Origin of the sequence: Vibrio splendidus (assembly GCF_001557875.1) — a bacterium.
GTDB classification, from domain to species: domain Bacteria; phylum Pseudomonadota; class Gammaproteobacteria; order Enterobacterales; family Vibrionaceae; genus Vibrio; species Vibrio splendidus_F.
The window spans coordinates 114,887-345,572 of the sequence record NZ_LNRF01000004.1 but is presented as its reverse complement, the minus strand read 5'-3'; the positions used below and the strand labels follow the sequence as shown (position 1 = coordinate 345,572).

The 230,686-nt window shown below is 44.8% G+C and carries 187 protein-coding genes and 12 tRNA genes (2 of these 199 cut by a window edge); 136 read left to right on the top strand and 63 right to left on the bottom strand.

The window, feature by feature from the left end; all coding sequences use genetic code 11:
• Window positions 1-2,474, bottom strand: the 5' portion of a protein-coding gene (gene barA / locus ATB74_RS12890; protein WP_060982691.1) for a two-component sensor histidine kinase BarA. Its footprint begins 340 nt before the window's first position; 2,474 of the gene's 2,814 nt are visible here — the first part of the coding sequence; the start codon lies at window positions 2,472-2,474; its stop codon lies beyond the left edge, outside the window.
• A 165-nt stretch (window positions 2,475-2,639) separates the two neighbouring features.
• Between barA and rlmD the strand changes: the two genes are divergently transcribed.
• From rlmD to rpoS, 13 genes are all read left to right on the top strand, one after another.
• On the top strand, window positions 2,640-3,959 hold the full coding sequence (gene rlmD / locus ATB74_RS12885; RefSeq protein ID WP_061018797.1) for a 23S rRNA (uracil(1939)-C(5))-methyltransferase RlmD: 1,320 nt from the start codon (window positions 2,640-2,642) through the stop codon (window positions 3,957-3,959).
• A 135-nt stretch (window positions 3,960-4,094) separates the two neighbouring features.
• Window positions 4,095-6,317: a GTP diphosphokinase gene (gene relA / locus ATB74_RS12880; RefSeq protein ID WP_060982689.1), complete on the top strand. Its 2,223-nt coding sequence runs from the start codon at window positions 4,095-4,097 to the stop codon at window positions 6,315-6,317.
• 208 nt (window positions 6,318-6,525) lie between these two features.
• Window positions 6,526-7,323, top strand: a complete 798-nt coding sequence (gene mazG / locus ATB74_RS12875) for a nucleoside triphosphate pyrophosphohydrolase (protein ID WP_060982688.1) — start codon at window positions 6,526-6,528, stop codon at window positions 7,321-7,323.
• Window positions 7,324-7,473: 150 nt separating this feature from the next.
• Window positions 7,474-9,114 carry a CTP synthase gene (locus tag ATB74_RS12870; RefSeq protein WP_017629586.1) on the top strand — a complete coding sequence of 547 codons (1,641 nt, stop codon included), beginning with the start codon at window positions 7,474-7,476 and terminating at the stop codon, window positions 9,112-9,114.
• 81 nt (window positions 9,115-9,195) lie between these two features.
• Window positions 9,196-10,494 carry a phosphopyruvate hydratase gene (eno, locus tag ATB74_RS12865; RefSeq protein WP_060982687.1) on the top strand — a complete coding sequence of 433 codons (1,299 nt, stop codon included), beginning with the start codon at window positions 9,196-9,198 and terminating at the stop codon, window positions 10,492-10,494.
• A gap of 372 nt (window positions 10,495-10,866) precedes the next feature.
• Window positions 10,867-11,148, top strand: coding sequence for a cell division protein FtsB (ftsB, locus tag ATB74_RS12860; RefSeq protein WP_010435786.1), 282 nt, complete (start codon window positions 10,867-10,869; stop codon window positions 11,146-11,148).
• A complete protein-coding gene (gene ispD / locus ATB74_RS12855) occupies window positions 11,148-11,849 on the top strand; it encodes a 2-C-methyl-D-erythritol 4-phosphate cytidylyltransferase (RefSeq protein WP_060982686.1) in 702 nt (233 codons plus the stop codon). Before ftsB ends, ispD begins: the two co-directional genes overlap by 1 nt.
• A gap of 2 nt (window positions 11,850-11,851) precedes the next feature.
• Window positions 11,852-12,331: a 2-C-methyl-D-erythritol 2,4-cyclodiphosphate synthase gene (ispF, locus tag ATB74_RS12850; RefSeq protein WP_061018794.1), complete on the top strand. Its 480-nt coding sequence runs from the start codon at window positions 11,852-11,854 to the stop codon at window positions 12,329-12,331.
• 22 nt (window positions 12,332-12,353) lie between these two features.
• Window positions 12,354-13,400: a tRNA pseudouridine(13) synthase TruD gene (truD, locus tag ATB74_RS12845; protein ID WP_060982685.1), complete on the top strand. Its 1,047-nt coding sequence runs from the start codon at window positions 12,354-12,356 to the stop codon at window positions 13,398-13,400.
• Between the two features lie 80 nt (window positions 13,401-13,480).
• Entirely contained in the window at window positions 13,481-14,224 is a 744-nt protein-coding gene (gene surE, locus ATB74_RS12840) for a 5'/3'-nucleotidase SurE (RefSeq protein WP_061018792.1), read from the top strand.
• The gene (locus tag ATB74_RS12835; RefSeq protein WP_017059029.1) at window positions 14,225-14,851 is read left to right on the top strand and encodes a protein-L-isoaspartate(D-aspartate) O-methyltransferase; all 627 of its coding nucleotides are present in this window, start codon (window positions 14,225-14,227) and stop codon (window positions 14,849-14,851) included. It abuts the gene before it with no gap.
• A 34-nt stretch (window positions 14,852-14,885) separates the two neighbouring features.
• Complete coding sequence (nlpD, locus tag ATB74_RS12830; protein WP_061018790.1) at window positions 14,886-15,800, top strand: murein hydrolase activator NlpD; 915 nt, start codon at window positions 14,886-14,888, stop codon at window positions 15,798-15,800.
• A 98-nt stretch (window positions 15,801-15,898) separates the two neighbouring features.
• Window positions 15,899-16,879 (top strand): RNA polymerase sigma factor RpoS, encoded by a 981-nt coding sequence (rpoS, locus tag ATB74_RS12825; RefSeq protein ID WP_060982682.1) that lies wholly within the window; start codon window positions 15,899-15,901, stop codon window positions 16,877-16,879.
• 140 nt (window positions 16,880-17,019) lie between these two features.
• Here rpoS and mutS read toward each other — a convergent pair whose 3' ends face one another.
• Window positions 17,020-19,581: a DNA mismatch repair protein MutS gene (gene mutS, locus ATB74_RS12820; RefSeq protein ID WP_061018788.1), complete on the bottom strand. Its 2,562-nt coding sequence runs from the start codon at window positions 19,579-19,581 to the stop codon at window positions 17,020-17,022.
• A gap of 124 nt (window positions 19,582-19,705) precedes the next feature.
• On the opposite strand from mutS, the gene pncC reads away from it, so the two are divergent.
• From pncC to luxS, 24 genes are all read left to right on the top strand, one after another.
• On the top strand, window positions 19,706-20,200 hold the full coding sequence (gene pncC / locus ATB74_RS12815) for a nicotinamide-nucleotide amidase (RefSeq protein ID WP_061018846.1): 495 nt from the start codon (window positions 19,706-19,708) through the stop codon (window positions 20,198-20,200).
• A gap of 139 nt (window positions 20,201-20,339) precedes the next feature.
• Window positions 20,340-21,380, top strand: coding sequence for a recombinase RecA (gene recA, locus ATB74_RS12810; RefSeq protein WP_017056586.1), 1,041 nt, complete (start codon window positions 20,340-20,342; stop codon window positions 21,378-21,380).
• A 332-nt stretch (window positions 21,381-21,712) separates the two neighbouring features.
• Window positions 21,713-24,295, top strand: coding sequence for an alanine--tRNA ligase (gene alaS, locus ATB74_RS12805; protein WP_061018786.1), 2,583 nt, complete (start codon window positions 21,713-21,715; stop codon window positions 24,293-24,295).
• 221 nt (window positions 24,296-24,516) lie between these two features.
• The gene (locus ATB74_RS12800; protein WP_081090111.1) at window positions 24,517-25,698 is read left to right on the top strand and encodes an aspartate kinase; all 1,182 of its coding nucleotides are present in this window, start codon (window positions 24,517-24,519) and stop codon (window positions 25,696-25,698) included.
• Between the two features lie 92 nt (window positions 25,699-25,790).
• Window positions 25,791-25,988, top strand: a complete 198-nt coding sequence (gene csrA / locus ATB74_RS12795) for a carbon storage regulator CsrA (protein WP_004415691.1) — start codon at window positions 25,791-25,793, stop codon at window positions 25,986-25,988.
• 474 nt (window positions 25,989-26,462) lie between these two features.
• Window positions 26,463-26,555, top strand: a tRNA-Ser gene (locus ATB74_RS12790).
• Window positions 26,556-26,598: 43 nt separating this feature from the next.
• Window positions 26,599-26,675 (top strand) — tRNA-Arg (locus ATB74_RS12785).
• A gap of 44 nt (window positions 26,676-26,719) precedes the next feature.
• A tRNA-Ser gene (locus ATB74_RS12780) sits at window positions 26,720-26,812 on the top strand.
• An 89-nt stretch (window positions 26,813-26,901) separates the two neighbouring features.
• Window positions 26,902-26,978, top strand: a tRNA-Arg gene (locus tag ATB74_RS12775).
• A gap of 57 nt (window positions 26,979-27,035) precedes the next feature.
• Window positions 27,036-27,112 (top strand) — tRNA-Arg (locus ATB74_RS12770).
• An 80-nt stretch (window positions 27,113-27,192) separates the two neighbouring features.
• Window positions 27,193-27,269: transfer RNA gene (locus tag ATB74_RS12765), tRNA-Arg, on the top strand.
• A gap of 77 nt (window positions 27,270-27,346) precedes the next feature.
• Window positions 27,347-27,423, top strand: a tRNA-Arg gene (locus ATB74_RS12760).
• 58 nt (window positions 27,424-27,481) lie between these two features.
• Window positions 27,482-27,558, top strand: a tRNA-Arg gene (locus tag ATB74_RS12755).
• A gap of 57 nt (window positions 27,559-27,615) precedes the next feature.
• Window positions 27,616-27,692: transfer RNA gene (locus ATB74_RS12750), tRNA-Arg, on the top strand.
• Between the two features lie 81 nt (window positions 27,693-27,773).
• Window positions 27,774-27,850 (top strand) — tRNA-Arg (locus tag ATB74_RS12745).
• 375 nt (window positions 27,851-28,225) lie between these two features.
• Window positions 28,226-28,483 (top strand): oxaloacetate decarboxylase subunit gamma, encoded by a 258-nt coding sequence (locus ATB74_RS12740; RefSeq protein WP_004741884.1) that lies wholly within the window; start codon window positions 28,226-28,228, stop codon window positions 28,481-28,483.
• Window positions 28,484-28,514: 31 nt separating this feature from the next.
• Entirely contained in the window at window positions 28,515-30,299 is a 1,785-nt protein-coding gene (oadA, locus tag ATB74_RS12735) for a sodium-extruding oxaloacetate decarboxylase subunit alpha (RefSeq protein ID WP_048612342.1), read from the top strand.
• A gap of 9 nt (window positions 30,300-30,308) precedes the next feature.
• Window positions 30,309-31,439 (top strand): sodium ion-translocating decarboxylase subunit beta, encoded by a 1,131-nt coding sequence (locus ATB74_RS12730; protein ID WP_019825842.1) that lies wholly within the window; start codon window positions 30,309-30,311, stop codon window positions 31,437-31,439.
• A gap of 172 nt (window positions 31,440-31,611) precedes the next feature.
• Window positions 31,612-32,565, top strand: coding sequence for an NADP-dependent oxidoreductase (locus tag ATB74_RS12725; protein ID WP_060982677.1), 954 nt, complete (start codon window positions 31,612-31,614; stop codon window positions 32,563-32,565).
• Between the two features lie 6 nt (window positions 32,566-32,571).
• On the top strand, window positions 32,572-33,033 hold the full coding sequence (locus tag ATB74_RS12720) for a YqaA family protein (protein ID WP_060982676.1): 462 nt from the start codon (window positions 32,572-32,574) through the stop codon (window positions 33,031-33,033).
• 9 nt (window positions 33,034-33,042) lie between these two features.
• Window positions 33,043-35,901, top strand: coding sequence for a M16 family metallopeptidase (locus ATB74_RS12715; protein WP_061018783.1), 2,859 nt, complete (start codon window positions 33,043-33,045; stop codon window positions 35,899-35,901).
• 100 nt (window positions 35,902-36,001) lie between these two features.
• Complete coding sequence (gene gshA / locus ATB74_RS12710) at window positions 36,002-37,570, top strand: glutamate--cysteine ligase (RefSeq protein WP_060982674.1); 1,569 nt, start codon at window positions 36,002-36,004, stop codon at window positions 37,568-37,570.
• 49 nt (window positions 37,571-37,619) lie between these two features.
• Window positions 37,620-38,231, top strand: coding sequence for a hypothetical protein (locus tag ATB74_RS12705; RefSeq protein ID WP_017063230.1), 612 nt, complete (start codon window positions 37,620-37,622; stop codon window positions 38,229-38,231).
• Between the two features lie 24 nt (window positions 38,232-38,255).
• Complete coding sequence (luxS, locus tag ATB74_RS12700; protein ID WP_061018781.1) at window positions 38,256-38,774, top strand: S-ribosylhomocysteine lyase; 519 nt, start codon at window positions 38,256-38,258, stop codon at window positions 38,772-38,774.
• A 103-nt stretch (window positions 38,775-38,877) separates the two neighbouring features.
• On the opposite strand, the gene ATB74_RS12695 is transcribed toward luxS, so the two are convergent.
• Together ATB74_RS12695 and ATB74_RS12690 are read right to left on the bottom strand one after the other, a co-directional pair.
• Complete coding sequence (locus ATB74_RS12695; protein WP_019825852.1) at window positions 38,878-40,149, bottom strand: HlyC/CorC family transporter; 1,272 nt, start codon at window positions 40,147-40,149, stop codon at window positions 38,878-38,880.
• Window positions 40,150-40,276: 127 nt separating this feature from the next.
• Window positions 40,277-41,071 carry a cytochrome C assembly family protein gene (locus ATB74_RS12690; RefSeq protein WP_029223243.1) on the bottom strand — a complete coding sequence of 265 codons (795 nt, stop codon included), beginning with the start codon at window positions 41,069-41,071 and terminating at the stop codon, window positions 40,277-40,279.
• Between the two features lie 200 nt (window positions 41,072-41,271).
• Between ATB74_RS12690 and ffh the strand changes: the two genes are divergently transcribed.
• From ffh to ATB74_RS24115, 6 genes are all read left to right on the top strand, one after another.
• Window positions 41,272-42,666 (top strand): signal recognition particle protein, encoded by a 1,395-nt coding sequence (gene ffh / locus ATB74_RS12685; protein WP_010435884.1) that lies wholly within the window; start codon window positions 41,272-41,274, stop codon window positions 42,664-42,666.
• A gap of 212 nt (window positions 42,667-42,878) precedes the next feature.
• A complete protein-coding gene (rpsP, locus tag ATB74_RS12680) occupies window positions 42,879-43,127 on the top strand; it encodes a 30S ribosomal protein S16 (RefSeq protein ID WP_004410028.1) in 249 nt (82 codons plus the stop codon).
• Between the two features lie 24 nt (window positions 43,128-43,151).
• The gene (gene rimM, locus ATB74_RS12675; RefSeq protein ID WP_017063236.1) at window positions 43,152-43,706 is read left to right on the top strand and encodes a ribosome maturation factor RimM; all 555 of its coding nucleotides are present in this window, start codon (window positions 43,152-43,154) and stop codon (window positions 43,704-43,706) included.
• Window positions 43,707-43,732: 26 nt separating this feature from the next.
• Entirely contained in the window at window positions 43,733-44,473 is a 741-nt protein-coding gene (trmD, locus tag ATB74_RS12670) for a tRNA (guanosine(37)-N1)-methyltransferase TrmD (protein ID WP_019826347.1), read from the top strand.
• Window positions 44,474-44,532: 59 nt separating this feature from the next.
• On the top strand, window positions 44,533-44,886 hold the full coding sequence (rplS, locus tag ATB74_RS12665) for a 50S ribosomal protein L19 (protein WP_004735514.1): 354 nt from the start codon (window positions 44,533-44,535) through the stop codon (window positions 44,884-44,886).
• Between the two features lie 220 nt (window positions 44,887-45,106).
• Window positions 45,107-45,286 (top strand): hypothetical protein, encoded by a 180-nt coding sequence (locus ATB74_RS24115; protein WP_155645147.1) that lies wholly within the window; start codon window positions 45,107-45,109, stop codon window positions 45,284-45,286.
• On the opposite strand, the gene yacG is transcribed toward ATB74_RS24115, so the two are convergent.
• From yacG to nadC, 8 genes are all read right to left on the bottom strand, one after another.
• Window positions 45,283-45,480, bottom strand: coding sequence for a DNA gyrase inhibitor YacG (gene yacG, locus ATB74_RS12660; RefSeq protein WP_010435916.1), 198 nt, complete (start codon window positions 45,478-45,480; stop codon window positions 45,283-45,285). The genes ATB74_RS24115 and yacG overlap by 4 nt on opposite strands.
• An 81-nt stretch (window positions 45,481-45,561) precedes the next feature.
• A complete protein-coding gene (zapD, locus tag ATB74_RS12655) occupies window positions 45,562-46,302 on the bottom strand; it encodes a cell division protein ZapD (protein WP_017063237.1) in 741 nt (246 codons plus the stop codon).
• A gap of 26 nt (window positions 46,303-46,328) precedes the next feature.
• Window positions 46,329-46,943: a dephospho-CoA kinase gene (coaE, locus tag ATB74_RS12650; RefSeq protein ID WP_060982670.1), complete on the bottom strand. Its 615-nt coding sequence runs from the start codon at window positions 46,941-46,943 to the stop codon at window positions 46,329-46,331.
• A gap of 2 nt (window positions 46,944-46,945) precedes the next feature.
• On the bottom strand, window positions 46,946-47,815 hold the full coding sequence (locus ATB74_RS12645; protein WP_061018779.1) for a prepilin peptidase: 870 nt from the start codon (window positions 47,813-47,815) through the stop codon (window positions 46,946-46,948).
• Between the two features lie 65 nt (window positions 47,816-47,880).
• A complete protein-coding gene (locus ATB74_RS12640; protein ID WP_061018777.1) occupies window positions 47,881-49,110 on the bottom strand; it encodes a type II secretion system F family protein in 1,230 nt (409 codons plus the stop codon).
• A 15-nt stretch (window positions 49,111-49,125) separates the two neighbouring features.
• Window positions 49,126-50,811: a type IV-A pilus assembly ATPase PilB gene (gene pilB, locus ATB74_RS12635; protein WP_061018775.1), complete on the bottom strand. Its 1,686-nt coding sequence runs from the start codon at window positions 50,809-50,811 to the stop codon at window positions 49,126-49,128.
• Complete coding sequence (locus tag ATB74_RS12630; protein ID WP_017106885.1) at window positions 50,812-51,240, bottom strand: pilin; 429 nt, start codon at window positions 51,238-51,240, stop codon at window positions 50,812-50,814. It lies immediately after the preceding gene.
• A gap of 252 nt (window positions 51,241-51,492) precedes the next feature.
• Complete coding sequence (gene nadC, locus ATB74_RS12625) at window positions 51,493-52,383, bottom strand: carboxylating nicotinate-nucleotide diphosphorylase (protein WP_061018772.1); 891 nt, start codon at window positions 52,381-52,383, stop codon at window positions 51,493-51,495.
• A gap of 83 nt (window positions 52,384-52,466) precedes the next feature.
• Here nadC and ampD point away from each other — a divergent pair, with 83 nt between their 5' ends.
• From ampD to lpdA, 5 genes are all read left to right on the top strand, one after another.
• Entirely contained in the window at window positions 52,467-53,066 is a 600-nt protein-coding gene (ampD, locus tag ATB74_RS12620) for a 1,6-anhydro-N-acetylmuramyl-L-alanine amidase AmpD (RefSeq protein WP_061018771.1), read from the top strand.
• 483 nt (window positions 53,067-53,549) lie between these two features.
• Complete coding sequence (pdhR, locus tag ATB74_RS12610; RefSeq protein ID WP_029225519.1) at window positions 53,550-54,311, top strand: pyruvate dehydrogenase complex transcriptional repressor PdhR; 762 nt, start codon at window positions 53,550-53,552, stop codon at window positions 54,309-54,311.
• Between the two features lie 62 nt (window positions 54,312-54,373).
• Window positions 54,374-57,037, top strand: a complete 2,664-nt coding sequence (gene aceE / locus ATB74_RS12605; protein ID WP_060982663.1) for a pyruvate dehydrogenase (acetyl-transferring), homodimeric type — start codon at window positions 54,374-54,376, stop codon at window positions 57,035-57,037.
• 26 nt (window positions 57,038-57,063) lie between these two features.
• Window positions 57,064-58,968 carry a pyruvate dehydrogenase complex dihydrolipoyllysine-residue acetyltransferase gene (aceF, locus tag ATB74_RS12600; protein WP_061018769.1) on the top strand — a complete coding sequence of 635 codons (1,905 nt, stop codon included), beginning with the start codon at window positions 57,064-57,066 and terminating at the stop codon, window positions 58,966-58,968.
• 242 nt (window positions 58,969-59,210) lie between these two features.
• Window positions 59,211-60,641, top strand: a complete 1,431-nt coding sequence (lpdA, locus tag ATB74_RS12595) for a dihydrolipoyl dehydrogenase (protein WP_048659365.1) — start codon at window positions 59,211-59,213, stop codon at window positions 60,639-60,641.
• A gap of 317 nt (window positions 60,642-60,958) precedes the next feature.
• Here the strand turns inward: lpdA and ATB74_RS12590 are convergent, their stop codons facing one another.
• Window positions 60,959-61,564: a LuxR/HapR/OpaR family quorum-sensing transcriptional regulator gene (locus ATB74_RS12590; RefSeq protein WP_019824386.1), complete on the bottom strand. Its 606-nt coding sequence runs from the start codon at window positions 61,562-61,564 to the stop codon at window positions 60,959-60,961.
• Between the two features lie 337 nt (window positions 61,565-61,901).
• Between ATB74_RS12590 and hpt the strand changes: the two genes are divergently transcribed.
• On the top strand, window positions 61,902-62,432 hold the full coding sequence (gene hpt, locus ATB74_RS12585) for a hypoxanthine phosphoribosyltransferase (protein WP_060982661.1): 531 nt from the start codon (window positions 61,902-61,904) through the stop codon (window positions 62,430-62,432).
• Between the two features lie 73 nt (window positions 62,433-62,505).
• Here the strand turns inward: hpt and can are convergent, their stop codons facing one another.
• Entirely contained in the window at window positions 62,506-63,174 is a 669-nt protein-coding gene (gene can / locus ATB74_RS12580; RefSeq protein ID WP_060982660.1) for a carbonate dehydratase, read from the bottom strand.
• A 286-nt stretch (window positions 63,175-63,460) separates the two neighbouring features.
• Between can and ATB74_RS12575 the strand changes: the two genes are divergently transcribed.
• From ATB74_RS12575 to ATB74_RS12565, 3 genes are all read left to right on the top strand, one after another.
• A complete protein-coding gene (locus ATB74_RS12575) occupies window positions 63,461-65,092 on the top strand; it encodes a SulP family inorganic anion transporter (RefSeq protein WP_179946918.1) in 1,632 nt (543 codons plus the stop codon).
• Window positions 65,093-65,401: 309 nt separating this feature from the next.
• Window positions 65,402-66,319 carry an ABC transporter ATP-binding protein gene (locus tag ATB74_RS12570; RefSeq protein ID WP_060982658.1) on the top strand — a complete coding sequence of 306 codons (918 nt, stop codon included), beginning with the start codon at window positions 65,402-65,404 and terminating at the stop codon, window positions 66,317-66,319.
• A gap of 1 nt (window position 66,320) precedes the next feature.
• Window positions 66,321-67,091, top strand: coding sequence for an ABC transporter permease (locus ATB74_RS12565; RefSeq protein WP_010435987.1), 771 nt, complete (start codon window positions 66,321-66,323; stop codon window positions 67,089-67,091).
• A 128-nt stretch (window positions 67,092-67,219) separates the two neighbouring features.
• Here ATB74_RS12565 and panC read toward each other — a convergent pair whose 3' ends face one another.
• The 7 genes from panC to sfsA all read right to left on the bottom strand — a co-directional run bounded on the left by panC (window position 67,220) and on the right by sfsA (window position 73,359).
• Window positions 67,220-68,110 carry a pantoate--beta-alanine ligase gene (panC, locus tag ATB74_RS12560; protein ID WP_061018764.1) on the bottom strand — a complete coding sequence of 297 codons (891 nt, stop codon included), beginning with the start codon at window positions 68,108-68,110 and terminating at the stop codon, window positions 67,220-67,222.
• A gap of 8 nt (window positions 68,111-68,118) precedes the next feature.
• On the bottom strand, window positions 68,119-68,913 hold the full coding sequence (gene panB, locus ATB74_RS12555; protein ID WP_061018762.1) for a 3-methyl-2-oxobutanoate hydroxymethyltransferase: 795 nt from the start codon (window positions 68,911-68,913) through the stop codon (window positions 68,119-68,121).
• Between the two features lie 22 nt (window positions 68,914-68,935).
• The gene (folK, locus tag ATB74_RS12550; protein ID WP_048615610.1) at window positions 68,936-69,421 is read right to left on the bottom strand and encodes a 2-amino-4-hydroxy-6-hydroxymethyldihydropteridine diphosphokinase; all 486 of its coding nucleotides are present in this window, start codon (window positions 69,419-69,421) and stop codon (window positions 68,936-68,938) included.
• Window positions 69,418-70,773: a polynucleotide adenylyltransferase PcnB gene (pcnB, locus tag ATB74_RS12545; RefSeq protein WP_057622288.1), complete on the bottom strand. Its 1,356-nt coding sequence runs from the start codon at window positions 70,771-70,773 to the stop codon at window positions 69,418-69,420. The genes folK and pcnB overlap by 4 nt, the downstream gene beginning before the upstream one ends.
• A gap of 183 nt (window positions 70,774-70,956) precedes the next feature.
• The gene (gene gluQRS / locus ATB74_RS12540) at window positions 70,957-71,832 is read right to left on the bottom strand and encodes a tRNA glutamyl-Q(34) synthetase GluQRS (protein ID WP_060982655.1); all 876 of its coding nucleotides are present in this window, start codon (window positions 71,830-71,832) and stop codon (window positions 70,957-70,959) included.
• A gap of 219 nt (window positions 71,833-72,051) precedes the next feature.
• The gene (dksA, locus tag ATB74_RS12535; protein WP_004738189.1) at window positions 72,052-72,498 is read right to left on the bottom strand and encodes an RNA polymerase-binding protein DksA; all 447 of its coding nucleotides are present in this window, start codon (window positions 72,496-72,498) and stop codon (window positions 72,052-72,054) included.
• Between the two features lie 135 nt (window positions 72,499-72,633).
• Complete coding sequence (sfsA, locus tag ATB74_RS12530; protein ID WP_017066814.1) at window positions 72,634-73,359, bottom strand: DNA/RNA nuclease SfsA; 726 nt, start codon at window positions 73,357-73,359, stop codon at window positions 72,634-72,636.
• Between the two features lie 34 nt (window positions 73,360-73,393).
• On the opposite strand from sfsA, the gene hrpB reads away from it, so the two are divergent.
• The 10 genes from hrpB to ATB74_RS12480 all read left to right on the top strand — a co-directional run bounded on the left by hrpB (window position 73,394) and on the right by ATB74_RS12480 (window position 90,212).
• Complete coding sequence (gene hrpB / locus ATB74_RS12525; protein ID WP_081090110.1) at window positions 73,394-75,892, top strand: ATP-dependent helicase HrpB; 2,499 nt, start codon at window positions 73,394-73,396, stop codon at window positions 75,890-75,892.
• Window positions 75,889-78,288 carry a penicillin-binding protein 1B gene (gene mrcB, locus ATB74_RS12520; RefSeq protein ID WP_061018758.1) on the top strand — a complete coding sequence of 800 codons (2,400 nt, stop codon included), beginning with the start codon at window positions 75,889-75,891 and terminating at the stop codon, window positions 78,286-78,288. The genes hrpB and mrcB overlap by 4 nt, the downstream gene beginning before the upstream one ends.
• 38 nt (window positions 78,289-78,326) lie before the next feature.
• On the top strand, window positions 78,327-80,666 hold the full coding sequence (locus ATB74_RS12515) for a patatin-like phospholipase family protein (protein WP_061018755.1): 2,340 nt from the start codon (window positions 78,327-78,329) through the stop codon (window positions 80,664-80,666).
• Window positions 80,667-80,938: 272 nt separating this feature from the next.
• Entirely contained in the window at window positions 80,939-83,527 is a 2,589-nt protein-coding gene (acnB, locus tag ATB74_RS12510; RefSeq protein ID WP_061018753.1) for a bifunctional aconitate hydratase 2/2-methylisocitrate dehydratase, read from the top strand.
• A gap of 267 nt (window positions 83,528-83,794) precedes the next feature.
• Window positions 83,795-84,163 (top strand): YacL family protein, encoded by a 369-nt coding sequence (locus ATB74_RS12505; RefSeq protein WP_060982649.1) that lies wholly within the window; start codon window positions 83,795-83,797, stop codon window positions 84,161-84,163.
• Window positions 84,164-84,409: 246 nt separating this feature from the next.
• Complete coding sequence (gene glnK, locus ATB74_RS12500; RefSeq protein WP_004738200.1) at window positions 84,410-84,748, top strand: P-II family nitrogen regulator; 339 nt, start codon at window positions 84,410-84,412, stop codon at window positions 84,746-84,748.
• Between the two features lie 27 nt (window positions 84,749-84,775).
• Window positions 84,776-86,005, top strand: coding sequence for an ammonium transporter (locus ATB74_RS12495; RefSeq protein ID WP_048658181.1), 1,230 nt, complete (start codon window positions 84,776-84,778; stop codon window positions 86,003-86,005).
• Between the two features lie 295 nt (window positions 86,006-86,300).
• Window positions 86,301-87,314, top strand: a complete 1,014-nt coding sequence (locus ATB74_RS12490) for a Fe(3+) ABC transporter substrate-binding protein (protein WP_048658180.1) — start codon at window positions 86,301-86,303, stop codon at window positions 87,312-87,314.
• 244 nt (window positions 87,315-87,558) lie between these two features.
• Window positions 87,559-89,184, top strand: coding sequence for an ABC transporter permease (locus ATB74_RS12485; protein WP_048658179.1), 1,626 nt, complete (start codon window positions 87,559-87,561; stop codon window positions 89,182-89,184).
• A complete protein-coding gene (locus tag ATB74_RS12480; protein WP_061018751.1) occupies window positions 89,184-90,212 on the top strand; it encodes an ABC transporter ATP-binding protein in 1,029 nt (342 codons plus the stop codon). Before ATB74_RS12485 ends, ATB74_RS12480 begins: the two co-directional genes overlap by 1 nt.
• Before the next feature lie 151 nt (window positions 90,213-90,363).
• Here the strand turns inward: ATB74_RS12480 and ATB74_RS12475 are convergent, their stop codons facing one another.
• From ATB74_RS12475 to hemL, 14 genes are all read right to left on the bottom strand, one after another.
• Complete coding sequence (locus ATB74_RS12475) at window positions 90,364-91,776, bottom strand: phosphoglucomutase/phosphomannomutase family protein (RefSeq protein WP_048612323.1); 1,413 nt, start codon at window positions 91,774-91,776, stop codon at window positions 90,364-90,366.
• 74 nt (window positions 91,777-91,850) lie between these two features.
• A complete protein-coding gene (locus ATB74_RS12470; RefSeq protein WP_061018749.1) occupies window positions 91,851-94,256 on the bottom strand; it encodes a GH36-type glycosyl hydrolase domain-containing protein in 2,406 nt (801 codons plus the stop codon).
• Between the two features lie 127 nt (window positions 94,257-94,383).
• The gene (locus ATB74_RS12465) at window positions 94,384-96,330 is read right to left on the bottom strand and encodes a beta-N-acetylhexosaminidase (protein ID WP_061018747.1); all 1,947 of its coding nucleotides are present in this window, start codon (window positions 96,328-96,330) and stop codon (window positions 94,384-94,386) included.
• Between the two features lie 12 nt (window positions 96,331-96,342).
• Window positions 96,343-97,227, bottom strand: coding sequence for an N-acetylglucosamine kinase (locus ATB74_RS12460; RefSeq protein WP_060982644.1), 885 nt, complete (start codon window positions 97,225-97,227; stop codon window positions 96,343-96,345).
• A 3-nt stretch (window positions 97,228-97,230) separates the two neighbouring features.
• Window positions 97,231-98,952 (bottom strand): glycoside hydrolase family 9 protein, encoded by a 1,722-nt coding sequence (locus ATB74_RS12455; RefSeq protein ID WP_061018745.1) that lies wholly within the window; start codon window positions 98,950-98,952, stop codon window positions 97,231-97,233.
• Window positions 98,953-99,049: 97 nt separating this feature from the next.
• Window positions 99,050-100,045 carry an ABC transporter ATP-binding protein gene (locus ATB74_RS12450; protein ID WP_060982642.1) on the bottom strand — a complete coding sequence of 332 codons (996 nt, stop codon included), beginning with the start codon at window positions 100,043-100,045 and terminating at the stop codon, window positions 99,050-99,052.
• 87 nt (window positions 100,046-100,132) lie between these two features.
• Entirely contained in the window at window positions 100,133-101,116 is a 984-nt protein-coding gene (locus ATB74_RS12445; protein ID WP_048605693.1) for an ABC transporter ATP-binding protein, read from the bottom strand.
• 2 nt (window positions 101,117-101,118) lie between these two features.
• Window positions 101,119-102,144, bottom strand: coding sequence for an ABC transporter permease (locus tag ATB74_RS12440; protein WP_017056648.1), 1,026 nt, complete (start codon window positions 102,142-102,144; stop codon window positions 101,119-101,121).
• A gap of 2 nt (window positions 102,145-102,146) precedes the next feature.
• Window positions 102,147-103,133, bottom strand: a complete 987-nt coding sequence (locus ATB74_RS12435) for an ABC transporter permease (RefSeq protein ID WP_017633262.1) — start codon at window positions 103,131-103,133, stop codon at window positions 102,147-102,149.
• A gap of 169 nt (window positions 103,134-103,302) precedes the next feature.
• Window positions 103,303-104,985: an ABC transporter substrate-binding protein gene (locus ATB74_RS12430; RefSeq protein ID WP_017056650.1), complete on the bottom strand. Its 1,683-nt coding sequence runs from the start codon at window positions 104,983-104,985 to the stop codon at window positions 103,303-103,305.
• 701 nt (window positions 104,986-105,686) lie between these two features.
• Window positions 105,687-109,076 (bottom strand): response regulator, encoded by a 3,390-nt coding sequence (locus ATB74_RS12425; protein WP_060982639.1) that lies wholly within the window; start codon window positions 109,074-109,076, stop codon window positions 105,687-105,689.
• A 216-nt stretch (window positions 109,077-109,292) separates the two neighbouring features.
• A complete protein-coding gene (rsmC, locus tag ATB74_RS12420; RefSeq protein ID WP_061018743.1) occupies window positions 109,293-110,315 on the bottom strand; it encodes a 16S rRNA (guanine(1207)-N(2))-methyltransferase RsmC in 1,023 nt (340 codons plus the stop codon).
• A 110-nt stretch (window positions 110,316-110,425) separates the two neighbouring features.
• The gene (locus ATB74_RS12415) at window positions 110,426-111,511 is read right to left on the bottom strand and encodes an AI-2E family transporter (protein WP_060982637.1); all 1,086 of its coding nucleotides are present in this window, start codon (window positions 111,509-111,511) and stop codon (window positions 110,426-110,428) included.
• Window positions 111,512-111,853: 342 nt separating this feature from the next.
• Window positions 111,854-113,149, bottom strand: a complete 1,296-nt coding sequence (hemL, locus tag ATB74_RS12410; protein WP_060982636.1) for a glutamate-1-semialdehyde 2,1-aminomutase — start codon at window positions 113,147-113,149, stop codon at window positions 111,854-111,856.
• 296 nt (window positions 113,150-113,445) lie between these two features.
• Between hemL and erpA the strand changes: the two genes are divergently transcribed.
• The 3 genes from erpA to ATB74_RS12395 all read left to right on the top strand — a co-directional run bounded on the left by erpA (window position 113,446) and on the right by ATB74_RS12395 (window position 118,550).
• Window positions 113,446-113,787 carry an iron-sulfur cluster insertion protein ErpA gene (gene erpA / locus ATB74_RS12405; RefSeq protein WP_060982635.1) on the top strand — a complete coding sequence of 114 codons (342 nt, stop codon included), beginning with the start codon at window positions 113,446-113,448 and terminating at the stop codon, window positions 113,785-113,787.
• Between the two features lie 538 nt (window positions 113,788-114,325).
• Window positions 114,326-115,450, top strand: coding sequence for an efflux RND transporter periplasmic adaptor subunit (locus tag ATB74_RS12400; protein WP_061018741.1), 1,125 nt, complete (start codon window positions 114,326-114,328; stop codon window positions 115,448-115,450).
• A gap of 10 nt (window positions 115,451-115,460) precedes the next feature.
• The gene (locus ATB74_RS12395) at window positions 115,461-118,550 is read left to right on the top strand and encodes an efflux RND transporter permease subunit (RefSeq protein ID WP_061018739.1); all 3,090 of its coding nucleotides are present in this window, start codon (window positions 115,461-115,463) and stop codon (window positions 118,548-118,550) included.
• A gap of 96 nt (window positions 118,551-118,646) precedes the next feature.
• Here ATB74_RS12395 and ATB74_RS12390 read toward each other — a convergent pair whose 3' ends face one another.
• The gene (locus ATB74_RS12390) at window positions 118,647-119,936 is read right to left on the bottom strand and encodes a peptidoglycan DD-metalloendopeptidase family protein (RefSeq protein ID WP_061018737.1); all 1,290 of its coding nucleotides are present in this window, start codon (window positions 119,934-119,936) and stop codon (window positions 118,647-118,649) included.
• A 129-nt stretch (window positions 119,937-120,065) separates the two neighbouring features.
• Here ATB74_RS12390 and tyrS point away from each other — a divergent pair, with 129 nt between their 5' ends.
• Together tyrS and ATB74_RS12380 are read left to right on the top strand one after the other, a co-directional pair.
• On the top strand, window positions 120,066-121,253 hold the full coding sequence (tyrS, locus tag ATB74_RS12385) for a tyrosine--tRNA ligase (RefSeq protein ID WP_017059402.1): 1,188 nt from the start codon (window positions 120,066-120,068) through the stop codon (window positions 121,251-121,253).
• Between the two features lie 360 nt (window positions 121,254-121,613).
• Complete coding sequence (locus tag ATB74_RS12380) at window positions 121,614-122,459, top strand: magnesium transporter (protein ID WP_017068902.1); 846 nt, start codon at window positions 121,614-121,616, stop codon at window positions 122,457-122,459.
• 104 nt (window positions 122,460-122,563) lie between these two features.
• On the opposite strand, the gene dacB is transcribed toward ATB74_RS12380, so the two are convergent.
• Together dacB and ATB74_RS12370 are read right to left on the bottom strand one after the other, a co-directional pair.
• A complete protein-coding gene (dacB, locus tag ATB74_RS12375; protein ID WP_061018735.1) occupies window positions 122,564-123,982 on the bottom strand; it encodes a serine-type D-Ala-D-Ala carboxypeptidase in 1,419 nt (472 codons plus the stop codon).
• Window positions 123,983-124,093: 111 nt separating this feature from the next.
• Window positions 124,094-125,110 carry a porin gene (locus ATB74_RS12370; protein WP_061018734.1) on the bottom strand — a complete coding sequence of 339 codons (1,017 nt, stop codon included), beginning with the start codon at window positions 125,108-125,110 and terminating at the stop codon, window positions 124,094-124,096.
• A 515-nt stretch (window positions 125,111-125,625) separates the two neighbouring features.
• Between ATB74_RS12370 and greA the strand changes: the two genes are divergently transcribed.
• On the top strand, window positions 125,626-126,099 hold the full coding sequence (gene greA / locus ATB74_RS12365) for a transcription elongation factor GreA (protein WP_061018733.1): 474 nt from the start codon (window positions 125,626-125,628) through the stop codon (window positions 126,097-126,099).
• 125 nt (window positions 126,100-126,224) lie between these two features.
• Here greA and yhbY read toward each other — a convergent pair whose 3' ends face one another.
• Window positions 126,225-126,521: a ribosome assembly RNA-binding protein YhbY gene (yhbY, locus tag ATB74_RS12360; RefSeq protein WP_004738252.1), complete on the bottom strand. Its 297-nt coding sequence runs from the start codon at window positions 126,519-126,521 to the stop codon at window positions 126,225-126,227.
• A gap of 114 nt (window positions 126,522-126,635) precedes the next feature.
• Here yhbY and rlmE point away from each other — a divergent pair, with 114 nt between their 5' ends.
• The 17 genes from rlmE (at window position 126,636) to ATB74_RS12275 (ending at window position 144,954) form a co-directional block, all read left to right on the top strand.
• Window positions 126,636-127,265, top strand: a complete 630-nt coding sequence (gene rlmE / locus ATB74_RS12355) for a 23S rRNA (uridine(2552)-2'-O)-methyltransferase RlmE (protein WP_017059396.1) — start codon at window positions 126,636-126,638, stop codon at window positions 127,263-127,265.
• A gap of 107 nt (window positions 127,266-127,372) precedes the next feature.
• Entirely contained in the window at window positions 127,373-129,343 is a 1,971-nt protein-coding gene (gene ftsH / locus ATB74_RS12350; RefSeq protein WP_060982628.1) for an ATP-dependent zinc metalloprotease FtsH, read from the top strand.
• Window positions 129,344-129,431: 88 nt separating this feature from the next.
• A complete protein-coding gene (gene folP, locus ATB74_RS12345; protein WP_061018732.1) occupies window positions 129,432-130,262 on the top strand; it encodes a dihydropteroate synthase in 831 nt (276 codons plus the stop codon).
• 21 nt (window positions 130,263-130,283) lie between these two features.
• The gene (glmM, locus tag ATB74_RS12340) at window positions 130,284-131,624 is read left to right on the top strand and encodes a phosphoglucosamine mutase (protein WP_060982626.1); all 1,341 of its coding nucleotides are present in this window, start codon (window positions 130,284-130,286) and stop codon (window positions 131,622-131,624) included.
• 294 nt (window positions 131,625-131,918) lie between these two features.
• Window positions 131,919-132,251 (top strand): preprotein translocase subunit SecG, encoded by a 333-nt coding sequence (secG, locus tag ATB74_RS12335; RefSeq protein ID WP_017059392.1) that lies wholly within the window; start codon window positions 131,919-131,921, stop codon window positions 132,249-132,251.
• Window positions 132,252-132,267: 16 nt separating this feature from the next.
• A tRNA-Leu gene (locus tag ATB74_RS12330) sits at window positions 132,268-132,352 on the top strand.
• Window positions 132,353-132,405: 53 nt separating this feature from the next.
• A tRNA-Met gene (locus ATB74_RS12325) sits at window positions 132,406-132,482 on the top strand.
• A gap of 234 nt (window positions 132,483-132,716) precedes the next feature.
• Entirely contained in the window at window positions 132,717-133,172 is a 456-nt protein-coding gene (gene rimP, locus ATB74_RS12320) for a ribosome maturation factor RimP (RefSeq protein WP_004738265.1), read from the top strand.
• Window positions 133,173-133,207: 35 nt separating this feature from the next.
• On the top strand, window positions 133,208-134,695 hold the full coding sequence (nusA, locus tag ATB74_RS12315) for a transcription termination factor NusA (protein WP_017059230.1): 1,488 nt from the start codon (window positions 133,208-133,210) through the stop codon (window positions 134,693-134,695).
• Window positions 134,696-134,717: 22 nt separating this feature from the next.
• Window positions 134,718-137,408, top strand: a complete 2,691-nt coding sequence (gene infB, locus ATB74_RS12310) for a translation initiation factor IF-2 (protein ID WP_060982625.1) — start codon at window positions 134,718-134,720, stop codon at window positions 137,406-137,408.
• A gap of 134 nt (window positions 137,409-137,542) precedes the next feature.
• Window positions 137,543-137,956, top strand: coding sequence for a 30S ribosome-binding factor RbfA (gene rbfA, locus ATB74_RS12305; protein WP_017065964.1), 414 nt, complete (start codon window positions 137,543-137,545; stop codon window positions 137,954-137,956).
• Window positions 137,956-138,909, top strand: a complete 954-nt coding sequence (gene truB / locus ATB74_RS12300) for a tRNA pseudouridine(55) synthase TruB (protein ID WP_017059233.1) — start codon at window positions 137,956-137,958, stop codon at window positions 138,907-138,909. Before rbfA ends, truB begins: the two co-directional genes overlap by 1 nt.
• A gap of 217 nt (window positions 138,910-139,126) precedes the next feature.
• The gene (rpsO, locus tag ATB74_RS12295; protein ID WP_010436144.1) at window positions 139,127-139,396 is read left to right on the top strand and encodes a 30S ribosomal protein S15; all 270 of its coding nucleotides are present in this window, start codon (window positions 139,127-139,129) and stop codon (window positions 139,394-139,396) included.
• A 378-nt stretch (window positions 139,397-139,774) separates the two neighbouring features.
• A complete protein-coding gene (pnp, locus tag ATB74_RS12290) occupies window positions 139,775-141,895 on the top strand; it encodes a polyribonucleotide nucleotidyltransferase (RefSeq protein WP_060982624.1) in 2,121 nt (706 codons plus the stop codon).
• A gap of 124 nt (window positions 141,896-142,019) precedes the next feature.
• The gene (gene nlpI / locus ATB74_RS12285; RefSeq protein ID WP_061018730.1) at window positions 142,020-142,943 is read left to right on the top strand and encodes a lipoprotein NlpI; all 924 of its coding nucleotides are present in this window, start codon (window positions 142,020-142,022) and stop codon (window positions 142,941-142,943) included.
• 176 nt (window positions 142,944-143,119) lie between these two features.
• Window positions 143,120-143,527 carry a MarR family winged helix-turn-helix transcriptional regulator gene (locus tag ATB74_RS12280; protein ID WP_061018728.1) on the top strand — a complete coding sequence of 136 codons (408 nt, stop codon included), beginning with the start codon at window positions 143,120-143,122 and terminating at the stop codon, window positions 143,525-143,527.
• An 89-nt stretch (window positions 143,528-143,616) separates the two neighbouring features.
• Window positions 143,617-144,954, top strand: a complete 1,338-nt coding sequence (locus ATB74_RS12275; RefSeq protein ID WP_061018727.1) for an MATE family efflux transporter — start codon at window positions 143,617-143,619, stop codon at window positions 144,952-144,954.
• 85 nt (window positions 144,955-145,039) lie between these two features.
• On the opposite strand, the gene ATB74_RS12270 is transcribed toward ATB74_RS12275, so the two are convergent.
• The 3 genes from ATB74_RS12270 to ATB74_RS12260 all read right to left on the bottom strand — a co-directional run bounded on the left by ATB74_RS12270 (window position 145,040) and on the right by ATB74_RS12260 (window position 149,167).
• Window positions 145,040-145,918 (bottom strand): U32 family peptidase, encoded by an 879-nt coding sequence (locus ATB74_RS12270; RefSeq protein ID WP_017059237.1) that lies wholly within the window; start codon window positions 145,916-145,918, stop codon window positions 145,040-145,042.
• Window positions 145,919-145,936: 18 nt separating this feature from the next.
• On the bottom strand, window positions 145,937-146,950 hold the full coding sequence (gene ubiU, locus ATB74_RS12265; protein ID WP_061018725.1) for a ubiquinone anaerobic biosynthesis protein UbiU: 1,014 nt from the start codon (window positions 146,948-146,950) through the stop codon (window positions 145,937-145,939).
• A gap of 177 nt (window positions 146,951-147,127) precedes the next feature.
• Window positions 147,128-149,167: a sensor domain-containing protein gene (locus tag ATB74_RS12260; RefSeq protein WP_060982619.1), complete on the bottom strand. Its 2,040-nt coding sequence runs from the start codon at window positions 149,165-149,167 to the stop codon at window positions 147,128-147,130.
• Window positions 149,168-149,425: 258 nt separating this feature from the next.
• Between ATB74_RS12260 and ubiT the strand changes: the two genes are divergently transcribed.
• The 12 genes from ubiT to deoD all read left to right on the top strand — a co-directional run bounded on the left by ubiT (window position 149,426) and on the right by deoD (window position 160,637).
• Window positions 149,426-149,953 carry a ubiquinone anaerobic biosynthesis accessory factor UbiT gene (ubiT, locus tag ATB74_RS12255; RefSeq protein ID WP_061018723.1) on the top strand — a complete coding sequence of 176 codons (528 nt, stop codon included), beginning with the start codon at window positions 149,426-149,428 and terminating at the stop codon, window positions 149,951-149,953.
• Window positions 149,937-150,440 (top strand): GNAT family N-acetyltransferase, encoded by a 504-nt coding sequence (locus ATB74_RS12250; protein ID WP_017059241.1) that lies wholly within the window; start codon window positions 149,937-149,939, stop codon window positions 150,438-150,440. The genes ubiT and ATB74_RS12250 overlap by 17 nt, the downstream gene beginning before the upstream one ends.
• A 159-nt stretch (window positions 150,441-150,599) precedes the next feature.
• Window positions 150,600-150,998 (top strand): DNA polymerase III subunit psi, encoded by a 399-nt coding sequence (locus ATB74_RS12245; protein WP_061018721.1) that lies wholly within the window; start codon window positions 150,600-150,602, stop codon window positions 150,996-150,998.
• Entirely contained in the window at window positions 150,991-151,446 is a 456-nt protein-coding gene (gene rimI, locus ATB74_RS12240) for a ribosomal protein S18-alanine N-acetyltransferase (protein WP_061018719.1), read from the top strand. The genes ATB74_RS12245 and rimI overlap by 8 nt, the downstream gene beginning before the upstream one ends.
• A 126-nt stretch (window positions 151,447-151,572) precedes the next feature.
• On the top strand, window positions 151,573-153,153 hold the full coding sequence (prfC, locus tag ATB74_RS12235; RefSeq protein WP_061018717.1) for a peptide chain release factor 3: 1,581 nt from the start codon (window positions 151,573-151,575) through the stop codon (window positions 153,151-153,153).
• Between the two features lie 105 nt (window positions 153,154-153,258).
• The gene (locus tag ATB74_RS24275; protein ID WP_179946915.1) at window positions 153,259-153,414 is read left to right on the top strand and encodes a DUF5363 family protein; all 156 of its coding nucleotides are present in this window, start codon (window positions 153,259-153,261) and stop codon (window positions 153,412-153,414) included.
• Window positions 153,395-154,225 (top strand): TatD family hydrolase, encoded by an 831-nt coding sequence (locus tag ATB74_RS12230; RefSeq protein WP_061018714.1) that lies wholly within the window; start codon window positions 153,395-153,397, stop codon window positions 154,223-154,225. Before ATB74_RS24275 ends, ATB74_RS12230 begins: the two co-directional genes overlap by 20 nt.
• A gap of 204 nt (window positions 154,226-154,429) precedes the next feature.
• Window positions 154,430-155,692, top strand: a complete 1,263-nt coding sequence (locus ATB74_RS12225) for a NupC/NupG family nucleoside CNT transporter (protein ID WP_060982613.1) — start codon at window positions 154,430-154,432, stop codon at window positions 155,690-155,692.
• 520 nt (window positions 155,693-156,212) lie between these two features.
• On the top strand, window positions 156,213-156,989 hold the full coding sequence (gene deoC / locus ATB74_RS12220; RefSeq protein WP_048605645.1) for a deoxyribose-phosphate aldolase: 777 nt from the start codon (window positions 156,213-156,215) through the stop codon (window positions 156,987-156,989).
• Between the two features lie 237 nt (window positions 156,990-157,226).
• The gene (gene deoA, locus ATB74_RS12215) at window positions 157,227-158,555 is read left to right on the top strand and encodes a thymidine phosphorylase (protein ID WP_050619997.1); all 1,329 of its coding nucleotides are present in this window, start codon (window positions 157,227-157,229) and stop codon (window positions 158,553-158,555) included.
• 76 nt (window positions 158,556-158,631) lie between these two features.
• Window positions 158,632-159,852 carry a phosphopentomutase gene (locus ATB74_RS12210; protein ID WP_061018712.1) on the top strand — a complete coding sequence of 407 codons (1,221 nt, stop codon included), beginning with the start codon at window positions 158,632-158,634 and terminating at the stop codon, window positions 159,850-159,852.
• Window positions 159,853-159,917: 65 nt separating this feature from the next.
• Entirely contained in the window at window positions 159,918-160,637 is a 720-nt protein-coding gene (gene deoD / locus ATB74_RS12205) for a purine-nucleoside phosphorylase (RefSeq protein WP_060982611.1), read from the top strand.
• 190 nt (window positions 160,638-160,827) lie between these two features.
• Here the strand turns inward: deoD and ATB74_RS12200 are convergent, their stop codons facing one another.
• On the bottom strand, window positions 160,828-161,439 hold the full coding sequence (locus tag ATB74_RS12200) for a YtjB family periplasmic protein (protein ID WP_081090108.1): 612 nt from the start codon (window positions 161,437-161,439) through the stop codon (window positions 160,828-160,830).
• Window positions 161,440-161,548: 109 nt separating this feature from the next.
• On the opposite strand from ATB74_RS12200, the gene serB reads away from it, so the two are divergent.
• Window positions 161,549-162,529: a phosphoserine phosphatase gene (serB, locus tag ATB74_RS12195; protein WP_017058828.1), complete on the top strand. Its 981-nt coding sequence runs from the start codon at window positions 161,549-161,551 to the stop codon at window positions 162,527-162,529.
• 111 nt (window positions 162,530-162,640) lie between these two features.
• Here serB and ATB74_RS12190 read toward each other — a convergent pair whose 3' ends face one another.
• On the bottom strand, window positions 162,641-164,986 hold the full coding sequence (locus ATB74_RS12190) for a PilZ domain-containing protein (protein ID WP_061018710.1): 2,346 nt from the start codon (window positions 164,984-164,986) through the stop codon (window positions 162,641-162,643).
• A 161-nt stretch (window positions 164,987-165,147) separates the two neighbouring features.
• Here ATB74_RS12190 and radA point away from each other — a divergent pair, with 161 nt between their 5' ends.
• Together radA and fusA are read left to right on the top strand one after the other, a co-directional pair.
• Window positions 165,148-166,527 carry a DNA repair protein RadA gene (gene radA, locus ATB74_RS12185; RefSeq protein WP_017063288.1) on the top strand — a complete coding sequence of 460 codons (1,380 nt, stop codon included), beginning with the start codon at window positions 165,148-165,150 and terminating at the stop codon, window positions 166,525-166,527.
• A 234-nt stretch (window positions 166,528-166,761) separates the two neighbouring features.
• A complete protein-coding gene (gene fusA, locus ATB74_RS12180; protein ID WP_019819832.1) occupies window positions 166,762-168,849 on the top strand; it encodes an elongation factor G in 2,088 nt (695 codons plus the stop codon).
• A gap of 250 nt (window positions 168,850-169,099) precedes the next feature.
• On the opposite strand, the gene ATB74_RS12175 is transcribed toward fusA, so the two are convergent.
• Both ATB74_RS12175 and ATB74_RS12170 read right to left on the bottom strand, forming a co-directional pair.
• On the bottom strand, window positions 169,100-169,312 hold the full coding sequence (locus tag ATB74_RS12175) for a VF530 family DNA-binding protein (protein ID WP_012604684.1): 213 nt from the start codon (window positions 169,310-169,312) through the stop codon (window positions 169,100-169,102).
• A gap of 45 nt (window positions 169,313-169,357) precedes the next feature.
• A complete protein-coding gene (locus ATB74_RS12170; RefSeq protein WP_061018844.1) occupies window positions 169,358-170,308 on the bottom strand; it encodes a LysR substrate-binding domain-containing protein in 951 nt (316 codons plus the stop codon).
• 104 nt (window positions 170,309-170,412) lie between these two features.
• Here ATB74_RS12170 and ATB74_RS23795 point away from each other — a divergent pair, with 104 nt between their 5' ends.
• Window positions 170,413-170,619 carry a DUF1127 domain-containing protein gene (locus ATB74_RS23795; RefSeq protein WP_081090106.1) on the top strand — a complete coding sequence of 69 codons (207 nt, stop codon included), beginning with the start codon at window positions 170,413-170,415 and terminating at the stop codon, window positions 170,617-170,619.
• Between the two features lie 49 nt (window positions 170,620-170,668).
• On the opposite strand, the gene ATB74_RS12165 is transcribed toward ATB74_RS23795, so the two are convergent.
• The gene (locus ATB74_RS12165) at window positions 170,669-172,357 is read right to left on the bottom strand and encodes an AMP-binding protein (RefSeq protein WP_061018708.1); all 1,689 of its coding nucleotides are present in this window, start codon (window positions 172,355-172,357) and stop codon (window positions 170,669-170,671) included.
• An 83-nt stretch (window positions 172,358-172,440) separates the two neighbouring features.
• A complete protein-coding gene (locus ATB74_RS12160; protein WP_060982605.1) occupies window positions 172,441-173,184 on the bottom strand; it encodes a helix-turn-helix domain-containing protein in 744 nt (247 codons plus the stop codon).
• A 194-nt stretch (window positions 173,185-173,378) separates the two neighbouring features.
• On the opposite strand from ATB74_RS12160, the gene ATB74_RS12155 reads away from it, so the two are divergent.
• The 16 genes from ATB74_RS12155 (at window position 173,379) to ATB74_RS12080 (ending at window position 188,690) form a co-directional block, all read left to right on the top strand.
• Window positions 173,379-173,549, top strand: a complete 171-nt coding sequence (locus ATB74_RS12155; protein WP_060982604.1) for a Flp family type IVb pilin — start codon at window positions 173,379-173,381, stop codon at window positions 173,547-173,549.
• A 157-nt stretch (window positions 173,550-173,706) separates the two neighbouring features.
• Window positions 173,707-174,237: an A24 family peptidase gene (locus tag ATB74_RS12150; protein WP_060982603.1), complete on the top strand. Its 531-nt coding sequence runs from the start codon at window positions 173,707-173,709 to the stop codon at window positions 174,235-174,237.
• Window positions 174,238-174,274: 37 nt separating this feature from the next.
• Complete coding sequence (locus ATB74_RS12145; RefSeq protein WP_060982602.1) at window positions 174,275-175,624, top strand: hypothetical protein; 1,350 nt, start codon at window positions 174,275-174,277, stop codon at window positions 175,622-175,624.
• Complete coding sequence (cpaB, locus tag ATB74_RS12140; RefSeq protein WP_048605624.1) at window positions 175,617-176,366, top strand: Flp pilus assembly protein CpaB; 750 nt, start codon at window positions 175,617-175,619, stop codon at window positions 176,364-176,366. Before ATB74_RS12145 ends, cpaB begins: the two co-directional genes overlap by 8 nt.
• Before the next feature lie 8 nt (window positions 176,367-176,374).
• Window positions 176,375-177,829, top strand: coding sequence for a type II and III secretion system protein family protein (locus tag ATB74_RS12135; protein ID WP_061018706.1), 1,455 nt, complete (start codon window positions 176,375-176,377; stop codon window positions 177,827-177,829).
• Window positions 177,819-178,088: a hypothetical protein gene (locus ATB74_RS12130; protein WP_060982600.1), complete on the top strand. Its 270-nt coding sequence runs from the start codon at window positions 177,819-177,821 to the stop codon at window positions 178,086-178,088. The genes ATB74_RS12135 and ATB74_RS12130 overlap by 11 nt, the downstream gene beginning before the upstream one ends.
• A 16-nt stretch (window positions 178,089-178,104) precedes the next feature.
• Entirely contained in the window at window positions 178,105-179,373 is a 1,269-nt protein-coding gene (locus tag ATB74_RS12125) for a TadE/TadG family type IV pilus assembly protein (protein WP_061018703.1), read from the top strand.
• Window positions 179,374-179,375: 2 nt separating this feature from the next.
• The gene (locus ATB74_RS12120) at window positions 179,376-179,804 is read left to right on the top strand and encodes a TadE/TadG family type IV pilus assembly protein (RefSeq protein ID WP_060982598.1); all 429 of its coding nucleotides are present in this window, start codon (window positions 179,376-179,378) and stop codon (window positions 179,802-179,804) included.
• On the top strand, window positions 179,804-180,295 hold the full coding sequence (locus ATB74_RS12115) for a TadE/TadG family type IV pilus assembly protein (protein ID WP_060982597.1): 492 nt from the start codon (window positions 179,804-179,806) through the stop codon (window positions 180,293-180,295). Before ATB74_RS12120 ends, ATB74_RS12115 begins: the two co-directional genes overlap by 1 nt.
• A gap of 26 nt (window positions 180,296-180,321) precedes the next feature.
• Complete coding sequence (locus ATB74_RS12110; protein WP_061018701.1) at window positions 180,322-181,542, top strand: AAA family ATPase; 1,221 nt, start codon at window positions 180,322-180,324, stop codon at window positions 181,540-181,542.
• A gap of 32 nt (window positions 181,543-181,574) precedes the next feature.
• Window positions 181,575-183,026: a CpaF family protein gene (locus ATB74_RS12105; RefSeq protein WP_060982595.1), complete on the top strand. Its 1,452-nt coding sequence runs from the start codon at window positions 181,575-181,577 to the stop codon at window positions 183,024-183,026.
• Window positions 183,027-183,035: 9 nt separating this feature from the next.
• On the top strand, window positions 183,036-184,001 hold the full coding sequence (locus ATB74_RS12100) for a type II secretion system F family protein (RefSeq protein ID WP_060982594.1): 966 nt from the start codon (window positions 183,036-183,038) through the stop codon (window positions 183,999-184,001).
• A 3-nt stretch (window positions 184,002-184,004) separates the two neighbouring features.
• Window positions 184,005-184,976 (top strand): type II secretion system F family protein, encoded by a 972-nt coding sequence (locus ATB74_RS12095; protein ID WP_061018699.1) that lies wholly within the window; start codon window positions 184,005-184,007, stop codon window positions 184,974-184,976.
• Window positions 184,973-185,977 carry a tetratricopeptide repeat protein gene (locus ATB74_RS12090; protein ID WP_061018697.1) on the top strand — a complete coding sequence of 335 codons (1,005 nt, stop codon included), beginning with the start codon at window positions 184,973-184,975 and terminating at the stop codon, window positions 185,975-185,977. Before ATB74_RS12095 ends, ATB74_RS12090 begins: the two co-directional genes overlap by 4 nt.
• An 18-nt stretch (window positions 185,978-185,995) precedes the next feature.
• Complete coding sequence (locus tag ATB74_RS12085; protein WP_061018695.1) at window positions 185,996-187,777, top strand: hypothetical protein; 1,782 nt, start codon at window positions 185,996-185,998, stop codon at window positions 187,775-187,777.
• Window positions 187,770-188,690, top strand: coding sequence for a glycosyltransferase family 2 protein (locus ATB74_RS12080; RefSeq protein WP_061018693.1), 921 nt, complete (start codon window positions 187,770-187,772; stop codon window positions 188,688-188,690). The genes ATB74_RS12085 and ATB74_RS12080 overlap by 8 nt, the downstream gene beginning before the upstream one ends.
• Before the next feature lie 150 nt (window positions 188,691-188,840).
• Here ATB74_RS12080 and chrA read toward each other — a convergent pair whose 3' ends face one another.
• Window positions 188,841-189,989 carry a chromate efflux transporter gene (chrA, locus tag ATB74_RS12075; RefSeq protein ID WP_060982590.1) on the bottom strand — a complete coding sequence of 383 codons (1,149 nt, stop codon included), beginning with the start codon at window positions 189,987-189,989 and terminating at the stop codon, window positions 188,841-188,843.
• Between the two features lie 101 nt (window positions 189,990-190,090).
• Between chrA and ATB74_RS12070 the strand changes: the two genes are divergently transcribed.
• Window positions 190,091-191,017, top strand: coding sequence for a LysR family transcriptional regulator (locus ATB74_RS12070; RefSeq protein WP_060982589.1), 927 nt, complete (start codon window positions 190,091-190,093; stop codon window positions 191,015-191,017).
• A gap of 269 nt (window positions 191,018-191,286) precedes the next feature.
• Here the strand turns inward: ATB74_RS12070 and ATB74_RS12065 are convergent, their stop codons facing one another.
• The 9 genes from ATB74_RS12065 to ebgR all read right to left on the bottom strand — a co-directional run bounded on the left by ATB74_RS12065 (window position 191,287) and on the right by ebgR (window position 205,888).
• Window positions 191,287-191,589: a DUF1330 domain-containing protein gene (locus ATB74_RS12065; RefSeq protein ID WP_061018691.1), complete on the bottom strand. Its 303-nt coding sequence runs from the start codon at window positions 191,587-191,589 to the stop codon at window positions 191,287-191,289.
• 243 nt (window positions 191,590-191,832) lie between these two features.
• Window positions 191,833-193,173, bottom strand: a complete 1,341-nt coding sequence (locus tag ATB74_RS12060) for an MATE family efflux transporter (RefSeq protein WP_060982587.1) — start codon at window positions 193,171-193,173, stop codon at window positions 191,833-191,835.
• Between the two features lie 381 nt (window positions 193,174-193,554).
• Complete coding sequence (gene ygjK, locus ATB74_RS12055) at window positions 193,555-195,930, bottom strand: alpha-glucosidase (RefSeq protein WP_060982586.1); 2,376 nt, start codon at window positions 195,928-195,930, stop codon at window positions 193,555-193,557.
• 15 nt (window positions 195,931-195,945) lie between these two features.
• Window positions 195,946-197,010 carry a protein YgjJ gene (gene ygjJ, locus ATB74_RS12050; protein ID WP_060982585.1) on the bottom strand — a complete coding sequence of 355 codons (1,065 nt, stop codon included), beginning with the start codon at window positions 197,008-197,010 and terminating at the stop codon, window positions 195,946-195,948.
• 399 nt (window positions 197,011-197,409) lie between these two features.
• Window positions 197,410-198,843: an amino acid permease gene (locus ATB74_RS12045; RefSeq protein ID WP_060982584.1), complete on the bottom strand. Its 1,434-nt coding sequence runs from the start codon at window positions 198,841-198,843 to the stop codon at window positions 197,410-197,412.
• A 574-nt stretch (window positions 198,844-199,417) separates the two neighbouring features.
• On the bottom strand, window positions 199,418-200,842 hold the full coding sequence (locus ATB74_RS12040) for an amino acid permease (RefSeq protein WP_061018690.1): 1,425 nt from the start codon (window positions 200,840-200,842) through the stop codon (window positions 199,418-199,420).
• Window positions 200,843-201,022: 180 nt separating this feature from the next.
• Complete coding sequence (locus ATB74_RS12035; protein WP_061018687.1) at window positions 201,023-201,475, bottom strand: beta-galactosidase subunit beta; 453 nt, start codon at window positions 201,473-201,475, stop codon at window positions 201,023-201,025.
• 3 nt (window positions 201,476-201,478) lie between these two features.
• The gene (gene ebgA, locus ATB74_RS12030; RefSeq protein ID WP_061018686.1) at window positions 201,479-204,580 is read right to left on the bottom strand and encodes a beta-galactosidase subunit alpha; all 3,102 of its coding nucleotides are present in this window, start codon (window positions 204,578-204,580) and stop codon (window positions 201,479-201,481) included.
• A gap of 324 nt (window positions 204,581-204,904) precedes the next feature.
• Entirely contained in the window at window positions 204,905-205,888 is a 984-nt protein-coding gene (gene ebgR / locus ATB74_RS12025; protein ID WP_048658119.1) for a transcriptional regulator EbgR, read from the bottom strand.
• Window positions 205,889-206,281: 393 nt separating this feature from the next.
• Here ebgR and galE point away from each other — a divergent pair, with 393 nt between their 5' ends.
• From galE to galM, 4 genes are all read left to right on the top strand, one after another.
• The gene (galE, locus tag ATB74_RS12020) at window positions 206,282-207,292 is read left to right on the top strand and encodes a UDP-glucose 4-epimerase GalE (protein WP_061018685.1); all 1,011 of its coding nucleotides are present in this window, start codon (window positions 206,282-206,284) and stop codon (window positions 207,290-207,292) included.
• A gap of 253 nt (window positions 207,293-207,545) precedes the next feature.
• Window positions 207,546-208,598 carry a UDP-glucose--hexose-1-phosphate uridylyltransferase gene (locus ATB74_RS12015; protein ID WP_017069513.1) on the top strand — a complete coding sequence of 351 codons (1,053 nt, stop codon included), beginning with the start codon at window positions 207,546-207,548 and terminating at the stop codon, window positions 208,596-208,598.
• Between the two features lie 235 nt (window positions 208,599-208,833).
• On the top strand, window positions 208,834-209,994 hold the full coding sequence (gene galK / locus ATB74_RS12010) for a galactokinase (RefSeq protein WP_061018683.1): 1,161 nt from the start codon (window positions 208,834-208,836) through the stop codon (window positions 209,992-209,994).
• A gap of 112 nt (window positions 209,995-210,106) precedes the next feature.
• Window positions 210,107-211,186, top strand: a complete 1,080-nt coding sequence (gene galM, locus ATB74_RS12005) for a galactose-1-epimerase (protein WP_060982576.1) — start codon at window positions 210,107-210,109, stop codon at window positions 211,184-211,186.
• A 219-nt stretch (window positions 211,187-211,405) separates the two neighbouring features.
• On the opposite strand, the gene ATB74_RS12000 is transcribed toward galM, so the two are convergent.
• Window positions 211,406-212,404: a substrate-binding domain-containing protein gene (locus ATB74_RS12000; RefSeq protein WP_061018682.1), complete on the bottom strand. Its 999-nt coding sequence runs from the start codon at window positions 212,402-212,404 to the stop codon at window positions 211,406-211,408.
• Between the two features lie 197 nt (window positions 212,405-212,601).
• Here ATB74_RS12000 and ATB74_RS11995 point away from each other — a divergent pair, with 197 nt between their 5' ends.
• Window positions 212,602-212,934 carry a tRNA-binding protein gene (locus tag ATB74_RS11995; RefSeq protein WP_017060796.1) on the top strand — a complete coding sequence of 111 codons (333 nt, stop codon included), beginning with the start codon at window positions 212,602-212,604 and terminating at the stop codon, window positions 212,932-212,934.
• Window positions 212,935-212,980: 46 nt separating this feature from the next.
• Here ATB74_RS11995 and ATB74_RS11990 read toward each other — a convergent pair whose 3' ends face one another.
• Entirely contained in the window at window positions 212,981-213,535 is a 555-nt protein-coding gene (locus tag ATB74_RS11990; RefSeq protein ID WP_061018680.1) for a gamma-glutamylcyclotransferase family protein, read from the bottom strand.
• Between the two features lie 288 nt (window positions 213,536-213,823).
• On the opposite strand from ATB74_RS11990, the gene ATB74_RS11985 reads away from it, so the two are divergent.
• Complete coding sequence (locus ATB74_RS11985) at window positions 213,824-215,008, top strand: NnrS family protein (RefSeq protein ID WP_061018678.1); 1,185 nt, start codon at window positions 213,824-213,826, stop codon at window positions 215,006-215,008.
• 75 nt (window positions 215,009-215,083) lie between these two features.
• Here ATB74_RS11985 and ATB74_RS11980 read toward each other — a convergent pair whose 3' ends face one another.
• Window positions 215,084-216,094 carry an adenosine deaminase gene (locus tag ATB74_RS11980; RefSeq protein WP_061018677.1) on the bottom strand — a complete coding sequence of 337 codons (1,011 nt, stop codon included), beginning with the start codon at window positions 216,092-216,094 and terminating at the stop codon, window positions 215,084-215,086.
• Window positions 216,095-216,447: 353 nt separating this feature from the next.
• Here ATB74_RS11980 and ATB74_RS11975 point away from each other — a divergent pair, with 353 nt between their 5' ends.
• Window positions 216,448-216,765, top strand: a complete 318-nt coding sequence (locus tag ATB74_RS11975) for a DUF3622 domain-containing protein (protein WP_017056240.1) — start codon at window positions 216,448-216,450, stop codon at window positions 216,763-216,765.
• Between the two features lie 203 nt (window positions 216,766-216,968).
• Here the strand turns inward: ATB74_RS11975 and ATB74_RS11970 are convergent, their stop codons facing one another.
• Window positions 216,969-218,015 carry a succinylglutamate desuccinylase/aspartoacylase family protein gene (locus tag ATB74_RS11970; RefSeq protein ID WP_017060792.1) on the bottom strand — a complete coding sequence of 349 codons (1,047 nt, stop codon included), beginning with the start codon at window positions 218,013-218,015 and terminating at the stop codon, window positions 216,969-216,971.
• 271 nt (window positions 218,016-218,286) lie between these two features.
• Between ATB74_RS11970 and ATB74_RS11965 the strand changes: the two genes are divergently transcribed.
• On the top strand, window positions 218,287-218,826 hold the full coding sequence (locus tag ATB74_RS11965) for a DUF3332 family protein (RefSeq protein ID WP_048605541.1): 540 nt from the start codon (window positions 218,287-218,289) through the stop codon (window positions 218,824-218,826).
• A 136-nt stretch (window positions 218,827-218,962) separates the two neighbouring features.
• On the opposite strand, the gene ATB74_RS11960 is transcribed toward ATB74_RS11965, so the two are convergent.
• Window positions 218,963-220,435: an aminoacyl-histidine dipeptidase gene (locus ATB74_RS11960; protein WP_061018675.1), complete on the bottom strand. Its 1,473-nt coding sequence runs from the start codon at window positions 220,433-220,435 to the stop codon at window positions 218,963-218,965.
• A 1,064-nt stretch (window positions 220,436-221,499) separates the two neighbouring features.
• Between ATB74_RS11960 and ATB74_RS11955 the strand changes: the two genes are divergently transcribed.
• From ATB74_RS11955 to ribBA, 10 genes are all read left to right on the top strand, one after another.
• On the top strand, window positions 221,500-222,789 hold the full coding sequence (locus ATB74_RS11955) for an NCS2 family permease (protein WP_060982571.1): 1,290 nt from the start codon (window positions 221,500-221,502) through the stop codon (window positions 222,787-222,789).
• An 84-nt stretch (window positions 222,790-222,873) separates the two neighbouring features.
• Entirely contained in the window at window positions 222,874-223,338 is a 465-nt protein-coding gene (tet(34), locus tag ATB74_RS11950; protein ID WP_009847475.1) for an oxytetracycline resistance phosphoribosyltransferase domain-containing protein Tet(34), read from the top strand.
• Between the two features lie 89 nt (window positions 223,339-223,427).
• Complete coding sequence (frsA, locus tag ATB74_RS11945; RefSeq protein WP_050052699.1) at window positions 223,428-224,681, top strand: esterase FrsA; 1,254 nt, start codon at window positions 223,428-223,430, stop codon at window positions 224,679-224,681.
• 144 nt (window positions 224,682-224,825) lie between these two features.
• Window positions 224,826-225,215 (top strand): sigma factor-binding protein Crl, encoded by a 390-nt coding sequence (gene crl / locus ATB74_RS11940; protein WP_060982569.1) that lies wholly within the window; start codon window positions 224,826-224,828, stop codon window positions 225,213-225,215.
• Window positions 225,216-225,291: 76 nt separating this feature from the next.
• On the top strand, window positions 225,292-226,476 hold the full coding sequence (gene proB, locus ATB74_RS11935; protein ID WP_179946914.1) for a glutamate 5-kinase: 1,185 nt from the start codon (window positions 225,292-225,294) through the stop codon (window positions 226,474-226,476).
• Window positions 226,477-226,609: 133 nt separating this feature from the next.
• On the top strand, window positions 226,610-227,860 hold the full coding sequence (locus tag ATB74_RS11930) for a glutamate-5-semialdehyde dehydrogenase (protein WP_061018674.1): 1,251 nt from the start codon (window positions 226,610-226,612) through the stop codon (window positions 227,858-227,860).
• A 156-nt stretch (window positions 227,861-228,016) separates the two neighbouring features.
• On the top strand, window positions 228,017-228,466 hold the full coding sequence (gene nrdR, locus ATB74_RS11925; protein ID WP_004734394.1) for a transcriptional regulator NrdR: 450 nt from the start codon (window positions 228,017-228,019) through the stop codon (window positions 228,464-228,466).
• Window positions 228,467-228,476: 10 nt separating this feature from the next.
• Window positions 228,477-229,610 (top strand): bifunctional diaminohydroxyphosphoribosylaminopyrimidine deaminase/5-amino-6-(5-phosphoribosylamino)uracil reductase RibD, encoded by a 1,134-nt coding sequence (ribD, locus tag ATB74_RS11920; RefSeq protein ID WP_081090104.1) that lies wholly within the window; start codon window positions 228,477-228,479, stop codon window positions 229,608-229,610.
• Between the two features lie 46 nt (window positions 229,611-229,656).
• Window positions 229,657-230,313 (top strand): riboflavin synthase, encoded by a 657-nt coding sequence (locus ATB74_RS11915; protein WP_048612249.1) that lies wholly within the window; start codon window positions 229,657-229,659, stop codon window positions 230,311-230,313.
• Between the two features lie 107 nt (window positions 230,314-230,420).
• Window positions 230,421-230,686 carry the beginning of a bifunctional 3,4-dihydroxy-2-butanone-4-phosphate synthase/GTP cyclohydrolase II gene (gene ribBA / locus ATB74_RS11910; protein ID WP_017096788.1) on the top strand. 844 nt of this gene lie beyond the right edge of the window, so the window shows 266 of its 1,110 coding nt (coding positions 1-266); it begins with the start codon at window positions 230,421-230,423; its stop codon lies off the right edge, out of view.

The window sequence follows — 230,686 nt, the reverse complement described above, 5'->3', positions numbered from 1 at the left end:
CAATCAATGATGATATTTTTGTGCACGCTGGCTTCAGTTTCTGATACTGAGCCGTTATCGATCTCAGCAGAGACTGCGGGATGGTCTGGATCTATTTTTTCGATGTGCTCAACCTCAGAGGTTGGGCTCCAATGAATCAGAACCTGTTGTAATACATGCTCTTCAATAGGCTTGGTTAGGTAGTCATCCATACCTGCGTCAAGCAGTCGGTCACGCTCCCCCATCATGGCGTGAGCGGTAACGGCAATTACAGGCGTGTTTGCATTGTTTGTCAGCTTTTTGATGTTCTGACAAGCGGTCACACCGTCCATCTGTGGCATTTGAATATCCATGAAGATGATATCAAATTGAGTCTCTGTCGCCTTGTCTATTGCCTGCTGACCACTGGTACAACTGATGACGGTTTCTACGCGTTCTTTTAGTAGCGCAGTGATCAGCTTAAGGTTGGCAGGGTTGTCGTCGACCGCCAATACCGTAAGCGGAAGTTTCTCTTCTGAATGTGTTTCAATAGCCGGTGCAATCAAGGTTGGTGCTTGATTCGATACCAGAGTTTGCAGCAACTTCTTACGAGAAAGAGGCTTAGTAATGCACTGAACATCGACCTCTTTCATTAGCTGTTCACCCAGCGCTAGCTCGGTACTTGGTGTACCAATTATCACGTTTTGAGCAATCTTCTTCGCGCCTATCGCCCAACCACTCACAGTATCAAATTGATATTCTTGGTTGGCGGCTAGGTTCAGCAGTACGTAGTCATACGAGGTGCTCTCGTCTGGCATAACCGAACGATACGTGACCACTAAGCCCTCCTGGGTTAGGATTTGCTGAGTAATTGAGGCCGCTTGCATATTTGGTTCTATAAGCAACAGTTGTTTGTCTTGTAGACACTGAGTCTCTATGAGCTCAGTCATTGGCATATCAGTCGTTGATAGTCTTAAGGTGAACCAGAAGGTTGAACCTTGGTGCAGACGACTGGTTAGGCTGATCTCTCCGCCCATTTGGCTGACCAGTTTTTGGGTGATAACCAGACCTAAGCCTGTACCACCATAGCGACGAGAGATACTTGCATCGGCTTGGCTAAAGGCTTGGAACAGCTGAGCTTGTTGACGCTCAGAAATACCAATGCCGGTATCACGAACCATGAATTGCAGCTCGATACTGTCTTCGCTTTGCGAACGAAGCTCAACGCTGATATCAATGTTGCCGCGTTCGGTAAATTTGATTGAGTTACCAACTAGGTTGGTCAGGATCTGTTGAATACGCAGTGGATCGCCCACCACGCCCGGTGGTACTTTAGGGTCGATCTTAAGTGTCAGCTCTAGGCCTTTCTCATGAGCATTGGTTGCTTGAAGGTTTACTACCTCTTCAAGGCTAGCTTGGAATTCAAATGGGATGTTTTCTAGAGCCAGTTTGCCGGCTTCAAGTTTCGAGAAGTCCAAGATATCGTTGATGATGCTAAGCAGGTTGTTTGCCGAGCGTTCAATGGTTTGCAGGTAATCGGTTTGACTGTTCGATAGGTGAGTCTTGAGCATCTGACGAGTAAAGCCAATCACCCCATTCAGCGGCGTTCTCAGTTCGTGAGACATATTAGCCAAGAATTCAGATTTAACACGAGCTGCTTCTTGAGCGCGTTTCTTTGCAATGTCTAACTCAACGTTTTGGATCTCTAGCTGCTCAAGGGTTTCACGTAAGTCTGAAGTAGCTTGGTCGATACTGTGCTGCATCTCGACGTGATACTCTGACAGCGATACCGCCATCGCGTTGATACCGTTTTTCAGTGAGTCTAGCTCACCATGCATTTTGCCTTCGATACGCACATCTAGGTGACCTCGACGAATTCGGTCGACCATGTTTTTCATGTGTGTGATCGGTTGGGTTACGTCGTGCATCAAACGGAAGGCAAATACCCCAGAAAGCCCAAGACCCAGAATCAACACCAAGAACGCAGAGAACACTTCTTGATATTGCTGCAATCGAAGAGAAGATAGGTCTAATTCAATCGCAATATAACCGATCGCTTGGTTGGCTTGAGACTGACCGTTGGCTGAATTGATGTATTGGCCTTCGGCTATGATCGGCGTCCGTAGAATCAGCGTGTTATCGAGCAGGTTCGATGAGCTTAAATGCGGGATCGGTTTATCTTTCGGATAGGTTAGGCTTTCAAAATCGGGGTGGAAGTTTGAGGTTACAAACAACTCATGACGTTCATCAAACACCGCGATACTGCGCACCAGCTTAGAATTCTTTCGATGCGCATAGCTAATAAGCTGACGAACAGACTCTCGACTTTCGAGCTTCATGCCTGATTCACTCGCAATCGCAAGTGGCTCAATGATACTAGTACCAGTGTTAACCACTTGACCCTCAAGGTCTTGATAGCGGTTAAATGAGAAAAATGCACTCAATAGCAACCCAATAATCAGGGTTGGAGCTAGAGTTAAGGTAATTACACGGGCTCTTAAGCCATATCTGGTCATGTTCTTTAATTACATCGAGGTCTGGATATGGGAAAATAACGCACACAATGGCGGTTAAGTGAACGGTAAGCTTAATCAAAGCCGTGACGTTCGACAATGATTCCAAGACATAATAGTGAGTCCTGGATACCAATTACTTATTAAAAGATACATTAGGCACAAGCAATGGCACGTTTTTTCCAACCAAAAAAGAAAACTCAACTCGAGACCAAGCATCAATCGGTTTTGGTTGAACGAATGGATCACAATGGCGCTGGCATCGCTTATCAAAAGAATAAACCGGTTTTCATTGATGGCGCATTGCCCGGTGAGCAGGTGGTTATTCAACTTACTGAGAGCAAAAGTAAGTTTTCGCGAGCTAAGCTTATCAAATTATTGAAGCCGAGCGAGTTGCGTTTAAAGCCATTTTGTAAGCACTTTAATCAGTGTGGTGGCTGTCACCTTCAGCACCTCGGTTACTCTTCTCAGGTTGAGCATAAATCGCAATCTCTGACCCACCTGATGAGCCAATACCAAACGGCTAATACTGAAGTTGTACAACCTATTATAGGTAATGAAACCGGTTATCGACGTCGCGCACGTATCAGCCTATTTGTTGATAAGAAGACACAGCAGCTTCAGTTCGGTTTCCGTAAGAAGCAGAGTAAGCAGATTGAAAACATCACCGACTGTGCCGTGCTTGATCCTCGCCTCAATGTATTGCTGCCAAAACTGAAAAATTTACTCAACACTTTCAACAACCTTACGTCTTTAGGACACGTTGAATTGGTGTTGGGCGATACTGGCCCTGTTATGGTGCTACGCCACCTCAAACCTTTGGTTGAAAAAGATGAACAAGCGCTGATAGCGTTAGCGAAAGAAGAAGGCGCGACGCTGTATTCGATGCCTGAAACCGATAAGTTGGTTCGTTTGGTTGGTGAAGCGCCAACCTATAGTGAAACGGGTGTTACCTTACATTTCGAGCCAAACCACTTCATTCAGGTGAACCAGAAGGTCAACCTGCAGATGGTGGCTCAAGCGATTGAGTGGCTAGAACCTCAAGCGGATGAGCGAGTGCTAGACCTGTTTTGTGGTCTAGGTAACTTCAGTTTGCCTATAGCACAACAATCGGCGTTTGTGGTTGGTGTGGAAGGCGTTGATGAAATGGTTCAGCAAGCCACATCTAATGCAGCGTTAAACCAGTTAAGCAATACGGAGTTTTACCAAGCTAACCTTGAAGAAGACTTATCTTCACAGCCTTGGGCAAAAGAGAAATTCGATAAAGTATTGCTTGACCCGGCACGTGCGGGAGCGAGTGGGATCGTTGATCAAATTTCAGCGTTAGGAGCGAAGCGTGTGGTTTATGTTTCGTGTAATCCTGCTACTCTAGCTAGAGATTCTGAGAGCTTAGAAAAACAAGGCTATCAGTTAGCCAAATTGGGTATGTTGGACATGTTCCCACACACCAGTCATCTAGAATCGATGGCTCTCTTTATCAAGGCTTAGAAGCCCCTAAATAAGGCTTAAAAATGAATCACAAAGGCGCAGGGAAACTTGCGCTGATATCAATATGGTCGAACTAACTTGGAACCAGTTAGTCATATTGAGTTGGGTATAAAACATAATAACTAGGAAGGCATGATGGTTGCGGTACGAAGCGCACATTTAAACCCAAGCGAACAGTTTGAGCTAGAAAGTTGGATTGCGTCACTGAATCAAGACGTAAAGACCTCGAATAAACTGATCAAAGTTTATCGTCACTGTGAAGAGCTATTAAAAGATCACGAGCAAGCATCGCTGTTGCTTTGGCGTGGCCGTGAGATGATCGAAATCTTGGTTACGCTGTCCATGGACCGTGCCACTTTAATTGCAGCACAACTTTTCCCCGTCGTCTCAAGCGGCGTTTTTGAGCGCGAAGCGTTTGAAGAAAGCTACGGTAAAGAAACCGTAAAGTTGATTGATGGCGTTGAAGAAATGGCGGCCTTAGGCCAGTTAAACGTGACTCTTGAAGGCAGCGCTGCCTCGGGTCAAGTTGATAACGTTCGTCGTATGCTACTGGCGATGGTGGATGATTTCCGCTGCGTAGTTATCAAGCTAGCTGAGCGAATCTGTAACCTTATTGAAGTAAAAAAAGCGCCTGATGCTGTACGTCGCGCGGCAGCAAAAGAGTGTTCTAACATCTATGCTCCACTGGCGAACCGTTTAGGTATCGGTCAACTTAAGTGGGAAATCGAAGATTACGCATTCCGCTATCAGCAGCCAGACACCTACAAGCAGATTGCGAAACAGCTGTCTGAGCGTCGTATCGTTCGTGAACAATACATCACAGATTTCGTTGATGATTTAACAGCAGAAATGCAGCGTTCAAACATCAATGCTGAAGTCAGCGGTCGACCAAAACACATCTACAGTATCTGGCGTAAGATGCAGAAGAAAGGCTTGGACTTTGATGAGCTTTTTGACGTGCGTGCTGTTCGTATCATCGCCGATCAGCTTCAAGACTGCTATGCCGGCCTAGGTGTGGTTCACACCAAATACAAACATCTACCAAGTGAATTTGATGACTACGTGGCGAACCCTAAGCCAAATGGTTACCAATCGATTCACACCGTGGTTCTGGGCCCTGAAGGCAAGACCATTGAGATTCAGATCCGTACCAAGCAAATGCACGAAGACTCTGAGTTGGGTGTGGCTGCGCACTGGAAGTACAAAGAAGGTGCTTCAAGCGGGCGCAGTGGTTACGACGAGAAAATCACTTGGTTGCGTAAACTTATTGATTGGCAAGAAGAGATGTCGGACTCTGGCGAGATGCTGGATGAAGTTCGTAGCCAAGTATTCGATGACCGCGTATACGCATTTACACCGCGTGGTGATGTCGTCGATTTACCTATGGGTGCAACTCCGTTGGACTTCGCTTACCACATCCACTCGATGGTTGGACATCGCTGCATCGGTGCCAAAGTAGCGGGACGTATCGTACCGTTTACCCATAAATTATCGATGGGTGATCAGGTTGAAATCATCACTCAAAAAGAACCGAACCCATCACGTGACTGGTTAAATCCAACTACAGGGTTTGTTCATTCAAGCCGTGCTCGTGCGAAGATCAATGCTTGGTTCCGTGCGCAAAGCCGAGAGAAGAACCTCGAAGCTGGTCGAGACATCCTTGAGGTTGAACTAGCGAAAGTCGGTGCAACCCTAAAAGATGCAGACCAATACGCGCTAAGACGCTTTAACGTTAACACGCCAGATGAACTCTATGCGGGTATCGGCAGTGGCGACTTGCGCATTAACCAAGTGGTTAATCACATCAATGCGCTGGTGAACAAGCCGACAGCGGAAGAAGAAGACAAGAAAGCGTTAGAGAAACTGCTTGAGTCGGAAAACAAGCCAGCACAACAGAGTCGCCCTAAGAAAGACGCGGTAGTGGTTGAGGGCGTTGATAACTTAATGACGCACCTAGCGCGTTGCTGTCAGCCAATCCCAGGTGATGTTATTAAAGGTTACATTACGCAAGGTCGTGGTATCTCGGTTCACCGTGCTGACTGCGAACAGTTGAGTGAGCTAAGCCTACATGCGCCAGAACGTATTATTGATACTGTCTGGGGCAATGGCTTCGTCGGTTCATATATCTTAACGCTGCGTGTTGAAGCGCTAGAGCGTAATGGCTTGTTGAAAGACATCACCTCACTGTTCTCGAACGAGAAGATCAGCGTGACAACAATGAAGAGCCGTATCGACTACAAGCGTCAGCTATCGGTAATGGATTTCGATTTGGAAGTGACCAATATTGAGATTCTGAGTCGAGTGACGAGCCGAGTCGAGCAAATCAAAGATGTCATGAGCGTCAAGAGACTGGGATGATACTTGGTATCATCCTCGTCATTCCCTACAGTGAGGGACGAACGTGATAGGGAATCTCGCCAAGCGGTTTGAGATCCCCAACTCGCTCATTCTTCACTCTTGGGGATGACGAATAAAGATAAAGGTGAGTGGTTTTGGCTGCTCACCTTTTTTAGTTTTAACAGAAGTTTTAAATTTAAAAATCAAAGACAGTAATAGGAAGAAAACGATGAATCATCCGATTGAACAACTTGAACAGATCATGACTAAGCTGCGCGATCCAGAAGGTGGCTGTCCTTGGGATTTAAAACAAAATTTTGAAACAATTGTCCCTCATACTATCGAAGAGACTTATGAGGTGGTGGATGCGATTCACAACAAAGATTGGCCGAACCTACAAGAAGAGCTGGGTGATCTGTTGTTTCAGGTGATTTTCTATAGTCAGCTCGCGAAAGAGCAGGGGCTGTTTGAGTTTTCTGATGTGGTTGATGGCATCAATGAGAAGCTAACGCGCCGCCATCCGCATGTGTTTTCTGATACCGAGTTTGCGAGCGATGAAGAAATTAATGCTAACTGGGAAGCTGAAAAAGCCAAAGAAAAAGCGCAAGCAGGCAAAACCCCAGAAAGTATTCTAGACTCAATACCAAACTCTCTACCTGCGCTTTCACGTGCTACAAAGATTCAAAAACAGGTAGCGAAATATGGCTTCGATTGGGACTCTATTGGCCCAGTGGCTAACAAGGTTTTAGAGGAAGTCGATGAGGTGCTAGAAGAAGCACTTCAAGTAACGCCAAACGAAGATTTAGTTGAAGAAGAACTGGGTGATTTGCTGTTTGCGACGGTCAATTTGGTGCGACATTTGGGTAAAAATCCAGAAACGGCGCTCAATAAAGCCAATCTGAAGTTCTCACGTCGCTTCAAAGGGGTGGAACAAAAAGTTCGCCAACAGGATAAAATTTTGACCGATTTTTCACTACAACAGCTTGATTCCATGTGGGATGAAGTCAAGGTGGCGGAGAAAAGATAACCAAAGCTTTTATCATGAATTGATTTGAAGCAAAAAATAAAAAATAGCAGTGTGATAGATTTCACGTTGTGGCGATAAGGGGCTTCTGGTATATTTTCATCCCGTCCAGAAGTAGTCCATTTCCCTCATTCAACCAATTTCAGGTTAAACATGACGACAAATTACATTTTTGTTACTGGCGGGGTTGTATCCTCTCTAGGTAAAGGTATTGCTGCAGCATCTCTTGCGGCTATTTTAGAAGCTCGTGGTCTTAAAGTGACTATGATGAAGCTTGACCCTTACATCAACGTTGATCCAGGCACTATGAGCCCGACTCAGCACGGTGAAGTGTTCGTTACGGAAGATGGCGCTGAAACTGACCTTGACCTTGGTCACTATGAGCGATTCATTCGCACCAAGATGACTAAGCGTAACAACTTCACTGCAGGTCGTGTTTACTCAGACGTACTCGCTAAAGAGCGTCGCGGTGATTACCTAGGTGCAACTATTCAGGTTATCCCACACATCACTAACTCTATCAAAGAGCGTGTAATTTCTGGCGCAGCTGGCCACGATATCGCGATCGTTGAAGTTGGTGGTACGGTTGGTGATATCGAATCTCTACCATTCATGGAAGCGATTCGTCAGCTAGCAGTAGAACTAGGCCGTGAACGCGCAATGTTCATGCACCTTACTCTAGTGCCATACCTAGCAGCTGCGGGCGAAGTGAAAACTAAGCCAACGCAACACTCTGTAAAAGAGTTGCTGTCTATTGGTATTCAGCCAGACATCCTAGTTTGTCGTTCAGACCGCAACATTCCTTCGAACGAGCGTAAGAAAATTGCTCTGTTCTGTAATGTGCAAGAAAATGCAGTTATTTCTATGCGCGATGTTGACTCTATCTACAAGATCCCTCAGCTTATTAAAGCTCAAGGTACTGATGAACTTGTATGTAAGCGTTTCGGCATCACAGCTCCAGAAGCAGACCTGTCTGAATGGGAACAAGTAATTTACGAAGAAGCTAACCCAACGGGTGAAGTGACGATTGGTATGGTTGGTAAGTACATTGAACTACCAGATGCATACAAATCAGTAAATGAAGCGCTAAAACACGCAGGCTTGAAAAACCGCCTAAGCGTTAATATTAAATACGTAGATTCACAAGACGTTGAGTCTCGTGGCGTAGAAGTTTTAGAAGGCCTAGATGCAATCCTAGTTCCTGGTGGCTTTGGTGACCGTGGTGTTGAAGGTAAGATTCTTGCTGCTCAATACGCTCGTGAAAACAAAGTACCGTACTTAGGTATCTGTCTAGGTATGCAAGTAGCACTTATCGAGTACGCTCGTAACGTTGCGAAAATGGAAGGGGCACACTCTTCTGAATTCTGTACTGAAACTAAGTACCCAGTTGTTGGTCTTATCACTGAATGGACTGATGGCGAAGGTAAAGTTGAAGAGCGTACAGAGTCATCTGACCTAGGCGGCACAATGCGTCTTGGTTCACAGCTTTGTCACCTAGCGAAAGGGACTAAAGCTTACGAATTATACGGTAGCGCGACGATCCATGAACGTCACCGTCACCGTTACGAAGTGAACAACAATCTTCGTCCACAAATCGAAAAAGCGGGCCTAAAAGTATCGGGTCTATCTGCGGACAAGAAACTGGTTGAAGTTATTGAGAACCCGAACCACCCATGGTTCGTTGCTGCTCAATTCCACCCAGAGTTCACTTCAACACCTCGCGATGGTCACCCATTGTTTGCAGGTTTCGTTAAAGCGGCTGGCGAGTTCCAGCGCGGCGAGTTAGAGAAGTAAAAAGGAATACAGGTAGCTGCGTAAGTTGTGCTGCTACCTTTAAATTTGACATTTATATATTCAACGAGAAGGAAACATTCAATGTCTAAGATCGTTAAAGTTCTAGGTCGTGAAATCATCGATTCACGTGGTAACCCAACTGTAGAAGCTGAAGTACACCTAGAAGGCGGTTTCGTAGGTATGGCTGCTGCTCCATCTGGCGCATCTACTGGTTCTCGCGAAGCTCTTGAGCTACGTGACGGCGACAAATCACGTTTCCTAGGTAAAGGTGTTCTTAAAGCTATTGAAGCTGTAAACGGCCCAATCGCTGAAGCTCTAGTTGGTACTGACGCTAAAGCACAAGCTGACGTTGACCAAATCATGCTTGACCTAGACGGTACTGATAACAAGTCTAAGTTTGGCGCGAACGCTATCCTAGCTGTATCTCTAGCTAACGCAAAAGCTGCTGCTGCTGCGAAAGGCATGCCTCTATACGAGCACATCGCTGAGCTAAACGGTACTGCTGGTCAGTTCTCTATGCCTCTACCAATGATGAACATCATCAACGGTGGTGAGCACGCAGATAACAACGTTGACATCCAAGAGTTCATGATCCAACCAGTTGGCGCTAAAACTCTTAAAGAAGGTCTACGTATCGGCGCTGAAGTATTCCACAACCTAGCTAAAGTTCTTAAGTCTAAAGGCTACAGCACTGCAGTTGGCGATGAAGGTGGTTTCGCTCCTAACCTTAAGTCTAACGCTGAAGCTCTAGAAGTTATCGCAGAAGCTGTTGCAGCTGCTGGTTACGAACTAGGTAAAGACGTTACTCTTGCTATGGACTGTGCAGCATCTGAGTTCTTCGACAAAGAAGCTGGCATCTACAACATGAAGGGCGAAGGTAAAACTTTCACTTCTGAAGAGTTCAACCACTACCTAGCTGAGCTAGCGAACAACTTCCCAATCGTTTCTATCGAAGACGGTCTTGACGAATCAGATTGGGCTGGCTTCAAGCACCAAACTGAACTTCTAGGCGACAAGCTTCAAATCGTTGGTGACGATCTGTTCGTTACAAACACTAAGATTCTTGCTGAAGGTATCGAGAAAGGCGTAGCTAACTCTATCCTTATCAAGTTCAACCAAATCGGTTCTCTAACAGAGACTCTAGCTGCTATCAAGATGGCTAAAGACGCTGGCTACACTGCAGTAATCTCTCACCGTTCTGGCGAAACTGAAGATGCAACTATCGCTGATCTAGCGGTAGGTACAGCTGCAGGTCAAATCAAAACTGGTTCTATGAGCCGTTCTGACCGTGTTGCTAAGTACAACCAACTTATCCGTATCGAAGAAGCTCTAGGTTCTAAAGCTCCTTACAACGGTCTTAAAGAAGTTAAAGGTCAATAATTCCTAGCGAATTGTTAACTTAAAGCTTTTGAAACGCTCTACTTCGGTAGGGCGTTTTTTTTTGCCTGTAGAAAATGGAGGAAAGGAACTCTAGTATCTAAAGCTATCTTTTTGATACCGAAAGTTCGTCATTCCCTAGACTGACGAAGGAAAGGAGCGTTGTCTTTGATTTTTTCGTCTGCAGTAGTTTGTATCATTCGTCATTCTCGAGGCCGACGGAGGAGGGAATCTGGAATCTCATCACTGGTTTCGAATAACAATAATTACCCGACTAATTAATTCCATGACACCACATATCTCGCACCAATAAGCTCATTATGGTATATATGTGCCTTATTCTAGTTCCTTCTTTTTCAACCGGCGAAAGGTGTTATGCGAATTTTTGCTTTAGTACTGCTCATAGTGTTTGGCTGGCTACAACACACACTGTGGCTCGGTAAAAATGGTATCTCTGATTACTACGGTGTGAACAATGAAATCCAAGTTCAACAGCAAGTAAATGAAAAACTGCATATTCGAAATGCAGAAATGTTTGCTGAAATCGACGATCTACGTCAAGGCTTAGACGCGATAGAAGAACGCGCACGTCATGAGCTTGGTATGGTCAAAGAAGGTGAAACGTTTTATCGCATCATTGGTGAGGAATCCCATTAATGTCGACTCAACTTCAAAGCGTGATTGCCGTTGTACCTGCGGCGGGCGTCGGTAGCCGCATGAAGGCAGACCGCCCTAAGCAATATCTCAAGATCAATGGTAAAACGATTTTAGAGCACACCGTTGAGAAATTACTGTCTCACCCGCAAATCGCTCAAATTGTCGTTGCGATCAGCGATGGTGACCCATACTACCCAGAGCTTGCCCTTAACCAGAACCCAAAAGTGATCAGAGTGTCTGGCGGAAGCGAGCGAGCGGACTCTGTGCTCTCTGCGCTAAACTATATCGCTGAACAGCAGCTTAGTGATTGGGTAATGGTTCACGATGCGGCAAGGCCTTGTGTTCAGCTAAGTGATATCGACAAGCTAATTTCCGGTGCGATGAGCCATGATGTGGGCGCTATTTTAGCGGCTCCAGTTCGTGACACCATGAAGCGAGGTGCCCAAGGGCAGATCGAGCATACCGTTGAGCGAGCCGATTTATGGCACGCTCTTACGCCGCAAATGTTCAGAGCAAAGCCTCTGTGGAATGCATTAAGTGAGGCGTTGCACCAAGGCGCTTCGATTACTGATGAAGCCTCAGCTTTCGAATGGAAAGGTTTATCGCCCGCTATAGTGGCAGGGCGCTCAGATAATTTTAAGATTACTCAGCCTGAAGATTTAGCGCTTGCTGAGTTCTATTTAAGTCAGAATAAGGAATAATGATGATTCGTATTGGCCATGGCTTTGATGTACATAAGTTTGGTGGTGAAGGCCCGGTAATTATTGGTGGTGTAAGCATCCCTTACGAGCAAGGTCTTATTGCACACTCAGACGGTGATGTTGCCCTTCATGCGTTATGTGACGCTCTATTAGGTGCGATTGCTGCGGGTGATATTGGTCGTCATTTCCCAGATACTGATGACGAATGGAAAGGCGCAGATAGCCGTGAACTGCTGAAATACGTTTATCGTCGAGTAAAAGAGCAAGGTTACGAGATTGGTAATGCTGATATTACTATCATGGCGCAAGCTCCAAAGATGGCGCCTCATATAGACTCTATGTGCCAAGCTATTGCTCAAGACCTAGAAACCAGCATTAGCAATGTGAATGTAAAAGCGACGACCACTGAGCGTTTAGGTTTTACAGGTCGCAAAGAGGGCATCGCATGTGAAGCGGTGGTCCTAATTACTAAAAGTGCGTAAGCACCAACACGAAAAGAACAGCATGTCAGATATTTTATCTTCATTGGCTTATCTAAACGGTAAACCAACTGCGAAAGCAAAACTAAAAGCAAAAGCCGAACACTTTGTCGTTAATGAGGACTTGGGTTTTGAGTTTACTGGTGAAGGCGAGCACCTAATGGTTCGTATTCGTAAAACTGGTGAAAACACGAGCTTCGTGGCAAATGAGCTGGCTAAAGCTTGCGGTGTTAAGTCGAAGGACGTTAGCTGGGCAGGCTTAAAAGACCGCCACGCGGTTACTGAGCAGTGGTTGAGTGTACACCTACCAAAAGGTGAGCCTGACTTTTCAGCTTTTTTAGCACAGTACCCAAGCATTGAGATCTTGGCGACAGCACGTCACAATAAAAAATTACGTCCGGGTGATTTAGTTGGCAACCAATTTGAGCTGACTTTGTCTGAAGTAACAGACTGTGATGATGTTGTAAAACGTTTGGAAAAAGTCGCTCAAGTCGGTGTGCCAAATTACTTCGGTGCTCAGCGTTTTGGTAATGAAGGTAACAACTTATCTGAAGCTCGTCGTTGGGGCCGTGATAACGTTCGTACTCGTAACCAGAATAAGCGCAGCTTGTACCTTTCGGCGGCTCGCTCGTGGATTTACAATTTGATCTTGTCAGACCGTATTGAGAAAGATGCGTTTGCATCGGCATTGGTTGGCGATATTGTCGTGAAAGACGGTACTCAACTAGCGGTAACCGCTGACAATATCGAAGCGGTAAACCAAGATATCGTGAATGGCTCTGCATGGGTTACTGTTGCTTTGGCTGGTGATAATGCCTTACCAACAACAGATGATTCTCAAGCGTTAGAGCAAAAACATCTTGATTCTGAACCTGATCTAATGGCGCTGATTCGCGGCAACCGCATGCGCCATGACCGTCGTGAAGCATCGTTAAAACCAACCGATTTAACTTGGGAAGTGAACGAAGATAATGTCACTCTTAAGTTCTCTCTAGACGCAGGTTGTTTCGCAACTGCTATCGTTCGAGAGTTGGTTGAAGAAGTACACGTAGAGAGAAGCTACGAGCAATAACGATTCTGCTTGGAGCTGGGTCACTTGATATTGGAATTTAAGTGACTTGGCTTAGCATGGGAACAAAGAAAGGATACAAGATGAAGATTTTACTCAGCAATGATGATGGTGTGCACGCTCAAGGCATTCATGAGCTGGCAAATGAGCTACGTGATCTTGCTGAAGTTGTCATTGTTGCCCCTGACCGTAATCGCTCGGGTGCGTCAAATTCATTAACTTTAGAACAGCCTCTGCGTGTCCAAGAGATTGCTGAAAAGACCTATTCGGTACAAGGAACACCGACCGACTGTGTGCATTTTGCGTTAAACGAACTGCTAAAGAATGACATGCCAGATCTGGTATTAACTGGCATTAATCACGGTGCTAACCTTGGTGATGACGTGCTTTATTCCGGCACGGTGGCAGCAGCAATGGAAGGGCACTTTCTAGGTGTTCAATCGGTAGCGTTTTCTCTGGTGGGAAAAAAACATTTTAAGACAGCGGCTGCGATTGCCCGTCGTATTGTCGAACAACATTTAGCAAACCCAATCCCGACCAATCGCTTGTTGAACGTGAACGTTCCTGATTTAGCCTTAGAACAACTGTCCGGTACTCAGGTGACACGCCTAGGTGCTCGTCATCACGCTGAAGATATGATCAAGCAAAAAGACCCGCGTGGTCACGATATCTATTGGCTCGGTCCTCCGGGCAAAGAGCAAGATGCGGGTGAAGGTACTGATTTTTACGCAATTGAGCATGGCTTTGTGTCGGTAACACCGTTACAAGTTGATCTGACGGCGCATGAGTCGCTGGGCGCGATGACAACATGGTTAGGAGAGAAGTAAGTGAGTAATCCGCAAGCTGAGCGTTTAATTACTTTTCTGATTGAAAATGGTATTCAGGATCAAAAGGTTCTTGATGCGATCTACCAACTGCCGAGAGAGAGCTTTTTATCACAGGCGATGTATCACCAAGCCTATGATAATAATGCGCTGCCTATCGGTCAGGGTCAGACAATCTCCCAGCCATACATTGTTGCTAAAATGACAGAGCTGCTTGAATTACAACAAGATAGCCGTGTTTTGGAGATTGGAACCGGCTCTGGTTACCAAACCGCTGTACTGGCTCAACTTGTTGATCATGTTTATTCGGTTGAAAGAATAAAGTCGCTACAATGGGATGCCAAGCGTAGGTTGAAGCAACTCGATTTCTACAATATCTCAACTAAGCATGGTGACGGTTGGCAAGGGTGGTCTTCAAAAGCCCCTTTTGATGCGATTATTGTCACCGCCGCTGCAGAGTCGATTCCTCAAGCGCTTCTGCAACAGCTGAAAGATGGCGGTCGTTTACTGATTCCAGTCGGTGATGATGAACAACAACTATTGAAGATTGTTCGCCACGGCGATGAATTTTTATCAAGTGTTATCGAGATGGTGCGATTTGTGCCTCTTGTTCCTGGTGAGCTAGCTTAATAAAAGACCAATGGTGTAGGTGGATAGAGAGTCGATGCGTTCGAAGTTGTTAAAAGGAAGTACTTTACTGCTTAGCTGTGCACTTGTTGGGTGTGCAGCGAATTCGCCTGCGCCCGTTTCAAGCCTAAACAAGAATTACTCATCGATTGATCGTGGTAGTTATCGTGGCAGTTATTATGAAGTGAAAAAAGGCGACACCCTTTATTTCATTGCCTATGTCACCAATAAAGACGTTAAAGACCTTATCGGTTATAACAAGTTGTCAGCTCCTTACACTATCCACCCTGGACAGAAGCTTAAGTTGTGGCGCCCGAGTTACAACGCGCCAGCGTATGGTAAGTCAACAGTTGCGGCTGCAGCTGTTGCTGCGCCTGTCGCGGCATCCACAACCTCATCTGTGGCAAGCAAACCGAAAATCACGCCTCAGAAGAGCAAAAACTCTAAACCTGCTTCAGCTCAAACTACCACCAAAGTGGCGAAAAAAGATCCACCAAAGAAGGTTGAACAATCCAAATCAAAGGAGTATGTTGGTTCTAAAGGTAAACAGAATGTTACACCGTCCACCAAACCAACAAGTGATAAAGTATCCAAATGGTTATGGCCAACTAAAGGGAGAGTAATCAAGAATTTCTCTGTAGGCGAACAAGGAAATAAAGGCATAGACATAGCAGGACAGCGAGGTCAGCCAATAGTATCTACTGCAGGGGGAACGGTTGTTTATTCGGGTAATGCACTACGAGGCTACGGCAATCTAGTGATTGTGAAGCACAATGATAATTACTTAAGTGCATACGCGCACAACGACCGACTATTAGTATCTGAAGGGCAAAGTGTGAAACCAGGGCAGAAGATTGCAACAATGGGAAGCTCTGGAGCCAGCAGTGTTAGGCTGCACTTTGAGATTCGTTACCAAGGTAAATCCGTTAATCCAAAACGATATTTACCTTAAATACAATATGCAAAAATTACGTATTGTATGGAGTGACATAGTCATTTAGCGACATATGAAGTTGTAATGTCATGCTAATTTCGCCAGGGGGAGGCGTTATGAGTATAAGCAATGCAGTAACCAAAGAAGAGTTCGATCTTAACCAAGCAACCACGGAACCGGAAGCTCTTGGAAAAGCAAAACGAACAGTCACTAAGAAAACCGAAGCGAAAGAAGAAGTTGAAGTTACGTCTAAAAGTTTAGATGCCACTCAACTCTACTTAGGCGAAATCGGTTTCTCACCACTACTAACCGCAGAAGAAGAAGTGCTATATGCACGTCGAGCTCTACGCGGTGATGAAGCAGCACGTAAACGCATGATCGAAAGTAACTTGCGTTTGGTGGTAAAAATTTCACGTCGTTATAGCAACCGTGGCCTTGCACTTCTCGATCTAATCGAAGAAGGCAACCTAGGTTTGATTCGCGCCGTAGAGAAGTTTGACCCAGAGCGTGGCTTCCGTTTCTCAACTTACGCGACATGGTGGATTCGTCAAACCATTGAACGTGCGTTAATGAATCAGACTCGCACTATCCGTTTGCCAATCCATGTTGTGAAAGAGCTGAACATCTACCTACGTACTGCAAGAGAGCTATCACAAAAACTTGACCATGAACCAACGGCAGAAGAAATTGCTTCTAAGCTAGATAAGCCGGTTGGTGATGTGAGCAAGATGCTTCGTCTAAACGAACGAGTGAGCTCTGTTGATACGCCAATTGGTGGTGACGGTGAGAAAGCGCTGTTGGATATAATTCCAGACATCAACAATTCAGATCCTGAGGTCTCAACTCAAGATAGCGATATCAAGAACTCACTGATCTTCTGGCTTGATGAGCTGAATCCGAAGCAGAAAGAAGTGCTTGCACGTCGATTTGGACTACTGGGTTATGAACCGTCAACGCTAGAAGAAGTTGGCCGTGAAATCAGCCTGACTCGTGAGCGAGTTCGTCAAATCCAAGTTGAAGGTCTTCGCCGTCTGCGTGAGATTCTTATTAAGCAAGGTCTGAATATGGAAAATCTGTTCAACGTAGAAAACGACTAATTGAACGGATGATGCTTCTCTAAATCGAAGACAAATAAAAACGCTGACTTAAAGTCAGCGTTTTTTTGGTTTGTGGCTTTGGTATTTCATGCCGTCTAATCAAAATCACAAACGGCAATAACAAGCTACTTGGTAAGAAACTAAAGCAGCTTCTTCAAGCGGTAAAGCTCTTCTAATGCTTGGCGAGGGGTTAGATCATCAGGATCAACATTCGCCAATGCTTGCTCTACTTCGCTTGGTTCAGGGATCAGACTCAGTTGGTTTGCAATATCAACGCCGCTTGGCTTCGATGTCGGAGACTCAATACTCAATGCTTCGAGCTGTGTTAGCTTCGCGCGAGCGTTCTTGATCACCGCTTTTGGTACACCAGCCAATCCTGCCACCGCTAGGCCGTAAGATTTACTTGCTGCACCTTCTTGAACAGCGTGCATAAAGGCAATGCTGTCACCATGCTCAACTGCATCTAGGTGTACGTTTGCTAGCGTTGGAAGTTGGTTTGGTAACTCGGTTAGCTCAAAGTAATGCGTTGCAAACAGTGTCATCGCGTTGATTTGATTCGCTAGCCACTCAGCACTTGCCCAAGCTAATGACAAACCATCGTAAGTACTGGTACCACGACCGATTTCATCCATTAGCACAAGGCTGTTTGGTGTTGCGTTATGCAGGATATTGGCAGTTTCTGTCATCTCAACCATGAAGGTTGAACGGCCAGAAGCTAGATCATCCGATGCGCCAATACGCGTAAAGATACGGTCGATAGAGCCGATGGTCGCGCTTTCTGCAGGAACATAACAACCGATATGAGCCATCAATGCGATGAGTGCCGTTTGGCGCATATAGGTCGATTTACCACCCATATTTGGACCTGTGATGATCAGCATCTTACGTTGTTCATTAAGGTCGATAGGGTTAGCAATAAAGGGTTCGTCCATCACTTGTTCAACAACAGGGTGACGACCTGCTTGGATCTGAACACCTGCAGCTTCTGTCATGGTTGGACGACAGTAATCAAGGGTATCTGCACGCTCAGCCAAGTTTTGTAGAACATCAAGCTGAGATACTGAAGAGGCGATGTTTTGTAGGCGCTCTAGATACGGCAGTAGTAAGTCAAACAACTCTTCCCACAGCTGTTTCTCGATAGCGAGTGCTTTCGACTTAGAGTTAAGCACTTTGTCTTCGTGCTCTTTTAGCTCGGGAATGATGTAACGCTCAGCGTTTTTCAGTGTTTGACGGCGAACATAGTGTGGCGGCACAAGGTGGCTTTGCCCGCGGCTTACTTGAATGAAGAAACCGTGTACGTTGTTGTAGCCAACTTTAAGCGTGTCTATACCATGACGCTCACGCTCTTCTTGCTCAAGCTTATCAAGAAACTCTGTTGCGCCCGCAGCAAGGTCTCGCCATTCGTCTAGCTCGGTATTATAGCCTTCTGCGATCACACCACCGTCACGGATAACCACCGGTGGGTTCTCTTTGATCGCTCGCTCGAGCAGTTCAGAAACGTCTTCCACAGGAGAAGCATATTGAGCAAGTTGAGTTAGGTACGGGTGCTTAAGTTGCGTTAGCGTTTCAGCAAGCTCTGGCAAGTATTCCATTGCTTGGCGAAGTCGTGCCATATCGCGAGGGCGAGCAGAACGAAGTGCAAGACGAGCAAGAATACGTTCGATATCACCAATCTGTTTTAAGGTTGGCTGTAGCTCTGTAAAGAGAGCTAAATCTTTCATCTCACCAATCGCATCTAGGCGCTGATCGAGTGCAGATATATTGCGCATTGGTTGATGTAACCAACGCTTAAGCATACGGCTACCCATTGCTGTTGCGGTGTGATCAAGTACTTCGGCAAGGGTGTTATCAGTACCACCACCAAGATTTTGCGTGATCTCTAGATTGCGTCGAGTCGCAGCATCAAGGATCACTGAGTGATCTTGCTTATCCATTGTCAGTGAACGGATATGAGGAAGGGCAGTACGTTGGGTATCTTTCACGTATTGGATCAAACAACCAGCCGCACATAGACCCAGTTTTGCGCTTTCTACGCCAAAGCCAACCAGATCGCGAGTACCAAATTGCTTATTTAATTGCTGCTTAGCTGTGTCTAATTCAAATTCCCATACAGGGCGACGGCGATTGCCATTACGGCTTGCCATTAGATTTACTGGCTCGAAATCTTCAGGGAACAGTAGCTCACGTGGTGAGGTTCTCTGCAGTTCTGCGGCCATTGCTTCTTCAGTTTCTGGCTCGCAGAGTTGGAATCGACCGGAGGTAATATCCAGTGTCGCGTAACCAAACTTACCGTTGTGATGGTAAATCGCTGCAATCAGGTTATCAACGCGCTCAGAAAGCAATGCTTCATCGGTCACGGTACCGGGTGTAACGATACGTACAACAGCACGCTCAACAGGGCCTTTTGAAAGTGCTGGATTACCAATCTGTTCACAAATTGCTACGGATTCACCAAGTTGTACTAACTTTGCAAGGTACCCTTCAACGGCATGGTAAGGAACACCCGCCATAGGAATAGGCTCACCATTTGATGAACCACGTTTAGTCAGTGAAATATCGAGGAGTTGAGAAGCTTTTTTAGCATCATCATAGAAAAGCTCGTAGAAATCGCCCATGCGGTAGAACAGCAGAATTTCTGGGTTTTCTGCTTTCAGTTTTAGGTACTGCTGCATCATGGGAGTATGTTTTTGATCGGCTTTCACAGTTAACTTCTTTCGTTTATTTCTATTGCGGCTTAGGATACGTGAAAGCGTTTCGTGCGAAAAGCGGCTGATGCGAAAAGATGCGAATCCAAATGATATGACAGTAAATAAAGGGAAGTTGATGATGCAGATGACTCAAGACCTTAGTGAACAGCTTGGACATTTACTCGCTAAACACAAACAAGTGTTAGTGACGGCTGAATCTTGCACTGGCGGAGGTGTCGCGAGTGCAGTCACCGATATTGCGGGCAGCTCTGGGTGGTTTGATCGCGCTTTTGTTACGTACAGCAATGAAGCCAAGCAAGAGATGATAGGTGTACAGCTTAAAACCTTAATTGAGTTCGGCGCTGTGAGTGAGCCTGTCGTAATAGAAATGGCGAGCGGGGCATTGCAACATTCAAACGGGACGATCTCTGTATCAATCAGTGGCATTGCTGGCCCAGGTGGCGCGACCGAAGATAAGCCTGTTGGTACGGTATGCTTCGCGTGGAAAGCGCTAAATGGCTGGGATAAAGTAGAAACGCATGTATTTACAGGCGACAGATCACAAGTACGCCAACAAGCCACGCACCATGCCCTGCAAGTTATTTATGATTACCTATCAATGGAAGGTAAGTAACATTTGCACAAATTATTTTCATACAGGTATAGACACTGTATGAATCAACAGTATAATAAAAGCCAATTAGTCACCCCTATGTGGGTTAGAAATAGATTCTAGATCGCTTGTTGAGACAACCGATTATGTGGAGATAGAAATGGACGAGAATAAACAAAAAGCGTTAGCCGCAGCCCTTGGTCAGATTGAAAAGCAATTTGGTAAAGGTTCTATCATGCGTCTTGGTGATAACCGCACAATGGACGTAGAAACTATTTCTACAGGTTCTCTATCTCTAGATATCGCACTAGGAGCTGGTGGCCTACCGATGGGACGTATCGTAGAAGTTTACGGCCCAGAATCATCAGGTAAAACAACGCTAACGCTTGAGCTTATTGCTGCAGCACAGAAAGTGGGCAAAACGTGTGCATTCGTTGATGCGGAGCACGCACTAGACCCTATCTACGCTCAAAAGCTTGGTGTTGATATCGATGCACTTCTTGTTTCTCAACCAGATACTGGTGAGCAAGCTCTTGAAATCTGTGATGCACTGGCTCGTTCAGGTGCAATCGATGTTCTTGTTATTGACTCAGTAGCAGCACTAACACCAAAAGCAGAAATCGAAGGCGAAATGGGCGACAGCCACATGGGTCTTCAGGCTCGTATGCTTTCTCAAGCGATGCGTAAGCTGACGGGTAATCTTAAGCAGTCTAACTGTATGGCTATCTTCATTAACCAAATTCGTATGAAAATTGGTGTGATGTTCGGTAACCCAGAAACAACAACTGGTGGTAACGCGCTTAAGTTCTACGCATCTGTTCGTCTTGATATTCGCCGCACTGGTGCGATTAAAGATGGTGATGAAGTTGTTGGTAACGAAACTCGTATCAAGGTTGTTAAGAACAAGATTGCTGCACCATTCAAACAAGCTGAAACTCAAATCCTTTACGGCAAAGGCTTCAACCGCGAAGGTGAGCTTATCGACTTAGGTGTTAAGAATAAGCTAGTAGAAAAAGCTGGCGCTTGGTACAGCTATAAAGGCGACAAGATTGGCCAAGGTAAAGCTAACGCTGGTAAATACCTACGTGAAAACCCAGAGGTTGCTCTAGAGATCGATACTAAACTTCGTGAGTTGCTACTGACTCCTGCTGTTCTTGAAGAGAAAGACGTAGAGAAAGAAGAAGAAAACGAAGAGCTATAAGCTGACGTTTTATAGAGTGGGTGCTTGAAAGAAGCATCCGCTTTGAAAGAACTTAAAGCCTCGCATATTTTATGCGGGGCTTTTTTATTGGTTCAGTTCCGTCGTGCATGTCTTTGGTCAGCTCTCTTTCGTTGACTGAGTTTCTTAGTTGCTAGGTCACCAATTTAGTTCTGCTTTTCCACGGCTAGATATAGTGGAATATTCTTCATTTTATCGAATTCCCACTAAAATCCTGCCCAAGGGTGTCTTTTCTACAAGAAAACTAGTCGAAGCCTTAACCATGATCTACAATACGGCAAAATTCTAACTCGACTATTTTCAGGAAGAGCTGCATGTACATGAGCACTGATGAGGTTCGCAACGCGTTCCTTAAGTTCTTTGAGAGCAAAGAACACCAAATCGTAGACAGTTCATCGTTAGTTCCACATAACGATCCAACCCTGCTATTCACTAACGCAGGTATGAACCAATTCAAAGATTGCTTCTTAGGCGCCGAAAAACGTGCCTACACTCGAGCAACTACGGCTCAGCGTTGTGTTCGTGCGGGTGGTAAACACAATGACCTTGAAAACGTAGGTTTCACGGCTCGTCACCACACGTTCTTCGAAATGCTAGGCAACTTCAGCTTTGGTGACTACTTCAAAGAAGAAGCGATTGGTTTTGCTTGGGAATTCCTGACTGAAACTCTTCAACTGCCAAAAGACCGTCTGCTGGTAACGGTATACGAGACCGATGATGAAGCATTCGATATCTGGAACAAGAAAGTAGGTGTACCTGCTGACCGTATCGTTCGCATTGGCGACAAAGAAGGCGGTAAACAGTTCGAGTCTGATAACTTCTGGACGATGGGTGACACAGGTCCTTGTGGTCCATGTACTGAAATCTTCTACGATCACGGTGAGCACATCTGGGGCGGCCGTCCTGGTACACCTGAAGAAGATGGTGACCGCTTCATCGAGATCTGGAACAACGTATTCATGCAGTTCAACCGTCACGCTGACGGCACAATGGAACCGCTACCTAAGCCTGCTGTAGATACAGGTATGGGTATTGAGCGTATTTCTGCAATCATGCAGGGCGTTCACTCTAACTACGAAATTGATGTATTCCAAAAGCTAATCAAAGCGACAGCGGAAGTTGTGGGTCATGACGACCTATCTAACCAATCGCTACGCGTTATTGCTGACCACATCCGTTCTTGTTCATTCCTAATCGCTGACGGCGTTATGCCTTCAAACGAAGGTCGTGGCTACGTTCTACGTCGTATTATTCGTCGTGCAGTTCGTCACGGTAACAAGCTTGGCGCACAAGGCGTGTTCTTCCACAAACTTGTGGGTGTATTGGCTGAAGTGATGGGTTCTGCGGCAGATGAACTTAAGAAACAGCAAGAGCTTGTTGAAAAAGTACTTCGCATTGAAGAAGAGAACTTCGGTCGTACTCTAGAGCGCGGCATGGTTATTCTTAATGACGCACTAGACGCACTTGAAGGCAAAGAGCTTGACGGCGAAACAGTTTTCAAACTTTACGACACATACGGTTTCCCAGCTGACCTTACTAACGATGTAGCTCGTGAACGCGACTTTACTATCGATGAAGAAGGCTTTGAGAAGGCGATGGAAGCGCAGCGTAAGCGTGCTCGTGAAGCTGGTCAATTCGGCACTGATTACAACGCAACGATCAAAGTAGACACTAACACCGAGTTCTGTGGTTACACAGCTACTGAAGGTGCTGGTGAAATCTCTGCGCTATTTGTTGACGGCGAAGAAGTATCTTCACTATCGGCTGGCGACAAAGCAATAATCATCCTTGAAGAGACACCATTCTACGCTGAGTCAGGCGGTCAATGTGGTGATGCTGGTACACTAAAAACAGCGTCGGGTCTTTTCAAAGTACAAGATACTCAGAAGCTAGGTAACGCATTTGCGCACCACGGTGAGCTAGTTGAAGGTGTATTTGCTAAGGGCGATAAAGTAGAAGCAACCGTTGACGCTGAGCGTCGTGCTGCTATCTCACTAAACCACTCTGCAACTCACTTACTTCACTCTGCACTGCGCGAAGTGCTAGGTGAGCACGTTGCTCAGAAAGGTTCTTTAGTTAAGCCAGACAACCTACGTTTTGACTTCTCTAACCTTGAAGCGGTAACACCGGCACAGATTAAAGAAGTGGAGCGTTTGGTTAACGCACAAGTTCGTAAGAACCACGTGATTGAAACCAACATCATGGACATCGAGTCAGCGAAAGAAAAAGGTGCAATGGCACTGTTTGGCGAGAAGTATGATGATGAAGTTCGCGTTCTATCTATGGGCGATTTCTCTACTGAACTTTGTGGTGGTATCCACGCAAGCAACACGGGTGATATCGGCCTATTCAAGATCACTTCTGAAGGTGGTATTGCTGCGGGTATTCGTCGTATTGAAGCGGTAACGGGTGAAGCTGCTCTAGATGCAGTAGAAGCTCAGGCTAACGCTTACGAAGAGAAACTTGCTGAATCCGCTAAGAAAGCGAAATCGCTAGAGAAAGAAATCCAACTGCTTAAAGAAAAGATGGCTGCTGCAGAAAGCGCAAACATCATGGGCAAAGTAGAAGAGATCTCTGGTACTAAAGTTTTGGTTGCTGCAATTGAAGGCGCAGACAACAAGAACCTACGTACTATGGTTGATAACGCTAAAAACCAAGTAGGTAGCGGCATCATCCTGATCGCAAACGTAGCAGACGGTAAAGTTGGCTTGATTGCTGGTGTAACCAAAGACCTAATCGGTAAAGTAAAAGCGGGTGACCTCGTTAAGATGGTTGCTGAGCAAGTTGGCGGTAAAGGCGGCGGTCGTCCAGATATGGCTCAAGCGGGCGGTACAGACGTTGAAGCACTGCCAGAAGCGCTTAAATCTGTGCGTACTTGGCTAGAAGAGCGTCTTTAAGCTTAAGTAATTGATACAAAGATGCCCAATCAGTTGATTGGGCATCTTTTATTTTGCCTATTGGAAGCGTGTTTAAACAAGGTTTGATTGAGATTAACCAAGAAGTCTAATGGTGGCGTTAGACTCCTTGGTTAATTTTTTTCTTGCTTCGCCCTGACGCGGAGTATGTGTTTTTTTGTCATATATAGACATTGGTCTTGGGAAGGTGAGGACGGGTGAAAATGCCTCTTATCGTGCAGAAATTTGGTGGAACGTCGGTGGGTTCAATTGAACGAATCCATCATGTAGCAGACAAAATCATTGAAGCGAAAAATGAAGGGAACCAGATCGTGGTTGTCGTTTCTGCTATGTCTGGTGAAACAAATCGGTTAGTTAACTTAGCCACACAAATTGATAGCGTACCAAACGCTAGAGAACTGGATGTGTTGTTAACGGCTGGCGAGCAAGTTTCCATGGCCTTGTTAGCAATGACGTTACACAAGTTAGGTTATGAAGCGACATCAATGACTGGCTATCAAGCCAAGATACACACTGATTCTAATCATAATAATGCAGCGATTGAGCGTATTGATACTGCTCCTATTCAAGCTCTGCTAGATGACAACCAGATTGTCATTGTTGCAGGCTTTCAAGGGGTCAATGCGAAAGGCGATATCACAACATTAGGTCGCGGTGGTTCAGATACTACAGCGGTAGCGCTTGCGGGTGCCTTGCAGGCGAAAGAATGCCAGATCTATACTGATGTAGATGGTGTTTATTCTTGTGACCCTAGAGTCGTGAAGCAATCTCAGAAATTAGATACTTTAGACTTCCCTTCTATGGAGGAGATGGCCCGCCGAGGCGCTAAGGTTTTACATCTTCCGTGTGTTCAGTATGCATGGCAGCACAACGTGCCATTGCGAGTGCTTTCAAGCTTTGAACAAGGCGAGGGTACATTGATCGCGGGTAATCAGTGTTTGAATGATATTGCTGGCATCGCCATCCAAAGAGATATGGTGCGTATCGAGTGTTTGAATGAAGATTTACCGTCTTTCATTTCACATTGCCAACTGTTGGGGATCGAAGTCTGTAGTGTGATCGAGGAAACAGAACGGGCAGCACTCATTATTAAACAAGACATAAGTGCCAAATTAAAACTAGTTTTTGCTGAGAAAATCCGTAATAGTGAACAGGTTAGTTTGTTAACTGTGGTAGGAAGCCGAACACAAGAAATTGTGGTCAGTTCACATGGATTGTTGTCTGAAGGCGAAATTGATGTACAACATCACTTATTGCAGCAGCAGTCTTTAACTTTGGTGATATCACCAACGCAAGTCGATATGGCTGCTAACATATTACACAATGCATACATCGTAGCGCGTGAAACACAGGGTTATCCTAAAAAAGAAGTGCATTTTGGTTAAATAAACTCAATCGATAGTTTACGAAAATATAACTTTTGTTGGATAATGCTCTCGTAGCTAGATAAATTTAGAGATTACTCAAGGAGCAAAGAATGCTAATTTTGACTCGCCGCGTTGGCGAAACACTGATGATTGGTGATGAAGTAACAGTTACTGTACTAGGCGTTAAAGGTAACCAAGTACGTATCGGTGTTAACGCACCTAAAGAAGTATCTGTTCACCGTGAAGAGATCTACATGCGCATTCAAGCTGAAAAAGGTAATGGTAACGTTGCATCTGGCAACTACTAATACTTTTGCGTAGAGAAGAGGCTAGCATTGTTGCTAGCCTTTTTTGATCTTGGAGAATAGAAACGCTCATTGGGACATAGATAGGTTGGATAGCGGATCGGTCTCAAAGTGGTGAAGTGAATGCTTTGTGATGTTGTGAGATACAGACAAGGTTGAACAGAACTGTTGCTCTGTATTTTGTTTGGCAAAATTCAAGATTTATTAGCTTCCCCTATGGCGCAAATACGCATCCCGTAGTATTGTGCCATCAGCGGTAGCACTTGCTGCTGGAGAAATTAGATAATTGTTTTCGGCTGTTTATTATTGCCAATCTTTCACCTTAATTTTTAAGGGAAAAAGCGCGATTTGAATGTTATAAGTTCAATTTGCAAGCGCTTTGATTAAATAGCAAACGGTTGAGTGTTTTTGTCCAATTTTTTTCAATAAAGTGTTTGACATATTTTCGGTAAAACGTAATATGTGCCTCCGCAAGACGGTGAGGTGGCCGAGAGGCCGAAGGCGCTCCCCTGCTAAGGGAGTATGTGGTTTGTAGCTGCATCGAGGGTTCGAATCCCTCCCTCACCGCCATTTCTTGCGAGTCTAAAATTAGCAATTTAGACAATGTAAATGTGCGTCCTTAGCTCAGCTGGATAGAGTACCTGGCTACGAACCAGGCGGTCGGAGGTTCGAATCCTCCAGGACGCGCCATTCTCTCTTCTCTTACTTGTAAGTGATGTGAGAATAATGAATTAGGTGAGGTGGCCGAGTGGCCGAAGGCGCTCCCCTGCTAAGGGAGTATGTGGTTTGTAGCTGCATCGAGGGTTCGAATCCCTCCCTCACCGCCATTCATTACAGGCCGATGGCCTTTTTTTTTCTTCGTAGCAAGAAGAATGTGATATATTTCACAACTTCATTCTTAATGAATGAACACCGTGCGTCCTTAGCTCAGCTGGATAGAGTACCTGGCTACGAACCAGGCGGTCGGAGGTTCGAATCCTCCAGGACGCGCCACTCTTTAGGGTTTCCTTGTGAACTCCTGATATTGGGAATACTGATATCGAAAACCGTGCGCTCTTAGCTCAGCTGGATAGAGTACCTGGCTACGAACCAGGCGGTCGGAGGTTCGAATCCTCCAGAGCGCGCCACTATTTGGGGTTTAGTTCTGATAAGAATGTGAATCCTGATATTGATAAATCGTTCATCGAGAATTAATATCAAAAACCGTGCGTCCTTAGCTCAGCTGGATAGAGTACCTGGCTACGAACCAGGCGGTCGGAGGTTCGAATCCTCCAGGACGCGCCACTATTTAGGGCTTCTTTCTTATAAGAATAGAAATCCTTGTATTGAACTGTGTAATAGTAAGTCGATACTAAAACCGTGCGCTCTTAGCTCAGCTGGATAGAGTACCTGGCTACGAACCAGGCGGTCGGAGGTTCGAATCCTCCAGAGCGCGCCACTATTTAGGGTTTCTTTTATGAACCCCTGATATTGGGAATACCGATATCGAAAACTGCGCGTCCTTAGCTCAGCTGGATAGAGTACCTGGCTACGAACCAGGCGGTCGGAGGTTCGAATCCTCCAGGACGCGCCACTATTTAGGGTTTCCTTGTGAACTCCTGATATTGGAAATACTGATATCGAAAACCGTGCGTCCTTAGCTCAGCTGGATAGAGTACCTGGCTACGAACCAGGCGGTCGGAGGTTCGAATCCTCCAGGACGCGCCACTATTTAGGGCTTCTTTCTTATAAGAATGAAATCCTTATATTGATATGTTGTTAGTAACAATGAATTGATATTAAAACCGTGCGCTCTTAGCTCAGCTGGATAGAGTACCTGGCTACGAACCAGGCGGTCGGAGGTTCGAATCCTCCAGAGCGCGCCACATTATTAGAAAAAGCCTCGTTTATACGAGGCTTTTTTTATGTCTGCTGCCAATTTGTTGCAACAATGTTAAATTTGTTCGTTGTTTAACTTGTTGTATTTAAAGTAGTTCTTGATGGCTTCTTTGTTATTCCACCTTTCTCATATCAATTGCCAGAAAAGCCCCGTTTAAGTCACAGTTTAAATATCTAAAAATGACGTATTTGACAGATTTATGTGATCTGATAGGCGAATAATTAACCTTATGTGTGCGTTATCCGTAACAGAACCTTAAACAAAATTGACAAACTTTTACCAATCGAGATAATCCATGGGTCGGGATCACTATTCGCTGAAATCCTGTACGTATGTCAGGATGACGAAGAAAGGAAGCAACATGACTAATATTGGAAGCCTGCTAGGAGATGCGGCGACTCTAATGATAACGGGGATGTCCGTTGTCTTTATTTTCCTAACTATTCTAGTTTACCTCGTTCGGTTGATGTCAAAACTGGTACCAGAAGAAGTACCAGAGCCGATCGCAGCACCTAAAAAAATTCAAAAATCACAATCAAACCCTTCAGCTGTTAGTCCACAGGTAGTGGCAGCAATTTCGGCCGCGGTTCATCAATACCGTGCGTCTACTGCTAAGTAGCATTTAAAGGATTAAAAAGGAGTTTATGAGCATGTCTAAACCACTAGCTATCACAGATGTGGTACTTCGTGACGCGCACCAGTCACTATTTGCTACTCGTATGCGTATCGAAGATATGCTGCCAATTGCGGCAGAACTGGATAAAGTCGGTTACTGGTCACTTGAGACTTGGGGCGGCGCGACGTTTGATTCGTGTATCCGTTTTCTTGGCGAGGATCCATGGGAGCGTTTGCGTGAGCTGAAAAAAGCGATGCCAAACACACCAATGCAGATGCTACTGCGTGGTCAAAACCTATTGGGCTACCGTCACTACGCGGATGATGTAGTAGAAAAATTTGTTGAACGTGCCCATAAAAACGGCATGGACGTATTCCGTATTTTTGATGCGATGAATGACGTACGTAACTTTGAAAAAGCAGTGAAAGCAACGATCGACGTTGGTGGCCACGCTCAAGGTACCTTGTCTTACACAACCAGTCCGGTTCACAACTCAGATACTTGGGTTGATTTGGCCAAGCGTCTAGAAGACCTAGGTTGTCACTCACTATGTATCAAGGATATGTCAGGTTTATTAAAGCCGTATGAAGCAGAAGAGCTGATTACACGTATCAAAGCATCGTGTGACGTTCCTCTAGCGCTGCATAGCCACGCGACAACCGGTCTATCGACCGCAACAGCGGTTAAAGCCGTTGAAGCGGGGATCGACATTCTAGATACCGCTATCTCTTCAATGAGCTGTACTTACGGTCATACGCCAACCGAAACGGTTGTTGCGATGTTAGAAGGTACAGAGCGCGACACGAATCTCAAACTAGACCAAATCGAACCAATCGCAGCTTACTTCCGTGATGTACGTAAGAAGTACGCGAAATGGGAAGGTCAGCTAAAAGGTGTCGATTCTCGAATCTTGATCGCTCAAGTTCCTGGCGGCATGTTAACTAACATGGAAGGCCAACTTAAAGAGCAAGGCGCAGCCGATCGCATGGATGAAGTTCTAGAAGAGATCCCACGCGTACGTAAAGAGCTTGGTTACATTCCTTTAGTAACACCAACGTCTCAGATTGTCGGTACTCAAGCAGTTATTAACGTTTTAACCGGTGAGCGCTATAAGAGCATCACCAAAGAGACTGCTGGTCTACTGAAAGGTGAATACGGTCAAGCACCTGCTGAAGTGGATGCTGAACTGCAAGCGAAAGTTTTAGACGGTGCTGAGCCGATTACTTGTCGTCCTGCCGATTTACTTAAGTCTGAAATGGATACGTTAACGACGGATCTGTTAGAGAAAGCGAAATCAGAGGGTATCTCTCTAGCTGAAGATACGGTTGATGATGTACTGACTTACGCGCTCTTCCCACAAGTGGGTCTTAAGTTCCTTAAGAACCGTCGTAATCCTGAAGCATTTGAACCTGCACCAACGCTAGAAGTTGCGGCTCCAGTTGCAGCAGCTCCTGTACAAGCTTCTGGTGGTATTGAAAGCTACAGCGTGAAGGTTGATGGCCAGGTTTACGATGTTGAAGTTGGTCCACAAGGTGAACTGACATCCGTGGCGCCATCTGCAAAACCTGCTCAAGCGGCTCAGGCTGCACCAGTAGCAGCGTCTGACGCTGAAGCGGTTCCAGCTCCATTGGCGGGTAACATCTTTAAAGTAAACGTTCAGGCGGGTGCTGAGGTTGCTGAAGGCGACGTTCTGCTAATCCTAGAAGCAATGAAGATGGAAACGGAAGTTCGTGCTGCTCGTGGTGGTATCGTTCAAGAATTGAATGTTAAAGAAGGCGATGCAGTTACTGTAGGCGCTCCACTACTAAGCTTAGCGTAAGGGAGTACCATGGAAGGATTGATGACCTTATGGTCTGAAACAGGAATTGCGAACTTTGAGTTCGGCCAGATCTGTATGATGCTGGTTGGTTGCTTACTGTTGTTTTTAGCAATTCGTAAAGGATTTGAACCGTTACTTCTACTACCTATTGGTTTTGGTGCTGTATTAGCAAACATTCCAAATGCTGGGTTCACTGATCCCGGCGGTTTGCTTTACTACGTTTACTACATCGGTATTGAAACGGGTATTTTCCCACTGCTGATCTTTATGGGGGTTGGTGCGATGACGGACTTCGGTGCGTTGATTGCGAACCCTAAAACATTGTGGCTAGGGGCTGCGGCTCAGTTTGGTATCTTTGCAACGCTATTTGGCGCTATCTTGCTAAACTACGTTCCAGGAATGGAGTTCTCGATGGCCGATGCTTCGTCAATTGCGATCATTGGTGGTGCCGACGGCCCAACTGCGATCTTCTTGGCGAGCAAGTTATCTCCTGATCTTTTAGGTGCTATTGCAGTAGCTGCTTATAGCTACATGGCTTTGGTTCCTATCATTCAACCACCAATCATGAAAGCGTTAACGTCTCCTGAAGAGCGCAAGATTAAGATGGCTCAACTTCGTCATGTTAGCAAAGCAGAGAAGATCCTTTTCCCGCTTGCTGTACTACTGATGACGATTTTGTTCCTACCTTCAGCAACACCTCTAGTCGGTATGTTCTGTTTGGGTAACTTAATGCGTGAAGCGGGCGTGGTTGATCGTCTTTCAAAAACAGCTCAAAACGAACTGATTAACGTTGTGACTATTTTCCTTGGCCTAGGTGTGGGTTCTAAGCTTCAAGCGGATACGTTCTTGAACTTAGAGACTCTGGGTATTCTAGGTTTAGGTGCGGTCGCGTTCAGTATCGGTACGGCAGGTGGTGTATTGATGGCGAAGGTGTTGAATCGCTTCTCGAAAGAGGACATCAACCCACTGATTGGCGCAGCTGGCGTATCGGCGGTTCCAATGGCGGCACGTGTTGTGAACAAGGTTGGTCTTGAGGCAAACCCTCAGAACTTCTTGTTGATGCATGCGATGGGCCCGAACGTAGCCGGTGTACTTGGTAGTGCGGTTGCGGCGGGTATTCTATTAGCGCTAGTCGGTTAATGGATTACTTAGGTCATGTATCGTTACGTTAATTGGTCGTCAATTTACGAATGAGCGGTTAACTTAGCCTTATTAAATGGTTTATAGTCAAAGGGATGCTTTCGCATCCCTTTCTTTTTATTAATTAGGGTGCTTGCTCACTAGGGCTTTTATCAATCAAGGAAATGTGGAAATGGAAAATAAACAGATTGCGATTACTCAATTCGGCGGCGTCGAAAACCTAAGTATTCAAACCAGTGCGATCCCTGAGCCTAAGGCTGGAGAAGTAGTGGTTAAAGTTTCCTTTTCAGGCATTAATCCTATTGATGTCAAGACCCGAGCTGGCCTTGGTTGGGCGGCAGCACAAAACAAAGATAACCTGCCTTGGGTACCTGGCTACGATATTTCAGGGCAAATTGTCACTCAAGGCGAACAGGCTGAACGTTTTACGGTTGGTGATAATGTGGCAGGCTTTATTGGTTTTCCACTGCAAGGTGGCGGCTACAGTCAGTATGTATGTGTTCCAGAAGCGGCACTAAGCATGGTTCCTGACTCTGTCACCCTAGAAGCGGCTGCGGCATTACCACTTGCTAGCCAAACAGCAGCACAAGCACTCAATAAAGCCGAAGTGAAAGAAGGCGATCGCGTGCTTATCTTAGCGGGCGCGGGCGGCGTTGGTCACCTTGCGGTTCAAATTGCAGTGGCAGCAAAAGCCGAGGTATACACAACTTGCAGTGAAGCCAACCTTGATTACCTTGCGACATTAGGTGCCCACGCGATTAACTATAAGTTTGCGCCAGCATCGGAGCGAGTCTCTGATGTTGATGTGTTGATTGATTTGGTCGGTGGCGACACCGCTCTTGACGCATTGAAGTGCCTAAAAGATGGTGCGAGAGTCGTGACTGTGCCAACGCTATCTGCAGAACTTATCTGTGAGAAAGCAACACTATTAGGTTTTACTGCATCAGGTATGTTAGTTGAACCAAACCCTGAACAAATGGACACAATGCTTTACATGGTCAGTGTCGGATTGCTCAAAACAGAAATTCAAGGTATCTACCAGTTAGACGAGGCGCAGTCGGCGCATCTGCAGGTTGAAACCGGACACACCAGAGGCAAGGTGCTACTTAAAATGCAAGAAAGTTGATATGCAGTGCTAGAATTCTTTAACTCCCTTTTTGAAAATATCGCGCTGTGGTTCTCGGACTCGGCGCTGTGGGTACTCTTCATTAGTGGCTTCTTGAGTGCCACGTTACTCCCCGGTGGTTCAGAAGCTAGCCTTGTGGCTGCATTGAGCTTAGATCAGTTTTCAACCTCATCGATCATTCTGGTGGCGACATTAGGCAATACTTTAGGCGGCCTGACCAACTATTGGATTGGTTTGTGGTTGCCTAATCGAACTCAATCTGAAAAGCATGGTCATAAGGCTATGGCTTGGCTGAGCCGTTATGGTTACTGGACACTGTTATTTAGTTGGTTACCGATCATTGGTGACCCTTTGTGTCTGGCCGCGGGTTGGCTAAGAATGAAATTCATCCCTTGCGTTATTTTGATAGCGATTGGCAAAGCCGCTCGCTATAGCTTACTTGCTGCTATCTACTTCGGTTTTTTCTAAGGAGAACCAATGAAAAAGGTTTTACTTGGTACATTTTCTCTTATCGCCATTGCTGGCTGTTCTTACAATGTACCTAGCTCAACGCCCTTCTTTTCTTCGTTACCTGAAGGTGTCACTCTGTTAGAAGAGGTTAAGCCTTCTAAAGATAAAGTGGTGATTCCTTACACCAAGTATCAGCTTGAAAACGGCCTGACAGTTATTCTTTCCCCTGATGATTCCGATCCGTTGGTGCATGTTGATGTAACTTACCACGTAGGCTCTGCTCGTGAAGAGATAGGCAAGTCGGGCTTTGCTCACTTCTTTGAGCACATGATGTTCCAAGGTTCTGAGAACGTTGGTGACCAGCAGCACTTTAAGATTATTACCGAAGCGGGTGGTTCGCTAAATGGCACCACTAACCGTGACCGTACCAACTACTTTGAAACCGTTCCATCTAACCAACTTGAGAAAATGTTGTGGTTAGAATCCGACCGAATGGGTTTCTTGTTGGATGCGGTTTCTCAGAAGAAATTTGAGGTGCAAAGAGGCACGGTTAAAAACGAGCGAGCGCAGAGCTACGAAAACCGTCCTTATGGCTTAATGTGGGAACGCATGGGCGAAGCGCTTTACCCAGAAGGTCACCCTTACTCTTGGCAACCAATCGGCTATGTTGAAGATCTCGACCGTGTTGATGTGAATGACCTCAAAGCCTTTTTCCTGCGTTGGTACGGTCCAAACAATGCCGTGTTAACGATTGGTGGTGATATCGACGTTGATGACACGCTAGAGTGGGTTAACAAGTACTTTGGTCCAATCCCTCAAGGTCCTGAAGTGAAGGCGGCAGAGAAGCAACCAGCTGTTCTAACAGAAGATAAGTACATCACCTTAGAAGACAATATTCGTCAGCCGATGGTACTTGTGGGCTGGCCAACAACCTATCGCGGAGAAGAGACACAGGCTTCCTTGAATGCGCTATCTAACGTATTAGGTTCAGGTACCAACAGTTACTTGTATCAAAACCTAGTAAAAACGCAGAAGGCAGTTAGCGCTGGATCTTTCCATGATTGTGCTGAGCTTGCTTGTACCATGTACGTGTATGCGATGGGTAACTCAGGTGAAAAAGGCGATTTGACGGTTCTCAATAAAGAGCTGATGGATACATTAGAGCAATTCTCGAAAGAGGGCGTTGAACAAGAGCGTCTAGACCAGATCACTGGCATGGCAGAAGCGAATGCCGTTTTTGCATTGCAAAGCGTAAAAGGTAAGGTGTCGCAACTCGCGTCTAACCAAACCTTCTATGGTCAGCCTGATCGAATTGAATCGCAACTCGATCAAATCCGAGCAGTGACTCCTGAAAGTGTAAGCAAGGCATACCAAGATTTCATCGAAGGTAAGCACAAGGTTACCTTGAGTGTGGTTCCTAAGAAAAAGCTCGATTTAGCGGTTCGTGAAGCGACTTTTACCACGCCACCACGTACGTTGCCTGAATACAGCAAGGTGACGGAAGACCAACTGGATTTCAGAAAAGCACCGAACACGTTTGATCGCAGTGTGATGCCAGAAGTGAACTTTGGTGTTGAGGCGACCATGCCTGAGCTGTACCGCATGCACTTTGCAAATGGCACGGACTTGATTGGTACTGTGACGAACGAAACACCGACAGTACAGCTACAAATTCAACTTCCAGCAGGTGAGCGTTATGTTCGTAAAGGGCAAGAGGGGCTGGCGAACCTAACGGCTTCGATGATGGAAGAAGGTTCAACCAAACGAACAGTTGAAGAGTTACAAGCGACCTTAGATAAACTTGGTAGTAGCGTGAGCATTAGTGCAGGCAGCTACACCACAGATATTTCAGTCTCGACGCTAGAGAAAAACTTGCCTCAAACCTTGGCGATTGTGCAAGAGGTTCTATTCGAGCCTAAGTTCGATGAGCAAGATTTCGAGCGCGTTAAGAAGCAGATGTTAGAAGGCGTTGTCTATCAGCACCAGCAGCCAAGCTGGATGGCTTCCCAAGCAACTCGTGAAGTGCTGTTTGGTGATAGTATTTTTGCTCGCGCAAGTGATGGCACTAAGGAATCTCTATCGAAATTGACCTTAGGTGATGTGAAAAAATTCTATGCACAACATTACACACCACAAGGTGCCAATATTGTTGTTGTGGGAGATATCTCGAAGAAAGAGGTTGGGAAACAGCTACAATTCTTTGAACAGTGGCGAGGCGATGCGGCGCCATTAACGCGTCCCCAGATCGTCAAAGAGCTTTCTGGTCAACATTTGTATTTAGTCGACAAACCGGGTGCACCGCAAAGCATTGTTCGCTTGGTTCGTAAAGGCCTGCCATTTGATGCGACTGGTGAGCTGTATTTGAGTCAACTAGCTAACTTCAATTTAGCGGGTAACTTCAATAGCCGTATCAACCAGAATCTACGTGAAGACAAAGCCTACACTTACGGTGCAAGCGGTTACTTCGCAAGTACTCGAGAAACTGGCGCAGTGGTATTTAGCGCGCAGGTAAGGGCGAATGCGACGGTTCCATCGATTCAAGAGTTTATTAATGAGTTGAATGAGTTTAGTCAGAGTGGATTAACTGACGAAGAGGTGAAATTTATGCGCCTCGCCGTCGGTCAACAAGATGCGCTTAAATACGAAACGCCAAGTCAAAAGGCTGGGTTGTTGAGTAATATTGTCGCATTGAGCCTTGATGAGGATTACCTACAACAGCGTAATCAGATAGTTGAAACGGTCTCAAAAGAAACCTTAAACGAGCTATCGAAGAAATGGTTCGACCCGAATGATTATCAAATAATTGTTGTTGGTGACGCGACTTCGCTTCGCCCACAATTAGAAAAGTTAGATATTCCAATAGAAGAGCTTGAAATCATTCGTTAGAGTACACATTAAAGGGGGGAGGGAAGAGACTCTACTTTTCTCCTCCAACCTAATTTATGATAGTTCTAATCAGAACAATATAAGATAAGTGAACTGAATTTTGACTGATTTTGCTGCGCGACTAAAGCAAGTTGCAACCAACCCTAAGACCTTCTCTCAATTTGGTCGTGGTGTTGAAAGGGAAACATTACGCTACACGGAAGATGGGCACCTTGCTACTGGGCCGCACCCTAAGGCTTTAGGATCTGCGTTGATGAACGAATGGGTAACGACCGATTTCTCTGAGTCGCTACTGGAATTTATCACGCCTGTTTCTAACGACGTTCCGACGCTTTTGAATCAGTTGTCTGATATACATCATTTCACGCAAACCAAGTTAGACGGCGAAAAACTATGGCCGCTTTCTATGCCTTGTTACGTTGGTAGTGAAGATTATATTCAGCTAGCGCAATACGGCACCTCTAATAACGGTAAGATGAAGACGCTATATCGTGAAGGCCTAAAGCGTCGTTACGGTAGTCTGATGCAGATTATTTCTGGTGTTCACTTCAACTTCTCTTTCCCAGAAAGCTTTTGGGATAGCCTATTTGGAGAGCAAACAGAAGAAGCGCGTTGTGAAGCGAAGTCAGATGCTTACTTTGGTTTGATTCGTAACTACTATCGCTTTGGTTGGTTAATCCCATACTTCTTCGGTGCTTCACCTGCGTTATGTTCTTCTTTCATCAAAGGAAGAGAAACTAACCTGCCTTTTGAAAAGATTGGCGAGACACTGTACTTACCAAAAGCAACGGCACTGCGCCTAAGCGATCTTGGTTACACCAACAGTGCGCAAAGCGTATTGAAGATTGGCTTCAACAGCCTAGACCAATACCTTGAAGGTTTGAATCAAGCGATTCGTACACCATCAGAAGAATTCGCAGAGATTGGCACTAAGGTTGATGGTGAATACCGTCAATTGAATAGCAACGTACTGCAAATTGAGAATGAGCTTTATGCTCCAATTCGTCCTAAGCGTGTAGCGAAAAATGGTGAGAAACCATCTGAAGCACTAGCACGTGCTGGTGTTGAGTACATCGAGGTTCGTTCATTAGACGTAAACCCATTCAGCTCGATTGGTATTAATGAGCAGCAAGTTCGCTTCTTAGATTTATTCCTAACGTGGAGTGTTCTTTCTGACTCTGCTGAGATGGATAACTGCGAACTTGAATGTTGGCGCGATAACTGGAACAAGGTGATTTTGGAAGGTCGTCAGGTTGGTCTAGAGCTGCAAATTGGTTGTCATGGCGAGCGATTGTCTCTGCAAGACTGGGCGAAGCGTGTCTTCAAAGATCTGCGCTCTATTGCCGAGATGATGGATACAGAGCAAGGTGGTCGTGCATACCAAGAAACCTGCGATACGCTTGAAGCTTGGATTGATAATCCAGAGCTGACCATTTCTGGCCAGTTGCTAGAAGAGACTAAAAAACTGGGTGGTTTGGGTAAAGTGGGTTGTGCGTTAGGTAAAACGTATGCTCAACAGCACAAAGCACACCAATACAAAGTATATTCAGCTGAGTTGATGGAAGCAGAAGTTCAACGCTCTGTGACTGCTCAGCAACAAAGTGAAGAAGCAAGCACTCAAGATTTTGATAGCTTCTTAGCGGATTATTTTTCGTATTTAAAAGCATAGCGAGACTTTGGTGGAAAGGAAGCAAGCCTTATTAGGTCAGCCTACTCGTATGAGTAGTAAATGGTTACCTGTAGTGACTGTTGGTGTTGTCTCTAGCCTATTGGTTGGATGTGCAACGCCACCGCCAAAGCAACAAGATAATTTGTGTAGCATCTTTCGAGAGCACCCTTCGTGGTATGAAGATGCCTTGGATATGCAAGAAGAGTGGGGCACGCCGATTAACGTCGCGATGGCTTTTGTAAAACAAGAGAGTAGCTATCGCCATGATGCGCGCCCACCTAAAGATTACATTCTTGGCTTTATACCGTGGGGGCGTGTAAGCAGTGCCTACGGTTATGCACAAGCTCAAGACCCAGCTTGGGAAGATTTTCAAAAGGCGACCAATAACGGTGGTTCAAGAACCAACTTTGATGATGCATTGATGTTCATCGGTTGGTACACCAGTGAGACGCGTCGTCAGTTGGGTATATCACTATGGGACCCATATAACCAATATCTGGCTTATCATGAAGGCCGTGGTGGTTATAAGCGCAAGTCATACAACAGCAAGCCATCGTTGATTAAGGTGGCGCGCAAAGTCGAACAGCAAGCAAAAGATTATGGATGGCAGCTGAAGCAGTGCCGCAAAGAACTAGAAGACAATCGAAGCTGGTTTTTCTAAAGCCAGACGTCATGGAGAAGAGCAATGCCTTTATTAGATAGTTTCACTGTTGATCACACACGCATGAACGCACCTGCAGTTCGTGTTGCGAAAACAATGCAAACTCCAAAGGGGGATACCATTACGGTATTTGACCTGCGTTTTACGGCACCAAACAAAGATATCCTATCTGAGAAAGGTATCCACACTCTAGAGCACCTATACGCTGGCTTCATGCGTGCTCAACTGAACGGTTCAGACGTAGAGATCATCGATATTTCACCTATGGGCTGTCGTACAGGTTTCTACATGAGCCTGATTGGTACACCTTCAGAGCAGCAAGTGGCTGCTGCTTGGTTAGCGGCAATGCAAGACGTACTGAAAGTTGAGAGCCAGAATAAGATCCCTGAGCTGAACGAATACCAATGTGGTACCGCAGCAATGCACTCTTTGGATGAAGCGAAAGAGATCGCTAATACGATCATCGCTGCAGGTATTTCTGTAAACAAGAATGATGAACTGGCACTGCCAGAGTCTATGCTGCAAGAGCTTAAAATCGACTAATCATTGTTAGCGGTGAGTTAGATACTAAAAGGCCCGGTTCAATGAATCGGGCCTTTTTCGTCAACGTATTTTAGGACGAGACAGAGATTCAGTGATAACTCAGTTAGCCGTTAACGATCTGTGGGAACACGCGAACCAGTTTGATGCGGTTTTCTTCAAGCTCAACAATTTCCATTGGATGGCTGGCAACCTGAACACTGAGGTGACTCTCTGGAATATCTTCAAGGTGTTCCAGTATCAAACCATTCAGCGTTCTAGGGCCATCGGTAGGCAGTGCCCACTGTAAGCCTTTGTTGATGTCTCGGATATTGGCGCTGCCTTCAATCAAGAAGCTGCCATCGCTTTGCGGAGTAATCTCTTCAGATAAGCTTGGGGCGATTGAGGTGGTAAACTCACCTACGATCTCTTCTAGAATATCTTCAAGAGTAACCAAACCATTGATATCGCCATACTCATCAACAATCAAACCGATACGCTGTTTATTGCGCTGAAACTTAAGCAGTTGAATATTGAGTGGTGTTGCTTCAGGAATGAAGTAGATCTCATCCGCTGCACGCAACAGGGTCTCTTTATTGAATTCGTTCTTTTCAAGCATCAATCGGTAAGCTTCACGTAGCCTAAGCATACCAACTACTTCATCTATTTGGTCACGGTACAGCACTACGCGACCATGAGGCGAGTGAGTCAGTTGACGAACGATAGATTTCCAGTCGTCATTGATGTCGATACCAGTTATCTCATTACGTGGCACCATGATGTCGTTCACGGTGACGTGTTCCAAGTCCAGAATAGACACCAACATATCTTGGTGACGCTGAGGGATTAAGCTACCTGCTTCATTTACCACGGTTCTAAGCTCTTCTGAGCTCAAGTGGTCGGTCGCATCGTGACTGGCTTTAACACCTAAGATACGAATGAAGCCGTTGGTAATGAAGTTGACCAAGATCACCAATGGTGACAACACCTTCATCAGTATCATCAAAAGGATGCTACTCGCGTAAGAGACACGTTCAGGAAATAGAGAAGCGATGGTTTTTGGTGTTACCTCGGCGAATACGAGGATCACGAGAGTCAGGGTTCCGGTAGCGATAGCTACACCGATATCCCCGTAGATGCGCATACCAAGAATAGTAGCGATCGCAGATGCAAGAATGTTGACGAGATTGTTGCCGATGAGAATGAGGCCAATCAACCTGTCTGGGCGGTTCAGAAGTTTTTCTACGCGTTTGGCACCTTTATGACCCGTATTGGCCAAGTGCTTTAAACGGTAGCGGTTCAGGGACATCATGCCCGTTTCGGAACCAGAGAAATAACCAGAAATTACAATGAGACACGCGAGTAGCGCAAATAAGATACCCGTTGATATGTCGTCCAAAACTATTCTTTTCCTATTTGTGTATCTTGATTAATTTATGACCGAACATGGTCGAGATGTCAATTGAATGTATTGCACTCAATATTTTAAAGGCAAGGTATGTGAGACCTTGCCTTTATTTTACAGACTAGTTCAGGATGATTTCCTGAACGAAGCGGCTACCGAAGTAGGCTAATGTGAGCATGCTGGCGCCGGCTAGGGCGAACCAAGTGACTTTCTGTCCACGCCAACCTTTCTGATAATGACCCCATAGAAGAATGGAGTAGATAACCCAAGCGATAAAAGACAACACAGCCTTGTGTGCTTTCCCTTGAGCAAACATATCTTGTACGAAGATGAGACCAGTCAACAAAGTACCCGTTAATAAGCCATTACCAATCAGAATGATCTTGAAAAGCTGTCTTTCCACCATCATTAAAGGAGGTAGGTTAGGGTTTATCACTAAGGCTTTTTTCTTTTTAAGTTTGTGATCTAGCCACGCGAGTTGCAGAGCGTACAGAGCACCGATAGTTAGTGTCGCGTATGAGAATAGAGCCAAAGAGATATGAACGAGCAGTTTAGGGTCATTCTCTAGATGCTTGATGAAGGTGCTTGGAAGAAAAGTAGCAGCCATCAAGTTCAGTGCAGCGAAACTATAAACGACGGGCAAGATAAACCACAAACGAGTTTTGAGCATAGCGCCGCTCATAACCAGAGATATGATTAAGCTGATTAATGAAGCAACGTTCAAGATACTGAGGTTTTGGCCACTAGCATTAAAAATCAAATCGCCAAGCAACCAAGCATGGAAAGCTAGAGCAAGTAATGCGCTGATAAACACCGTTTTTACACGGATTCCTGTTTGGTGCACGAGACCTGGAATGATCGTGGAAATCGCCATTGTATAAAGAAAGGCTGCTGCGATCGCAATAAGACTGTCCATGGTATCCATTTAAATGATTACTAATTGGCGAATTATACCTCGCATCGCTCTTTGGGGCTATGGCGAACCTCATTCAATTCCAAGTGAATAATGTCTCACATCACAAGCACGGATGATTAAGGCTCTACAACGGGTATGACTCTAATCCGCGCTAATGTATACTCACAGTAATAGTCGCAGTTTTGAGCGAAGAGAAAACTATGTTTGATAATTTAACGGATCGTCTATCCAAAACGCTGAAGAACATCAGCGGTAAAGGTCGTCTGACCGAAGACAATATTAAAGAGACGCTGCGTGAAGTACGTATGGCGCTACTTGAAGCCGACGTTGCACTGCCAGTTGTCCGCGATTTTGTTAAGCGCGTAAAAGAAGGCGCTGTAGGTGTTGAGGTTTCTAAATCTCTAACGCCTGGTCAAGAATTCATTAAGATCGTTCAAGCTGAACTTGAAGCGGTGATGGGTGAGTCTAACGAGGCTCTTAACCTAGCAGCGCAGCCGCCAGCCGTTATCTTAATGGCGGGTCTACAAGGTGCGGGTAAAACCACATCGGTAGGTAAGCTATCTAAGCTTTTAACTGAGCGTGACAAGAAGAAAGTCTTGGTTGTGTCTGCCGACGTTTACCGTCCAGCGGCAATCAAACAGCTTGAAACGTTAGCAAGCGATGTTGGCGTAGACTTCTTCCCATCTTCAGCTGATCAAAAGCCTCTTGATATTGCAAACGCTGCAATCGACCACGCGAAGAAGAAATTCTACGACGTGCTACTTGTCGATACTGCGGGTCGTTTGGCTATCGATGAAGAGATGATGGGCGAGATCAAAGAGCTTCATACTGCAATTAAACCAGTAGAGACACTGTTCGTTGTTGATGCAATGACAGGTCAAGATGCTGCAAATACTGCAAAAGCCTTTGGCGATGCGCTACCACTAACCGGTGTTATCTTGACGAAAGTTGATGGTGATGCGCGCGGTGGTGCTGCTCTTTCTGTTCGTCATATCACAGGCAAACCGATTAAATTCTTGGGTGTTGGTGAAAAGACTGACGCACTAGAACCGTTCCACCCAGATCGTGTTGCTTCTCGTATCTTAGGTATGGGCGATGTACTGTCTCTTATTGAAGACCTACAGAAGAACGTTGATACCGAAAAAGCAGAGAAACTGGCTAAGAAGTTCAAAGAGAAGAAAGGCTTTGACCTTGAAGACTTCCGTGAACAGCTAGGTCAGATGCAAAACATGGGCGGCATGATGGGCATGATGGATAAGCTTCCAGGCATGTCTCAGCTACCAGATAACGTTAAAGATAAAGTTGATGACAAGATGTTCAAGCAGATGGAAGCGATCATCAACTCTATGACCATGAAAGAGCGTCAACGCCCTGATCTAATCAAAGGTTCACGCAAAAAGCGTATTGCCGCTGGTTCTGGTACACAGGTACAAGATGTAAACCGTATGCTTAAGCAGTTCACCCAAATGCAGAAGATGATGAAGAAGATGCAGAAAGGTGGCATGAAAGGCATGATGCGCAACATGCAAGGCATGATGGGCGGCGGTGGAGGTATGGGCGGAATGGGTGGTGGCTTTAACCCGTTTGGTCGATAATCTACAAATGTAAGCTTTAGCTACGTTACTTTTCATAGTGTTAGCCGTGTCACAGAAAGTGTACGGCAGCTATGTTGGTGAAAAAATAGCTAAAGCCCTTGCATTGCACCGGAATAAGAGTAAAATTCCGGGGCTTTAATTTGGCACGAGACCCCAAGCTATTTACTTATACTTGGGGTTAATTATTTTATTAAGAAAGCAAAGAGGACGACATGGTAACCATTCGTTTGGCACGTCACGGTGCAAAGAAGCGCCCATTTTATCAAATCGTAGTTGCGGATAGCCGTAACGCTGCAACTGGCCGTTTCATCGAGAAAGTAGGTTTCTTTAACCCTACAGCTCAAGGTCAAGAAGAAGGTCTACGTCTAGACCTAGATCGTGTTAACCACTGGGTTGGTCAAGGCGCATCTCTATCTGATCGTGTAGCTAAGCTAGTTAAAGACGCTCAAAAAGCGGCTTAATTCTTTTTTAAAGAGAAATAGCTTATGTCGATGAAGGGTAAAGAAACTATGAGCGAGCAAAACAATAGAATTGTCATGGGTAAACTTGGGTCTACCTATGGTATTCGTGGCTGGCTTAAAGTGTTCTCCTACACAGACAATGCTGAAAGCATATTTGATTACAGCCCTTGGTATTTAAACCTAAAGGGTAAGTGGGTTGAGTACAAAGTTGAGAGCTGGAAACGTCATGGCCAAGGTTATGTATGTAAGCTAGCGGGATTAGATGTTCGTGAAGACGCGCAACTGATGACTAACTTTGAAATTGCTATTGACCCTGCTTCGTTACCTGAATTGTCAGAAGATGAATTCTACTGGCGCGAATTGTTCGGTATGCAAGTTTTTACCACTAAAGGTTACGACCTTGGTGAGGTCACTGACCTATTAGAAACTGGCTCGAACGATGTTCTAGTAATCAAAGCAAATCTTAAAGATGCTTTTGGCCAAAAGGAACGGTTAGTACCGTACCTTGAAGAGCAAGTGATCAAGAAAGTTGATCGCGAAGCTCGCCGGATCGAAGTTGACTGGGATCCTGGATTCTAACTCCAAATTACAGAGCGAGAGAACACATGTGGGTTGGCATTATTAGCCTTTTTCCTGAAATGTTCCGTTCTGTTACTGATTTTGGAGTAACAGGTCAAGCGGTTAAAAAGGGTCTTTTATCTATTGAGACATGGAATCCTCGTGATTTCACTCATGATAAACATCGCACTGTTGATGACAGACCTTACGGTGGTGGTCCTGGTATGTTAATGATGGTTCAGCCTCTGCGCGATGCTATCAAAACTGCCAAGCAAGCAGCACCGGGAAAGACGAAAGTTATCTATCTTTCACCTCAAGGTCGTAAACTCGATCAGAAAGGTGTTGAAGAGCTGGCAACAAACGAGAATTTACTTCTTATTTGTGGTCGCTACGAAGGGGTAGATGAGCGCATCATTCAATCTGAAGTTGACGAAGAATGGTCGATTGGAGATTTTGTGATGACGGGTGGCGAACTGCCAGCCATGACGCTGATTGATTCAGTATCTCGGTTTGTTCCGGGTGTACTTGGAGATTTCGCTTCAGCAGAAGAAGATTCTTTTGCAAATGGTTTGCTAGATTGTCCCCATTATACGCGCCCTGAGGTGCTAGACGATAAAGATGTGCCATCGGTACTCAAGTCTGGAAACCATAAGGACATTCGTCGCTGGCGATTAAAACAATCGTTGGGCCGAACTTGGCTAAGAAGACCAGAACTCCTGGAAAACCTAGCTCTGACTGACGAACAGGAACAATTACTGGCTGAATTCATTAAAGAGCAACGCTCTTAACGAAAAGCAAGCAGTAACCTATTAAATTTAGTATCAGTTTATTCTAGGAATTTATACAAATGAGCAACATCATCAAGGCTCTTGAAGAAGAGCAACTAAAATCAGACCTTCCTAAATTCGCACCAGGTGACACTGTTGTAGTTCAGGTTAAGGTAAAAGAAGGTGACCGTGAGCGTCTACAGGCTTTCGAAGGCGTTGTAATCGCTATTCGTAACCGTGGTCTACACTCTGCATTCACAGTTCGTAAGATCTCGAACGGTGAAGGCGTAGAGCGTGCGTTCCAAACTCACTCTCCAATGGTTGATAGCATCGAAGTTAAACGCCGTGGTGCAGTACGTCGTGCCAAGTTGTACTACCTACGTGAGCGTTCTGGTAAGTCAGCTCGTATTAAAGAGAAGCTTACTAAGAAGTAATTCTTTTTGCATTCTATCGATAAAAGCGGAGCCATTTGGCTCCGCTTTTTTGTGCCTGTTATTTAGAGCTTAGCAAGTAAGAGCTCCCCAATTCGCTCGTACCTCACTCTTGAGGATGACGAACCAAACCGAAACTCATATTTAACCGTCATTCCCTAGACTGACGAAGGAAGGAGTAGGGAATCTCTACTAGCGCCGTGTTATAGGCAATAAAAAAGGATTGACGTTAAACGCCAACCCTTCAAAATTTACTCGTTACTCGTTACTCGTTACTCGTTACTCGTTACTCGTTACTCGTTACTCGTTACTCGTTACTCGTTACTCGTTACTCGTTACTCGTTACTCGTTACTCGTTACTCGTTACTCGTTACTCGTTACTCGTTACTCGCTACTCGCCTAGTACGGATCTTCCGACCAACCATCGCTATCCGACATATCTGGTGCGCCAGCGATACTGTTCTCTTCGTCTGCCCATTCACCGAAATCAATCATCTGACATTGCTTGCTGCAAAACGGGCGGTGCGGGCTTTGTTCACCCCATTCAACGTCAGCATTACATTGAGGGCATTTAACGATGGTGATTTTCTTCGACATAGTGATTCTTAATTTGAAGGTGTAATAATAGTGAGTTTAGGCTCGAGTGAGGACTCAAGCCAAACTATAAAAGGAAATTAATTAGGTGCAGATAGCCAATTCAAATTCGATGTCTTGAGTACAGGCTTGCCCAGTTTCAAAGCTCATGAACTTAACAGCAAAGCGGTTCTTGTGACCGGAGATCATCGGGTAGGCACCGTATTGCATCGGAATAGAAAGGCGAAGGATATTCGCTTCATCGGCATCGCTCTGGAAGAAGCCAGCACGAGCGATTTGCTCTTTAAAGTGACCCGTTTCTCTGGTGAGCTTCAACCACAGTGTTAGCGCTTCGTACAGAGGCTGTAAGCTATCCATCCAAGCTTTAGCATCTCTCATTCTCTTATCAAGAGGAAGGTGCAGCCAATAATGCAGTGCCGGTAAATCAAAGCAGCATGAGCCACCTGGAAGATTAAAGCGTTGGCGAATCGCACTCAGGAAGCGGTCTTCTTTAAGTGACTGGCCAAAACGCTCTGCCTGCATCAGATCACGATAGATATTGCCAATGTCGTTAAGCAGTGATGTCAGCATCTCTTGATCGACACCTTCAACATCTAACCAGCTTTTGTAGGTTACACGTTGTTTCTCAATATCTTTTGCGAGTTCGCTCTTGAGTTGGATCTGTTCGAAGATTTCAATCAGATCAAAGATGGAACGGAAAAAGAGTTGATACTGTTGAGCATCGGAAAATGTAGAAGACAAGTGTAGCTGCCTCAAGAGTGATTCGACTCTTAAGTAGATGCGTGTTTTCTCATTTAGAGGATGTTCAAATTTATGGGTGATCATCGAGCAAACCTTCATTCAACATTGTTCTATTCTGACCCATCTACAGCACTGATTGCCAGATACTTTTGATGTAAATCTGTGATTTGAGGCAAAAGTTCTTGGTTTTTAGTATGGTTTTTAATCACGTCATCTGCAACTGCTAAGCGTTGTTCTCTTGAAGCCTGTGATTTTAAAATTGATGCAACTTGTTCCCTAGAAACATTATCACGACTCATCGTTCGTTCTATTTGCACTTCTGCTGGTACATCAACGATTAATACGCGATCGGTCATGCCTTGCATTTGGTTTTCAACCAATAGTGGTGCGACTAATAAACCATAAGGGGATGTGATTTTAGACAGGTCACTGTCAATTTTGTCACGGATCATAGGATGAAGAAGATCATTGAGCCACTGCTTCTCTTTAGGATCAGAGAAGATCAACTCACGCAGCCTACTTCGGTTGAGTGTTCCATCGTCAAGCAAGATAGACTCACCAAAGTGTTCTGTAATCTGTTTTAAGCCGTCACTGCCCAGCGCGACCACTTCACGTGCCACGATATCAGCATCAACAATATCAATATTAAAGTGTTCATTGAACAGGTTAGCGACCGTGGTTTTGCCACTGGCGATACCACCGCTTAATCCGATAATGATTGCCATGGTTAAATTCCTAGTACAGAAGTGAAATACCAACCCATGATGTCGTTACCCCACATCAAGCTTACCCAACCCGCAATCGCAAGGTAGGGGCCAAACGGAAAGGCTTTATCTATACCTTGCTGTTTCAAGCGAAGTTGAATCAAACCAAACACAAGGCCAACAAGCGAAGATAAAAGGATGATCATCGGTAGGTGCTGCCAACCAAGCCATGCACCAAGCGCAGCCAGAAGTTTGAAGTCACCGTAACCCATGCCTTCTTTGCCAGTCAGTAGTTTGAACAACCAATAAACACACCACAGAGCCAGGTAGCCAGCCATTGCCCCTACAACTGAGTCTTGAAGTGATACAGGGCTGATATTAAATAGGGCTAACGCGATACCAGACCAAACCAAAGGCAAGGTGATTTGATCCGGCAACAACATAGTATCGAGATCGATAAAGGTCGCGGTAATCAGTGTGAAGGTGAAAAAAATCAAAGCAATAGCGTAGTAACTGAAACCAAAGTGGCTAGCAACCATTGTACAAAGTATTGCGGTAAGCAGTTCGACCAAAGGGTAGCGAGCGCTGATTGGATTGGCACAGCTGTGACACTTACCTTTTAAGAACAACCAGCTTAACACTGGAATATTGTCGACGATTCTTAATTGGGTTTTGCATTTCGGGCAGGTTGAACGAGGAATGCTGAGATTAAACTTTCCCTCTGGTGCTGGAATTTTATATTGAGAGAAATATTCCGAGCACTCTTGTTGCCATTCGCGTTCCATCATAATCGGTAAACGGTGTATGACTACGTTGAGGAAGCTGCCGATAAGAAGGCTAAAAATGAAAGCTAATACGGGGAATAGCCAAGGATAGTAGTGAAATACTTCCATAGTGTCCTTTACCACTTAATCAAGGTGAGCAGAGATTGCTGCTCATGGGTGTTTAGTTGCTTTAACTATCCTAACACACTCATAAGATTAAAGATCGGTAAGTACATCGCAACCACAAGTCCGCCAACCATGGTGCCTAAAAACACGATGATCAGTGGCTCTAAAATTTTGCCCAAATTGTCGACAGTGTTGTCTACTTCAAACTCGTAAATCGAGGCGACTTTGTTGAGCATATCATCAAGATTGCCAGACTCTTCACCAATCATCACCATCTGCAACACCATTTCGGGGAAGGCGTTGGTATTACGCATTGCGATATACATTGGCATGCCAGCAGCCGTTTCTCGGTGAACTTCAATGATGGCTGATTCATAATGCAGGTTGCCTGCGGTTTTTGCTGTGGTTTTGAGGCTCATTAAAATCGGAATACCAGAGCTAAAGCTTGTTGATAAGGTTCGGCTAAATTTGGCAATAGAGGCTTTGGCTAATACGCCACCGAGAACAGGTAAACGTAATCCTAGCCGACTGACAGACAGTCTGATCGAGTGGGAACGCTGACACAGTTGGTAAGTAATCCGGACAACAAACCCGATGCCTACGGCAGTATAAAAGCTGTAAGCCTGCATCCAATGGGAAAGGTAGAGTACTTGTTGAGTGAACCAAGGCAAGTCGGCGCCAAAGCCTGAAAACATCGATTCAAATTCCGGAATCACCATGGTCAGCATTAAATAAGAAACGGTCAGTGCAACGGTGACTACCATGGCAGGGTAAATCAGTGCTTTGACGACTTTGGACTTTAATTGCTCACTCTTTTCTCTATAGGTCGCTAAGCGTTCGAACACTTGTGCGAGATTGCCGGAGAGCTCGCCTGTCGCGACCAAATCAGTATAGAGATCATCAAAGTGACGACTTGCAGTTCGCATCGCTTTTGAGATTGGCGTGCCGGCTTCTACACCTTTGCATATGTGCGATAAAATCGATTTCATTTCTGCTTTGCGGTGATTGTCTGAGACCAACTTGATGGCTTGCACGATAGGCACACCAGTGGCCAGCATGGTAGCGAGCTGCCGAGTTAAAATAGTGATGTCTTTGGCTTTGACTCTATGGGTTAAACGAGTGACGGCTGAAATACTTTTCTTTTTGATTTTCTTAATCTGAATATGCTGCTCTTTGAGCTTTTCTCGTACTTCCAATTCGGTGAGCGCTAAGGTCTGTCCGGACACCTTCTTACCTGAGCTATTAATGCCTTTCCAGTGATAGCTTTTTAATTGTGATTGTTTGGACTTGCTACTCATTGGTGCTCCATTGGGTTATAGGTACAGAACACGTTGCAGTTCTTGATAGCTGGTGGTGCCTTCAAGCAATTTATCTAGCCCTGACTCTTGCAGAGTTCTCATGCCTTCTCGACGCGCGAGATCTTCAATCGCTAGCGCATTGGGTTGACTGATAAGGCTGGTTTTAAGCTTGTCGGTAAAAGGCATAACTTCATAGATACCCACTCGACCTGTGTAACCTTGATTACACTCATTACATCCTTGTGAGTTGGCTTTGTAGATGGTTTGGCTATTTGGGATAGAGTGACGCAGAAATATGTCCGGTGAGTCGTCAACTTCTTTGCAATGGTTGCACAATCGTCTTGCCAGTCGTTGGGCGATAATCAAACTCAGTGATGAAGCTAGGTTAAAGGGTTCTATCCCCATATGAGCGAGTCGAGTGACGGTTTCTGCGGCGGAATTAGTGTGCAGTGTTGAAAGCACTAAGTGACCAGTTTGCGATGCTTTGATCGCGATCTCTGCGGTTTCCAAGTCGCGGATCTCTCCAACCATTACGACATCAGGGTCTTGTCGTAAAAATGATCGCAGCGCCTCAGCAAATCCAAAGCCGATCTTAGGTGTCACTTGTACCTGATTAATACCACAGAGGTTAATCTCCACTGGGTCTTCAGCCGTTGAGACGTTGCGTTCAGTAGTGTTGAGCACTCGAAGGCCAGTATAAAGGGAGACGGTTTTTCCGCTGCCAGTGGGTCCTGTCATTAAGATCATCCCTTGTGGGCGTTTTAGCGCATTGAGATAGAGTGCTTTTTGATCTTCGCTGTAACCGAGCTTATCAATATCGAGATTGGCAGCGCTGCTGTCAAGCAGTCGCAATACGATCTTTTCACCCCATAAGGTTGGTAGTGTAGATACCCGCATATCAATTGCTAGGTCGTCATTCAGGCGCAGTTTTATGCGTCCATCTTGAGGCAATCGTCGTTCGGCAATATCAAGCTTGGCGAGTATTTTAAGACGAGCGGATAAACGGCGACTTAAATGGGAAGCGGGTTGTTGGATCTCAACAAGGATCCCATCACAACGCAGGCGCACACGGTAGTGTTCTTCGTAGGGCTCAAAGTGGATATCTGATGCACCTTTACGTACCGCATCAACCAGTATTTGATTTATGAATCGGCTGACAGGGGAGTCGTCTTGGCTGAGATCTTCAATCGAAGCTATCTCGTCGTCAGAGACCTCAACAAGATTGGCGAGTTCATCTTGAGTGATCTCTTTGCGTTTAGAATCTTGCCCGGAAATAGAACGGCCATACAGCTTGCGTATGGCACCTTCTAATTCGGAGTGGTTGGCGACAACCAATTCAATCTGCAACCCTGTCGCAAATCGAAAGTCATCTTCCGCTTGCAAGTCCGTCGGGTCAGCAGAGGCGAGTGTGAGAGTCGAGCTAGAGACTGAAATTGGGATAGCACGATACTTGGTGATTAGCTCGCGAAGCCCTAATTGGTCGCACAAGACTTCAAAATCAACATTGGCAAGCTGCACTAACGGCAAACCGAAAATGTTTTTTATGTTGTTTGCTAAGGAGTCGGCGCTGAAGAAATCTAGATCGAGCAAAGCTTCAGATGTCGAAACACCTGAAGCTTGCACATGTTCCGCAACGGCTTGTTCCTGAGTCAGTCTAAGTAAGCCAGCCTGACGGAGGATAGTTGGGAGGTTGGTTATCACCTATGAGCAGCCTTTTGGAGCATCAAGACTACTTGGAACAGGAACCAGAGCACACGTCCAACCTGAACCTGAGTCTCTAGTGTATGTAAATATAGAACCAGCTACGGCGCCGTCTACGTGAGTAAATGTTATAGCTGTTGCTGTAGAAGTTGACGTTACCCCTATAGTACCTAAACTATTTGCGCCAGCTGACACCCCTAGGTCGCTAGGTTGAGCTCCTGATAAAGATCCATTTTCTTGCACATAAAGTTCTGCAGGGGTTAAGACCGATTTTATAGTGGCGAACCCTGAAGCTAGTTCACTTTTAGATACATAATCTTTATATGCAGGCACAGCAATCGCAGATAAAACTCCAATAATCGCCACCACAATCATCAATTCAATCAGCGTAAAGCCTTTTTGGTTCGTTCTTTTGTTCTTGTTATTCATTGTCTAATTCCATTCTTTAGTTTGTTTCAGCGCAAGCACTGGTTGATTGAGAGAATAGAAGTCGAGGTGGGGAAGTGGAATGGTGTTCAGGTACGGTCGCGAGTGGTTTGGTATTTATTGGTGTAGTGTTTCATATAGCACGCAAATTTATGCGATCAACTTAAATAACGGTTTGAAATACTGATAATTAAGGCAATAAAAAAGGCACTGTTATCAACAGTGCCCTTAGGAAACTATTTACTATTCAGTTAATTACGCTTTAAATCTCATTGATAGATCCATGGCTTTTAGGTGCTTAGTTAACGCGCCTACCGAGATGTAATCAACGCCTGTTTCTGCGAACTCAGCAATTGTATCTAGAGTCACGTTACCAGAGTTTTCAAGTGCTGCACGTCCAGCGTTGATTTTAACTGCTTCACGCATCATATCTGTGGTGAAGTTGTCTAGCATGATGATGTCTGCGCCAGCGCTGATCGCTTGCTCTAGCTCTTCTAGGCTTTCTGTTTCTACTTCCACAGGTTTACCTGGGTTTAGCTCTTTTGCTGTAGAGATAGCTTTCTCAATGCCACCACAAGCGATGATGTGGTTTTCTTTGATTAGGTAAGCGTCGAAGACACCAATACGGTGGTTGAAACCGCCACCACAAGCTACAGCGTATTTTAGTGCACTACGTAGACCTGGGATTGTTTTACGAGTATCTAACAGACGGCACTCTGTGTGTTTGATTTTGTCCGCGTAGATAGCAGTTGCCGTCGCACAACCAGACAGTGTTTGAATGAAGTTCATTGCGTTGCGCTCACCCGTTAATAACGCGCGTGCTGGGCCTGTTAGTGTGCAAAGCGTTTGGTTTGGTTCAACCTTGTCGCCATCTTCTACGTTCCACTCGATAGTCACTTCACCGCCCAGTTGCTTAAACACTTCATCAGCCCAAGCTTTACCACAGAACACGCCTTGCTCACGGGTAATGATGGTTGCACTGTTGACTGCGTCTGCAGGGATTAGACTTGCCGTAATATCAGCCGCTGGATCTAACGTTCCACCTAGATCTTCTTTGATAGTCTCAGCGACTGCACGAGTGATCTCTAGAGGCAGTTGCTGTTTTAAGTAGTCAAGGCGTTGGTGGCTGTTATGTGTGTTTTTCATCGCAAATCTAATCTTGAAAGGGAGTGGGAATGGAATGATACTCTTGCTTAACTTCAAATTAAAGAGGCTAGCGCGACTGCTCTATGGGCAAGGTCACATCTTATTGTGCTAGCAGAAAAGAAAGTGAGACCAAGATGACGATCAGCTCCAACGGATGGTACGACAACGCTCGGCATGTTCCTTCCCCGTATTTTGATGTTAGACCCAGTGTCGAGGATATCTCTCTGCTGGTGGTCCACAACATTAGTTTGCCTCCGGGTCAATTTGGTGGGCCTTACATCGAACAGTTTTTTACAGGCAAGCTAGACCCGTCAGAACACCCATTTTTTAAGGTGATTCACCAAATGGGAGTATCAGCACACTGTTTGATTCGCCGTAACGGTGAGGTGGTGCAGTTTGTTTCTTTCCTTGATCGAGCGTGGCATGCCGGTCAGTCGAGTTTTGCTGGTAGAGAAAGGTGTAACGACTACTCGATTGGTATTGAACTGGAGGGCAGTGATTTTGTCGCTTATACCGAGCAGCAGTATCAGGCTCTTACGGTATTAACGGAATCATTGTTATCAAGTTTTCCTGATATCACCCCTCAGCGCATTACCGGGCACCAATACATCGCACCTTTGCGCAAGACCGACCCTGGTTTGGTCTTCGATTGGCAGAAATTTAAAGGAAGGCTTAAGGTCTAAATCTCAGTCTTGAAGATGACCTTATTTGCCGTAGGGGGCTGAGTAGTCAACGCCTAGCATAATAACTTGTGAATTTTTGTTGTTGCTATGTAAAGAAAGTGGTGGAGGGAAGAGCAGCAATAAACCAAGAGTGTGACGAGCTTATCAAACGCTCATTTATTAAAGGTTATGAACAGGATTTCCATCCTAAATGTGCGTTTGGTTTGATTTTTAAACAAGTGACACTAATCTTTCTGAAACAATTCATTTTTATCCTGAAATTTTCTAGCACGAAACCTCCCCAAAAGTATTAGCCCTGTAAATGGTAAGACCAATTTGGTTGCTGTTTTAAATTTCATTTGTTAAGCCACGGTTAATTCACCCTGCGTTCTATGATGCAGGTCAATTTTACACTGGACAGTGGCGTTTTAATTATGTTAATTTCTGCCCAACTTAAAATTGGTATTACCAATTGTCAGCGAAGAAAAAGAAGAACAACAAACTATGGCTTATCAAAGGATTCGTCAGCCAAAACTCTCCGATGTTATCGAACAAGAGTTGGAAAGGTTGATAGTGGAAGGAACACTGGCTCCTGGGCAGCAGCTGCCGCCTGAGCGCGAACTGGCGAAACAGTTCGATGTGTCTCGTCCTTCAATCCGAGAAGCGATACAACGTTTAGAAGCAAAACGCTTGCTTACTCGCCGTCAAGGTGGGGGGACGTTTGTTAGCGAAAATATCTGGAAAAGCTTTTCAGATCCTTTGCTTAATTTGTTGTCCTCCCATTCTGAAACCCAACTAGACTTGTTGGAATCGCGTCACGCGATGGAAGGGATTTCGGCTTACTTCGCGGCATTGCGTGGGACTGATGAAGACTTTGCTCGTATTCAAGCATGCCAAGAAAAAATTCGCGGTGCGCAAGATAAAGGTGATATTGAAGCCGAATCTGCAGCGGTGATGGCTTTTCTTATTGCTTTAACAGAGGCAGCGCACAATGTGGTGTTATTGCACATTGTTCGTAGCTTGGCTCCGTTACTCGAACAAAACGTCTTAGAAAATTTAAAGCTGTTGCATCGTCGTAAAGACGTTGTGGAGAAAGTGAGTATACATCGAGCTAACATTGTAGATGCGATCGTTTCAGGACAGCCAGAACAGGCGCGTGAAATGTCACACTCTCATTTAGCTTACATCGAAGAAACATTGCTGGATTTGACCAAAGAAGAATCGCGCCGCGAACGTTCTTTACGTCGAATTCAACAGGGTAAATAGCCGTAATACTTCGGCTTTTTACGTGTTTAGTAGAATCCAACTAACAAAAAGGATAGATCGCCATGTCTGACATGAAGCATGACGTTGATGCTCTGGAAACTCAAGATTGGTTAGAAGCTCTTGAGTCAGTAGTACGTGAAGAAGGTGTAGAACGTGCACAGTTTTTACTAGAACAAGTTCTAGATAAAGCGCGTTTAGATGGTGTTGATATGGCTACAGGCATCAACACAAACTACATCAACACAATTCCAGCAGCACAAGAGCCAGCTTACCCTGGTGACGTAACTCTTGAGCGTCGTATTCGTTCGATTATTCGCTGGAACGCAATCATGATCGTATTGCGTGCTTCTAAGAAAGACCTAGACCTTGGTGGTCACATGGCTTCTTACCAGTCAGCAGCAGCGTTCTACGAAGTATGTTTCAACCACTTCTTCCGTGCTCCAAACGAGACAGATGGTGGCGATCTAGTTTACTACCAAGGTCACATCTCTCCAGGTATCTACTCTCGTGCATTCCTTGAAGGTCGTCTAACTGAAGAGCAGCTAGATAACTTCCGTCAAGAAGTTGATGGTAAAGGTATCCCTTCTTACCCGCACCCTAAACTGATGCCTGAATTCTGGCAGTTCCCGACAGTATCTATGGGTCTTGGTCCGATCTCTGCGATCTACCAAGCGCGCTTCCTTAAGTACCTTGACGGCCGTGGCCTGAAAGATACTTCAGCGCAACGTGTATACGCGTTCCTAGGTGACGGTGAGATGGATGAGCCAGAATCACGTGGTGCTATCTCTTTCGCTGCGCGTGAGAAGCTAGACAACCTATGTTTCCTAATTAACTGTAACCTACAGCGTCTAGATGGCCCTGTAATGGGTAACGGTAGCATCATTCAAGAACTTGAAGGCCTATTCAAAGGTGCAGGTTGGAACGTTGTTAAAGTTATCTGGGGTAGCAACTGGGATTCTCTACTAGCTAAAGACACTACTGGTAAGCTTCTTCAACTAATGAACGAAACTATCGATGGTGACTACCAGACATTCAAATCTAAAGATGGCGCATACGTACGTGAGCACTTCTTTGGTAAGTACCCAGAAACAGCTGCACTAGTTGCAGATATGACTGATGACCAAATCTTCGAACTGAAGCGTGGTGGTCACGATTCTTCTAAACTGTTCGCTGCATTTAACAATGCAAAAGAGACAGGTGGTAAACCAACAGTAATCCTAGCTAAAACAGTTAAAGGTTACGGTATGGGTGAAGCTGCAGAAGGTAAAAACATCGCTCACGGTGTTAAGAAGATGGACATGACTCACGTACAATACCTACGTGATCGTCTAGGCCTACAAGACATTCTTTCTGATGAAAAAGTGTCTGAGCTTCCTTACCTGAAACTGGAAGAAGGTTCTGCTGAGTACGAATACCTACATGCTCGTCGTAAAGCTCTACAAGGTTACACGCCAGCACGTCTGCCTAAATTCACTCAAGAATTCAAAGTTCCTGAGCTAGACGCATTCGCACCTCTACTAGGTGAACAGAAGCGTGATATCTCAACAACTATGGCTTATGTACGTACGCTAAACATCCTTCTTAAAGATAAGAACATTGGTAAGAACATCGTTCCTATCATCTGTGATGAAGCTCGTACGTTCGGTATGGAAGGTCTGTTCCGTCAGGTTGGTATCTACAACCCACACGGTCAAGAATACACACCTGAAGATAAAGGCATCGTTTCTTACTACAAAGAAGCAACGTCTGGTCAAGTTCTTCAAGAAGGTATCAACGAACTAGGTTCTATGGCTTCATGGGTTGCTGCTGCAACTTCATACAGCACAAACGACCTACCGATGATCCCGTTCTACATCTACTACTCAATGTTCGGTTTCCAACGTATTGGTGACATGGCATGGCTAGCAGGCGACCAACAAGCTCGTGGCTTCCTATTAGGTGCTACTGCAGGTCGTACTACACTGAACGGTGAAGGTCTACAGCACGAAGATGGTCACTCGCACATCCAAGCGAACACTATCCCGAACTGTATCTCTTACGACCCAACGTTTGCTTACGAGCTAGCAGTCATCATGCAAGACGGTATCCGTCGCATGTACGGTCCTGAGCAAGAGAACGTTTACTACTACCTAACAGTAATGAACGAGAACTACGCAATGCCAGCAATGCCAGAAGGCGCTGAAGAAGGCATCCGTAAGGGTATCTACAAGCTTGAATCTCACGCAGGTGCTAAGGGCAAAGTTCAACTAATGAGCTCTGGTACTATCATGAATGAAGCGCGTAAAGCCGCTGTAATTCTAAGCGAAGAGTACGGCGTAGCATCTGACGTATTCTCTGTAACATCGTTCAACGAACTAACTCGTGACGGCCAAGCGGTAGAGCGTGACAACATGCTTCACCCAGAAGCTGAAGAGAAAGTACCGTACATCACAACTGTTCTTGGTAAAGAGCCTGCAATCGCAGTGACTGACTACATGAAGAACTACGCTGAGCAAGTGCGTGCATTTATGCCAACTGAGTCTTACAAAGTACTTGGTACTGATGGTTTCGGTCGCTCTGACAGCCGTGAAAACCTACGTCGTCACTTCGAAGTTAACGCTGGCTACATCGTAGTTGCAGCTCTAACTGAACTGGCTAAACGTGGTGACATCGAGAAATCTGTAGTTGTTGAAGCAATTGCTAAATTCGATATCGACACTGAAAAAACTAACCCGCAATACGCATAAGACTGGCATTAAGGTAGGTAAATACAATGACAATCGAAATTAATGTACCAGACATCGGTGCTGACGAGGTTGAAGTAACTGAGATTCTTGTAAACGTTGGCGACAAAGTTGAAGAAGAGCAGTCACTGATCACTGTTGAAGGCGACAAAGCTTCAATGGAAGTTCCTGCGTCTCAAGCGGGTATCGTTAAAGAAATCAAAGTAGCGGAAGGCGATTCTGTTTCTACTGGTTCTCTTATCATGATCTTTGAAGAGGCAGGCTCTCCTGCGGAAGGTGCAGCAGCACCGGCTGCACCAGTTGCACCAGTTGCAGCTGCTCCTGCAGCTGCTCCTGCAGCGGCAGCTGAGCTTAAAGAAGTTCACGTTCCTGACATCGGCGGTGATGAAGTTGAAGTAACTGAAATCATGGTTGCTATCGGTGACGCAGTAGAAGAAGAGCAATCTCTTCTTACTGTTGAAGGTGACAAGGCTTCAATGGAAGTTCCTGCACCATTCGCTGGTACAGTAAAAGAAATCAAGATCGCTTCTGGTGACTCAGTATCTACTGGTTCTCTAGTAATGGTATTTGAAGTAGCGGGTTCTGGCGCTCCAGTTGCAGCAGCTCCTGCTCCAGCGGCGGCACCAGTTGCAGCGGCTCCAGCAGCATCAGCTGAAAAAGAAGTAAACGTTCCTGATATCGGTGGTGACGAAGTAGAAGTTACTGAAATCATGGTAGCGGTTGGCGATACAGTAGAAGAAGAGCAATCTCTAATTACTGTTGAAGGCGACAAAGCTTCAATGGAAGTTCCTGCACCATTCGCTGGTACAGTAAAAGAGATCAAGATTGCAGCTGGCGACAAAGTGTCAACTGGCTCTCTAATCATGACTTTTGTAGTTGAAGGCGCAGCGCCTGCTCCTGTTGCAGCTCCAGCACAAGCAGCAGCTCCAGCGGCGGCACCTGCTCCTAAAGCAGAAGCAACTGCAGCGGCTCCAGCAGCTAGCGACTTCCAAGAGAACGGTGACTACGCGCACGCTTCTCCAGTAGTTCGTCGTCTTGCTCGTGAATTTGGCGTTAACCTTTCTAAGGTTAAAGGTACTGGTCGTAAGAGCCGTATCCTTAAAGAAGACGTTCAGTCTTACGTTAAAGATGCACTTAAGCGTCTAGAGTCTGGTGCTGCGGCATCTGGCAAAGGCGGCGACGGTTCTGCTCTTGGTCTACTACCATGGCCAAAAGTTGACTTCAGCAAGTTCGGCGAAACTGAAGTTCAGAAGCTTTCTAAGATTAAGAAGATCTCTGGCGCGAACCTGCACCGTAACTGGGTAATGATCCCTCACGTTACACAGTGGGACAATGCAGACATCACTGAGCTAGAAGCATTCCGTAAAGAACAGAACGCAATCGAAGCGAAGAAAGACACTGGCATGAAGATCACTCCACTTGTGTTCATCATGAAAGCAGTTGCTAAAGCGCTAGAAGCATTCCCAGCGTTTAACTCTTCTCTTTCTGAAGATGGCGAAAGCATCATTCTTAAGAAGTACGTAAACGTGGGTATCGCTGTTGATACACCAAACGGTCTAGTTGTTCCTGTCTTCAAAGACGTGAACAAGAAAGGCATCTACGAGCTATCTGAAGAGCTAATGGCTGTTTCTAAGAAAGCACGTTCTGGTAAGCTAACAGCGGCAGACATGCAAGGCGGTTGTTTCACAATCTCTAGCCTTGGTGGTATTGGCGGTACAGCATTTACTCCAATCGTAAATGCTCCAGAAGTAGGTATCCTAGGTGTATCTAAGTCTGAAATTAAGCCAGTTTGGAATGGTAAAGAGTTCCAACCACGTCTACAGCTTCCACTGTCTCTATCATACGACCACCGTGTGATCGATGGTGCTGAAGGTGCACGCTTCATTACTTTCCTAAACAGCGCACTATCTGACATTCGTCGTCTAGTACTGTAATTGAGAAAGTAATTATTAAGGTGACTTTCGGGTCACCTTAATTCTTTATATAAAGACTATTTTTAGAGAACAGTTTCCTGCATTTCTCATAATCTGATAGGGAATTGTTGTCTAGCTCACAGGCTAACTTAAAGCTACTTTCACACTGTTAACATCTCTGTAAAATGTTTCCTGTTTGAAAGCCCAATAATTTTAAGAACATCTACTCAGCCTGTTAGGGATAATGACTACAAGAGGTCACAATGAGCAAAGAAATTAAAGCCCAAGTTGTTGTACTTGGTTCAGGTCCTGCTGGTTACTCAGCGGCATTCCGTTGTGCGGATTTAGGTCTAGAAACAGTACTAGTTGAACGTTACAGCACTCTTGGTGGTGTATGTCTAAACGTTGGTTGTATTCCATCAAAAGCACTTCTTCACGTTTCTAAAGTAATTGAAGAAGCTAAAGCGATGGCAGAGCACGGCGTTGTATTCGGCGAGCCACAAACGGACATCAACAAGATCCGTATCTGGAAAGAAAAAGTAGTTGATCAACTAACTGGCGGTCTTGGCGGTATGGCTAAGATGCGTAACGTAACTGTTGTTAACGGTTTCGGTAAGTTCACTGGTCCTAACAGCATTCTTGTTGAAGGTGAAGGCGAAGCAACTACGGTTAACTTCGACAACGCAATCATTGCTGCGGGCTCTCGCCCAATCAAACTTCCTTTCATCCCACATGAAGACCCACGTATTTGGGATTCTACGGATGCACTAGAACTAAACGAAGTACCTGAAAAACTGCTTATCATGGGCGGCGGTATCATCGGTCTTGAGATGGGTACGGTTTACCACTCTCTAGGTTCTAAAGTTGAAGTTGTAGAGATGTTCGATCAAGTTATCCCTGCTGCGGATAAAGACATCGTTAAAGTTTTCACTAAGCGCATTAAGAACAAGTTCAAGCTAATGCTTGAAACTAAAGTAACTGCTGTTGAAGCGAAAGAAGATGGTATCTACGTTTCAATGGAAGGCAAAAAAGCACCAGCTGAAGCTGAGCGCTACGATGCTGTTCTTGTTGCTATCGGTCGTGTTCCAAACGGTGCACTTATCGACGCTGAAAAAGCGGGTATCGAAGTTGATGAGCGTGGCTTCATCAATGTTGATAAGCAAATGCGTACTAACGTTCCTCACATCCATGCGATCGGTGACGTTGTTGGTCAACCAATGCTTGCTCACAAAGGTGTGCATGAAGGTCACGTAGCTGCTGAAGTTATCTCTGGTAAGAAGCACTACTTCGACCCTAAAGTAATCCCATCAATTGCGTACACTGAGCCAGAAGTGGCTTGGGTAGGTAAGACTGAGAAAGAAGCGAAAGCTGAAGGCATCAACTACGAAGTTGCGACTTTCCCTTGGGCTGCTTCTGGTCGTGCAATCGCTTCTGACTGTGCAGACGGTATGACTAAGATGATCTTCGATAAAGAGACTCATCGTGTAATCGGTGGTGCTGTTGTTGGTACTAACGGTGGTGAACTGCTTGGCGAAATCGGCCTAGCAATCGAAATGGGTTGTGATGCAGAAGATATCGCTCTTACTATCCACGCTCACCCAACTCTACACGAGTCTGTTGGTCTAGCTGCGGAAGTATTCGAAGGTTCAATCACTGACCTTCCAAACAAGAAAGCAGTGAAAAAGAAGAAGTAACTCTCCTTTAGCCACTCGCTAATGTTTTTAAAAGCCGCTGATTCGTCAGCGGCTTTTTTATGCGTCATTATTAGTGAGTCATTTTACTAAAAGAGATCCCCAACTCTCTCGTCCCTCGCTCTTGAGGATGACGAAATGAGGTGTTGAAGTTTGTGATTGGGTTATTTTTGAATATGAGAGAGTTGCTGCTCACTATTTACGTCATTCCTTAGATTGACGAAGGAGGGAGTAGGGAATCTTTTTCAACCAATATCCATCTATCGGTAACAAAAAAGGATTGACGAAAACGCCAACCCTTTCAATAGCTTTACTCGAATCTACTTATAAATGCATAGCATGTTCAAGTAGCTATCCGTTAAGCTTGAAAGCTCTTCTGGTGTTTCTACACGTTTCGCTTGGATGAATAGCGAGTAGCAGATGCCGTGGAATAGGTTCGCTAGATGTTTAGGGTCGTGATCGTCGCAAACTTCACCGCGTTCAATCGCTTTGCTAAACATATTTTGCACTAACATTTGGTTAGTGCGGTTGGTTGTTACGAATAGCGGCCATACTTCATCACGAGTCGAAGCGCTCCATTCGAACCATACGTTTAACCAATGGCTATCTTGAGCCACTAACGTCACCATTTCAGTCGCAATATTATGTAGGTTTTGTTTTGCGTGAATATCCAGATCGATATTGTCTGAAAGGAAGTTAGAGAATTGGCGTACAACGTGATTTAGTACTTCATCAACCAGATCTTCACGAGTAGGGAAGTAGTTAAATACGGTTGCGACAGACACCTGAGCGATGTCTGCAATATCAGCGTGTCCACCACGACCGATACCGCGGCGAGAGAATACCTCAAGAGCGATTTCCATCAGTTGAAGTTTTCTTTTTAAAGGTGAAAGCCTAGTTCTAGGTCTCTTAGATATTGAGTCCATTTTGTTTTCCTTGCCAACGAAATTTTTATATTAATGATTTTATTATTATTTAAGCCAAGATGAGTGTAATGGTGCATATGCGAATGGTCAATCCTTTCAGCTTGTTTTATAGACAGTTACATCAAACTTGATACATAAAGCGTGATCAGCATTGATGTGAAAGGAGACGAGTATTGGATAAGGCACCAGCGCACATTTCGTTGAGAATCTGACAGTAAATTCGAACCATAAGGTGGTGTGGGTATTTGAGCAGTGCTAGACTTACGCACAAAATTGAGCGACACAACTGACGAAACTGTCAACATTCGTCGCAATCACCAAATAGAATGAGAGCAGTATGAAGCATACAGTTGAAGTCATGATCTCTGAGCAAGAAGTTCAGGATCGAGTGAACGAACTAGGCAAACAGATCACGGAGCACTACCAAGGTAGTGAAGATCTAGTTTTAGTTGGCTTATTACGTGGATCTTTTGTCTTTATGGCGGATCTTGCTCGTGCTATCGATTTAACTCACCAAGTTGATTTCATGACCGCGTCTAGCTACGGTAACGGCATGGAAAGCTCACGTGATGTTCGTATTTTGAAAGACCTTGATGATGATATCCAAGGTAAAGACGTTCTACTTGTAGAAGATATTATCGATACAGGTAATACGCTGACTAAAGTGAAAGAGATTCTAAGCCTACGTGGTCCTAAGTCTATCGAAATTTGTACACTACTAGATAAGCCTTCTCGCCGTGAAGTGACTGTCGATACAAAGTGGATTGGTTTTGAAATCCCAGACGAGTTCGTGGTTGGTGTTGGTATCGATTACGCTCAGAAATATCGTCACCTACCATACATCGGTAAGGTAGTACCTCAAGAGTAATCATTACGCTTGTCGGTTAGAAGTCATTAAAAAGCCCGCTTGATGCGGGCTTTTTGTATTTATTACGGAAGGGCTAGCTTTGTTGACTAAGAAGAGGCGTCGTTAAGATCTTGTTTAATGCCTCCAAGTGACTGTTCTCTAAAGTATCGTTACTTGAGCAACGTACGCCAAGGTCTTGCAGCTTGCCATCACCAATACCATAAACCACACCGTGAATTTCAACTTCTTGGCCACGCTCCCATGCATTTTGCATAATGGTTGAGTTGCCTAGGTTATAAACCTGTTCTGCGACGTTAATTTCGCACAACTTGTCACCCCATTGCTCACGAGGAAGCCCCTCGATTTGCTTACGGTATTTTAGGTAATTGTCACGGATGTGTAGTAACCAGTTGTTGATAAGGCCAAGTTTAGGGTTATCAATCGCCGCATTAACACCACCACAGCCATAGTGACCACAGACAATAATGTGTTTAACTTTGAGTACATCGACGGCGTACTGCACAACTGAGAGGCAGTTTAAATCGGTATGAACCACTTGGTTCGCCACATTTCGGTGAACAAAAAGTTCGCCAGAATACAAACCAGTGAGACGCTCGGCCGGAACACGGCTATCTGAGCAGCCTATCCATAGAAAACCGGGGCTTTGACCCTCTTCAAGCGTTGTAAAATACTCAGGTCGTTGAGAGCGAATTTCTTCTGACCATTTAGAGTTGTTTTCAAAAAGCTGTTTAATCTCTGGCATTTTGCGTCTTACATCCCTTAATTAAGAATCTCAACTATACACAATGTTACAAATTCAATCTCGTAAAAACTGTGTCAAATAGTACTCATCTGACGTGTACTAGTCGTTAAAATCATTAACTTAGTGTAGAAGCTATGATCCGGTTATAAGACATGAATAATGTGATTGAATTAACACTTTCTGAACACTTGATACATTTGTTAAAGTGATAAGGTTTGTCATTTCATCATCAGGAAGGTGTGTTTTGTTTGGAAGTCGTTTTACGGATATCAATCTCAAAGGGGATATGTTTGGCGGTGTCACTACAGCCATCATCTCGTTGCCTTTAGCATTGGCATTTGGTGTTGCTTCTGGCGCGGGCGCGGAAGCTGGCCTTTGGGGCGCCATCATGGTTGGCCTATTTGCGGCATTGTTTGGTGGCTCGAGCAGCCTGATCTCTGAACCGACCGGCCCGATGACGGTGATCATGACGGCAGTAATGACCAGCATGGTGGCCAAGTATCCTGAAACCGGAATGGCAATGACCTTTACCGTGGTAATGATGGCTGGTGCTTTTCAGATATTACTCGGTACATTAAAGCTCGGAAAATACGTTACTTTGATGCCATATAGCGTGATCTCCGGATTTATGTCGGGCATCGGCGTTATTCTAATTATTCTGCAGTTGTCCCCTCTATTAGGACATGCTGCACCTTCCGGTGGTGTGATGGGCACGCTTTCTGCGCTTCCAGATACACTGGCTAACCTTAAAATCAGCGAGCTGTTTTTAGGGGCATTGACGCTCGGTATTCTTTTCGGTTTTCCAGCTAAATATCGTAAGTATGTGCCTGCTCAACTGGTCGCTTTGGTTGCAGTGACGCTCTTGTCTGTCATTATTTTTGATACCGACTCTATTCGCCGTATTGGTGAAATTCCAGCCGGTTTGCCTTCTCTCGTTATCCCTACGATCAGCGCTGAACAATTCACTACGATGGTTATTGATGCCTTAGTACTGGGTACTCTTGGCTGTATTGATACGCTTCTGACCGCGGTTATCGGAGATTCGCTGACTCGTAAAGAGCATGACTCAGACAAAGAACTTCGTGGCCAAGGCATTGCGAATATGCTTTCTGGCCTATTCGGAGCATTGCCAGGTGCGGGGGCAACCATGGGTACCGTGACCAATATTCAGGTGGGTGCACGCTCTCCGCTTTCAGGTGTTATTCGAGCTTTGGTGCTTGCACTAGTGGTATTGGTTGCGGGTGGTCTAACAGAGCCGATTCCTATGGCTGTGCTGGCTGGTATCGCGATGTATGTTGGTTTCAATATTCTTGATTGGAGTTTTATCCAGCGCGCGCACAAGGTCAGCTATGCCGGCATGGGCGTGATGTATGGTGTGATGCTGCTGACTGTATTCGTTGACTTGATTATTGCGGTTGGGCTGGGTGTGTTTATTTCGAACATTCTGATTATTGAAAGATTGAGCCGAGAGCAAGCCAGACAAGTTAAGGCGATCAGTGATGGTGACGACGAAGACGATATCCCATTGACCGATAGCGAACGTCAGTTACTCGATAGTGCCAATGGTAAAGTGTTGTTCTTCTATCTTTCTGGGCCGATGATATTCAGCGTTTCAAAGGCGATTTCACGCCAGCACTCAAGTATCTCTGACTATGAAGCGATGATTCTAGACCTGACAGATGTACCTATGATTGATGTCACTGTTGGCCTTGCGCTAGAGAATGCGATTAAAGACGCATTGGATGCGCAGTGTGAGGTGTACTTGCTATGTCCGAATGAGAACACTCGTCAGCAACTAGAGAAGTTCCACGTGATTGATCTTGTACCTGAATCCAACACCTATCGCTTCAGATACGAAGCCCTGACGGCCGCAACAAGCTATGTCGACAGAGATGAACATCAATTTGAGGCTGTTTAATTATTCAGTAATAAGATGACAAGACGCTCAACTCATGACTGATCATTAGTGCCGTTAAGTGAATAACTTAGCGGCATTTTTATATTTATTGAACGCTGATTTGGTCTTCACTTAGCCAATATTCTTATTTGTTTTCGAAAGAAACTCTCACACGATATTTGTATTCATCGTTAATCAACGATAAACTTGTTTGCAAAATGGCCGAGTAAACAAGTTTGGGTTAGTTTTCTGCTAGCTCGTTTTAAGCATTACTCTCTCCTCAAGCTCGGTCGTCGACATCTTATCTATAGCAAATGGCAGTCTATCTCTATGTATGCATTAGAAATTGAGCAATTAAGAAAAACTTATGCTGGGGGCTTCGAGGCTCTTAAGGGCGTTAGTTTACAAGTAGAAAAAGGCGACTTTTACGCACTACTTGGTCCAAATGGTGCGGGTAAATCAACCACAATTGGTGTTATCTCTTCACTGGTAAATAAAACGTCAGGCAAGGTTAAAGTGTTCGGTTACGACATTGATACCGATCTGGAGTTGGCGAAGCAGAACCTAGGCCTTGTGCCTCAAGAGTTCAACTTTAACCCGTTCGAAACTGTTGAACAGATCGTGTTGCAACAGGCGGGCTATTACGGCGTGCCAAAAGCATTGGCGAAAGAGCGAGCGAAAAAGTACCTATCTCAACTCGATTTGTGGGAAAAACGTGGTGAACGTGCGCGTAACTTGTCTGGTGGTATGAAGCGTCGTTTGATGATCGCGCGTGCATTGATGCATGAACCTCATTTGTTGATCCTTGATGAACCAACTGCGGGTGTCGATATTGAACTGCGTCGTTCAATGTGGGAATTCCTAAAAGAGATCAATGAGAAGCAGGGCATTACTATTATCTTGACCACGCACTATCTAGAAGAAGCAGAAATGCTGTGTCGTAACATTGGCATCATCAATCGCGGTGAGTTGATTGAGAACACAACCATGAAAGCGCTGCTGGGCAAGTTGAGTGCTGAGACCTTTATTCTGGATCTGGAAGAGGGCGCGACAGAACCTAAGCTTGAAGGTGTGAATAGCCAAGTCATGCTCAATGGCTCGCTAGAAATCGAAATCGATAAGAACCTAGGTTTGAATACCATCTTTGCTCAATTGAGCGAGCATCAGGTTAAAGTCCTTTCTATGCGTAACAAAGCCAACCGTCTAGAAGAGTTATTTGTGAGTATCGTCCGTGAGGGGAGTAAGTAATATGTACAGCCTATATTGGACAGCTTTCTGCAGTTTGTTGACCAAAGAGATCAATCGCTTTACTCGTATCTGGGTGCAAACTCTGGTGCCACCTGCGATTACCATGACGCTTTATTTCATTATCTTCGGTAATCTTATCGGTGCCCGTATTGGTGAAATGAACGGCTTCAGCTACATGGAATACATTGTTCCTGGCCTGATCATGATGTCGGTGATCACCAATTCATATTCCAACGTTGCTTCTTCATTCTTTAGTGCTAAGTTCCAAAAGAATATTGAAGAGTTGCTTGTAGCTCCGGTTCCTAACTACGTGATTATCGCTGGCTTCGTAATGGGTGGTGTGGTGCGTGGCTTGTTAGTGGGTACTATCGTAACCTTTGTATCGCTGTTCTTCGTTGACCTTCAGGTGGATCACTGGGGCGTGATTATTGCGACCGTTTTCCTAACGTCGGTGGTATTTGCCTTAGGTGGCCTTATTAACGCGGTATTCGCACGCACGTTTGATGATATCTCTATTATCCCAACCTTTATCTTAACGCCGCTGACGTACCTTGGTGGTGTGTTCTACTCGATTAGCCTGTTGCCTGAGTTTTGGCAGGGTGTATCGAAGCTGAATCCGATTGTCTACATGGTAAACGCGTTCAGATATGGCTTCTTGGGTGTGTCTGATGTGGGTATTGTGACGTCGTTTGGCGTACTAGGTGTGTTTATCGTGCTGTTGTATGGCATTGCACATTACTTGGTGACAAAGGGGATTGGCTTACGTAGTTAATACATTGCTGATTAAGCTCTGAATGTCAGGCAAAGAAAAAGGTCGATATTGCATCGACCTTTTTTGTATCTTTCGTTTGTGCTTTTGCTTTGCGTTAGGAGCTGGTTTACGTAAAGAGAAGAAAGTGATTACTCAGCAGTTTCTTCTTTCACTTCTTCTTTGGTTTCCGTTACCAAATCGAGAACTTGGTTATCGATAAGACGAGTCTTACCTAGGAAAGCCGACATTAGAATCACTGCTTGAGTTGATTCTGAAGTGATCGCTTGCAGCGTTTTCGCATCGCAGATGAATATCTCATCCGGTTGAAGATCGGCAGCGCGTAGCTGGTCAGTTGCATCTTCAATCACTGATGCGTAATCATCGCGGCCACCACGAATAGCACTGCTGATCCAACGCATAGTGCGCGCTAAAACTGGCGCTCGTTGACGCTCGTCAATGGTTAGATTGCTATTGCGAGAGCTCATTGCCAAGCCATCCATTTCACGAACGGTCGCAACGCCCACAACTTTAATGTCTAACGCTAAGTCAGTGGTCATCTGGCGAATAACAGCAAGCTGCTGGAAGTCTTTTTTGCCGAAGCATGCAAAGTCTGGCTGAACAATGTTAAACAGCTTGGTGACAATCGTCGCTACGCCACGGAAGTGACCTGGACGAGATGCGCCTTCAAGCATGTGAGATATGCCTGGGACCTCAACAAACGTTTGTTTGTCTAATCCCTCTGGGTACATCACCTCTGGCGTGGGTGTAAATACCAGCTCAACGCCTTCGCCAGTTAGTTTGCTTAAATCTGCTTCTAACGTGCGAGGGTAGTTGTTTAGGTCGTCGGCGCGGTCAAACTGCATTGGGTTTACAAAGATACTTACAACAACGATGTCTGCCAGTTCTCGAGCTTTCTTTACAAGAGTCAGGTGACCTTCATGCAGGTTTCCCATTGTCGGTACAAAAGCAACCGTACGTCCATCACGCTTAAACTGTTTAATCTGCTCACGAAGAGCCGCTATTTCAGCAAAAGTTTGCATACTTACTCCTAAGCGATTGTATGAGCTTCATCAGGGAAGCGCGCACTCTCTACTTCTTCTTTGTATAGAGCTACTGCCTTACGCATATCACCTGTTTCTGCTAGGAAATTCTTAGAGAACTTCGGCATGTAGTTCGCAGAAATACCGAACATGTCATGCATAACCAAGATCTGACCATCGGTAACATTACCTGCACCAATACCAATAACTGGCACGTGGCAAGCATCTGTAATTCGTTTTGCTAATGAAGCCGGTACACATTCAAGTAGAACGATTTGAGCACCTGCATTTTGTAGCGCGAGTGCGTCAGCAACCATTTTGTCTGCTTGCTCGTCGTCACGACCTTGAATTTTGTAACCACCAAAAATGTTCACAGATTGAGGCGTCAAGCCTAAGTGTGCACATACTGGCACTGCACGTTCTGTTAGCATCTTCACAGTATCAACCAACCAGCTTCCGCCTTCGATTTTTACCATGTTCGCGCCAGCACGCATCAAGGTAGCTGCGCTCTCACAAGCTTGCTCTGGTGTTGCGTAGCTCATGAAAGGCATGTCAGCCATAAGAAGACAGTTTGGGCTACCAGCACGCACTGAGCGAGTATGATAAGCAATGTCTTCAACGGTTACTGGTAATGTATCGTTATGGCCTTGTAAAACCATACCCAGTGAATCACCGACAAGCAGTACAGGCATCTCTTGGCTTTCGAATAATTGAGCAAAGCTCGCATCATAAGCTGTCGACGTCGCGAATTTACGGCCTTCACGTTTGCATTTGATCAGGTCGTTAATGGTTACTTTTTTCATTGGTTTTCCTTAATGCGCTTGGCTATTGTTGCCAAACATTGAGCCCGTTCTTATCTACTATTTTCAGCAGTTCTGTCAGCTCAGTCCCATCAGGGAGTTGTAAACTTGGTGCGATTTCAGCAAGCGGGTAGAGTACAAACTCTCGTTCTTTCATTCCGTAATGAGGAACGACTAAGCGCTCTGAATCGATCACCTCATTGCCGTATAACACAATGTCGAGATCCAAGGTTCTTGGTCCCCAACGCTCGTCTTTACGGACACGCCCTTGCTCTAACTCGATCTTTTGAGTGCAATCAAGCAGTTCAATTGGCGTTAATTCGGTTTGGATAGCGACTACCGCGTTGATGTAGTCCGGTTGATTTTGCGGCCCCATTGGAGTGCTACTATATAGCTGAGAGGTCGCAATAAACGTTGATCGCGGTAGGCTTTTTAGCGTTTCGATAGCCAAATTTGCTTGGCTAACTGGGTCGGCAAGGTTGCTGCCGACCGCAATGTAAGCCGTTATCATTCTGATTGCTTACTCTTTTTGTTTCGGTAAGTCTTACGGCGACGATGGCCTGACTTTGATGGTGCTGCAACGTCGTTAGCCATCGCTTGACGCATGTTGCGACCGGCTGTTTGATAACGCTCCCACCATTTCGCAAGCTCTTTAGTTTCGCCGCCTTCAATCTCACCACGCATTTCTAGGAAATCGTAGCCTGCACGGAACTTGTTGAGCTCCATTAGACGAACTGCACGTTTACCGTTGCGGCGAGGCAGTCGAAGTTGCAGTTGCCAGACTTCGCGAATGGTTGCGGTGTGACGACGAGGAATAGCAATAGATTTTACTTGTTGATCAAGAATGATGTTACTCGCTTCCATGATCGCATCGTAGTGTGCCATACCCTGTTCAGCGACAAGTTTGTCTGCCAGCTTGTTCATTGGGTACCAAAGCATCGCTGCAAACATGAATGCTGGGTTTACTCGCTTACCATCTTCGATGCGAAGATCGGTTGAATCGAGAACCAAATCAAGCATCTGCTCTGTGTGAGAGTCGTAATCTTCTGTGAAGTATTCCGCTACTGCTGGGAACATCTGTTGAAAGAGGTTGTACTCGCGCATTAGGTGGTAAGTTTCTAAACCGTGACCTGATTGCAGCAATTTCAGAGACTCTTCGTAAAGGCGCGCTGCCGGGATATCTCTTAGAAGGTGCGCTAACTCTTCAATCGGGTCAGCTGTGTCTTCTTCAATATCGAAATCCAGTTTAGCGGCGAAGCGCATTGCACGTAGCATACGTACTGGGTCTTCGCGGTAACGTGTTTCTGGATCACCAATCAGGCGGATCAGTTTATCTTCTAAATCTTCTACACCACCCGCGTAATCGTGGATGCTGTAGTCTGCAATGTTGTAGTACATCGCGTTGATTGTGAAGTCACGACGTTCTGCATCTTCATCAACACTGCCGTACACGTTATCGCGCAGTAGCATGCCTTCTTTCGATTGTGCAGACACGTTTTTCGATGGTTCTTGGTGGTGGCCACGGAAAGTTGCCACTTCAATGATGTCACGACCAAACATGATATGTGCCAAGCGGAAACGGCGACCGATAAGGCGACAGTTTCTGAAGAGGTGTTTGATTTGCTCTGGCGTTGCGTTGGTCGCAATATCAAAATCTTTTGGCTGAGAGCCTAATAAGATATCGCGCACACCACCACCGACTAGAAATGCGTCAAAACCCGCACCATTCAGGCGATATAGCACTTTTAGTGCGTTGTCGCTGATCTGCTTGCGTGAAATATTGTGCTCTTGACGAGTATAAATATTCAGAGCTAATTCGTGGAATCCGCGTTGTTCGCTTGGGGTATTGTCGTTTGTATTCATTAGTTTAGAACAAAGTAGGTATCGCCAACTTTGTTTTTCTCTTAGTCCAAAGTGGTAGTGCAGAGTTTAATTGCGGCTAATAATAGCTTAGCGCGAGCCATTTGAGAACATCGTCTGCTTAACCACAGTGGTTGGTTATGGCATTTTTATGTGTCGTTTTTGCTATTTGCCGTGAGTTTCGAGCTAATTACAGTGCTCTTTTTGTAAACTATCAGGTAACTGACTGACGTTCCATTGCTGGCAGCCCCACAATAAAATCTCATCCATTGAAGCCTCACAAAGGGCTGTCGGGATATCAAAACCTAAGAATCGCATCGCGTTGAGTAACGTTGGTTTTGGATTATCGATATCTATCGCGGTGGCATGGTTCTGTTTTGACAGTTTATTCCCCAAGCCATCGGTTGCCAATGGTAAGTGCAGGTAACTGACTGTTTTTTGCTTGAGCGTCTTGTACAAACTGATTTGTCGACCGGTTGGTTCTATCAGGTCTGCGCCTCTTACGACTTCTGTTACTCCTTGTTCGATGTCATCAAGGACAACGGCCAAGTTATAGGCAAACAATCCATCTCTGCGTTTTATAATAAAATCTTCTTCAGCCAATGCTTTAGGGATTTGAATGGTGCCGTGGCGAACATCATCAAAGGACTCTACAGGAAAATCCATGCGCAAGCGCACCGCCTGTTCACCTGAATCGATTAAGCCTGCATCTCGACAGTGACCATTGTAAAAGCCACCCAAAGCCTTTATCTGCTTGCGGGTGCATTGGCAGTAGTAGGCTTGATTGTCAGTGACCCATTGATCGATTTGAGCTTGATACAAGCCATGACGTTGGCTTTGATAGACGACTTCACCATCCCAAAATAGGTGGTAAGCCTCAAGCGTCTTAAGAATGAGGTCTGCAGCGCCGGCCATTTCTCTTGGTGGATCTAGGTCTTCCATACGAACTAACCATTTTCCTTGGTTAGATTTTGCTTGAAAGTAGCTACCAAGAGCAGCAACAAGTGAGCCAAAATGAAGAGGACCTGACGGTGATGGTGCAAAGCGCCCGATATAATTCATGAGTGAACAACCTAATCTAAATGGTACCGCAGTAGCCGATTCTTAAGACGTTTAACAAGAGCTTTAATACGTAGAACTAAGCTTCAATCTATAGAAAAAAGGTTTGATGTATAGAACTAAGGCTTAAAGCTGTTATTTACTATCAAGCGTGTGAAATACTTCGCTTGGATAACAAACAAAAAAGGGAGCCAAGGCTCCCTTTCTTTACATCTGCAAGAATTAACCTTGCATCTGTTTCTCTTTGATCTCTGCAAGTGTTTTACAGTCAATACAAAGATCAGCAGTTGGACGAGCTTCAAGGCGACGAATGCCAATCTCGATACCGCAAGAATCACAGAAGCCGAAATCGTCTTCTTCGATCTTGTCTAATGTCTTCTCAATTTTTTTGATAAGACGACGCTCACGGTCACGGTTACGTAACTCTAGGCTGAATTCTTCTTCTTGAGAAGCTCGGTCAACTGGGTCTGGGAAATTCGCTGCTTCGTCCTGCATGTGGTGCACAGTACGATCAACTTCTTCCCTGAGCTGGTTGCGCCAAGCTGCTAAAATTTTTGTAAAATGTTCCGTTTGCTCAGGTGACATGTACTCTTCACCTGGCTTCTCTTGGTACGGTTCAACACCTGCGATGGCTAGGATGCCTAGCGCTTTTTTCTTAGATTCTGGCATACAGCATCTCCTATTTACACCTAGTCAACTGCAAAGCAGCTAATTTTAAGGCGGGTATCTATAGCAGAAAGAACGAATGGTGGCAAATACTCTTATTCAAACTTGCAATCAATGTGATTAGTTCAGCATCTTTGCTTAGCTATTGATAAATTCAACAGCTTGTTTTAGTTGTATTTGAGTACTGCTGAGCTCTGCTTTATAGCAAAGCACTTCAACTCCAGCGTCTTGTGCTTGTTTTAGTAATAACGAATATTTGGCGTCTATATGGTGTGCCGCAGACACTTTTTCAATACCTGAATGTAAAACAGTGAATAAAAGTACGGCTCTATTTCCAGATTCGACCATTTCTGTGAGTTCACGCAGATGTTTTTGGCCTCTGGTTGTGACCGCATCAGGGAAAAAGCCTTGCCCTTTAGTAGACGTTTCTTGCTCGTCGAGCAAAGTGACGCTTTTTACTTCGATATAGCAAGGCGGCTTTTCGTTATCTTCAAGCAGAATATCAATGCGACTATTCTCACTGCCATATTTCACTTCGGTTCGTAACGCGTTATAACCTAAGAGTTCAACTATAGTCCCATTTTCAATTGCTTCCACTGCTAGCTGGTTTGCCCGCGCAGTATTTACACAAATACGATGACCTTTGTCTGTTTCTGAGATCTCCCAGCTGTTTGGGTACTTTCTTTTTGCATTATCAGATGTTGAGTACCACACCGTATTGCCAGGAGTCGCACACCCTGTCATCGCTCCAGTGTTAGCACAGTGGATAGTACGCTCGCTGCCGTCTGGAAGTTGGATGTCAGTGAGAAAGCGTTTATAGCGTTTAATAAGAGTCGCTGGCTCTAATGGCGGATTGAAGTGCATATTACTTATTTAGACAGGTAGGTTTTTATGTACAATGTTGCCAACATTACACCACAAGGTTCTCCCATTGCCACAACTGCCCATAGAAGCTGTGATGCCAGATCTGCTCGCTGGCGTAGAAACACACACTCAACTTATTCTAAAGGCCGCTCCCGGTGCGGGTAAGTCAACATTCTTCCCTTTACAGTTAGTTAAGACCAAAGCCGTTCAAGGCAAAATCATCATGCTTGAACCGAGGCGTTTGGCTGCAAGAAATATTGCGACTTACTTAGCGAGCCAATTGGGAGAAAAGGTGGGGGAGAGCATTGGCTTTAGAGTTCGTGGTGAATCTAAAACCAGCAGTGCGACTCGCCTAGAGATTGTTACCGAAGGGATCATGACGAGAATGATTCAAACCGACCCTGAATTGACTGGGGTTGATATGGTGATCTTTGATGAGTTTCACGAGCGCAGTATCCATGCAGATACCGCACTGGCCTTTAGCTTGGAGATTCAAGAAGCACTGCGTGATGATTTGAAAGTGGTTGTGATGTCGGCAACCTTAGATCAACAAGCGTTGCAAACTTTGCTGCCTAATGCCAAATACGTTGAATCACAAGGTCGCACCTTTCCGGTCGACTTCCGTTATCAGCCTCTTAGCGCAAATGAATATCTAGCCCCTAAAATGGCCAACGTGATTCGCTCTCTGATGGAGAAAGAGTCAGGCTCACTTCTGGCCTTTTTGCCGGGCGTTGCTGTGATTAAGCAGGTGGAATCTCAACTGGAACAACTCGCCAGTGATATCGATGTTTGCCCTTTGTATGGGCAACTCAGCTTTTCTCAACAGCAGAAAGCGATCGCGCCATCAGAGAAAGGGCGTCGAAAGGTGGTGTTAGCGACCAATATTGCTGAGACTTCTTTGACGATTGAAGGTATTCGACTGGTGGTCGATTCCGGGCTTGAACGTGTGGCGAAGTTCGATCTGAAAACCGGTATTACCAAGCTTGAGCAAGTGAAAATCTCGCAGTCTTCTGCTGAGCAGCGAGCAGGCCGTGCGGGACGAATTGAAGAGGGCTTGTGCATTCGTTTGTACAGCGAAACGCAGTTAATGCAGCAACCCGCTGTACCTGAGCCTGAGATTCTCCATTCTGATTTGTCTTCGTTGGTGTCTGAATTGACGCAATGGGGCGCTGCGAGTGCCGATGAGCGGCAATGGTTAGACGTTCCCCCCAAAGCTTCTATTGGACAAGCCAAGCAACTCTTACAGACTCTTGAATTATTAGACGGTAATGGTCAATTTACGGCGTTAGGAACACAGGCCCAGCGTTTAGGTTTAGATCCTCGTATTGCCAGCATGTTAGTTAAAGCGCAGCAAGGTGGTCCTGCTTTATTGAACATTGCGATTGTTGCCGCTGCTTTGCTTGAGGAGCCGGAACGCAATGTGACGGATATTCAACACTCTTTGCATCGACTTAAGCAAAGAAAACATTCCAAAAATAACGTGGTGATGCAGCGAGCGAAAAGTCTCGCGAGCAAACTCAATCATCACTTAGATTTGTCACAAGCTGATGAATCATTGCTACCATTAGTGCTTTGTTTTGCTTTCCCGGATCGGATTGCACAAGTGAGAAGCGCGACCAGCAGTGCTTTCCTTTTGGCTAATGGTCACGGCGCTGAGGTTCGTGATGATGATCCATTGGCGAACAATGACTATATCGTAGTGATTGATTTGATGCGCAGCACCGGGCGAGCCAGTCAAATTTTCTTAGCCACAGCGGTTGATATTGCGCAGCTAGAAGCAGAATTTCCAAAACTGTTTGTGCGTTCTGATTACGCAGATTGGGATGAGAAGCGTGGCCGTTTAGTTGCTGAGCAGCGTATGTCTCTGGGCAAGTTGATTATCAGTACCAAAGCTTTACCTGATCCCGATGTGAATCAGGCTAGCCAAGCGCTGCTCAATTATGTCGCTCGATGCGGATTGGATCGCTTAAATTGGACACCTTCAGCTAAGCAGTTGGTTGAACGTATACGCTGTGCAGAACTTTGGATACCTGAGCATGATTGGCCAGCGATGGATGACGCGAGTTTAATTGAATACCTTGATGAGTGGCTATCACCCTATCTGAATGGCATTAAGTCGGCAAAAGGGCTGGCTAGTGTTTCGATTGAACAGGCATTGTCGGCTTATCTTGGCTGGCCTTTGAATCAAGAAATAGACCAATGGTTACCAACGCACTATGTGATGCCGACCGGCAGTAAGAAGGCTATTCGTTATCAATATCAGTCTGAACCAGTGATCTCAGTGCGAATGCAGGAAGTCTTTGGTGAACAAGACTCGCCATTGATCGCGCAAGGGCGTAAAAAAGTAGTGCTTGAGCTACTTTCTCCAGCACAGCGACCACTGCAAATTACTCAAGATTTAGCTGGCTTTTGGGCTGGCGCGTATAAAGAAGTACAAAAAGAGATGAAAGGCCGTTACCCCAAACATCCTTGGCCGGATGACCCTGCTAACCATGTAGCAACCACTAAAACCAAACGACAGTTGAATCGATGATGACCAAAATGTTAACGCCAAAAAAGGCACCACCTAAAAAAGCGCCAGCAAAGAAGTCACCAGCGACCAAAGCCAAGCCAAGAAAACCAAGAGCGGCTGCGAAAAAGACCAAACCTAAGGCTAAGAAAACTGGCAAAAGAGGTTGGTTGAAGATCCTGTGGGGCATTTCTTGGAAAGCAGGCTTAGCGCTTGCGGCATTGCTGTTGTTCGTCGGTATTTATCTCGATTCTGTGGTTAAGCAGCGCTTTGAAGGTCAGCTGTTTGATTTGCCGACCGTGGTTTATGCGCGAGTGCTAGACCTGTCTCCGGGAACTCCGGTGAGTTTGGTTCAGGTTAAGAATGAGCTCGATGTACTTAATTATCGCAAGGTGAATGCGCCTCGTCACCCGGGCGAATACTCTTCTTCTTCCACCAAGATTGAAATGATTCGTCGTCCGTTCGAGTTTGTCGATGGACCAGAAGCGGATCGTCATGTGATGCTGCATTTCAATGGTAACGAGTTGACTCGCATTCAGTCGCTAGAGAAGAAAGGCGACATGGGCTACCTACGTGTTGAACCGAAAATGCTTGGCATGCTTGAGAAAAGTAACGATGAGCAGCGCCTGTTCTTAAAACGTAATCAATTCCCAGAAGTGATGGTTGATGCCTTATTAGCAACCGAAGACCGAAACTTCTATCAACACGATGGGGTGTCGCCACTGGCCATCGCTCGTGCAATGGTGGTTAACGTCAAAGCCGGGCGAACGGTACAAGGTGGTAGTACGCTGACACAACAGTTGGCAAAAAACCTGTTCCTGTCCAGTGAACGTACATTGTGGCGTAAGGTTCGTGAAGCCTACATTGCACTTATCTTGGACCATCGTTACAGCAAAGACCGTATCCTAGAGGCTTACTTAAACGAGGTTTACCTTGGGCAAAATGGTGGGCAAGCGATTCATGGCTTCGGTTTAGCGTCTCGCTTGTACTTTGGTCAGCCAATTCAAGAGCTTCGTATCGATCAGCTAGCACTGCTTGTTGGTATGGTGAAAGGACCTTCGTATTACAATCCGGTTCGTTATCCTGAGCGTGCCAAGACTCGACGCGATTTGGTTCTTCGCTTATTGATGCAGCAAGACATATTAACTCCGCGACAATACGAAGAAGCGGCGAGTCGTGATTTGGATATTCAAGACAACCCACGTATTGCTAGCCGCCAGCCAGCTTACTTCCAACAAGTAAACATTGAGCTTAAGAAGTATGTCGGTGATCGATTTGAGGCGAAAAAAGGGATTCGAGTCTTCACCTCTCTGGATCCGGTTTCCCAAGACAAGTTAGAGAAGTCGATTGCTCGCAAGGTGCCTGATTTATCGAAAACCGCAGGTAACAAACTGGAAGCAGCAGCTATTGCCGTGGATAGAAATACCGGTGAAATCCGAGCGATGGTTGGTGGTAAGCGTACTGGCTACGATGGCTTTAACCGTGCATTGAATGCGAGTCGACCTATTGGTTCTTTGGTTAAGCCTGCAATCTATTTAACCGCATTAGAACAACCTCAGAAGTACACGTTGGCGACGACGTTGAAGGATACGCCACTGAGTTTGAAAGGCAGTAAAGGCAGCGTTTGGAGCCCAAGAAACTTCGATCGCAAGTTTCGCGGAGATGTGCCCTTGTATGTGGCGCTTTCTAAGTCTTACAACGTACCTACCGTTCGTTTGGGGATGCAGTTAGGTATTGATAGCGTTTCGGATACGATTGGAAAACTGGGTGTCGATAAAAACGAGATTCGCCCAGTGCCATCGATGTTTTTGGGATCATTCTCATTGACCCCGTTTCAGGTCGCGCAGATGTATCAAACCATCACCAACTCTGGCCGTATCGCACCTTTGTCTGCGCTTCGTTCGGTTGTTGATAATGATGGTGAGGTTTTATATCAATCTATTCCTCGCGTATCACAAAGCGTTGACCAGCAAGCGGCTTGGCTTACGACCTATGCAATGAAGCGTGGTGTGTCGGAAGGTACTGGTCGTTTCCTACAAGGCCAATTTGCATGGGCTGGTTTAGCCGGTAAAACGGGCACCAGTAATGATAGCCGAGACAGTTGGTTCGTGGGTGTTGACGGACGTGAGGTCACAACCATCTGGCTAGGACGTGATGACAATAAGCCGACTAAACTCACGGGCTCAAGCGGTGCGTTACGTGTCTACGCCGATTACCTGAAGCATAGAACACCAGAACAACTATTGCTGCCTTGGCCGAATGGGATTGCGACGGCTAGTTTTACTCGAACTTCTGAAGGTGCTTTAGAATTTGACTGTGATGGTACGGTGAAACTGCCGGTTTGGGATGAAGATGGAAACATTAAAAAGGGCTGTGAAAGTCAACCAAAACAGTGGCTAAAGAAGCTTTTTCAGTGGTAAAGTCGTAGTAGGAAAGAATGACAAGGATAGTTTAAATAATGATTTCTCGTTGGTTAGTGAGCGGCTTAGGTATAGTCGGTACTGTGTTCAGTTTTCAGCTGTTTGCTGCGACTGCGGCACAGGTTGATTCATCAGAGCATGTTGAACTTGAACAAGCACATAAGAGGCCAACTGTTGCTGTCGTTCTTGCTGGTGGTGGCGCAAAAGGCGCTGCCCACATTGGCGTACTTAAAGCCCTAGAGGAGATGCAAATCCCGGTGGATTACATTACCGGTACCAGTATGGGCTCATACGTTGGTGGTCTTTATGCGACAGGGATGAGCGCAGACGAGATTGAGAGCTTTATTTATACGGTCGATTGGAATCGCGGTTATCGTGATCGTGTTAACCGTAGTGATCGCCGTGTACGTGACAAAGAATATGAAGACCGCTACCAACTGAACACCGACCTCGGTTTAGGTTGGGGCGAAATCAAAGCAAGGAAAGGGGTGGTGCAAGGTCAGAATATGTTGCGTATTCTGCGAGAGACCACAGGTAACCTATCTCCACTCGACTCTTTTGATCATCTTGCTATTCCATACCGTTCCGTCGCAACCGACATCATCGAACTTGAAGAGGTGGTCATCGACCATGGTCACCTTGTTGATGCCATGATGGCGAGTATGTCGGTACCCGGCGCGCTTCCCCCTTACTCTCTAGATGGTCGAATGCTGGTTGATGGCGGTGTCACTAATAACATGCCGGTTGATGTTGCCAGAGCGATGGGAGCGGACATTGTCATTGCGGTGGATATCAGTACCAATTACAAAAGCAAAGAAGACTTCACGAATTTTCTAGCGGCAGCTGACCAACTTTCTAATTATTTGGTCCAACGCAGCACTCAAGAGCAAGCTGAAACACTGACCGATGATGATGTTTTCCTACGCCCTGATGTTGGGCAAATGGAGACGACAGAATTCGATAAAATGCCGGGTGCCTACCAAGCCGGTTATGACGCAGCGATACAGAATGGCTCTGAGCTTTCTAAGCTGTCCCTCTCTAACGCAGACTATCAGAAGTATATCGAGCATAAACAACAAGCTCGAAGGCAGCTAAAACATGGCGACAAGACTGTCGTCGATAGGGTCGTCATCAACAATAATACTCACTACTCGGATAAGTTACTCGAAAACCGTTTAAACCTAGATTCCGGTAAGGTCTTAAAGACCAGTGAAATTGAATCTAAAGTACAAGACCTCTATGCACTGGATAGATTTGAGTTGGTCACTTATGAGTTTGATAATGTTAACGGTGAAGAGCAACTTACGGTGAATGTGGATGAAAAGTCTTGGGGTCCAAACTACCTCAACTTTCGTTTCTTTCTTGAAGATGATTTCTCTACGACCAGTCAGTACTCGATCGGTGTCTCCGCCAACTTTACCGATATCAACTCGCACGGTGCAGAATTAAGAACCAATATCGAGATGGGTACGGATAAACGAATTGAGGCGGAACTCTACTCGCCATTCTTTTCGAGTCAGAAGTTATTTACCTCAGCTTCGATTGTTTACAGTAAGCAGAACAGAAACTTGCCTGTCGACATTGATGAAATTGAAGAACCAACACTGGACGTAACGAACGACTACTTTCCAATGACTTATAGCGAGTATGTCGGAGAATTAGCATTAGGCTATCAACCTACCTTGTGGCAAGAGCTGAAATTCGGCCTTCGCTATACTGATGGGGATGTTGAGGTATCATCGTTACCTTCATTGGGCAGTGGTGGCTATAAGCGTATTGGTGGCTTTATGGGTTATCGACTGGATACTTTGGATAACTTCAGCTTGCCGACTAAGGGCTACTTTGTCGATTTGGAGTACCTTGTCTCCCATGATGATTTTGATAATGACAGCTCTGTTGGTGAATCGGATTTAACGTCTGAGAGTGATACCGTTTATGAGTTTTCAGCCAATTTCATGGCTGCACAAAGTATTGAGAAGCATACTTTAGTCGCAAAGCTCGATTACGGCATTGTAGAAAGTAAAAATTCAGTCTTTCCAATTGATCCGAAAGAGCTAGGAGGGTTCCTCAATCTATCCGGTATTCCAAGGAATAGCTTGATCGGTCAAAACTTAGCATACACCAGTTTGATTTATCGCTATAAGTGGTTTGAAAATGACTTCGGTCTCTTTAAATCACCATTCTATGTGGGTGCATCCATTGAGCATGGTGGTGTTTGGTCGAACAATGATTTAAGACTTGATGAAGCGCCAATGTACACCGCAGGTTCTGTTTTCGCGGGTGTCGATTCACCCATCGGGCCGATCATTTTAGCTTATGGCCGAACCGAAGATAACTTCGATTCGGTGTATCTGATTGTAGGTACCTCCTACAAATAATCATGCGTAGAGTCGCCATTTAAGTGCGTAATTAGGCAAAAATAGTGGGACTTTCGTCTTAACTTGCTATGTTGGTCAAAATGATAAGATTTTAATTTAACGTTAAATTTGCTATTCTACCGCCCACAGTTTGGCCTCTATGACGCCGCTCATCAATACAAATTGAATGACGAAAATGGCAATGGAGAGCCAAGTTTCCAAGGATGTTCACTTCTTTATTTTACTAACAATTATGAAGGGAAGAAGTGAACCGCAATGAGAGGAAAAAAGTCGTGCTTGAAGCCTACCGTAAACACGTCGAAGAACGTGCTGCCGAAGGAGTTGTTCCAAAACCACTAGATGCTGAGCAGGTAGCTGGCCTAGTTGAACTTCTGAAGAATCCACCTCAAGGTGAAGAAGAAATCATTCTTGACCTACTAGAAAATCGCATTCCACCGGGTGTAGATGAAGCTGCTTACGTAAAAGCTGGCTTCCTTACGGCTATCACTAAAGGTGAAGTAGCTTCTCCACTAGTAAGTAAAGCAAAAGCTGCAGAACTGCTTGGTACTATGCAAGGCGGTTACAACATCGAATCTCTAGTATCTCTACTAGACGATGCTGAGCTTGCACCTATCGCTGTTAAAGCTCTGTCTCATACTCTACTGATGTTCGACGCGTTCTACGACGTAGAAGAGAAAGCAAAAGCAGGCAATGCTTCAGCGCAACAAGTACTTCAATCTTGGGCTGATGCCGAATGGTTTACAGCTAAAGATAAAGTAGCGGACAAGATCACCGTTAAAGTATTTAAAGTTACCGGTGAAACTAACACCGATGACCTATCCCCTGCACCTGATGCTTGGTCACGTCCTGATATCCCAGTACACGCGAAAGCAATGCTGAAGATGGAACGTGATGGCATTACTCCTGATGAACAGGGTAGCGTTGGTCCAATCAATCAAATTGAAGAAATGCAAAAAGATGGCATTCCATTGGCTTACGTTGGTGATGTTGTTGGTACAGGTTCTTCACGTAAATCGGCAACAAACTCAGTACTTTGGTTCATGGGGGAAGACATCCCATTCGTACCAAACAAGCGTACTGGCGGTGTTTGTCTTGGTGGTAAAATTGCACCGATCTTCTACAATACAATGGAAGACTCAGGCGCACTACCAATTGAACTGAACGTACAAGACATGAATATGGGCGATATCATTGATATCTACCCGTACGAAGGTGTTGTTCACAAGAACGGTTCTGTGATTTCAAACTTTGAGCTAAGCAAAGTACTTCTCGATGAAGTGCGTGCTGGTGGCCGTATTCCACTGATCATCGGTCGTGGTCTAACGGGTCGCGCTCGTGACGCTCTAGGTCTAGAAGAAACCGATCTGTTTGCTAAACCAATCGACCCATCTGCATCTGATAAAGGCTACACGTTAGCTCAGAAGATGGTTGGTAAAGCATGTGGCGTTGAAGGTGTGCGTGCTGGTCAGTACTGTGAACCTAAAATGACGACAGTCGGTTCTCAAGATACTACGGGTCCTATGACTCGTGATGAGCTTAAAGATCTGGCGTGTCTTGGTTTCTCTGCAGACCTAGTCATGCAGTCTTTCTGTCACACATCGGCATACCCGAAGCCGGTTGACGTAAACACGCACCACACGCTACCTGATTTCATCATGAACCGTGCCGGTGTTTCACTACGCCCAGGTGATGGTGTTATCCACTCATGGCTAAACCGTATGCTTCTTCCTGATACTGTAGGTACAGGTGGTGACTCGCATACTCGTTTCCCTCTAGGTATTTCTTTCCCTGCGGGCTCAGGCTTAGTAGCATTTGCTGCGGCAACGGGTGTAATGCCTCTTGATATGCCTGAATCTATCTTGGTTCGTTTTAAAGGCGAAATGCAGCCGGGTATCACGCTACGTGACCTAGTACATGCCATTCCTCTTTATGGTATCAAGCAAGGCCTACTAACCGTAGAGAAAGCAGGTAAGATCAACGAATTCTCTGGTCGTGTACTAGAAATTGAAGGTGTTGAGCACTTATCTGTTGAGCAAGCATTTGAGCTTTCTGATGCATCTGCTGAGCGTTCTGCTGCAGGTTGTACGGTTAAGCTATCTCAAGAGTCGATCGATGAGTACCTGAACTCGAATATCGTTATGCTTAAGTGGATGATCGCGGAAGGTTACGGTGATGTTCGTACGATTGAGCGTCGTATCACTGCAATGGAAGAGTGGTTAGCGAACCCTGAGTTGCTATCTGCTGATTCAGATGCGGAATACGCGCACGTTATCGAGATTGATCTTGCTGACATCGATCAACCAATCCTTTGTGCACCAAACGATCCAGATGATGCTCGTCTTCTTTCTGACGTTCAAGGTACTGAGATTCAAGAAGTGTTTATCGGTTCTTGTATGACGAACATCGGTCACTTCCGTGCTGCTGGTAAGATGCTAGAAGAGTTTAACGGCTCGCTAAATACTCGCCTATGGGTGGCTCCGCCAACCAAGATGGATAAAGATCAGCTGACAGAAGAAGGCTACTACGGCATCTTCGGTCGTGCTGGGGTTCGTATTGAAACTCCGGGTTGTTCACTGTGTATGGGTAACCAAGCTCGTGTTGCTGATGCTGCGACGGTAATGTCTACCTCTACTCGTAACTTCCCGAACCGTTTGGGTACAGGCGCGAATGTTTACCTAGCGTCAGCTGAACTTTCTGCGGTTGGTGCGATTCTAGGTCGTATTCCAACGAAAGAAGAGTACCTAGAGTACGCTGATAAGATCAATGCAACGGCTGCTGATACATACCGTTACCTGAACTTCCATAAAATGGGTCAGTACACGGAAAAAGCGGACACGGTTATTTTCCAAGAACCAGCCTAGTTCCTCGTCATATTTGTAGCGGCAGCGTTGTTGACTGCGTACGTTCACCCTAATCACATAGAGCTTCTATGCTCATAGGGATGAACGTACTTGTCGCCTAGCTGCCACTCCAACTATTTAGAGGAACCCAAATGATAGAGCGTCTACTTCGGTAGGCGTTTTTTTATGTCTGAATGTTAGAAGACGAGCGACTCGATCTCTTGATGACTTCGCTATATACTCTCGCCTCATTTTTAACCCTATCTGTCATTAGTGCGCGGAGCCTTTATGGAATTTGAATTTACAAGAAACACTTTAATGGGCGAGTACTATGTAAAGTGCAGCATGGGACACGAAATCGTTGGCCGCTGGTTACAAGAAGAGATTGGTAAAGATAAGCAGAAATTGGATCATGTGATGGCGCTTATTGAGCAATCACGACAGGATCTGAGCAACGAAGTAACGTTACTTGGTAAAGAGATCAGCCTAGCTATCAATGAAGATGAAGTTACGATTCAAGAAAACGTACTGGGTCATGATCAAGAGATGGAAGAGGGCAGTGAGTTCGATTTCTACAACTGTGAGAGCCAAGCAAGCTGTGGAATTGATGACTTTGAGCTACTCATCGAACGCTGGATAGACTTTTTAGGTTATTAGGATCTAATCTTTAGCCCCTGTTCTTTAGCTATTTAGAGCTTTTAAGGCTCTGTTGCCCAAAACTAGAGCAATAAGATCATAACGCATTAAGATAGTGAAAAGGCCGCACCATATTGGTGCGGCCTTTTTTGTTTTTATAGTCCAATCATTTATATTTTGTTTAAAATCAGTTACTTAATTTTTTGGCACGCTACTTGGATTGTTATAAGAGAATTAACGGATTAAGTAAGAATTTAAGGAAAGAATATGAAATTAATAAATGCCATTGTTAAGCCGTTCAAATTAGACGATGTACGCGAAGCGCTTTCTGATGTGGGTATTGAAGGTATGACAGTTTCTGAAGTGAAAGGTTTTGGTCGTCAGAAGGGGCACACTGAATTGTACCGTGGTGCGGAATACCAAGTTGATTTCTTGCCAAAGGTGAAGCTAGAGATTGCTACTCAAGCTGAAAACGTTGACCGAGTTGTTGAAGCAATCAGTCAAGCGGCACACACAGGTAAAATCGGTGACGGTAAGATTTTTGTGTATGACCTAAGCCAAGCCGTACGAATCCGTACTGGTGAAATGGATGCTGAAGCACTTTAAAGAATTACAAGGACTGGAGACTTTAATATGGAACTTACAACAACAGTAACGGAACTACGTTACGCACTAGACACTTTTTTCTTCCTCATTTCAGGTGCGTTGGTAATGTGGATGGCAGCAGGCTTCGCGATGCTTGAAGCTGGCCTAGTTCGTTCAAAGAACACCACAGAAATTTTAACTAAGAACATCTGCTTGTACGCGATTGCTTGTACAGCGTTCTTAGTGGTTGGTTACAACATTATGTATGTCGACAACGGCGAAGGCGGTTGGTTGCCATCATTCGGTACTCTGATTGGTACTCAAGGTGAAGGCGCAGACCACTCTCTAGAATCAGACTTCTTCTTCCAGGTAGTATTCGTTGCAACTGCAATGTCTGTGGTATCTGGTGCAGTTGCTGAGCGTATGAAACTTTGGTCGTTCCTTATCTTCTCGGTAGTACTAACAGCATTCATTTACCCAGTTGAAGGTTACTGGACTTGGGGCGGTGGTTTCCTATCAGAAGCGGGTTTCAGTGACTTTGCAGGTTCGGGTATCGTACATATGGCCGGTGCAGCAGCTGCATTAGCAGGTGTTCTACTACTTGGTGCTCGTAAAGGTAAATACGGTAAGAACGGTGAAATCTACCCGATTCCTGGTTCAAACATGCCGCTTGCAACACTAGGTACATTTATTCTTTGGTTTGGTTGGTTCGGTTTCAACGGTGGTTCTCAATTGATGGTTTCAGATTTCGAGAACGCGACAGCAGTTGGTCAAATCTTCCTTAACACTAACGCAGCAGCGGCAGCTGGCGCAATCGCAGCACTACTAGTATGTAAAACGACTTGGGGTAAAGCAGACCTAACAATGATTCTTAACGGCGCGTTAGCTGGCCTAGTAGCAATCACTGCGGACCCTCTATCACCATCACCTCTATTTGCTGTAGCGATTGGTTCGGTATCTGGTGCATTGGTTGTATTCAGCATCATCGCTCTAGATAAAGCTAAAATTGATGATCCAGTAGGTGCAATCTCTGTACACGGTGTGTGTGGTTTCTTCGGTTTAATGGCTGTGCCACTAAGCAATGCTGACGCAACGTTTGGTGCTCAACTGATGGGTGCAGCAGTAATCTTTGCATGGGTATTCGGTGCTAGCCTAGCGGTATGGGCAGTGCTTAAAGCAACAATCGGTATTCGTGTTAGTGAAGATGAAGAGCTAGAAGGTATGGACATGCACGATTGTGGTGTTGGCGCTTACCCAGAGTTTGTATCAGTAAAATAATCGATAGTATTTGTCTAATCTGAACGGGTTAGGCAGGACAAAGAAAACCCCATAGCCATTGGTTGTGGGGTTTTGTTATTAATGGTCGAGTAGTTTTGATTGATGTAGATAAACCGAGCTAGCCGGCAACGCTTCGCAAGCATAAGTGGTCGCTTTGAAATGAATTGTTACAAAAGTGCGAGACTGATGGCGCAGAGCGAACAATTTTTTTGTCGGACATCATTGTAATTGTGTTACTGATGAATATAATAACGCAACTGATATAGATTATCATTTCGATATAAAGGATTTTACCATGAAAAAACTGCTAACACTTTCAGCTCTAGCGTGTAGTGTCATTGCTCCTGCTGCAATGGCTGCGGAAGAAGTGAACGTATACTCTTACCGTCAACCTTTCCTAGTTGAACCAATGTTCAAGGAATTCACAAAAGAGACTGGCATTAAAGTAAACGTTAAGTTTGCTAAAAAAGGTTTAGCAGAAAAGTTAGCTCAAGAAGGCGAATACAGCCCTGCAGACGTAGTGTTAACTGTAGACATCAGTCGTCTATCTGAGCTAACTAAACAAGGTTTAGTTCAGTCTGTTGAAAGCGAAGTTCTTGAAAAGAATATTCCTGCTCAATACCAAGATACAAACAATGAGTGGTTCGCTCTAACAACACGTACACGTAGCGTTTACTCTTCTCGTGACCGTGTTGGTCGTCTAGGTGAGGAGTTTACTTACGAAGATCTAACTAAGCCTGAATTTAAAGGTAAGATCTGTACGCGTAGCGGTAAGCACCCATACAATGTTTCTCTAGTATCTTCGATGATCGCTCACAAAGGTGAAGCTGAAACGAAAGAGTGGCTAGAAGGCGTAAAAGCTAACCTAGCACGCAAGCCTCAAGGTAACGATCGCGCACAAGTTAAAGCGATTAAAGAAGGCCTATGTGATGTTGCTCTTGGTAACAGCTACTACCTAGGCAAGATGGTTAACGATAAAGAGCAAAAAGCTTGGGCTGACGCTGTTTACATTAACTTCCCTAACCAAGAGACAACGGGTACTCACGTGAATATCTCTGGTATGGCAATGGCTAAATATTCTCCAAACGAAGAGAATGCCGTTAAGCTAATGGAATTCCTATCGGGTAACACAGCACAAAGCATGTATGCAGAAGTGAACTATGAATACCCAGTGAAAGCTGATGTTAAACCTTCTGAGCTTGTTGCTTCATGGGGTGAATTCAAAGCAGATACAATTTCTCTAGACCAAATTGCTGACCACCACGCAGCAGCAATTAAACTATTAGACGAAGTTAAGTTCGATCTTTAATTTATTACTGTAGGCTTCGGCCCAAGTAAAATGACAACCTCAAGTCGCCATTTTCGGTCACTTGGGGTTGTTTGTTTTGGAAAATCACTTTTTGATACAAAGCTCGCCGTTGATCCCTTGAGTTATTAGCATCTCACCTTGAAGTCATTACAGTATATGGGTATAAATAACCCCACCATTAAAAGGACATGAGATGTATTTGCAAATGCATTTGTGTTTCATTAAGCCTCTTTGTAGTTAGGCGATGAAAGAAAAGAATTATTTATGGAACACCAGTAGCGGCATTATTGCTGTATTACTGGTTTTACCGATCTTAGCGATTTTTACGACGGCTGTTGGAGAAACAGATGAGCTATTTTCTCATCTGATGTCCACAGTAATGCCCACCTATGCTTACAATACGGTGGTTTTAGTCATGGGAACCTTATTCCTGTCTTTGGTTTTTGGTATTCCGTCTGCTTGGATTATGGCAATGTGCCGCGTTCCGGGAGAGCGGGTTTTGCAATGGGCGCTAGTACTGCCATTAGCAATGCCAGGCTATATTGTTGGGTATATATTCACCGATTGGTTCGACTTTGCTGGGCCTGTTCAAGTTCTACTGCGAGATCTTACTGGGTGGGGACCCGGTGAGTATTGGTTCCCGGATATTAGAACCTTATCTGGTGCTATTATTGTTCTGTCTCTCGTTCTCTATCCTTATGTTTACTTGCTGTGCCGCGCCGCATTTATGGAGCAAAACGTCTCCTTACTGCAATCCGCTCGGTTGCTAAAATGCTCACCTTGGGAAAGCTTTCGTCGTATCTCGTTGCCACTTGTTCGCCCATCAATGGCGGTAGGTCTATCGCTTGTTGCGATGGAAACTATCGGTGATTTTGGTACCGTGAGTTACTTTGCAGTCAACACTTTAACGACAGCGGTTTACGATACCTGGTTAGGTTATTCAAGTTTAACGGCTGCTGCGAAAATATCGGCAATTATGCTAGTTATCGTGATCCTGCTGTTGAGTTCAGAGCGCTACAGTCGTCGTAAACAGAAACTGTTCCAGAATCAATTCAGCAGTCGTGAAGACTTTCGTTACGACCTATCCGGTTGGAAGAAGTGGTTGGCACTGTTTTGGTGCTGGGGGTTAGTGTGCGTTGCATTCTTGTTCCCTCTGGGTCAGTTGATGATCTATGCCTACAAATACTTTGCACAAAGTTGGACGCCTGAATTCAGAGAGTATGCGGTTAACAGTCTTTATGTGTCAGTAGTCGCGGCGATTATTGGCGTTATCATTGCGATGATTGTGAACTTTAATCAACGTGTCAGCCCAAGTAAGAAAAATCAGGCTTACATGCGTATTGCTTCGATGGGCTATGCTGTTCCAGGCACTGTGTTGGCGATTGGTGTGATGGTGCCTGTGCTGTTTATGGATCACTTAGTCAATGATATTGCCAAAGTGATGGAGTGGGGACGCCCGGGGCTGATTTTCTCTGGTTCCATGTTTGCGCTGATCTTTGCAATGGTGGTGCGTTTTTCTGCAGTGGCGATTGGCAGTATTGAAAGTAGCTTGAGTAAAGTATCTCCTTCATTGGATATGGCTTCTAAAACCATGGGTTGCAATACCAACCAGATGTTACGTCGTGTTCATTTACCTTTGATTAAACGCGGCGCGTTGATCGCAGGTTTACTGGTGTTTATCGAATCAATGAAAGAGTTGAATGCGGCATTGCTGCTGCGTCCTTTCAATTTCGAAACATTGGCGACTTACGTTTATAACTATGCCTCAGATGAGCACCTCGAATTGGCGGCGATGCCTGCTGTATTACTGGTGTTAGTAGGTTTAATTCCTCTGATCATCGTAAACCGTTCCTTGGAGCAGAAACACTAATGAGTTGTGCATTATCAATTAAAGACCTGACTTGTAAATATGAGTCGCAAACCATCTTGGAAGCGCTCTCGTTAGAAGTTGAGCATGGTGAAATTGTTTGTCTTCTTGGTGCAAGTGGCTGCGGAAAAACCACCTTACTTAAGGCGATTGCTGGCCTGCTTCCATTGAGTAGCGGCGTAATGAGTTTGAACTGTCAAACCATCGATGATGGTGATAATTGGTTACCACCGGAGCAACGAAATATCGGCATGATTTTCCAAGACTACGCTCTGTTCCCGCACCTGACGGTTAACCAGAACGTTGGCTTTGGACTAAAAGAACTCTCAGAGCAGCAAAAGAAAGAGAAAATTCAAGAGATGTTAGAGTTGGTTCACTTAGATGAGTATGGTGACCGATACCCGCATCAACTTTCTGGTGGTCAACAACAGCGTGTTGCGATTGCCCGATCTTTGGCATACAAGCCTGACTTACTGCTATTAGATGAACCGTTCTCGAACATCGATACTCAGGTTCGTCATGAGCTGATTTCTCAAATTCGTAAGATCTTTAAGAAGCAGGGTGTTACCGCTATTTTCGTGACTCATAGTCGCGAGGAGGCATTTGCTTTCGCAGATAAGATGGCTGTAATGAACCATGGTGTGATTGAACAGTATGGTTCGGCATCTGAGTTGTATTTCCACCCTTCGAGTAAGTTCGTTGCTGATTTCTTGGGTGGTGGCAGTTATCTGAATGCACAGCGTATTTCAGGAAATGAATTTGAAACAAGCTTAGGTCTGATAGAAGCTAAAGCACAAACTCAGATTGAAGTGGGATCGGAATGTTCGTTGTTACTAAGACCACAGCAGATCCAAGCAAGTTATGAGCAAGACAGCGCTATTTCAGTGCTAGAACAGCAGTTTATGGGCGATCACTGTCGTTATGTAATCGAAGCGCATGGTCAGAAGTTATTAGCAACTTCGTCAGAAGCACTTGAAGTGGGTATGCCGGTCAACGTAAAAGTCGATACCAAAGGCGTATTGGCTTTTTAAAGGGATACAACGCGATACTAATCGTTACAAGAATCGCCATAAAAAAGCCCAGTACTTTAATCTAAAGTACTGGGCAAGAGTTCTTCACTTATAGGCTTTAACAAGGCAGTGATTTGTTAAATCCCATACAAAACTGCTGCACTCTATAAGCCTATAGAGAGAGGAAGTCTTTCACTTTTTGAAGAACACGTTCTGCAGTGTCTTTGTCTTCCATTTCTGCGAAGATTCGTAGTAACGGCTCTGTTCCTGAGAAGCGAGCAATTACCCAGCCGCCATTTTTGAAGTACACCTTAGCACCATCTTCATAGCTGACTTTTTCAATTTCATATTCAAATTCAGGCAGTTGCTTCTCTACGTAGATCTTGGTGTAGAGTGCTTCTTTCTCTGAAGGCTTAAACTTGCAGTCGCCTTCAGCGGTGTAGGCATAGCCGTATTTGGAATAAATCTCATCAAGCAGTTCAGACAGCTTTTTGCCCGTCACACTGATCATCTCAACCAGTAAGCTTGAAGCAAATACGCCATCCTTACCTTTGATATGACCACGAATGGTTAAACCACCTGAACTTTCGCCGCCAATCAGAGAGTCATCAGCCTCCATTTGCGAGCTGATATGCTTAAAGCCTACAGGAACCTCAAAGCTCTTCTCACCATGATCTGCCGCCACTTTATCCAGTAGATGTGTGGTTGCGATGTTACGAACGACAGAGCCCTTCCAGCCTTTGTATTCCAGCAAGTAGTAGTAAAGCAGGAGTAGCACTTCGTTAGGGTGAATGAAGTGACCTTTCTCATCGATGATTCCCAAACGGTCGGCATCGCCATCAGTACCAATACCAATGTCATAGCCTTCTGCTGCAACTAAGTGCTTCAAGCGATAGAGCGTTGCTGCATTTGGTGATGGCATCAAGCCACCAAAATCTGGGTTTTTGCCATCGTTGATGACGTCGACATCACAGCGACCGTTAATCAGCACGGTTTGCAGTGCGTTTTTCGCGACACCAAACATTGGATCGATCAGCACGCGCAGGTTGGCTTTCTTGATCGACTCAATATCGATAAAGTTGATGATCGAATCCACAAAGTCGTTCATCGGATTGATGATCTCGATTTCTTTGTCGTTTAACGCTTGTTCGAAATCGACTCGGATAACGTCTTCGTTGGTTAGAGTTGCGATTTGCTGTTCGATCTTCTCGGTGATGATCTCGTCAGCATCACGACCGCCTTCAATGAACACCTTGATACCATTGTAGTCTGCTGGGTTGTGAGAAGCGGTAATACACGCCGAGTAGGTGCATCCCATCTCTTTCGCTTGGAACATCACGATAGGAGTTGGAACGAACTTATCGATGAAGCTCACTTTGATGTTGTTCGCCGCAAGTACTTCTGCAAACCAACATGCGGCTTTATCGGAAAGGAAGCGACGGTCATAGCCGATCACAAACCCATTCTTGGCTGCATCTTCGTTGTTGATGATGTTAGCGAGTGCTTGCGCTACCAAACGGACGTTTTCTCTAGTGAACTCCTCACCAATGAAAGCACGCCAGCCACCTGTACCAAATTTAATCATTAGAAAATCCTTTTAGTCTCATTGTCTCAAGCCCGTAAAGACTTGAGACAAGAGCTATTCGTTAAATTGCGTGACTAGCCTAGAACAACGACAACATCGTTCACGCTGCCTTCTGCTTGTACTGGGATAGCGCCTTCAACTGACTCACCATTGATAGTGATAGAGGCAACGCCTTTGCTTACTGCATTCGGGTTTTGCACAGTGATGTTGTAAGTCGCGCCACGCCATTGACGAGTAACCTCGAACTCTGGCCAGTCAGTCGGGATACAAGGATCAACCGTTAAGCCTTCAAAGCCTGTACGAACACCAAGAATGAAGTTGGTTACCGCGAAGTAAGCCCAACCAGAGGTACCCGTTAACCAAGGGTGGTTTGCACGGCCATGGTCTTGGTGATCTTTACCCATGATGAACTGCACATACGAGTATGGTTCTGCATAGCGCGTTTCAATCATGTCGTTTTGGTTGTACGGGTTCAGTGCGTCGTAGAATTTCATCGCACGGTCACCACGGCCTAGCTTAGCTTCTGCTACCCAAGCCCATGGGTTAGGGTGAGAGAAGATTGCGCCGTTCTCTTTTACGCCTTGGTAAACGCGAGTTACGAAGCCGATGTCATCGTTTGGTGTTGCGAATGATGGAGAGTTTAGGTGTAGGCCGTATTCAGAGAATAGGTTCTCATCAACAGCGTCCATCGCTTTCTCACCGCGTTCTTGAGAAACAGCACCAGATAGAACCGCGAGCGTATTTGACTCAAGGTGTACACGACCTTCAGCTTGTTGAGCGGTACCGATCTTGTCGCCATTTTTGGTTAAGCCACGGATGTACCAGCCACCCTCGTCATCCCAAAGGTGCGTTTCACACGCTTCGCGAACGTTAGCAGCCATTTCAGTGTATTTAGCAACGTCAGCATCGTTATTACGGAACTTAGCAAGATCTAGGAATTCTTGTAGCGCCCAGAAGTGTAGGAAGGAAACCATTGATGATTCACCGCCACCTAGGTTCAAACAGTCATTCCAGTCAGCACGAAGGCCTTTACAGATACCCGTTTGACCAACGTACTCAGCAGAGAAGTTCAGTGCGGCTTTCATATGTTCGTAAACTGTCGCCTCGCCACCGTCTGCGTATGGAATCACTTCGTCAAAGAAGTCGTGCTCGCCAGTTTCCATTACGTATTTGATGATGGTTGGTACGATCCATAGGTGATCATCAGAACAGGTGTCTTCAATGCCGTGGATCTTGTCGTCATCTGACGGTGTTGGAACAACCGTTGGTGATTTTGATGGCTCAACGTCTGCTTTCTCTGGATCGAACCAGTCAGGATCGAACAAGTGAAGACCGTAGCCTGCTTTCACTTGGCCGCGAAGCAGATCGATAATACGCTTCTTGGTCATTTGTGGGTTGGCATGAGGTACTGAGATAGCATCTTGCGCAGTATCACGGTAACCAAGACCAGTACGACCGCCAACTTCGATGAATGATGCAAAGCGTGACCAAACCACACAGGTTTCCGCTTGGTATAGCGTCCACGTGTTGATCATGGTGTCTAAGCCTTCGTTTGGCGACTTAACTTGGAATTTGTTGCAACGCTCGTTCCAGTGATCTTTGATACCTTGGAAAGCCGCATCTACGTTTGCTGTGTCTTGGTACTTCTCACGTAGGCGTTCACCGTTGCCTTTACCGATACCTAGTACATAAGCAAAGCGAACTTCTTCACCTGGCTGAATCGTAAATTGCTTGTGCAGAGAACCACAGTGGTTGTAGCAAGTTTGAGCGCTGTTAGAGCACTTACCGTTTTCAACCGCAATTGGATTTGCTTCATCACGATACATGCCAAGGAAGTTGTCACGTTGACCATCGTAGCTGTCTGGCGAGAAAGTTGAAGCTAGGTAGTAGAAGCCTTCAAAGTCGTTAGTGTTGTAGTACAGATCGTATTCCAGAACACCTTCTTGATAAGACGTGCCCGCAGAGTACAAAGACATCTGATGGTTTTGGTTGTCTGATTGGATGTGGCTGAACGAGAACTCTACAAATGAGAAAGTGCTGATAGTACGTGGCTTATCAGTGTTGTTCTTTAGTACAACGTCCCAAACTTCTGCATCTTCACCTTTAGGTACGAATAGCGTCTTCGTTGCGGTAATACCGCTGTACTCACATTTGAACTTTGAGTATGACAGGCCGTGACGAACTTCGTAGTTCGCTTCATCGAGGCTCTTTGCCACTGGCTGCCAAGAGATAGACCAGTAATCACCTGTCTCATCATCACGTAGGTAAACATAGTGTCCTGGACGGTCAAAGGTGCCGTTTGGACGGAACTTAGTAACACGGTTGTATTCCGGAGAATTGTAGAACGAGTAACCGCCCGCATTGTGTGAAATCACGGTACAAAACTTTTCAGTACCTAGGTAGTTGGTCCAAGGTGCTGGTACATCAGGGCGAGTGATGACGTATTCGCGATTGTCGTTATCGAAATAGCCGTATTTCATTGTCATTTCCTTTTTAACAAACTGCATCTATGCAGCTAATTTTTAAATAGTGATGCTGAGTCATATCTGACTGAGCACCTTAATTTGAGTCAGCAATCACTCGATGTGAGTGTCGTTTTGGTTTGTTTTATTGAGCTTTCCAAGGGTTGCGATAATCAACATTGAGTCTGTCGAGTAATGGCAGGTGCCCCTTTAGGCGAGATAGGTAATCTAGCCAGTTTCGGTTGTTTTTATGTGTCCAACATCCTTCAGCTAAAGCGCTAATTCTTGGGAATACCATGTAATCCATACGCTTTTGGTTGGTGACGATCTCACACCATAGAGCACACTGAATTCCGCGAATCCGCTTACGAATTGGGTCGGTGTCGGATATCTCAGCAAGCGCTTCGTAGGTATAAGCTTGTTCTAATGGAATAACGGCAGCCCAATCGACGCCCGGTTCTTCCGGTGCATAATCTTGGGTCATGTCGAGATAGGTAAATTGTGCAGGTTGCAAAACCACATCAAAGCCTTGGCGAGCGCAATTGACAGCTGCTTCTTCACTGAGCCACGAGTAGATGATGGTCTCTTTACTAACCTTGTCGCCGTGCTGTGCTTCTTCCCAGCCCACCATGCGCTTGCCTAGCTGCTTGAGTTTGTTTTCGGCATAGCGGAACAGGTGACCTTGCAAGTCTTTGCTGTCTTGGTACTGGTGCTCTTTCATCAAAGCTTGAGCAGCAGGGCTGTTGGTCCACACGCCGGGTGGCACTTCGTCTGCACCCATGTGAATTAGTTCGCTAGGGAATAGTTCTGCGACTTCTTCGATAACTGCATCTAGAAATTGGTAAGTGCCTGGCAAACCTGGGTTTAGTACATTGTCGTTGTAGTGCTGAATGCTCTTGTATTGAGTCGTGTCAGCCTGCTCTACCAGCATATCAGGCAGTGATTTGATCGCGGCGCGGCAGTGTCCCGGGATATCGATTTCAGGGATCACTGTGATGCTGCGCTGTTCTGCGTATTCAATGACTTCGCGAATCTGCTGCTGGGTGTAGAAGCCACCATAGTTTTCCGCAATGTGGGTGTATTGCGGTTCTAGTGCATGATCAGGACCACGCCAAGCGCCAATTTCCGTAAGTTGAGGCAGGCTCTTGATCTCAATTCTCCAGCCTTCATCATCGGTTAGGTGCCAATGAAAAACGTTGAATTTGTAGTGCGCCAATTGATTGATTAAACGCTTCACTTGCTCCACTGAGTGGAAGTGGCGAGCGCAGTCCAACATCATGCCGCGGTACTTAAAACGAGGTTGATCGGCGATTTTGCAACATGGAACAGAGAAATGTTCAGCGTCTTGTTGTTGAACCAATTGAATTAAGCTGGCGACGGCATGCGTGAAGCCTGATTGACTGCCTGATTCAACGATAACTTGCTGCTCAGTGATCGCTAGCTTGTATTCGGCTTCGTCCAATGTCGGATTGCTACGAAATAGAATGTCGCCACTTTCGTCTTTTGAAAGTTCAGCTGAAAGCGCGTTTGAAAGAGCCAACTCAAAGGTAGAGAGCAATTCTTGCAGGAACCAAGAGGCAGTCATATCGGCAAGATGAGATTGAACCTCAATTCTGCAGTTGCTATTTAGCGCGAAGCTACCTTGCTGAAGTTCGATCTGATTAGGCTGAGGAATCAATGCAATTTCAGCAGCGTTAACTTCAGGTATTTGATTGCGTTCACGGTATGGCGAAGCCAGCACAATCGGTGATATCGCGACAGGCAGTACCGATGTTTCTCCATCATGATGTGATTGGATAAAGGCATCGTTAAGGCCATCAGAATAGAAGCGGAATGGTGCACTCTGAATACTGAATTCAAGGTAGTAATGGTTGTTGGCCTTTAATACTGACGAACTTGGTTTGAACGAACAAAAGCTTCCAACTTGAGTCAGTTCACCTTGCGATAAACTCTCTGGAAGGATGAATCGATCAAATGCAAAGTGCAGAGACCAATCTGTTACGTCGAGGTCACTTAAGTTATGTACCGTAAGGCCAAATCGGCAGTTATTTTTTTGTTCAGAAAGAACAGCTAAGTCGATGCGATAATTCATATAACTTCCCTGCTAAGCCTGTTGATACAAGTTGTGTTGTGATTTGCCAGCAAACATCAATGCGCCTTCAATGGCGTCGAATTGAGGTTGAACGATCCATTGCTGCACTGGTGGTGATAACCAATTGAGAATACGCTCGGCGATACTTCCCATTAAACACACTTTGTCGGCGCCTTTTTGATGAAGTGCTAAGACAAACATTTCGATATCGGCTGCAGTCTGCTTGAGCATATTGATAGCCAGTTCATCGCCTTCGTTCGCCAGTTGAAAAATAACCGGTGAGAATTGACCGTAGTCTTTTGGAATAGCCCCTTTTGACCATTCGACGATGGCATCGACATCATTGTTAAAGTGGTCCATAACATGCTGAGTGAGCGGTGTTTTATTGCGAATGCCGTCTTCTGCAAGTAGGACTTGTTGAATCAAGCGAAGACCCATAACTGCGCCGCCGCCTTGATCTGAAATTGGGAATTCACGACCGCCAACCACATGCTGTTCACCACCCTTTAGGTAGATACCGCATGAGCCAGTTCCGCCAATCATGATTGCTCCGTCTTGGCCATTGTGAGCCCCAATGCAGGCACCATAAGCGTCGGTATTTAATGTCATGCTTGCGAAAGGGTGTGCTTGTGCCATGAAGTCGAGCCATGCTGATTTTTGCTCAGCACCAGCCAGAGCTAGGCCAACATGCATATTTGAAAAATGGTTTGAGTTAAGTTGCCCTTGTTGTGCCGCTTTTGTAATGGCATCAATAATTGAGCTCATTGCAACATCGACACCTAAAAGGATGTTAGCACTGCCACTTTTCGCTTCACCAATCAGCTTGCCTTGGTCGTCACGAATACGAGCGCGACAAGATGTGCCGCCACCATCAATACCTATGAAGTAAAGCGTCATGAATTATTGCTCCTTACTCTGTGCTAGGAAATTGAATTGCGCAGCGGTTGCCAATAGGAACCATGCACCGTGAGGGATCCATTGTTCGCCCCAGCGCCAGTTTTGAAGCATGTCGTCTTTTTGTGCTGGTGGATTAAACGCGATGTCTTGTTCATCTTCGAAACCAGCCGTGATGCCGTTGCAGATACCGCCCTTCGCATTGAAGAAACCAAGCTGTGGTAGGTAATCAGGGTTGTTGTGACCGTGACCATCGAGCATGCACATGTGGTATGGGTTGAGGCCCAAGATCCAGTCGAGGCTGTTCTGTGAAAGTTGAATCAAACGCTGTTGCAGGTCGCGATCTTTAATGTGCGGTTGAACTAAGTACGCCATGGTTGCGATTGAACCAAGGCGAGCGTTTTCGCCTTGCCACCAGTAGCCGGTTTCGTTCTTCTGAGCGACGAAGAAAGCATCACGTTTATCACCATCGACAGACTTAACGTACTGTCTTGGGTAGCCAAATGGGTTAGTGACTTTGTCGGTAATGTTGATTTCGAACTGGCAAGCTTGTTCAACAACTGTGCGAGCCTGTTCTTTTAATTCATCATCGGTTTCGTTGTCGAGGTATTCGCATAGCGCAATCACAGGAAGACCAGCTTCGGCTGCATGGAAGTATGGTCGAGTGCCATCGGAATTCGCTGACCAGAAGTGCTCAAATGAATCATCTGACTGTTGGCGAGAAATTAAACGAGTCGCCCAAGTTCTTGCTTCTGATAGGTATTTCTGGTCTCTTGTTACGCGATACAGTTCATTGGCTGCGAGTAGGGCACAGTACTCATCGATGATGTTCTCTTCACCATCGTTTAGATACTGGAGGTTGTGCTCCTTTAGGTGCCAATAACCCTTAGCAGCTGTATCAAGGTAAGTATCGCTCGAGTAGCTGCCAGAGATTTCAAGCTCAGAAGCGGCAGCCAATGCTGCGATAGCTACACCTGCACCTTGTCGATGGCCTGCTTGTAAGTCTGTTGATTTATGGCCTTCTTGAGTCGCATAAGCGCAGATGTCGCGTTGGTTGATATCTTTGCTCCACTTATCGAATACTGTCATGTAGAAGTATCCAGCCGCGTCTTGCATACGCACTAAAAAATCAGCACCAAATAGCGCTTCTTCCGTTAGACGAGTCATGGAGAATTTAGGGAAATCCGGATCGTCGCTGGTTAAGCGCACGCTTTTTAGCATGTTCCAAACGACCATTGGAATTTGTTGCGGGTTTAGGTAGTTGCCATAAGACAGGTGGCTAAAATACTTACTGACATCACCTGATGCATCATACCATCCACCGTGGACATCGACGTATCTGTCGGTACCGAGAATTTGTGCTTGTCGATCTTTCTTGTCGAAAGTACCGCCACAGCGTTGTGACTTAAAGTAATGAAGCACATCAGAAAACGTGTGGTTCATTAATAGGTTGCTAGCAATCTCAAATACTTCAGAGCGCAGGTTGTCAAAACGTAGATAGTAGCGACCAGATTCAGTGACAGAACTGAAGTCGATAGTGAAGAACTGCCCTTGATGCCAATTTGCTACGTGGCCTTGTTTTACCACATCAAAACTTCCGACAGTGATATGGTTGTCTGCACAGACGAGTAAAGCCGTTGTGCTAGATAGGCGAGCTTTCTTAGTTTGTAAGATTGCCTGCTTGGGGCCTGTGGATTCATAGCCAATATGGTTGGTCAATAACAGCATCAATATTCTCCGACAGTCCTAGTTTCTATTGGCTAGGTACTTGAATGTTTTGGATATAAATAGGTAGGGTCCGCAGACCCTAACTTGATTTTATTGCTTAGCTTTCGTGTAGGTAACAACGTACAAAGTGGTTATCAGCTAGTTGCGTAACCCCTGGTAGCTGCTCTTTACATTTGTCCATTGCATGAGTACAACGACCTGCAAATGGGCAGCCTGCTGATACTGGCGTCCAAAGAGGGATCTCACCTTTGTTGCCAGCAAGTTGTTCATGGATCGATTTCTTAGGATCTGGAACCGCTGAAACCAGTAGCTGGGTATAAGGGTGCTGAGGGTTAGCAATCACGTCATCGGTATCACCCCATTCCACCATGTGTCCCACGTACATTACCGATAGGTCTTCAGCGATATAACGAGCGGTTGCGATATCGTGCGTGATGTAAAGCAGAGACATTTGCTTCTCAAACTTCATCTCTTCCATTAGGTTCAAAACACCTGCACGGATTGATACATCCAACATTGAGGTTGGTTCGTCCGCTAGAACGACTTCTGCACCTACCGCGATGTTACGAGCTAGGTTGACACGTTGACGCTGACCACCAGAGAGTTGGTGAGGGTATTTTTGCGCCGTCTCTTTTGGTGGGATTAAGCCCACTTGCTCCAAAAGATCGTAAACGCGTTCTTCTAACTCTTTCTTATTACCCGGAGATACTTTCTTGTGGATCAACAGCGGTCGAGCAATGTGGTGGAAGATATTGTGCGTTGGGTTCAGAGAACCAAACGGGTCTTGCCATACCATCTGCACGCCTTCACGGTAGTGCATAAGATCTTTTCTGCTTGAGATCTCTTGGATATCACGACCTTTGTATTCGATCGTGCCGCCTGAAGGTGCGTACATTTTTGCGATCATTTTTGCGGTTGTTGATTTGCCTGAACCAGACTCACCAACCACTGCTAGGCCGCGGCTTTTGTACATCTTGAATGACACGTCGTTAATCGCACGCATCATTGGGGTTTGAATGGTGGTACTGCTTATTGGGAAGTCTTTTACAACATTCTTGCCTTCTACCAATAATTGACCGAAATCTTTGCTCATAATTGTCTCCAGAATCCTTATTCGCTTTGCTTGTTTTTAGGCGGTCGAGCCGCCTTGTTCGTTATTCACGCTGAGTCAGCGTGCAAGCTATAGCTTCCTTTGTACTATTGGGTCACCGTACAGGTGGCAGTTAGACAAATGTCCAGGGTCGATAGAACGCAGCTTGGTTGGCACCTTGGTACACGTTTCATGTACACGGTCACAACGAGCTTGGAAACGACACCCTTCAGGGATCTCTAACAGGTTCAGAGGGTTACCCGGAATACCTGCTAACTTTGTCTTTGGCCCTGTCAGTGGAGGGAAAGAACTTCCCAGCCCTTTGGTGTAAGGGTGGTAAGGGTTTTCTAGAATATCTTGAGAGTTAGCCACTTCGATTAGCTCACCTGAGTACATGATGCCGATGCGGTCAGAGAACTCGACCATCAATGACAAGTCATGGGTGATGAACAGAATCGAGAAGCCAAACTCTTCTTTCAGTGCATAGATCTTTTGTAGGATTTCGCGTTGTACAACCACATCAAGTGCGGTTGTCGGCTCATCCATGATGATCAGCTTTGGATTCAGTGCTAGAGCGATAGCGATAACTAAACGCTGACGCATGCCACCAGAGAATTGGTGAGGGTAGTCACTCAATCGGCTCGGGTGAATATCTACGATTTCAAGTAGACCTTCAGCACGTTGTTTAGCTTGCTCACGAGTCATGTTGGTGTGACGCATAATTACGTCACAGAACTGCTCTTCCATCGGTAGTACTGGGTTGAGTGCGTTCATCGCGCTCTGGAATACCATCGACATCTCACTCCAACGGAACGACTGCATACGGTCATCGCTGTATTCAAGGATGTTCTCACCGTTGAAGATAACCTCGCCACCACTGATGTAAGCGGGCGGCTTATGAAGACGCATAAGGGAGAAAGCGACCGTTGATTTACCACAGCCAGATTCACCAGCTAGGCCGAAGACTTCACCTGGAGCGATGTCGAAACTTACGTTGTTACACGCACGAACATCGCCAGACTCTGTGATGTAATCCACGCATAAGTTGCGGATAGAAATTAGTGGTTCAGACATGATTATTTATCTCCGCTCCAAAGTGCATTTTGTGGTGGTAGTTCTGGTTCACGTTCTTCTTTGTCTTGAGCTGCTAGTTTCTTCCAACGCTTCATGCCTTTGTGAGAACGCAGTTGCGGGTTAGCAATTTCATCGACAGCGAAGTTAAGTAGAGCAAGGCCAGTTACAAGTAGTGTCAGTGCGATACAAGGAGCCAACAGTTCCCACCAAGCGCCAATCAGCATTGATGAAGAGGTTTGAACGTTGTAAAGCATGATGCCCCAGCTGATTGTGTTCGGGTCACCAAGACCTAGGAACGAGATGGTTGCTTCCATCATGATTGCGTACATCACCGAACCGATGAAGCTTGCGCCAACGATAGAGATAAGGTTTGGCAGAATCTCTACGAAGATGATACGGAATGAAGATTCACCCAAAACTTCAGCGGCTTTTACAAACTCTTTTTCACGCAGTGCTAAGGTTTGAGAGCGAACAACACGGGCACCCCAAGCCCAGGACATAAATCCGATAACCAAGGTTATGGTGAGTGGCCCTGCCTCACCGATAAAGGCTGCTACTACGAACAGTAATGGGTATTGAGGGATTACCAGCATGATGTTCATTGCGGCTGTTAGAACGTCATCGACACGGCCACCGAAGTAACCTGCAGAAACACCAATAACCGTTGCCAATAAACACACTGTTAGACCAGCACCGAAGCCAACTGCAAGAGATACACGTGCGCCGTATACCACTTGAGACCAAACGTCACGACCCATACGAGTTGTACCTAGTACGTGGTCTGCCTTTTTAGACATGATCAATGTACGACGGTCGTCTGCTAGGTTTTGAGCAACCCAGCCATCAGGGTTAGTTTGTGCAGACTTCACCACGAAACCAGGGTATTCGTGTGGGTTACCTGTACGTTTGTCTGGTACATGTTTAGTGATCAATGGAGCTGCAATCGCGCCAAGAATAAAGATACTTAGGATGATGACGCCTGTTAGAGCCATCGGGTTACGCCAAATGAGTTTTAGAAAGTCTTTCATGATTATTTACCACCCTTACGAAGACGAGGGTCAAGAACAACGTAAAGCATGTCTGCAACTAGGTTAAAGAACAGCATGAATAGCGTCATGATAAGCAGCTGACCTTGCAGTACTTGGTAGTCACGAGCGTTAATTGCGTTGAAAAGTACGCTGCCAAGACCTGGGTAGTTAAAGATGATTTCGATAATTAACTGACCACCGATTGCCATACCTAGCGACATTGAAAGGGCTGTCACACTAGGTAGCATCGCGTTACGAGCTGCGTAGTTGAATACCACTCGGTTTTCGCTCAGGCCTTTGCCTTTTGCCATGGTGATGTAGTCTTCGGCTAGTAGGTTGATCATGTTGTTACGCATGTTTACTAGGAAGCCACCAATTTGAACAACAGAAGCACAGAACAGTGGTAAGAAGGCGTGGTAAGCGACATCTTTAATGAATGCCCAGCTTGTCCAGTCAGGCATAGTACCTGCGGTGTAGGCATAACCTGTTGGGAACCACTTCAAGCCAATTGCAAAGGTAAATAGTGCAATCATTGCGATAACAACTTGAGGAACGGCTTGTAGAATCAGCATCCCTGGAGTTACAAAGGCATCGTACTTACTGCCGCGTTTCCACGCTGCGAAAATACCTAGGATTGAACCAATCGAGAAAGAAAGAATAACTGCGGTGCCGGCTAAGAAAAGCGACCAACCGAATGCTCCACCCAACAGTGTGTTTACAGAAAGTGGGTAGAATTGAATTGATGTACCAAGTTCCCAGCTAAGAATGTTCTTCATGTACGCTACGTATTGAACCAGTAGACCGCCATCAACGAAGCCTAATAGTTCTTTCATTGCAGCAATACGCTCTGGAGTAACTTGTACAGAAGCGTTCGCAAACATCATGGTAACGGGGTCACCAGGCATTGCTCTTGGAATAATAAAGTTTAACGTCGCAGCAACTAATAGCGCGACAAAATAAAATGACAAACGTCTTAAAAAATAACCCATAACTCACACCTTACTCACCCAGATTGTTTCCCTGTTTCTGGATTCAGGTCGCTCCTAGCGAAATTTGGAACGAAAAATCCCCTGACGACTAGCGCCATACTTTCAATTGAGAGTGTGGGGATTTTTATAAGCGGCGTAAGAGGTTACGCCGCAAGGATTGAACGATTACTTATTTAACTGGTTTTAGGTCCAGTACATGAAGTAGACGCTCTGGAATACCAGCCCAAATGTTTGGACGGCCTTTTGGATTTTCTTCGTTCCACCAACCAGTGAAGCGAGTTGTGTTGTATTGGTACATGTAAGCACCAGACATCACAGGGATTGTCACTTGGTCTGCAGCGATGATTTGCTGAATACCGTGTGCAATGTCTAGCTGCTCGTTCTTATCAGCTGTTTTGTAGAAGCTGTTTAGAAGACCATCTAGCTTGTCGTTTTTGTAGAAGTGCATAGCGAAACGAGGCATACCATCACCAGATTGTAGTGATGAGTTGTAAGCACTGTTCCAGTACGTGTATGGATCCGCACCGTGGAAGTAGTTTGTGTATGCTACGTCGTATGTACCTTCAAGCATTGCTTGATTGTAAACAGAGAAATCAGGTGTACGAGCTTTCGCTTTAATACCGATTTCGTTCAGCTGTTCTACCGCTAGTTGAACTGTGTTGTTGAAGTCAGTCCAGCCGTTTGGCGATTGAATCATTAGTTCGAAAGACTTACCTGATGGAGTGTCAACAAAACCATCTTTGTTTACATCTTTGAAGCCAGCGTCAGCAAGAAGCTTCTTCGCGCCTTCAGCGTTGTATGTGTTGAAGCCTTTGTACTTGTCGTGAGTTTTTTCATCAGACCAAGCTTCAAACGCGTAGCCAAGACCCGATGCGAAATCGTTCACAGTACCGCCACCGTAGAATGCGATGTCGATGATAGTTTGACGGTCAAGAGCCATAGAGAAAGCACGACGGAAGTCAACGTTGCTCAATGCTTCATGCTTCGCAGCATCAGGGTGCTTGAAGTTAACGATGAATGCCTGTGTACCTGCTGGCGGGTACCAGTAGTGGTGTTTAGGGCTAGCTGCTGCGTATGTACGATCGATATCTGGAACGAAAGAAGATGTCCAGTCCATTTCACTGTTTACAACTTTACCTAGGAATTGGTCGTTGTTCGCAATTTGTGGAACACGTAGACAGTCAACATCTAGGTTATCTGCATCCCAGTAGTTCGGGTTTGCACACTGGATGTATAGTTGCGCTGTAAACGTATCGATTTCTGTAAATGGACCAGAACCTACCGGGTTCTCATTGGTAAACGTTGATGGATCTTTAACGTCTTTCCAGATGTGCTTAGGTACTACAGGTACTTTAGCAATCTCGTAAGGTACGTTTGAGTTTGCTTCTGTTAGAGTGAACTTAACTTGGTTGTCGTTCAGTTTTTCTACAGAAGTTACCCAAGAGTTGATACCAGATTGGTCAAGCTCTGGCTTCTCTTTTACAAGGTTGAAAGAAAAAACAACATCATCAGCAGAGAAAGTTTCTCCGTCAGACCATTTAACACCCTTACGAATGTCGAAAACAACGCTCATCAGATCATCTGACATCTTGAAGTTTTCAGCTAGACGGAACACAGGAGTGTTACCGTGCATTTCGTTAAATACTACTAGCGGCTCATACATGAAGTCAGTTGTAGTATGTAGGTTAGTAGCACCAAGGTACGGGTTAAAGTTACGTACGAATGTAGTGTACTCTTTCGGGTGAACGGTCAGTTCACTGCGTTCTGCAGCTGTTGCTACTGATGCAAAACCTGTTGTAGCAGTTGCAATAATTGCTGTTGCTATTGCTGTTTTTTTTATATTGGCAAGCATAGCTGTTCCTTACTATTTGCTTTCATTTCACTAATGGATTGAATGTTATCTGTCGCTAAATTGTTTAGTAGATACACACTCTGGTTAAAGGCCTACCTCTTCTTCGTTGCTCCAGATTCATCGTTGATTCTGAGAAGTGGTAAGAGTGGCCTGTAGGCCTTTGGCAGGAGTAAGAAAACACCTTATCGATGAATTAATCAAACTCGTTTCCCGTCAAAAACGTTAAAAACACTTAACTCCACGTCATTAACGTCAAAAACGGGTGGTTTGGTGGTTTTTTATGCGCAATTGTTAAGGTGATGTGACTCGCATTTGATTTTGCGATGATGTTATAATGTTAGTGCTTACTTACTAGTTAGTCCTTTTACTATAAGGTTTTAAGGTGTGGTGGTGTAATTGTAGATCTCGGTCACTTGCCGGTTTTACGTTAAATTTCCCTAGAAAATTAAATCTGCCGTTCTGTTGTGACTCGCTTCTCAAACTGCAACAAAGAGTCGGAGAACTGTGAAATTCAGCCAAGAATAAGCTTCTAAATAGCGATTGAGCAGGTGATTGTTTAAGCTTGAGTAACGTGTCATTTTGCTTGTTTAACACCGTGAAAGAAGTGTATTTGAATGGACATTCTTGTGTTTTGATTACACGAATGATATCCACAAAAAAGCCCACGCTAGGTGGGCTAATAAGGAGGTATCGGTTAAGGTTTAACTGGTCAGTAGTTTCTGTAGTTTATCCCTTAGCATCTCAATATGCGTTCTCTCTGGTGTCTGTTCTTTACAGTGTTCCAGTATGAATTCGATTGAGCTCAGTACCGTTCGCCAGCGAGGTGTTTTCGGTAGGGTTTCTACACGCAGGTATTTGTCTAGCGTTCGAGTCTGAAGGGTACTGCGGTCTAAGTAGACACGCCACAAGCCACTCTTCTCTGCGAAAGCAAACTTGGTTTCACCAGTAACCGATTCCCAGTAAAGGATGGCATTGGTCATGGCATCTACCAGTACCTCACGCATCAACTCTTGTTTGTTTTTACCTTCACCAGTTGCCTTGTCAGCAAGGCGAGTAAATTCACCACCAAGCTCCTTAAGCTGCTGTAGCTTATCTTTGTCGCCTTCAAAGGCATAACTTGAAAGAGCCTCAACTGCAGTCTCAAGGTTATTGATTCGGTTTGAGTTAACCCCACCGCCTACATTAAAGATATACATGGTGTCGAGCCCTGAGCCTTCAGGTAGCTTAAGGATGTCACTTGGTATGCGCTGACGTGTGTCATCTATATAGATATCAATGTCACCGCAGTAGTGTGCTTGTTCCACCTTAAGGTATTTAGGTGCGATGATCTCGTCAGCCATTGAGCGTTTAAGTTGTTCTTGTCCGCGTCTGAATAGCTTCGCTGCGGCTTCGTTAGCAAAGCGAATACGTTGGTCATCACGAATACAGATGATAGCCTCAGGTGCCGACTCTAACTGTTCTAGTAACCGTCCTTGAGTTTCCAACAGGTTAGCCTCAACCATCGCTCTATGTTTGAGCTCGAGTTGCAGTTGGTCGTTTTCAAGGCGTCTCTGTTCGGCTTTACTTGCTGATAGATGCGCTGTTATTCGAGCCGCCAGTTCTTGTTTGTTGAACGGTTTAGACAAGTAGTCATTGGCACCCGCTTCGAAACCTCGGACACGGTCTTCTGCTTGGTTGAGTGCTGTTAGCATGATGATTGGCAATTGAGCATGATCGTATTGCTTACGCAGTGCTTCACAAACCTGATAGCCGCTCATACCTGGCATCATTATATCGAGCAGAAGCAGCTCTGGCTTCTCTTTCTCAATCAGTTCAATGGTTTCAGGACCGTCACATGCGGTACGTACTCGATAGCCTTCTAACTTCAAGAAGCTGTCTAATACTCGCAGGTTAACCGGCTCATCATCGGCGATAACCAGTAACGGACCATCTGGGTTTTCACTGATAACACTGTTTTCTTGTTGGCTGTTATCAATTAAATCAGGTGCTTGGAAGTGCGAGTAGTGACCTGATTCGTTGTAACTGTCCAGCTCATCTTGAGTAGCTAGGGGCAGGGTAAAGCTAAACGTAGTGCCAAGCATTGGCTGGCTACTTACGTACAGCGAACCGCCCATTAACTCAATTAACTGACGACTGATCGATAATCCAAGCCCAGCACCTTGGCGGTAGTTACTCGCATCTTGTCCTGCTTGAATTAATGGCTCAAAGATGTGTTCAAGATACTCGGCTGGAATACCTTGGCCAGTATCGACAACTTGTACACGAATGTTGTCGTCGATAACGCTGGCAGAGATAACAATTTTACCTTCTGAGGTGTACTTGATGGCATTGCCGACCAAGTTATACATCACTTGCTCAAGTCGTTGAGGATCCGATGAAACCAGCCCTAAATCACTTGGCACTTGGTTAATAATACGGATTGGCTTATTACCCAACAGGTGATGAGACAACTCTAGGACCAAGCTGGTGGCTGCAGACAAATCAACGGCTGACTTCTTAATGTCCAAGCTGCCATAGCGCATCTTGTGATAATCAAGCAGATCATCAACCAAGGTCGCCAATCTCTGACCACTGTTGATGATGATATCCAACTGATACTTCTGATTAGCAGGAATAGGACCATTCGCTCCAGATATCAACGCTTCAGCAATACCAACCATGCCATGCAGTGGTGTTCTCAATTCGTGAGAGGTGGTTGCTAAGAACTCATCTTTGAGTTTGTTAGCCAGCTGCAAATCTTCGTTTTGCTTTTTAATGGTCTTGAGGTTGTCTTCAAGCTCATCATTTTGGCTTTTGATAAGCAGCATCTTTTCACGAATGGAGCGCTGCATTCGTTCAAAGCTTACCGCCAAACGACCGATTTCATCTTTACGTTCGGTATTGATCATCGTCTCATCAAGATCACCCGCAGAAACTTTCTCGGCTGCCCACGTCAGTTTAAGTAGCGGTGAGGTGATGAAGTTAGACAGATAGTGCGATGCGACAACAACCAGAATGATCGCGGTTAACATCACTATCACGAAGATCTTTTCTAACTGATGAATACGGGCAAATGCCTCTTTCTCCGGAAGCTCGACAACAAGAGCCCAAGTCGCGTACTTGAGTTCAATTGGTGTATAGGCTGCGATGATCGCTTGATTCAGGGTGTTGTCGAAGGTGCCAACCGCTGTTTCGCCAGCCAATGCTTTATCGACAACATCTAAGCTTAAGTTGATAGATTCTTGTGAATGAGCAAGGCTACGCGGCAGGTGATCATCACCCACAAGCAGTGTTTGAATATTCGAACTCTTGTTGAGATCCGCAATCAGCTTAGTAATGCCGTTGATTGGCAATCTAAACATCGCGTAACTGTGTAGGTAGCCCTGTTGAACGATAGGTGCGCCTAGCCATGCGGTCTGCTTGCCGTTCTCGTCTTTAAAGTCAGAAACGATAACCGGCGTGTAATCTTCGTTAGATTTTCGTCGGTCGGTTACGTCTTTCGCTAGTCGTTGAAAGGTAATACCTAGGTTGGAGTCCTTGTATTTTCCTGTCAGCAGATTGGTGCCGTAATCATCATTTTTAAAGACGGAATAAGCGACGTTACCGTTGATATCAACCAAGAGAATATCGTCAAAATCAGAGCGTTTAAGCAGCTCTAGGTAAGCATTATGGTAGCGCTTGTGAAGTAGGCGATAACGCTCGCTGCCAATAAAACTACTGGACTCTGGAAGAATCGACGTTTTGATTTGATCGCCAGATCCCTGAATGTAGCGTTGTTGCGCATTACTGCGTGCCTCGTCAATATCTAACCCCAATCGTTGGAAAGCATTGATCAAACCATAAAATCGCCCGCCACTGGCATTGGCCAATTCTGAGCGAACAAAGCCCATAACTTGGGATTCTTGGGCTTGTAGGTAATCGACAATTTGCTGTTGCTTAGTATCACGAACCGAAACAAGGTGTGAGGTGCTTTGTTCCTGGAGATCCTGACTGTGCGATTGGAGGAAAAATATCGCGATAAGTGTCACTGGGGTAATACTGAGGACAAGAAATGCCAGCATTAGGGTATTTTGAAGGCGCTTAAACTTCTGCTTACGATAGAATCTAAACATAAATTGGGTACTACTTTCCTTTGATGTACTGCTAAAAGGGGCGAAAACAAGTACAGAGAATAGAATTAACGGGTTCCAATTTAACGAAATTAACGAGTTTTTTTACTTTGACAAGTAAGTGGTATTTAAAGCGTGTGCAAAAGCTCATTTTTATAGAGTTTTGACAAAAATATGAACAGACAGCGCAGATAATGACCCTGCGCTGTGCTAGGTAGGCTATTTGTTTGCGTGATAAATCGCGAATTTAGTGGTCTTATTTAGAGTCGCGCATTTTCCAAACGCTTGTTCAATAATTGGAATGTATTTTAAGAAACTGTTCGCAACAATAATCATCTCACCGGAACGTTTCAAATGCTTAGGAGCCTGAGCAAGTAAGGTCTCAGTCGCACTGTAGCTAGTATCCAAACCTGAGTGGAATGGTGGATTACTGATGATGAACTGGTAATCTTCTGCAGTATCAGAATAGACATCTGAAGCGAAGACTTTACCCGTTAAACCGTTCGCTTCTAGCGTTGCTTGGCTGGATGCCACGGCAAATGCACTGATGTCGCACATTTCTAGTTCGATATCAGGGTTACGAGATGCCATTACCGCGCCTAATACGCCTGCACCACAACCAAAGTCCAGTACTTTGCCTTTTAGTTTTGGCAGAGTATCAAGCAGAAGTTGGCTGCCGACATCGAATTGACCGTGACTGAAGACGCCAGGAAGGCTTTTTACCGTCAGAGGTTGTTCATCAATGTTAACCGTGTAGGTCTTAAACCAGTCTTGTAGGTTGAACGCTTGTGGTTGCTCGAAGCATTGACCCCAGTAGAAAGAGCAGCGACGTGCTGAATCGTATTTAACGACTTTGCCATAAGGAGCAAACATCTTCTCGATGCTTTTCACGCCTGAGCGGTTCTCACCAACCACGACGATTTCGGTATCTTTGCCTAGCTTGGCAAATAACATCGCTAACAAAAATTCTGCTTCTGCCTTGGCCTTTGGCCAATACAGCATCACTAAGTCTGCTTTGGTCTCTTCAGTAAACTCAGCACCGTAAAAACGTTGGATGGTGTTACAGCCTTCCAATTGACGGTAGTAGCTGTAATTAGACGTAAATACAGAGACAGATTCACAATGTTTCGCTAACTCAACAGGGAACAAGTCTTCTGCCTCACCTGCAACTAAAACATGTTTGCCTTCAAAGTAGGCGAGTTGGCGTTGAGCAATCTGGCTTGGGGCAATATAAGCTGACATAGGATACTCTGTTGAATCGTTAGCAAAAAATGAGGGCGGATTTTCGCATAATCCGCCCAAAGCTTGAAGTGTTTAATACTCGTTCGGCAACCAAGTTGCTGAGCCGTTGATTAACTCTTGTCTTGCTGGTTTAAAAAGTCTTTAAACTCTTCATCGTAGATGTTGAATAGGACAATGGTAATTGCAAAGATTAGTGGGCCATAGATAAGACCAATTAGGCCAAACAGTTGAATACCACCTAACAGTGAGAAGAAGATCATTAGGGTATTCATGCCTGCACTGCCTTGCATCAACAACGGACGTAGCAGGTTATCAATTGAACCAACAATTGCTACACAGTAAACCGTTAGGAAAATCGCCCAAGTGGTATCGCCTGTTAGGAACAAGTATGTCGCAGCAGGGATCCAGATGAGAGCGGTTCCCACAACTGGGATGAAAGAGGCAAAGCCCATCATGGTTCCCCAGAACAACCCAGGGAAACCAGCAATCCACATACCTAAACCACCCGCAAAGCCTTGCGCGATGGCCGTTAAGAATGAGCCCATTACTGCTGATTTAGATACTTGCTCTATCTCTGTTAGAAGCTTGTCTTCTTGGCTACGAGATAGCGGAAGAATATGACGCACCACACTAATGATTTTGTCGTGATCTCTTAATAAGAAGAACAAAACGAACAGCATCAAGAAGAAATCCATCAAGAAATTAGTCGCATCACCTAAGATTTTCGCACTGATCCCAACCAGCTTAGAACCAAAACTTGTCGCGAATTCGCCAACTTTCTGTGCGATGGCTTTAGGTTCAATGTTATCAAAAGGCAGGTAGTTATTTACGAACGACAGTGCTTTAACAACGATAGGGTGCTCAAACAGAGTCTGAATACCGCCGTGTGTCACCCATTGGTAAGTGTTCTGAGAGAACAGAGAACCTTGCTGCACAATCGCTGCGAACACTGCTAATAAAGGAATCACAATAATGAAAGTCAGGATGACACAAGACAGCAGAGAGACGATGTTTTCTTTATTCGGAATCTTCTTTTCAAGCCACTCGTGGATCGGGAACATCAACAGTGAAATGATGAAAGCCATTACAATTGAATTAACGTACGGCTCGATAAGCAGGTAACAAGCATAAGCAGCCGCAAGTAAGGCAATGATGATCACCCAGTGACTGGAATTGATTTTAATTTTTTCTGACACGGTAATGGTCTCTATATTTGCGTTCTAAGTTTATAATGGCTGCAAAACAGAGAGTTAGCAATGAGGAGTTTTGATAATGGGATGCTGTAATAAAGATAAGAAATGCCAAGATGAAGAACAGCAAACAAAAAAAGAGATCCCTTGGTTCAGAATGTTCCTAGGTACTTTGATGCTGTTGGTTTTTCTTTTTTGGGAACGTTAGGTGTTTTTAGTTCAATTTTGGTCTTAGTTGGCTGATAGGCAAGCTGCCATATTCACAGTTGATGAACGTGGCGTAAAAAAAGGGCCGCACCTAATGCAGCCCTAAATTCAATCAGTTAGCGACTTATAAAGTGCTTTCGATTATTTGCTTTCAGCTGCAATGATCGCAAGAGAGCGGTCTGCGGCTTCTAGTGTTGCATCAAGTTCTTTTGAACCGTGAGCAAGAGAAGTAAAGCTTGCTTCGAATGCTGAAGGTGCAAGGTAAACACCGTGATCTAACATTAGGTGGAAGAAGCGCTTGAAGCGTTCTACATCACACTTAGTTACATCTTCGTAGCACGTCACAGTTTCTTGGTCTGTGAAGAAGAAACCAAACATACCACCAACTTGGTGAACTAGCATTGGGATGCCGTGTTTGTCAGCAAGTTGCTTGAAGCCATTTGCTAATTGCTTAGTTTTTGAAGCTAGACGCTTTTCGTTGCCTTCTTCTCTTAGAAGGTTCAAACAAGCGTAGCCAGCAGCCATTGCAACAGGGTTACCTGAAAGAGTACCCGCTTGGTAAACGGGGCCTGTAGGTGCGATGTATTGCATCACTTCTTTGCGACCACCGAAAGCACCCACTGGCATGCCGCCGCCGATTACTTTACCAAGACACGTTAGATCTGGCTTGATGTTGTAGTAAGCCTGAGCACAGCCTTCAGCAACGCGGAAACCTGTCATTACTTCATCAAAGATTAGCAGTGCACCTTCTTGATCACAGATCTCACGTAGACCTTCGTGGAAGCCTTCTACAGGAGGGATACAGTTCATGTTACCCGCTACTGGCTCAACGATGATGCACGAGATCTCGCCTTTGTTTGCCGCGAACAGTTCACGTACTGAATCTAGGTTGTTGAAGGTTGCAGTAAGCGTATGCTTAGCGAAATCAGCTGGTACGCCTGGTGAGCTTGGTTGACCTAAAGTTAGTGCGCCAGAACCTGCTTTTACAAGTAGGCTGTCTGCGTGGCCGTGGTAGCAGCCTTCAAACTTAAGAATTTTGTCACGACCAGTGAAGCCACGAGCTAGACGAATCGCACTCATTGTTGCTTCTGTACCCGAGCTCACCATACGTAGCTGTTCCATTGATGGAACCATCTCAGAGACAAGTTCAGCCATTTTGATTTCAGTTTCGGTTGGAGCTCCGAAGCTAAGACCGCGTTGAGCTGCTGCAATAACAGCATCACGAATAACAGCGTGGTTGTGACCAAGGATCATTGGACCCCAAGAGCCAACGTAATCGATATACGCTTTACCATCAGCATCAAAAATAAGTGGGCCATCAGCGCGTTCAACGAAGATTGGAGAACCACCTACGCCATTGAATGCACGAACTGGAGAGTTTACGCCACCAGGAATAGTTTGCTGTGCTTTTTCGTACAGCTCTGCTGATTTGGTCATTGATATATCCTCTTTTGACTGTCGGACCAATTGGCACGCATTGTACCTATCCACAATCCAACTAGGAATGCTTTCGCTGATATAATCGCCCGAATCTGGTTGTTTTGTGTGGTTACACGTTTTAATTGCTCGATATTGACTACTTTACTGCACTAAAAGGGGTGATCCGGTGGTGAATACTTGAACGTTTCAGTCAGGTATTGGATAATCAGCAGAATATAAGAAAATACTCAACAACTATGGTCTCGAATTAGATTTGTATCATGTTGTTTTTGACACAGGTAAGAGAGGTTGTCGTGAGCGAAGCAAATATCCCATTATCTTTTTCTGATGCAGCTGCAATTCGTGTAAAAACGTTAATTGCGGAAGAAGAAAATCCAGATCTAAAACTGCGTGTATACATTACGGGCGGTGGTTGTAGTGGTTTCCAATACGGCTTCACATTTGATGAGAAAGTAAATGATGGCGACACTACTATCGTAAATAGTGGCGTAACGTTGGTTGTGGACCCAATGAGCCTTCAATATCTAATTGGTGGCATGGTGGATTACACTGAAGGCTTAGAAGGCGCACGCTTTTTTGTAAATAACCCGAATGCAACAACAACATGTGGTTGTGGTGCATCATTTAGCGTCTAGAACTTGCTGAAAAATAGCTTGAGTTCAAAGCTGCATTAGATACATTTCAAACGCCGAACTTATGTTCGGCGTTTTTGTTTTTACTTAGGGCGTGTTGATCTTTCGAGCTGATTTTTGCAGCGAGTTGCTGGGTATTTATACAAGGCAGAGGCTTTGATGTGTAGCTAGCCTACATAAGAAGCCGATAACGTAGTAGAAATGACCAGCAAACGCTGCCCGAAGGGTTCGGCTAAAAGCGTTTTACTCTTTGTTGAGGGAGATTTGCTTAGAATGACTAGGCTACTTCCCCCTCGCCGCGATTAAAACGCTTTTATCTCGAACAAAATTTAACCACGAAAGGTCAACACGCCCTAGTAACTTATTACTTTTCAAAGCATTCCCCTGATTTTTAGTACACGGCATATTTTTTAAACTGTCGATAGCGTCCAACTTCGTTGATGATTGGTCTGTTAAGGTTACCTTTGTGCATAAGGAAGTTGCACATCACGCTATTAAGCCAACTAGCGCGCCTGAATTACATCGGACAAAAGGATTTGTTATGCCCACTCTATTTTCTAACTCACCACTTTTTCAGAAATTGAAGCAGCCGTGGCTGGTTTCTCTGACTCTAGTTGTGCTGTTGTCTATTTGGCTTGGTTTAGGGGTGGGGCAAGCGGAAGAGCCGCCTGAAAAAAAGGCGACAGACATCCCGTTGGCTAAAGTTTCCTTTAAAACATTCACTTCATCACCGACCTTTAAGACTATTGATCTCTATGGAAGAACAGCGCCCGATAGGCATGCTCGTCTAGGTGCGGAAGTCGCGGGCAAGATTGTCAGATTGAACGTTGTTAAAGGGGATATGGTTAAAGCTGGACAAGCCATTGCCCAGATAGATAAGGGTGATTTAGAAATTCAACTTGAGCGAGCCTCCGCTTTATATCGCTTGAAGCAGAAAGAGTTCAAAGCGGCGCAGTCGTTGAAGAAAAGAGGGTTACAAGGCGAGATAGCTTACACCACAGCAGAGGCTTCATTAACAGAAGCAAAAGCCATGATGCGCAATGCGGAACTGGTTTTAAAGAATACTGTAATTACTTCCCCGTTTTCTGGGGTGGTTCAAGACTTGATGGTTGAGCTTGGTGACTTTGTTGGGGTTGGCGATCCGGTCGCGGGCGTGATTGACCTCGATCCTCTGGTCATCGAAGCCGATGTCAGTGAACGTCATATCCAGCATTTGTTAGTTAATCAGTCTGCCTTGGTTCGCTTGCTGGGAAGAGAAGAAGCGGAAGGCCGTTTACGTTATGTTTCTCGAATATCTTCTGCTTCTACTAATACCTTCCCGATCGAGATAGAAATCGATAATTCCAAAGGCCTATTACCAGCAGGTGTCAGCGCTGAAGTGAAACTCAACCTAGAAACAAGAGACGCAATCAAGATAACACCGGCGATGCTGGCATTGGATGAGGCGGGTAACCTCGGGGTCAAAACCTTGGTCTCTGCTAGTGACTCACTAACGGTGAAGTTTGTAGGCATTCAGCTTGTAAAGGCAGAACAAGATGGAGTGTGGCTCACTGGGCTGGGGCAGCGCGTCGACATCATCACAGTAGGCCAAGGCTTTGTGCGTGATGGTGATTCTGTGATTGCTGTTGAGCAAGGTGCTGAACTCTCAAATGTAACCGCAGAGTAGGAGATTGCCGATGTATTCAATTATTGATGCAGCCTTGTCTCGTGCTCGAACAATGCTCTCCCTTTTGGCGTTAATCCTTGTAGCCGGTGTCGTCACCTATATCACGATTCCCAAAGAATCGAGCCCCGATATTACTATCCCGATTATTTACGTTTCTGTCGGGCACCAAGGTATTTCGCCAACTGATGCAGAACGCTTATTGGTTAGGCCGATAGAGCAAGAGCTGAGGTCGATTGAGGGCGTAAAAGAGATGACAGCAACTGCAGCAGAAGGGCACGCCTCTGTTGTGTTGGAGTTTAATGTTGGCGTCGATCTCACCAAAGCGATGGCTGATGTGCGTGACGCGGTTGCTCTGGCTAAACCAAAACTGCCAGAAGACAGTGATGAGCCAACCGTAAATGAGGTGACGCTGGCTTCGGAGCAACCTGTTCTGTCTGTTGTGCTATTCGGTACCGTTCCTGAGCGCACTATCGTACAAATTGCTAGAGAAGTGGGAGATAAACTCGAAAGCTATCGCCAGATATTAGAGGTCGATATTGCAGGTGATAGAGAGGACATCGTTGAAATCATCGTTGATCCATTATTGATGGAGAGTTACAGCCTAGATCAAGCGGATATCTACAACTTGATCGCTTTGAATAACCGAGTGGTTGCCGCGGGTTTTGTTGATACTGGCTACGGACGTTTTTCTGTCAAAGTCCCTTCTGTGTTTAACTCCTTAAAAGACGTACTTGAGTTGCCAATCAAAGTTGATGGTAAACAGGTAGTAACCTTTGGCGATGTGGCTACGGTTCGCCGAGCGTTTCGAGATCCTGAAAGCTTTGCCCGTTTAGATGGCAAATCCGCGGTTGTCTTGGATATCAAGAAACGTGCGGGTGAAAACATCATTGAAACCGTTGAGCTAGTCAAAGCGGTAATGGCTGGTGCTCAGCAGCAAGCTGAATGGCCAAATAACTTATTGGTTAAGTACACTTGGGATGAATCTAAAGATGTGAAGATCATGCTCAACGATCTTCAAAACAATATCTTATCCGCCATTATTCTGGTGGTGATCGTTATCATCGCGATTCTTGGTGTGCGTACCGCTTTGTTAGTGGGTATCTCCATTCCTGGTTCATTCCTGACGGGGTTATTGGTTCTGTCTGTATTCGGTTTAACCGTTAACATCGTGGTGCTGTTTTCGCTGATTATGGCGGTGGGGATGCTAGTAGACGGTGCGATTGTGGTGACCGAATTTGCAGACAGGCGCATGCAAGAGGGGGAAGGGCGCAAAGCCGCTTACCGAGATGCAGCGAAACGGATGGCGTGGCCAATAACCGCATCGACAGCCACAACCTTGGCCGCATTTGCTCCGTTATTGTTTTGGCCGGATGTGACGGGCGAATTCATGAAGTTCCTGCCATTAACATTGATCGCGACATTAACCGCATCATTGATTATGGCGCTGTTGTTTGTGCCCGTATTAGGCGGCTTGATTGGTAAACCTCAGTACGTTTCGCCGCAGAACCAAGCTCGAATGGTCGCTCTGCATAACGGCGATTTTACTCAGGCGGCAGGTTTAACAAAAGCGTATTACCACACACTTTCTTTAGCAATTAAGCACCCGTTTAAAATTTTGTGTAGCGCGATACTACTCGCAGTTGCGGTTGGCTTTACGTATTCAAAGGCGGGACTCGGTGCAGAGTTCTTCCCTGAGGTTGATCCGCCATTCTTTAATGTCAAAGTTCGCTCACATGGTGATCTGTCTATCCAAGAAAAAGATGACATCATGCGCGATATTGAGCTAATGATGCTCAATCATGATGAGTTCGATACCGTTTACACGCGTACTGGTGGTGACGACCAGATTGGTTTGATCTCGATTACGCCTGTTGATTGGCAATACCGCCGCAGCGTCAAAGCAATCATTGATGAGTTAAAGGTGAAAACCGATCAATACGCTGGTGTCGAGATTGAATACAAGTTTCCCGATGCCGGACCTCCGGTTGAGAATGACTTAGTGATTGAGCTGTCGGCAAGAACGCCAGATCAACTGAATCAGGCGGCAAAGATCGTGAGAGGTTGGGCGGATGGTAATCAAGCGCTAACTAATATCAGTGATACCGCGAGTAAAGATGGCATCGACTGGAAGGTGGATATTCGCCGCGACGATGCTGCGCGCTTTGCTGCTGATGCGACCTTGGTGGGTAATACCGTTCAATTCGTGACTAATGGTCTCAAGATTGGTGATTATCTGCCTGATGACTCTTCAGAAGAGGTCGATATCTTGGTGCGTTACCCGAATGATAAAAGGGATATTGGACGATTTGACCAGTTGAGAGTCAAAACACCTGCAGGCTTGGTACCGATCACAAACTTTGCTGAGATTGTTCCCGACCATAAGCAAGATACGATCAAACGTCTTGATGGTAAGCGTGTAGTAAACATCATGGCGGATATGGAAGAGGGCTATAACCTTGCGCTCGAGCTGCCAAAGATCGAGCAAGCGTTAAATGAGTTAGGTTTACCAAGTAGTGTCGAGTTTCGTATTCGCGGTCAAAATGAGGAGCAAGAAAACTCGTCAGCCTTCTTACAAAGTGCTTTCTTGGTTGCTTTGGCGGTAATGGCTTTGATTTTGATCACTCAGTTCAACAGCTTCTATCAAGCGTTTTTGATTCTTAGTGCGGTGTTGTTTTCGACGGTAGGCGTATTTGTTGGTTTGCTTATCTTCCAGCGCCCGTTTGGCATCGTGATGTCTGGTATTGGAGTTATTGCACTGGCAGGTATAGTGGTGAACAACAACATTGTGCTGATCGATACCTATAACCAGTTGATTAAAAGAGGCTTGGACAAGCGAGATGCGATTCTAAGAACCGGAGTTCAGCGTTTAAGACCTGTAATGCTCACTACGGTCACGACTATCTTAGGTTTAATGCCGATGGTGTTAGAGATGAACATGGACTTGATTAATCAAAAGATAGAATTTGGCGCACCGAGCACGCAGTGGTGGTCGCAACTCGCTACGGCAATTGCAGGAGGTTTGGCATTCGCGACAGTATTGACCTTAGTACTGACGCCTTGTCTATTAATGCTAGGGCGAGACAAGAAGCCTGAAAAATAGTAGATGCAGTGGTTCTATGAACATAAAAAAGAGCGCCTTGGTGGGCGCTCTTTTCGTTAGTTTATATGGTTCTTGACCTAATTATTCGCTAGTAACTTAATTAGTCGCGAGTAACTGACCGTATCGCTCAAGGTTATTCAATCGAATCTCTGAGTTCGCAATAAATGTTGCTTTTGCTTTACCCGTTAACGACTTAGATTGAGGCAATTTCACGGTACGCGCATTCTTATGTACGCCATTAACCAAGAATTCATAGTGTAAGTGCGGGCCAGTTACACGACCTGTGCCACCCAAAGTACCAATGGTTTGGCCTTGTTTTACGCGCTGACCAGTTTTCACCATACGTCGCTTCATGTGCAGGTACTTGGTGATGTAGGTGTTGCTGTGGCGGATAAACACGTAGTTACCATTGAATTGGTTGTAACCCGACTTCTGAACAATACCGTCACCGGCTGCCCAGATAGGCGTGCCAACAGGAGCTGCGTAGTCAGTACCTCGGTGAGCGCGAACCTTACCGGTTACTGGGTGTTTCCTAGTAGGGTTAAAGTTCGATGTTACGCGACGAAAATCAATCGGTGAGCGCAAGAACGCCTTCTTCATTGCTCGACCATTTTCATCGAAGTAGTTGCCGCTCTTATCATCTAATACCGCGGTAAATGAATCGCCTTGGTTTTTGAATACGGCAGCCATGATCTTACCGCGACCAACCACTTCACCTTCAACCACTTTCTCTTGGTATAAGATTTTGAAGCTGTCGTTCTTACGAATATCTAACGCAAAGTCGATATCCCAACCGAAGATGCCCGCCAGTTCCATAATTTGGTTTGCGGTTAAACCTGCGCTTACGCCAGCGTTCCAGAAATTAGAGGTGATGTTGGCTTCGGCATAATTGTATTGGTAGGCCACTTCTTTTTTGTCGAAGCTAGAGGAGAAGGAATCGCCAGACTTAGTGATCTTGAAGCTTTCAAACGCGCTAAGTTGTCGTTTTAACTGAATAAGGTCGTTGTTTTCATCGAAGCCGAACTGCAATACATCGCCAGGTCTTAGGTTAGACAGCTGCTTCTTAATATCATTATTGGTATTGAGTAGCGTGATCAGCAGGCGGTATGAAAGGCCAATACGTTCAAATAAAACAGAGGTGCTTTCGCCAGAGCGAACGGTGTATTTCTCCCAATTGAGCACTGCCGTCGGTGGAGCGTCACTTGAACTAATAAGCGCAGAGGTATTGATCGTCAATGGGTAATGTTTCCCCACAACTAAAGCGCCTGAATCGTCACGCAAACTGTTGACGTCGGGGAGTAAGAAAATCGCGACAAAAATTACGGCACTAAAAAATGCGATAAAAGCCCGGTGCAAAATAGGAAGGCGTGCAAAAATAGACAACATGTTCCGGTTCTTTCAGTAAATATTATGAAAATAGACGACGGAATAGTGTAACTGGTTTCAAAATACATCGCTATTCAAGTAAGATGTCTAATTAATGTATTTTTGCCAAATCTGTGGGAGTGAACAAGAATGGCGAGTATTGAAGCTGCACTAGCCGAGATCAAACGTGGCGTAGAAGAACTGATTCCAGAAGACGAACTGATTGCTAAATTAAAAGAAGGTCGTCCTTTACGCATTAAGCTGGGTGCCGATCCAACAGCTCCAGATATCCACCTAGGCCATACGGTTATCTTTAACAAGCTTCGTGCTTTCCAAGAGCTTGGTCATGAAGTGACATTCCTTATCGGTGATTTCACTGCAATGGTTGGTGACCCATCAGGTAAAAACTCAACGCGTCCACCGCTAAGCCGTGAAGACGTATTGAAGAATGCTGAAACTTACAAAGAGCAAGTATTCAAGATTCTAGATCCTGCGAAAACACAAATTCGTTTTAACTCTGAGTGGCTATCTGAGCTTGGTGCTGAAGGCATGATTCGTCTTGCTTCTAACCAAACTGTTGCTCGTATGCTTGAGCGTGATGACTTTAAAAAGCGTTACGCTGGTGGTCAACCGATCGCAATCCACGAATTCATGTACCCACTTCTACAAGGTCACGACTCTGTTGCACTAGAGAGCGATGTTGAGCTTGGCGGTACTGACCAGAAGTTTAACCTGCTAATGGGGCGTGAACTGCAAAAAGCAGCAGGTCAAAAACCACAAGCGGTATTGATGATGCCACTACTGGTTGGTCTAGACGGCGTTAAGAAGATGTCTAAGTCTGCGCACAACTACATCGGTATCAGCGAAGCTCCAAGCGAGATGTTTGGTAAGATCATGTCTATCTCTGACGATCTAATGTGGAGCTACTACGAGCTACTGTCTTTCCGTCCTCTTGAAGAAGTTGCGGAACTGAAAGCTGGCGTTGATGCAGGTAAGAACCCGCGTGACGTCAAAGTACTTCTTGCTAAAGAGATCATTGCTCGTTTCCACAGTGAAGCCGATGCTGAAGCTGCTGAGCAAGAGTTCGTTAACCGTTTTGCTAAGAACCAAGTTCCTGATGAAATGCCTGAATTTGAATTCGAAGCAGGTCTACCAATCGCTAACGTTCTAAAAGAAGCAGGTCTTGTAAACTCTACTTCTGATGCGATGCGTATGATTAAGCAAGGCGCGGCTAAGCTTGAAGGCGAGAAGATTGAAGACAGCAAATTCGTACCTGAAGCGGGTACTGCGGTTTACCAAGTAGGTAAACGTAAGTTTGCTCGTATTACTATTAAGTAATAAAGCACGTCAATAATTGAATACAAGGCATCTACGGATGCCTTTTTTATTGACACAAAGTTGACGAAGTTTTTGAACGTGCATTGCTACACTGTGCGCGCTGTCATATTGACAGTAATTCTGGAGATTTTTATGAACAATACCGACCATCCTCCTAGTTTGAATGGAGAAGAATAACCTGTCTCGGTATTGATCTATTGTCCTGCCGTTCAGGTAGGGTATCTTTGTTTTTCCCCCTCATTCTTTTCCACACACTAGATTCTAACAAGTAGACACACCAGTAGCTTTCAGCTCTTGGTGCGCATAAATCTATGCTATTTGTTTTGATGGTCGTTACCTTTGCCAATCGGGAGATTCGCCATGACGGTAATGAACAACACTTTTTTATCTATTGAAGCTCTGTACTCAGAGCAAGACATCCAAGCTGTATCTAATGCTTTTCAACAGTACGGACGTGAACAACAAATTAACCTTTTGAACCGTATGCCGCTTGAAGATGCGGTGTTAGTACTGGGGCAATGCTCTCTTAGTACGATTCAGACTTTACTTAGTGAGCTAGAAGAGCAGGGTTTTGAGAAGCGCTCTCGACATCTAGCTCACCAACTAGGGCTGATCTACTCAGAGGTAGAACCTCAGCAGGGCTACCTTTCTACTGGCGTCATGAGCCACGTTAGGCAGCGAATCGGTTGGATTATTGCATTAGCACTATTGGGAATCGTCTCAGGCCTTATCATTGCTCAATATGAAGACATTCTTAGTCAGTTGGTACTTTTGGCAATCTACATGCCGGTGATTGCAGCTGCGGGTGGTAACACCGGAACACAAGCTGCGACTTTGGTCATCAGAGCCTTAGCCACGGGGGAGTTGAAAAAACGCCAATGGGCTAACGTTCTATGGAAGGAGTTTAGAGTCGCCATCTGCTTAGCACTTGCGATTGCAGTGGTGATGATTGGGCGTATTTTGCTATTTAGCGAAAACCAATCGACAGGTGGTTATGACATCAACATGATTGCGTTAGCGATTGCGGTAGCGCTATTTATTCAGGTGACCATATCTACCGTGCTCGGCGGTGGGTTACCGATAGTCGCTAGGCTATTTAAGCTTGATCCTGCGGTGTTAGTGAGTCCTGTACTCGCTTCGATAGTGGATATCTCAGGAATGTGGATCTACTTTACTGTCGTGAACTCATTCCTAGGAATCGCTTAAAAGCTTCTAAAAATAGCTAAAATACATCTTAGAAATGAAAATGGCGCTGAAGATCTTCAGCGCCATTTTTTATCGTGTAATTAACCGTTTACACACGTTAACCACTACTGAGATTCACTTTGTGTTTGACTGAATTCGACCACATCTTTGTAGAAAGCACGTTCAAACTGGGTGATTGGCGCTTCTACTGGCTTGTCTGGATCTTGTTCTTCAGGGAAGTAATCACGGACAAACTGCACAAACAGAGAGTTTGGATTCCCTGTTTTATCTAATCCGTATCCCGCCATGTTGTAACTGCCATATAAAGATCCGCTCTTTGCAACAATGTTGCCTTGGATCGGTGCTTTTCTCATGCTTTGACGGTATTTGAGCGTTCCATCAGTGCCAGATGTAGGCATTGCCTCGATTAAGTTTAGCTGCTGATCATTTTCCCAGATATAACGAAGCACCTGTGCCATCGTCTGCGACCTCATTCGGTTATTTCTAGATAGCCCTGAACCATCGACGAGCTGCGCTTTACTGAGGTCAATATTAGCCTTGGTCAGCAATATCTGCTTTATCGCTTCAGTGCCGTTATTGAAGCTACCTGGTTGAACATAAAATGTCGCACCCAGAGTTTTAGTTAGATTATCTGCGATAAGGTTATCCGACTTCTTGAGCATGATATCGAGCAGTTCAGGAAGTTTCTCTGAGTTGTGACTAGCGACTAACGTGGTCTTGCCAGGTTTAGTTTTTTTACCAATAATCACATCACCTTTTACTTCTATTTTCAGTTCTTTGAGAAGCGATGTAACGACTTGATAGGTGTAAAGTTCTGGATTTTGAATCGCGAACTTGAGAGGGAGTGGCTTTTTACGTTCAACGAGGCAACCAGAGAGCTTGTAAGCATTATCTGGCGTGGTGATTAGCTCTAAGTCGCATTGTGTTGCCTTCTGCCCAGAGCGAGTTACCGTGGCTGCAGAGGTTGTCACATCTATCGGGTAGTGAGCCGGAATATAGACCCGAGTGCTGCCGTTATCTTTTGTATAAATAGAGGCTTGTGCGCAGTTGCTGTCCAAAGTCATTGCACTCGAAGGCGCGCTGTAACAAACGCCTAGAATGTCCCAAGGCCAACCAACGGCTCGCTGATAGCCAGTAAAAGCTGAACTATCGAGATACAAGTTACCTTCGATGGTTTTAGATTGCGACTTAGCGTATTGAGCTAAAAGACTTTTTAGCTGTTCTCGTTGTAGTGTTGGGTCGCCACTAAATGAAATGATTGAGTCACTCCCAGAACGAACAATGCTGGTCGTGTAGTGGAAGTCATCTCCTAGCTCCAACTTAGCCGCCAAAGCTGTCACCAGCTTTAAAGTACTGGCCGGTGGATAGAAGTCATCAGTGTTGGAATTCATTTTATTTGAATCGCCTCTCAGGGATTCTAAGATTACGCTGGTGCTACTGCCATCGGGTAATTTATCTAGAGGGGCGTAAGCGAAAGCGCTAATGGAAAAACTACATACAAGTAATGTGGATAGAAGGCGCATAGAAGATTTCTTGGATGGCTGATATTTTCAGTATACAGATATAAAAAACGCCCGCTAGATAGCGGGCGTTTTGATTCTCAATTAACTAATTAAACAATTAGATAATCAGAATTAGAAGTCGTAACGTAGACCTAGAGCTAGCTCGTCTTCAGCGTCAGCAGAAGTGGCTGAAGAGCTTAGTAGCGCAGTGCTACCGATCTTATCGCCTTCAGAGATTAGGTTGAAGTTGTACGATACGTAGCCACGGAAGTTAGGCTTGAAGTAGTACGTCGCGTCGATTGCGATGTTGTCTGCAGACGTTTCGTCGTTAGTTTCAGCGTTGTTGTACGTAGTTGTGAATACAGTTTGACCTAGAGTGTAAGCCGCTGCTAATTCGTAACCTGTGTAGTCAACAGAATCTTTGAATACTGCTGCTTTTTCGCCGTCAGTGAATACACCTGCGAAGTAAAGATCAGAGATAGCGTAAGAACCTGAAAGCATGTACTCATTAGATTGGTCTTGGTCTGCGTAACCAGCACCTAGCTTAACGCCAGTTTCGCCGATTGCGTAGATAGCAGATAGAGAGTAACCGTCTTTACCGTTGTCTGTGAATTCACCGTTATTATCAACACCATCACGGTCTGCAAAACGGTAGCTTGCTTTAAGACCTAGGTCTTGGAATTGGCCTTTGTAAGAAAGCATGTTGTCTGAACGGTCAGCTACAGCAATTTTGTCTGCCGCAGAGTTACCGTGGTAAGCCATGATATCTGTGAAGTCAGTGATAACGCCAAGAGCACCGTCGTTTTTACCGTAAGTTACTTCACCGAATGTACCGCCTAGACCAGCGTATGTGTAACGGTTTGTAATGCTACCGTCGTTGTTATCAGTAGAGCCGCCGTTTTCAGCAGTTGTGAATTCGCCTTCGTAGAAACCAACACCGTATAGGCCGTCTTGGATTTCAACTTTACCTAGGAAGTTAAGACGAACACGTGTTTTGTCTTCAGCTTTACCATCTTTCATAGATAGACGAGCTTCAGCACGGCCGCCCATTTCAACAGAGTTACCGTCTTGGTTGTATAGTTCTGCCGCATTAGCGCCAGTAGCAAGAGCTGCAGCAGATACAGCAAGCGCGATCATAGTCTTGTTCATGTTATTAATTCCTAATTACTGTCCATAAAGGTATTTATTAAGGATTTGAATCCTTTTAGTGTCTTGCCTGTATTAATCAGGCTTCATAACCATGATTAGGTCAGAACGCTAAAAAATGCCAGTGCAATCCATGAGTTACTTTTTACCCCTAAAGTTCCTTAGCTAGTTAGTAAAATGATATAAATTGAAAAACTGAACACTGTTTTATTGTGTTTGTTTATGTTTAAGTTGTTGTTTTTGTGGTTGTATTCTAAAAGTGTGATCTGCGTTTATTTGGTTTGTTTTTGTTTTTTTTAGGTATTTGACTGCTGACTTATTGATGGGAAGGTTATTATTCATTTTTGTGATGTCTGTAATTTAGAGCTAGATAAAGCTTTTATAAGACAAAGTGGAATAAAGGTGATTTAGCCATCAAGTTTGTTTACACTAAGCCAAATCGTTTTGTTTCTACCACCCAATAAGTATGTTGGGTGGATTTATGTTGGCCAAAGAAAGCTTTGGCATAGAGGTAAAAAATGGAAAAGGTTCCAATGACAGTACGTGGCGCTCAGCAGCTACGTGACGAATTAGATCGCCTACTTAAGCTACGTCCTATTATTTCAGCAGCTATTGGTGAAGCACGTGAACTCGGTGATTTGAAAGAGAATGCAGAGTACCACGCTGCTCGTGAAGAGCAGGGTATCTGTGAAGCTCAAATTCGAGATATAGAATATAAGCTATCGCTAGCTCAGATCATTGACGTAACTCAGATGGATAATACGGGTAAGATTATCTTTGGTACGACAGTAACTTTGATCGATGTCGATACGGATGAAGAATTCCGCTACCAGATCGTTTCTGAAGATGAAGCTGACATCAAAACTGGTCGCATTTCTGTGAAATCACCAATTGCACGTGGTCTTATCGGTAAGATGGAAGGCGATGAGGTTATTATCTCTACACCTGGTGGCGATAAAGATTTCGAAATCGACAAAGTAGAATATATCTAATTGAATTTTCTTTGTTTCTGATAAGTAAAAAGGTCGCTTAATGCGACCTTTTTCGTTTCTCACGCTACACTAAAAGATAAGCGCTGTGGTTTTCTCTTAGTGAAGTTAGCTTATATTAAGCTCGCTTATTTACGTGGAATCTCGATTTTACGTGCTTCTGACTGACGGAACAGTACTAGAACTTTACCGATAGTCTGTACTTTCTCAGCTTTAGTTTCACGTACAATTGCATCGATAATCAGTTGCTTAGTCTCACGGTCTTCTGATGCAACTTTAATCTTGATCAGTTCGTGGTGGTCTAGAGCTAATTCGATTTCCGCTAGAACAGCTTCAGTAAGTCCATTTGCGCCCATTAGCACAACAGGTTTTAAACTGTGAGCTAGGCCCTTTAGATGCTGCTTTTGTTTGGTACTTAGGTTCATTACGCGGCCAATTTTCTTTACTATTAGGGTTGAAAAAACCTATTTTAACGCCATCTAAAGCTGAAGACTATAATTTATTCAGCAATTAGTACTTTCCTCCAATTTAGGTATCCAATGAGCAAACAGAAACACTCGGCCAGTTCAGGCCGTTGGTTGAAGGAGCACTTCGACGACAAGTACGCAAATGAAGCAAGAAAGAAAGGCTATCGTTCACGTGCTTATTTCAAAATGGAAGAGATTCAAACGAAAGATAAATTGCTGTCTCCTGGGATGACCATTGTGGATTTGGGTGCAGCGCCTGGCGGTTGGTCTCAATATGCTGCTAAGATTGTTGGAGACAACGGACAAATCATTGCGTGTGATTTGTTACCAATGGACCCGATTGCTGGTGTTAGCTTTTTACAAGGCGATTTCCGCGAAGAAGCAGTGCTAGATGCCTTGTTGGAGCGTATACAACCAAACATGGTTGATGTCGTGATGTCAGATATGGCACCTAATATAGCAGGCAACAATTCTGTGGATCAGCCAAGAGCTATGTATTTAGTTGAATTAGCTTTGGATATGTGTCGACAAGTTCTAGCTACCAATGGTAGTTTTGTTGTAAAAGTATTCCAAGGCGAAGGGTTTGACCAATACGTTAAGGACGTCCGCGAGATGTTTAAAACAGTAAAAGTCAGAAAACCCGACTCTTCTCGAGCTCGCTCTCGTGAAGTGTTTATCGTAGCCACTGGTTACAAAGGTTAACGATTCTCTTCCAATAGTGAGAGTTAACAACATGGCTACAGGTTACAAACTGTAGTACCCTACCTTTAATTACAATTAGTTATCGAGAGGCTTACACCTTGAGTGACATGGCAAAAAATTTAATTCTGTGGCTTGTTATCGCGGTAGTGTTGATGTCGGTATTCCAGAGCTTTGGCCCTGGAGAAAGTAACGGCAGAGCAGTAGATTACACCACGTTTGTACAGGAAGTTGGCCAAGGCCAGATTCAAGACGCACAGTTCAATAACAGCGAAATCACTTTCACACGTCGTGGTGGTGGTTCTAAGTATGTAACTTACATGCCTGTTTATGATCAAAAGCTACTTGATGACTTAATTAATCAAAACGTAAAAGTTCAGGGTACACCACCTGAAGAACAGAGCCTGCTTGGCACTATCTTCATCTCATGGTTCCCTATGATCTTACTGATTGGTGTGTGGATTTTCTTCATGCGTCAAATGCAAGGCGGCGGCGGCGGTAAAGGCGCGATGTCTTTCGGTAAGAGTAAAGCTCGAATGATGAGCGAAGAACAAATCAAAACGATGTTTGCTGATGTTGCAGGTTGTGACGAAGCAAAAGAAGACGTGAAAGAGCTTGTGGATTACCTTCGTGACCCAAGCCGCTTCCAAAAGCTAGGTGGTAAGATCCCGACAGGTATCCTGTTGGTTGGTCCTCCTGGTACGGGTAAAACATTGCTTGCAAAAGCGATTGCCGGTGAAGCGAAAGTACCGTTCTTTACGATTTCTGGTTCTGACTTCGTTGAAATGTTTGTTGGTGTTGGTGCATCTCGTGTGCGTGACATGTTCGAACAAGCGAAGAAAGCAGCACCTTGTATCATCTTTATCGATGAAATCGATGCTGTAGGTCGTCAACGTGGCGCTGGTGTAGGTGGTGGTCACGATGAACGTGAACAAACACTGAACCAAATGCTAGTTGAGATGGATGGTTTCGAGGGTAACGAAGGTATTATCGTTATTGCTGCGACTAACCGTCCAGACGTACTAGACCCTGCATTACTTCGTCCTGGTCGTTTTGACCGTCAAGTAGTGGTTGGTCTGCCTGATGTACGTGGTCGTGAACAGATTCTTAAAGTACATATGCGTAAAGTGCCACTATCGGGTGATGTTGAACCATCTCTGATTGCTCGTGGTACTCCTGGTTTCTCTGGTGCAGATCTTGCGAACCTTGTGAACGAAGCGGCGCTATTTGCAGCTCGCGGTAACAAGCGCAATGTATCTATGGTTGAGTTCGAACTAGCTAAAGATAAAATCATGATGGGTGCAGAGCGCCGTTCAATGGTGATGTCTGAAGAAGTGAAAGAGTCAACGGCTTACCATGAAGCGGGTCACGCAATTGTTGGTCGTCTGGTTCCTGAGCATGATCCAGTGTACAAGGTGTCAATCATTCCACGTGGTCGTGCGCTTGGTGTCACTATGTACCTACCTGAGCAGGATCGCGTAAGCATGTCTCGCCAACATCTAGAATCAATGATCTCTAGTTTGTACGGTGGTCGTCTTGCTGAAGAACTTATCTACGGTAAAGACAAAGTTTCGACCGGTGCGTCTAACGATATCGAACGTGCAACTGATATTGCTCGTAAGATGGTTACGCAGTGGGGCTTCTCTGAGAAACTGGGTCCTCTTCTATATGCTGAAGAAGAAGGCGAAGTGTTCCTAGGTCGTGGCATGAGCCAAGCGAAACATGTTTCTGACGATACTACTAAGCTGATCGATGAAGAAATTCGTATTCTAATCGACCGCAACTATGCTCGTGCGAAGCAAATTCTTGAAGAGAACATGGATATTATGCACTCGATGAAAGATGCGCTAATGAAGTTTGAAACGATTGATGCAGGTCAGATTGATGACTTGATGGAACGTAAAGACGACATTCGTGAGCCAGCTGGTTGGGGTGATCAGGCGAAAGCAGAACCTGCAAAGGAAGAAGCTAAACCTGAAGCGAAATCAGAAGAGCAAGCTAAAGCCGAACCAAAAGCTGAAGAGTCGCAAGTTGAAGAAGTTAAGTCTGAATCAGATGATGCTCAAAACAAAGATTCTTAATCAATAAGCTTTAAATTAAAACCCTGAGTACGCTCAGGGTTTTTCTGTTTATAGCCCTAGATGTTTTTACCTTTAAGACCCGCCTTCCATGATATTAAAAGCACATAATAAAACGCTCGTTTTAGACCGCCCACATGTGATGGGTATCCTCAATGTCACGCCTGACTCTTTCTCTGATGGCGGGAAATTCAATTCATTAGATAATGCTTTACTGCAAGCTGAGCGAATGATTCAAGCTGGTGTTAGCATTATTGACATTGGTGGTGAATCAACTCGTCCGGGAGCCCCTGACGTATCTTTAGAAGAAGAACTCGCTCGTGTTATCCCTGCCATTAAAGCAATTCGCGCCAAGTTTGATGTGTGGATCTCTATTGATACCAGTAAAGCAGAGGTGATGCGCCAAGCCGTTGAAGCTGGAGCTGATTTGATCAATGATGTGCGCGCATTACAAGAGCCCGGAGCTCTAGAAGCAGCTGCCAACGCTAATGTGCCAGTTTGCCTGATGCACATGAAAGGTCAGCCAAGAACCATGCAAGCCAACCCAAATTACGATGATGTCCTAATGGATATTGAAGCGTTCTTAAAAGAAAGGGTGGGGGCTTGTGAGGCTGTTGGTATGTCAAAAGAGCAGTTGATTCTTGATCCAGGTTTTGGTTTTGGTAAAACCATTGAACATAATTACCACCTATTGGCGCACCTTGAAAAATTTCACAGGCTTGGATTGCCAGTCTTAGCGGGGATGTCGAGAAAATCGATGATCTTTAAGCTATTAGACAAAGCCCCGGCAGATTGCATGGTCGCTAGCGTCACTTGCGCTACTATCGCTGCAATGAAAGGCGCACAAATTATTCGCGTTCACGATGTTGAAGATACATTGGAAGCGATGAAGATAATCGAAGTGATGAATAACAATCACTAATCATAATTAAGGAAAATCAATATGTCTGATAAGAGACGTTACTTCGGCACAGATGGTGTACGTGGCAAAGTTGGCCAGTACCCGATTACACCTGATTTTGTTCTGAAGCTTGGCTGGGCTGCGGGTCGTGTTCTTGCGAAACAGGGCACAAAGAAAGTCATCATTGGTAAAGATACTCGTATCTCTGGCTACATGCTTGAGTCTGCGCTAGAAGCTGGTCTTGCTGCTGCTGGTCTGCAGGCTACGTTTACTGGCCCAATGCCAACACCTGCTGTTGCTTACCTAACTCAAACCTTCCGCGCTGAAGCAGGTATTGTTATCTCTGCATCGCACAACCCTTACTACGATAACGGTATCAAGTTCTTCTCTTCTGAGGGAACAAAACTACCGGACGATATCGAGTTGGCAATTGAAGCAGAATTGGATAAAGAGATCGAATGTGTTGATTCATTTGAGCTTGGTAAAGCGGTACGTTTGAACGATGCGGCTGGCCGTTACATTGAATTCTGTAAGAGCACATTCCCAAATCAGATGACACTTGCTGGCATGAAGATTGTTGTCGATTGTGCTCATGGTGCGACTTACCATATTGCACCTGCTGTATTTAAAGAGCTAGGTGCTGAAGTTATTGCGATTGGTGTTGAGCCAAACGGTACTAACATCAACCACGAAGTGGGTGCTACCGATGTACGTGCTCTGCAAGCAAAAGTGCTTGAAGAAAAAGCGGCATTAGGTCTGGGCTTTGATGGTGACGGCGACCGTATCATCATGGTTGACGAGCTAGGCAACAAAGTTGACGGTGACCAAATCGCTTACATCATCGCTCGTGATGCCCTACGCCGTGGTGAGTTGAAAGGTGGCGTTGTTGGTACACTAATGACCAACCTTGGTATGGAAAATGGCCTTAAGCAGTTAGGTATTCCGTTTGTACGTGCGGCTGTTGGTGACCGTTATGTAATGGAACAGCTTCTTGCTAAAGGCTGGAAGATCGGTGCCGAAAACTCGGGTCACGTTATCCTACTAGATAAAGTGACGACGGGTGATGCTATCGTTGCTGCTCTGCAAGTGTTGGCTTCAGTTGTTGATAGCGAAATGACTCTGAATGAGCTGTCTCAAGGCATGACGTTGTACCCTCAAGTTCTAGAAAACGTTCGTTTCAGCGGAGACTCAAACCCACTAGAAGCCGAAGCAGTAAAAGCAGCGGTTGTTGAAGTAGAAGCTGAGCTTGGCGAGAAAGGTCGTGTGCTATTACGTAAATCTGGTACAGAGCCACTACTACGCGTGATGGTTGAAGGCGAAGATGCTGAGCTTGTTCAAGCATCCGCGCTTAAGATTGCCGATGCAGTAAAAGCAAACTGCTAATTTAACCTTTTACTTAACCGGTGCAATGAATAGTGCCTGTGATTAGAAGTGATTGAGTTATATCACGGTCAAGAGATATAACGGTCAAAAGAGACGTAAATGAGTTTTGTGTCGCTTTTGACCTTTTTTTGACCATTCACTTGGTAAAGGCTTATTTTTTAGCAAATTCTCCTTGTCAGCCATCGTCGCATTCGCTAGTATTGCTCGGCCTTCAGTTAGGAGGTCGCTAGCCTTGTTCTTAAAAATAGTTTTTTGAACGGCGCTGGCTCAACAATTAGGAACATAGGTGGAAAAATGTTTACAGTTCTACTTGTGATTTACCTGTTGGCAGCGCTTGGTGTAATTGGCCTAGTGTTGATTCAACAAGGTAAAGGCGCAGATATGGGAGCCTCTTTCGGTGCTGGCGCTTCAAACACTGTGTTTGGTGCTGGTGGCTCAGGAAATTTCCTTACCCGAATGACTGCAATTTTTGCAACTACATTTTTTATCCTTAGCTTAGTGCTTGGTAATATGTCTACACATAAAACTGAGTCACAATGGATTGACCCGACTCAAGGTCAGGTAATTCAACAAGCTGATGATGCAGTGAGTGAAGTTCCGGCGCAAGGCGACGAAATTCCACAATAATCTGTAAAGATTTGATGCCGAGATGGTGAAATTGGTAGACACGCTAGCATGAGGTGCTAGTGCCTTAGGGTGTGAGGGTTCGAGTCCCTCTCTCGGCACCATGTTTACAAACTTGTAAAACATCTTGTTGGGCGTATAATGCTCACAAGTCGGACGCGGGATGGAGCAGTTTGGTAGCTCGTCGGGCTCATAACCCGAAGGTCGTCGGTTCAAATCCGGCTCCCGCAACCAATTTCAATGCTATTATATAGCTTGTATTGGTAGCAAGTTTGCACAGTGTGAACCTCACTGTGAGTTAAGTGTGATATCGAATGTGATGGCACTTAACATATAAGGGTCCAGCAACAAAAACCCCGGCTTATACGGGGTTTTTTGTTATCTAAGCATTTATAAATGCGTTTAGATAATGTTTGCTTGGAATTTAAATTGGGCTTTGAGCCCTTTTTTTGTTTCTGGAGTGGTTAAATGACTGGTTTAGAAAGACAACTTACTGAAATGCTTGACGCTCCAGTAGCAGCATCAGGTTATGAGTTAGTTGGATTAGAATTTATTCGTGCTGGTGAGCACTCAACGCTACGTATTTACATCGATTCACCGAATGGTATCAATGTAGATGATTGCGCTGAAGTTAGCCACCAAGTAAGTGCCGTAATGGACGTTGAAGATCCAATTTCAGTGGCTTATAACCTTGAAGTGTCTTCACCAGGTTTAGAGAGACCACTGTTCAAAGCAGAGCATTACCAACAATTTATTGGTCACGAGGTAAGCATCGTTTTGAAAATGGCTGTCGGCAACCGTCGTAAATGGAAAGGTGATATCCAATCTATCGAAGGCGAGACAGTGAAAGTATTGGTTGAAGGACAAGAAGAAGAATTCGTCCTGAGCAATATTGCGAAAGCTAACCTGATCCCTAAATTTTAGTTCTCCTAGAGAGAAGAGCTTAAGAGGCTAGATTAATGAACAAAGAAATTTTGGCGGTAGTAGAAGCTGTTTCTAATGAGAAAGCAGTTCCTCGTGAGCGTATTTTTGAAGCGCTTGAAATCGCGCTTGCAACGGCAACAAAAAAGAAAAGTGAACTAGAAATTGAAGTTCGTGTTGAAATCGACCGTAAAACGGGTGATTTCGAAACTTTCCGTCGTTGGGAAGCTGTTGAGGAAGTTGAATTCCCAACAAAAGAAATCTCTATTGAAGCTGCAAAGTACGATGATCCAGAGATCGAACTTGGCGGTTTCATTGAAGATGACATCGAATCAGTAACGTTTGACCGTATTACGACTCAAACGGCTAAGCAAGTTATCGTACAGAAAGTACGTGAAGCTGAACGCGCTCAAATCGTTGAACAGTTTATCGATAACGAAGGCGAGCTAGTAACTGGTGCAGTTAAGAAAGTTAACCGTGACACTATTATCCTAGACCTAGGTAACAACGCTGAAGCGGTAATCCTTCGTGATGACCAACTTCCTCGTGAAAACTTCCGTCCAGGTGACCGTGTTCGTGGTCTTCTTTACGCAGTTAAACCAGAAGCTCGCGGTTTCCAGCTTTTCGTTACTCGTTCGAAGCCAGAAATGCTAGCTGAGCTATTCCGTGTTGAAGTACCTGAGATTGGCGAAGAGCTAATTGAACTTAAAGGTGCTGCACGTGATGCTGGTTCTCGTGCTAAAATCGCTGTGAAAACAAACGACAAACGTATCGACCCTGTTGGTGCGTGTGTTGGTATGCGTGGCGCACGTGTACAAGCTGTTTCTAACGATCTTGGCGGTGAGCGTATTGATATCGTTCTTTGGGACGATAACCCGGCTCAATTCGTAATCAACGCAATGGCTCCTGCTGATGTTGCTTCAATCATCGTTGATGAAGACGCACACTCTATGGATATCGCTGTTGAAGCGGATAACCTAGCACAAGCAATTGGCCGTAGCGGTCAAAACGTACGTCTAGCTTCTCAACTGACTGGTTGGGAACTGAACGTAATGACTGTTGCTGATCTAGAGAAGAAGCACCAAGAAGAAGCTGTAGCTTCTATTGAAAACTTCATGAAGCACCTAGACATTGAAGAAGACTTTGCTCAAATGCTTGTTGAAGAAGGCTTCTCTACACTTGAAGAAGTAGCATACGTTCCTGTAAACGAGCTTCTTGAAGTCGACGGTCTAGACGAAGGTATCGTTGAAGAACTACGTAACCGCGCAAAAGACGCACTGACTACTCTAGCGCTAGCGAAAGAAGAAACTTTCGACGGTGTTGAGCCTGCTGAAGACTTACTTGCACTTGAAGGTCTTGAGCGTGAAATGGCTTACAAGCTAGCAGCAAAAGGCGTTGCGACATTGGAAGACCTAGCTGACCAAGGCGTTGATGAACTAGAAGGCATCGAAGACCTAACTGCAGAGCGTGCAGGCGAGCTAATTATGGCTGCGCGTAACATCTGTTGGTTCGGCGACGAAGAATAATTCAGCAAGGAGAGAAAGCGGTATGACACAATTAACAGTTAAAGCACTGAGTGAAGAGATTGGTACGCCAGTTGACCGCTTAATTGAACAACTTGCTGATGCAGGCATGAAGAAATCAGGGTCGGATCAAGTGACTGATTCAGAGAAGCAAACATTGCTAACGCACCTTAAAAAGGAGCACGGCGATACTTCTGGTGAAACAGAACCGACTCGTTTAACTCTTCAACGCAAGACCCGCAGCACGCTAAGTGTTGCCGCTGGAGGCGGTAAGAGTAAGGATGTTCAAGTAGAGGTACGTAAAAAGCGTACTTACGTGAAGCGCAGCACTATTGAAGATGAAGCGAAACGTGAAGCTGAGGAAGTAGCTAATCGTGAAGCGGAAGAGAAAGCACAACGCGATGCTGAAGAGCAAGCGAAACGTGATGCTGCAGAGAAAGCACAGCGCGAAGCCGAAGAAAAAGTAACACGTGAAGCGGATGCAAAACGTGAAGCTGAAGAGAAGGCTCAACGCGCACAAGCTGAAAAGGCTAAAAAAGACATGAATTCAAAAAATGCAGACGCTAACGCACAAGCGAAAAAAGAAGCGGATGAACTTAAAGCTCGTCAAGAGCAAGAAGCAACTCGTAAAGCAGAAGCTGAAGCAGCTAAGCTTGTTGAAGAAGCTCGTAAGTTAGCAGAAGAGAACCAAGAACGTTGGTCTGAAGAAGAGAAGAAGAAGAAAGAGCAAGAGAAATCTGCGGATTACCATGTGACTACTTCTACTTACGCTCGTGAAGCTGAAGATGCGGCAGATAAGAAAGATGAGAAAGCACCTCGTCGTCGCAAGAAGAAAGCAGCTCCTGCTAACCAACCTGCAAACAACCGTGGTGGTCGTAACCAACGTGGTCGTGGCGGTAAAGGTAAGCTTGCTAAACCAACTTCAATGCAGCAAGGCTTCGATAAGTCAGCGACTGTTGCTAAATCTGACGTTGCTATCGGCGAAACTATCGTTGTTTCTGAACTGGCTAGCAAAATGTCAGTTAAAGCAACTGAAGTTATCAAAGTAATGATGAAGATGGGCGCTATGGCGACTATCAACCAAGTGATCGACCAAGAAACAGCACAACTTGTTGCTGAAGAAATGGGTCACAAGGTAATCCTACGTAAAGAAAACGAACTTGAAGAAGCAGTACTAGCTGACCGTGATAGCGATGCTATCGCTGAAGGTCGTGCTCCTGTTGTTACTATCATGGGTCACGTTGACCACGGTAAAACTTCAACACTTGATTACATTCGTAAAGCACACGTTGCTTCTGGCGAAGCTGGCGGTATCACGCAGCACATTGGTGCTTACCACGTAGATACTGACAACGGCATGATCACTTTCCTTGATACTCCTGGACACGCGGCGTTTACCGCTATGCGTGCTCGTGGTGCTCAAGCGACAGATATCGTTGTACTAGTAGTTGCAGCAGATGATGGCGTAATGCCACAAACAATCGAAGCAATCCAGCACGCGAAAGCGGCAGGCGTTCCTCTGATTGTTGCTGTGAACAAGATCGATAAAGAGGGTGCAAACCCAGACAACGTTAAGAATGAGCTAGCTCAATACGACGTTATCCCTGAAGAATGGGGCGGCGAGAACATCTTCGTTCACATCTCTGCAAAACAGGGTACAAACATCGATGGTCTTCTAGAAGCAATCCTTCTTCAGTCTGAAGTTCTTGAGCTTACAGCGGTTAAAGAAGGCATGGCGTCTGGTGTTGTTGTTGAATCTCGTCTTGATAAAGGTCGCGGTCCAGTTGCAACAGTACTAGTACAGTCTGGTACTCTAAACAAAGGCGATATCGTTCTTTGTGGTCAAGAGTACGGCCGTGTTCGTGCAATGCGCGATGAGAACGGCAGAGACATCGAAACTGCAGGTCCATCTATCCCTGTAGAAATTCTAGGTCTTTCTGGCGTACCTGCGTCAGGTGACGAAGCGACTGTTGTACGTGATGAGCGTAAAGCACGTGAAGTTGCGAACTACCGTCAAGGTAAATTCCGTGATGTTAAACTAGCTCGCCAACAAAAAGCGAAACTAGAGAACATGTTCGCGAACATGACGGCTGGTGAAGTTGCTGAACTTAACGTTGTACTTAAAGCTGACGTTCAAGGTTCTGTAGAAGCAATTGCTGACTCTCTACTGAAGCTGTCAACTGACGAAGTTAAAGTGAACATCGTAGGTTCTGGTGTTGGTGGTATTACTGAAACTGATGCAACTCTTGCAGCAGCTTCTAACGCTATCATCCTTGGTTTCAACGTTCGTGCAGACGCAACTGCGCGTAATACGGTTCAGAACGAAAACCTAGATCTGCGTTACTACTCAATCATTTACCAACTGATTGACGAAGTTAAACAGGCGATGGGCGGTATGCTTGCTCCTGAATTCCGTCAAGAGATCATTGGTCTTGCACAAGTTCGTGACGTATTTAAGTCGCCTAAACTTGGTGCAATCGCTGGTTGTATCGTTACTGAAGGTACGATTAAGCGTAGCAACCCAATCCGTGTACTTCGTGAAAACGTTGTTATCTACGAAGGTGAACTAGAGTCACTTCGTCGCTTTAAAGATGACGTTCAAGAAGTTAAGAACGGTTACGAGTGTGGTGTCGGCGTTAAGAACTACAACGACGTTCGCGTTGGTGACCAGATCGAAGTATTCGAAATCGTTGAGGTTAAACGTACTCTAGACTAATCAGTCTGTACGACTCGACATATTGACTAAGGTTACTAACATTACTAATAAAGGTAATAAGTAATCGGTTGTTGAATACACCATGGGGGGCTGGTAATTACCAAGCCCCCCATCTTTCTAAGTGAGAAAAGAAAATGTCAAAAGAATTTAGCCGCACACAACGTGTGTCTCAGCAGCTTCAAAAAGAACTTGCTCTTATCCTCCAACGTGAAGTTCGTGACTCACGTATTGGTATGGTAACTATCTCAGACGTAGAAGTGTCTCGTGACCTTGCTTACGCAAAAGTGTTCGTGACTTTCCTATGTGTTGGTGAGCAAACACCTGAATCATGTCTTAAAGCTCTTAAAGAGCATGAAGTGCCAGTTCGTATGGCTCTTGGTAAGCGTATTCGCCACCGCCTAACGCCTGAAGTTCGTTTTACTTATGACAACACACTAGTCGAAGGCATGCGTATGTCTAACCTAGTAAGTGAAGTTCTTAATGACGACAAGCGTAAGCAAGAAGAAGCTGGCCGCACTGACGAAACTCAGTCTAAGGGCGAAGAGTAATGGCTCGCCGTCGTAAAGGTCGCCCTATCAACGGGGTAATTCTATTAGATAAGCCGACAGGCATTTCGTCTAATGATGCACTGCAAAAAGTAAAGCGTATTTACTTTGCAGAGAAGGCTGGGCACACAGGTGCTCTGGATCCTCTTGCGACTGGCATGCTGCCAATTTGTCTTGGTGAAGCAACGAAGTTCTCTCAGTTTCTTCTAGATTCTGATAAGCGCTACGTCGTTATCGCTAAGCTTGGTGAGCGTACCAATACTTCCGATTCTGATGGTGAAGTGGTAGAGACTCGTGATGTTAACGTGACGCAAGAACAACTTGAGCGTTGCATTGCGAGCTTCAAGGGTGAAACCGATCAGATACCATCAATGTTTTCGGCATTGAAGTATCAAGGTAAGCCTTTGTACGAATACGCACGTGCAGGTATCGAGGTTCCTCGCGAGTCTCGTAAGATCACTGTGTACTCTATTGAACTGCTTCGCTTTGAAGGTGATGAAGTTGAAATGGAAGTGCATTGTTCGAAAGGTACTTACATCCGTACAATTACCGACGATCTTGGTGAAATGCTAGGTTGTGGTGCTCACGTGACAATGCTTCGTCGTACAGGTGTAGCGAAGTATCCATACGAGCGTATGGTGACTTTGGAGCAGTTAAACGAGATCCTAGAGCAAGCACAGGCGCAAGAGATTGCACCGAAAGAGCTGCTTGATCCACTGTTGATGCCAATGGACACTGCCGTTGAAGATTTACCAGAAGTAAACCTGAACGCTGAACTGACTGACCTAGTTCAGCACGGTATGCCAGTTCAAGTTGCTGGTGCGCCAACTGAAGGTACGGTTCGTATGACAAGTGGCGAAGAGAAGCTGTTTGTCGGCGTTGCTCAGATTGCTGAAGATGGCCGAGTTGCACCGAAGCGTTTGGTTGTTTTCAGAGATGAAGAACCACAAGCGTAGCGCTGACATCGAATCAAACCTTAGCGGTTCGTTTGAAAAGCGAGCAAATAAGACAGAAAGCGAACGCCTAATATAGGTGGTTCGCTTTTTTCGTTTTTAATGGGTTCGATTGTTATTGCACCAACTGACAAACTTCCCTATAATCCTCGGCTCGCGTAGCGGCTGAATCAGAGATTGGCTGCTACAAATATAAACTTACTCTTATCAGGAGAGAATTATGTCTCTGAATGCAGAAACTAAAGCAGCAATCGTTGCAGAATACGCACAATCTGAAGGCGACACAGGTTCACCAGAAGTACAAGTAGCACTACTTACTGCTTCTATCAACCACCTACAAGGTCACTTCAAAGCGCACAAACACGATCACCACAGCCGTCGTGGTCTACTACGTATGGTTTCTAGCCGTCGTAAGCTTCTTGATTACTTGAAAGGCAAAAACCTTGCTCGTTACCAAGACCTAATCAAGCGTCTAGGCCTACGTCGCTAATAGCGATGTCTGCAAAGACAGTTTGAAGAAAAGGAGCATTTATGCTCCTTTTTTTGTGCCTGTAAGAAAATGCTAGGCCGGATGCTCAGAATATCATCTGGCTTTTTCTGATAGGAAATATATCTCCTAATAAAAATAGTTTATACTACGCCCGCCTATAGCGTTTTCAGCGTTTGGCAATCAACCTCTCAAGAGATTACAGTCACAGATGTCGGCCAATAGGTCGCGACTATTCAAAGGCGGATTTGGTCTTAATTCGGCGTATGAACTCATACAAAGAGTCACCATCCTAAGTCCCTTTTCACTAGTCGCGATTGGTAATGTCTTGAGTCATTATTCACTTAATCTAAAGTCTGACTTTAGAGCTAAGGATATACAATGTTTGAAAAACCAGTTGTAAAATCGTTCCAGTACGGTAACCACACTGTTACTCTAGAAACGGGCGTAATTGCACGTCAAGCTACCGCTGCTGTAATGGCGACTATGGACGATACATCAGTATTCGTTTCTGTTGTTGCTAAGAAAGAAGCTGTTGCAGGTCAAGACTTCTTCCCTCTAACAGTTAACTACCAAGAGCGTACATACGCTGCGGGTAAAATCCCTGGTGGTTTCTTCAAGCGTGAAGGTCGTCCATCTGAAGGCGAAACATTAACAGCTCGTCTGATTGACCGTCCAATTCGTCCACTTTTCCCAAGTGCGTTTAAAAACGAAGTTCAAGTTATCGCTACGGTTGTTTCTATCAACCCTGACGTAAACCCAGACATGATCACTATGATCGCAACGTCTGCTGCACTTGCTATCTCTGGTGCTCCATTCAATGGCCCTATCGGTGCTGCACGTGTTGGTCACATCGACGGCGAACTTGTTCTTAACCCATCAAATACTGAGCTTGAAAACTCTAAACTAGACCTAGTTGTGTCTGGTACAGAAGGCGCAGTACTAATGGTTGAATCTGAAGCAGATAACCTATCTGAAGAAGAAATGCTTTCAGCTGTTGTTTATGGTCACGACCAACAACAAGTTGTAATCAAAGCAATCAACGAGTTTGCTGCTGAAGTTGCAACTCCAGCTTGGAACTGGGAAGCGCCAGCAGTTAACACTGAGCTTAAAGCTCAAGTTGCTGAACTTGCTGAAACTCGTCTATCTGACGCGTACCAGATCACAGAGAAAATGGCTCGTTACGAGCAAGTTGGCGCAATCAAGAACGACGTTGTTGAAGCGCTAATCGCACAAGACGAAAACCTAGATGAGCGCGAAATCCGCGGCATGCTTGGTTCTCTAGAGAAAAACGTAGTACGTAGCCGCATCATTGCTGGCAACCCACGTATCGACGGTCGTGAAAAAGACATGGTTCGTGCGCTAGACGTACGTACTGGTGTTCTTCCTCGTACACACGGTTCTTCTCTATTTACACGTGGTGAAACTCAAGCGCTTGTTACTGCAACGCTAGGTACACAACGTGACGCTCAAATCATCGACAGCCTAATGGGTGAGAAGAAAGACAACTTCCTTCTACACTACAACTTCCCTCCATACTGTGTAGGTGAAACTGGTTTCGTTGGTTCTCCTAAGCGTCGTGAAATTGGTCACGGTAAGCTAGCTAAACGTGGTATCCAAGCAGTAATGCCTTCTGTTGAAGAATTCCCATACACAGTTCGTGTTGTATCGGAAATCACTGAATCTAACGGTTCTTCTTCAATGGCTTCTGTATGTGGTACATCTCTAGCACTTATGGATGCTGGTGTTCCAATCAAAGCTTCTGTTGCGGGTATCGCAATGGGTCTTGTTAAAGAAGGCGACGATTTCGTTGTTCTTTCTGACATCCTTGGCGACGAAGATCACCTAGGTGACATGGACTTTAAAGTAGCAGGTACTAACGCTGGTATCACTGCACTTCAAATGGACATCAAGATCGAAGGTATCACTAAAGAGATCATGCAAATTGCACTTAACCAAGCGCAAGGTGCACGTAAGCATATCCTTTCTGTAATGGATGAAGCTATCTCTGGTGCTCGTGAAGATATCTCTGAATTCGCTCCACGTATCCACACAATGAAAATCAGCTCTGATAAGATCAAAGATGTTATCGGTAAAGGCGGCGCAGTTATCCGTGCTCTTTGTGAAGAAACGGGTACTACAATCGAAATCGAAGACGATGGCACAATCAAGATTGCTGCTACTGAAGGCGCAGCTGCTAAAGAAGCTATCCGTCGTATCGAAGAGATCACAGCTGAAGTTGAAGTTGGCCGCATTTACCAAGGTAAAGTTGCTCGTCTAGCTGACTTCGGTGCATTCGTTACTATCCTTCCAGGTAAAGATGGTCTAGTACACATCTCTCAAATCGCTGACAAGCGCGTTGAGAAAGTGTCTGACTACCTAACTGAAGGTCAAGAAGTTCCTGTTAAGGTTCTTGAAATTGACCGTCAAGGCCGTGTACGTCTAAGCATGAAAGAAGCAGTTGAAACGCCAGCTGAAGGCGAAGCACCTGCTGCTGAGTAATTCTCAGTGTGTCGATGGTGATATCGCTTTTTAGTGATTTCTAACCCATCGTCAACAAAGCATGTTATAAAGGGGAGCATATCGCTCCCCTTTTTTATTGCGGTCATAACAGGAGTAATTATTTGTGAAATGGTTTCAAACCGCGAGTATGTGTTTACTGCTTGTACTAACAGGTTGTGCGACAACATCAGATAACACCTCACGTTGGGTTTATCCACCGATGGCTGTGCCACTGCAACCAAGCGTTCAGCAAGAAGTTCAAATTGCACGTCTTAGTCAGTTATTACAGCGCCCAGATTTGAACGATGAAGTTCGAGCTAAGATGCTGTTTGAACGTGGTAATTACTACGACAGTGTTGGTCTGCGTGATCTAGCGCGTCTCGACTTCAACCAATCTCTTTCATTGAATCCTGCTCAACCTGATATCTTCAACCTTTTGGGTGTTTACTTTACGCAGGTAGGGGAGTTTGATGCGGCTTATGAATCTTTTGATTCTACGTTAGAGCTTGATCCTGCAAACTCTTACGCAGAAAGAAACCGCTCTATCGCGCTTTATTATGGCGAGCGTTACGACTTAGCTAACGAAGAAATGATGAAGCACTACGCCGATGATCCGAGCGATCCGTTTCGTGCTCTATGGTTGTACATCATTCAGCATGAGCTCACGCCAGAGCAAGCTAAGCTTGATTTACAAAAACGTTACGAGAGCCGTGATGAGCAGTGGGGCTGGGTATTAGTCGCGATTATGCTTGATGACATTACTGAAGAGCAGGCTTTCAAGGCGATTTTGACCGGTACTCGTGATAACACTTTACTTGCGCAGCGCCTAACAGAGACATACTTTTACCTTGCTAAGCGTTACCACATGAATGGTGACTACGCGAATGCGATCTCTTTATACAAGTTGTCAGTGTCTTTCAACGTGTATGAATATGTAGAGCACCGCTACTCTTTCTTAGAGCTAAGTCGTATTTTCACTACGCTTAAAGCCGAGCACTTAGCGCAAGTTAAGTTGGCAGAGGCCGAAGAAGAAGCTAACGCTAAGTAAGCTATACATCTTGATTCCGAAAAGCCGCTGCCTGTCAGCGGTTTTTTTATGCTCTTTTTTATGCTCTTTTTTTATAAACAGGGGGGGGGGGGGGCTCATTTTTGATTGCTTTTTAATTAAACAATACTAAAATAGTTAGCCTTGCTAACTAAATGTTGTTCTTTGATTGGATGAGTATGCTGAACCAGAATTTAGAAAAGATTGAGCGCTTCGCCTCTAAGATATGGCGAACTCAGGTAAATGAAGAGCCTATTTGTCAATTGAGCTTCAATGAGTATGACTATTTGAAGGTTATTCAAGCCTCTCCTGAACCGATCCGATTAACTGATCTTGCGATAGAGATGCAAGTCACCAAGCCTTCAGCGACCACAATGGTTCAGAGGCTTGAGAGAAAGGGCCTTGTTGAACGTAAAGCTTCGCTCGAAGATGCTAGATCTAAGCTAGTAGTACTGACCAATAAAGCAGAAGTGGGTTTGGAAGAAGAAAGTAAGATCTATCAGGTTATGGCACAGGTACTGGAAAGTCGTTTGTCTGAGCAAGAATCTCAACAACTAAACCTATTATTAAATAAGGCTTTGAAGTAAATAATTTAGATATTTAGTTAGCTTTGTTAACTAATTTTTCGAGTCATATCTTGTTGATATGCGACTCACAAATGAAAGTAGAGTAAGAAATGAGTAACTCAATTAGTCGCCAGTTTTGGCGATACACAATCCCTACCGTGGCGGCCATGTTGGTTAATGGCCTGTATCAAGTGGTGGATGGCATCTTCATTGGCCGCTATGTGGGGGCTGATGGGCTTGCAGGTATCAATGTTGCGTGGCCTGTGATTGGTTCGATTCTCGGTATTGGTATGTTGGTGGGTGTGGGCACAGGTGCGCTGGTCTCGATTCGCCAAGGTGAAAAAGATACTCAAGGCGCTAAGCAGATCTTAGCAACGGGTTTAACCTTGCTGTTAGCGATCACGCCTATTGTTTCGGGATTGCTGTTTTTGTTTGCTGATAACTTCTTGCTTTGGCAGGGTGCTGAAGGGCGAGTGTATGAGCTTGGTCTGCAATACTTACACATTCTGATTGGTGCAGGTGTCTTCACGCTAGGTTCGATCGCGATGCCGTTTTTACTGCGCAATGATGACAGTCCTAATCTCGCCACCATACTGATGATCGTTGGTGCGGTAATTAACATCGTACTCGATTACCTGTTTATCGCCCTATATGGTTGGGAGTTGATGGGTGCGGCATTAGCAACAGCGATTGCCCAGTTTGTGGTAACGGGTCTCGGCTTGGCTTACTTCTTCTCACGTCGAGCAAACCTACGTTTACGTTGGAATGAGTTGAGACTGAAGCTCGATGTGATTCCACAAATCTTCGCCATTGGTACATCAAGCTTCTTTATGTACGCTTATGGTTCGATGATGGTGGCGCTGCACAATGCGTTGTTCTCCCAATATGGCGACCAGTTGATGATTGGCGCTTACGCGATTTTGGGCTACATCGTGACGGTTTATTATCTCACAGCTGAAGGTATCGCTAACGGTATGCAACCTTTGGTGAGTTACAACCATGGCGCGCGTAACCAAGCGAACATCCGTAAGCTACTTAAGATTGCGATGATGAGTTCGGTATTGATTGGTATAGCGTTCGTGTTACTTCTGAACGCGTTCCCACGTGAGTTTGTATCAGTATTTAACTCAGACGAACCTCAGCTAGTTGAGTACACCGTGTTGGGTATTCGACTTCACATGTTTGCACTGGCGCTGGATGGCTTCTTGGTAGTAGCAGGAGCTTACTATCAAGCAGTGAACAAGGGCAGCAAAGCGATGTTTGTGACGATAGGTAATATGCTTATCCAACTGCCTTTCTTGTACATTATGCCTAAGTTGTATGGTGTGCCGGGGATCTGGATTGCGTACCCACTGTCTAACATCGCGCTAAGTGTGGTGGTGATGGTAATGCTCTACAAAGATCTAAAGAAGCTCGATGCCTCGCCGATGGAAACAGCGACGGCATAGGTCGTGTTTCTTAAGTCGAATTAAAAAGGTCTAGCGAATGCTAGACCTTTTTTGTATCTGTTGCTGGTTAGTCCAATGCGAAGAACTAGATGTTCTTAACGTCTAAACCAGCAAGCTGATGCCAGTAACCATTACATTGGCGGCTTTCAATCTTCATCGGTTTTTGGCCTTGCTCGTTTGCTCTGAAGTTATTGATTTCAGAGAAGGTATCGATACCGAGAGGGCTTAAACGAACCACATCAACCAGGTCGTGCATGTTTGGCAAATCATTGACTAGGTTGTAGCAGTAGCCTGATTGTGTCTGGATACCATTAAGGTTGAATACTGATTGGCCTTCTTGGCTTTCTACTTGTAGCCCTGTTGGGTACTTGATACAGCAGGTTTCGCAATCGTCTTTAGCTTTGTTTTCTGCGCGAGCTGTAAAGCAGCGAGCCGAGTAAGCAAGCGGTAGATAGCCGTGGCTAAATACTTCTACTTCGAATTTGTTGCGGATGTTCAGCTCTTCGCACTGTGTCATTACGTTGCTTAGCCATTCGCGAGAAAGCTCAACCGGCATACACCAACGCGTCATACCTTGTTTCAAGAACAGGTTCAGTGTGCGTGCGTTATATGTGTTTACTGCAGGGCCAACCACGAAAGGTACTTTGCTTTCGCTAGCTAGTTGAATTGCAGATACATCATTGGCTTCGATCGCAAAGTCACCATTATCGATGTACTTCTTCATGATGTTGACTTCGCTTGGCGCTTCTAGCAATGCCATAGTCGAGAGTACAACTTGTTTACCGGAAGCAGACAGTTCTTTAGCAATGTCCATCCAGTGTTTCGCTTTCATCTCTCGACGCTTTGAACATACAGCTTCACCTAGGTAGATGATGTCAGCAGAGCTTGATTTCGCTTGCTCATAGAAGCTTTCAACGTCTTGTTTTGGCCAAAAATAAAGTAGAGGGCCTAATGCGTATTTCATTGAGTTCTCCATTTGGCTCTATTGCCATTTACGGTGATAAGCGCCAAGCGTGGTTTGTGTACCTTCAGATACATTCGCCAGTGTCGCATTCCAAGCTTGTTCAACTTGGTATTGTTCTGGGTTCGCTAAGTAGCGATCGATAGCAGCTCGCCAAGTACGAGTTACTTGCTCGACATAAGCAGGGCTGCGTTGGCGACCTTCAATCTTCACTGAGGCAACGTTTGCAGCGAAAAGCTCAGGCAACATGGATAGTGTGTTGAGGCTGGTTGGCTCTTCAAGTGCGTGATAGCGCTTACGTTCACCGTCGATCTCTGCTTCAAAGCGGCCTTTACACAGCGTTGGGTAGCCAGCGTTCTCACCTGCCACGTACTTATCGATAAGGATCTCATTCAAGCGAGACTCTAGGCCCGTTTCTGTTTCTTGCCAGCGAACGTATTTCGCAGGAGAACAAGCGCCCACTGTGTTTGGTGATTCGCCCGTCATGTATGAAGAGAGGTAGCAACGGCCTTCTGCCATGATACACAAGCTACCAAAAGCGAATACTTCAAGGTCAACGTCAGAAGTGATATTACGAGAAAGCTGTTTGACCTGATGAATCGACAACACACGCGGCAATACGACACGTTTAACGTTGAAGTTTTTGTGGTAGAAGTCGATAGCCGCCGCATTGGTCGCAGATGCTTGTACCGATAGGTGCAGTTCTAGATCTGGATATTTGTTTGCAGCGTACTCAAGCACAGCGATGTCTGCGATGATCAGCGCATCAACACCCAGTGCAGCGGCGTTGTCTACGGCATTGGTCCAACGGTCGAAGCCATTTGGGTGGGCAAACGTATTTAGAGCAACATGAATTTTCTTGTTGTGGTCATGTACATACTGCACAGCACGATCGAGCTTTTTACCCGCAAAGTTTAGGCCTGCAAAGTGTCGGGCATTGGTATCGTCTTTGAATCCGATATAGACAGCATCCGCACCGCAATCAATGGCGGTTTTCAAAGCAGGTAAGTTACCCGCTGGGCATAAGAGTTCCATTTGCTCACTACCAGTAGAATTAAGTTGAAGCGGGCATTTTATGAAGAATTATGAATGACGGAATTGATGTAAGGCAGGTTTAGATGGATAAATCTGCTTTTACTCCGTTTGAGGTACTGACGAGTGACCGTTTTACATGTTGGCTTAGCTTGAACGTGAGATATTTGAATCGGCTAGTTAGTTCTTATGGCGACGATTTTGGGCAAATAGCTCTTCGACATCTTGTTTTGGTTGAGGGCGGTAGAAGTGAAAGCCTTGAATCGAACTACAATTGAGGTTAGACAGTAGAGTCGCTTGCTCACTGGTTTCTACACCTTCAGCTACCACGGTTAAATCGAGAGACTTACCAAGGTTGATGATGTTTTCAATTACAGTAATTTGCTTTGGTAGCTTATCGATATCAGAGATGAAAGCACGGTCTATCTTAAGCTCATCAATTGGGAAGCGAGCTAGGTAAGACAGTGATGAGTAACCCGTACCGAAATCATCAATAGATAACGCAAAGCCGAGTTTCTTGATTGCGTTAAGCATTTGAAGTGTGTGTTCACTATCGCTCATCACCGCGCTTTCCGTCAGCTCAAATGTAATCGCACTTGGGTCAAGTTCTGTCGAACGCAGCAGCTTTTCCATGTAATCAATCAGCTTAGGGTTACCAAACTGTTCAGGAGAAAGGTTGATTGCTACACGACCAGGGAGAATTCCCTGCATCTTCCAGCGCTTAACCGTAGCAAATACTTCGCGCATAACCACACGACCAAGTTGTTCGATAAGGCCGGCTCGTTCCGCTACAGGGATGAACGCCGCTGGACTAATATAACCCTCTACAGGATGTTTCCAACGAACTAGAGCTTCAGCGCCGTTGATGGTGAAATCTCGTGCGTTTACCTTAGGTTGATACCAAACCTCAAGTCCATTCTGTTGCAGCGCTTTTTGTAGTTCAATCTCCAGCCACAGTCGCATACGCGCTTCTTTGTTCATCTGTTCGTTGAACTTGATTAGACGATTGCGACCACGATCTTTGGCTTCATACATTGCTGTGTCTGCATTTTGCAGCAAGATACGAGCATCAGTACCATCTTGAGGAAAGCTCACACTACCAATCGAGCAGGCTAAGCGCTTACTAAAATGGTGAAGATCGAAAGGTTGATTGATCAGGGAAATGATCTTTTCAGCGAGCATTTCAGGTGTTCGCTGATGTTCGGGTTCTGGCAGGATAATACCAAATTCATCACCGCCTAAATGGCCAATCACGGCTTTACGAGGCAGTAAGCGTTTAAGGCGTGAGGCGACCTCTTTAATCACTTTGTCACCGATGTGATGACCAAGTGAGTCATTGATATTCTTAAAATTATCAATGTCTAAGTAGAGCATTACAACCGGCGTATCGTTGTGAATGAATTGCTCAAGACGCTTAGTAAATCCAACTCGGTTGTAGAGCTTGGTCAGTGCATCGATGTAGGCATCTTCACTGTTTGCCGATGTATATTGTTTTGCGGTTTCTTGTGCGTCTTGAATAAGCACCAACTGAGTGTTACTTCCAAGAACGGTGGTAGAGTCGATGTTGAGCTGAACCTTACGTTCAAAGCCACATCGGGCACCCGTTAAGCAAACCAAACCAGACTCAGAAATAATAGAGCTGAGGTTATTATTGAAGACTGTTTTGGTTTGTTCATCGATAAATAGGCGTCCCAACTCTTCGCCAATTAACTCTATGGTGGAGTTAAAGCCAAGCAAGCGCGCTGCAGCGGGGTTGGATGACAAGATGTAGTCACTTTCAACGAGCAGTAACCCGTCTGGGAGTAGGTGAGATAGTTTGTGAAATTTTGCTTCAGATTCTTCTAAAGAACGGACGAGTACTTGGTTTTCTGATGTGTCGAAGGCGTGAAAGACAATGTAGTCAGTTTTGTTGCCATTGGTCAGCGGAGACAGGCTGAAGTGAAGGCTGGTATCGAGATCGGTTTCGTTGAGGGTGACTTCGGCCTCAATCGTCTCGCCATTGAATGCACGCTCATAGTAAGGTTTAAGGTGCTGGTAGAATTGCTCGCCCAATGTTTGACGGTCATTCATGCCTACAAGCTCTGTTTGACTCAAACCAGCAATATCGCAGTAACGCTCATTCACCATAAAATAGTTATGTTGAGCATCAAGTACTGCAAAAAAGAACGGACTGTTTGCAGTTAGCTGGGTAAACCAATGTTGTAGTTGCTGGGGAGGCATCAAAGTACTACCAATTCTCCAAGAGCTTGAATATTCACTATCGATAAATATTTATTACTTTTTGTGTGGCTATCGATATTTACCTGTGAGTGCAGCGAACCGCTGTAATTCTCATTACCTGAGTTACTATAACTGTGATTTTCAGGATATTAAAGGTCGAGCATCAAACAGAAGTTAATTTGATACATAACAGTAACTGAGATCTCAACATCATCTATGATGTATTCCATATTATTGACAAAGTTACGGATAAGTCACGTGATAAACAAGATTCGCACTCAACTAGTTCAAAATGCCGCATCAATTTTGCGATCTCCAGTCCAGTTATTGCCTAAAACAGTACAAAAAAGAGCCTTGTTGGAGGCGCTTAAGAATGTCTTTAAGGAAGCTTTAGAGGACGGTGACTTTGAATTTTTAGAAGACAAGTGGCTTAAAGTCTCAATAAAAGATATGGGGTTAAGTTGGTGTATTAGCTACAAAAATGAGCAACTAGTTGTAGCTGATAAAGAGGTGGCTGAAGATGTAAGCTTTAGCGGGAATCTTAATGATCTTGTGTTGATTGCAGGGCGTAAAGAAGACCCAGATACGCTTTTCTTCCAACGTAGACTGTCTATTGAAGGCGATACCGAGCTCGGTTTAGAAGTCAAAAACTTGATGGATAGCGTAGATTTGGACTTATTGCCGAGCCCTATGAAAACTTTGTTAAATCAATTAGCTGATTTTGTGCAGAAGGGAGTACAATCCCCAGATACACAAAGTGAGGTAATGAATGCTTATTCGAACTGAAGCACCGGCAGATATACTTGTCATTGATCGTTTATTGAAATCTGTTTTTGAAACAGATGCAGAAGCTAATTTGGTTATGAGCTTGCGTGAGAATAGTCATTTAACGCTATCGCTGGTGGCTTGTTCTGACGAAGGCGAAGTGGTTGGTCACCTGATGTTTAGCCCTATCACGCTTAAAGGTGACGATCATAATTGGCAGGGGCTTGCACCGCTTGCTGTGAAAGAAGAGTTCCGCAATCAAGGCATTGCTAAATCACTGGTTGAAGACGCTTTCTCTACTTTGGTTGATTTTGGTTACCCAGCCTGTGTTGTGCTTGGTGATCCTGCCTATTACGGCCGCTTTGGTTTCAAGGCTGCGAGTGAGTTTGGTTTGAGCTGCACTTGGGATGTGCCTGAGGGAGCCTTTCAAGCTATCGAGTTAGTTGAAGGTGCGCTTGCAGGGCATTCTGGTGAGATTGCTTACAGTCCTGAGTTCAACGACTTATAAGCCCATTTCCCACGCAATATGATGCAAACTGATTTAGTCTAAATAAAGGAGCTTGATGCTCCTTTATTTTTTGTTAGTATCAGCCCAACTCTGATGAGCTCGTTTTTAACTTCGCTCTAATAAGTCGCCCACTATAAACCTAAGGTTACACCGCTAGATATGTCACAAACACACGCACAATACCTGCAAGAGATGGGCATTAGCCAATGGGAGCTTAGTCACCCAGAATGTTTGGCGGGTTATGAATCTAAACTGACTCCGCTAGCGAGCGATTGCAAGTTACTTTTGGTTTCGCCTGAAAAACCTCAGGAAGATCTCGCTGTGATGTTTGAGCGTGTACTCAAGAGTATCAAGCTTGATTTATCTCAGGCACTACACGTTCAGCCTCAACACCTAACTTATATCGAACTCGGTGATCTTGAATGGGTATGGTTTGCTGGGTGTGAGTCTGGCCAAGAGCTGAAGGCAAAAACGCTTCAATCTCCATTGCTGTCTGACATCAATGGTAATAACCAACATCGCCGCGACTTATGGCAACAAATTTGTGCTTATGACTAATCAATTTTTACCGACTTCACAACAACACCTAGACGCCATTTGGCAGATAGAGCAGACCGCGCATTCTCATCCATGGTCTGAAACCATGATTCGCGATCTCGATAGCCGAGGTGCTTGCCACCATGTTCTTGAAGTCGATGGGCAAGTGGTCGGGTACTTCTTCGCCCAGAACATCGTTGGCGAAGTCACATTGCTTAATATCGCGGTAGACCCAAGCCAGCAAGGCAAAGGGTATGGAAAAGCGTTGACTGAGCATTTCCTTGATATGTGTGAACAAGCTGACGCAGAAAGTGCTTGGCTAGAAGTTCGCGAAAGTAATGTGAATGCGTTTAATCTTTACGAAAAGGTCGGCTTCAATGAAGTTGATCGCCGTCGTAACTATTATCCAACCAAGCAAGGCAACGAAGATGCCATCATTATGAGCTATCTTTTTATGTCTTTTAGTTAGCTATAAAATAGGGTGTAAACTGACCCTTTAGAAAGTGACACGCTTTCTGTATAATCCGCACACAGAATTCAAGGGCAAGTATTATCTACTTGCCCTTTTTACGCTTTAGATCAGCAAAGGGCGACTATGTCTTTCCAACAAGAAGTGAGCAAACGTAGAACGTTTGCGATTATCTCTCACCCGGATGCGGGTAAAACCACGATTACTGAAAAAGTTCTTTTATTCGGAAACGCGATTCAGAAAGCGGGTACCGTAAAAGGCCGTGGCTCTAACCAGCACGCTAAATCTGACTGGATGGAGATGGAAAAAGAACGTGGTATCTCGGTAACTACGTCGGTAATGCAATTTCCATACAATGATTGCCTAGTAAACCTACTAGATACTCCAGGACACGAAGATTTCTCGGAAGATACGTACCGTACGCTAACAGCGGTTGACTCTTGTTTGATGGTTATCGATGCTGCGAAAGGTGTCGAGGATCGTACTCGTAAACTCATGGAAGTAACGCGTCTACGTGATACGCCAATCGTAACGTTTATGAACAAACTTGACCGTGATGTTCGTGATCCAATGGAAGTGCTTGATGAAGTAGAAAGCGAGCTAGGTATGGCTTGTGCTCCAATTTCATGGCCAATTGGGTGTGGTAAAGAGTTTAAAGGTGTTTACCACATTCACCGTGATGAAACGATCTTGTATGAATCTGGCCACGGCCACGAAATCCAAGAAGTTCGTATCATCAAAGGTCTAGATAACCCAGAGCTAGATGAAGCGGTAGGTGCTGATCTTGCGGAAAGCGTACGTGAAGAGCTAGAGCTTGTTATCGGTGCTTGCCCAGAATTTGATCACGACTTGTTCCTAGCGGGTGAGCTAACGCCGGTTTACTTCGGTACTGCATTAGGTAACTTTGGTGTTGACCATATGCTTGATGGTCTAACGAAATGGGCTCCAGCACCTCAAACGCGTCAAGCGAACGAGCGTGATGTTGAAGCGACAGAAGAGAAGTTCTCTGGTTTCGTATTTAAGATCCAAGCAAATATGGACCCTAAACACCGTGACCGTATCGCATTCATGCGTATCGTTTCGGGTACTTACAACCAAGGTATGAAGATGAACCATGTTCGTACGGGTAAGAGTGTAAGTATCTCTGATGCGGTAACCTTCATGGCGGGTGACCGTGCACGTGCTGAAAAAGCATACGCAGGTGATATTATCGGTCTACATAACCACGGTACTATCCAGATTGGTGATACCTTTACTCAAGGTGAGAGCCTGAAGTTCGCTGGTATTCCTAACTTCGCACCTGAGCTGTTCCGTCGTATTCGCCTGCGCGATCCACTGAAGCAGAAGCAACTTCTAAAAGGCTTGGTTCAGCTTTCAGAAGAGGGCGCAGTGCAAGTATTCCGTCCTATGCAGAACAACGACTTGATCGTTGGTGCGGTTGGTGTACTTCAGTTCGACGTGGTAGTAGCGCGCTTGAAAGCGGAATACAACGTGGAAGCTATCTACGAAGGTGTTAACGTTGCAACAGCTCGCTGGGTTGAATGTGATGACGCTAAGAAACTAGAAGAATTCAAACGTAAGAACCAATCTAACCTAGCGTTAGATGGCGGTGACAACCTGTCTTACATCGCACCAACTATGGTGAACTTGAACCTAGCTTCTGAACGTTTCCCTGAAGTTCAGTTCCGAGCGACGCGCGAGCACTAATTTCTCCGCGCTCTATTCGAGTTAAACAAAAACGTCTATTGTTCTGCAGTAGGCGTTTTTTTATATGTGTTATCTGAGGATGGAGACCGAGATTTGAGCATGAGTATGTTGGGTTGGATAAAAGCTTGGATTAAAAGGTACGATAAGTGGTGTGAAGAGCTTGGCTTAACGCCTGAAAATAAGCGTAGCTGTGTACCTTATCGTCGTGATCTTCAAGACCAGAAAGCAGAGAATGGAAAAGATGACACAGCAAATAAGTGACTTTCCGCTGTTTGATACTCATTGCCATGCGGATTTTGAGGCGTTTGAGCAACATATTGTAATTGATCAGGGAACTACACTTGATCAAAGCATTGACGGCTACCTTAAAGAAGCCCAACAGGCACAAGTTGAGAAGATACTCATCCCTTCTATTGGCCAAAATAACTGGCATAAGCTTGAGAAAATTGCGCAATCCTCCCCCAACGTTTATTACGCGCTAGGCTTCCATCCTTACTTTTTAGAGCAAGCGGATGAGGTGCAATTTGAAGAGCTTAGCCAATTACTCTCTTCTAAAAGACGTCAATGTGTCGCGATAGGTGAGTGCGGACTCGACTTTTTTATGGACGTTGAACGAGAGAAACAAGAGCGCTTTTTCATCCAACAAATGGAGCTAGCGAAGGTGTTTGAGCTGCCTTTGATCATCCATGAAAGGAAGTCTTACAACCGTATTATTGAGTTAATAAAGCAGCACAAGTTTACTTTGGGTGGGGTGATTCATGGCTTTTCGGGAAGTGAACAGCAAGCTTTAGCGTGGATCAAGCTCGGTTTCTATATTGGCGTCGGTGGGACGATAACTTACCCAAGAGCGCAAAAAACACGCACAACCATCGCGAAATTGCCCCTCGAATACTTGGTATTGGAAACCGATGCTCCGGATATGCCCATGTATGGAAACCAAGGAAATGTTAATCATTCCAAACATTTAGTTACGATCTTAAATGAACTTTTTTTGCTTAGAAAAGAGTCAAAGCAATCGATTGCAGCGCAAGTTTGGCAAAATAGCCATCGCGCATTCGGTATATGTGAATAAAATCGAAGGTTTTTGTTTATCGTTTGCGTAAATTGCATTGGGCTTGTGATTTGGCTCACATTTGCGTGTGAATGGTACATGAATCTTGTACGAAAGTGTGAGGACGGCATTACTTTATTAGTGGTCGCATGAGTATAATTGCCTCCGCTTTATAGCCCCATTTTGTAACACGCCAATAAATAACTAATAAGGAAGTCATAAACTATGAGCCTGTTTATGAGCCTAGTCGGAATGGTTGCACTGATCGCAATCGCAGTACTACTATCTGACAACCGCAAAGCTATTAATCTAAGAACAGTGGGTGGCGCTTTCGCTATCCAATTCGCACTTGGTGCATTCGTACTTTACATCCCTTGGGGTCGTGATCTACTTGCAGGTTTCTCTGCTGGTGTAGCAAACGTGATCGACTACGGTAAAGACGGTACTGGTTTCCTATTCGGCAGCCTAGTTAACTTCTCAGTTGACGGTATCGGTTTCATCTTTGCTTTCCAAGTACTACCAACTCTGATTTTCTTCTCTGCACTTATCTCTGTACTTTACTACATTGGTGTAATGCAAATTGTAATCAAAGTTCTAGGTGGTGGTCTTCAGAAAGCTCTAGGTACTTCTCGCGCCGAGTCTATGTCTGCAGCAGCAAACATCTTCGTTGGTCAAACTGAAGCACCTCTAGTTGTTCGTCCATTTGTTCCTAAAATGACTAACTCTGAACTATTCGCAGTAATGTGTGGTGGTTTGGCTTCTGTAGCTGGTGGTGTACTAGCAGGTTACGCATCTATGGGTGTACCTCTAGAGTACCTAGTTGCAGCGTCATTCATGGCTGCACCTGGTGGTCTACTATTCGCTAAAATCATCAAGCCTGAAACAGATACGCCAGACGACAACATCGCTGACGAAATGGACGGTGGCGATGACAAACCAGCTAACGTTATCGACGCAGCAGCAGGTGGCGCATCAGTTGGTCTACAACTAGCTCTTAACGTTGGTGCAATGCTACTAGCATTCATCGGTCTAATTGCTCTAATCAACGGTATCCTAGGTGGCATCGGTGGTTGGTTCGGTATGGAAAACCTAACTCTAGAACTTCTTCTAGGTTGGATCTTCGCACCGCTAGCATTCATCATTGGTGTTCCATGGGAAGAAGCAACTATCGCTGGTTCTTTCATTGGTCAGAAGACAGTTGTTAACGAATTCGTTGCATACCTAAACTTCGTACCATACGTTGGTGAGAATGCTCAAGTTGTTGCAGCAACTGGTCAAGTGATGTCTGAGAAGACTCAAGCTATCATCGCATTCGCACTATGTGGTTTCGCAAACCTTTCTTCAATTGCGATTCTTCTAGGTGGTCTAGGTGGTATTGCACCAGCTCGTCGTCACGACATCGCTCGTATGGGTGTTAAAGCGGTTATTGCTGGTACTCTATCTAACTTGATGGCAGCAACAATTGCTGGCTTCTTCCTATCTTTCTAATCAAGTAGATTTAGATATATAGACGCCATAATAATATCGCCCCGTAGCAAGAAATTGCTGCGGGGCTTTTTTGTTTTTAGGCCTAGTGATTTTTAGTATGAGCATGAGCTGATACTGGGATTCAATAATGGGTCTAGAATGTTTTTTTGAGATACAAACCGTTTGCGTTCTAAGGAGCACTACAATTTATTAATGGATACCTATAATGTATAAGCTAAAGGGATAGGATGTCTCTGTTGGCAAGAAAGTAACCTCGAATCAACTCGAACGTTATTCTTCTGGGATTAAGCCAAGATTAGCGATACGCTATAGATGTTAGACACAACATGACTGATTTGTTGTGCCATAGACCAAACAGGTACTGTGCGGTGACAAGGATTGCAATTGGTAGCGAAAGTTATCAAGTCTTCAGGGAACCAAGTCCGTTCATTTGTGACTACTGAGCATTACTAAAATATCCATCTATACTGGATGGATGGCGAAGTAGTTAACTATTTGAATATATTGATCGGAGATAGAAATGAGCGATTTAAAAGCAGCAGCTCTACGTGCACTTAAACTTATGGACCTAACTACGCTAAATGATGACGATACTACTGAAAAAGTAGTGGCGCTTTGTCATGATGCGAAGACTGCAGTTGGTAACACCGCTGCAATCTGTATTTACCCTCGCTTTATCCCAGCAGCTAAGAAAGCGTTGCGTGAGCAAGGTACTCCAGAAGTACGCATTGCGACTGTAACTAACTTCCCTCATGGTAATGACGACATCGAAATTGCTGTTGCAGAAACAAAAGCAGCGGTAGCGTACGGCGCAGACGAAGTTGACGTAGTATTCCCATACCGTGCTCTTATTGCTGGCAACGAAGAAGTTGGCTTTGAGCTAGTTAAACAGTGTAAAGCAGCTTGTGGTGACATCACGCTTAAAGTGATCATCGAAACTGGTGAACTTAAAGAAGAAGCACTGATCAAGAAAGCTTCTCAAATCTGTATCGAAGCAGGTGCTGACTTCATCAAAACTTCAACAGGTAAAGTGCCAGTAAACGCGACTCCAGAGTTCGCGCGCATGATGCTTGAAGTTATTCGTGACATGGGTGTTGCTAAAACAGTTGGTTTTAAACCTGCTGGTGGCGTACGTACTGCTGAAGATGCAGCACTATACCTAGCAATGGCTGATGAACTACTAGGCGCTGAGTGGGCAGATAACATGCACTACCGTTTTGGTGCTTCAAGCCTACTAACTAACCTTCTTAATACATTAGAAGTGACAGACCAGACTGCTGATCCAGCAGCATACTAGTTTACTCGTCATATTTGACGCCGCAGCGTTGTTGACTGCGTAAGTTCACCGGTTCGCCGGCCGTCCTAATCACATAGAGCCTCTATGCTCATAGGAATGAACTCACTGGTCGCCTAGCTGCAACGCCAAATATTTAGAGTATTGAAAATAACAAGTCTGTTTGATGGAGTGGCGTTAAGTCACTCCATATTACCTCTTTCCCTACAAACCATACTCACTAGAGTTTGGGAGGCACTAATGTATCTACCTCAAGAAATTATTCGCAGAAAACGTGACGGTGAAGTCTTAACAGCTGAAGAAATTAACTTCTTCATTCAAGGCGTGGCTAAAAATACGGTTTCTGAAGGCCAAATTGCAGCATTCGCAATGGCAATCTTTTTTAATGAAATGACCATGCCAGAGCGTATCGCACTAACGTGTGCAATGCGTGATTCAGGCATGGTGATTGACTGGAGCCACATGAATTTTGATGGCCCAATCGTTGATAAACACTCTACTGGTGGTGTTGGTGACGTTACTTCTCTGATGCTTGGCCCTATGGTGGCAGCATGTGGCGGTTTCGTTCCAATGATCTCTGGTCGTGGTTTAGGCCACACTGGCGGTACGCTAGACAAGCTAGAATCTATCCCAGGTTACAACATTACACCAACCAACGAAGTGTTCGGTGAAGTAACTAAAGATGCTGGCGTAGCGATCATCGGTCAAACAGGCGATCTAGCTCCTGCTGACAAGCGTGTGTACGCGACTCGTGATATCACAGCAACAGTCGATAACATCTCGCTAATCACGGCTTCAATCCTATCTAAGAAACTGGCAGCGGGCCTTGATTCTCTAGTGATGGATGTAAAAGTAGGTTCAGGCGCGTTCATGCCAACTTACGAAGCGTCAGAAGAGCTAGCGAAATCTATCGTTGCAGTAGCAAATGGTGCGGGTACTAAAACAACAGCAATCCTAACGGACATGAACCAAGTACTGGCTTCTTCAGCGGGTAACGCAGTGGAAGTTCGTGAGGCGGTTCAGTTCCTAACGGGTGAATACCGTAACCCACGCTTGTTAGAGATCACTCTAGCATCGTGTGCTGAAATGTTGGTACTGGGTAACCTAGCTAAAGATTCAGATGAAGCGCGTGAAAAACTGATGGCAGTGCTGGATAACGGTAAAGCAGCAGAGTGCTTTGGTAAAATGGTAGCGGGCCTTGGTGGTCCAGCAGATTTCGTAACGAACTACGATAACTACCTAGAAAAAGCAGACATTATTAAGCCAGTGTACGCGCTAGAAAGCGGTGTGGTATCAGCAATGGATACTCGTGCAATTGGTATGGCTGTCGTTGGTATGGGCGGTGGTCGCCGCGTAGCAACGGACAGCATTGATTACGCAGTCGGTTTTGATCACTTTATTCGCCTAGGTGAAGTAGCAAGTGAAGATAAGCCATTAGCAATGATTCATGCTCGCAACGAACAACAGTGGCAAGAAGCTGCAACGGCATTACAAAATGCAATCACTGTGGGCGGAGAATATACAGCAACGCCAGACGTTTACCGTCAGATTCGTTCTGAAGACGTGTAAATAACAGATATCGGTATGCCTAGCGTATACCGATAAACAGAGTTCTGGTGCAAAGAGCAATAAGTTGGTGAAGAAAATGAAAAGAGCATTTATTTTAGTTTTAGATTCATTCGGTATCGGTGAAACAGCGGATGCGGACAAATTCGGTGATGTAGGTTCTGACACTATGGGCCACATCGCAGATCATTGTGACCAAGGTCTTGCAGACAATGCAGATCGTAAAGGTTCACTGACGCTGCCAAACCTGTCTAAGCTAGGTCTAGCGATGGCTCACAAAGAGTCTACAGGTCGTTTTGCTCCTGGTATGGATGCAGACGCGGAAATCATTGGCGCTTATGGTCACGCTGCTGAGCTGTCTTCTGGTAAAGACACGCCATCAGGTCACTGGGAAATCGCAGGTGTTCCGGTACTGTTTGACTGGGGCTACTTCACTGACAAAGAGAACAGCTTCCCAAAAGAACTGACTGACCGCATCCTTGAGCGTGCAGGCCTGTCTGGTTTCTTAGGTAACTGCCACTCATCTGGCACGGAAATCCTAGATAACCTAGGTGAAGAGCACATGAAGACTGGCTTGCCTATCTTCTACACTTCTGCAGACTCTGTTTTCCAGATTGCTTGTCACGAAGAGACATTCGGCCTACAAAAACTATTAGACCTTTGTCAGATTGCTCGTGAAGAGCTCGAAGACTATAACATTGGTCGTGTTATCGCTCGTCCGTTCATTGGCCTAGGTAAAGGTCAATTTGAGCGCACTGGTAACCGTCGTGACCTTTCTGTTGAGCCACCTGCAGCCACCATTCTTCAGAAGTTGGTTGATGAGAAGGGCGGTAACGTTCACTCAATTGGTAAGATCTCTGATATCTACGCGGGTTGTGGTATCACTCAGAAAACCAAAGCAACAGGTATCCCTGCGCTATTTGAAGCAACCAAAGAAGCGATCAATGAAGCGGGCGACAACACTATCGTGTTCACTAACTTCGTTGATTTCGACTCAGCTTACGGCCACCGCCGTGATGTTGCGGGTTACGCAGCGGCACTTGAGTACTTCGATGGTCGCATCAATGAAATTATCGATATGATGAAAGAAGACGATGTACTTATCTTAACGGCTGACCACGGTTGTGATCCGACATGGCCAGGTACTGACCATACTCGTGAGCACATCCCTGTGATTGTTTACGGTCAAAAGGTTCCAGCAGGTTCTTTAGGCCGTCGTGATACTTTCGCTGATATCGGTCAAAGCTTAGCGTCATACTTTGGCACATCGCCAATGGGACACGGTACAAGCTTTCTATAATAGTTAACGAAGAGAGAGGGAAACCTCTCTCTTCTTTTTTTGTTTTGAGATTAAGGATATTTTCAATGGCTACTCCACATATTAATGCTGAAATGGGTGATTTCGCTGACGTAGTTTTAATGCCAGGCGACCCGCTACGTGCTAAATACATCGCTGAAACCTTCCTAGAAGAAGTGGTTCAAGTGTGCGACGTTCGCAACATGTTTGGTTACACCGGTACTTACAAAGGTCGTAAGGTTTCCGTAATGGGGCATGGTATGGGTATCCCGTCTTGTTCTATTTACGCGACTGAGCTGATCAAAGACTTTGGTGTGAAGAAGATCATTCGTGTCGGCAGTTGTGGTGCAGTGAGCGAAGATATCAAAGTACGTGATGTGGTGATCGGCATGGGCGCATGTACTGACTCTAAAGTGAACCGTATTCGCTTTAAAGGTCATGACTTTGCAGCTATTGCGGATTACAAGATGGTGCGCGCGGCAGAAGATGCAGCCAAAGCTCACGGTGTCGGCGTAAAAGTCGGTAACCTGTTCTCGGCTGAGTTGTTCTACACACCAGATCCAGAGATGTTCGAAGTAATGGACAAATACGGCATTGTTGGCGTAGAGATGGAAGCTGCAGGCATCTATGGTGTATGTGCTGAATACGGTGCAAAAGCTCTAACGATTTGTACTGTTTCTGATCACATCAAGACCGGTGAGCAAACCACATCAGATGAACGTCAAACGACTTTCAACGACATGATGGTTATCGCATTAGACTCAGTGTTGCTTGGTGACCAAGAATAATATTGATTTGTCTTAGCTTGATAAGTTAACAGATAACAAAAAGCCCCGTTGCTGCCTGAGCTTCGGGGCTTTTTATTGTATTTAGCACGAACGTCATTGGCTGCTGTTAACTCAACCGAGAACTCCGTCGAATTTCTCACATTGCTACTGGCTTGCTATACCGAGTCCTTTTTCTGCTGAATCGAGATGTCTATGAGCTAGCATTTTTGAGCAGCAAATTCTCGCCAGTTTTAGTCTTCCTCCTACGAATGAGCATGACAAACAGCACACCACTTACAAAACCCATCAGCACCATACCGATCATGTAGCGATCACTTTTGCGATAATGGTGATCAGAAATTGCAGTCATCTTACCCGTTTCGAAGGTCACTCGAATAAAGCCGATGATCGTCTTCTCTGGTGAATAAATAGGTTCAACTAATTGTTGTCTACCGATACTTGCTGTTGAAAGTGGCGTATCTAAGCCAAGAACCTCGCGTACGGAGAGAGCTTTTTCGCTCGAAGCCAGTCGAATACCCTCTGCATCATAGATGGTGGTATCAAACACCAGTCGGTCTTGAGATAGCTGATTAGTCAGATCAAGCAATCGCTCTTGGTCTTGTTGCGTGATCATTTTGCTGGCTGAAAGTGATGCCTGAGAGATAAGCAGCTTGGTAAGAGTTTCCAACTGTTTCGCTTGGATCTTCTCGTTACCTTTACTGATCACGACCGTATTTTTAATTGTTACAACGAACATGGTAGCCAGCAAAATGAGGGCTAGCATTCGTAAAGCGTTACGTATTGAGAACAATGATTCATTCATGTTTCACGAAGCCTGAAATAAACAAATGTTATGATTAAGACATATTGAGACTTGCGTTTTCAAATTGCAATAGGTTAACGTTTAGCATAGTTAATTAGGAATCATACACATGGACGCTCAGAAATATCTGCCGATAAAAAGGCATACCACATTACTAACTCGACTCCCCGAGACTCGTTTCGCTTCTCAACTCGCTAAATCCAAAGCCAATTGGATTGTGTTCGGTGAGTATCTATCTCCACAATCATTCGATGATATCGACTTCTTCACTGGCACTTACAACACCATCCTCGATACGTGGAAGGTTGGGCATTATGAAGTGGCTTTGATGTCAGGCAATCTAACACCAGCACACGAAGAAATCCTCCAAGCGTTAAAGCTTGATTATGCTTGCCTTAGCGAGGTCCCAGACTTATCTAAGCCAGGTTTGATCGTGATGGATATGGATTCCACAGCGATTCAAATTGAATGCATCGATGAGATTGCCAAGCTGGCTGGAGTGGGAGAGTTAGTCTCTGAAATCACAGAACGAGCAATGCAAGGCGAGCTCGATTTTGAACAAAGCCTACGCCAACGAGTAGGAGCACTGAAAGGTGCGGATGAGTCGATATTAGAGCAAGTGCGTCAGTCATTGCCATTCATGCCAGATTTGGTCGGGCTGGTGAATACTCTGAATAAGCTCGGCTGGAAAACAGCGATTGCCTCAGGCGGTTTTACTTACTTCTCTGACTACCTGAAAGATACTCTTGATCTTGACCACGCTCAGTCAAACACACTTGAGATCGTCAATGGTAAGTTGACGGGCGAAGTTTTAGGCGATGTTGTTTCCGCGCAGACTAAAGCGGATATCTTGGTCGAGCTGGCTGAAGAGTATGAATTAGAACTGCATAATACCGTTGCCGTTGGTGATGGTGCCAATGACTTGGTTATGATGGGTTCTGCAGGTTTAGGTATTGCCTATCACGCGAAACCGAAAGTAGAGCAACAAGCTCAAACCGCTGTGCGTTATGCAGGTTTAGGCGGGGTGCTGTGCATCTTGTCGGGTGTATTGGCTAAGCAGCAGAAGATCAGTTGGCAAGCGAAACCTTAGGGGTCTACCTAAGTACTATTGGCTATGTATCTATTGACAATAGTGACTCAGACAAAAAGCAGGTGATGAGCCTGCTTTTTCTATTTTCAAATCCAGTAAATTGATGCTGACCTAACGAGTCAGCTCCAATCGAATCAACACTTCATCAGTAATATCTTCTATTTCGCCATAACCGATAAATGCAGTAACTTCATTCTCTAGCTTCTTAGCTTGATGCATGCTGATGCGTGAAAGCTCTTCTAAATCTGACTGGAATAAACTTGTCAACGGATTAAAGATAGGTGCAGTCGTGACTCGTAATACATACACGTCACCTAAATGCTGCGCTTTCTTAATGAATAAGATGCGTTCCTTTGCTGAGGCGAAGTCTTTGACCAACTTGGTGTGTACCGATTGGATCTTGTCGCCAAACTTTACCGCGGCAATGTATACGTCATGGTGTTTCGGCTCTGCACCTTCAATTCTTTTCAGTGGCTCAGCTAACAGTGAGTTAGAGTGCCCTTTGAAAATCGGTTCGAGTGAGAACTTTTGATTATGGCCAAGCTTAGCAAGTAACGTTAGATGCTTATTTAATGGAAAATTCACACCAATGATCTTACAGCGCAGCGTTGAACCTGGCTTATCAATGAATATTGGGTTGCTGACCATCTTGCTCAACAAAATGTTGTGCAGAGATTCGAGCAGCGAATGTGTTGGCAGTATCTCTTGCTTCTTAATCAGCTTGCTTTGATTCTGATCGATAAGTCCATTAAGGAAAGCGATGGTACGCATCGTCTTGGCGTTCTCGGCAATAACCAGTTGCACGTTGCGGCCATTCGGGCTCACTCGAATCACCTGGTAAGGCACGGTGCTCAGTGGCAGGTTCTTGTCATAAAGCTGCAGTTCATTAAAGTTCACCAATACCGGATCATTAATCTTGAGGACCATAGGGTGTTCAAGGTTAATGCTCAGTCCACGCTTCGAGATATCTAAGGTGTGTCCGTTCGCCGCTGCGCCATCTTGTGATGTAAGCTGCAGCGGTGACTTAAATTGGTACCTCGGCTCTTTACGACGGGTCTGAGAGTCAAAGTAGATGCTTTGAATATTGCCGACGACAGTACGTGGGTGACGGAAGCGGTTTAATTCACTGCTTGGTATACGTGGCTTTTCACTCAGAAGATAGTCAGCTGCACTTTCGTGATCACCGATCTCTTGCAAGATTCCGCAATGCGTCAGTTGAGCTGAGCTTTGAGCCAGCGTATCCGAGTGCTTAGCTAATGCTTGTCGCTCGGTGTCTGAAAGTTCGAAAACCGAGAACTTGAACGCTTTCCAACTTTTACGTTTACCACCGATGTGCCAGAACAGCTGTCTTTGTTCACGAGAGGCTTCAGGTAGCATCATTGAATAGAACAAGGTCTTGTTTTGGTGTTCATGGGTAAAAGAGTAGATAACGTTACTGGTTCCCTTTACTCCTGGCTTAGCCAGCAGGTTCATACGTTGCTCGTTGAACAGGGTGCCCAGCGCTTGTTGATTTCGCTCGTCGTGCCAGTATTGCCATAACGGATGGTTGTTAGCCGTCAATAGGGCAAGCTTTAATTCACTGCCGCTGAAGAACAGCGGAAGGTTACAAGTATGCTTTAGATAGGTGTGTTCGATTCCTCGCGTACGAGTTCGAATGATCCTATCTTGGTTCTCATGGCTGGTTTTTTTACTGGTGCTATTTAAAGACTCATCGAGTAAGCGAGCCACAACATTGTTATCGCTTACCTTGATGGTTCTTAGAAATTTGACCGCGTTGTTCTCATAAGATTCGTCGATACCCAAAACACGAAATTCAACCGCTTGGTTAACATCGTTTTCTTGGGACTTTTCGATAAGCTCTGTGAACTTAACGCTGATGATTTCGCCGAGGTTATATCTAAAGGCGCTCGGCACCTTGAACTTTGCACCCGACGGAGATATATCAACTGTTACACCATGTAGGCTTTGCCCTTTCGATGTGGTGATCTCAACCTGCGAGCTAATCTTGAGTCTGTTCTCTTGACGCTTTAAGTCGTAACCTAGGTTAATCGCTTCCGCTTCATACGGACTGTTGGCGCTAGTAATGTCGCGGTTACCTTGAGAAGATGTTTTAACTACGCTCATTGGCTGAGTTCGCGGAGTCATTACTAACTCCCATGCGCCTTCTGTGTAACCTTTAAACTTTTTAGTGCCACGTTGATACGCGTTTAAGGCGATATCATCGAGCCAGTGCTTACGGCCGTCTAACGTGAACTGACGACATTCATTATCAATGCGCCCACGTAAATCAATGCTCTTTGTACACGGAGCCATGATACGATTCAGTTCCATTTTAACCAGCAGTTTTAGAGACGGAGATTCGCCTTCTGTCATTTGAGAAAGAAGGAATTCGAAATCTTCGGCGTGGTAGGCCGGGATAAGACGCTCTGCTACAGATAGAATTTCAGATTGCTGCATACTTTTCTTGTTAGAATGGACGGTGCATTTATGTTATCGACTAGTTTAAATCGATCTTTAAGTATAAGTGGTATGACTGCAACGTTTATTTTCACCCGTACGGTCAAATAAGTCACAAATTGACAACATCATTGTGTAACTGAGTAAATTATTGAGGTTTTATGGCTAAGGCAAAGCGAGCTTATGTGTGTAATGACTGTGGTGCTGACTTTCCACGTTGGCAGGGGCAGTGCAACGCATGTGGTGCTTGGAACACGATTACAGAAGTTAGGTTAGCCGCTTCACCTCAGGTAGCGCGTAATGAACGATTGAGTGGTTATGCTGGTGGTGCAACCGAGTCATCAGTTCAAACGTTGTCGGAAATCGACTTACAAGAAGTGCCACGCTTTAGCAGTGGCTTCAAAGAACTCGACCGCGTACTCGGTGGCGGTGTTGTACCAGGCGCTGCAATCCTGATTGGTGGTAACCCGGGGGCTGGTAAATCAACCTTGTTGTTGCAAACTATGTGTCAGCTCTCTTCTCAATTGCCGACACTCTATGTCACAGGTGAAGAATCGTTGCAGCAGGTTGCGATGCGCGCTTCTCGACTTGGATTGCCAAAGGAGCACTTAAAAATGCTCTCTGAAACCAACGTTGATAAAATCTGTCAGGTTGCGGAAAAAGAACAGCCAAAGATCATGGTTATCGATTCAATCCAGGTTATGCATGTCGCGGATGTTCAATCTTCACCGGGCAGTGTTGCTCAGGTACGTGAATCGGCAACTGCACTAACGCGCTACGCAAAACAAAATAATGTTGCTGTGTTCTTAGTGGGACACGTAACTAAAGATGGCACCTTAGCCGGGCCAAAAGTGCTTGAGCACATAATTGACTGTTCTGTTCTATTGGATGGCGGAACTGACAGCCGCTTTAGAACACTGCGCAGCCACAAAAACCGTTTTGGTGCGGTCAATGAACTCGGCGTGTTTGCTATGACAGGCCAAGGACTAAAAGAAGTCAGCAACCCATCGGCAATTTTCTTATCTCGTGGTGAAGAAGAAACCTCGGGCAGTTCGGTTATGGTTGTGTGGGAAGGTACTCGTCCACTGCTTGTTGAAATCCAAGCGCTTGTGGACTATTCCCAGCTGGCTAACCCGCGTCGTGTCGCTGTCGGCCTAGAACAAAACAGGCTTTCATTGTTATTAGCGGTGCTGCATAAACACGGCGGCTTACAAATGGCTGATCAAGATGTGTTTGTGAATGTCGTCGGTGGTGTTAAAGTAACCGAAACCAGTGCTGATCTTGCGTTGGTGATGGCTCTACTTTCAAGTTTCAGAGACCGTGCATTACCAAAAGATGTGGTGGTTTTTGGCGAAGTGGGCCTAGCGGGTGAGATTCGACCGGTACCGAGTGGGCAAGAGCGTCTTAATGAGGCATTTAAACACGGCTTTAAGAAAGCGATCGTACCGGCAGCAAACATGCCTAAAGGCGGCATTCCTGGAATGCAGATCCACGGCGTGAAAAAATTATCGGAAGCAATTAATGCTTTTGATGAGTTGTAATTGAGCTCACTTCAGCTACTCTATACAGCAGAAATTCAGTCTAACTTGAGCGCTATGTACGCTTTAGGTTAGCACTAAACTTAACAGTCACTTAGATTGTTTCTATAGATTGCTTTTTTCTATATGTTAGAAAAAGGCAAAGTTTTTTAGTCCCAAATGCATGCAAAGCTATCAGTCTTCACAGATTGTGATATACTCTGCGCGCATTTTATATCCTATTAACAGAGTAAGACAATGGCAGATTTATCGAAATACAGAAACATTGGTATTTTCGCGCACGTTGATGCGGGTAAAACAACTACCACTGAGCGTATCCTTAAGCTAACTGGTCAAATCCACAAGACTGGTGAAGTACATGATGGCGAATCAACGACTGACTTCATGGAACAGGAAGCTGAGCGCGGTATTACTATCCAATCAGCAGCTGTAAGCTGTTTTTGGAACGATCACCGTCTAAACGTTATCGATACTCCTGGACACGTTGACTTCACAGTTGAAGTATACCGTTCTCTTAAAGTTCTTGATGGCGGTATCGGTGTATTCTGTGGTTCTGGTGGTGTTGAACCTCAATCAGAAACTAACTGGCGCTACGCTAACGAATCAGAAGTATCTCGTCTGATCTTCGTTAACAAACTAGACCGTATGGGTGCAGATTTCTACAACGTTGTTGACCAAGTTAAAAACGTTCTAGGTGCTACTCCTCTAGTTATGGTTCTACCAATCGGTCGTGAAGACGAATTCGTTGGTGTTGTAGACCTACTAAGCCGTAAAGCATACGTTTGGGATGACACTGGTCTTCCTGAAAACTACGAAATCACAGATGTTCCTGCGGACATGGTTGATGACGTTGAGCAATACCGTGAAGAGCTAATCGAAACTGCTGTAGAGCAAGACGATGACCTAATGGAAGCTTACATGGAAGGTGAAGAGCCTTCTATCGAAGACATCAAGCGTTGTATCCGTAAAGGTACTCGTGATATCGCATTCTTCCCTACGTTCTGTGGTTCTGCGTTCAAGAACAAAGGTATGCAACTTATCCTTGATGCTGTAGTAGATTACCTACCAGCACCAACTGAAGTTGATCCTCAACCTCTAATGGATGAGAACGGCGAAGAAACTGGCGAACACGCTATCGTTTCTACAGATGAAACTTTCAAAGCGCTTGCATTCAAAATCATGGATGACCGCTTCGGTGCTCTAACTTTCGTTCGTATTTACTCTGGTAAACTGAACAAAGGTGACACGATTCTTAACTCATTCACTGGCAAGACAGAACGTGTTGGCCGTATGGTTGAGATGCAAGCTGATGACCGTAACGAACTAACTAGCGCACAAGCTGGTGACATCATTGCGATCGTTGGTATGAAGAACGTGCAAACTGGTCACACTCTATGTGATCCTAAGCACCAAGTAACGCTTGAGCCAATGGTATTCCCAACTCCAGTAATCTCAATCGCTGTATCTCCTAAAGATAAAGGCGGTTCTGAGAAAATGGGTATCGCGATCGGTAAAATGGTTGCAGAAGATCCATCTTTCCAAGTTGAGACTGACGAAGAGACTGGCGAAACTATCCTGAAAGGTATGGGTGAGCTTCACCTAGACATCAAGGTAGATATCCTTAAGCGTACATACGGCGTTGACCTAACTGTAGGTGCTCCTCAAGTTGCTTACCGTGAAACTATCACTCAAGCAATTGAAGATAGCTACACGCACAAGAAGCAATCTGGTGGTTCTGGTCAATTCGGTAAGATCGATTACCGTATCAAACCAGGCGAAGCAGGTTCTGGCTTCAAGTTCAACTCTGTAGTTGTGGGCGGTAACGTTCCTAAAGAATTCTGGCCTGCAGTTGAGAAAGGCTTCGCATCTATGATGGAAAACGGCGTACTAGCTGGCTTCCCAACTCTAGACGTTGAAGTTGAACTTTTCGATGGTGGTTTCCACGCAGTCGATTCATCTGCTATCGCATTTGAAATCGCAGCGAAAGGTGCATTCCGTCAATCTATGCCTAAAGCTGGCGCGCAACTTCTTGAGCCTATCATGAACGTTGACGTGTTCACTCCAGACGATCACGTTGGTGATGTTATCGGTGACCTTAACCGTCGTCGTGGTATGATCAAAGATCAACAAGCTGGCGTAACTGGTGTTCGTATTAAAGCTGACGTACCTCTTTCTGAGATGTTTGGCTACATCGGTCACCTACGTACTATCACTTCTGGTCGTGGCCAATTCTCTATGGAATTCGCACAATACGCACCATGTCCAACTAACGTTGCTGACGAAGTGATTGCAAAAGTTAAAGCAGAAAAAGAAGCTGGTAAGTAATTAGCCCTTTTCTCAAGTAACTAAAAAAGCCCTGCAAGTGAAAGCTTGCGGGGCTTTTTATTGTTTGTAACATACTGCGAGATGCGAGATGCGAGATGCGAGATGCGAGATGCGAGATGCGAGATGCGAGATGCGAGATGCGAGATGCGAGATGCGAGATGCGAGATGCGAGATGTGATATAGCCCCTAAAAGTAGACACAGGGGTTGTCCCGTATTTAATCAACACGGGACTGATAAAGCAGGGAGAGACTAACGCTTTAAGTCGATGTAAATCTGCTCTACCTTGGTACGAGCCCAATCTGTTTTACGCAAAAATTTTAAGCTCGATTTAATGCTCGGGTCTTTTTTAAAGCAGTTGATGTTTACCATGTAACTCAACTCTTCCCAACCGTAATGTTCAACCAATTCAGTCAGTAGCTTCTGTAGAGTGATACCGTGAAGTGGATTATTGTCTTGTGTCATGAGATGTTCTCGCCATTTATTTGAGCTAAGTATACCAGTTTCGCTTTATGAATTATCCGACCATTTTAGTTCGTAATCGGTGTGGATAATCGACAGCTCTTCTCTGCCTGTATCACCAAACAATTTAACTTGAGCCTGCATCCATTCTTCGAATCGTTTTATCTTTTCTCGATGGAAGTAACCTGGAGGTGCACATAAAAAATAATTGTATTTAGGCTTCAGTGCTATGTTTCCGATTCGCACCAATTTCTTTTCTTTTAAATAGCGGTATACCAAGCTGTGCTTAACGAGCGCGACACCTTGAACGGATAGCGCACCTTCTAACACAAAGTGAGAGCCATCAAATTGCAATGATGTGCGGCCAGCTTTTACTCCTGCGGCTTGTAACCAAAGATTCCAATCCATATCAGGCCAACGGTCTTCAATAAGTTCAGCTTTATGCAGATCGTCGATGTCATAAATACCATGTTTCTCTTGATAAATTGGGTGACAAACTGGGTACACCACCTCGTCCATTAACCAACGAGACTCAATATTTGCGTAGTTACCGTGACCGTAGCGAACACAAATATCGACATTGGAATCCTCAAAGGTGACCAGTTTGTTGGTCGGCTCAATTAGCATGGATAGATCTGGGTGGCGATCACGAAAGTCGCCAATTCTAGGTACTAACCAATGTTGAGCAAAGGAAGGTACGGTAGAGATGGATAGTTGAGTAGGGTTAGGGTCTTGATTGATTCGCCTTACGCCATCTTGAATATGAGCAAAGCCTTTTTTCGCTTGTAGATATAGCACTTCCCCTTCATGGGTTAACACTATTTTTCGGTGTTGGCGAATAAACAGATCTGCTCCTAACCACTCTTCAAGTTGGCGAATTTGTTGGCTGATTGCTGCAGCCGTGACAAATAGCTTTTGTGCGGCGAGTTTAAAACTACCTGTTTCTGCCGCCGTGTAAAAGTAATAGATCCCTAGAAATGGTGGGGTTCGTTCTCTCACATTAGTTTTCCTTAACTGAATGTCAGTATCAATCGTTTGTCGCTGATGCTTTGTTGGTTGATTATTAACCTCAATAAAGTGAAAGATCAATAGAGGAAGGGTGTATGAATGCGATAACAGCAACGTCAAACCGTCATAATTCATTACTATCAATGTTATCAGCTAAGAAATTCTATTCTAAATTGAGGCTGTATCTTCAGAATCATAGAACTAGAAAACATTTGTCTGAACTTCCAGACTATCTACTGAAAGATGTAGGAATTACTTATGAGCAACTTGAGAGAGAATTGAAGAAATCGTTTTGGGAGTGAGCGTTTTTGTTGTGGAAAAGGAGCCGTAATGGCTCCCTCTCTATTTTGGTTACTCTTCCCAAACTACCAATTTATCTTTTGGCCAGTTGTGTCCGACTTCGTGGTACTTTTGTTCAAGTATGTGTCGCTTTATCTTGAGAGTAGGGGTAAGAACACCATTATCGATGCTCCATGGTTCCTTAATCATTAGTACGCCTTTGATCTTCTCATGAGAGGCAAGCTGCTCATTCATTTTCTCGATGACTCGCTTTGTGGTTCTTTCGTAGCGAGCTCGATCAAAATTAGGGAAGTCATGCGGTACGACAAGTAGGATTGGGCCAGGTAAACCTAAACCGATCAAACACATCATTTCTACGCGGCTGTACTCAAACAATTTGTTTTCGATTGGTACAGGGGCCACAAACTTACCTTTAGCGGTTTTAAAGGTATCTTTTTTACGTCCACGAATCGTTAGGTAGCCTTCGCTGTCGATATCACCAATATCACCAGTATGCAGCCAACCATCAGAGTTAAAAGACTCTTGGGTTGCAATGTCATTTTTGTAATAACCAGAGAACATGCCTTTGCTTCGAACCAAAATCTCTTCGTCCTCTGCAATTTTGAGTTCGATCCCCGGGCCTGCGTTACCGACAGTACCAATTTTGTCAGCTCTAAAAGGGTGATTAATCGTGCTGTAGGCGAAAGACTCTGTCATTCCCCATGCCTCGGTAATGTGTAGACCAACACTTTCATACCATGCAAGTAGAGCTGGTGATACAGGCGCAGAGCCACATCCAAGAACACGAGCTTGATCCAAGCCTAGGCCATCGGCAAGCTTCTTCTTAATGATGTTGTTGATAAACGGAATCTTAAGTAAGAAGTTCAGTTTCTTCTGTGGCAATTTGTCTTGGATTCGCTGCTGGAACAGCGTCCATAAACGAGGAACTGAAATGAACAGAGTGGGACGATGCATTTTCACATCATCAATAAACGTGTCTAAAGACTCAGGGAAAGCCGTGACCACGCCACCCATTACTGAAGAACCAAAGATATAAACGCGTTCTGTAATATGAGCAAGCGGTAGGTAAGAAAACAGGCGATCACCGGGTTGGATACCAATATGGTCGATCAGCCTTTGAACTGACCATGTAAAGGCGCCGTATGTAAGCATTGCCCCTTTTGGTAATCCAGAGGTGCCTGATGTATACACTAATGACATTAGCTTGTCGTCGTGATGTTGAGGACGTTTAGTGGATGGTTCATGTGTATCGATCAGCTGTTCAAATGTGTGTTGGCATTTGGCTGCCGTATCGTATGGTAGAGAGATGCTGATCAAGTTCGGATTGTCATCCAATACCTTTTGGGTAGCAGTAGGATCATCTAGTTTACCTGCAATCACTATTTTACTTTCACTATGCTCAATACAGTATTGGATGGTATCTGCACCAGCTGTTGGAAAGATTGGGACGCTAACAAAATCTCCTAACATCATGGCAAGATCGCAGATAAACCACTCTGCACAGTTTTTCGAAACGAGAGCGACTCGATCGCCGGGTTGGGCTCCGAGTCCTTCTAACGCTGACGCCAGTTTCAGTGCTTTGTCGGCTACTTCTTTATAAGTAAATTCGACAAATTGGCGGTTAATAATTTGTTTTAAATAGACCTCATTTGGGCGTTCTTGTGCCCATTTTAGGATCATTTCATTTGGTGTTGGGAGAGCTGTTGCGTTTTCTTGGCTAAACTCGTTAGGCTGAATCATTGTCTAACTCCATGTTTTTCGCTAAGTTATTTTTGTTAAAATCATGTTAAATGTACCATGATTTTTTCTTTTAGGGAGTAAAATTAGCGTTTTCTGTTATCTGTGCAGGTACGCCTGTAACTCGCTGGGGTTACACCTGTCCTTTTCTTAAAAATTCTCGAAAAATACGATACATCCTTGTATCCACATTGATAGGCAATTACAGCTATTTTTGACTCGGTATCCGCCTCAATCAACTTTTTAGCTAGTAGAACTCTTTTGTCACAAACAAAGTCTCTAAAGCTTACCCCAAAGTGTAGATGAAACTTTTTCGAAAAGTAGGTTGTTGAACAATGGCACTTCTCGGCGATCTCCGTTTCTCTGATTTCTTTGTTTATGTTATCCATAACATAGTTAACAACCTCAGAAGTAAACAATTTGGTAGGCAGTTGATTGTTGTTATTTATGTCTCTGTCGAGATCGAAGTGGGATTCGAAGATATGCTGTGTTTTACGCTTGAGTTCTTCGAATGTACTGGTCAGATGATTACTGTTTGTTTCGATAATGAAAAATATATTCTTATGATTTCGAACGATATTAGGTAACTGATCCGAGCAAATAATGACTATTCGCTTGTTCAAGTTTTCACAAATAGATAATGCCATTGTAAGTAGTTGAAGTTTATCCGGTCTATTCAAGATAAAAAATACCAGTCTGACATCTAAGTTACTGATTATAGATATATCTTGCTTATGATTTTCAATGAGGAAGTAGTGGCTTATTTTATTGATAATAACAGTATTAAATTCACTGTCTTTATCTGATAATAAAGGTGTGACTACTTTCATATAAATACCAACTCTATTTCATATTAAATTGTGAGTTAAAAAATAGATAAATTACGAAGCATAATAATTAGATTAGAAGTACCACAAAAAAGTGCAAGTAAATGGCAAGAAAATCCTAACCTAATATATCTCTCACCTCTAGATTTAGTTTACAGGTAAACAAAGCCTGATATGTAAATCAAGGAGAGGTTCTCATGGATAAGTTTTTGAATAATTGTAAAGAATTCATGAAAGATGAAGAAGGGTTGACTGTTATCGAGTATGTAATCGGTGCAGCATTATTAGTATTAGGTATGACAACTGTATTTTCTGGTTTAGGGAATACCCTTGCAACCAAACTGAATACAATCGTTAGTGGTTTATGACCGAAAAGTAGTGAAGCAGCAAAGAGGGCTTACTTCGGTTTCCTACATTATTGCTGCTGCTTTACTTGTTATTGCAATCGGGTTGGTTTTTTCTGGGATGGCAACAGCCTTACTAAGTAAAATCCAGAGCATTTTTTCGAGTGTATGAATTGAATATATGATTAATGAGCCTTCGGTTTTTTGGGCATTGCTAATTGCAGTTTCGGTATACGATGTTGAGAAACATCGTATACCAAACAAAATATTGATATTGTTTTTGTTTGTGTACTTTTTATCAATGTTTAACAGCAATTACACCTTTAATGTTTTTTTAATGTCCTTAGTTGGATTCGTGGTGTTTTTTTGTTTTGGATTACTCTTATATTTTGTAAGAGCTATGTCTGCAGGAGATGTGAAGCTATTAGGTATTGTGGGGATGTATCTCGGGTGGGGGAAATTACTTGATGCATCGTACTTTATCTTACTTTCTGCTGGAGTGATCGGGACTTTCTACTTGCTATATAACTTTTCCAACTCGAACAGTCTTAGTATCAAAGGCTATTTTGAAAATAAGCTAATTGTGCTTGGTGGAGTAGCACCAGTATCAAATGAAAGTACTAGTTTGCACGCTAGGTATTCAAATAAGGTGACAATGCCTTTTGCACCCTCTGTTGTTATGGGATTAGCGATGTATAGCTACTTTACTTAAACCTGTTGTTGGTTAGCTTTGTGGAGAGGAATAATATATGGATATTATAGGGCGTACTGCTCCAACAACTTTGAAGCCTCAAATTTCAGCCCCGGCCGTTCCTACATCTATTGATATGTTGGGTGTTCCTGAAGTCGTTATTGAAAACCTCGTACTCAAGCATTTGTCTGCTTACCCTAAGTCAGATGTGTTAGAGCTCTCTAATTATATGTGTGTTGTCACCCATATTGTGGAAAGTGCTCTGGCCGTTTTAAGGAAAAAGTCGTTAATTGAGGTATTTCAACCGACTTCAGATCTTTCTCTCTCATCAGTGTCCCATAGTCATGTCCGTTACTCCCTTTCTGAGAAAGGACTGGAAGAAGCTGATCTTGCCTTTAAACGTGATGCTTATTTAGGCCCCGCACCTGTTTCACTTACCCAATATAGTGATGTGGTAAAGCAGCAAGACCTGAGAGTAGAGCTAGTGACTCGGCCACATGTCGAAGCAGCACTGAATGATGTATATGGTGTCGACAAAATGATTTCAGTGCTAGGGCCTGCAATCAATTCTGGACGTGCTTTGTTGTTATATGGGCACGCTGGTACTGGTAAAACATTTGTCGCGAGCCGTATTGTGAATGCTTTGCACACCTCTGTATTTATTCCTTATGCAGTCTATGCATTAGGTAACATTATCAAGGTGTTCTCGGCGCAACATCATAAACCGTTGGATAGTAATGGCAGCGATCAAAGCATTTCTCTTAAAGATCAGTACGACAAGCGTTGGCTTAATTGTGAAAGGCCAAATATCCAAGTTGGGGGTGAACTGACTATGGATATGCTTGAAGTTAATCATTCAGAAAATAGTCGAGTTTGGTTAGCACCAGTTCAAATGATGGCAAACAATGGGATCTTTATCATTGATGACCTTGGTCGTCAGCCCATGCCGGTGGATGCGCTTCTTAACCGTTGGATTGTACCGATGGAGTACTCATTCGACTATTTGTCGCTGCCTAATGGTCAGCAAATAACGATGCCATTTGTATTAACCCTTGCCTTTTCTACCAATCTAAACCCCAAGAAAATAAGCGATCCTGCCTTTTTACGTCGTTTAGGTTACAAGATTGAATTCAAGCCACTTAATCAGCGAGATTATGAAGCTTTATGGATGAGCGTCGTTGCTGATAAAGAGGTAGAGCTTCAAGATGGTTTTTTTGAGCGTTTGTCTCAAATGCACACGTTGCTTAAGGTGCCACTTTTCCCATGTTTACCGAAAGATCTCGTTGGTATAAGCAAAGATATTCTTTCGTTTGAGCAGCTACCACCTGTTATCACATTCGATATTCTTTCCATGGCATGGGAAGTTTATTTTACCTCTGATGGACACGAGGAAGAGAATAATGAATAAGAGTCAAGTTTTCCTACTGTTTTTACTGTCCGTAGTATTCGGCTTAGCGGCTGTATTTTTTGCTAAGCAGTGGATGGATGATCAAGTTCAGCCAACCGTTGAAGTTGAAACGGTCGAGCGTCACCCTGTTGTTGTCGCATCACAAGAAATTGAAGCCGGAACTATTATTGAGGATCAGTTTTTAACCACCAGATTGATGGAAGTTGATTGGATTAATGAAAATAACTATTCGGATAAAGCAGAGCTGATTGGCAAGGTTGTTGCGAATACTGTCTATGCGGGAGAGGTGCTTCACAAGTTACGATTTACTGTACCAGGAGAAGGGTCAACGCTTGCAGCTCTTATCCCTGAAAATAAACGTGCGGTAACGATACGTGTTGATGATGTTATTGGTGTAGCGGGTTTCTTATTACCGGGTAACAAGGTTGATATTCTCAATACCGTTTCTTACGGAAAAAATTCTGCAGCGACTCAAACAGTATTAAAAGACATCAAGGTTTTGGCTGTCGACCAAACGGCTAAGACGAAAGAAAACAGTCCGATTATTGTACGAGCGGTAACACTTGAGATGACGCCGAAAGAGGCAGAGAAACTTCTCACGGCTAAAAGCAAGGGCGATATTCAGCTGACTTTGAGAAACCCACATGAAGTTGAGAAAAAAGTGGTTCGTCGATATGTGCCTAGACCAAGTGTCACCATTATCAAAGGTACAGAAACATCTAATGTGCGCGTCAAGGATTGAGGTGAAATATGAGAATATTAATTGCGTGTGTTTTGAGCCTGATTTGTATTTCGACGGCCAGTGTTGCGGCGTTACAAACGGGAAAAACAGTCACGGTTCCACATCATAAATCTACGCATGTCGTGCTGTCGGGAAAAGCGGCGAAGGTTTCTCTTGGTGATCCTGAAGTTTTAGATATTGTAATTTTAAAATCAAATGAAGTGTTTTTAATTGGTAAAAAATTAGGTGCGACAAACCTAATGGCTTGGGACTCTCGAGGTCGGTTAATTGAGTCTATTAACATTGAGGTTACTCATGATCTTAATAGCCTCAAAGCTAAATTATATGAGTTCCTTCCAGATGAAACTATCGAAGTCCACAGCGCGCAGAATCGCCTGTTATTGAGTGGTCAGGTGAGTAATCAACAACAAATGAATGTCGCGATGCGAATTGCAGAAACGTATTCATCTGGGCAAACCGCTGACAAATCAAATGAAAGTGGTAGCGAGCAAGCCGCTGCTACCGGTGTTATCAATTTGATGTCCATTGGCGGGGCTCAACAAGTCATGTTAGAGGTGACGGTTGCTGAGGTTCAAAGAAGCTTGGTAAGAAAGTTTGATGCGAACTTCCATTTCTTCCAAACCAGTGGGTCTGACTTTTCTTGGGGGGCGTCTTCAGTCCCTGCCGGTGTATTAGGTGCCACCCCAATTTTCAATATTCCTACCTCTACCGATTACGGCATTTTAGGTTCTTTCATTGATAGTAATACATTGTTTACTTTCGCATTGGACGTAGCAAAACAAAATGGTGTGGCAAAAGTCTTGGCTGAACCGAACTTAACCGCGCTAAGCGGTTCAAAGGCTGAGTTTTTAGCGGGGGGAGAATTTCCCATTCCGGTGCCTGATGAGGATGGTATTACCATTGAATATAAAGAATATGGTGTAGGTTTAAAGTTCATCCCAACGGTACTCAGTGACAAAAAAATCAACCTAAACTTAGCTGTTGATGTGAGTGAAATTGCCAATAGTAGCTCGTTAACGATTGATCCTGGTACTACCAATGCGACTTACTTTATCCCTCCAATTACCCGAAGAAGTGCGTCGTCGACGCTTGAATTAGCCGACGGTCAAACCATCGGTATTGCGGGGTTGTTGAGTGAGAATGTTAGGGACATCAGTAACAAGATGCCAGGCTTTGGCGATGTGCCGATTTTAGGTCAGCTTTTCAATAGCCAAGAGTATGTATCTGGTGAAACGGAGCTAGTCATTCTTGTCACTCCTCGACTCGCTAAGCCTATCGACCGAAACAAAGTGACATTACCAACCGACGCGTTTGTTGACCCTAATGACTTGGAATATTACTTATTAGGTCGAAGCGCTTACATTGCTGAACCATCTGAATCGGATTCAGAGCAATCACAAGCTTCACAGGATATACCACCGACCGATGGTGGTAGCGAAGGCTCATTTGGGCATGATTTATAAGGAGATAGATATGATTAGAATAATGATGGTCTTTCTCGTGATGATTTTAGTTGGCTGTGCGAATGATGCTCGATTAGGGCATTCGGTAGCACTAGTAAAAACAGAACAAACGTACAATCCTAATGCGACCCAAGAGAACTTACTCGTAGTGCCAGATGGTACGGGGGAGCGGATGCAGACTGGTTACGATAGATATGTAGGCAGAGGTGAAAACGATCTGTCTGGAAGTAGTAGCCAGATCTTAGAAGAGTTTAATTAAATCTGGAGGTACTCATATGTTGTATCGAGTATCACAAAGCCCTAAAAAACAACAAGGCTTAGTTGCAGTGATGATTACTGCTGCCTTGTTGGTTTTTCTAGCTGTCTCAGCGCTAGCTGTAGACATAAACCATATGGTTGTAAATAAAACGCGCTTACAAAATGCAGTGGATTCTGCAGCGTTGGCTGCCGCAACCATATTAGACAATAGTAAAGATAAAGACGCTGTAGACGCAGAAGTGGGTACGGCACTCAATGCCATGGCAGCTTCAACCGGGAATCAAGAAATTGATTTCTCTACCGCTTCTATAAGCATTGATTATTCGAATGACCCACAGGATTTTACTGGCACGGCGACGTTCGGTGCAAGTGATGATGTTTATGTGCGAGTTCGCGTGGATGCATTAGAGATGGATGAATTCTTTATTCAACTGTTTGGTCTTGATAAGGCAGTATCGGCAAGTGCTGTTGCTGGGCCAAGCTCTGGGCAAGAAGTAGTCAATAACGTTGTACCCATTGGTGTTTGTATTGGTGATGGCACTTCGGATAACGATATTGATCCAGAAGATGGCTATCACGATGTGACAGGTGAAGAGATAGTTAATGTTTTTGGATATGAAGTCGGCACCGTTCATGCTCTTAAGGTAGGGGATAACAAACTATCTGAAATGGGTAATGGTAACTATCACCTGTTGGACTTTGGTTCTGGTGGTAAAACCGTCAAAGAAGGTTTAGGTGGTAGCTATGACCAGCCAATCAAAATTGGTGAAGATATCACGACGAAACCTGGTGGCACGGTTGGCCCCACAGGCGATGGTTTGAATACTCGTTTTGGAGATTATGGCGGTGGCTTATCGGCATCTGATTACCCTTCAGATTATGTAACCACAGAACCGACTAATGAAATCACGATTGATGCCAGTACGGGAGAGATCGATTCTGACGGAAGTTATAACTATGCTCAATATGAGTCAGATACCAACGCCTGTATAGCAAACGGTGGTTCTGGGTGTGCATCTAATGGTGTTGCTTGGCGTCGTATTTTACCGATTCCTATGGTTGATTGTTCAGGTAAAAGTGGCGGTGCAACTGACTTTACCGTACACAAAATTGGCTGCTTTTTCTTGTTGCAAAAAGCACCAACTAACAACTCAGGTACACCTGCCGTTTTTGGTGAGTTTATCCATTCTTGCAGTGTTGCTGGTGGATCTGGTAGTACAACGTCGACAACTGAAGGGACTTATAAGATTGTTCTATATAAGGACCCCAATAGTGGGGAATCTTGATCATGAAGCAATCTAATCAATTTCAACAGGGATTTGCTGCCGTAGAGATGGTCATTGCGACTCCCGTCTTACTGTTTTTTCTAGTATTAGTTCTAGAGCTTGGCAATATCCTTGTTCACTACAACGTGATATCGAAGTCAGTGCAAAATGGCGCTCGTTATGCGGTTAGTGAAGTGTATGGAACCATTGGTGGAACCATCGCACCGACGCCTGAAATTCAGAATGTCGTGGTCTATGGTCAGAACAGCGTAGGAACAGCTGTATTATCTTCATTGACGACATCGGATGTGACCGTAACCCCGCCTTCAGGCGACAGTTATGTACGAGTCAGTGTGACGTATGATTATGTTCCACTCTTCTTGTCTATTCCTTTTTCGAACGAGAGTTTTGCTGTTCCATTAAGTGTGACTTCAGTGATGAGGGTGCTGTGATGATAAGAGTTAAAAGACGAACCAAAGGGCTTGCCATTATTGAGTTCACTTTGGTCTCATCACTAATTTTTCTACTGCTCTTTCTCATTTTAGCGTTGGGTGCCTATATATTTTCGCTGCAAATGGTCAGTGAAGCGACTAGGAAGGCTGCTAGGTTAGCGACGGTATGTTACGTCCTTGATAGAGATAATATTGCGGGAATGGTAGTGAATGATATTCCTCTTGTTGGATTTACTAATGCGAACTTAGAAGTGGCTTACTTAGACGCGAGTGGGGTAGAGGTTGCCTCTGATTTTGAAGCGAACTTTGGCACCATTAAATTTGTGCGTGCTAGGGCTACGGGTTATGGAATTCAGTTAATCAGTAACCTAAGCTTTTTAGGAAATAATGGATTTCTTGCAGCCCCTGCGTTTGAAACAACACTGCCGGCAGAAAGCTTAGGGGTGGTAAGGGCTGAAGCTGGCACAGACATCAAGAATCGGTGCCCATAAGCGGTTATTTAAAAGGAGATAAATATATGGGGGAAGCGATTAAAATAACGCCTAATGAAGGTGATAAGGGTATGCCGCGTTTAAAAACAAATCTAAAGGTTTGGCTGATCTATAGCTCAGAAGGTTTTCTTTCACATATGAACCTCGAGTTAAAGAAATGTCGAAATGTGCACGTGACGTCATTTTCTCTCTCGGCAATGAGCGAGGAGTACTTAAAAAGTGCAGATGTCCCAGAGCTTATTTTCGTTGAAGCTCATGGAAACTGGGCTCAAAAAATGGTTGAACTCCAGGGGTATGACTTATCACTAGAAGATAAGGATTTGTCTTTAGTTGTGCTCGGTGATGAAAGTGATAATGGGTCACTAAAAATCGCGCTTCGCTTAGGGGCTTCAGACTTCTTGTCTCACAATGTCACACTTTCTGACTTACTCCCTCTACTTAAGAAAACGGCTTCCGAAAAACTGGAAAACTCGAATTATGGTGAGTTTATTTTGTTTTTGAATACCAAAGGAGGGATGGGGGCCACGACCTTGGCGTTGAATACTGCCATTGAGATGGCTACTCAACACCCTAATGAAGTTCTTTTACTCGATATTGATCTTCAATTTGGCGTGATTCCAGACTATTTGAACATAGTACCGACTTATAGCGTTTCTGATGCGATCAACAGTTCTAATGATTTGGATGAAATGTCTTTGGGCTCTTTAGTCAGTAAACACGAATCTGGTCTACATGTTCTAAGCTTTAAACATGAAAACAACGCTGATGATTTTGAACAGGCACAGAAAATAGGCAGATTACTCCCAATTCTGCGTCGTTTCTACCCTTATGTGATCATTGACCTGTCTAGAGGCTTAGATCACGTATTTGCATCAGCAATATCACCAGCGACTAAAGTACTTTTGGTTTTGCAACAGAGCTTAGTGTCAGTAAAAAACACAAGCCGATTAATTAAATCTCTGAAATTTGAGTACGGCTTACAGAGTGACTCAATAGAGGTCATTCTCAACCGTTATGAAAAGCGACATTCAATTAAGTTAAAAGATGTTGAGCAGGCGGTGGGTAATCATAATATACACCTTATGCCTAACGATTTTAAAGTTGCGCTGGAGAGTGCCAACTTGGGACAGCCGTTAGTTCAGTCGAGAAAAAAAAGCTCAATTACTCGCTCTATCATCGATTTGTCTCATGTTCTATCACCACCAGAACAAGAAGAGAAAGGGTGGCTGAAAAAGTTGTTTTCATAATGGGTGATGAAAAGTAAACACGAGGGATTGTGATGTTCTTTAAACGAAAAAATGTAAATCCAGAGTTTGAAAAAAAAGTAGAACAGATTTCGCATGATTCAGAAGATGCTAATCCTGTTGACCGTTTATCCAATGTTGAGGCGTCTAGTCACTCTAGGAATACTGAAGCGAGCGTTGAAAAGGAGAAGGCGATTGATGAGGCTCGAAAGGTTTTAGAGCAGGAGCTCTCAATCAAACACTTTTTTCATAAGCAGCTGCTAGAGACCCTAGATTTAGGGTTGCTTTCTAGCTTGGAGAAAGAGCGTGCGAAGTTAGATTTGCACGAAGCTATCGTACAGCTAATGGCTGAAGATGGTAGCCATGCTCTGAGTGCAGAAGGTCGTAAACGGGTTATCAAACAGATAGAAGATGAGGTTTTTGGCCTTGGTCCGTTGGAGCCCTTATTAGCTGATCAAACCGTGTCAGATATATTGGTCAACGGCCCTAAAAGCGTTTATGTCGAGCGAAGAGGTAAACTTGAAAAAACGCCCTATACTTTTCTTGATGATCGCCATTTAAGAAATATTATTGACCGTATCGTCAGTCAGGTTGGCCGTCGCATAGATGAAGCGTCACCTATGGTAGATGCCCGTTTAGTTGATGGTTCACGTGTTAATGCGATTATCCCACCTCTCGCACTTGATGGTCCTTCCGTTTCTATCCGTCGCTTTGCTGTAGATCGTTTGACTATGGATAACTTGATTGACTATAACTCAGTGTCTCCTCAGATGGCTAAGTTTGTCGAAGCTGCGGTTAAAGGTGAATTAAATATCTTAATCTCCGGAGGGACTGGCTCTGGTAAAACGACAACACTTAACATCTTTTCTGGCTTTATTCCTCGAGATCAGCGAATTATTACCATAGAAGACTCGGCGGAATTACAACTTCAACAACCTCATGTCATTCGTTTAGAAACTCGCCCTGCTAATCTAGAAGGGAAGGGAGAAATTAGCCAGCGAGAACTCGTAAAAAATACCCTGCGTATGCGCCCCGACCGAATCGTGGTTGGTGAGGTTCGTGGTAGCGAGGCCGTTGATATGCTGGCTGCGATGAACACGGGCCATGACGGCTCACTAGCTACCATTCATGCGAATACCCCTCGTGATGCCTTGAGTCGTGTCGAAAACATGTTCTCGATGGCTGGGTGGAACATATCAACCAAAAACTTACGAGCTCAAATAGCTTCGGCTATCCACCTTGTTGTTCAAATGGAACGCCAAGAAGATGGTAAGCGTCGTATGGTGAGCATCCAAGAGATCAACGGCATGGAAGGTGAGGTGATTACGATGTCGGAAATATTTCGTTTTCAGCGTAAAGGTATTGATGAAAATGGCAATATTATCGGTTATTACACGGCAACGGGAGTTGTGCCTCAATACCATGACCAGTTAGTCAAACGGGGACTCGATCTGCCTTTCGAGCTCTTTAGTGAGACCAAAGGTTAAGGAGAGATTATGGACAATGTAAGCGTTTCATTAGGCCTATTGTTTATCGCAGTGCTTTTTATTTCCCAAGCGTTGTTGTTACCTGCTGCTGGTAAGAAAGCGAAGCATAAAGAGTTGTCTCGTCGCTTGAAAGAGACGCAACGTAATATCGATGCAGAGAGTTTGTCATTACTCAAAGAGCACTATAACAAAGAACTTTCCCCGCTGGATCGCAAGCTCATTGTTATCTCTTTCTTCGCGGGTTTGAAAAAAATGTTGGAACTCGCAGGTATGAAAGTGTCCTTAAGCCGGTTCTTATTGATTGTTTCTCTTTGCGCTGTGCTGCTCTCATTAATATCGATAATGACCAACCAAGTATGGTTCATCAGCGTGGGGGCATTCATTTTTGTTTGGGTTATCGCCTATCTGTTTGTACAAAATCGAGTGACTTACCGAATGGCTCGATTTGAAGAACAACTTCCTGAAGCGTTGGATATTATTCGACGAGCCTTACAAGCAGGACAACCGCTCGTTCAATCATTTAATGAGGTTGGCGAAGAGCTTCCTGACCCAATAGGTACCGAATTTAAGAACACCTATAATTTACTTAATTATGGTTATGATTTACGTCTAGCGATTTTACAGATGACAGAACGAGTCCCCACCGTATCAATGCTGGCTTTTTCCAGTGCCGTAATGTTGCAAAAAGAGACTGGGGGTAACTTATCTGAGAACCTGCAAAAGGTATCTGAAGTACTTAGAGCACGTTTTAAACTGGAAAGGAAGGTAAAAACACTCTCTGCTGAAAGTCGCTTATCAGCATGGATCTTAACGTTATCCCCTTTTGGTTTGTTTTTCGCATTACGGGTGGCTAGTCCCGAGTATATCGAGCCACTTTATAAAGATCCGCGCGGTATATCGATGGTCAGTGTCGGTATTGTTCTTTTGGCCATCGGGGCCTTGTGGATTAAAAAGATCATCAGCATAGAGATTTAACTTATGGAACTACTCAATATTGAAGTCTGGAAGCAGATGTTAGAAGAGTTTGGGATCAGCTCTCAAGTAGTTATTTATGCGATGATTTTGCTCACTACTGTCTTGTTAACATTGACTGTTGGGTTTCTGTTCTTAGGTGCTCGATCTCCTTTAGACAAGAAGCTAAGACAAATATCTGAAGAGGGAAGTGTCGGTGGCCGAAAACCCTATGATTTCTCAAATACGCTTGAATCATTGAGCCCTTTTTTAAGTAAAGGTAACAAAAAGGATAATGAAACTTACTCAGAAAAGCTGATGCATGCTGGGTTCCATGAGAAGAGTTCATTATCAGTTTTTTATGCATTGAAGGTTTTGTCTAGTTTGATCGGTATTGTCGCGGCTTTTATGGTTTATTACATAGCGCTGGGCGGAGACTACAATAATTTACTCATCATGACCTGTGTTTTTCTCGGAACATTCACGCCAAATATTATTCTGAGTAAGTTACAAAAAGAGCGTCAGAAAAAAATCAGAAATGGTGTTCCAGATGCTCTCGATCTTCTCGTTGTCTGTACTGAGTCTGGGCTTGGTTTTAATGCCGCCCTTGGACGCGTTGCATCTGAGCTTTATGTTTCTCAGCCGGATCTTGCGGATGAACTAGAGACGGTGTTTGCCAAAATCCAAGCCGGTGTCACTATGCCTGATGCGCTGAGGCAGCTTATTGAACGAACCGGTTTAGTCGAATTAGAAGGCTTGGTTTCTTTGCTTTCCCATGCATCGAGAATGGGGGGAAGCTTAGCGCAAACACTTCGTGATTATACTGAAGACTTTAGAGATAAACGTCAGCAAGCCGCTGAAGAAATCGCGGCGAAAATACCGACTAAAATGTTATTCCCGATGTTGATATTTATTTGGCCTTGCTTTTTTATTGTCGCACTTGGCCCTGGACTTTTGATCGTAATGGACGCATTAACTGCGCCGGGAGCAAGTTTATGATTTTATTAAATAAGTTTCTTCTACTACTGTTGCCAATTTTGCTACTTGGTTGTGCTTCTTCGGATGAACCGACCAATCAATTTGATGCAGAATTGTATTCTGGCAAACCAATCGATTCTTTAACTAGTGATGATCCACCGCTAAATGAAAAAGAAGCAATTATGCGCGGTGACATTGCTCTGCGAGACAACAATATAGACTTGGCCTTATATGAATATATACGCTCTTTGTCCTTCCCTGAAAAAGAGTTTCACGATAAAACCTTGTTCACTATTGGCCAAATACATTCGTCTCGCGGTAATTATGCGTTGGCCGAGAAAGCTTACCTAGCAGCGCTAGACTTTAACCCAGCCCACACCGAAGTATTGGAGCAGTTAGGTGTTTTGTATACAAAGCAACGCCGTACCGATGAAGGTCGAAGCTATTTCTTTAAAGCGATAAATTCAGACCAAGTTCGTTTAAAAAGTAGTGAAACAATCCAAAATTACCAAGCGTTGAGCCAAAGTGAAGTGGCCAGTTTGAAGGTAGACAGCATGTCTCCAACATTAGCTTATATGGGGATTGGTGTACTGGAAGATGTTGACGGAAAGCATCAGATCGCACAAGAGTACTTCAAAAAGTCACTAACGATAGATAAAAGCTCAGTCAAAGCTTTGTTGAATATGGGCTACTCCCACTACATGTATGGTAACTACAAGGAAGCGTATCAGTACACGCGTTCAGCTTTAGAGTTAGAGCCGAATAATGAAAAGGCTCAGAATAATCTGGCGCTTATTTACTTGGCCTCAGGGGATATTAAGAAGGCAACCAACGTATTCATGAGGCACATGGACGCCCCAGAAGCGTTGAATAATGTCGGTTATTTCCTGATCTTACAAGGAAAGCCCGATCAGGCTGTTCCTTATCTACAGCAGGCCATAGATAAAAAATCATCTTACTACAAAGTAGCGAATGAAAACTTAAACCGAGCACTAGCGGAAGTGAGAGAGATGGAGCAGTAGTAACTATATGTTGGCTCAATGAAAAGGATATTCATATTGCCTAAAAATGAGAATTTTAACAAAGATACCATTGTTATTTCTGTAGTTTGGCTAATTTGTGCCACTGTGATTTTTATTTATAAATGGGAGAGTGTTTCAATACTGAACCTGAATGATAACGATGATTACATGCGTTTTGTTCAGTTTCAAGAATGGATGAAAAGTGGCCATTGGTATCTTGAGCCGATGAGTAATTTCAATGCCGAGGATGGCCTGATTATTCATTGGTCTCGATTTCCTGACTTAATGCTCTCTTTCGTTGCCTTCCCATTGTTATTTATGGTTGATGATAGCCTTGCTTATACTATCTCAATTTCAATTGTTCCATTGTTTTATTTATTGCTGTATGCATTGTCATGTTTCTATTTATGTGAACATTACTTTGGAGGGAAGTATCGTTTCATAAGCATGATGTTTGCAATTTCCTCGCCTTCAATTATTCATTTCTTACCCGGTTCTATTGATCATCATAATATTCAACTTATTTTAGCAACGCTCTTCTTATCGGTAACACCGACTTCTATCGACAACCTAAGGCAATCATGGCGAGTGTATGCTCAGGCCATTTTTCTGTCTCTATCTCTATGGACTGGGATGGATAATGTTTTGTTGTTTATGATTTTCTTAATTATTTATACAGTGTATTACTGCTTCATTCGTGACGAGTGGTTTAGTTATATCTCTAAGCTATATGTAACTTGTATGATTTTTGGAACCTGTGCAGTTTTATTAAATAGACCTTATGATGAGTTTTTTGTTTTTAAATATGATGAAATCTCATTTATTATCATTATTCTATTTTTTAGTGGTTGGGTTTTTGTCAATGCTTACAACCGATTGACTAATAATATAAAAAACTCAACTCAAAGATTTTTTTTGTTTGTTTTTCTTGGTTTGTTTTGTTTACTTCCGGTTGTTATTCTTTATCCATCACTGACAAGTGCTTTGCTTATTGATTACCCTCCGGTACTTAAGCTGTACTGGCTAGATCAGGTCACCGAGGCCAAATCTGTAGTTGATTATATAGCCATTAAAGGTTTCTTCTCTGTCGAGAACTATGCCTTACTATTGGTCCCCGCTATTTTATACCCAGTTTTTAGGATTAAAAATCACCACTGTGCAATCTTATACCTCATATTTATTTTTAACTTAGCCCTTGCGATTTTTTGGCAGGTTAGAGTAATACGATTGTGCTTTGTTTTAGCGGCACCTTTTCAAGCGTACTTTATTATTAAAATATCTGAATATGTTAGATATCCACTACTGAAAGCGCTGGTTATTCTCTCAGGTGCCCCATTGACGTTAGCGTTTGTCATTCTCGTTTTGTCTCCAGCAGAGGAAGTGACTACCAAACCTGATGAGAGCGACAAGCTACCAGTCATTTTTAAGGTGTTAAAAGATAACGGTATTAACTCTCATACAATTCTTTCAGGAATAGAAACGGGGGCACCTGTATTAGCTCAAACGAACAACAGTATAATCGCCGCGCCTTATCATCGAAATATTGTAGGTAACCAATTTTTAATCGAAGTGATGTTAGAAGAGGACATGCTTCTAGCAAGAAACAAAATAGTCGATAAAAAGGTTGATTATATATTGATCGGTAATGACCCTCATTTAACTCTCCTAAAGGATTCTGGAAGCGAGGACTCTTTAGTTAGAATACTTCATGGGGATAATATTCCGGCTTGGTTAGACGTTACATATGATGGAATTGAGGATGGTTATCGAGTTTTTAAAGTAAGGAGTGAGCATGAATAAACAGAAAATCGCAGTATTACTCCCATGTTATAACGAAGCCGGAGCCATTGGTGAAACGGTAGCGTCTTTTCAACAAGCCTTACCTGATGCATCCATTTATGTTTATGACAATAATTCAACCGACAACACGGTCAACGAGGCGTTACAAGCAGGGGCGATTGTGCGACATGAGCCGCGCCAAGGTAAAGGGGAGGTTGTGAGGCGGATGTTTTCTGATATCGACGCCGATATCTATGTGATGGCTGATGGTGATGACACCTATGACGCCGCAATATGCCCCGAACTGATCGACCAACTAAATAATGAAAAGCTTGATATGATCATTGGCAGTCGCGAGCGAACTTCAATGGCTTACCCTAAAGGACATATCCTTGGGAATAAGATGTTTTCATCTCTGATTAACTTGGCATTCAATGCGCAATTGAATGATGTGTTTTCTGGCTATCGAATTATGAGCCATAGATTTGTCAAAACCGCACCTATCTTCAGCGATGGTTTCCAGATAGAAACAGAACTTACCGTGCATGCGTTAAACCATAATATGTCAATCAAAGAAGTCTCGACTCAATACCAATCTAGACCTGAAGGGACTACCAGCAAACTGAACACCTTGAGCGATGGTCTCAAGATTCTAAATTTTATCTTGTTCTTATTGAGAGATGTAAAGCCGATGTTTTTCTTTGGCTCTCTCTCGATATTGCTCGGTTTTATTTCGTTGATCTTGGGTATCCCCGTCATTGTTGATTTTGTTGATACTGGGTTGGTTGAAAGGCTACCTACAGCTGTTTTGTCTAGCTCAATAGCTTTGATTGCGGTGATGTCTTTTTTCTGCGGTTTGATACTAGATAACGTATCACGAGGTAGGCGAGAGATGAGAATACTCTCTATTTTAAGATTTAAGGACGATGAATGACTTAGCTGAGATATTTGGCTAAGAGATCAATACTCGAGAGCATGAGCTTTGAGATGGAATTACTAATTATATAGCGGGTGCTAGGTAGATTAAATTATGAAAGACGAAAGTAAGAAGCAAGCGACTCGCTCACTTCTTACTATCAATCTTTTAGACAGCTAAACCTGTCATTGCGCCAAAGACCATGAATAATCCGACAAGTCCTACAATAGGTAACTTCACGGTTTTCAATAACCACACACCTACAATGATCAGAGCGAAATCTAAGCCATTACTCACTGCACTTGTGAAGATCGGTTGATATAGCGCTGCCAATAACAAACCTACAACCGCCGCATTCACACCTGTAAGTGCACCAGCTACTAGAGGCTTGCTCGCGATTGCTTGCCAGTTCTTCAGTACCCCCAGTAGCAACAAGAAGCCCGGCAAGAACACAGCAATAGTTGCGAGTAGGGCGCCGGTGATCGGTGCTGATGGCATCAACACATAACCTAGATAAGTGGCTAACGTAAACATCGGGCCAGGTACTGCTTGCGCCGCTGCATAACCTGTTAGGAAGGCATCTTGAGACAGTTGGTCGCCAATACCATTTTGTAGCAGTGGAAGTACCACGTGGCCGCCACCAAAGACTAGGCTGCCTGCTTGATAGAACAGGCCAAACACTTCAATGCCTTGAGAGTAAGCACGGAATAGAGGAAGGCCAATCAGTAAAGCAACGAAAATCACGAGTGGTGTTAACGATATCTTGTGCGTCGAAGGTACAGTTTTTAATTCCTGTGAGGTTAAGAACTTACTGCCAACCATAGCTGCAAATACTAGAACCAAAACTTGAGGCCAAATCCCAGGGAGCAACAGCAAAATAATTGCGGTAATGACACACAGCGCGGTTGCGATTTTCGATTGGCAAAAGTTTTTGTACATACCGAAAGTGGCATCAGCCACAACCACAACGGCGAGTAACTTAAGCCCGTGGATGACAGAGATGAACAGCGGAGCTTCCAACAACTGGTTACTCACTAACGCCAATATCAGCATCAGAATGACAGATGGAGAAGTGAACCCCACAAATGCTGCAATAGCACCAGTTAAGCCACCTTTTTTGTATCCGACAGCGAAGCCAACTTGACTTGATCCCGGGCCCGGCAGAAATTGACTGAGGGCGACAATTTGTCCGTACTCTTCGTCGGACAACCAATTCAGTTTCTCAACAAATGTCTTACGGAAGTAGCCAATGTGTGCCGCAGGTCCACCGAAGCTAATCCAGCCAAGCCAGAAAAAGGTTTTAAAAATTGAAAGCATGATCGATTCCAGATAAATGTTTAGCGTAATTTAGGTGGAGTTAAACTATGATTCAAATTAATTGTTTTAATTATAACTATGAATAATATGGGTTTCGCTTTATGGCTGATTTTAACTGGAAGGGGATCGACCTTAACTTGTTGATTGCACTGCAAGCGTTGTATAAAACCAACAGCGTTAGCAAGGCGGCTGAACGCTGTTATGTCAGCCAGTCAGCGATGAGTCATAGCTTACAAAGGCTCCGGAAGTTGTTTGATGACCCTTTGTTTGAGCGTGTGGGTAGCAAGATGGAGGCGACCGACCGAGCCATCGAACTATCCAGTACCGTCGAAGCACTACTAAATACCATCCAGTCAGAGGTACTGCTGTCTAAATCGTTTGATGCAGAGACTTATAAAGGGACTTGGAAGATCGGTCTCACTGATTATGCTGAGCAGATGTTCGCTCCAATATTGTTTGACCTTATTAAGCAATCCTCTCCTTACTCCCAAGTAGCGTTGTTCAATGTAAACCGGAGTAACTACCAGCAAGTCTTTGAAGATGCCAAGCTTGATATGACGATAGGCAGCTTTGGTGAGGTACCAAAGCAATATCGAACAAAGCATTTGTACACGGAGCAGCATGTTTGTTTACTTGATCAATCGGTTCTATCTATTGAGGACCCGATGTCACTAGAACAATTTGTTGCTGTCGAGCACGCACTCGTTTCTCCTGCTGGAACTTTAAAAACGGGAGTTGATATTCGTTTGGCTGAATTAGGACTTAGCCGGAAAGTGGCTGTAGCTTCCAGTAACTTTTTAACAGTAAAACGGCTCATTCGTGGTAGAGAATTACTTTGTATTGTTCCCAAGCTTGTCGCGCGTAAGGATATTGATAGCGAAGAAACCTTGTTAGCTGTGAAACCACCGATTGATGTTCCAGATTTTGATATCCAGCTTGTTTATAGGAAAGCTAAGCATTTAGATGATAAAAATAAGCTACTTAGAAAATTGATTACTAATACGGTCTCATCTGTGGTTTCCGAATAGTTTATCGTGCCGGTTAGTTGCCAATTTTATATGAATTAATTTGAGAAAAATCCGGCTTATTATAAGAACCCGACTATACTTAATTTACGATTCAAAGTAGTCGTAAAGAATAGACTTTTGATTTACCTAAGTGAAAAAATTGGTTATATCCTCTTGGTGTAGCTTAAAAAACTACCAGTCTAAACGGACTTAGTTGGTCTTAAAAGCGCTAGCTCCCCCTAGCGCTTTTTTCTTTCATTCTAAGTCAGTTCTAATCCCTCCTGATTGAGTTATGTGAGATCATCTTTACCTTCAATTAACGCATGGTGGCTTATCGAGCCCTCGGTTCGAGCTTGTAAGTAAGGGGCATATTCTGCGTCATTCATGAAATCAACGGCTGCTTGTTTTGATGGCCATTCAATGATGACACGCAGTGCCGGTTGATCTGCGTTACCTTCTACACATTCGTGGCTAGCAGTGCGTGCTAGATATTTTCCACCATGCTGTATGACGAGCCTTGTTGCTGGTTCGATGTAATCAGCGACCCATGTGTCAGTCGTTGGCGTGACTTCTAATACTGAGTAGTAAGACATAACCTTGTTCTCCTTGTCATGCTAGTGGCACTGTGCTTATTCGTTGCGGTTAGTGCATAGCATTTAATCATTAACGATATAGCTAACGAGTAAGGTAATAGTAGTGTGCTTTTGATGAATTTATAACTAATGGAGAGTAAGCCTGATTACATGACAACTAAGTTAGAGTGTGCCCAGAGTATCGTCTGGGCATGGTTATAAAGGGATTGGACTTATGAAGTAATTTGAAGATCCCTTACTACTCTAGAAAGAGAATCGAGTCCATTTCTTTGCTCGCCAGCGATAAGCCATGATGATTCCACGGAACCACTCGTCCATCGCGATTGCCATCCAAGCGCCAAATACCCCATATCCCCAATGCACACCAAGTAAATAGCTCATGGCAACCCCAATGCCCCACATGCTGAGAATGCCCATTTTGATCGGGAATTTAATGTCGCCAGCGGCCTTTAGACAAGAGATAAAGATCAGGTTAAATACTCGGCCAGCCTCAAGAATGATAGAGCCCGCAATCAGTGCGGCAGCCAGTGCAATGATCTCTGGATCTTGCGTGAACAGATCGAGAATGTCGAAACGGAACACATAAACAATGCTGGTAATCGTCGTTGAAGCGATAAAACCAACCACAAAGTAACGTTGCACGCGGTTGGTAATCTCGTCGATCCAGCCCTTACCAATGTAATAACCAGTTTGGATTTGGCTACCTTGACCAATTGCCAGTGCAAACGCAAAAGAGAGGCGAGCGATGTTTTGTGCGTAAGTAAACGCAGCCAGTGAAGACGTACCCATCTGCACGACAAAGAAGGTAATGCTGATCTGAGCCATGTTATAAGAGAGTACTTCTCCTGCGTTCATCGAGCCGATCTTAATGATTTTTTGATAGATGGCTTTAGGCACAGATTTAAACTGCTTCACTGGTAGATCAATGCCTTTGCTTCTGACCACACCAATCAAGATCAACATCCCGATCACTTGGCTAATTACGGTCGCGGTAGCAACCCCTTGCACGCCGTATACAGGCAAACCAAAAGGTTGATATAAGGCACAGTAGTTACCGATTACGTTGATGACACCTGCAATCATGTTGATCACCATCGGTGACTTTGAATAGCCATGGCTTCTTAGAATTGTGGTGAGAACCACACCTATGGTTACATTGAAAGTGAGAGCTCCACTGATGAACAGGTATTCTTGCGCGTACTGTTCGACTTGAGGCTCGAGTTGATAGAGCGGGATAAAATATTCAGCAACAAGAACTGCAATAACACTCAATAGCACACCGGCAATAATGGCCAGAATGATGCTTGCTACGCCCACGTGAGCGCTCTCTTGAATGCGAGAGGCACCGTTGTATTGCGCGATTAAAATCCCCGTACCACTGCTGACCATGGTTGAGACAATGATCAGAAAAAAGGATATCTGAGAGATAACACCAACGGCAGACACGGCTTTGTCTGAGTATCCCGATAACATGAAGACATCACTGGTGTTGAGTGCAGTTCTTAGAAGAACTTCGATAAAAATTGGCCAGGTGAGCGCAACGATTCCCATACGTTTATTTAGGGTGGAATCAGCATTAGGCATTTAGGTTTTCTCAAAAAAAGGGGTAGGCGACACTATAGTTTAGCGAGTATTTAGTAAACGACTATCAAATTAATGTCCGGAAGACTAATAAGGATAAATAAAATTAGAATAAGTCTTCAGAACCCAATATTTTAGTGAGAGTGATGAAATTTTTGAGCGGAGTTTCATAGCAAGAGCACTCTATGTTTTTTGTGAGTAAAAGCTTGCCCAAGTTAGCGGAGTAAAGCGAATAGAGTAAAAGGATCATCGTAGGCCAAATAGTCTAAGTGCTTGTTTGGCTTCAGGTGTAAAAAAGGCACTCAGCGAGATACTGAGTGCCAAAGCCTGAAACTTATGAGGTTATCTTTTCATTGAATTCCAGAAGACAGGTATAGGTTTGATTTACTCTTCGTCAGTAAAGAAATCGTTGTAAAGCATGTACAGGTGAGCTGCACTCCAAGAGAAGTTTGGTGCGCCTTGTTGTTCCCCGTTCAATGGGTTGTAGTTCTCACGGATAGGACCGTCTTGAACTAATCCATCGGCGTGGTCAAAGAACGCGCCTGCCATTTCAATTGCGTCATCACGGTAGCCGTAGCTGTCCATGCCTTTTAGGCCAAAGTAGAATTGGTCTACCCAAACACGCCCACGCCAGTAAATATCTGGGCCGAATGCTGGGCTAGAAAGCGCAGCTGTGCCCAGTGGAACGTAGGTGTTGAACTCTGATGTATCTTTCATCACTGAGACAACCGCATCAGCGTGATCTTGAGTTGCTGCGCCATTGAACAGTGGTGACCAACCTTCAGGGCCTTTACCACGCTCTACAATCGGTTTACCGGCACAGCCATTCGCTAATGGTTTGTCTTCAATGCGAATGTCGTAGAAGAAGTTAGTGCCTTCGTCGAACATACAAGTGTTGATGTAGTTCGATAGGTGCTCTGCTTTTTCGCGGAACTCTTTCGCTTCTGCGTCTTTACCTAGAATGTCAGCCATTTCTGCTAGGTACTTGTTATCGCTGTACATGTAGCTTGCTTGGTCGACAGATTCTTGCAGTAGCGAGTAGCCTAGTAATGTGCCGTCTTCAGCGCGGTTTTGAGCGAACTCAACGTCCCAATCGCTGCGCTTACCGCCGTTTGCGACATACGCGTCTAGCTGATCTTTATCGATGAAACCAAATGCGGCTGCATCGTCACGACCAGATTCCCAAGATGCGGCTGTTTGTGCTGGGCTCTCGATGTAATCGTAGTTACCTTCGGCCACGACTTTATCCAGTGCTGCTTGACCTACGACTGTTTCGTGCTTATCGCCACGAACCACGGTGAAGTACATTTCACCTTCAGGTGTGTTGTGTGCTTTGTCGCGAGCTGCGCCGTATTCAGGTACACCGTTGCCATTGTTGTCGCGGTTGCGCAGCCACCAGTCGTGGTATGCCACTAGTTTTGGATACATCTCTTCTAGCCAAGCTTCATCGCTGGTGGTCTTGTAGACTTCCATTACTGCCCATGCTGCTAGGCTAGGCTTGGTATTACGTTCGTTCCAGTTACCACCGTCGCCGCCACGCTCTGGACTTAGGTTGTAAGCGAGTAGATCTGGCACGTAGCCTTCATCCCATGGGCGAACGGCATCGTCAGCTTGAATTTGGTAAGCGAACATCGCACGGATGTTGTCTTTCGCGACGTCTGGGTTGAAGTGCGCCATTGCGTAAGCTTGCTTCCAGGTGTCCCACGGCCAAGTTTGATTGCCCGAGAACCAACGTGCTGTTACTGATGGTGTAACCGAGTCAAACTCCATTGCACCTGCAGCACCACGCCAGTTACCGTTTAGGGTTTCCATTGCTTTTACCGCAACACGCTCTTGTTCAGGCGTTGCGTTCGGGTTGGTTAATCCCATTTCTAGGTAGCCTTCCCAACGTTCTGCAGATGCAGCTAAAAAGTCGGTAGGGTTTGCCATGATCTTTTTGATTTCTGGCTGCTCGGCTCTTGCTTCTTCAGCAGTAAGAACATGCGAGTAAGTCGTGTAAACAGTGGTTGATTCTTCAATGTTTGCGGTTGAAGTAAACGCTAGGCCGTCAACAGTCGTTTTCGTTGGAATCGACTTATGAACTTGGTATTCAGATTCGCCAGAGGTCAATAGATCCCATGTTGAACGCACCTTACCGAAAGTCACTTTTAAGCCATCGTCGGTTGCGACGATCTGACGGTTGTACTCAGGGTATGTCTCGGCAATGGTTTTGTCGGTTTGCGAAACGCCTTCTTTGGCGTGCGTTTTCTCTAGTAGTTTGCCGTCCCATACTAATTCGACTGGGGAGTCAGTGGTGATTTTAGTTTCTAGTAGAGAAGTACGGTTAGACGCGAAACGCATCGTCATTTCTACCGTAACATCGTCAGATTTTAGCGTCTGAATCAATGCGCCCGGTAGACTGTAAGCTTCCATGGTAAATACGACTTTTTTGCCGTCTTTGAACACGCTTAGGCGGTCGAAGTTATCAGCCATGAAGTTGATGTATTCTTCGGTAAGCAGTGCTGTACCTGGGAAACCGCCCATGCCTTCTGCACTGTCTGGCAGCAGGTGACCGTGCCAAGCACCTAGGTCGAAGAATGGATTAAAGCGTTGGTGGTCATCGAAGTCGTAGTCACGCATGTATTCTGGTGAGCCCGTACGGTCGATAACGTTCTTAAATTCGTTAGCTTGCAGTTGCTCTGTGTCAGAGTTTGATGCACAGCCAGTAACAACAAGTGCTGCACCGATAGCGAGAGCTGCGAATGATTTATTCAGTTTCATGATGAGTTCCTGTTATTACCAGTAGAAGTATTGCATTGCGAATACTTGCGCATCGCCGATTTCAGTATCGCTGCCTACGCCAAAGCGGCTGTCAAAGGCCGTTGCAAATGTACCGTTTCCGTATTCATACCAAACGCCAGCATTGATGTAAGAAGTGATCTCTTTCTCACCATTGTCGCCGTCGAAGTTTGCGTAGTTGTAGGCTGCTGATAGGTATACGCCTTGAGCTGCTTCGTACCATGCACTGGTTTGAATGCCAGATTCGCTGCCAAATGATTCTTGGTTGCCTTTGTCTGTGTCGTGCCAAACACGTGCAGCAACATTTTTGTACTCAGCACCCAATAGTAATAGCTCTCCGCCATCGTTATTACGGACTTCACCACCACCCATTAATGTTAGGTCATCAGTAAGGTCATATTGTAAGTAACCATTGACCATGGCGTTCTTATCTTTCCATTGGTCAGCAAAGCCATCGTATTTACCGAAATGGACAAGAGCGTCATCTTCAGAGAAGTCAGATTCAGGAGCGAAAGAAACGCTGTAGCGAAGCTTACCTTCTAAGTTCTGAATTTTTACCCCTACGTTTACGTCGCGAGTGTTAGATATTGCGTAGCCGTACTCAACGGTTGCATCACCCCACCATTGAACGTCATCCAATGAAGAGTCCATACGACCAACAATAAACTCTGTTCTTGCGTCGGTTCGGTAGCCAGCGTAGAAGCGGTTAAAACCACCTTCAAAGCCGCCCCAACCATGACCAGTTGCCCATGCATTGCCTTCATCGTCAGCTTGTACTGTCCAACCTTCCATATATGCAAGACCAAACCAGTTACCATGTTCGATAGCGAGACCTGCTTCGATGTATGTGCCATCAGCGTAGCGACCCTTATCATCACCTTCTAGTGCCACGTGCCCACCAAGGCCAAGCTCACCATAAAAGTTAAATAGGGTTTCAGTTTCTGTTTTAGGAGGCTGAGTATCACTGTGGTTTGCTGCGGATTCTTCCGCGTGGGCAGTGGTGCTTAAGGCAGCAAGAATACAGCTTGTAATAAGAGTTTTTTTAGTAAAACTACTTTTCATTTTAATCACTTCTATGTCGGGGTTATAAATGAAGATTCGTAAGTAGTTCTGACTTCTAATATGGGGTGCTCTTCAAGGCGTATTGGTCAGGTTACTTACGATCGCAAAACCGATATTAATGATAATTTTGCGGTTTAAAATTAATTCAGTTTAAAAGTGTGATCTATTTTTAGTAAATGTTTACTTTATTTTTATTTTGATTTTGAGTTGAATTTGCAGAGATATGACTAGGGAGATAAGTATTTATTAAGTGAATCTTTTTCTGGGTTGATAGATTGTTGATTTGAATGTCTTTGGTGAACTCGACGTGTTGGATAGAAATGTATCAACAAATAAAAAGGCACTCACTGTGTGGTGAGTGCCTGTAATCGTTCAAATCAATATCAATATCAATATCGACTAGGCGTTAGCCGCTTCCGGTTTTGCTTCTAATTTTTTCTCTTCAGGAGACAAACTTTTCTCGTATTGGCCGTATTTCCACCATGCATAGCCAAGGAAGATTACGATACCACCCACGTTGTAGAAGATGATGGTCATGATGTCTGCGCCTGTTGGGAAGGTTGAGGCGAAGAATCCAACGGTGAAGATGGCGATAAGAATCGACACTGCTGTAATGCCGACCGTACGAGAACCCATGCGAAAATCACGAGGAAGATGGTCCAGTTTCACACGCAGGTGAAGATAAGCAATCATGATGAACAGTGGCGGTAGCATAGAAGCCGCTGCTGTCATGTTGATGATGGTGCTCATCAGATCTTGTACTGTGTCAGATGCCAACGTTGGGATGAACATCAATGGAATCACGATGAAGAACTGAACCCATGCGGCACGCTCTGGAACACCTTGCTTGTTTAGTGCAACGGTCTTCTCGCCGAAGATGCCTTTAGGGATTTCAGAGAAGAAAATTTTAACTGGTGTCGCTGTCCACATGAGTAGAGAGCCCAACATCGCAGTGAATGAAACCACACCAACGAAACGGTTCATCAGGATTTCAGACAGTCCAAAGTGTCTTGCTAGTCCTTCAAATACCTGCACTGAGCCTCCTGTAAATTTAAGCTCTTCACGAGCAACAAATACGTTCGCTAACACAGATCCTACCGAGTAAAGCGCACCGATGAAGATACCTGCGATGATGATTACTTTAACAAAAGATTTGTGACCGCCTTTGATGTCGTTAACGTAAACCGCTACCGATTCTGCACCGCCTGCCGCCATGAAGATCCAAGTGATTACACCAAGGAATGCCCAGTTGAAGCTTGGTGTCATTGCTTCGATGGTGATTGGGTCAGCTGGCTCGATACCACCAACTAAAGCACCGCCAGATAGCAAGATGTAAGACATCGTTAGTAGCAGCATCAGTGATGATGTTAGTGAGGTGATAGGGCCCAGTAATTTCGCGCCGTTGTTAGAGATATGAGTCGCGATAGCAAACAAAATAGTACTCAGAATTGCGGTGGTCATTGGCGTGAATATGTACTCAAAGCCTAAGAACGCATACGACGCGTAAGCGATGATTCTAGGCAGCAGAGAGGTGAAGAAGAACAGGTTAACAAACCAGTAGGTGTAAGCTGAAATAAACGCCCAGCGGCCGCCTAGAGAGCTTTTAACCCAAGAATAAACACCCGCTTCAGAGTCTTTATTCAGTGATACAAATTCAGCGACTATCAGGCAGAAAGGAACAAAATAAAAAATGGTCGCTAGAAAGAACATCGGAGCCGAAGAAAGGCCGATCTCGATGTTGTTATTAATGATGTTATTGAAGCTGTATACCGCCGCGAAGGTCATAGACAGTAGGGCAAATTTGCCTATCGTACTGCGTTTATTTTCGGACATGATGTTCTCCGGTGAATCACGTTGATGATCGTTATAATTTGGTCCTAGATAGGGAAACTCTAGGCCGCACTTTTATTGTTATGTTGGTTTGGCAAACACCCGCTTTGTTTTGTCAGGGTTGGCTCATTGTTGTTTTTATAGGTTTACGATCGGACTTCTTTGTACTTTTCTCTTCTGATGTTTCAGTAAAGTTATTACCAGAACAAAGAGTTAAAGATTATGAAGTTCATTGAAGAGATTGCTTGTTTCATGAACGACGTTTTATAAGGCTTGTAGGGGCTTTGTGTCGTTTTATTTATATAAATCAATTTGTCTCTTCAGCAAGAAGATTAAAGATTAAGCGGCGGGAAGTTAATCGAAATTGATCAAATATGTGACCTTGAGTAAATAAATTTAGTTAATGTTTTACCTTGATTTTTATTCGAGTTTTATTACCGATTAATTAGTGTTTTTCGTGAAGTTAAACCTTGACGGAACGGCGTTTTTATTTTTGAAGTCCTTGTTTTAATTGTCTGATTTAAAACAAAAAAAGCGCCAATGAAGGCGCTTTTCAATTAGATGTATAGATTCTGGATTACGACTGCTTAGCCGTTTCTAGCTTTGCCTCTTTACCAGCTTGCTTCTTTTCAAAGCGAGAGATCCACCACCATGAAATACCAGAGAATACCGCTGTCATGAATACGTTGATGAAGAAGGCTTGAACAAGGTCAACACCAGTCGGGAATGCCGATGCTGTCATGCTCACAACGAAGATACCAATAAGTACCGATACAACAGCCATACCTTGAACTCGAGTACCCATACGGAAATCACGTGGTGTGTCGTCGTGTTTCAAGCGGAACACAAAGTAAGCCACCATGATGAAGATTGGCGGTAACATTGCGGTACCTGCTGTTAGGTTGATAGCTGTGTTCATCATGTCTTGTACTGATTCAGAACCGAAGCCGTTAACCACAAGCATGACGAATACAAATGCGAACTGCCACCAAGCAGCACGTACTGGCACGCCGTGTTCGTTAAGCTCTGTTGTCTTCTCGCCGTAAACACCTTTAGGAATTTCAGAGAAGTGAATTTTTACTGGAGCTGCTGTCCACATCATCATCGAACCGAACATCGCAACGAATAGGATAACACCGACGAAGCGACCCGTTAGAGATTGTGAAATGTCGAAGTAGTTCGCCATACCTGTGAAGATTTCAACCATGCCGCCAGCGTAGGTCAATTCATCACGAGCAACGAATACGTTTACTAGAAGAGAGCCAACTGCGTACATTGCGCCGATTGCGATACCCGCACCAATGATAACCTTGATGAAAGACTTGTGACCGCCCTTAACATCGTTTAGGTAAGCGGCTGCGGTTTCTGCACCACCGGCTGCTTGGAAGATCCAACACATGATACCTAGCGTTGCCCAGTTGATGGTCGGTGTCATTGCTTCAAGCGTGATTGGTTCTACTGGTTCATGGTTGCCGCCGAGTGCCATTAGTGCACCGATAACGTAGATTGCAAATAGAGCGAATACACCGTATGCCACGATCTCGGCAATCTTACCTAGCCAGCTCGCGCCTTTGGTTGAGATGTGAGTCGCTGCTGCAAACAGAGCAATCGAGATAGCCGATGTGACGACTGGCGAGAAGGCGTATTCATAGCCCAACATCGCGTAAGACGCATAAGCAATTACGTTTGGTAGCAGTGATACAAACCAGAAAAGGTTTACGAACCAGTATAGGAACGAACCTAGGTAGGCTGCTTTTGAGCCTAGCGGTTTTTTAAGCCAGTCGTACATGCCTGACTCAGAATTTTTATTTGCGGATACGAATTCAGCAATGATGAACACGAATGGAATAAAGTAAATAAGGGTAGCGAGCAAAAAGATAGGGGCTGAACTCAATCCCAATTCGATGTTGTTGTTTACAATGTTGCGAACGTTAAATACCGCTGCAAATGTCATGGAGAGTAGGGCAAATTTGCCTAACTTACCGCGTACAGATTCAGACATAGTGTCCTCCAAGGGTCACGTAATTATAGTCGTTATATCTTTAAGCTTCCTTGTAGGGAAGAAGCATAAAGGCGTTTGCAGTGTGACTGAGCCTTGAACGGCAAGCCTCGGTCACACTGTGAATAGATCTTGTTGTTGCTACTTTCAGCTGTTTGGCTTCGGTAGCTTGTTCTCGGCTGCTTACTTATTAAGGAAGTAGCCGTCTTCGATGGTCACTTTCAGCACTACTTTGCGAACTCGGTTATCACCGTGAAAGCGGTAAGCTTTGCTGTTATCAAAGATCGCCACTTGGCCTTCAACTAACTCACGAGTCTCGCCGTTACCCATTAGGTGTTCACGGTCGTTTTCATCGCTGTAAGCTTGGGTCTGTTCAAGTTGAGACTTAGCTGCAAACTCGACCGTTTCACGACCTTCCAAGTAGTAATGCACATCAAAGTAACGGCGGTTGCCGGTGAAGTTTTCTGTGTTACGAGCCACGCCGTCTTCAATCATGTAAGCCAGTGAGTCACCAATGGAATACATCACGCCATCTTTGATGTTGCCGATGTTTTCAATCGCTTCTACACAGCGCTGCCATTTACGACCGTCGCGGTAAACGACTTTAAATTGCTCTAGGTTGTCTAAAACGATCATCGCTTATGCCTCGTTCTGTTGTGGTTGAGTTGTTGGCGTATTCGCCGTGAAGAACTCGTCACCAAAGTTATGATTGATAAGTACTTGTGCATTACAGTCACCTGCTTGGAATGGCACTAGCGTTAGACCGTAGCGGAACTCATCCATGTATACGCGGTAAGAGTCCAACACTTCACTGCCCCAAGAGTTTGAGCCTAAGCCCATCACTTGGTGATCTAGATTTAGCGTGATGTAACCACTCTTCTCTAGCTCAATCGTGTGCTGTGCTTGATGCAGATTTTGGTTGGTGTAGAACCACGCGCTGAAGTTGATTTCTTGTTGTGGTTTCACCGCAATACCATTGCCAGCGCGACTTGAAAGCGCAGCCCAACGAACGTGTTGGCGGTTGCCGTTGTTTTGTGGGAACGGGTAGTTCTCGAACATGTCAGCCACGGTTGATTGGTAAACGTCAATCATGTTGGCTTGCTTGCTGTCTTGGTAGTTCTCTTCAGGGCCGCGTCCGTAATATTGGACTTGGTTGAAGTCGCCGTTGATACCCATGTCGAAACCAATCACTGGAATCACGTGTGGGTAATCACCGTAGCGTTCGCCACTTAGCTCAACGTTTAATTGACCTTCGGAACTGATCTGGTAGCGATATTCACAGCGCATGCCGAAATCGAATACTGGTGGAGCAATGATGCTGGTAGTGGTGATCTCTACCTTGCCGTTTACCTGTTCAACACTTAGCGTGCGGAAATGCTCCTGCATGATCTGTAGGTGTGCAGGTTCCCAGTAACCATCGTGCTCTTGCTTATGGTTATCGATCATTGGCTTAAAGAAGTTCAGCTTAGGCTCCGACTTAATCAGCTCTTCGCCATTCACTAGCCATGACGTCAGTTTGCCATTCACTTTCGAGAAGTTCAGAGCAAAGTTGTGGCCTTTGATTAGGTAAGCTAAACGAGACTCTTCCACATTCAGTGCTGTCGCATTGTTGTTAGTGAAGGCTTCTAGCTGTGCTGTGTTCTCTTTCACTTGGAATTGGTAAACAGCGATGTCGTGGTTCGCTTCGCTGTATGAAGTGCGAGAATCCTTACGAACCGTAAAGTTGACAAACACTTCACGCTCATCAAGTTGTGGCAAGTTAAGAGTAAGTTCGCGGCTAGAGTTTTCAGCCAGCTCTTCAACCTTGATGTGTTGTACAGCAATGGTTTCACCTTCAGCGCGGACTTCCGCAGTGATGGTGTAGTCATCGATGTTTGAGAACCAAAGCTTGTTATCCACAGTGAAGGTGCCCGTTTGTGCATCGAAATCGCGAAGCTTCACTGGGGCAATCACTTGCTTGTACTCTTTCAAGCCTGGGCCTGGCGTTTGGTCTGGATAGATCAAGCCATCCATACAGAAGTTGTAGTTGTTCGGGTAGTCACCGTAGTCACCGCCGTACTTGTAGAACTCTGTGCCTGCTTCATCACGCGCTAGAATGCCGTGGTCACACCATTCCCAAACATAGTGACCTTGAATCGCGTCATGCTTGTAGAACACGTTTTGGTATTCAGTTAAACCGCCTGGGCCGTTACCCATTGCGTGTGCGTATTCACAGATAATGCGTGGTTTTTCGTGTGGGAATTCACCGAAGGCATTCATTAACTGAGCGCGTGAGTACATGGTTGAAATGATGTCGACCACTTCAGCATCACGGTCTTCTTCATAGTGAACCAGACGCGTGTCATCAATTGCTTTTGCTGCATCGTACATAGCACGGATATTGCAGCCGTAGCCAGATTCGTTACCTAGTGACCACATGATGATAGAAGGGTGGTTCTTCTGAGCGTGAATATGGCGTTCGATACGCTCAACAAACACCGCTTCCCATGCCGGATCGTTAGTGATGCGGCTTAGGTCGCCAACGTTAGCAAAGCCGTGTGTTTCGACATCAGTTTCGCCCATTACGAATAGGCCGTAGATGTCACATAGCTCGTAGAAGCGTGGGTCGTTCGGGTAGTGCGCCGTGCGTACTGAGTTGATGTTGTGCTGCTTCATCAACACTAAGTCTTTTTCTACGCGATCCATGCCAACTGCACGACCTTTTAGGTGGTCGTTGTCGTGACGGTTTACACCGTGCAGCATCACGTATTTGTTGTTGATGTAGAACAGACCATCGCGAACTTTGATGTCACGGAAACCAACACGTTGTGGAATCACTTCTAGCACTTTGCCATCGGCGTCTTTTAGCGTCAGCAATAGTTGGTAAAGGTATGGGGTTTCAGCGTTCCATTGAACTGGGTTCACGACATCGATAGAGAATTGAGTATTCGCATTGCCATCGACACTTAAGTTATCTACTGAGCCTTGCGAGATAACTTGGCTGCCATCAAGCAATGCGTACTCAAGGGTTGCGTTTGCCGCTGCTGCTAAGTTTTCTAGTTCCACTTTGCACGACAGGGTCGCGCTTTGGTAAGCGTCGTCGAAATCAGTGCGAACGGTAACGTCTTGAACGTGCAGTTGTTCTTTACCTACTAGGTAAACGTCACGGAAGATACCGCCAGTCCACCACATGTCTTGGTCTTCAATGTAGGTGGAATCTGCCCACTGCATTACACGAATAGAAAGTAGGTTGTTGCCTGCTTTTACCTGGCTAGAGATATCGAATTCAGCGGTTAGGCGACTGCCTTTGCTGAAACCAACATACTCACCATTTACGTAAACTTCGAAGTAAGTTTCAACGCCATCAAATTTAATGATGGTTTGTTTCTCGTCCCAGCTTTCGCCAAGGAAGAAAGAGCGTTGGTATGCGCCGGTTGGATTGTCTGATGGTACGAAAGGCACATCAATTGGGAATGGAAAACCTTCATCTGTGTATTGAAGATCGCCGTGGCCTTCCATTTGCCACATGTTTGGAACCGTGATGTTGCCCCAGCCGCTCATTTCCTGAGAATAGAACTCTTCAGGAACCAATAGCGGATTGGTGAAATAGCTGAAATTCCATTGGCCACTCAATAGTTGGAAGTGGCTGCTCAGTTCACGCTGAAACGTTTTTGCATTTTTTTCTGATGCGTACGAGAAGAAGTATGCACGCGGTGCCATACGGTTCTCATGTAAGTTCAGGAAGTTTTCCCAGTTGTTCACGTTGCCTCTCTCTCGGTCTGAATGCAGTTTGCTGACCGACGTTCTTATGCGTAATTGGGTCGTAGTGAATACGAGTATTTTTGGACTGAGGTAATTATTGGTAAAAGTTTTACTAAATGAAATTAGTGAAAACGTTTTACTTTAACTTCATCACGTTTTTTATGGTCTTTTTGCGGTGCTGTGTGATCCACTTAAAAGAATGCTATTAGCTGATTTATACAGCAGGTTAAAGAGGGGCATATGTGTCGATTGATGTATGTGATGGGCACAAAAAAGGCCACTTTCAACAAAGGTGGCCTTAATTTATCTATTTGATATATTTAATTATTTTGTTGTATCACGCAGCTTGAGTTTGCTTGGAACATAGACGCGTAATGGGATAGTGCGACCGTCGCGTACTTTCTCGATCAACAGGTTAACGCCTTGAATTCCCATGAGTTCAGAGTGAATACGAACAGTCGATAAAGATGGGAAGGTAAATTTAGCTGTTGGGATGTCGTTTACACTAATCAGCGCAATATCTTCAGGAATGTTTAATCCGTGCTCATGAACTGCTCGTAAAACGCCAATTGCGATGGAATCTGACGCAATAAACATGGCTTTAGGGTAGTCGCCTGTCGCGAGCATCTGCTTTGCAAGCTTGTAACCTGAAGAGCTAGAAAAGTCACCACGGTAGATGTCTTGCTCACTGACAACGTTCTTGAGGCTGCCATATTCAGCAAAGGCCACTTCACGAATATCAGGGGTGTTGACGTCGTCTTGGCCACCAATAAAGCCGATGCGCTCATAGCCTTGATTGATAAAGAAGTTGGTGATCTCTTTGCTGATCAAAGCCAGGTCGATATCGACAGAGTCATAAGGTTCTGAGTGATCAGTAAAATCGACATAACAGATATTATCGCTCAGTTTTTTAGCTTGCTCGATAACCTCTGGTGTCATTCTTCCCACCAACAAAACACCTGTGATTGGCGCTGAATTGATCTGTATTTTACTTTCATAACAGTTGGTTAGCTTAACTTCCATCTTTTCGCATTGGGTTTCAATCCCGTGGCGAATCGATAGGTAGTAAGGGTCGTTAACCTCAGCTTCTTGCTTGTAGTTATACAGTGCTAGGAAGTGATGGTTTTGTTTTTTACTGCTAACGGTTTTTCGTGAGCTGCTGGTTTTGTATTCCAACTTCTCTGCAATTTCAAAGATACGCCTTTTGGTCTCTTCCTTGACGCTTAGTGTTGGATCTTCATTGAGAACCCTTGAAACTGTAGCCAATGATACATTCGCTTCAGTCGCGATATCTTTTAACGTTGCCATACTCACTTCCTGTTATTGGAACATTGCGTTGCTTTGAAATTGGTATTTAGTAAAAAAGCAATGCACCTCTTTATTCTGCAGACCTATTGTAATCAAACTGGACGTCATTGCATTAACTTTTAGTAAAATAAATGCTCAACTCATCTGTGATGTCTCAAATCTAACTATCTATAATTATCTTATTAAAATTCAATGAATTAGGGTTTAACAGCTATACGTTCTCTCTATTTCATGATCAGTACCAATGATGAAAGTTAGTGTAAACGTTTACACTTCGTGGTTTTGATCACAGAATTATAGTCAAAATGGCTGCTACTATTTCTGACATACGGTGCTACTGAGCTGAATGTCAGTTCGAGTTAGCCCACGAATGACGACAAAGAGAGGTTGATTGTGAAAGTACTGGTTACGGGCGGCATGGGTTACATCGGAAGTCATACATGCATTCAAATGATACAGGCAGGTATGGAGCCGATCATTGTTGATAACCTTTGCAACAGTAAAGAGCTAGTGCTGGAACGAATCGAATCGTTAACTGGCAAGCGACCAACGTTTTATCTTGGCGACATTCGTGATCAATCTTTTCTAGATAGCGTGTTTGCAGAAAATGATATCCAAGCGGTGATTCACTTTGCTGGCCTGAAAGCGGTAGGGGAGTCGGTGGCTAAGCCTTTGGAATACTACGATAACAACGTCAATGGTTCACTGGTGTTAGCTCGAAGCATGAAGAAAGCGGGCGTGAAAAGCATCGTATTTAGTTCTTCGGCTACCGTTTACGGCGACCCGGAAGTAGTGCCGATTACCGAAACTTCACCAACTGGCGCGACAACCAACCCTTATGGTCGCAGCAAATATATGGTGGAAGAGTGCTTAAGCGATCTGTTCAATGCGGAGAACGATTGGAGCGTGACTTTACTGCGTTACTTCAATCCAGTCGGCGCACATCCATCGGGCACTATGGGTGAAGACCCACAAGGTATCCCAAATAATTTAATGCCGTTTATTGCTCAAGTAGCCGTTGGTCGCCGTGAAAAACTGGCTGTTTTTGGAAACGATTACCCAACAGTCGATGGCACAGGCGTTCGTGACTATATTCACGTAATGGATTTAGCGGATGGCCATGTCGCAGCACTAAAAGTGGTTGGCGAGAAAGCGGGCTTACACATTTACAACCTAGGTACGGGCAAAGGCTCAAGTGTACTCGAGATGGTTGAAGCCTTCGCACAAGCATCGGGCAAACCGGTTCCTTATGAACTTTGCCCACGCCGCGCAGGTGATATTGCCGAGTGTTGGGCAAGCACTGAAAAAGCAGAGCGCGAGCTTGGCTGGAAGGCGACGCGTAGCGTGATGGAGATGACGGCGGATACGTGGAATTGGCAGTCGAATAACCCGAACGGCTACTAGCTTGTGTAATTGAAGCAGCCTAGCTGCAACTCCAATTTCTTTGGGGAAGGCAAAGGCAAGAGATGAGAAAAGCGAGATTCCAGATATCTCGTGCCTCGATTCCGGAATGACGAGTGAGTATTTGGTTCCTAACGTTATGAACCCCCGCGTCATTCCCTACAGCGAGGAACGAGCGTGATAGGGAATCTCCTTTTAGAAGAATTATTCATCTTGGTGAATTGACCAAGACACAAAATTTGAGAGCAATCTAAACATGTCAAAAGTTGAATTTAACCCAGTAGACCATCCACACCGTCGTTATAACCCATTAACAGGTCAGTGGATTTTAGTATCACCGCACCGAGCGAAACGCCCTTGGAGTGGCCAAGATGAAAAACCATCGACAGCGCAGCTTCCAGCGTATGAGAAAGAGTGTTTCTTGTGCCCAACCAATACGCGTATCTCGGGCGACGAAAACCCAGATTACGATGGCACTTATGTATTCAGTAATGATTTCGCGGCGTTGATGCCTGATTCGCCAGATGCTCCAGAGTCTGAAAATCCTCTATTTAAGACTCAAGGTGTACGTGGGTTGAGCCGCGTGATCTGTTTCTCTCCGGACCACAGCAAAACGCTGCCAGAGTTACCAGTAAACAAGATTCGCGGTGTTATCGACACATGGAATGAACAGATTGAAGAGCTAGGTAAAGACTACCTATGGGTTCAAGCGTTTGAAAACAAAGGTGAGACCATGGGCTGCTCTCAGCCTCACCCGCACGGTCAAATCTGGGCGAACAGCTTTTTACCCAACGAGATTGAACGCAAAGAAAAGCTTCTAAAAGAGTACTTCGAACAACAAGGTTCTAATCTTTTAGTGGATTACGTTGAAGCTGAAATGAAAGACGGCTCTCGTACTGTGGTTGAAACGGAACATTGGATTGCTGTAGTGCCTTACTGGGCTGCATGGCCATTCGAAACCATGTTGCTTCCAAAAACACATATTCGCCGTATGAGTGAACTAACTGATGAACAACGTGATGACTTAGCACTTGCGATCAAGAAGCTGACCAGTCGTTACGACAACTTGTTCCAATGCTCATTCCCTTACTCAATGGGTTGGCACTATGCGCCGTTCTTTGAAGAAGGTACCGACATCGACCACTGGCAACTGCACGCACTTTTTTACCCGCCACTGTTACGCAGTGCTTCGGTTAGAAAATTCATGGTCGGTTACGAAATGCTGGCTGAGTCTCAGCGTGATTTAACCGCAGAACAAGCAGCGCAACGTCTTCGCGATTTGAGTGACGTTCACTACAAAGAGCAGTAATACGTTGCTTCGTAGATAACAAGCGAGATTCCTGATACCTCGTCTCTCGATTCCTGGAATGACGACAGGTGAGAAGCCCATAAGTGTAAGAGCTTAGAAGCTTAAAAGCTTAGTCGCTGATGTTGTCATTCCCTAGCGTGAGAGACGAACGAGATAGGGAATCTAAAAGAATTAAAGTGGTGCCGTGAAGGGGCCATAACCAAATGAACAAAGAGTTTAACCAGAGAGTTTACTTATGTCTGACCTAATCCAAAACGTGAAAGCATCTTTTGAGCAAGTCCTTGGTTACCAAGCGACTCATATTATTCAAGCACCAGGTCGTGTGAACCTGATCGGCGAGCACACCGATTACAACGATGGTTTTGTTCTACCGTGTGCCATTAACTACCAAACGGTAGTTGCTGCGGCTAAACGTGACGACAACATTGTACGCGTAGTATCAGTGGACTACGGTAATGCAGTGGATGAATTCGACCTAACTCAAGAGATCACATTCCAACAAGACAAGATGTGGGCTAACTACATTCGTGGTGTGGTGAAGTGCTTAAAAGGTCGCGGCTTTGAATTTACAGGTGCGGACATCTCTGTAACGGGTAACGTGCCTCAAGGTGCAGGTTTAAGTTCTTCTGCGGCACTGGAAGTGGTGATTGGTCAAACATTCAAGGTGCTTTATAACCTAGAGATCAGCCAAGCCGAAGTTGCGCTTAATGGTCAGCAAGCCGAAAACGAATTCGTGGGCTGTAACTGCGGCATCATGGATCAAATGATCTCAGCTGAAGGCCAAGCAAACCACGCGATGCTTTTGGATTGCCGTAGCCTAGAAACTCAAGCGGTTTCGATGCCAGAAGATATGGCTGTGGTTATCATTAACTCAAACAAAAAACGCGGTTTAGTCGACAGCGAGTACAACACGCGTCGTGAGCAGTGTGAAGAGGCGGCGCGTATCTTTGGTGTTCCAGCACTTCGTGATGTGACCATTGAGCAGTTCAAAGCGAAAGAGTCTGAATTGGATGAGATGGTTGCTAAGCGTGCTCGTCACGTGATTACTGAAAATGACCGTACTGTTGAAGCGGCTCAAGCTCTACGTACCCACGACATGAAGCGTATGGGGGAGTTGATGGCAGAATCGCATGCATCAATGCGTGATGATTTTGAAATCACAGTGGAAGAGATCGATACGCTGGTGGATATGGTCAAAGAAGTGATCGGTGAGCAAGGTGGCGTGCGTATGACGGGCGGTGGTTTCGGTGGTTGTATTGTGGCATTGGTTCCACCTGCATTGGTTGATGAAATTAAAACAACCGTGGAGCAGAAATATCAAGCAGCGACGGGTCTAAAAGAATCTATTTATGTGTGCCAAGCGAAAGACGGAGCAGGCTTAGTTGAAGTAATCTAACGGCTTCGAGACTTAATGTAGAGCTTACCAACTAAAAAGATCATGGTAGGCCAAATACTAAAGCCTTTACCTCAACGTAGAGGCTTTTTACTGGCAGTAGAAGGAATTTAGAATGACACAAGCGCAGAACCTGCATCAATCCATGACAGAAACAGCAGCCTATGATGGCCAACCTGCTCAGCTTGTCACGTTGTCGAATGTACACGGCATGGAAGTGACATTCATGGATATTGGCGCAACGTGGTTGAGCTGTATCTTGCCAGTAAAAGGAAACAGACGAGAAGTGTTATTGGGTGTCAACTCAATGGATAATTTCGAGAAGCAAGCCAGCTATATGGGCACAACCGTTGGCCGTTATGCTAACCGCATTGCCAATGGTCGTTTCAAAATTGACGGTCAGAACTACAAGCTGGAAACCAACCAAGCGGGCAACACCTTACATGGTGGTCCGAACGGATTTGATAAACGTCGTTGGAATATTGCAGAGCAAACCGAAACGTCAGTGGTGTTTACTTTAGAATCTGCTGATGGCGACCAAGGATTTCCGGGGAATTTGAATGTGTCGGTGCGTTATGACATCACCGAAGACAATCGAGTTTCTATTAATTATTCTGCAACCACCGATAAGCCAACCGTGGTCAACCTAACGAATCACGCGTACTTCAATCTACTTGGCGCAGAAGCCGGACACGATTGTTTGTCACACATTGTCAGCATTAACGCTAATCAATTCTTACCGACCAATTCGGTAGGTATCCCGTTAGGCAACCTTAAATCGGTGAAATCGACCAGCTTCGACTTCAATCAGCCTATGATGATCTCAGAGCGTTTGTTGGGGGATGAACAGCAGAAAGCAGCAAAGGGTTACGACCACTCTTTCTTATTGGCTGACGGCTGCAAGCGTACTCAATGTGCCGCTACTGTAACCTCACCAGATGCGCTCGTCACACTAAAAGTATTTTCAACCAAACCTGCGATGCAGCTGTACACCGGAAACTGGCTTGGTGGTACACCAAACCGAAGTGGTGGTAGCTATGAAGACTACGCTGGTTTGGCGCTAGAAACCCAGTTCTTACCTGACTCTCCTAACCACCCTGAGTGGAAGCAGGACAGTTGTATTCTCAAGCCTGAACAAGAATATAACTACAGTACCTGTTACCAGTTTGAATTTTCGGGGGATTCTTCAAACTAGTACGCTCTAGCTCAAAGCGGTTACGCCAATGTCTTTTGCTTGTGAATAGGACGATGTGAATTATCGCGTTGTTCTTGGGGGATGAGTAAAAGTAGCGCTCAACAAGAGTGCGGTTTATTAAGTGCGATTGTTGAGTATCTGAGTAAGGTAGGAAAGCCCTAACAGAAGCGATTCTGTTAGGGCTTTTTTTTGTTTATTGCTTGATGAGTCGACCAGAACTTAGACTTTCTCTACCGAATTACGACGCACCAGAGTTGGAGAAAACATCATTGGCTCAGTTGAGGTGCTTTCACCTTTGGCCAAGTGCAGCGCGAGTCGTGTCGCTTTCTCTGCCATCATCTGAATCGGGTAGCGAATAGTGGTTAGCTTTGGATGAACATAGCGGGCAATCAAGCCATCATCGAAGCCGATGATCGACATTTTGTCTGGCGCTTGAATACCGTTTTCATCAAGGACAGATAAAGCCCCTGCTGCCATGTAATCGTTGTAGGCCACAATACCTGTGATTGGCAGTGATTTAGTCAAAAGGTTGGTCATGGCGTATTCGCCACCGTCACTGGTGGGAGCCGAGTATTCAATATAGCTTTCAGATAGCGCTATTTTGTAGTCTGAGAGCGCTGCTAAGTAACCTTGAACACGCTCATCGGCATCTTCAATGTTGTGTGATGAGGCGATACAGGCGATGTTCTTATGACCATGGCGGATCAGATATTCCGTCGCAAGATACGCGCCTTTCTTGTTGTCTAAGAAAATACAGCGGTTGGCAATCTCTGCAATATAACGGTTGATCAGCACTAAGCCTTTGACTTCTTTTGCATAGGCAATCAGTTCTTCGTCTGTCAGGCCTTTTGAGTGGATCACCAAAGCATCGCAACGGCTGTTAATCAGTAACTCAATCGCTTGTCTCTCTTCTTCACGATCGTGTGAGCCATTACCGACAAGGATATGTTTTCCGTTCTCACGAGCGACATTATCGACAGCCTTAACCAGCGTGCCAAAAAAGGGATCGGAGATGTCACCGACCAATACACCAACAGTGTTTGTGCTTTGGCTTACCAGCGCGCGAGCATTGGCATTCGGGCGATAGCCGAGTTTAGACATCGCTTTCGTTACAGACTCTACCGAGCTTGCACTCGCCTTAGGAGACTTGTTGATCACTCGAGAGACGGTTGCAACAGAAACACCAGCTTCCTTTGCTACATCTTTAATTGTTGCCATTTTTAACCTCTATACATTGCTGCATCTATTTAACACCGACAATGATAGTAAGGCAACGAAACTCTCATTTTACTTCCAGTAATGAGATCTTTACCGCTTGTAATTATTAGGCTTAATGCTAGTGTAAACATTTACATTTTACTTAATTTTAGTAAATGATTTAATGGGTAAAAACAAATCAATATAGGAAGTGAGAAATGGATACTGTCTCTTATGGTGACTTTGCTAAGTTAGAAATGCGTGTGGGTAAGATCATTGAGGTTGTGCGTCATGAAAACGCAGACAAGCTCTACATCGTGCAAGTGGATGTTGGTGACAAGACACTGCAAACGGTGACCAGCCTAGTCCCTTATTACACAGAAGAAGAGTTAATGGGTAAGCAGGTTGTTGTTTTGTGCAATCTAGCGAAGGCGAAGATGAGAGGCCACACTTCTGAGTGCATGTTGCTATGTGCAGAAACGGAAGATGAATCTGAAAGTGTATTGCTAACACCTGAACGTGCGATGCCTGCAGGTATTCGTGTCGTTTAAGCTCACTTTAGGTTGGTGAGTCAATGTGTTCACCAACCTAAATCAACTAGCTGCGTACAGTCAGTATCAAGCTATCAATCACACTGTGGTGGTGATCGGAAACCCCAGCAAGGTTGCCGTATTTAGGCTGGTGGCGATCATTTTCTAATGGGTGGTGCCAACCTTGTGTGTGTTTAACAAAATGCGCCGCAAAGCTTTCAGACACCTCTAAACATCCTGCCAATACCGTATCGACGTAGGTTTGAACGATAGGGCTGTTTTCGCAAGGTGCTTCAATCTCGTCTTTGATGTAAACCCAGATCGATTGATCCTGTTTGAACTCATCTTGGCTTTCTATCTGAGAGGCCTTTAATTCGATTCGGTGATAACCACGCTCACGGCGATCAAACTCAGCCAGTGAAATATCATCCACCTCAAGCAACACACCATTCACTTGTCCTTCGCCAAGATTGACGATCAAAGGTGATAACACATAGCTGTCATCGATCTTGCTCCAATGGCGAATTAAGCCATGAACAATCGCAGGGATCGCTTGCCCTGTCTGACCGGTAAGCTGGCGTGAAGATGAGTTGATTAAGCTGCCATAACCAAAAATATACATCGCATTCCTTGTCTGAGTTGTTCCATTTAAGTCTAGTCTTACTATATGTGGCGAGATACCAAAAGTCAGTAAGTTTCTATTTATACATCTATATGTCTTTATGACTCTTTTGGTTGTGTTTTTTTGACTTGTTTATTGGTTGGTGAATCTCGTGAGTCGCTGTTTTTACTAGTTTTATCCAATTGGCGCGTTTCATGCAATATGATCTGCATATTGCATCGGATTTGATGCACACCAAATTTGGTTTAGGTAATACCTTGGCCGCTTATCTGAGAATTAGGAGCGAGTTTGTTAAATATCACAGATAAAAGTGTAGAAGACGCGATTCCAGCCTACCTGCGTTTAGGCTTTCGACCTTTCTTCTTTTTAGGCAGTCTCTATGCCGTGATCGCGATTGTAGCTTGGGTCATCATGTTCCAAAACGGTCAGCCTGAGATTTTAAACGTTCCCGCATTGTGGTGGCACGTGCATGAGATGTTGTTTGGTTTTTCGATGGCGATTGTTGTCGGCTTTGTGCTCACTGCAGTGCAAACTTGGACAGGGGTCAATGGCACCAAGCATTATCGATTAGCCGCACTAGTTGGATTGTGGTTGGCACCTCGCATTCTGTTTTGGACACCCTCACCGTTATGGCTGATCTCGACGGTTGAGGCGCTGTTCTTAATCTTCGCCGCTTACGAAATTGGTTTTCGTGTCGTGAAGTCGAAAGGCTGGAAGAACCTGTTTTTTGTGCCGCTGTTTATATTGGCTATCGTGGCGAACTTTGCTAGTTACGCGACCATTAAGGGGATGCCTCCATTCCCATCGTCTGCAGTTTGGCAGGCTATGTTGTGGTGGTTTACCTTGCTGTTATCAGTGATGGGTGGGCGAGTGATCCCATTCTTTACGGCGCGTCGTTTTGAGTTTGAAAAAGCACAGCCCTTGGTTTGGTTGGAATGGTTAGCCAATCTACCTTTGGTTGGTTTATTTGTGTTGAGCTTCTTCCCATTGACCTTTGCTCAAGTAGGTAATGAGTTAATGGTGTTTGCTGGCGTGACTCAATTGGTGCGCTTTATCCGCTGGAAACCTTGGACAACGCTGTCTGAACCCTTGGTGTGGTCGCTGCATGCGGCTTATCTATGTATCCCTCTAAGCTTGCTGTTACGCGGTTTATTAGACAACCCGTTCGCGAGCCATAATATGCTGCACTTGTTTGCTATTGGCGGTTTGAGTGGGTTAATTCTGGCGATGATCACGCGCGTGACGATGGGGCATACTGGTCGTGCTATCTATAAAGGGCCAAGTATGGCTTTGGCGTTCTCGGCTATTTTTATCGCGGCACTCGTTCGTAGTTTAGGTGTGACTTTCTTCCCGGCGTATTTATTTGAGATGGTCAACATCAGTGCCGGTTTGTGGACACTGGCGTTTGGTCTGTTTATCTGGAAGTTCGGCATGATGTTACTAACGCCACGAGTGGATGGTCATCCGGGATAAATCGATTTCAATGCATTGATTAATAAAGGGAAGTGTTGAGTTTCCCTTTTTTAATCGAAATAAACTGTTATGAACTTATTGAGTATTCGCTACCAAGTATTGGCGTACCTGTGTAATGAGGTCTTCCTTGGCGTGAGGGGAGATGAAACTGGCTTCCACCGCATTAATACTGAACTGAGCTAATTCTTGATAAGTGACAGGATGAGCGTTAGCAACCGCTAGGAAGTTATCATTCATGTAGCCACCGAAGTAAGCGGGATCATCGGAATTGATGGTGACACACAGCCCTTTTCTCAGCAACTCGACGATGTTGTGCTCTTGCATAGTATCAAATACCTTGAGCTTGGTGTTCGACAACGGGCAGACCGTTAGTGGTGTGCGTTTAACGATTAACTGTTCCATCAGCTCTTCATCTTCAACACAGCGAATACCATGATCAATTCGGGTAATGCCTAACAAGCTCAGTGCATCGATAATATTTTGTGCGGGGCCTTCTTCTCCTGCGTGTGCGACAGTTAGGAACCCTTGGTTGAGCGCTTCTTGAAAGACATGCTTAAACTTCTCTGGCGGATTCCCCTGTTCTGATGAATCTAACCCAACGGCAATGATCTTATCTTTATAGGGAAGGGCTTGTTTGAGAGTTTCAAAAGCACTGTCTTCATCAAGGTGACGCAGAAAACACATAATCAGTTGGCTGCTGATGCCAAGTTCTCGCTCTGCTTGATTCAAAGCTCGAGTAATCCCGCCGACGATGACTTCAAAGTCAATGCCGCGTTCAGTGTGAGTCTGAGGGTCGAAGAATATCTCAGTATGAACCACATTATCTTGCTGGCACTTCAACAGATAAGCCCACGTCAGGTCATAGAAATCCTGTTCATGAATCAGTACGTTTGCGCCTTGATAATAGATATCGAGAAAGGATTGAAGATTGTGGAACTGGTACGCGTCTCGGACTTGGTCAGGGGTCTCAAAGGGAATCGACACGTTATTACGCTTGGCGAGTTGGAACATCAACTCTGGCTCTAATGTGCCTTCTATATGCAAGTGCAGCTCAACCTTAGGTAAATTTTTGATGAAGCTATCCATAGCAACTCCTTAGCTATTTTAATTATGGGCGGAGTAGGTGAGATAATAGAGTCTATAAACCTGAGCAAGCAGGTATCTCTTTCATTTATCTCTGTTTGAGCATAGTCCATTTCATTGTTGTCGATAAAATAGGGCAGAAGTTGATGGTGAATTGGGAGTTACGAATTAATTGAAATCAGGCGCAAACGATTTGCAGCATTGGAGTGTGATCCGCTGCAAATATTTGCAGCAATATTCATTGATTTGTGCTCTAATACCGCGCTTACCAAGGGATGGTGTTAAAAGATGCTCACTTAGATGGAGTTATCAAAGTTGACCGATCCCTTAATGATCTCCCTTAGGAAAAATAGAACATGTCTAAGAACAAAAAATTTGATATCCGCCTTACAGAAAAACGCAACGGTTGGTGTGCAGAGATTACTCGTCAAGTAACGTCTCGCAGCACTACAGTATCTAAGCGTGAGTCTGGTTTCGAAACTGAAGCTCTAGCACAAGAGTGGGCAGAGAAAGAGCTAGCATCTTTCATCGCAAACCAAGCTGAACGTAACGAGCGTAAATCAGAACAGCGTAAAGAGCGTGACGAACTACGTCACACTAAAGAGCTTAAAGCTGAGCAAGCACGTGAAGCGCGCGCTAAAGCTCGTGCAGAAGAGCAAGAAGACGCTGAATAATTCAGTGCATGACTAATTTATAGATCCCTTAATTTTAAGATAAGGGATTTGTAAAAAAAAAGCCCCGATACAACTTTTCTCTTTCTAGTTAAAAGTATATTGGGGCTTTTTAGTTTGTGGAGTTCTGTTTTATTGTGTTTAAGAGCACTGTTTTGGCTTCTCGCTTTTAACGTCGAGCTCTTAAACTGTTAAGCATTGTCTGATCAGTTATTCAGCGCAGTTAGCCAATCGTCTTCTGCCACTTCTTCAATGTAGCTTTCTACTGATTGTCCTACTTCTTCATCGTCTTGCTTGAAGTAAGCAATATGGAACACAGCATCACCTTCGTTGACCAAAGGTAGAGTTTGCTGACCAATCACGATACCGCCTTTGGTTGTGATCACTTGGCCTTCTTGGTGACCCAATGGAGAGCTGATGTAAGCAAGGGTTTGTCCTGCTTCAACCTGTTCGCCAAGTCTCACCATGTTGCGCAAAATTCCGTCTGATTCAGCGCGGATCCAGCTGGTGGATTTGCTCAATACTGGCTCTGGTAACTTCTTACGGTTAGGACGCAGCATGCCGATTTCTTTCATCACTTGATGCACGCCAAGGTAACCCGCACGAATCGCTAGGTGATCAAAACGCAGCGCTTCACCACCTTCGTAAGTTAATACAGGAATACCCAGTTTTTCCGCTTCGCTACGCAGTGAACCGTCACGCAGTGGAGAATCAATGATCACGGGTGTTGCAAACGCTTTTGCGATGCGCAGTGTTTCAGGGTTCGATAGGTTTGCACGAATCTGTGGCAGATTGGTACGGTGAATCGCGCCCGTGTGTAGATCCAGAATGTAATCACAGTGCTTTGCTACGTTCTCAAAGAAGGTGTAAGCGATGCGTGATGTTAACGATCCTTTCTCACTGCCAGGGAAGCAACGGTTTAGGTCACGACGGTCTGGTAGGTAACGAGATTTATGGATAAAGCCAAACACGTTAACGATAGGCACAACAATTAATGTCCCTTTCAGTTTCTTTGGATCAATCGCATTTGTCAGTTGTCTTGCAATCTCAACACCGTTTAGCTCATCGCCGTGGATAGCCGCATTTACCATCAGTGTTGGGCCTGCTTGGCGACCGTGAATAATTTCAATCGGGATCGAAAGTGGAGAGTGCGTGTAAAGCTGAGCTGCTTGCAGTTCAATCTCCATTCGCTGTCCTGGCTGAACAGTATAACCAAGTAATTCGAATGGTTGATTAGGTTTTAGTCTTGCCATTTAGGTTGTTCTCAACATGGTGATAATTCGTTAACACGGAATGTAGCAATCGTTGATTTTTAGTACGAATCAATCGCTTTACGGTGACGACAAAAGTTTTTTATTAAGTGGGTTCTGAATTGGTTTCAGTTTTTTATTTGGCTTATTGAAGGGTGTTTCAAATTGTGAATTCTCTGACAAAACATTGATTTAACGCTGATATTTATCATTCGATTGGTTGGTATTATCCATCGCCATTTTTTGGCGGCCAAATTAAAATATCGAGATCAAAATGAAAAAAACAATTTCAAAAGTTGTAGCACTAGCGGTGGTATCTGTTGCTTTATCTGGCTGTGTTGGTAGCAACGCAGTTACGGGTTACCTAATGAAGTTCAACATCAAGGCTGTTGATAACCGTTACGCTCGTGGTGGTTTGAACATGCTACTTGCACCTGCATATGGTCTAACGGTTGCTGCCGATTACCTAGTATTCAACTCACTAGAGTTCTGGACAGGTAGCAACCCACTAACAGGTGCTCCGCACATCTTTGATACTAAGACTGATACTTACCTAGACATCAACCACCAACTTGATCCGTCTCTAACGGAAGCACCTGTTGGTCCGATCACAAGTGCAGATGTGATTGAGAAAGGCCAAATGCAGCAGATTGATGAAAATACGATCCAAATGGACATTACTTACCAGTCTGGTGAGCGTGCGACGTTAATCGGTGTTCGCGATGGCGAGATGGTAACGTACTTCATTGATGGCGAAGTCGTGGCACAAACTTCAATTGATGAGCTAGAGAGCTACGCGGCTTCACGCGCTTAATTGCTTCTTTAGTCACAAATAGTCGATTACAAAGATTAGATACAAAAACAGGTACTCATTGAGTACCTGTTTTATTTTGTGTCGATGAATAGTATTTAGCGCGAAATCCTATCTATCGAAAACATAATGGTTCGAATTATGCTTTTTCTGGGATTGCTTCAAGCAGTGCAACCATTTGGTTCCAGAATAGCTCAACGGTGTCGATCTTCACTTTCTCATCAGGAGAGTGCGGGAACTTGATCGTTGGGCCGAAAGAAACCATATCCATGTTCGGGTAAGGTTCTTTGAATAGACCACACTCAAGACCAGCATGGATAACCATGATGTTTGGCTTGTGACCGTAGATACCTTCGTACATGTCGCGGAAGATGTGCATGATTTCTGAATCTGCGTCTGGCTTCCAACCTGGGTAAGCGCCAGAAAACTCGATGCTCGCGCCTGCTAGTTCAGCAACAGAGTGAAGCATGCTTTCAACTTGGCTACGGCCAGAGTCGATTAGCGAGCGGATTAGGCAAAGTACAGTGATTGTGTTCTCTTCGGTTGTGATAACACCTACGTTTAGAGATGTCTCAACAACGCCTTCAATCTCGTCACTCATACGAATCACGCCGTTTGGACATGCGTTAAGTGCTGCGATAAAGCGAGCTTGGTCTGCTGACGCAAGTGCGCCCATTTCTACAGAAGCTTCTTCATTGAAAGTCACGATGCTGTCTTCTACTTTGCCTAGCTCTGTTGAAAGCAGCTCAGTGTAGTAGTTGTATAGTGAAGCCAGTCTTTCTTGGTTTGCCGCAGGAACAGCAACCGTTACGAAACCTTCACGAGGGATCGCGTTACGAAGGCTACCACCTTTGAATTCGACGATGCGAAGGTCTAGCTCTTTTGCGTGACCCGCTAGGAAGCGAGCAAGCAGTTTGTTTGCGTTTGCACGACCTGTGTGGATGTCACAACCAGAGTGACCGCCTTTTAGGCCTTTTAGCGTTAGCTTACGTGTTACGAAGTCAGCTGGAATCGCGTTACGAGCAATTTCAAATGTCATTGCGCCGTCGATACCGCCAGCACAACCCATGTACACTTCGCCTTCTTGCTCTGAATCGGTGTTAAGAAGGATATCGCCTTCCAACCAACCCGCTTCAAGACCGAAAGCACCGGTCATGCCTGCTTCTTCATCTACTGTTAGTAGAACTTCGATAGGGCCGTGCTGGATTTCGTTTGAAGCAAGAACCGCTAGGCAAGAAGCCATGCCCATGCCGTTGTCAGCGCCAAGCGTTGTGCCTCTAGCTGTAACCCACTCACCATCAATGTATGGTTGGATTGGATCTTTAGCGAAGTCATGAACTGTGTCTTCGTTCTTTTGTGGAACCATATCGATGTGAGCTTGTAGCACCACACCTTTTTTGTTTTCCATACCCGCCGTTGCAGGCTTTTTGATGAATACGTTGCCCGTTGGGTCACGACGTACATCTAGGCCTTGCTCTGTTGCCCAAGCAATAATGTATTGAGCAAGCTCTTCTTCATGCTTAGAAGGGTGTGGGATTGAGCAAATCTTATCGAAGAACTGCCAGATAGGGGCAGGGGATAATTTACTGATCTCAGAATGGAATTCAGACACGGATGACTCCTTTTTTATTTGATAACCATATATTTAGGGTTTGTGTAGGTGGATATCTAGAACAAAAATCTAAAATATGGGTCTGTTTTGATGGCAACAGCATACCACTTGAGCGTTTTGACGAGTAGCGGTTCTAAACCTCAAATACCTCAAATTTTGAAAGCGATCTTGTCCCTCTGATCACAATTAAGCGCCTTGATGCTTATAAATGGTATGGGCAAACGTTTGTTTAATTCTATTTTGTAATTTTATTACGAAAATAAGTTTGCAAAATAACCTTAATTGACTAAAAGTGTGACGTATAGCAAAAAATACTTGTAATCTTTTTTCTTTGAGGTATATTAATAACCAACTTCTGAGATGAAGAGTAAATGCTCAAAGGATGAGTCCGTTTTATCGCCTCCAAGGAACCGAGAAATCAAATTCGTTTTTTATTGATTTATTAAGGTGATAGTTATGAAAGGTTTACCATCTGCAATGTTCTGGCTTAACAGCTCTGTTTACACTAGCAACTTTGCATACCCTACAAGCTTTGGTTACTAATACCGTAAGCATGTAACTCGAACAGTTTTGTTCACCCCTATATATTGGAATTCTTTTACAGCCCTTTTGGTTGACAGATTCTACCGCCACTCAGTTTTGAGTGGCGTTTTTTTTGCCTGCTACTTTTCCAAACCGCTTTATATTGTCACTTTCCCTGCTGTTCTGCGTGGTTGTTTTTTAAACGCCGAAATATCAATTTGCGCTTTATTACTGATCCTGTTGAAAAATACATAACTATTGTGGGTTTGAATTCAGAATTTACTGGCTAGATTCTCAATGAAAATAAGCGATGGTAGAAAAAATAATCAACTAATTTTACTGACGCTATTGCTCTTAATTGTTTGTTTTTAATTACTATTTATTATTAACACCTTCGTTTTTAATCGCTTTGTTTCATACGGCATTCTGATAAATATCGATTAGAGCCTTAATTCTATCTGGAATTTGTTATTTGATAACTTTATAATCCACAGCCAATCGATTACGCAACCGTTTACTTTTTACCCTTATAGGATTCGATAATGTTCGAAAAGCTATTCAAACTCAGTGAAAATGGCACCAATGTGCGCACTGAAATCATCGCAGGTCTAACAACCTTCCTAACAATGGCTTACATCATTTTTGTAAACCCAATGATTCTAGCTGATGCTGGTATGGACCATGGCGCTGTATTTGTAGCAACCTGTTTAGCGGCTGCTATTGGCTGTTTCATCATGGGCTTTGTTGCTAACTACCCAATTGCTCAAGCTCCAGGCATGGGTTTGAACGCATTCTTTACCTACGCTGTTGTAATGGGTATGGGTTATACGTGGCAAGTTGCTCTGGCAGCGGTTTTCGTATCGGGCGTAATCTTTATCTTCTTAAGTATCTTTAAGATCCGTGAATGGATTATCAACTCGATCCCTATGTCTCTGCGTGTTGGTATTTCTGCAGGTATCGGTCTTTTCCTAGCGTTTATTGCTCTTAGCAATGCAGGCATCGTTGTTTCTAACCCAGCAACTAAAGTTTCACTGGGCGACATTACTGCGATTGCTCCTATTCTAGGTGCACTTGGTTTCTTCTTAACGATTGCTCTTGTTCACCGTGGCGTGAAAGGCGCAGTAATGATTGCGATTCTAGCTATCACAGCTCTTGGTATTGTTATTGGTGACGTTCAATACGGCGGCATCATGTCTACACCACCAAGCCTTGCACCTACATTCATGCAGCTTGATTTCTCTGCGGTATTTGAAATCGGTATGATTTCAGTGGTATTCGCATTCTTGTTCGTCGATTTATTCGATACAGCAGGTACTTTGGTGGGTGTTGCAACGAAAGCAAACCTAATCAAAGAAGACGGAAAACTACCTCGCTTAAACAAAGCACTACTTGCGGACTCAACTGCAACGTCTATTGGTGCTCTGCTAGGTACATCAAATACTACTTCTTATGTTGAGAGTGTTGCGGGTGTCGCTGAAGGCGGCCGTACCGGTTTAACTGCCGTTGTTGTTGGTGTCTTATTCCTACTGGCTCTTTTCTTCTCGCCACTAGCAGGTATGATTCCGGCTTACGCAACATCAGGTGCACTTTTCTATGTAGCAATTCTGATGATGTCTGGCCTAGTTGGCATTGATTGGCGTGATCTTACGGAAGCAGCACCAGTCGTGGTAACATGTCTGCTTATGCCGCTGACGTACTCTATCGCTGAGGGTATCTCACTAGGTTTCATCGCTTACGCTGCAATTAAGCTGCTAAGTGGTAAAGGTCGCGACGTTTCACCTGCTGTGTGGGTAATGTCGGTTATCTTTATTCTTAAATACATTTTCGCTTAATCGTCTAGATTTCTGCTTAATCGCTGAAGAGGCTATGTTTGAGATAGCCTCTAATAACATGACAAAATTATTAGGTTTTATACTATGAGCAACAAATTCGTTATCACTTGGGACAACATGCAGACTTACTGCCGTCAACTAGCTGAAAAGCAAATGCCAGCAGAGCAGTGGAAAGGCATCTGGGCAGTAAGCCGTGGTGGTTTGGTTCCTGGTGCAATCTTGGCTCGTGAGCTAGGTATTCGTCACGTAGATACGATTTGTATTTCTAGCTACGACCACGATCACCAACGTGATATGACAGTAGTTAAAGCACCTGAAGGTGACGGCGAAGGCTTCCTAATCGTTGAAGACCTTGTTGATAGTGGTGACACTGCACGCAAACTTCGCGAGATGTACCCAAAAGCGAAACTGATCGCTGTATGTGCAAAGCCATCTGGTGCTGATTTGCTAGACGAGTACATCGTTGATATCGCTCAAGACACATGGATTGAGCAACCTTGGGATACTAGCCTAAGCTACGTTGAGCCAGTAAATCGCAAGTCAAAATAAGCGTAAACTTAGTTTTTTGAGAAATGACCCTTTATAGGGTCATTTTTTTTTATATTATTAGTGACAACCATTTCTTATTAAGTATCCCAATGTCTGAACCAGAAGAAACGAGCTCGAACCTTTCGGAAACTTTGTTTGTAAAGCACAAGCAGGCGAAAGAGACCTCAATGTTGACACAATACATGCCAAGCTCTGAAGCGTTATTGGATGAGAAGCGTGAACAGCAAAACTCATCATGGTACCGAAACCTAAGACGTCTTCAGTGGGTATGGCAAGGCGTTAATCCAATTGAGCAAGAAGCGGTATTGGCTCGCATCGCGTCATCAGATAACTCCCGTACAACCGATGAGTGGCTAGATACGGTTATGGGTTACCGAAGTGGCAACTGGGCATACGAATGGACCAAGCTGGGTATGCAGCATCAAAATCGTTCTAATGAAAAGAGCGGTGAAGAGATGGCTGAAGAGCTGTTTTCAGCATCGTTGTGCTTCAGTATTGCGGGTTACCCACATCTCAAGAACGACAACTTGGCGGCTCAGGCTCAAGTGTTGGCCAACGCAGCGTATTCTGAAGCGATTAAGCATACTAAGTTGATCGTCAAACAGATTGATATTCCATACCAAAACAAGAAGATCAAAGCGAACTTACATCTAACCAAAACAGACAAACCACAACCGGTTGTGATTGTCAGCGCTGGTCTCGATAGCTTGCAAACCGATATGTGGCGCTTGTTTAGAGATTACTTAGCACCAAAGAACATTGCCATGTTAACGGTAGACATGCCGTCGATAGGGCACAGTGCACATTGGCCGTTAACCGAAGACTCATCTTGTCTTCATCAAGCCGTGCTGAATGAGCTACCTAATATTCCATGGGTCGATCACCACAAAGTTGGCTTGTTTGGCTTCCGTTTCGGTGGCAATGCGATGGTGAGATTATCTTTCCTTGAGCAACATAAGATTAAAGCGTGTATCTCTTTAGGCGCGCCAATTCATGACATCTTTGTGCATGCCGACAAGCTTAAACAGATGCCTAAGATGCATTTAGATGTGTTGGCTTCGCGTCTTGGTAAAGGTGCAGTTGATATCAACAGTCTTTCTGGGCAGTTAATGGCGTGGTCACTCAAGGTACAAGGTTTGCTGTCAAACAGTAAAACCAGTGTTCCTATCTTGGCATTGGCTTTGGAAGGTGACCCTGTTTCACCACCAATGGATAATCAACTGGTTGCTATTTACAGTGATTACGGAAAAGCGAAGAAAATCAAAGCTAAGTCAATTACACAAGGTTATGAGCAATCCCTCGAATTGGCGATAAAGTGGCTTGAGGATGAATTATTTAGATGACATTTCTCCTAAATTAGTTAAGCATGAAAAGTGTACCAACTAAGTACCTGATACTCAGAGATAACTTATAAAACCTAATTGCGTAGTTTCTACGTATTACAGTCTGAGTAACGTCATTCTTAACATTGAAAATGGAGATTCAATATGTCAGAAGTGACACAACAACCTACGCATTATCGCTTGTTGAACGTTTTAAAGGCTATCGGGCCTTACTTAAGAGAGCCGCAATCAGAAGAAGGTCACTATATTTTTGATTGCTTGTCTGTATGTGTGAACGATAAAAAATCACCAGAAGAACGCGAGTTTTGGGGCTGGTGGCTAGAGTTGGATAAGTCGGAAGAGGGATATTCGGCTAAATACAATATTGGTAAGTACAACATCGATGGTAACTGGGATTCTTTACCATTACCTAAAAAGGCGGTCGCTGAAGTCTCTCGAACTCAAGAAGCCTTCCACCAAAAACTGGTTGATGAACTTCAAAGTAAGTTTGAAATCAGTATCCAACTAGACGAAGAGTCTGTCGAATTCGTCTAATTTTAAAGGTTACTCTTCTATATAAAGCAAAAAGGTGCGATTTCGCACCTTTTCTGCTTGTGAATTCCCCTTTTGATTGCTAAAACATCACCTCTTATTTGTTTTATCCATAAAAGACTTCATGACAACAAATCATCAAAGCGGGACAACAACACAGCGTAAAACTGTCGTTGTTAAACTGGGTACCAGTGTCTTAACTGGTGGAACATTGGCATTAGACCGCGCTCATATGGTTGAGCTGGTTCGTCAATGTGCTGAATTAAAAAAACAAGGCCACTCTGTGGTTATGGTTTCGTCTGGCGCAATTGCCGCAGGACGTGAGCACCTTGGTTACCCCGCACTTCCCAACTCGATGGCGAGCAAACAGTTGCTTGCGGCAGTTGGGCAAAGCCAGTTGATTCAAGTTTGGGAGTCTTTGTTTGCTATCTATGGCCTTAAGATTGGCCAGATGCTGCTGACTCGTGCTGATCTCGATGATCGCGAGCGTTTTCTTAATGCACGTGACACGATCAACGCACTCGTTGAACACGATATTATTCCGGTAGTTAACGAAAACGACGCAGTAGCAACCAATGAAATTAAAGTGGGCGACAACGATAACTTGTCGGCACTGGTGGGTATTTTGTGTGGCGCTGATAAGCTTTTGCTACTAACTGACCAAAAAGGTCTGTTTACGGCAGACCCTCGTAAAGACCCAAATGCTGAGCTCATCAAAGAAGTGAAAACCATTGATGACACACTGCGCAAGATCGCAGGCGGCAGTGGCACCACATTAGGTACTGGTGGCATGGCAACAAAACTGCAGGCGGCGGATATCGCTCGTCGTGCGGGGATTGAAGTTATTATTGCTGCGGGCAGTGCTGAAAATGTGGTGTTTGACTCATTGAGTGACAATCCACAAGGCACACGTTTCTTGCCTTTACCTGAAGCGCTTGAAAACCGTAAACGTTGGATCCTAGCTGGCCCTGCATCCGCAGGCGACATCGTGGTTGACGACGGCGCAGTAAACGCAGTCAACACCAAAGGCAGCAGTTTGTTGGCGAAAGGGGTTGTCCGAGTTCAAGGCGAGTTTTCTCGTGGTGAGGTCACCCAAGTCACAGACAGTAAAGGCAAAGTAGTCGCGCGTGGTATCGCTAGCTACTCAAGCCAAGACCTTGCAAAAATAGCAGGCAAGCACAGTAAAGATATTGGTGCCATCCTTGGTTACGACTACGGGTCAGAAGTCATTCACCGTGACGACCTGGTTGTAATTCAAGAGTAGCTCGTGATGATAAGGCGATGAACAGCGGATTTAGTTCTAGTACCTACCTTTAATGTTTAACATTTAGTTTTAGTAGGTAGTGCGAATCGCCTTTTTCCATCCAAAGACAGACAGAATTTAGGGAGAGTTAAACGTGGATTTAACTAACATGGGTATCGCAGCAAAAGACGCTGCTTTCCACCTAGCGACCGCATCAACGGCGCAAAAGAATAAAGCATTGGCAATTATCGCTGATGAGCTAGAAGCAAACGCAGCAACGATTTTAGAAGCGAACGCGAAAGATATCGAACTAGGTCGCGAAGCGGGTCTAACGGACGCACTGCTTGATCGTCTACTTCTGAATGAAGAACGCTTAACGGGCATCGCTAACGACGTTCGTAATGTGATTAGCCTAAACGACCCTGTGGGCAGCGAAATCGACAGCAAAGTACTGGAAAACGGTATGTCACTGTCTCGTCGTCGTGTACCTCTTGGTGTTGTTGGTGTTATCTATGAAGCACGTCCTAACGTAACTATCGATATTGCGGCACTGTGTCTGAAAACAGGTAACGCAAGCATCTTGCGTGGTGGTAAAGAGACCTTCTTCTCGAACATGGAGCTGGTAAAAGTTATCCAATCTGCGTTAGAGAAAGCAGAGTTACCTGCTGCTTCTGTTCAGTATATTGAAAAGCCAGATCGTGAGCTTGTTTCTCAGCTGCTTAAGCTAGATGACTACGTAGATATGATCATTCCTCGTGGTGGCGCTGGCTTGCACAAAATGTGTAAAGAGAATAGCACCATCCCAGTGATCATCGGCGGATTTGGTATCAGCCATATCTTTGTTGATGAAAGTGCTGATCTTGATAAATCTGTCGATGTGGTTGAAAACTCGAAAGTTCAACGTCCATCAGCGTGTAACTCGTTAGATACACTGTTAGTGCATGAAGCGGTTGCTGAAGCTTTCCTAACTAAGCTGCAACAGCGTTTAGCAGGCAAGGTAACCTTGGTTGCTGATACCAGTGCAAAATCGCTGCTAGCGGGTTTTGAAGACCAACGTGATGCGGTTGAAGGCGACTTTGACACTGAATGGCTAAGCTACACGTTAGGCGTGAAAGTCGTTGCGGATGTGGCAGAAGCGATTGACCACATGCGTGTACACAACGCGAGTCACTCAGATGCGATCATGACTAACAGCCTAGAGAGCTCAGAGCGTTTCATTAACTCTGTTGGTTCTGCGGCGGTTTATGTGAATGCATCAACACGCTTTACTGATGGCGCACAGTTTGGTTTAGGCGCTGAAGTCGCAGTCTCTACTCAGAAATTGCATGCTCGCGGCCCAATGGGCTTAGAAGAACTGACAAGTTACAAATGGGTAGGTAAAGCGAACTATTTAGTTCGCGGTTAACGCTGGTCGTTAATTTTACTCCTCAGCTCATTTTTGAAATGGCGATCGAGTAGCAATAATCAATGAATCACCACACAAAAGGGCCTTAATTGGCCCTTTTTCTTTCCTAACGTTTGGCAATTCCGTTACACTAATATTCAATTATTTGGAGGTGATATGCATTGTCCTTTTTGTTCAGAGAACGACACTAAAGTAATCGATTCAAGACTGGTAGCTGATGGCCATCAGGTTCGTCGTCGCCGTCAATGCCTTGCATGTAGTGAACGTTTTACTACGTTCGAATCGGCAGAACTTGTGATGCCTAAAGTCATCAAGTCGAATGGAAACCGCGAACCGTTTAATGAAGATAAAATGGTGGGTGGTGTACAGCGCGCCCTAGAAAAACGCCCAGTGAGTGCTGATGCGATTGAACTTGCGATCAGTACGATTAAGTCACAACTCCGTGCAACTGGTGAGCGTGAAGTACCAAGCGAGATGATTGGTAACCTTGTGATGGGTCAATTGAAAGAATTGGACAAAGTGGCGTACATCCGTTTTGCCTCTGTTTACCGCAGCTTTGAAGACATCCGAGAGTTTGGCGAAGAAATCGCTAAATTAGAGGACTAACCCCTCAATCATGTCTAATTTTACTCCCCTAGATTTTCAAATGATGTCGCGTGCTATCCATTTAGCGAAGCGCGGTATTTACACCACTGCGCCAAACCCAAATGTCGGTTGTGTGATTGTACAAACTGATGGCCAGATCGTTGGTGAAGGTTTTCACGCTAAAGCGGGTGAACCTCATGCCGAAGTGCATGCCATGCGAATGGCGGGCGATAAGGCAAAAGGTGCGACGGCTTATGTCACGCTAGAGCCTTGTTCTCATTACGGTCGAACGCCACCTTGTGCGGAAGGTTTGATTAAGGCTCAAGTAGCCAAAGTGATTTGCGCGATGCAGGACCCAAACCCAAAAGTCGCAGGCCGTGGTATCAAAATGCTACGCGATGCGGGTATTGAGGTTGAAATTGGTTTGCTAGAGCAAGACGCTCTCGACTTGAACCCTGCATTTATCAAGCGTATGCAAACGGGCATGCCATTCGTTCAGCTAAAGATGGCCGCTAGCCTTGATGGCCAAACGGCATTGGAAAATGGTCAAAGCCAGTGGATCACATCGTCAGAAGCGCGTCGTGATGTTCAGAACTACCGAGCAAAATCAGGCGCTGTGTTATCAACTAGCCAGACGGTGATTGAAGATAACGCGTCGCTCAATGTTCGCTGGGCAGAGTTGCCAAACAGTATTAAAGCTCATTACGTTGAAGATGAACTTCGTCAGCCAATTCGCGTGATTCTTGACCGTCAAAATCAACTGCGTCCTGAACTTAAGTTATACCAGTCGCCAACACCCGTGTTAAGAGTGGCTGAAGCGTCTGCGGATATTGAAGTCGGAACCACAGATGCGGGTCAGCTCGATTTGCATGATCTGATGCGTCAATTACCTGCGAATCATATCGACCATATTTGGGTCGAAGCGGGCGCTACATTGGCAAAAAGCTTGATTGAAGCGCAGCTGGTGGATGAGCTAATTCTCTATTTAGCTCCTAAACTTATGGGCAGTGACGGACGAGGTTTGATGGGCGCATTAGGGCTCACTTCAATGTCTGATGTGATTGACCTAGAAATTAAAGATGTTCGACAGGTTGGTGTGGATATTCGCATTGTGGCGAAACCAATTGTGGCTAAACCAATAGCAGCGAAACCACTCTCGAAATAGTCACTCCAACTGCATACGTGTCGTTGACAACAAAAAGAGTTTTAAAATGTTTACAGGAATTGTAGAAGCCGTAGGTACATTGAGTGCAATCACTCCCCGCGGAGAAGACATCACCGTAACGGTTAACGTTGGCAAGCTTGATATGGCTGACGTTCAGTTAGGCGACAGTATTGCAACCAATGGTGTGTGCTTGACTGTGGTTGAATTTAACGACCACAGCTACAGTGCAGACCTTTCGCTTGAGACCCTGAAAAAAACGGGTTTTGTGGATTACCAAGCGGGCGATAAGGTAAATCTTGAGAAAGCAATGCTGCCGACCACGCGTTTCGGTGGTCATATCGTATCGGGTCACGTTGATGGCGTGGGTGAGATTGTTGAACGTAACCAAGTCGGTCGTGCGATTGAGTTCTGGGTAGAAATGCCAGCAGAAATTTCAAAATACGTGGCTCAAAAAGGTTCAGTAACGGTCGATGGTATCAGCCTGACTGTGAACGATTTACGTAAGAACGCATTCAAGCTGACTATCGTTCCTCACACCTCTTCAGAAACCACCATCGACCAATTCAATGTCGGTCGTAAAGTGAATCTAGAAGTCGATGTATTGGCGCGTTACATGGAGCGTTTACTGCAAGGTCAGCAACAAGAATCTGAGCCTGAATCTCGATTAACAATGGAATTCTTACAGCAGAATGGTTTTGCCTAACCGTTGATACAAAGTATTTAAGCGAGACTTTGTAAAGCGAAGCAATATCATCAGGTTTAAATAGTGTCGGTTCGAGGAAGCAGAACCATTTCAAAGGATATAGAACAATGCCAATTAGTACTCCTCAAGAAATTATTGAAGACATTCGCCTAGGAAAAATGGTTATCCTGATGGATGATGAAGATCGCGAAAATGAAGGCGATCTGATCATGGCAGCAGAACATGTTACGCCAGAAGCGATTAACTTCATGGCAATGTACGGCCGCGGTTTGATTTGTCTAACGCTGACTAAAGAGCGTTCAAACCGTATGGGCTTAGCACCTATGGTTCAAGACAACAATGCACAGTACACCACTAACTTTACGGTTTCGAT

Coding starts and splice junctions, on each gene's coding strand:
- rlmD (WP_061018797.1), top strand. CDS start 2,640: ATGGCACGTTTTTTCCAACCAAAAAAGAAAACTCAACTCGAGACCAAG.
- relA (WP_060982689.1), top strand. CDS start 4,095: ATGGTTGCGGTACGAAGCGCACATTTAAACCCAAGCGAACAGTTTGAG.
- mazG (WP_060982688.1), top strand. CDS start 6,526: ATGAATCATCCGATTGAACAACTTGAACAGATCATGACTAAGCTGCGC.
- ATB74_RS12870 (WP_017629586.1), top strand. CDS start 7,474: ATGACGACAAATTACATTTTTGTTACTGGCGGGGTTGTATCCTCTCTA.
- eno (WP_060982687.1), top strand. CDS start 9,196: ATGTCTAAGATCGTTAAAGTTCTAGGTCGTGAAATCATCGATTCACGT.
- ftsB (WP_010435786.1), top strand. CDS start 10,867: ATGCGAATTTTTGCTTTAGTACTGCTCATAGTGTTTGGCTGGCTACAA.
- ispD (WP_060982686.1), top strand. CDS start 11,148: ATGTCGACTCAACTTCAAAGCGTGATTGCCGTTGTACCTGCGGCGGGC.
- ispF (WP_061018794.1), top strand. CDS start 11,852: ATGATTCGTATTGGCCATGGCTTTGATGTACATAAGTTTGGTGGTGAA.
- truD (WP_060982685.1), top strand. CDS start 12,354: ATGTCAGATATTTTATCTTCATTGGCTTATCTAAACGGTAAACCAACT.
- surE (WP_061018792.1), top strand. CDS start 13,481: ATGAAGATTTTACTCAGCAATGATGATGGTGTGCACGCTCAAGGCATT.
- nlpD (WP_061018790.1), top strand. CDS start 14,886: ATGCGTTCGAAGTTGTTAAAAGGAAGTACTTTACTGCTTAGCTGTGCA.
- rpoS (WP_060982682.1), top strand. CDS start 15,899: ATGAGTATAAGCAATGCAGTAACCAAAGAAGAGTTCGATCTTAACCAA.
- pncC (WP_061018846.1), top strand. CDS start 19,706: ATGCAGATGACTCAAGACCTTAGTGAACAGCTTGGACATTTACTCGCT.
- recA (WP_017056586.1), top strand. CDS start 20,340: ATGGACGAGAATAAACAAAAAGCGTTAGCCGCAGCCCTTGGTCAGATT.
- alaS (WP_061018786.1), top strand. CDS start 21,713: ATGTACATGAGCACTGATGAGGTTCGCAACGCGTTCCTTAAGTTCTTT.
- ATB74_RS12800 (WP_081090111.1), top strand. CDS start 24,517: ATGCCTCTTATCGTGCAGAAATTTGGTGGAACGTCGGTGGGTTCAATT.
- csrA (WP_004415691.1), top strand. CDS start 25,791: ATGCTAATTTTGACTCGCCGCGTTGGCGAAACACTGATGATTGGTGAT.
- ATB74_RS12740 (WP_004741884.1), top strand. CDS start 28,226: ATGACTAATATTGGAAGCCTGCTAGGAGATGCGGCGACTCTAATGATA.
- oadA (WP_048612342.1), top strand. CDS start 28,515: ATGTCTAAACCACTAGCTATCACAGATGTGGTACTTCGTGACGCGCAC.
- ATB74_RS12730 (WP_019825842.1), top strand. CDS start 30,309: ATGGAAGGATTGATGACCTTATGGTCTGAAACAGGAATTGCGAACTTT.
- ATB74_RS12725 (WP_060982677.1), top strand. CDS start 31,612: ATGGAAAATAAACAGATTGCGATTACTCAATTCGGCGGCGTCGAAAAC.
- ATB74_RS12715 (WP_061018783.1), top strand. CDS start 33,043: ATGAAAAAGGTTTTACTTGGTACATTTTCTCTTATCGCCATTGCTGGC.
- ATB74_RS12705 (WP_017063230.1), top strand. CDS start 37,620: ATGAGTAGTAAATGGTTACCTGTAGTGACTGTTGGTGTTGTCTCTAGC.
- luxS (WP_061018781.1), top strand. CDS start 38,256: ATGCCTTTATTAGATAGTTTCACTGTTGATCACACACGCATGAACGCA.
- ATB74_RS12690 (WP_029223243.1), bottom strand. CDS start 41,071: ATGGACAGTCTTATTGCGATCGCAGCAGCCTTTCTTTATACAATGGCG.
- ffh (WP_010435884.1), top strand. CDS start 41,272: ATGTTTGATAATTTAACGGATCGTCTATCCAAAACGCTGAAGAACATC.
- rpsP (WP_004410028.1), top strand. CDS start 42,879: ATGGTAACCATTCGTTTGGCACGTCACGGTGCAAAGAAGCGCCCATTT.
- rimM (WP_017063236.1), top strand. CDS start 43,152: ATGTCGATGAAGGGTAAAGAAACTATGAGCGAGCAAAACAATAGAATT.
- trmD (WP_019826347.1), top strand. CDS start 43,733: ATGTGGGTTGGCATTATTAGCCTTTTTCCTGAAATGTTCCGTTCTGTT.
- rplS (WP_004735514.1), top strand. CDS start 44,533: ATGAGCAACATCATCAAGGCTCTTGAAGAAGAGCAACTAAAATCAGAC.
- yacG (WP_010435916.1), bottom strand. CDS start 45,480: ATGTCGAAGAAAATCACCATCGTTAAATGCCCTCAATGTAATGCTGAC.
- zapD (WP_017063237.1), bottom strand. CDS start 46,302: ATGATCACCCATAAATTTGAACATCCTCTAAATGAGAAAACACGCATC.
- coaE (WP_060982670.1), bottom strand. CDS start 46,943: ATGGCAATCATTATCGGATTAAGCGGTGGTATCGCCAGTGGCAAAACC.
- ATB74_RS12645 (WP_061018779.1), bottom strand. CDS start 47,815: ATGGAAGTATTTCACTACTATCCTTGGCTATTCCCCGTATTAGCTTTC.
- ATB74_RS12640 (WP_061018777.1), bottom strand. CDS start 49,110: ATGAGTAGCAAGTCCAAACAATCACAATTAAAAAGCTATCACTGGAAA.
- ATB74_RS12630 (WP_017106885.1), bottom strand. CDS start 51,240: ATGAATAACAAGAACAAAAGAACGAACCAAAAAGGCTTTACGCTGATT.
- nadC (WP_061018772.1), bottom strand. CDS start 52,383: ATGAAAAACACACATAACAGCCACCAACGCCTTGACTACTTAAAACAG.
- ampD (WP_061018771.1), top strand. CDS start 52,467: ATGGGCAAGGTCACATCTTATTGTGCTAGCAGAAAAGAAAGTGAGACC.
- pdhR (WP_029225519.1), top strand. CDS start 53,550: ATGGCTTATCAAAGGATTCGTCAGCCAAAACTCTCCGATGTTATCGAA.
- aceE (WP_060982663.1), top strand. CDS start 54,374: ATGTCTGACATGAAGCATGACGTTGATGCTCTGGAAACTCAAGATTGG.
- aceF (WP_061018769.1), top strand. CDS start 57,064: ATGACAATCGAAATTAATGTACCAGACATCGGTGCTGACGAGGTTGAA.
- lpdA (WP_048659365.1), top strand. CDS start 59,211: ATGAGCAAAGAAATTAAAGCCCAAGTTGTTGTACTTGGTTCAGGTCCT.
- ATB74_RS12590 (WP_019824386.1), bottom strand. CDS start 61,564: ATGGACTCAATATCTAAGAGACCTAGAACTAGGCTTTCACCTTTAAAA.
- hpt (WP_060982661.1), top strand. CDS start 61,902: ATGAAGCATACAGTTGAAGTCATGATCTCTGAGCAAGAAGTTCAGGAT.
- can (WP_060982660.1), bottom strand. CDS start 63,174: ATGCCAGAGATTAAACAGCTTTTTGAAAACAACTCTAAATGGTCAGAA.
- ATB74_RS12575 (WP_179946918.1), top strand. CDS start 63,461: ATGTTTGGCGGTGTCACTACAGCCATCATCTCGTTGCCTTTAGCATTG.
- ATB74_RS12570 (WP_060982658.1), top strand. CDS start 65,402: ATGTATGCATTAGAAATTGAGCAATTAAGAAAAACTTATGCTGGGGGC.
- ATB74_RS12565 (WP_010435987.1), top strand. CDS start 66,321: ATGTACAGCCTATATTGGACAGCTTTCTGCAGTTTGTTGACCAAAGAG.
- panC (WP_061018764.1), bottom strand. CDS start 68,110: ATGCAAACTTTTGCTGAAATAGCGGCTCTTCGTGAGCAGATTAAACAG.
- panB (WP_061018762.1), bottom strand. CDS start 68,913: ATGAAAAAAGTAACCATTAACGACCTGATCAAATGCAAACGTGAAGGC.
- folK (WP_048615610.1), bottom strand. CDS start 69,421: ATGATAACGGCTTACATTGCGGTCGGCAGCAACCTTGCCGACCCAGTT.
- pcnB (WP_057622288.1), bottom strand. CDS start 70,773: ATGAATACAAACGACAATACCCCAAGCGAACAACGCGGATTCCACGAA.
- gluQRS (WP_060982655.1), bottom strand. CDS start 71,832: ATGAATTATATCGGGCGCTTTGCACCATCACCGTCAGGTCCTCTTCAT.
- dksA (WP_004738189.1), bottom strand. CDS start 72,498: ATGCCAGAATCTAAGAAAAAAGCGCTAGGCATCCTAGCCATCGCAGGT.
- sfsA (WP_017066814.1), bottom strand. CDS start 73,359: ATGCACTTCAATCCGCCATTAGAGCCAGCGACTCTTATTAAACGCTAT.
- hrpB (WP_081090110.1), top strand. CDS start 73,394: ATGTTGCCAACATTACACCACAAGGTTCTCCCATTGCCACAACTGCCC.
- mrcB (WP_061018758.1), top strand. CDS start 75,889: ATGATGACCAAAATGTTAACGCCAAAAAAGGCACCACCTAAAAAAGCG.
- ATB74_RS12515 (WP_061018755.1), top strand. CDS start 78,327: ATGATTTCTCGTTGGTTAGTGAGCGGCTTAGGTATAGTCGGTACTGTG.
- ATB74_RS12505 (WP_060982649.1), top strand. CDS start 83,795: ATGGAATTTGAATTTACAAGAAACACTTTAATGGGCGAGTACTATGTA.
- glnK (WP_004738200.1), top strand. CDS start 84,410: ATGAAATTAATAAATGCCATTGTTAAGCCGTTCAAATTAGACGATGTA.
- ATB74_RS12495 (WP_048658181.1), top strand. CDS start 84,776: ATGGAACTTACAACAACAGTAACGGAACTACGTTACGCACTAGACACT.
- ATB74_RS12490 (WP_048658180.1), top strand. CDS start 86,301: ATGAAAAAACTGCTAACACTTTCAGCTCTAGCGTGTAGTGTCATTGCT.
- ATB74_RS12485 (WP_048658179.1), top strand. CDS start 87,559: ATGAAAGAAAAGAATTATTTATGGAACACCAGTAGCGGCATTATTGCT.
- ATB74_RS12480 (WP_061018751.1), top strand. CDS start 89,184: ATGAGTTGTGCATTATCAATTAAAGACCTGACTTGTAAATATGAGTCG.
- ATB74_RS12475 (WP_048612323.1), bottom strand. CDS start 91,776: ATGATTAAATTTGGTACAGGTGGCTGGCGTGCTTTCATTGGTGAGGAG.
- ATB74_RS12470 (WP_061018749.1), bottom strand. CDS start 94,256: ATGAAATACGGCTATTTCGATAACGACAATCGCGAATACGTCATCACT.
- ATB74_RS12465 (WP_061018747.1), bottom strand. CDS start 96,330: ATGAATTATCGCATCGACTTAGCTGTTCTTTCTGAACAAAAAAATAAC.
- ATB74_RS12460 (WP_060982644.1), bottom strand. CDS start 97,227: ATGACGCTTTACTTCATAGGTATTGATGGTGGCGGCACATCTTGTCGC.
- ATB74_RS12455 (WP_061018745.1), bottom strand. CDS start 98,952: ATGCTGTTATTGACCAACCATATTGGCTATGAATCCACAGGCCCCAAG.
- ATB74_RS12450 (WP_060982642.1), bottom strand. CDS start 100,045: ATGAGCAAAGATTTCGGTCAATTATTGGTAGAAGGCAAGAATGTTGTA.
- ATB74_RS12445 (WP_048605693.1), bottom strand. CDS start 101,116: ATGTCTGAACCACTAATTTCTATCCGCAACTTATGCGTGGATTACATC.
- ATB74_RS12440 (WP_017056648.1), bottom strand. CDS start 102,144: ATGAAAGACTTTCTAAAACTCATTTGGCGTAACCCGATGGCTCTAACA.
- ATB74_RS12435 (WP_017633262.1), bottom strand. CDS start 103,133: ATGGGTTATTTTTTAAGACGTTTGTCATTTTATTTTGTCGCGCTATTA.
- ATB74_RS12430 (WP_017056650.1), bottom strand. CDS start 104,985: ATGCTTGCCAATATAAAAAAAACAGCAATAGCAACAGCAATTATTGCA.
- ATB74_RS12425 (WP_060982639.1), bottom strand. CDS start 109,076: ATGTTTAGATTCTATCGTAAGCAGAAGTTTAAGCGCCTTCAAAATACC.
- rsmC (WP_061018743.1), bottom strand. CDS start 110,315: ATGTCAGCTTATATTGCCCCAAGCCAGATTGCTCAACGCCAACTCGCC.
- hemL (WP_060982636.1), bottom strand. CDS start 113,149: ATGACCAAATCAGCAGAGCTGTACGAAAAAGCACAGCAAACTATTCCT.
- ATB74_RS12400 (WP_061018741.1), top strand. CDS start 114,326: ATGCCCACTCTATTTTCTAACTCACCACTTTTTCAGAAATTGAAGCAG.
- ATB74_RS12395 (WP_061018739.1), top strand. CDS start 115,461: ATGTATTCAATTATTGATGCAGCCTTGTCTCGTGCTCGAACAATGCTC.
- ATB74_RS12390 (WP_061018737.1), bottom strand. CDS start 119,936: ATGTTGTCTATTTTTGCACGCCTTCCTATTTTGCACCGGGCTTTTATC.
- tyrS (WP_017059402.1), top strand. CDS start 120,066: ATGGCGAGTATTGAAGCTGCACTAGCCGAGATCAAACGTGGCGTAGAA.
- ATB74_RS12380 (WP_017068902.1), top strand. CDS start 121,614: ATGACGGTAATGAACAACACTTTTTTATCTATTGAAGCTCTGTACTCA.
- dacB (WP_061018735.1), bottom strand. CDS start 123,982: ATGCGCCTTCTATCCACATTACTTGTATGTAGTTTTTCCATTAGCGCT.
- ATB74_RS12370 (WP_061018734.1), bottom strand. CDS start 125,110: ATGAACAAGACTATGATCGCGCTTGCTGTATCTGCTGCAGCTCTTGCT.
- greA (WP_061018733.1), top strand. CDS start 125,626: ATGGAAAAGGTTCCAATGACAGTACGTGGCGCTCAGCAGCTACGTGAC.
- yhbY (WP_004738252.1), bottom strand. CDS start 126,521: ATGAACCTAAGTACCAAACAAAAGCAGCATCTAAAGGGCCTAGCTCAC.
- rlmE (WP_017059396.1), top strand. CDS start 126,636: ATGAGCAAACAGAAACACTCGGCCAGTTCAGGCCGTTGGTTGAAGGAG.
- ftsH (WP_060982628.1), top strand. CDS start 127,373: ATGGCAAAAAATTTAATTCTGTGGCTTGTTATCGCGGTAGTGTTGATG.
- folP (WP_061018732.1), top strand. CDS start 129,432: ATGATATTAAAAGCACATAATAAAACGCTCGTTTTAGACCGCCCACAT.
- glmM (WP_060982626.1), top strand. CDS start 130,284: ATGTCTGATAAGAGACGTTACTTCGGCACAGATGGTGTACGTGGCAAA.
- secG (WP_017059392.1), top strand. CDS start 131,919: ATGTTTACAGTTCTACTTGTGATTTACCTGTTGGCAGCGCTTGGTGTA.
- rimP (WP_004738265.1), top strand. CDS start 132,717: ATGACTGGTTTAGAAAGACAACTTACTGAAATGCTTGACGCTCCAGTA.
- nusA (WP_017059230.1), top strand. CDS start 133,208: ATGAACAAAGAAATTTTGGCGGTAGTAGAAGCTGTTTCTAATGAGAAA.
- infB (WP_060982625.1), top strand. CDS start 134,718: ATGACACAATTAACAGTTAAAGCACTGAGTGAAGAGATTGGTACGCCA.
- rbfA (WP_017065964.1), top strand. CDS start 137,543: ATGTCAAAAGAATTTAGCCGCACACAACGTGTGTCTCAGCAGCTTCAA.
- truB (WP_017059233.1), top strand. CDS start 137,956: ATGGCTCGCCGTCGTAAAGGTCGCCCTATCAACGGGGTAATTCTATTA.
- rpsO (WP_010436144.1), top strand. CDS start 139,127: ATGTCTCTGAATGCAGAAACTAAAGCAGCAATCGTTGCAGAATACGCA.
- pnp (WP_060982624.1), top strand. CDS start 139,775: ATGTTTGAAAAACCAGTTGTAAAATCGTTCCAGTACGGTAACCACACT.
- ATB74_RS12280 (WP_061018728.1), top strand. CDS start 143,120: ATGCTGAACCAGAATTTAGAAAAGATTGAGCGCTTCGCCTCTAAGATA.
- ATB74_RS12275 (WP_061018727.1), top strand. CDS start 143,617: ATGAGTAACTCAATTAGTCGCCAGTTTTGGCGATACACAATCCCTACC.
- ATB74_RS12270 (WP_017059237.1), bottom strand. CDS start 145,918: ATGAAATACGCATTAGGCCCTCTACTTTATTTTTGGCCAAAACAAGAC.
- ubiU (WP_061018725.1), bottom strand. CDS start 146,950: ATGGAACTCTTATGCCCAGCGGGTAACTTACCTGCTTTGAAAACCGCC.
- ATB74_RS12260 (WP_060982619.1), bottom strand. CDS start 149,167: ATGCCTCCCCAGCAACTACAACATTGGTTTACCCAGCTAACTGCAAAC.
- ATB74_RS12250 (WP_017059241.1), top strand. CDS start 149,937: ATGCTTATTCGAACTGAAGCACCGGCAGATATACTTGTCATTGATCGT.
- ATB74_RS12245 (WP_061018721.1), top strand. CDS start 150,600: ATGTCACAAACACACGCACAATACCTGCAAGAGATGGGCATTAGCCAA.
- rimI (WP_061018719.1), top strand. CDS start 150,991: ATGACTAATCAATTTTTACCGACTTCACAACAACACCTAGACGCCATT.
- prfC (WP_061018717.1), top strand. CDS start 151,573: ATGTCTTTCCAACAAGAAGTGAGCAAACGTAGAACGTTTGCGATTATC.
- ATB74_RS24275 (WP_179946915.1), top strand. CDS start 153,259: ATGTTGGGTTGGATAAAAGCTTGGATTAAAAGGTACGATAAGTGGTGT.
- ATB74_RS12230 (WP_061018714.1), top strand. CDS start 153,395: ATGACACAGCAAATAAGTGACTTTCCGCTGTTTGATACTCATTGCCAT.
- ATB74_RS12225 (WP_060982613.1), top strand. CDS start 154,430: ATGAGCCTGTTTATGAGCCTAGTCGGAATGGTTGCACTGATCGCAATC.
- deoC (WP_048605645.1), top strand. CDS start 156,213: ATGAGCGATTTAAAAGCAGCAGCTCTACGTGCACTTAAACTTATGGAC.
- deoA (WP_050619997.1), top strand. CDS start 157,227: ATGTATCTACCTCAAGAAATTATTCGCAGAAAACGTGACGGTGAAGTC.
- ATB74_RS12210 (WP_061018712.1), top strand. CDS start 158,632: ATGAAAAGAGCATTTATTTTAGTTTTAGATTCATTCGGTATCGGTGAA.
- deoD (WP_060982611.1), top strand. CDS start 159,918: ATGGCTACTCCACATATTAATGCTGAAATGGGTGATTTCGCTGACGTA.
- ATB74_RS12200 (WP_081090108.1), bottom strand. CDS start 161,439: ATGAATGAATCATTGTTCTCAATACGTAACGCTTTACGAATGCTAGCC.
- serB (WP_017058828.1), top strand. CDS start 161,549: ATGGACGCTCAGAAATATCTGCCGATAAAAAGGCATACCACATTACTA.
- ATB74_RS12190 (WP_061018710.1), bottom strand. CDS start 164,986: ATGCAGCAATCTGAAATTCTATCTGTAGCAGAGCGTCTTATCCCGGCC.
- radA (WP_017063288.1), top strand. CDS start 165,148: ATGGCTAAGGCAAAGCGAGCTTATGTGTGTAATGACTGTGGTGCTGAC.
- fusA (WP_019819832.1), top strand. CDS start 166,762: ATGGCAGATTTATCGAAATACAGAAACATTGGTATTTTCGCGCACGTT.
- ATB74_RS12175 (WP_012604684.1), bottom strand. CDS start 169,312: ATGACACAAGACAATAATCCACTTCACGGTATCACTCTACAGAAGCTA.
- ATB74_RS23795 (WP_081090106.1), top strand. CDS start 170,413: ATGAATGCGATAACAGCAACGTCAAACCGTCATAATTCATTACTATCA.
- ATB74_RS12165 (WP_061018708.1), bottom strand. CDS start 172,357: ATGATTCAGCCTAACGAGTTTAGCCAAGAAAACGCAACAGCTCTCCCA.
- ATB74_RS12160 (WP_060982605.1), bottom strand. CDS start 173,184: ATGAAAGTAGTCACACCTTTATTATCAGATAAAGACAGTGAATTTAAT.
- ATB74_RS12155 (WP_060982604.1), top strand. CDS start 173,379: ATGGATAAGTTTTTGAATAATTGTAAAGAATTCATGAAAGATGAAGAA.
- ATB74_RS12150 (WP_060982603.1), top strand. CDS start 173,707: ATGATTAATGAGCCTTCGGTTTTTTGGGCATTGCTAATTGCAGTTTCG.
- ATB74_RS12145 (WP_060982602.1), top strand. CDS start 174,275: ATGGATATTATAGGGCGTACTGCTCCAACAACTTTGAAGCCTCAAATT.
- cpaB (WP_048605624.1), top strand. CDS start 175,617: ATGAATAAGAGTCAAGTTTTCCTACTGTTTTTACTGTCCGTAGTATTC.
- ATB74_RS12135 (WP_061018706.1), top strand. CDS start 176,375: ATGAGAATATTAATTGCGTGTGTTTTGAGCCTGATTTGTATTTCGACG.
- ATB74_RS12130 (WP_060982600.1), top strand. CDS start 177,819: ATGATTTATAAGGAGATAGATATGATTAGAATAATGATGGTCTTTCTC.
- ATB74_RS12125 (WP_061018703.1), top strand. CDS start 178,105: ATGTTGTATCGAGTATCACAAAGCCCTAAAAAACAACAAGGCTTAGTT.
- ATB74_RS12120 (WP_060982598.1), top strand. CDS start 179,376: ATGAAGCAATCTAATCAATTTCAACAGGGATTTGCTGCCGTAGAGATG.
- ATB74_RS12115 (WP_060982597.1), top strand. CDS start 179,804: ATGATAAGAGTTAAAAGACGAACCAAAGGGCTTGCCATTATTGAGTTC.
- ATB74_RS12110 (WP_061018701.1), top strand. CDS start 180,322: ATGGGGGAAGCGATTAAAATAACGCCTAATGAAGGTGATAAGGGTATG.
- ATB74_RS12105 (WP_060982595.1), top strand. CDS start 181,575: ATGTTCTTTAAACGAAAAAATGTAAATCCAGAGTTTGAAAAAAAAGTA.
- ATB74_RS12100 (WP_060982594.1), top strand. CDS start 183,036: ATGGACAATGTAAGCGTTTCATTAGGCCTATTGTTTATCGCAGTGCTT.
- ATB74_RS12095 (WP_061018699.1), top strand. CDS start 184,005: ATGGAACTACTCAATATTGAAGTCTGGAAGCAGATGTTAGAAGAGTTT.
- ATB74_RS12090 (WP_061018697.1), top strand. CDS start 184,973: ATGATTTTATTAAATAAGTTTCTTCTACTACTGTTGCCAATTTTGCTA.
- ATB74_RS12085 (WP_061018695.1), top strand. CDS start 185,996: ATGAAAAGGATATTCATATTGCCTAAAAATGAGAATTTTAACAAAGAT.
- ATB74_RS12080 (WP_061018693.1), top strand. CDS start 187,770: ATGAATAAACAGAAAATCGCAGTATTACTCCCATGTTATAACGAAGCC.
- chrA (WP_060982590.1), bottom strand. CDS start 189,989: ATGCTTTCAATTTTTAAAACCTTTTTCTGGCTTGGCTGGATTAGCTTC.
- ATB74_RS12070 (WP_060982589.1), top strand. CDS start 190,091: ATGGCTGATTTTAACTGGAAGGGGATCGACCTTAACTTGTTGATTGCA.
- ATB74_RS12065 (WP_061018691.1), bottom strand. CDS start 191,589: ATGTCTTACTACTCAGTATTAGAAGTCACGCCAACGACTGACACATGG.
- ATB74_RS12060 (WP_060982587.1), bottom strand. CDS start 193,173: ATGCCTAATGCTGATTCCACCCTAAATAAACGTATGGGAATCGTTGCG.
- ygjK (WP_060982586.1), bottom strand. CDS start 195,930: ATGAAACTGAATAAATCATTCGCAGCTCTCGCTATCGGTGCAGCACTT.
- ygjJ (WP_060982585.1), bottom strand. CDS start 197,010: ATGAAAAGTAGTTTTACTAAAAAAACTCTTATTACAAGCTGTATTCTT.
- ATB74_RS12045 (WP_060982584.1), bottom strand. CDS start 198,843: ATGTCCGAAAATAAACGCAGTACGATAGGCAAATTTGCCCTACTGTCT.
- ATB74_RS12040 (WP_061018690.1), bottom strand. CDS start 200,842: ATGTCTGAATCTGTACGCGGTAAGTTAGGCAAATTTGCCCTACTCTCC.
- ATB74_RS12035 (WP_061018687.1), bottom strand. CDS start 201,475: ATGATCGTTTTAGACAACCTAGAGCAATTTAAAGTCGTTTACCGCGAC.
- ebgR (WP_048658119.1), bottom strand. CDS start 205,888: ATGGCAACGTTAAAAGATATCGCGACTGAAGCGAATGTATCATTGGCT.
- ATB74_RS12015 (WP_017069513.1), top strand. CDS start 207,546: ATGTCAAAAGTTGAATTTAACCCAGTAGACCATCCACACCGTCGTTAT.
- galK (WP_061018683.1), top strand. CDS start 208,834: ATGTCTGACCTAATCCAAAACGTGAAAGCATCTTTTGAGCAAGTCCTT.
- galM (WP_060982576.1), top strand. CDS start 210,107: ATGACACAAGCGCAGAACCTGCATCAATCCATGACAGAAACAGCAGCC.
- ATB74_RS12000 (WP_061018682.1), bottom strand. CDS start 212,404: ATGGCAACAATTAAAGATGTAGCAAAGGAAGCTGGTGTTTCTGTTGCA.
- ATB74_RS11995 (WP_017060796.1), top strand. CDS start 212,602: ATGGATACTGTCTCTTATGGTGACTTTGCTAAGTTAGAAATGCGTGTG.
- ATB74_RS11990 (WP_061018680.1), bottom strand. CDS start 213,535: ATGTATATTTTTGGTTATGGCAGCTTAATCAACTCATCTTCACGCCAG.
- ATB74_RS11980 (WP_061018677.1), bottom strand. CDS start 216,094: ATGGATAGCTTCATCAAAAATTTACCTAAGGTTGAGCTGCACTTGCAT.
- ATB74_RS11975 (WP_017056240.1), top strand. CDS start 216,448: ATGTCTAAGAACAAAAAATTTGATATCCGCCTTACAGAAAAACGCAAC.
- ATB74_RS11970 (WP_017060792.1), bottom strand. CDS start 218,015: ATGGCAAGACTAAAACCTAATCAACCATTCGAATTACTTGGTTATACT.
- ATB74_RS11965 (WP_048605541.1), top strand. CDS start 218,287: ATGAAAAAAACAATTTCAAAAGTTGTAGCACTAGCGGTGGTATCTGTT.
- ATB74_RS11955 (WP_060982571.1), top strand. CDS start 221,500: ATGTTCGAAAAGCTATTCAAACTCAGTGAAAATGGCACCAATGTGCGC.
- frsA (WP_050052699.1), top strand. CDS start 223,428: ATGTCTGAACCAGAAGAAACGAGCTCGAACCTTTCGGAAACTTTGTTT.
- crl (WP_060982569.1), top strand. CDS start 224,826: ATGTCAGAAGTGACACAACAACCTACGCATTATCGCTTGTTGAACGTT.
- nrdR (WP_004734394.1), top strand. CDS start 228,017: ATGCATTGTCCTTTTTGTTCAGAGAACGACACTAAAGTAATCGATTCA.
- ribD (WP_081090104.1), top strand. CDS start 228,477: ATGTCTAATTTTACTCCCCTAGATTTTCAAATGATGTCGCGTGCTATC.
- ATB74_RS11915 (WP_048612249.1), top strand. CDS start 229,657: ATGTTTACAGGAATTGTAGAAGCCGTAGGTACATTGAGTGCAATCACT.